The 224,347-nt window shown below is 67.4% G+C and carries 214 protein-coding genes, 4 tRNA genes and 1 other RNA gene (2 of these 219 running past the window's edge); 109 read left to right on the top strand and 110 right to left on the bottom strand.

Annotation, left to right across the window (positions count from 1 at the left end):
• On the bottom strand, window positions 1-309 hold the 5' portion of the coding sequence (locus LC039_RS02475) for a DUF4174 domain-containing protein (protein WP_226621469.1). 132 nt of this gene lie to the left of the window's left edge; only the first 309 of its 441 coding nucleotides appear in the window; the start codon lies at window positions 307-309; the stop codon falls past the left edge of the window.
• 171 nt (window positions 310-480) lie between these two features.
• A complete protein-coding gene (locus tag LC039_RS02470; RefSeq protein WP_226621468.1) occupies window positions 481-1,851 on the bottom strand; it encodes a class II 3-deoxy-7-phosphoheptulonate synthase in 1,371 nt (456 codons plus the stop codon).
• A 261-nt stretch (window positions 1,852-2,112) separates the two neighbouring features.
• Between LC039_RS02470 and LC039_RS02465 the strand changes: the two genes are divergently transcribed.
• Window positions 2,113-3,114, top strand: a complete 1,002-nt coding sequence (locus tag LC039_RS02465; protein WP_226621467.1) for a GlxA family transcriptional regulator — start codon at window positions 2,113-2,115, stop codon at window positions 3,112-3,114.
• Here the strand turns inward: LC039_RS02465 and LC039_RS02460 are convergent.
• Complete coding sequence (locus LC039_RS02460) at window positions 3,111-4,184, bottom strand: PQQ-dependent sugar dehydrogenase (protein WP_226621779.1); 1,074 nt, start codon at window positions 4,182-4,184, stop codon at window positions 3,111-3,113. The two genes, LC039_RS02465 and LC039_RS02460, sit on opposite strands and share 4 nt — an antisense overlap.
• Window positions 4,185-4,451: 267 nt before the next feature.
• Between LC039_RS02460 and LC039_RS02455 the strand changes: the two genes are divergently transcribed.
• The 7 genes from LC039_RS02455 to LC039_RS02425 all read left to right on the top strand — a co-directional run bounded on the left by LC039_RS02455 (window position 4,452) and on the right by LC039_RS02425 (window position 10,786).
• The gene (locus LC039_RS02455) at window positions 4,452-5,636 is read left to right on the top strand and encodes an ABC transporter substrate-binding protein (RefSeq protein ID WP_226621466.1); all 1,185 of its coding nucleotides are present in this window, start codon (window positions 4,452-4,454) and stop codon (window positions 5,634-5,636) included.
• A 126-nt stretch (window positions 5,637-5,762) separates the two neighbouring features.
• Window positions 5,763-6,545 carry an ABC transporter ATP-binding protein gene (locus LC039_RS02450; protein WP_226621465.1) on the top strand — a complete coding sequence of 261 codons (783 nt, stop codon included), beginning with the start codon at window positions 5,763-5,765 and terminating at the stop codon, window positions 6,543-6,545.
• Between the two features lie 139 nt (window positions 6,546-6,684).
• Window positions 6,685-7,509, top strand: a complete 825-nt coding sequence (locus LC039_RS02445) for an ABC transporter ATP-binding protein (protein WP_226621464.1) — start codon at window positions 6,685-6,687, stop codon at window positions 7,507-7,509.
• A complete protein-coding gene (locus tag LC039_RS02440; protein ID WP_226621463.1) occupies window positions 7,502-7,924 on the top strand; it encodes a hypothetical protein in 423 nt (140 codons plus the stop codon). The genes LC039_RS02445 and LC039_RS02440 overlap by 8 nt, the downstream gene beginning before the upstream one ends.
• A complete protein-coding gene (locus LC039_RS02435) occupies window positions 7,924-8,934 on the top strand; it encodes a branched-chain amino acid ABC transporter permease (protein ID WP_226621462.1) in 1,011 nt (336 codons plus the stop codon). The genes LC039_RS02440 and LC039_RS02435 overlap by 1 nt, the downstream gene beginning before the upstream one ends.
• A complete protein-coding gene (locus LC039_RS02430; protein WP_226621461.1) occupies window positions 8,931-10,223 on the top strand; it encodes a branched-chain amino acid ABC transporter permease in 1,293 nt (430 codons plus the stop codon). The genes LC039_RS02435 and LC039_RS02430 overlap by 4 nt, the downstream gene beginning before the upstream one ends.
• Window positions 10,224-10,555: 332 nt before the next feature.
• On the top strand, window positions 10,556-10,786 hold the full coding sequence (locus LC039_RS02425) for a hypothetical protein (protein ID WP_226621460.1): 231 nt from the start codon (window positions 10,556-10,558) through the stop codon (window positions 10,784-10,786).
• Window positions 10,787-10,849: 63 nt separating this feature from the next.
• Here the strand turns inward: LC039_RS02425 and LC039_RS02420 are convergent, their stop codons facing one another.
• On the bottom strand, window positions 10,850-11,470 hold the full coding sequence (locus LC039_RS02420) for a helix-turn-helix domain-containing protein (RefSeq protein WP_226621778.1): 621 nt from the start codon (window positions 11,468-11,470) through the stop codon (window positions 10,850-10,852).
• Between the two features lie 89 nt (window positions 11,471-11,559).
• Between LC039_RS02420 and LC039_RS02415 the strand changes: the two genes are divergently transcribed.
• The gene (locus tag LC039_RS02415; protein ID WP_226621459.1) at window positions 11,560-13,071 is read left to right on the top strand and encodes a class I adenylate-forming enzyme family protein; all 1,512 of its coding nucleotides are present in this window, start codon (window positions 11,560-11,562) and stop codon (window positions 13,069-13,071) included.
• 50 nt (window positions 13,072-13,121) lie between these two features.
• Here LC039_RS02415 and LC039_RS02410 read toward each other — a convergent pair whose 3' ends face one another.
• From LC039_RS02410 to pdxH, 5 genes are all read right to left on the bottom strand, one after another.
• Window positions 13,122-16,724: a vitamin B12-dependent ribonucleotide reductase gene (locus LC039_RS02410; protein ID WP_226621458.1), complete on the bottom strand. Its 3,603-nt coding sequence runs from the start codon at window positions 16,722-16,724 to the stop codon at window positions 13,122-13,124.
• 556 nt (window positions 16,725-17,280) lie between these two features.
• Window positions 17,281-17,357, bottom strand: a tRNA-Pro gene (locus LC039_RS02405).
• Between the two features lie 48 nt (window positions 17,358-17,405).
• The gene (locus tag LC039_RS02400; RefSeq protein WP_226621457.1) at window positions 17,406-17,891 is read right to left on the bottom strand and encodes a DUF192 domain-containing protein; all 486 of its coding nucleotides are present in this window, start codon (window positions 17,889-17,891) and stop codon (window positions 17,406-17,408) included.
• Window positions 17,867-18,394, bottom strand: coding sequence for a cold-shock protein (locus LC039_RS02395; RefSeq protein WP_226621456.1), 528 nt, complete (start codon window positions 18,392-18,394; stop codon window positions 17,867-17,869). The genes LC039_RS02400 and LC039_RS02395 overlap by 25 nt, the downstream gene beginning before the upstream one ends.
• Before the next feature lie 118 nt (window positions 18,395-18,512).
• Window positions 18,513-19,118 (bottom strand): pyridoxamine 5'-phosphate oxidase, encoded by a 606-nt coding sequence (gene pdxH / locus LC039_RS02390; protein ID WP_226621455.1) that lies wholly within the window; start codon window positions 19,116-19,118, stop codon window positions 18,513-18,515.
• Window positions 19,119-19,233: 115 nt separating this feature from the next.
• Here pdxH and fabI point away from each other — a divergent pair, with 115 nt between their 5' ends.
• Window positions 19,234-20,040: an enoyl-ACP reductase FabI gene (fabI, locus tag LC039_RS02385; RefSeq protein ID WP_226621454.1), complete on the top strand. Its 807-nt coding sequence runs from the start codon at window positions 19,234-19,236 to the stop codon at window positions 20,038-20,040.
• Window positions 20,041-20,109: 69 nt separating this feature from the next.
• Window positions 20,110-20,619, top strand: a complete 510-nt coding sequence (gene gpt / locus LC039_RS02380) for a xanthine phosphoribosyltransferase (RefSeq protein WP_226621777.1) — start codon at window positions 20,110-20,112, stop codon at window positions 20,617-20,619.
• A gap of 82 nt (window positions 20,620-20,701) precedes the next feature.
• Here the strand turns inward: gpt and LC039_RS02375 are convergent, their stop codons facing one another.
• Window positions 20,702-21,583: an SDR family oxidoreductase gene (locus tag LC039_RS02375; RefSeq protein WP_226621453.1), complete on the bottom strand. Its 882-nt coding sequence runs from the start codon at window positions 21,581-21,583 to the stop codon at window positions 20,702-20,704.
• 175 nt (window positions 21,584-21,758) lie between these two features.
• Here LC039_RS02375 and LC039_RS02370 point away from each other — a divergent pair, with 175 nt between their 5' ends.
• The 5 genes from LC039_RS02370 (at window position 21,759) to LC039_RS02350 (ending at window position 27,620) form a co-directional block, all read left to right on the top strand.
• Window positions 21,759-22,145, top strand: a complete 387-nt coding sequence (locus LC039_RS02370; protein WP_226621776.1) for a winged helix-turn-helix transcriptional regulator — start codon at window positions 21,759-21,761, stop codon at window positions 22,143-22,145.
• Window positions 22,146-22,208: 63 nt separating this feature from the next.
• Window positions 22,209-23,459, top strand: coding sequence for an aminotransferase (locus tag LC039_RS02365; protein WP_226621452.1), 1,251 nt, complete (start codon window positions 22,209-22,211; stop codon window positions 23,457-23,459).
• Window positions 23,460-23,496: 37 nt separating this feature from the next.
• Window positions 23,497-25,344, top strand: coding sequence for a peptidyl-prolyl cis-trans isomerase (locus LC039_RS02360; RefSeq protein WP_226621451.1), 1,848 nt, complete (start codon window positions 23,497-23,499; stop codon window positions 25,342-25,344).
• Between the two features lie 4 nt (window positions 25,345-25,348).
• Window positions 25,349-26,863 (top strand): anthranilate synthase component I, encoded by a 1,515-nt coding sequence (gene trpE / locus LC039_RS02355; RefSeq protein WP_226621450.1) that lies wholly within the window; start codon window positions 25,349-25,351, stop codon window positions 26,861-26,863.
• Between the two features lie 163 nt (window positions 26,864-27,026).
• Complete coding sequence (locus LC039_RS02350; protein ID WP_226621449.1) at window positions 27,027-27,620, top strand: 2-hydroxychromene-2-carboxylate isomerase; 594 nt, start codon at window positions 27,027-27,029, stop codon at window positions 27,618-27,620.
• A gap of 27 nt (window positions 27,621-27,647) precedes the next feature.
• Here the strand turns inward: LC039_RS02350 and LC039_RS02345 are convergent, their stop codons facing one another.
• Window positions 27,648-28,148 carry a superoxide dismutase family protein gene (locus tag LC039_RS02345; RefSeq protein ID WP_226621448.1) on the bottom strand — a complete coding sequence of 167 codons (501 nt, stop codon included), beginning with the start codon at window positions 28,146-28,148 and terminating at the stop codon, window positions 27,648-27,650.
• Between the two features lie 213 nt (window positions 28,149-28,361).
• On the opposite strand from LC039_RS02345, the gene LC039_RS02340 reads away from it, so the two are divergent.
• Both LC039_RS02340 and bmt read left to right on the top strand, forming a co-directional pair.
• On the top strand, window positions 28,362-29,435 hold the full coding sequence (locus LC039_RS02340) for a site-2 protease family protein (RefSeq protein ID WP_226621447.1): 1,074 nt from the start codon (window positions 28,362-28,364) through the stop codon (window positions 29,433-29,435).
• Between the two features lie 107 nt (window positions 29,436-29,542).
• The gene (bmt, locus tag LC039_RS02335) at window positions 29,543-30,556 is read left to right on the top strand and encodes a betaine--homocysteine S-methyltransferase (RefSeq protein ID WP_226621446.1); all 1,014 of its coding nucleotides are present in this window, start codon (window positions 29,543-29,545) and stop codon (window positions 30,554-30,556) included.
• 361 nt (window positions 30,557-30,917) lie between these two features.
• Here the strand turns inward: bmt and LC039_RS02330 are convergent, their stop codons facing one another.
• The gene (locus LC039_RS02330; RefSeq protein WP_226621775.1) at window positions 30,918-32,003 is read right to left on the bottom strand and encodes a PA0069 family radical SAM protein; all 1,086 of its coding nucleotides are present in this window, start codon (window positions 32,001-32,003) and stop codon (window positions 30,918-30,920) included.
• A 138-nt stretch (window positions 32,004-32,141) separates the two neighbouring features.
• On the opposite strand from LC039_RS02330, the gene LC039_RS02325 reads away from it, so the two are divergent.
• The 3 genes from LC039_RS02325 (at window position 32,142) to LC039_RS02315 (ending at window position 33,903) form a co-directional block, all read left to right on the top strand.
• Window positions 32,142-32,852: a corrinoid protein gene (locus tag LC039_RS02325; protein WP_226621445.1), complete on the top strand. Its 711-nt coding sequence runs from the start codon at window positions 32,142-32,144 to the stop codon at window positions 32,850-32,852.
• A 144-nt stretch (window positions 32,853-32,996) separates the two neighbouring features.
• Window positions 32,997-33,170 (top strand): hypothetical protein, encoded by a 174-nt coding sequence (locus LC039_RS02320; protein WP_226621444.1) that lies wholly within the window; start codon window positions 32,997-32,999, stop codon window positions 33,168-33,170.
• Window positions 33,171-33,252: 82 nt separating this feature from the next.
• On the top strand, window positions 33,253-33,903 hold the full coding sequence (locus tag LC039_RS02315) for a DUF1638 domain-containing protein (RefSeq protein WP_413463806.1): 651 nt from the start codon (window positions 33,253-33,255) through the stop codon (window positions 33,901-33,903).
• 71 nt (window positions 33,904-33,974) lie between these two features.
• Here LC039_RS02315 and LC039_RS02310 read toward each other — a convergent pair whose 3' ends face one another.
• Entirely contained in the window at window positions 33,975-35,723 is a 1,749-nt protein-coding gene (locus tag LC039_RS02310; RefSeq protein ID WP_226621443.1) for a divergent polysaccharide deacetylase family protein, read from the bottom strand.
• A 175-nt stretch (window positions 35,724-35,898) separates the two neighbouring features.
• Here LC039_RS02310 and LC039_RS02305 point away from each other — a divergent pair, with 175 nt between their 5' ends.
• The 7 genes from LC039_RS02305 (at window position 35,899) to lexA (ending at window position 41,491) form a co-directional block, all read left to right on the top strand.
• Window positions 35,899-36,480, top strand: a complete 582-nt coding sequence (locus tag LC039_RS02305) for an anthranilate synthase component II (protein ID WP_226621442.1) — start codon at window positions 35,899-35,901, stop codon at window positions 36,478-36,480.
• Window positions 36,477-37,499 (top strand): anthranilate phosphoribosyltransferase, encoded by a 1,023-nt coding sequence (gene trpD / locus LC039_RS02300; protein ID WP_226621441.1) that lies wholly within the window; start codon window positions 36,477-36,479, stop codon window positions 37,497-37,499. Before LC039_RS02305 ends, trpD begins: the two co-directional genes overlap by 4 nt.
• Window positions 37,496-38,149 carry a uracil-DNA glycosylase gene (locus tag LC039_RS02295; protein WP_226621440.1) on the top strand — a complete coding sequence of 218 codons (654 nt, stop codon included), beginning with the start codon at window positions 37,496-37,498 and terminating at the stop codon, window positions 38,147-38,149. The genes trpD and LC039_RS02295 overlap by 4 nt, the downstream gene beginning before the upstream one ends.
• A 32-nt stretch (window positions 38,150-38,181) precedes the next feature.
• The gene (trpC, locus tag LC039_RS02290) at window positions 38,182-38,985 is read left to right on the top strand and encodes an indole-3-glycerol phosphate synthase TrpC (RefSeq protein ID WP_226621439.1); all 804 of its coding nucleotides are present in this window, start codon (window positions 38,182-38,184) and stop codon (window positions 38,983-38,985) included.
• Complete coding sequence (gene moaC, locus LC039_RS02285) at window positions 38,982-39,458, top strand: cyclic pyranopterin monophosphate synthase MoaC (protein WP_226621438.1); 477 nt, start codon at window positions 38,982-38,984, stop codon at window positions 39,456-39,458. Before trpC ends, moaC begins: the two co-directional genes overlap by 4 nt.
• Complete coding sequence (glp, locus tag LC039_RS02280) at window positions 39,455-40,621, top strand: gephyrin-like molybdotransferase Glp (RefSeq protein WP_226621437.1); 1,167 nt, start codon at window positions 39,455-39,457, stop codon at window positions 40,619-40,621. The genes moaC and glp overlap by 4 nt, the downstream gene beginning before the upstream one ends.
• Before the next feature lie 174 nt (window positions 40,622-40,795).
• On the top strand, window positions 40,796-41,491 hold the full coding sequence (lexA, locus tag LC039_RS02275) for a transcriptional repressor LexA (RefSeq protein ID WP_226621436.1): 696 nt from the start codon (window positions 40,796-40,798) through the stop codon (window positions 41,489-41,491).
• Here the strand turns inward: lexA and LC039_RS02270 are convergent.
• Window positions 41,485-43,566 carry a ComEC/Rec2 family competence protein gene (locus tag LC039_RS02270; RefSeq protein WP_226621435.1) on the bottom strand — a complete coding sequence of 694 codons (2,082 nt, stop codon included), beginning with the start codon at window positions 43,564-43,566 and terminating at the stop codon, window positions 41,485-41,487. The two genes, lexA and LC039_RS02270, sit on opposite strands and share 7 nt — an antisense overlap.
• A gap of 78 nt (window positions 43,567-43,644) precedes the next feature.
• Here LC039_RS02270 and gltX point away from each other — a divergent pair, with 78 nt between their 5' ends.
• Window positions 43,645-45,075, top strand: a complete 1,431-nt coding sequence (gene gltX, locus LC039_RS02265; RefSeq protein WP_226621434.1) for a glutamate--tRNA ligase — start codon at window positions 43,645-43,647, stop codon at window positions 45,073-45,075.
• 107 nt (window positions 45,076-45,182) lie between these two features.
• Window positions 45,183-46,478: a citrate synthase gene (gene gltA, locus LC039_RS02260; protein ID WP_226621433.1), complete on the top strand. Its 1,296-nt coding sequence runs from the start codon at window positions 45,183-45,185 to the stop codon at window positions 46,476-46,478.
• Between the two features lie 66 nt (window positions 46,479-46,544).
• Here gltA and LC039_RS02255 read toward each other — a convergent pair whose 3' ends face one another.
• The gene (locus tag LC039_RS02255) at window positions 46,545-47,681 is read right to left on the bottom strand and encodes a citrate synthase family protein (protein WP_226621432.1); all 1,137 of its coding nucleotides are present in this window, start codon (window positions 47,679-47,681) and stop codon (window positions 46,545-46,547) included.
• A gap of 75 nt (window positions 47,682-47,756) precedes the next feature.
• On the opposite strand from LC039_RS02255, the gene LC039_RS02250 reads away from it, so the two are divergent.
• Window positions 47,757-49,172: a CoA transferase gene (locus tag LC039_RS02250; RefSeq protein WP_226621431.1), complete on the top strand. Its 1,416-nt coding sequence runs from the start codon at window positions 47,757-47,759 to the stop codon at window positions 49,170-49,172.
• Here the strand turns inward: LC039_RS02250 and LC039_RS02245 are convergent.
• The 8 genes from LC039_RS02245 to LC039_RS02210 form a co-directional block, all read right to left on the bottom strand.
• Window positions 49,114-49,890, bottom strand: a complete 777-nt coding sequence (locus tag LC039_RS02245; protein WP_226621430.1) for an enoyl-CoA hydratase-related protein — start codon at window positions 49,888-49,890, stop codon at window positions 49,114-49,116. The two genes, LC039_RS02250 and LC039_RS02245, sit on opposite strands and share 59 nt — an antisense overlap.
• A gap of 69 nt (window positions 49,891-49,959) precedes the next feature.
• Entirely contained in the window at window positions 49,960-50,493 is a 534-nt protein-coding gene (locus LC039_RS02240) for a DUF2087 domain-containing protein (RefSeq protein ID WP_226621429.1), read from the bottom strand.
• Window positions 50,494-50,675: 182 nt separating this feature from the next.
• Window positions 50,676-51,173 (bottom strand): cytochrome c-type biogenesis protein CcmH, encoded by a 498-nt coding sequence (locus tag LC039_RS02235; RefSeq protein WP_226621428.1) that lies wholly within the window; start codon window positions 51,171-51,173, stop codon window positions 50,676-50,678.
• Window positions 51,170-53,137: a heme lyase CcmF/NrfE family subunit gene (locus LC039_RS02230; protein WP_226621427.1), complete on the bottom strand. Its 1,968-nt coding sequence runs from the start codon at window positions 53,135-53,137 to the stop codon at window positions 51,170-51,172. Before LC039_RS02230 ends, LC039_RS02235 begins: the two co-directional genes overlap by 4 nt.
• Window positions 53,138-53,235: 98 nt before the next feature.
• Entirely contained in the window at window positions 53,236-53,787 is a 552-nt protein-coding gene (locus LC039_RS02225; RefSeq protein ID WP_226621426.1) for a GNAT family N-acetyltransferase, read from the bottom strand.
• A gap of 112 nt (window positions 53,788-53,899) precedes the next feature.
• Window positions 53,900-54,169: a 50S ribosomal protein L27 gene (rpmA, locus tag LC039_RS02220; protein ID WP_226621425.1), complete on the bottom strand. Its 270-nt coding sequence runs from the start codon at window positions 54,167-54,169 to the stop codon at window positions 53,900-53,902.
• 23 nt (window positions 54,170-54,192) lie between these two features.
• Entirely contained in the window at window positions 54,193-54,762 is a 570-nt protein-coding gene (locus LC039_RS02215) for a 50S ribosomal protein L21 (protein WP_226621424.1), read from the bottom strand.
• Window positions 54,763-55,073: 311 nt separating this feature from the next.
• Complete coding sequence (locus LC039_RS02210; protein WP_226621423.1) at window positions 55,074-55,883, bottom strand: DUF2059 domain-containing protein; 810 nt, start codon at window positions 55,881-55,883, stop codon at window positions 55,074-55,076.
• Window positions 55,884-56,068: 185 nt separating this feature from the next.
• Between LC039_RS02210 and LC039_RS02205 the strand changes: the two genes are divergently transcribed.
• Window positions 56,069-56,158 (top strand) — tRNA-Ser (locus LC039_RS02205).
• A gap of 183 nt (window positions 56,159-56,341) precedes the next feature.
• Here the strand turns inward: LC039_RS02205 and LC039_RS02200 are convergent.
• The 4 genes from LC039_RS02200 to LC039_RS02185 all read right to left on the bottom strand — a co-directional run bounded on the left by LC039_RS02200 (window position 56,342) and on the right by LC039_RS02185 (window position 61,211).
• On the bottom strand, window positions 56,342-57,676 hold the full coding sequence (locus LC039_RS02200) for a transporter substrate-binding domain-containing protein (RefSeq protein WP_226621422.1): 1,335 nt from the start codon (window positions 57,674-57,676) through the stop codon (window positions 56,342-56,344).
• Window positions 57,677-57,681: 5 nt separating this feature from the next.
• Window positions 57,682-59,646, bottom strand: a complete 1,965-nt coding sequence (locus LC039_RS02195) for a hypothetical protein (protein WP_226621421.1) — start codon at window positions 59,644-59,646, stop codon at window positions 57,682-57,684.
• A 615-nt stretch (window positions 59,647-60,261) separates the two neighbouring features.
• Window positions 60,262-60,783 (bottom strand): hypothetical protein, encoded by a 522-nt coding sequence (locus tag LC039_RS02190; RefSeq protein WP_226621420.1) that lies wholly within the window; start codon window positions 60,781-60,783, stop codon window positions 60,262-60,264.
• Between the two features lie 342 nt (window positions 60,784-61,125).
• Window positions 61,126-61,211 (bottom strand) — tRNA-Leu (locus LC039_RS02185).
• Window positions 61,212-61,430: 219 nt separating this feature from the next.
• Between LC039_RS02185 and LC039_RS02180 the strand changes: the two genes are divergently transcribed.
• The 8 genes from LC039_RS02180 to LC039_RS02145 all read left to right on the top strand — a co-directional run bounded on the left by LC039_RS02180 (window position 61,431) and on the right by LC039_RS02145 (window position 66,385).
• Window positions 61,431-62,009: a YqaA family protein gene (locus tag LC039_RS02180; RefSeq protein WP_226621419.1), complete on the top strand. Its 579-nt coding sequence runs from the start codon at window positions 61,431-61,433 to the stop codon at window positions 62,007-62,009.
• A 4-nt stretch (window positions 62,010-62,013) separates the two neighbouring features.
• Window positions 62,014-62,481: a disulfide bond formation protein B gene (locus tag LC039_RS02175; protein ID WP_226621418.1), complete on the top strand. Its 468-nt coding sequence runs from the start codon at window positions 62,014-62,016 to the stop codon at window positions 62,479-62,481.
• A gap of 143 nt (window positions 62,482-62,624) precedes the next feature.
• Window positions 62,625-62,885, top strand: a complete 261-nt coding sequence (locus LC039_RS02170) for a PepSY domain-containing protein (protein WP_226621417.1) — start codon at window positions 62,625-62,627, stop codon at window positions 62,883-62,885.
• Window positions 62,886-62,978: 93 nt separating this feature from the next.
• Window positions 62,979-63,518, top strand: coding sequence for a cytochrome b/b6 domain-containing protein (locus LC039_RS02165; RefSeq protein WP_226621416.1), 540 nt, complete (start codon window positions 62,979-62,981; stop codon window positions 63,516-63,518).
• Window positions 63,515-64,051 (top strand): helix-turn-helix transcriptional regulator, encoded by a 537-nt coding sequence (locus LC039_RS02160; RefSeq protein ID WP_226621415.1) that lies wholly within the window; start codon window positions 63,515-63,517, stop codon window positions 64,049-64,051. The genes LC039_RS02165 and LC039_RS02160 overlap by 4 nt, the downstream gene beginning before the upstream one ends.
• Before the next feature lie 31 nt (window positions 64,052-64,082).
• Window positions 64,083-64,226 (top strand): hypothetical protein, encoded by a 144-nt coding sequence (locus tag LC039_RS02155; RefSeq protein ID WP_226621414.1) that lies wholly within the window; start codon window positions 64,083-64,085, stop codon window positions 64,224-64,226.
• 85 nt (window positions 64,227-64,311) lie between these two features.
• Window positions 64,312-65,313 carry a type I glyceraldehyde-3-phosphate dehydrogenase gene (gene gap, locus LC039_RS02150; protein ID WP_226621413.1) on the top strand — a complete coding sequence of 334 codons (1,002 nt, stop codon included), beginning with the start codon at window positions 64,312-64,314 and terminating at the stop codon, window positions 65,311-65,313.
• 910 nt (window positions 65,314-66,223) lie between these two features.
• Window positions 66,224-66,385: a glyceraldehyde-3-phosphate dehydrogenase gene (locus LC039_RS02145; protein WP_226621412.1), complete on the top strand. Its 162-nt coding sequence runs from the start codon at window positions 66,224-66,226 to the stop codon at window positions 66,383-66,385.
• 11 nt (window positions 66,386-66,396) lie between these two features.
• Here LC039_RS02145 and coaD read toward each other — a convergent pair whose 3' ends face one another.
• The 3 genes from coaD to LC039_RS02130 form a co-directional block, all read right to left on the bottom strand.
• Window positions 66,397-66,894 carry a pantetheine-phosphate adenylyltransferase gene (gene coaD / locus LC039_RS02140; RefSeq protein WP_226621411.1) on the bottom strand — a complete coding sequence of 166 codons (498 nt, stop codon included), beginning with the start codon at window positions 66,892-66,894 and terminating at the stop codon, window positions 66,397-66,399.
• Between the two features lie 102 nt (window positions 66,895-66,996).
• Window positions 66,997-67,431 (bottom strand): CBS domain-containing protein, encoded by a 435-nt coding sequence (locus LC039_RS02135; protein ID WP_226621410.1) that lies wholly within the window; start codon window positions 67,429-67,431, stop codon window positions 66,997-66,999.
• A gap of 98 nt (window positions 67,432-67,529) precedes the next feature.
• Complete coding sequence (locus LC039_RS02130; protein WP_226621409.1) at window positions 67,530-68,426, bottom strand: LysR family transcriptional regulator; 897 nt, start codon at window positions 68,424-68,426, stop codon at window positions 67,530-67,532.
• 96 nt (window positions 68,427-68,522) lie between these two features.
• On the opposite strand from LC039_RS02130, the gene LC039_RS02125 reads away from it, so the two are divergent.
• The 15 genes from LC039_RS02125 (at window position 68,523) to LC039_RS02055 (ending at window position 81,072) form a co-directional block, all read left to right on the top strand.
• Window positions 68,523-70,022, top strand: a complete 1,500-nt coding sequence (locus LC039_RS02125) for a CoA-acylating methylmalonate-semialdehyde dehydrogenase (RefSeq protein ID WP_226621408.1) — start codon at window positions 68,523-68,525, stop codon at window positions 70,020-70,022.
• Between the two features lie 168 nt (window positions 70,023-70,190).
• A complete protein-coding gene (locus LC039_RS02120) occupies window positions 70,191-70,610 on the top strand; it encodes a hypothetical protein (RefSeq protein WP_226621407.1) in 420 nt (139 codons plus the stop codon).
• Between the two features lie 79 nt (window positions 70,611-70,689).
• On the top strand, window positions 70,690-71,154 hold the full coding sequence (locus LC039_RS02115; RefSeq protein WP_226621406.1) for a hypothetical protein: 465 nt from the start codon (window positions 70,690-70,692) through the stop codon (window positions 71,152-71,154).
• Window positions 71,155-71,180: 26 nt separating this feature from the next.
• Window positions 71,181-71,530, top strand: a transfer-messenger RNA (tmRNA) gene (gene ssrA / locus LC039_RS02110).
• A gap of 141 nt (window positions 71,531-71,671) precedes the next feature.
• Window positions 71,672-72,337 carry a DUF1194 domain-containing protein gene (locus LC039_RS02105; protein ID WP_226621405.1) on the top strand — a complete coding sequence of 222 codons (666 nt, stop codon included), beginning with the start codon at window positions 71,672-71,674 and terminating at the stop codon, window positions 72,335-72,337.
• A 43-nt stretch (window positions 72,338-72,380) separates the two neighbouring features.
• Complete coding sequence (gene chrA / locus LC039_RS02100; protein ID WP_226621404.1) at window positions 72,381-73,631, top strand: chromate efflux transporter; 1,251 nt, start codon at window positions 72,381-72,383, stop codon at window positions 73,629-73,631.
• A gap of 107 nt (window positions 73,632-73,738) precedes the next feature.
• The gene (locus LC039_RS02095) at window positions 73,739-74,212 is read left to right on the top strand and encodes an SspB family protein (RefSeq protein ID WP_226621403.1); all 474 of its coding nucleotides are present in this window, start codon (window positions 73,739-73,741) and stop codon (window positions 74,210-74,212) included.
• A 224-nt stretch (window positions 74,213-74,436) separates the two neighbouring features.
• Entirely contained in the window at window positions 74,437-75,831 is a 1,395-nt protein-coding gene (gene fumC / locus LC039_RS02090) for a class II fumarate hydratase (protein WP_226621402.1), read from the top strand.
• Window positions 75,832-75,982: 151 nt separating this feature from the next.
• On the top strand, window positions 75,983-76,195 hold the full coding sequence (locus tag LC039_RS02085; protein WP_226621401.1) for a DUF4169 family protein: 213 nt from the start codon (window positions 75,983-75,985) through the stop codon (window positions 76,193-76,195).
• Complete coding sequence (locus LC039_RS02080; protein WP_226621400.1) at window positions 76,192-76,425, top strand: ribbon-helix-helix domain-containing protein; 234 nt, start codon at window positions 76,192-76,194, stop codon at window positions 76,423-76,425. The genes LC039_RS02085 and LC039_RS02080 overlap by 4 nt, the downstream gene beginning before the upstream one ends.
• Before the next feature lie 224 nt (window positions 76,426-76,649).
• Window positions 76,650-77,957: an adenylosuccinate lyase gene (gene purB, locus LC039_RS02075; protein ID WP_226621399.1), complete on the top strand. Its 1,308-nt coding sequence runs from the start codon at window positions 76,650-76,652 to the stop codon at window positions 77,955-77,957.
• A 206-nt stretch (window positions 77,958-78,163) separates the two neighbouring features.
• Complete coding sequence (locus LC039_RS02070) at window positions 78,164-78,319, top strand: adenylosuccinate lyase (protein WP_226621398.1); 156 nt, start codon at window positions 78,164-78,166, stop codon at window positions 78,317-78,319.
• Window positions 78,320-78,449: 130 nt separating this feature from the next.
• Window positions 78,450-79,496, top strand: coding sequence for a flagellar motor switch protein FliG (locus LC039_RS02065; RefSeq protein WP_226621397.1), 1,047 nt, complete (start codon window positions 78,450-78,452; stop codon window positions 79,494-79,496).
• Window positions 79,497-79,731: 235 nt separating this feature from the next.
• The gene (locus LC039_RS02060) at window positions 79,732-80,631 is read left to right on the top strand and encodes a lysophospholipid acyltransferase family protein (protein ID WP_226621773.1); all 900 of its coding nucleotides are present in this window, start codon (window positions 79,732-79,734) and stop codon (window positions 80,629-80,631) included.
• Window positions 80,632-80,709: 78 nt separating this feature from the next.
• Window positions 80,710-81,072 carry a hypothetical protein gene (locus LC039_RS02055; protein ID WP_226621396.1) on the top strand — a complete coding sequence of 121 codons (363 nt, stop codon included), beginning with the start codon at window positions 80,710-80,712 and terminating at the stop codon, window positions 81,070-81,072.
• Between the two features lie 23 nt (window positions 81,073-81,095).
• Here the strand turns inward: LC039_RS02055 and LC039_RS02050 are convergent, their stop codons facing one another.
• The gene (locus LC039_RS02050) at window positions 81,096-81,803 is read right to left on the bottom strand and encodes a DUF1223 domain-containing protein (RefSeq protein ID WP_226621395.1); all 708 of its coding nucleotides are present in this window, start codon (window positions 81,801-81,803) and stop codon (window positions 81,096-81,098) included.
• Window positions 81,804-82,019: 216 nt separating this feature from the next.
• Between LC039_RS02050 and acnA the strand changes: the two genes are divergently transcribed.
• Both acnA and LC039_RS02040 read left to right on the top strand, forming a co-directional pair.
• The gene (gene acnA, locus LC039_RS02045; RefSeq protein ID WP_226621394.1) at window positions 82,020-84,788 is read left to right on the top strand and encodes an aconitate hydratase AcnA; all 2,769 of its coding nucleotides are present in this window, start codon (window positions 82,020-82,022) and stop codon (window positions 84,786-84,788) included.
• A 306-nt stretch (window positions 84,789-85,094) separates the two neighbouring features.
• Window positions 85,095-85,238, top strand: a complete 144-nt coding sequence (locus LC039_RS02040) for a hypothetical protein (protein ID WP_226621393.1) — start codon at window positions 85,095-85,097, stop codon at window positions 85,236-85,238.
• Window positions 85,239-85,482: 244 nt separating this feature from the next.
• Here LC039_RS02040 and LC039_RS02035 read toward each other — a convergent pair whose 3' ends face one another.
• From LC039_RS02035 to LC039_RS02020, 4 genes are all read right to left on the bottom strand, one after another.
• Window positions 85,483-85,914, bottom strand: a complete 432-nt coding sequence (locus LC039_RS02035) for a PACE efflux transporter (protein ID WP_226621392.1) — start codon at window positions 85,912-85,914, stop codon at window positions 85,483-85,485.
• 179 nt (window positions 85,915-86,093) lie between these two features.
• The gene (locus LC039_RS02030; RefSeq protein ID WP_226621391.1) at window positions 86,094-87,122 is read right to left on the bottom strand and encodes an LLM class flavin-dependent oxidoreductase; all 1,029 of its coding nucleotides are present in this window, start codon (window positions 87,120-87,122) and stop codon (window positions 86,094-86,096) included.
• A 109-nt stretch (window positions 87,123-87,231) separates the two neighbouring features.
• Entirely contained in the window at window positions 87,232-88,560 is a 1,329-nt protein-coding gene (locus LC039_RS02025) for an ATP-binding protein (protein WP_226621390.1), read from the bottom strand.
• 4 nt (window positions 88,561-88,564) lie between these two features.
• Window positions 88,565-89,227: a response regulator gene (locus tag LC039_RS02020; protein ID WP_226621389.1), complete on the bottom strand. Its 663-nt coding sequence runs from the start codon at window positions 89,225-89,227 to the stop codon at window positions 88,565-88,567.
• A 286-nt stretch (window positions 89,228-89,513) separates the two neighbouring features.
• Here LC039_RS02020 and LC039_RS02015 point away from each other — a divergent pair, with 286 nt between their 5' ends.
• Window positions 89,514-90,278: a L,D-transpeptidase gene (locus tag LC039_RS02015; RefSeq protein ID WP_226621388.1), complete on the top strand. Its 765-nt coding sequence runs from the start codon at window positions 89,514-89,516 to the stop codon at window positions 90,276-90,278.
• Window positions 90,279-90,748: 470 nt separating this feature from the next.
• The gene (locus LC039_RS02010) at window positions 90,749-91,306 is read left to right on the top strand and encodes a L,D-transpeptidase (RefSeq protein ID WP_226621387.1); all 558 of its coding nucleotides are present in this window, start codon (window positions 90,749-90,751) and stop codon (window positions 91,304-91,306) included.
• A 99-nt stretch (window positions 91,307-91,405) separates the two neighbouring features.
• Here LC039_RS02010 and xylB read toward each other — a convergent pair whose 3' ends face one another.
• The 13 genes from xylB to LC039_RS01945 form a co-directional block, all read right to left on the bottom strand.
• Window positions 91,406-92,854 (bottom strand): xylulokinase, encoded by a 1,449-nt coding sequence (gene xylB, locus LC039_RS02005; RefSeq protein WP_226621386.1) that lies wholly within the window; start codon window positions 92,852-92,854, stop codon window positions 91,406-91,408.
• A 4-nt stretch (window positions 92,855-92,858) separates the two neighbouring features.
• Window positions 92,859-94,325 carry a mannitol dehydrogenase family protein gene (locus LC039_RS02000; protein WP_226621385.1) on the bottom strand — a complete coding sequence of 489 codons (1,467 nt, stop codon included), beginning with the start codon at window positions 94,323-94,325 and terminating at the stop codon, window positions 92,859-92,861.
• Window positions 94,326-94,336: 11 nt separating this feature from the next.
• Window positions 94,337-95,113 (bottom strand): L-iditol 2-dehydrogenase, encoded by a 777-nt coding sequence (locus LC039_RS01995; protein ID WP_226621384.1) that lies wholly within the window; start codon window positions 95,111-95,113, stop codon window positions 94,337-94,339.
• A complete protein-coding gene (locus LC039_RS01990; protein ID WP_226621383.1) occupies window positions 95,110-96,114 on the bottom strand; it encodes an ABC transporter ATP-binding protein in 1,005 nt (334 codons plus the stop codon). The genes LC039_RS01995 and LC039_RS01990 overlap by 4 nt, the downstream gene beginning before the upstream one ends.
• 14 nt (window positions 96,115-96,128) lie before the next feature.
• Window positions 96,129-96,959, bottom strand: a complete 831-nt coding sequence (locus LC039_RS01985) for a carbohydrate ABC transporter permease (protein ID WP_226621382.1) — start codon at window positions 96,957-96,959, stop codon at window positions 96,129-96,131.
• 85 nt (window positions 96,960-97,044) lie between these two features.
• Window positions 97,045-97,917, bottom strand: coding sequence for a carbohydrate ABC transporter permease (locus LC039_RS01980; protein ID WP_092420957.1), 873 nt, complete (start codon window positions 97,915-97,917; stop codon window positions 97,045-97,047).
• A gap of 363 nt (window positions 97,918-98,280) precedes the next feature.
• The gene (locus LC039_RS01975; RefSeq protein ID WP_226621381.1) at window positions 98,281-99,597 is read right to left on the bottom strand and encodes an ABC transporter substrate-binding protein; all 1,317 of its coding nucleotides are present in this window, start codon (window positions 99,595-99,597) and stop codon (window positions 98,281-98,283) included.
• 131 nt (window positions 99,598-99,728) lie between these two features.
• Window positions 99,729-100,691: a sugar-binding transcriptional regulator gene (locus tag LC039_RS01970; protein WP_226621380.1), complete on the bottom strand. Its 963-nt coding sequence runs from the start codon at window positions 100,689-100,691 to the stop codon at window positions 99,729-99,731.
• Window positions 100,692-100,693: 2 nt separating this feature from the next.
• Complete coding sequence (locus LC039_RS01965) at window positions 100,694-101,377, bottom strand: HAD family hydrolase (protein WP_226621379.1); 684 nt, start codon at window positions 101,375-101,377, stop codon at window positions 100,694-100,696.
• A gap of 265 nt (window positions 101,378-101,642) precedes the next feature.
• Window positions 101,643-102,440 (bottom strand): ATP-binding protein, encoded by a 798-nt coding sequence (locus LC039_RS01960; RefSeq protein ID WP_264179435.1) that lies wholly within the window; start codon window positions 102,438-102,440, stop codon window positions 101,643-101,645.
• 41 nt (window positions 102,441-102,481) lie between these two features.
• Window positions 102,482-103,411 carry a twin-arginine translocase subunit TatC gene (gene tatC / locus LC039_RS01955; protein WP_226621377.1) on the bottom strand — a complete coding sequence of 310 codons (930 nt, stop codon included), beginning with the start codon at window positions 103,409-103,411 and terminating at the stop codon, window positions 102,482-102,484.
• Window positions 103,408-103,890 carry a Sec-independent protein translocase protein TatB gene (tatB, locus tag LC039_RS01950; protein ID WP_092420939.1) on the bottom strand — a complete coding sequence of 161 codons (483 nt, stop codon included), beginning with the start codon at window positions 103,888-103,890 and terminating at the stop codon, window positions 103,408-103,410. The genes tatC and tatB overlap by 4 nt, the downstream gene beginning before the upstream one ends.
• A gap of 4 nt (window positions 103,891-103,894) precedes the next feature.
• Window positions 103,895-104,110, bottom strand: a complete 216-nt coding sequence (locus tag LC039_RS01945) for a twin-arginine translocase TatA/TatE family subunit (RefSeq protein ID WP_066100275.1) — start codon at window positions 104,108-104,110, stop codon at window positions 103,895-103,897.
• A 247-nt stretch (window positions 104,111-104,357) separates the two neighbouring features.
• Here LC039_RS01945 and LC039_RS01940 point away from each other — a divergent pair, with 247 nt between their 5' ends.
• From LC039_RS01940 to LC039_RS01930, 3 genes are read left to right on the top strand one after another with little or no spacing between them, the layout of a single operon-like run.
• Complete coding sequence (locus LC039_RS01940; RefSeq protein ID WP_226621376.1) at window positions 104,358-105,020, top strand: helix-turn-helix transcriptional regulator; 663 nt, start codon at window positions 104,358-104,360, stop codon at window positions 105,018-105,020.
• Window positions 105,021-105,074: 54 nt separating this feature from the next.
• Window positions 105,075-106,226 (top strand): M24 family metallopeptidase, encoded by a 1,152-nt coding sequence (locus LC039_RS01935; protein WP_226621375.1) that lies wholly within the window; start codon window positions 105,075-105,077, stop codon window positions 106,224-106,226.
• Window positions 106,223-107,008 (top strand): Asp/Glu racemase, encoded by a 786-nt coding sequence (locus tag LC039_RS01930; protein WP_226621374.1) that lies wholly within the window; start codon window positions 106,223-106,225, stop codon window positions 107,006-107,008. Before LC039_RS01935 ends, LC039_RS01930 begins: the two co-directional genes overlap by 4 nt.
• Before the next feature lie 268 nt (window positions 107,009-107,276).
• Here the strand turns inward: LC039_RS01930 and LC039_RS01925 are convergent, their stop codons facing one another.
• Both LC039_RS01925 and LC039_RS01920 read right to left on the bottom strand, forming a co-directional pair.
• On the bottom strand, window positions 107,277-107,849 hold the full coding sequence (locus LC039_RS01925) for a YceI family protein (RefSeq protein ID WP_226621373.1): 573 nt from the start codon (window positions 107,847-107,849) through the stop codon (window positions 107,277-107,279).
• Between the two features lie 311 nt (window positions 107,850-108,160).
• Window positions 108,161-108,343 carry a hypothetical protein gene (locus LC039_RS01920; RefSeq protein ID WP_226621372.1) on the bottom strand — a complete coding sequence of 61 codons (183 nt, stop codon included), beginning with the start codon at window positions 108,341-108,343 and terminating at the stop codon, window positions 108,161-108,163.
• Window positions 108,344-108,692: 349 nt separating this feature from the next.
• On the opposite strand from LC039_RS01920, the gene rpsF reads away from it, so the two are divergent.
• From rpsF to rplI, 3 genes are read left to right on the top strand one after another with little or no spacing between them, the layout of a single operon-like run.
• Window positions 108,693-109,055 carry a 30S ribosomal protein S6 gene (rpsF, locus tag LC039_RS01915; protein ID WP_226621371.1) on the top strand — a complete coding sequence of 121 codons (363 nt, stop codon included), beginning with the start codon at window positions 108,693-108,695 and terminating at the stop codon, window positions 109,053-109,055.
• A gap of 23 nt (window positions 109,056-109,078) precedes the next feature.
• Window positions 109,079-109,306, top strand: a complete 228-nt coding sequence (gene rpsR, locus LC039_RS01910; protein ID WP_089844216.1) for a 30S ribosomal protein S18 — start codon at window positions 109,079-109,081, stop codon at window positions 109,304-109,306.
• 12 nt (window positions 109,307-109,318) lie between these two features.
• Complete coding sequence (rplI, locus tag LC039_RS01905; RefSeq protein WP_226621370.1) at window positions 109,319-109,936, top strand: 50S ribosomal protein L9; 618 nt, start codon at window positions 109,319-109,321, stop codon at window positions 109,934-109,936.
• Between the two features lie 87 nt (window positions 109,937-110,023).
• Here the strand turns inward: rplI and LC039_RS01900 are convergent, their stop codons facing one another.
• The 5 genes from LC039_RS01900 to LC039_RS01880 all read right to left on the bottom strand — a co-directional run bounded on the left by LC039_RS01900 (window position 110,024) and on the right by LC039_RS01880 (window position 116,201).
• Window positions 110,024-110,707: a DUF2270 domain-containing protein gene (locus LC039_RS01900; RefSeq protein ID WP_226621369.1), complete on the bottom strand. Its 684-nt coding sequence runs from the start codon at window positions 110,705-110,707 to the stop codon at window positions 110,024-110,026.
• 155 nt (window positions 110,708-110,862) lie between these two features.
• Window positions 110,863-112,194, bottom strand: coding sequence for a trigger factor (tig, locus tag LC039_RS01895; RefSeq protein ID WP_226621368.1), 1,332 nt, complete (start codon window positions 112,192-112,194; stop codon window positions 110,863-110,865).
• Between the two features lie 394 nt (window positions 112,195-112,588).
• Entirely contained in the window at window positions 112,589-114,022 is a 1,434-nt protein-coding gene (locus LC039_RS01890; protein ID WP_226621367.1) for an NAD(P)(+) transhydrogenase (Re/Si-specific) subunit beta, read from the bottom strand.
• 15 nt (window positions 114,023-114,037) lie between these two features.
• Complete coding sequence (locus tag LC039_RS01885) at window positions 114,038-115,612, bottom strand: Re/Si-specific NAD(P)(+) transhydrogenase subunit alpha (protein WP_226621366.1); 1,575 nt, start codon at window positions 115,610-115,612, stop codon at window positions 114,038-114,040.
• Window positions 115,613-115,748: 136 nt separating this feature from the next.
• Window positions 115,749-116,201 (bottom strand): methyltransferase family protein, encoded by a 453-nt coding sequence (locus tag LC039_RS01880; RefSeq protein ID WP_226621365.1) that lies wholly within the window; start codon window positions 116,199-116,201, stop codon window positions 115,749-115,751.
• A gap of 238 nt (window positions 116,202-116,439) precedes the next feature.
• Here LC039_RS01880 and kynU point away from each other — a divergent pair, with 238 nt between their 5' ends.
• The gene (gene kynU / locus LC039_RS01875; protein ID WP_226621364.1) at window positions 116,440-117,648 is read left to right on the top strand and encodes a kynureninase; all 1,209 of its coding nucleotides are present in this window, start codon (window positions 116,440-116,442) and stop codon (window positions 117,646-117,648) included.
• Window positions 117,649-117,663: 15 nt separating this feature from the next.
• On the opposite strand, the gene LC039_RS01870 is transcribed toward kynU, so the two are convergent.
• The 5 genes from LC039_RS01870 to LC039_RS01850 all read right to left on the bottom strand — a co-directional run bounded on the left by LC039_RS01870 (window position 117,664) and on the right by LC039_RS01850 (window position 124,836).
• Window positions 117,664-118,449 carry a gamma-glutamyl-gamma-aminobutyrate hydrolase family protein gene (locus LC039_RS01870; protein ID WP_226621363.1) on the bottom strand — a complete coding sequence of 262 codons (786 nt, stop codon included), beginning with the start codon at window positions 118,447-118,449 and terminating at the stop codon, window positions 117,664-117,666.
• 65 nt (window positions 118,450-118,514) lie between these two features.
• Window positions 118,515-118,943, bottom strand: a complete 429-nt coding sequence (locus LC039_RS01865) for a GlcG/HbpS family heme-binding protein (RefSeq protein ID WP_226621362.1) — start codon at window positions 118,941-118,943, stop codon at window positions 118,515-118,517.
• Window positions 118,944-119,085: 142 nt separating this feature from the next.
• The gene (locus tag LC039_RS01860) at window positions 119,086-121,239 is read right to left on the bottom strand and encodes a malate synthase G (protein WP_226621361.1); all 2,154 of its coding nucleotides are present in this window, start codon (window positions 121,237-121,239) and stop codon (window positions 119,086-119,088) included.
• 290 nt (window positions 121,240-121,529) lie between these two features.
• Window positions 121,530-123,341, bottom strand: a complete 1,812-nt coding sequence (locus LC039_RS01855) for an ABCB family ABC transporter ATP-binding protein/permease (protein WP_226621360.1) — start codon at window positions 123,339-123,341, stop codon at window positions 121,530-121,532.
• 217 nt (window positions 123,342-123,558) lie between these two features.
• The gene (locus LC039_RS01850; RefSeq protein WP_226621359.1) at window positions 123,559-124,836 is read right to left on the bottom strand and encodes a LysM peptidoglycan-binding domain-containing protein; all 1,278 of its coding nucleotides are present in this window, start codon (window positions 124,834-124,836) and stop codon (window positions 123,559-123,561) included.
• Between the two features lie 108 nt (window positions 124,837-124,944).
• On the opposite strand from LC039_RS01850, the gene LC039_RS01845 reads away from it, so the two are divergent.
• Window positions 124,945-125,496 carry a TIGR00730 family Rossman fold protein gene (locus LC039_RS01845; protein ID WP_226621358.1) on the top strand — a complete coding sequence of 184 codons (552 nt, stop codon included), beginning with the start codon at window positions 124,945-124,947 and terminating at the stop codon, window positions 125,494-125,496.
• 94 nt (window positions 125,497-125,590) lie between these two features.
• On the opposite strand, the gene LC039_RS01840 is transcribed toward LC039_RS01845, so the two are convergent.
• From LC039_RS01840 to LC039_RS01810, 7 genes are all read right to left on the bottom strand, one after another.
• Entirely contained in the window at window positions 125,591-126,046 is a 456-nt protein-coding gene (locus LC039_RS01840; RefSeq protein WP_226621357.1) for a host attachment protein, read from the bottom strand.
• 23 nt (window positions 126,047-126,069) lie between these two features.
• Entirely contained in the window at window positions 126,070-126,297 is a 228-nt protein-coding gene (locus tag LC039_RS01835; RefSeq protein WP_226621356.1) for a hypothetical protein, read from the bottom strand.
• A 162-nt stretch (window positions 126,298-126,459) separates the two neighbouring features.
• On the bottom strand, window positions 126,460-127,365 hold the full coding sequence (locus LC039_RS01830) for a fructose bisphosphate aldolase (protein WP_226621355.1): 906 nt from the start codon (window positions 127,363-127,365) through the stop codon (window positions 126,460-126,462).
• A gap of 102 nt (window positions 127,366-127,467) precedes the next feature.
• Window positions 127,468-128,826, bottom strand: a complete 1,359-nt coding sequence (locus tag LC039_RS01825) for a cytochrome P450 (protein ID WP_226621354.1) — start codon at window positions 128,824-128,826, stop codon at window positions 127,468-127,470.
• Entirely contained in the window at window positions 128,823-130,067 is a 1,245-nt protein-coding gene (locus LC039_RS01820; RefSeq protein WP_226621353.1) for a SoxR reducing system RseC family protein, read from the bottom strand. Before LC039_RS01820 ends, LC039_RS01825 begins: the two co-directional genes overlap by 4 nt.
• Window positions 130,068-130,162: 95 nt before the next feature.
• Window positions 130,163-130,915: a cytochrome c biogenesis CcdA family protein gene (locus tag LC039_RS01815; protein ID WP_226621352.1), complete on the bottom strand. Its 753-nt coding sequence runs from the start codon at window positions 130,913-130,915 to the stop codon at window positions 130,163-130,165.
• Between the two features lie 207 nt (window positions 130,916-131,122).
• A complete protein-coding gene (locus LC039_RS01810) occupies window positions 131,123-134,041 on the bottom strand; it encodes an Rne/Rng family ribonuclease (protein ID WP_226621351.1) in 2,919 nt (972 codons plus the stop codon).
• 678 nt (window positions 134,042-134,719) lie between these two features.
• On the opposite strand from LC039_RS01810, the gene LC039_RS01805 reads away from it, so the two are divergent.
• Window positions 134,720-135,538, top strand: coding sequence for an HpcH/HpaI aldolase family protein (locus tag LC039_RS01805; protein WP_226621350.1), 819 nt, complete (start codon window positions 134,720-134,722; stop codon window positions 135,536-135,538).
• 3 nt (window positions 135,539-135,541) lie between these two features.
• Here the strand turns inward: LC039_RS01805 and LC039_RS01800 are convergent, their stop codons facing one another.
• Window positions 135,542-136,414 carry an NAD(P)-dependent oxidoreductase gene (locus LC039_RS01800; protein WP_226621349.1) on the bottom strand — a complete coding sequence of 291 codons (873 nt, stop codon included), beginning with the start codon at window positions 136,412-136,414 and terminating at the stop codon, window positions 135,542-135,544.
• 115 nt (window positions 136,415-136,529) lie between these two features.
• Between LC039_RS01800 and LC039_RS01795 the strand changes: the two genes are divergently transcribed.
• Together LC039_RS01795 and LC039_RS01790 are read left to right on the top strand one after the other, a co-directional pair.
• Complete coding sequence (locus LC039_RS01795) at window positions 136,530-138,995, top strand: penicillin acylase family protein (protein ID WP_226621348.1); 2,466 nt, start codon at window positions 136,530-136,532, stop codon at window positions 138,993-138,995.
• Window positions 138,992-139,930, top strand: a complete 939-nt coding sequence (locus LC039_RS01790; RefSeq protein ID WP_226621347.1) for an aminoglycoside phosphotransferase family protein — start codon at window positions 138,992-138,994, stop codon at window positions 139,928-139,930. Before LC039_RS01795 ends, LC039_RS01790 begins: the two co-directional genes overlap by 4 nt.
• 49 nt (window positions 139,931-139,979) lie before the next feature.
• Here LC039_RS01790 and hflX read toward each other — a convergent pair whose 3' ends face one another.
• From hflX to dusB, 9 genes are all read right to left on the bottom strand, one after another.
• Window positions 139,980-141,233 carry a GTPase HflX gene (gene hflX, locus LC039_RS01785; RefSeq protein WP_226621772.1) on the bottom strand — a complete coding sequence of 418 codons (1,254 nt, stop codon included), beginning with the start codon at window positions 141,231-141,233 and terminating at the stop codon, window positions 139,980-139,982.
• A gap of 17 nt (window positions 141,234-141,250) precedes the next feature.
• Window positions 141,251-141,490, bottom strand: a complete 240-nt coding sequence (gene hfq / locus LC039_RS01780) for an RNA chaperone Hfq (protein ID WP_066100377.1) — start codon at window positions 141,488-141,490, stop codon at window positions 141,251-141,253.
• 150 nt (window positions 141,491-141,640) lie between these two features.
• Window positions 141,641-143,155, bottom strand: a complete 1,515-nt coding sequence (locus tag LC039_RS01775; RefSeq protein WP_226621346.1) for a TrkH family potassium uptake protein — start codon at window positions 143,153-143,155, stop codon at window positions 141,641-141,643.
• A gap of 3 nt (window positions 143,156-143,158) precedes the next feature.
• Window positions 143,159-144,535: a Trk system potassium transporter TrkA gene (trkA, locus tag LC039_RS01770; protein WP_226621345.1), complete on the bottom strand. Its 1,377-nt coding sequence runs from the start codon at window positions 144,533-144,535 to the stop codon at window positions 143,159-143,161.
• A gap of 172 nt (window positions 144,536-144,707) precedes the next feature.
• Window positions 144,708-146,126 (bottom strand): sigma-54-dependent transcriptional regulator, encoded by a 1,419-nt coding sequence (locus tag LC039_RS01765; protein ID WP_226621344.1) that lies wholly within the window; start codon window positions 146,124-146,126, stop codon window positions 144,708-144,710.
• Window positions 146,123-148,372 (bottom strand): sensor histidine kinase NtrY-like, encoded by a 2,250-nt coding sequence (locus LC039_RS01760; protein ID WP_226621343.1) that lies wholly within the window; start codon window positions 148,370-148,372, stop codon window positions 146,123-146,125. The genes LC039_RS01765 and LC039_RS01760 overlap by 4 nt, the downstream gene beginning before the upstream one ends.
• A 148-nt stretch (window positions 148,373-148,520) precedes the next feature.
• A complete protein-coding gene (locus LC039_RS01755) occupies window positions 148,521-149,894 on the bottom strand; it encodes a sigma-54-dependent transcriptional regulator (RefSeq protein ID WP_226621342.1) in 1,374 nt (457 codons plus the stop codon).
• Window positions 149,895-150,986, bottom strand: coding sequence for a two-component system sensor histidine kinase NtrB (locus LC039_RS01750; protein ID WP_226621341.1), 1,092 nt, complete (start codon window positions 150,984-150,986; stop codon window positions 149,895-149,897).
• The gene (gene dusB, locus LC039_RS01745; RefSeq protein WP_226621340.1) at window positions 150,983-151,966 is read right to left on the bottom strand and encodes a tRNA dihydrouridine synthase DusB; all 984 of its coding nucleotides are present in this window, start codon (window positions 151,964-151,966) and stop codon (window positions 150,983-150,985) included. Before dusB ends, LC039_RS01750 begins: the two co-directional genes overlap by 4 nt.
• 175 nt (window positions 151,967-152,141) lie before the next feature.
• Between dusB and LC039_RS01740 the strand changes: the two genes are divergently transcribed.
• The 3 genes from LC039_RS01740 to LC039_RS01730 are packed head-to-tail and all read left to right on the top strand — an operon-like array spanning window position 152,142 to window position 154,274.
• Window positions 152,142-153,299, top strand: a complete 1,158-nt coding sequence (locus tag LC039_RS01740) for a bifunctional 2-C-methyl-D-erythritol 4-phosphate cytidylyltransferase/2-C-methyl-D-erythritol 2,4-cyclodiphosphate synthase (RefSeq protein ID WP_226621339.1) — start codon at window positions 152,142-152,144, stop codon at window positions 153,297-153,299.
• Window positions 153,296-153,787 (top strand): phosphatidylglycerophosphatase A, encoded by a 492-nt coding sequence (locus tag LC039_RS01735; protein WP_226621338.1) that lies wholly within the window; start codon window positions 153,296-153,298, stop codon window positions 153,785-153,787. Before LC039_RS01740 ends, LC039_RS01735 begins: the two co-directional genes overlap by 4 nt.
• Before the next feature lie 13 nt (window positions 153,788-153,800).
• Complete coding sequence (locus tag LC039_RS01730; RefSeq protein ID WP_226621337.1) at window positions 153,801-154,274, top strand: CinA family protein; 474 nt, start codon at window positions 153,801-153,803, stop codon at window positions 154,272-154,274.
• Between the two features lie 40 nt (window positions 154,275-154,314).
• Here LC039_RS01730 and LC039_RS01725 read toward each other — a convergent pair whose 3' ends face one another.
• Complete coding sequence (locus LC039_RS01725; RefSeq protein ID WP_226621336.1) at window positions 154,315-154,761, bottom strand: type II toxin-antitoxin system RatA family toxin; 447 nt, start codon at window positions 154,759-154,761, stop codon at window positions 154,315-154,317.
• A 70-nt stretch (window positions 154,762-154,831) separates the two neighbouring features.
• Here LC039_RS01725 and hpt point away from each other — a divergent pair, with 70 nt between their 5' ends.
• From hpt to gluQRS, 7 genes are all read left to right on the top strand, one after another.
• Entirely contained in the window at window positions 154,832-155,374 is a 543-nt protein-coding gene (hpt, locus tag LC039_RS01720) for a hypoxanthine phosphoribosyltransferase (RefSeq protein WP_226621335.1), read from the top strand.
• Entirely contained in the window at window positions 155,371-155,565 is a 195-nt protein-coding gene (locus LC039_RS01715) for a hypothetical protein (RefSeq protein WP_226621334.1), read from the top strand. Before hpt ends, LC039_RS01715 begins: the two co-directional genes overlap by 4 nt.
• Window positions 155,566-155,865: 300 nt before the next feature.
• Window positions 155,866-156,336, top strand: coding sequence for a c-type cytochrome (locus LC039_RS01710; protein WP_226621333.1), 471 nt, complete (start codon window positions 155,866-155,868; stop codon window positions 156,334-156,336).
• A gap of 3 nt (window positions 156,337-156,339) precedes the next feature.
• Window positions 156,340-157,233, top strand: a complete 894-nt coding sequence (locus LC039_RS01705) for a c-type cytochrome (protein WP_226621332.1) — start codon at window positions 156,340-156,342, stop codon at window positions 157,231-157,233.
• Window positions 157,234-157,431: 198 nt separating this feature from the next.
• Window positions 157,432-158,784, top strand: a complete 1,353-nt coding sequence (trmFO, locus tag LC039_RS01700) for a methylenetetrahydrofolate--tRNA-(uracil(54)-C(5))-methyltransferase (FADH(2)-oxidizing) TrmFO (protein WP_226621331.1) — start codon at window positions 157,432-157,434, stop codon at window positions 158,782-158,784.
• Complete coding sequence (locus LC039_RS01695; RefSeq protein WP_226621330.1) at window positions 158,781-159,002, top strand: hypothetical protein; 222 nt, start codon at window positions 158,781-158,783, stop codon at window positions 159,000-159,002. The genes trmFO and LC039_RS01695 overlap by 4 nt, the downstream gene beginning before the upstream one ends.
• Window position 159,003: 1 nt before the next feature.
• A complete protein-coding gene (gluQRS, locus tag LC039_RS01690) occupies window positions 159,004-159,879 on the top strand; it encodes a tRNA glutamyl-Q(34) synthetase GluQRS (RefSeq protein ID WP_226621329.1) in 876 nt (291 codons plus the stop codon).
• Window positions 159,880-159,990: 111 nt separating this feature from the next.
• Here the strand turns inward: gluQRS and hisI are convergent, their stop codons facing one another.
• Window positions 159,991-160,353, bottom strand: a complete 363-nt coding sequence (gene hisI / locus LC039_RS01685; RefSeq protein ID WP_226621328.1) for a phosphoribosyl-AMP cyclohydrolase — start codon at window positions 160,351-160,353, stop codon at window positions 159,991-159,993.
• 69 nt (window positions 160,354-160,422) lie between these two features.
• Here hisI and LC039_RS01680 point away from each other — a divergent pair, with 69 nt between their 5' ends.
• A complete protein-coding gene (locus tag LC039_RS01680; RefSeq protein ID WP_226621327.1) occupies window positions 160,423-160,887 on the top strand; it encodes an iron-sulfur cluster assembly scaffold protein in 465 nt (154 codons plus the stop codon).
• A 284-nt stretch (window positions 160,888-161,171) separates the two neighbouring features.
• Here LC039_RS01680 and LC039_RS26805 read toward each other — a convergent pair whose 3' ends face one another.
• The 5 genes from LC039_RS26805 to LC039_RS01660 form a co-directional block, all read right to left on the bottom strand.
• Window positions 161,172-161,294 carry a hypothetical protein gene (locus tag LC039_RS26805; RefSeq protein WP_264179417.1) on the bottom strand — a complete coding sequence of 41 codons (123 nt, stop codon included), beginning with the start codon at window positions 161,292-161,294 and terminating at the stop codon, window positions 161,172-161,174.
• A 207-nt stretch (window positions 161,295-161,501) separates the two neighbouring features.
• A complete protein-coding gene (recG, locus tag LC039_RS01675; RefSeq protein WP_226621326.1) occupies window positions 161,502-163,592 on the bottom strand; it encodes an ATP-dependent DNA helicase RecG in 2,091 nt (696 codons plus the stop codon).
• A 7-nt stretch (window positions 163,593-163,599) separates the two neighbouring features.
• Window positions 163,600-165,873, bottom strand: coding sequence for an NAD-dependent DNA ligase LigA (gene ligA, locus LC039_RS01670; RefSeq protein WP_226621325.1), 2,274 nt, complete (start codon window positions 165,871-165,873; stop codon window positions 163,600-163,602).
• 65 nt (window positions 165,874-165,938) lie between these two features.
• Complete coding sequence (gene ctrA, locus LC039_RS01665; protein WP_226621324.1) at window positions 165,939-166,646, bottom strand: response regulator transcription factor CtrA; 708 nt, start codon at window positions 166,644-166,646, stop codon at window positions 165,939-165,941.
• A 260-nt stretch (window positions 166,647-166,906) separates the two neighbouring features.
• On the bottom strand, window positions 166,907-167,191 hold the full coding sequence (locus LC039_RS01660) for a DUF1153 domain-containing protein (RefSeq protein WP_226621323.1): 285 nt from the start codon (window positions 167,189-167,191) through the stop codon (window positions 166,907-166,909).
• Between the two features lie 499 nt (window positions 167,192-167,690).
• Between LC039_RS01660 and mnmA the strand changes: the two genes are divergently transcribed.
• The gene (mnmA, locus tag LC039_RS01655; RefSeq protein WP_226621322.1) at window positions 167,691-168,833 is read left to right on the top strand and encodes a tRNA 2-thiouridine(34) synthase MnmA; all 1,143 of its coding nucleotides are present in this window, start codon (window positions 167,691-167,693) and stop codon (window positions 168,831-168,833) included.
• A gap of 68 nt (window positions 168,834-168,901) precedes the next feature.
• Window positions 168,902-169,234, top strand: a complete 333-nt coding sequence (locus LC039_RS01650; protein WP_226621321.1) for a DUF1992 domain-containing protein — start codon at window positions 168,902-168,904, stop codon at window positions 169,232-169,234.
• Here the strand turns inward: LC039_RS01650 and LC039_RS01645 are convergent.
• From LC039_RS01645 to LC039_RS01625, 5 genes are all read right to left on the bottom strand, one after another.
• Complete coding sequence (locus LC039_RS01645; RefSeq protein ID WP_226621320.1) at window positions 169,231-171,057, bottom strand: putative bifunctional diguanylate cyclase/phosphodiesterase; 1,827 nt, start codon at window positions 171,055-171,057, stop codon at window positions 169,231-169,233. The two genes, LC039_RS01650 and LC039_RS01645, sit on opposite strands and share 4 nt — an antisense overlap.
• A 282-nt stretch (window positions 171,058-171,339) precedes the next feature.
• On the bottom strand, window positions 171,340-172,674 hold the full coding sequence (locus LC039_RS01640) for a sigma-54-dependent transcriptional regulator (RefSeq protein WP_226621319.1): 1,335 nt from the start codon (window positions 172,672-172,674) through the stop codon (window positions 171,340-171,342).
• 72 nt (window positions 172,675-172,746) lie between these two features.
• Window positions 172,747-174,510, bottom strand: a complete 1,764-nt coding sequence (locus LC039_RS01635; protein ID WP_226621318.1) for a sensor histidine kinase — start codon at window positions 174,508-174,510, stop codon at window positions 172,747-172,749.
• A 46-nt stretch (window positions 174,511-174,556) separates the two neighbouring features.
• The gene (gene purQ, locus LC039_RS01630) at window positions 174,557-175,225 is read right to left on the bottom strand and encodes a phosphoribosylformylglycinamidine synthase subunit PurQ (protein ID WP_226621317.1); all 669 of its coding nucleotides are present in this window, start codon (window positions 175,223-175,225) and stop codon (window positions 174,557-174,559) included.
• A 49-nt stretch (window positions 175,226-175,274) separates the two neighbouring features.
• Complete coding sequence (locus tag LC039_RS01625; protein ID WP_226621316.1) at window positions 175,275-176,312, bottom strand: zinc-binding dehydrogenase; 1,038 nt, start codon at window positions 176,310-176,312, stop codon at window positions 175,275-175,277.
• A 280-nt stretch (window positions 176,313-176,592) separates the two neighbouring features.
• Here LC039_RS01625 and LC039_RS01620 point away from each other — a divergent pair, with 280 nt between their 5' ends.
• The 5 genes from LC039_RS01620 to LC039_RS01600 all read left to right on the top strand — a co-directional run bounded on the left by LC039_RS01620 (window position 176,593) and on the right by LC039_RS01600 (window position 181,076).
• On the top strand, window positions 176,593-177,552 hold the full coding sequence (locus LC039_RS01620; protein ID WP_226621315.1) for a homoserine O-succinyltransferase: 960 nt from the start codon (window positions 176,593-176,595) through the stop codon (window positions 177,550-177,552).
• Window positions 177,553-177,555: 3 nt separating this feature from the next.
• Window positions 177,556-178,500 carry an alpha/beta fold hydrolase gene (locus LC039_RS01615; RefSeq protein WP_226621314.1) on the top strand — a complete coding sequence of 315 codons (945 nt, stop codon included), beginning with the start codon at window positions 177,556-177,558 and terminating at the stop codon, window positions 178,498-178,500.
• Between the two features lie 54 nt (window positions 178,501-178,554).
• Complete coding sequence (gene ppk2, locus LC039_RS01610) at window positions 178,555-179,424, top strand: polyphosphate kinase 2 (protein ID WP_226621313.1); 870 nt, start codon at window positions 178,555-178,557, stop codon at window positions 179,422-179,424.
• A complete protein-coding gene (locus tag LC039_RS01605) occupies window positions 179,417-180,034 on the top strand; it encodes a TetR/AcrR family transcriptional regulator (RefSeq protein ID WP_226621312.1) in 618 nt (205 codons plus the stop codon). The genes ppk2 and LC039_RS01605 overlap by 8 nt, the downstream gene beginning before the upstream one ends.
• Before the next feature lie 178 nt (window positions 180,035-180,212).
• On the top strand, window positions 180,213-181,076 hold the full coding sequence (locus tag LC039_RS01600) for a sulfotransferase family protein (protein WP_226621311.1): 864 nt from the start codon (window positions 180,213-180,215) through the stop codon (window positions 181,074-181,076).
• Here LC039_RS01600 and LC039_RS01595 read toward each other — a convergent pair.
• The 4 genes from LC039_RS01595 to LC039_RS01580 form a co-directional block, all read right to left on the bottom strand.
• Window positions 181,063-182,097: a glycosyltransferase family 2 protein gene (locus LC039_RS01595; protein WP_226621310.1), complete on the bottom strand. Its 1,035-nt coding sequence runs from the start codon at window positions 182,095-182,097 to the stop codon at window positions 181,063-181,065. The two genes, LC039_RS01600 and LC039_RS01595, sit on opposite strands and share 14 nt — an antisense overlap.
• Window positions 182,098-182,252: 155 nt before the next feature.
• Complete coding sequence (gene rpsI, locus LC039_RS01590; protein WP_226621309.1) at window positions 182,253-182,741, bottom strand: 30S ribosomal protein S9; 489 nt, start codon at window positions 182,739-182,741, stop codon at window positions 182,253-182,255.
• Window positions 182,742-182,743: 2 nt separating this feature from the next.
• Window positions 182,744-183,202, bottom strand: coding sequence for a 50S ribosomal protein L13 (rplM, locus tag LC039_RS01585; protein WP_092420721.1), 459 nt, complete (start codon window positions 183,200-183,202; stop codon window positions 182,744-182,746).
• A gap of 191 nt (window positions 183,203-183,393) precedes the next feature.
• Window positions 183,394-184,821 carry a PLP-dependent aminotransferase family protein gene (locus LC039_RS01580; RefSeq protein WP_226621308.1) on the bottom strand — a complete coding sequence of 476 codons (1,428 nt, stop codon included), beginning with the start codon at window positions 184,819-184,821 and terminating at the stop codon, window positions 183,394-183,396.
• 70 nt (window positions 184,822-184,891) lie between these two features.
• Here LC039_RS01580 and LC039_RS01575 point away from each other — a divergent pair, with 70 nt between their 5' ends.
• The gene (locus LC039_RS01575; RefSeq protein WP_226621307.1) at window positions 184,892-185,119 is read left to right on the top strand and encodes a DUF1127 domain-containing protein; all 228 of its coding nucleotides are present in this window, start codon (window positions 184,892-184,894) and stop codon (window positions 185,117-185,119) included.
• 214 nt (window positions 185,120-185,333) lie between these two features.
• On the opposite strand, the gene aroB is transcribed toward LC039_RS01575, so the two are convergent.
• Complete coding sequence (gene aroB / locus LC039_RS01570) at window positions 185,334-186,464, bottom strand: 3-dehydroquinate synthase (RefSeq protein WP_226621306.1); 1,131 nt, start codon at window positions 186,462-186,464, stop codon at window positions 185,334-185,336.
• Window positions 186,461-187,036 carry a shikimate kinase gene (locus LC039_RS01565; protein WP_226621305.1) on the bottom strand — a complete coding sequence of 192 codons (576 nt, stop codon included), beginning with the start codon at window positions 187,034-187,036 and terminating at the stop codon, window positions 186,461-186,463. The genes aroB and LC039_RS01565 overlap by 4 nt, the downstream gene beginning before the upstream one ends.
• Before the next feature lie 94 nt (window positions 187,037-187,130).
• On the opposite strand from LC039_RS01565, the gene LC039_RS01560 reads away from it, so the two are divergent.
• From LC039_RS01560 to LC039_RS01550, 3 genes are read left to right on the top strand one after another with little or no spacing between them, the layout of a single operon-like run.
• Window positions 187,131-187,280: a hypothetical protein gene (locus LC039_RS01560; protein ID WP_193789503.1), complete on the top strand. Its 150-nt coding sequence runs from the start codon at window positions 187,131-187,133 to the stop codon at window positions 187,278-187,280.
• Window positions 187,270-188,853 carry a hypothetical protein gene (locus LC039_RS01555; RefSeq protein ID WP_226621304.1) on the top strand — a complete coding sequence of 528 codons (1,584 nt, stop codon included), beginning with the start codon at window positions 187,270-187,272 and terminating at the stop codon, window positions 188,851-188,853. The genes LC039_RS01560 and LC039_RS01555 overlap by 11 nt, the downstream gene beginning before the upstream one ends.
• A complete protein-coding gene (locus tag LC039_RS01550; RefSeq protein WP_226621303.1) occupies window positions 188,850-189,776 on the top strand; it encodes a site-specific tyrosine recombinase XerD in 927 nt (308 codons plus the stop codon). Before LC039_RS01555 ends, LC039_RS01550 begins: the two co-directional genes overlap by 4 nt.
• A gap of 133 nt (window positions 189,777-189,909) precedes the next feature.
• Here LC039_RS01550 and pyrH read toward each other — a convergent pair whose 3' ends face one another.
• A complete protein-coding gene (pyrH, locus tag LC039_RS01545) occupies window positions 189,910-190,635 on the bottom strand; it encodes a UMP kinase (protein WP_226621302.1) in 726 nt (241 codons plus the stop codon).
• 109 nt (window positions 190,636-190,744) lie between these two features.
• Between pyrH and miaA the strand changes: the two genes are divergently transcribed.
• The 3 genes from miaA to LC039_RS01530 all read left to right on the top strand — a co-directional run bounded on the left by miaA (window position 190,745) and on the right by LC039_RS01530 (window position 194,283).
• Window positions 190,745-191,626: a tRNA (adenosine(37)-N6)-dimethylallyltransferase MiaA gene (gene miaA / locus LC039_RS01540; protein WP_226621301.1), complete on the top strand. Its 882-nt coding sequence runs from the start codon at window positions 190,745-190,747 to the stop codon at window positions 191,624-191,626.
• Complete coding sequence (locus LC039_RS01535; RefSeq protein ID WP_226621300.1) at window positions 191,623-192,486, top strand: AraC family transcriptional regulator; 864 nt, start codon at window positions 191,623-191,625, stop codon at window positions 192,484-192,486. The genes miaA and LC039_RS01535 overlap by 4 nt, the downstream gene beginning before the upstream one ends.
• A gap of 126 nt (window positions 192,487-192,612) precedes the next feature.
• Complete coding sequence (locus LC039_RS01530; protein ID WP_226621299.1) at window positions 192,613-194,283, top strand: ABC transporter substrate-binding protein; 1,671 nt, start codon at window positions 192,613-192,615, stop codon at window positions 194,281-194,283.
• Window positions 194,284-194,418: 135 nt separating this feature from the next.
• On the opposite strand, the gene LC039_RS01525 is transcribed toward LC039_RS01530, so the two are convergent.
• Complete coding sequence (locus LC039_RS01525) at window positions 194,419-195,585, bottom strand: cytochrome-c peroxidase (RefSeq protein ID WP_226621298.1); 1,167 nt, start codon at window positions 195,583-195,585, stop codon at window positions 194,419-194,421.
• Window positions 195,586-195,773: 188 nt separating this feature from the next.
• Window positions 195,774-196,394 carry a lytic transglycosylase domain-containing protein gene (locus tag LC039_RS01520; protein ID WP_226621297.1) on the bottom strand — a complete coding sequence of 207 codons (621 nt, stop codon included), beginning with the start codon at window positions 196,392-196,394 and terminating at the stop codon, window positions 195,774-195,776.
• 267 nt (window positions 196,395-196,661) lie between these two features.
• Here LC039_RS01520 and ssb point away from each other — a divergent pair, with 267 nt between their 5' ends.
• The 3 genes from ssb to LC039_RS01505 all read left to right on the top strand — a co-directional run bounded on the left by ssb (window position 196,662) and on the right by LC039_RS01505 (window position 200,896).
• On the top strand, window positions 196,662-197,216 hold the full coding sequence (gene ssb / locus LC039_RS01515; protein WP_226621296.1) for a single-stranded DNA-binding protein: 555 nt from the start codon (window positions 196,662-196,664) through the stop codon (window positions 197,214-197,216).
• Window positions 197,217-197,645: 429 nt separating this feature from the next.
• Window positions 197,646-199,427 (top strand): hypothetical protein, encoded by a 1,782-nt coding sequence (locus LC039_RS01510; RefSeq protein ID WP_226621295.1) that lies wholly within the window; start codon window positions 197,646-197,648, stop codon window positions 199,425-199,427.
• Between the two features lie 140 nt (window positions 199,428-199,567).
• Complete coding sequence (locus LC039_RS01505; protein ID WP_226621294.1) at window positions 199,568-200,896, top strand: HlyC/CorC family transporter; 1,329 nt, start codon at window positions 199,568-199,570, stop codon at window positions 200,894-200,896.
• On the opposite strand, the gene LC039_RS01500 is transcribed toward LC039_RS01505, so the two are convergent.
• The gene (locus tag LC039_RS01500; RefSeq protein ID WP_226621293.1) at window positions 200,853-202,019 is read right to left on the bottom strand and encodes a histidine kinase dimerization/phosphoacceptor domain -containing protein; all 1,167 of its coding nucleotides are present in this window, start codon (window positions 202,017-202,019) and stop codon (window positions 200,853-200,855) included. The two genes, LC039_RS01505 and LC039_RS01500, sit on opposite strands and share 44 nt — an antisense overlap.
• A gap of 389 nt (window positions 202,020-202,408) precedes the next feature.
• On the opposite strand from LC039_RS01500, the gene LC039_RS01495 reads away from it, so the two are divergent.
• A complete protein-coding gene (locus tag LC039_RS01495) occupies window positions 202,409-203,005 on the top strand; it encodes a nucleotidyltransferase family protein (protein WP_319003701.1) in 597 nt (198 codons plus the stop codon).
• A gap of 147 nt (window positions 203,006-203,152) precedes the next feature.
• Here the strand turns inward: LC039_RS01495 and LC039_RS01490 are convergent, their stop codons facing one another.
• The 3 genes from LC039_RS01490 to purC all read right to left on the bottom strand — a co-directional run bounded on the left by LC039_RS01490 (window position 203,153) and on the right by purC (window position 207,118).
• On the bottom strand, window positions 203,153-205,273 hold the full coding sequence (locus LC039_RS01490) for an Ig-like domain-containing protein (RefSeq protein ID WP_226621291.1): 2,121 nt from the start codon (window positions 205,271-205,273) through the stop codon (window positions 203,153-203,155).
• 764 nt (window positions 205,274-206,037) lie between these two features.
• Window positions 206,038-206,268, bottom strand: a complete 231-nt coding sequence (purS, locus tag LC039_RS01485; RefSeq protein ID WP_226621290.1) for a phosphoribosylformylglycinamidine synthase subunit PurS — start codon at window positions 206,266-206,268, stop codon at window positions 206,038-206,040.
• 88 nt (window positions 206,269-206,356) lie between these two features.
• Window positions 206,357-207,118, bottom strand: coding sequence for a phosphoribosylaminoimidazolesuccinocarboxamide synthase (gene purC / locus LC039_RS01480; protein WP_226621289.1), 762 nt, complete (start codon window positions 207,116-207,118; stop codon window positions 206,357-206,359).
• 163 nt (window positions 207,119-207,281) lie between these two features.
• On the opposite strand from purC, the gene LC039_RS01475 reads away from it, so the two are divergent.
• Entirely contained in the window at window positions 207,282-207,596 is a 315-nt protein-coding gene (locus LC039_RS01475) for a DUF1476 domain-containing protein (protein WP_226621288.1), read from the top strand.
• A gap of 59 nt (window positions 207,597-207,655) precedes the next feature.
• Here the strand turns inward: LC039_RS01475 and LC039_RS01470 are convergent, their stop codons facing one another.
• Window positions 207,656-208,939 carry an ATP-binding protein gene (locus LC039_RS01470; RefSeq protein WP_226621287.1) on the bottom strand — a complete coding sequence of 428 codons (1,284 nt, stop codon included), beginning with the start codon at window positions 208,937-208,939 and terminating at the stop codon, window positions 207,656-207,658.
• 54 nt (window positions 208,940-208,993) lie between these two features.
• Here LC039_RS01470 and LC039_RS01465 point away from each other — a divergent pair, with 54 nt between their 5' ends.
• The 4 genes from LC039_RS01465 (at window position 208,994) to LC039_RS01450 (ending at window position 212,206) form a co-directional block, all read left to right on the top strand.
• Window positions 208,994-209,908 carry an MBL fold metallo-hydrolase gene (locus tag LC039_RS01465; RefSeq protein WP_226621286.1) on the top strand — a complete coding sequence of 305 codons (915 nt, stop codon included), beginning with the start codon at window positions 208,994-208,996 and terminating at the stop codon, window positions 209,906-209,908.
• Window positions 209,909-209,988: 80 nt separating this feature from the next.
• Window positions 209,989-210,063, top strand: a tRNA-Asn gene (locus tag LC039_RS01460).
• Between the two features lie 412 nt (window positions 210,064-210,475).
• Entirely contained in the window at window positions 210,476-211,591 is a 1,116-nt protein-coding gene (locus LC039_RS01455; RefSeq protein ID WP_226621285.1) for a DUF262 domain-containing protein, read from the top strand.
• Window positions 211,592-211,597: 6 nt separating this feature from the next.
• A complete protein-coding gene (locus LC039_RS01450) occupies window positions 211,598-212,206 on the top strand; it encodes a HEPN domain-containing protein (RefSeq protein WP_226621284.1) in 609 nt (202 codons plus the stop codon).
• 214 nt (window positions 212,207-212,420) lie between these two features.
• Here LC039_RS01450 and LC039_RS01445 read toward each other — a convergent pair whose 3' ends face one another.
• From LC039_RS01445 to LC039_RS01430, 4 genes are all read right to left on the bottom strand, one after another.
• Window positions 212,421-212,810 (bottom strand): hypothetical protein, encoded by a 390-nt coding sequence (locus LC039_RS01445; protein WP_226621283.1) that lies wholly within the window; start codon window positions 212,808-212,810, stop codon window positions 212,421-212,423.
• Window positions 212,811-213,716: 906 nt separating this feature from the next.
• Entirely contained in the window at window positions 213,717-214,541 is an 825-nt protein-coding gene (locus tag LC039_RS01440; RefSeq protein WP_226621282.1) for a hypothetical protein, read from the bottom strand.
• Between the two features lie 11 nt (window positions 214,542-214,552).
• A complete protein-coding gene (locus tag LC039_RS01435) occupies window positions 214,553-215,566 on the bottom strand; it encodes a polysaccharide pyruvyl transferase family protein (protein WP_226621281.1) in 1,014 nt (337 codons plus the stop codon).
• Window positions 215,567-216,042: 476 nt separating this feature from the next.
• Window positions 216,043-216,669: a TetR/AcrR family transcriptional regulator gene (locus LC039_RS01430; RefSeq protein WP_226621280.1), complete on the bottom strand. Its 627-nt coding sequence runs from the start codon at window positions 216,667-216,669 to the stop codon at window positions 216,043-216,045.
• Window positions 216,670-216,783: 114 nt separating this feature from the next.
• Between LC039_RS01430 and LC039_RS01425 the strand changes: the two genes are divergently transcribed.
• Genes LC039_RS01425 through LC039_RS01405 form a run of 5 tightly spaced genes read left to right on the top strand, consistent with a single transcriptional unit; the run spans window position 216,784 to window position 221,238 of the window.
• Window positions 216,784-217,845 (top strand): spermidine/putrescine ABC transporter substrate-binding protein, encoded by a 1,062-nt coding sequence (locus tag LC039_RS01425; RefSeq protein ID WP_226621279.1) that lies wholly within the window; start codon window positions 216,784-216,786, stop codon window positions 217,843-217,845.
• A 9-nt stretch (window positions 217,846-217,854) separates the two neighbouring features.
• Window positions 217,855-218,709, top strand: a complete 855-nt coding sequence (locus LC039_RS01420; protein WP_226621278.1) for an ABC transporter permease — start codon at window positions 217,855-217,857, stop codon at window positions 218,707-218,709.
• Window positions 218,709-219,479 (top strand): ABC transporter permease, encoded by a 771-nt coding sequence (locus LC039_RS01415; RefSeq protein ID WP_226621277.1) that lies wholly within the window; start codon window positions 218,709-218,711, stop codon window positions 219,477-219,479. The genes LC039_RS01420 and LC039_RS01415 overlap by 1 nt, the downstream gene beginning before the upstream one ends.
• Complete coding sequence (locus LC039_RS27050) at window positions 219,476-220,510, top strand: ABC transporter ATP-binding protein (protein ID WP_413463805.1); 1,035 nt, start codon at window positions 219,476-219,478, stop codon at window positions 220,508-220,510. Before LC039_RS01415 ends, LC039_RS27050 begins: the two co-directional genes overlap by 4 nt.
• The gene (locus tag LC039_RS01405; RefSeq protein WP_226621276.1) at window positions 220,507-221,238 is read left to right on the top strand and encodes an MBL fold metallo-hydrolase; all 732 of its coding nucleotides are present in this window, start codon (window positions 220,507-220,509) and stop codon (window positions 221,236-221,238) included. The genes LC039_RS27050 and LC039_RS01405 overlap by 4 nt, the downstream gene beginning before the upstream one ends.
• A 24-nt stretch (window positions 221,239-221,262) precedes the next feature.
• Here LC039_RS01405 and LC039_RS01400 read toward each other — a convergent pair whose 3' ends face one another.
• The 3 genes in view from LC039_RS01400 to LC039_RS01390 are tightly spaced (each overlapping or abutting the next) and all read right to left on the bottom strand, a layout consistent with a single transcriptional unit that may run on beyond the window.
• Window positions 221,263-222,522, bottom strand: a complete 1,260-nt coding sequence (locus tag LC039_RS01400; RefSeq protein ID WP_226621275.1) for a hypothetical protein — start codon at window positions 222,520-222,522, stop codon at window positions 221,263-221,265.
• Entirely contained in the window at window positions 222,522-224,093 is a 1,572-nt protein-coding gene (locus LC039_RS01395; protein ID WP_226621274.1) for a VWA domain-containing protein, read from the bottom strand. Before LC039_RS01395 ends, LC039_RS01400 begins: the two co-directional genes overlap by 1 nt.
• Window positions 224,090-224,347, bottom strand: partial view of a VWA domain-containing protein gene (locus LC039_RS01390; protein WP_226621273.1) — the 3' end only. It continues 750 nt past the right edge of the window; 258 of the gene's 1,008 nt are visible here — the last part of the coding sequence; the start codon falls outside the window, past its right edge — the gene reads right to left on this strand; it ends in the stop codon at window positions 224,090-224,092. The genes LC039_RS01395 and LC039_RS01390 overlap by 4 nt, the downstream gene beginning before the upstream one ends.

The following is a 224,347-nucleotide window of genomic DNA, read 5'->3' as shown; positions in this document are numbered from 1 at the left end:
GGGCGAAAACGCCTGGCGTATCGGTCCGGGATTGCGGGCCTCGAGATCGCTCAGCACGACGATGTCGCGGTCCCGCAGCGCCTGCTCGGCATCGCGGAAGAGCGCCATCTGCCGCTCGTAGCTGTCATCTCCGGCCTCAGGCGCGAAGAGCAGCACCGGCCGGCTGTCCCAACGCATCTCTGCGAGATCGCGCTGCTCGGCGGGCAGCGGACGGAAGATATCCTGCTCGCCCGCGGCAAACACCGGGGTGGCAAAGGTGGTAACGGCGGCAAGGCCGAAACGCGTCAGCGGGATCGGGCGTCGTAACATCTGGAGTCTCCGTGTCGGTTTCCATGTCCTTCACGGGATCTACGCACCAGGGCCGGGTTTGGTTCTCTGGCATTTGCGTGAGTGGCGGCGCGCCGCCAGCGCGCGGCGGGGCGCTCCAAAAGCAAAGAGCGGGCTCAGGGCCCGCTCTCGCGTTAAGTCTTTCGATCCGTGTCAGGCCGAGGCCACATCCGCCGGGCTCTGGCGCAGCGCGGTCAGCTCCTGCGCCACGAGGAACGCCAGTTCCAGCGACTGCGAGGCGTTGAGACGCGGATCGCAGGCCGTGTGGTAGCGATCCGACAAGCTTTCGTCGGAGACCGCGTAGAGGCCGCCGGTGCATTCGGTCACGTCCTGACCGGTCATCTCGAAATGCACGCCGCCGGGTACGGTGCCCTCGTCGCGGTGCACGGCGAAGAACTCGCGCACCTCGCTCAGCACCGACTCGAACGGACGGGTCTTGTAGCCCGAGGCCGACTTGATGGTGTTGCCGTGCATCGGATCGCAGGTCCAGAGCACGTTGGCGCCCATCTCCTTGACCGTCTGGATGAGTTTCGGCAGGTGGTCGGCCACCTTGCCGGCGCCGAAGCGCGCGATGAGCGTCAGACGGCCCGCCTCGTTGTCGGGGTTCAGCTTCTCGATCAGCACCTTGAGATCCTCGGTGGTCATCGAGGGGCCGCACTTGAGGCCGATGGGGTTCATCACGCCGCGGGCGAATTCCACATGCGCGCCGTCGGGCTGACGGGTGCGGTCGCCGATCCAGATCATGTGACCCGAGCCCGCGAGCCACTTGCCCGAGGTCGAGTCGACGCGGGTCAGCGCCTCTTCGTATTCCAGAAGCAGCGATTCATGGCTGGTGTAGAAGTTCACCTGGTGCAGCGCGGCCGAGCGCGAGCTGTCGATGCCCGCCGCCTTGATGAAGTCCAGCGTGTCCGACAGGCGGTTGGCCATCTCGCGGTAGCGCGCGGCCTTCTCGCCCTCGACGAAGCCGAGCGTCCAGGAATGCACCTCGTGCACGTCGGCGTAGCCGCCGGTCGAGAAGGCGCGCAGCAGGTTCAGCGTGGCGGCGGCCTGCGTGTAGGCCTGCAGCATCTTCTGCGGGTTCGGCTGACGCGCCTCGGGGGTGAAGGCGAGATCGTTGATGATGTCACCGCGGAAGCTCGGCAGCTCGACGCCGTTCACGGTTTCCGTGGGCGCGGAGCGCGGCTTGGCGAACTGGCCGGCCATGCGGCCCACCTTCACCACGGGCACCTTGGCGCCATAGGTGAGCACCATCGCCATCTGCAGCATCACCTTGAAGGTGTCGCGGATGGAGTTTGCCGAGAACTGGTCGAAAGCCTCGGCGCAATCACCGCCCTGCAACAGGAAGGCCTCGCCGCGCGACGCCTTGCCCAGCTCTTCGCGCAGACGCCGGGCTTCGCCGGCAAAAACCAGCGGCGGATATTTCGAAAGCTGTGCCTCCACTGCGTTCAGAGCTGCCTGGTCCTGATAGTCCGGCATCTGAATCCGCGGCTTGGTTCTCCAGCTCGATTTGCTCCACTCGGTCATGGCTCTCTCCCGACGACACTCCGTTAGCGTAAACGTCTCCGTAAAAACGTCCTGTGGCTATACCGAAGAGAGGGTCTCAAAGCCATAGGGAAAAGCACCCGAAGCGCCATTGCGTCAACCGGACCCGGATGCGCAGGAAAAGTGCAGCCCGCGATGCAGCTTTCGTCACAAAAGCGACATGTCTTGACGCTGGAAGGCTTTCCTGCCCATGTGGCCCTCGCCTGCCCCCCGCGCGGCAGGTGTCCAGCAAGGATCCGCGCGATGACCGACCCGCGAGTGCCCGCCGCACCAGCCAGTGCCACGAAGCCGCGTCGCTTTGTCTTTGTTTTGCTGTCTGATTTTACCCTTCTCAGTTTCTCGGCCGCGATCGAGACCCTGCGGATCGCCAATCGGATGGCCGGGCAGACGCTCTATGAGTGGCAGCTCACCGGCGCCGAGGGCGACACGGTCCGTTGCTCCGCCGGCGTGGAGTTCAAGCTCGATTGCGCGCTCCCCGAGCTCTCGCGCGACGATACGATCCTCGTCTGCGGCGGCATCGACGTGCACCTGGCCACCAGCCGCAAGCTGCTGGGCTGGCTGCGCCGCGAGGCCCGGCGCTGCCAGGCGGTCGGCGGGCTCTGCACCGCCAGTTGGACGCTTGCCAAGGCCGGATTGTTGGATGGCAAGCGCGCCACCATCCACTGGGAGAACCACGACGGCTTCGCCGAGGAGTTCGAAGAGGTGGAGCTGTCGAAGCGGATTTACGTGATCGACGGCAACCGGATGACCGCCGCGGGGGGCACCGCCTCGATCGACCTCATGCTGAAGATCATCGCCGACGATCAGGGATCGGACCTCGCCAATGCCGTTGCGGACCAGTTGATCTACAGCTCGATCCGTACCGACCAGGACACCCAGCGCCTGTCGGTGCCGACCCGCATCGGCGTGCGCCACCCCAAGCTCAGCCAGGTCATCCACCGCATGGAGGCCAATATCGAGGAGCCGATCAGCCCTGCGGTGCTGGCCAAGGAGGTGGGCATGTCCACCCGCCAGCTCGAACGGCTGTTCCGCCGCTACCTGAACCGCTCGCCGAAGCGCTACTACATGGAGCTGCGTCTCCAGAAGGCGCGGAACCTGCTGATGCAGACCGACATGAGCGTGATCAACGTGGCGCTGGCCTGCGGCTTCGCCAGCCCGTCGCATTTCTCGAAATGCTACCGCGCGCACTACCAGACCACGCCCTATCGCGAGCGCGGCACCTCGGGCACCCGGGTCGAGAGCTAGCCGTCCTGTTCCGAGGGCAGCATCCGGTAGAGCGTGCCCTCGGTCTCCGACAGGAACCAGATCGCCCCGTCGGGGCCCTGGTCGACGTCGCGCACCCGGCCCGTTTCCGGGGCCTCGATCCGCTCGACCTCGGCCAGCGGATCGCCCGACAGCCGCGAGATGAAGTCGAACTTCAGCGAGCCGACCAGCGCATCCCCCTCCCAGTCCGGAAAGGCGCTGCCTTGCAGGAAGACCATGCCCGAAGGCGCGATGGAGGGATCCCAGTAGGTCTCGGGCTGGGCCATGCCCTCTTTCTCGGTGCCCTCGCCGATCTGCGCGCCGGAGTAATGCGTGCCGTAGGAGATCACAGGCCAGCCGTAGTTGATACCCTTCTCGATCAGGTTGACCTCGTCGCCGCCCCGCGCGCCGTGCTCCGCGACCCAGAGCCGCCCCGCGCCATCCAGCGCCGCGCCCTGCGGGTTGCGGTGGCCGTAGCTCCATATCTCGGGCTGCGCACCCTCGGTCTCGACGAAAGGGTTGTCCTGCGGGAAGGTGCCGTCGCGGTGCAGACGCAGCACCGAGCCATTGTGCCGCGACAGGTCCTGCGCCGCCGCGCCCTCGCCGCGGTCGCCGATGGTGACGAAAAGCGTGTCCTGCGGCCCCTCGACCAGCCTGGAGCCAAAGTGCCGTCCGCCGCTGGAACCCGGCGTCATCTCGAAGATCGTCCGGACCTCGGCCAGCGTCTCGGCCCCTTCGGGCAGCACCGCGCGCAGCACCGCCGTGCCCGCGCCGCGCTCGGTCTGCGCCTTGGCATAGGTCATGAAGATCTCGCGGCTCTCGGCAAAATCGCCCGGCACCAGCACGTCGAGCAGACCGCCCTGCCCGGTGACCTCGATCTCGGGAAGCCCGGCCAGCTCGGTCGCCTCGCCATTGCGCACCAGCAGCAGCCGGCCTTCTTTCTCGGTGACCAGCACGCCGCCGCCCGGCAGGAAGTCGAAACCCCAGGGCATGTCGAGCCCGGCGACCACCGGCGTGATCTCCACCTCGCCCGCGCTGGTCTCGAGCGCGGCGGCGGGCGACACCTGAAGCATGAGCCCTGCGGCAGACAGGGCGGCGGCGACGGAAACGTCGGAAAAGCGGATCGCTCTGGGGCTCAAGGGGCGGACCTCCTGCAAGGGAACATGCCCCAAGACATGGTGCGCAGATCGCCGGCGACCAGCCCGAACGCCCGTCGCTTTCGGCAATGTGATTGACGTTGCGAGAGCGAAATATTGCTGCGTCGATCGCTCTTTTCTTTTGTATTTGCCCCGCATAGGCTCCGGCCCTGAATAACAAGTAACCAACTCGGGAGATACCCAATGAAGAAGTGGCTTCTGGCCTCTGCGCTGCCGCTCGTCACCGCCGGTGCCGCCTACGCGGACGAGGCCAAGATCGGCGTCATCCTCGGCTTCACCGGTCCGATCGAATCCCTGACGCCCTCGATGGCGGACAGCGCCGAGCTGGCGCTGACGGAAATCAACGAGAGCGGCAACTTCCTCGAGAACGTGACGCTGGCGCCGGTGCGCGCGGATTCCACCTGCATCGACAGCGCCGCGGCCACCGCCGCCGCCGAGCGCCTGGTGACCACCGACGGCATCGTCGCCATCATGGGTGCCGACTGCTCGGGCGTGACCGGTGCCGTGCTGTCGAACGTCGCCGTGCCGAATGGCGTGCCGATGATCTCGCCTTCGGCGACCTCGCCGGCGCTCTCCTCGGTCGAGGACAACGGCCTGTTCTTCCGCACCGCCCCCTCCGACGCCCGCCAGGGCGAAGTGCTGGCCGGCATCCTCGGCGAGCGCGGCATCTCCTCGGTGGCGGTGACCTACACCAACAACGATTACGGCAAGGGCTTCGCCGACGCCTTCGAGGCGGCCTTCACCGCGGCCGGCGGCGAGATCACCCTCGCGGCACCGCATGAAGACGGCAAGGCCGACTACTCGGCCGAAGTCGGCGCGCTGGCCTCGGCCGGCGGCGACGCGCTGGTGGTGCTGGGCTACTCGGACCAGGGCGGCAAGGGCATGATCCAGGCCTCGCTCGACACCGGTGCCTTCGACACCTTCGCCATGGGCGACGGCATGTATTCCGACGCGCTGCTCGCCGATCTCGGCAGTGACATCGACGGCTCCTTCGGCTCCGTGCCCTGGGCCGAGGGGGAAGGCGCGGACAAGTTCGCCGAGGTGGCCGAGGCCGCAGGCGTGAACGCCGAGAGCACCTACACCCGCGAGAGCTACGACGCCGCGGCGCTGATCGCGCTGGCCATGGCCAAGGGCGGCGAGCCGTCGTCGGCCGCGGTCGCCGCGAACATCCTCGACGTGGCCAACGCGCCGGGCGAGCCGATCCTGCCGGGCGAGCTCGGCAAGGCGCTGGAGATCCTCGCGGGCGGCGGCGACATCGACTACGTCGGCGCCACCAACGTCGAGCTGATCGGCCCCGGCGAAGCCGCCGGCACCTATCGCTACTACGAGGTCAAGGACGGCGCGTTCGAGACCGTTTCGTTCAAGTAAGCGACAGACCAAAGCGCCCGGGGCCAAGGCTCCGGGCGCGTTCCAAGGCAAGGGCGCGGAAGAACACGCGCTGCAAAGAAACAAGCAAAACGCGGGCATGAAACGGGCCCGCTGGGGAAACAAGATTTGATCCGCGTCGAAAACCTGCACCGCCATTTTGGCGGGTTTCGTGCCGTTGACGGGGCCAGCCTGGAGATCGCCAAGGGCTCGATCACCGGGCTCGTCGGTCCCAACGGCGCCGGCAAGACCACGCTGTTCAACGTCGTCGCCGGGGCGCTCGCGCCCACCTCGGGCCGGGTGCTCATGGATGGCGAGGACGTCAGCGGGCTGCCACCGCACGAGCTGTTCCACAAGGGGCTGCTGCGCACCTTCCAAATCGCCCATGAGTTCAGCTCGATGAGCTGCCGCGAGAACCTGATGATGGTGCCCGGCAACCAGTCCGGCGAGAGCCTGTGGAACGCCATCTTCGGCCGCGGTCGCATCGCGCAGGAAGAGGCCGCCCTGCTGAAGAAGGCCGACGAGGTGCTCGACTTCCTGACCATCTCGCATCTCAAGGACGAGAAGGCCGGCAACCTCTCGGGCGGCCAGAAGAAGCTGCTCGAGCTCGGCCGCACGATGATGGTCGACGCCAAGATCGTCTTCCTCGACGAGGTCGGCGCGGGGGTGAACCGCACGCTGCTGAACACCATCGGCGACGCCATCCTGCGGCTCAACCAGGAGCGCGGCTACACCTTCTGCATGATCGAGCACGACATGGATTTCATCGGCCGCCTGTGCGACCCGGTGATCGTCATGGCCGAGGGCAAGGTGCTGGCGCAGGGCACGGTCGAGCAGATCAAGTCGGACGAGGCGGTGATCGAGGCCTATCTCGGCACCGGCCTGAAGAACAAGGAGATGATCGGCGGATGATCGGCTTGTTCGACAGGAATGGGGGCGCTGTCCCCGCGAGCCAAGGGCTCGCAAACCTGCAAGGAGGGGGCTCTGCCCCCGCCCGTCTCCGGCGGACTCCCCCGGGGTATTTTCATCTAGACGAAGGGCGATCGGCGGAATGAGCGGCGAGACCTACGGAGATCGCGGCAACAAGGACCGCTCGATCACCAACCCCGCCGGCATGGGCGATGCCCGGCCGGTGAAATCCGGCGGCGTCGCGCATGCCGCGCCGGGCGGCCCCTTCCTCATCGGCGATGCGATGACCGGCGGCTACGGCAAGGGCGCGGACATCCTGCATGGCTGCACCATCGCCGTCGAGCGCGGCGAGATCGCCGTCATCGTCGGGCCGAACGGCGCGGGCAAGTCCACCGCCATGAAGGCGGTCTTCGGCATGCTCGACCTGCGCGCGGGCGCGGTGCGGCTCGACGGCGAGGACATCACCGCGCTCTCGCCGCAGGACCGGGTGAAACGCGGCATGGGTTTCGTGCCGCAGGTGCGCAATATCTTCCCCTCGATGAGCGTGGAAGAGAACCTCGAGATGGGCGCCTTCATCCGCAAGGACGATTTCCGCGAGACCATGGAGCAGGTCTACGGCCTGTTCCCGATCCTCAAGGACAAGCGCAAGCAGGCGGCGGGCGAGCTTTCCGGCGGCCAGCGCCAGCAGGTGGCCGTGGGCCGCGCGCTGATGACCCGGCCGAAGGTGCTGATGCTCGACGAGCCGACCGCGGGCGTTTCTCCCATCGTCATGGACGAGCTCTTCGACCGCATCCTTGAGGTGGCGCGCACCGGCATCCCGATCCTGATGGTCGAGCAGAACGCCCGGCAGGCGCTGGAGATCGCCGACAAGGGCTACGTGCTGGTGCAGGGGGCGAACGCCTTCACCGGCACCGGCAAGGAGCTTCTGGCCGATCCCGACGTGCGGCGGAGCTTCCTCGGTGGCTGATCTGTCGGGCCTGCTGACCCGCGCGGCGCTTTGCGGGGCACTCTCCCTCGCGGCGCTGCCCGCGCAAGCCGAGGGCGCGCGCCTGTCGCTCGAGTGCACGCGCGTCACCTCCTGCACCGAGGCCGGGACCTGCGCCAAAGCCGAGGGGCCGGTGCGCTTCGTGCTGGCGCCGGTCGACACCGACGCCACCGGCGCGGGCACCTACGAGGTGACGGTCGACGGCGGCGCGGCCATGGCGGCGCAGTCAATGAGCTTTGCCGGGCCGTTCCTCTGGGCCCCGGCGCTCGGCCGCCGCGAGACCCTGACCTTCACCAGTGAAACCTCCGCGCTCTGGCTGCGCCAGACCATCGAGAGCGGCACCGGCGCGGCGCCCTCTGCGGATATCGACTTTCTGACCTGCAGGATCCTGCCCTGATGGACTTCCTCAACGCATTCGTGGCCCTGGCCAATTTCGTCCTCGTCCCGGCGCTCGCCTATGGCAGCCAGCTGGCGCTCGGCGCGCTCGGCGTGACGCTGATCTACGCAATCCTGCGTTTCTCCAACTTCGCCCATGGCGACACCATGGCCTGGGGCACCATGTGCGCCGTGCTGGCCACCTGGGGCCTGCAGGCCGCCGGGGTGAGCCTCGGGCCGCTGCCGACCGCGCTGCTGGCGATCCCCGTCGGCATCGCCGGGGCCGCCGTGCTGGTGCTGGCGACCGACCGCGTGGTCTACCACTTCTACCGCGCGCAGAAGGCCAAGCCGGTGATCCTGGTGATCGTCTCGATGGGCATCATGTTCGTCTACAACGGGCTCACCCGCTTCATCATCGGCCCCGACGACCAGAACTTCGCCGACGGCGAGCGCTTCCTGATCTCGGCCCGCGACTTCAAGGCAATGACCGGGCTCGACGAGGGGCTGGCGATCAAGACCACCCAGGCGCTGACCGTGGTGGTGGCGCTGATCACCGTGGCGCTGCTGTTCTGGTTCCTCAACCGCACCCGCACCGGCAAGTCGATGCGCGCCTATTCCGACAATGAGGATCTGGCGCTGCTCTCAGGCATCAACCCCGAGCGCGTGGTGACCGTGACCTGGCTGATCGTGGCGGCTCTGGCGACCATCGCCGGGGTGCTCTACGGGCTCGACAAGAGCTTCAAGCCCTTCACCTACTTCCAGCTGCTGCTGCCGATCTTCGCGGCGGCCATCGTCGGCGGCATCGGCAACCCGTTGGGCGCCATCGCCGGCGGCTTCGTCATCGCCTTTTCCGAGGTCGGCATCACCTACGCCTGGAAGAAGGTGCTGGGCTACATGATGCCGGAAAGCCTGGAGCCGGACGGGCTCGTGCAGCTGCTCTCCACCGACTACAAATTCGCGGTCAGCTTCGTGATCCTGGTGATCGTTCTGCTGTTCCGCCCGACCGGACTGTTCAAGGGGCAGACCATATGACCCGCACCTTTGGTCTTTTCGCGCTGGTCGCAGCGCTGATCCTCGGCACCGGCTTCCTGCAGAGCTGGAACTCGGCGCTGATCATCCTCAACATGGGCCTGGTGAGCGCGATCATGGCGCTCGGGGTGAACCTGCAGTGGGGCCTCGCCGGGCTGTTCAACGTCGGCGTCATGGGCTTTGTCGCCGTCGGCGGTCTGGCGGTGGTGCTGGTCTCCATGGCGCCGGTCCCCGAGGCCTGGGAGGCCGGCGGGCCGCGCGTCCTCGGCGCGCTGCTCTTCGGCATCGCGGTCGTGGTCGCTGCGGTGCTGGCCTGGAAGAAGCTCGGCGCCGGGCTGCGTGGCTGGGCCGTGGCGGCGATCACCGTCGCCGGCTTCTTTGCCTACCGCGCGCTGCTCGACCCGGCGGTGGATGCCATCGAGGCGGTGAACCCGGCGGCGACCGGCTACCTCGGCGGGCTCGGCCTGCCGGTGCTGCTGGCTTGGCCCATCGGCGGGGTGATGGCGGCGGGCGTGGCCTGGGCGATCGGCAAGACCGCGCTCGGCCTGCGCTCGGACTACCTCGCCATCGCCACGCTCGGCATCGCCGAGATCATCATCGCGGTGCTGAAGAACGAGGACTGGCTGGCGCGCGGCGTGAAGAACGTCATCGGACTGCCCCGCCCGGTGCCCTACGAGATCGACCTGCAGGCCGACCCGGGCTTCGTCGAGACGGCGGGCTCGCTCGGGCTCGACGCCACCACCGCCTCGACGCTGGCGGTGAAGCTCGGCTACTCGCTGCTCTTCGCCGTGGTGCTGATCATATTGCTGATCCTCGCCCAGCTGGCGCTGAAATCGCCCTGGGGCCGGATGATGCGGGCGATCCGCGACAACGAGGTCTCGGCCGAGGCCATGGGCAAGGACGTGACCCGCCGCCACCTGCAGATCTTCGTGTTGGGGTGTGCGCTCTGCGGCATGGCCGGCGCGATGATGACCACGCTCGACGGCCAGCTCACCCCGGGCACCTATCAGCCGCTGCGCTACACCTTCCTGATCTGGGTGATGGTGATCGTCGGCGGCTCGGGCAACAACCTCGGCGCGGTCCTCGGCGGCTTCCTGATCTGGTTCCTCTGGGTGCAGGTCGAGCCGATGGGCCAGTTCGCGATGAACCTGATCACCTCGGGCATGGCCGAAGGCTCCTGGCTCAAGGGCCATCTGCAGGACAGCGTGCAGCACATGCGCCTGCTGACCATGGGGGTGATCCTGCTGCTGGTGCTGCGCTTCGCGCCGCGCGGCCTGCTCCCCGAGAAGTGACGCGCTGTGCTGATCCCGCTCCGGCGGGGTCAGCAACCTTTGGCCGAGAGGCATCCTGGCTGCGCGGGCTTTGGCCGAATGGACGGGATGTCGCAGCCTAACACTATGGTAATTTCCCTGTCTCATCTTAGGTGAACGTCACCGCCGACGACCGTGTCCCAGCCGGTTCAATCGCATCGATTGACGCGCCCAAGGGACCTCCGGCCCGGTTCGCGTCGGGAACAACGTCCCCGGCGCATTCGTTCACATCAGGTTCGCAGCGTGTGACTCCTACCGAGGCACCCGCACCAAGAACCGGACTGATACTGAATCCTTCAGGAGTCATGAGACACATGAATTGGCAAAGCATCACCCGCAACTGGAGCCTCACCGCAGAGCGCCTTGCGCAGCGTTTCCCGCAGCTCGACGCCGAGGCGCTGCGCAGCCGCCTGCCCAACCGCGAGGCCGTCACCCACGAAATCGCCGAACGGCACGACCTCACCCTGCGTGAAGCCGAGCGCGAACTCGACGACTGGGTGTTTGCCCAAACCGCCGCGCAGCAGCTGGACCGGCTTGCCGGCTGAGCTTGAAGGGTGGGCGTTCCGGGTGGGATTGAAGGGTGATGCGCGGATGCGCCCGCCCGAGCCTCAGCTCAGCGAGGTGACCCAGAGGATGGTTGCATCCTCCGGGCTCACCGACACCACGTTGTGCCCCATCGAGGCGTCGTAATAGGCGGAGTCGCCACGGCGCATCTCGATCGGCTCATAGAACTCGGTGTAGAGCGTCACGACACCCGTCAGCACGTAGAGGAATTCCTCGCCGTCGTGCCGCACCCACCCGTCGAATTCATCCATCGACCGTGCGCGCACCCGCGCGCGATAGGGCAGCATCTTCTTGCGGGTCAGACTCTCGGCCAGCAGCTCGTGCTCGTAGGTTGTGGTGACCTGCCGCAGCCCCTCGCCGTCCTTCACGTGCACCATACGGCCCGAGACCTGCTCACGCTTCGGCGGGGTGAAGAGTTGCGGCACTGAAATCCCCAGCCCCACGGCCAGTTTCTTCAAAGCCTCGTAGGTGGGCGACATCTGCCCGTTCTCGATCTTCGAGAGCGTCGAGCGCGCCAGCCCCGCGTGTTTCGCCGCCTGCTCCAGAGTCCAGTCCCGCTCCTTGCGCAGCTCGCGCACCCGCGCGCCCAGATCGAGCGGTTCGGCAGTCTGTTCCTGCCCGGACTCGCGGGCAATGCGGATGAGGGTACGGGGATCGCGCGACATGAAAAGTGCCATAGCCTTCCGTCGCGATGCTTGCAATGGCGCTTGCAGCGGGCTTGCGCGACTCCCGCGGCCTGCCTAAGCCTTTTCCCATGCTGTCCGTTTTCGATGAGGGCGCCTTCGCCCCCTGTCCCGCGCCGTTCAACCTCGCCGCCCACGTGCTCGCCGCGGGCGCGGCCACGCCCGACAAGATCGCCCTGTCGATCCTGCGCCTCACCGGGGCCGAGCGCTGGTCCTATGCCCGGCTCATCTCCGCCGTGCGCGGCACGGCCACCGGGCTGCTGCAATGCGGTATGGAGCCGGGGCAGATCCTGCTGCTGCGGCTCGGCAATACGGTCGACTTTCCGATCGCCTATCTCGGCGCCATCGCGGCGGGCATCGTGCCGGTGCCGACCTCGTCGCAGCTGACCGAGCCCGAGGTGGCGCGCATCCTCGCGCAGCTCTCGCCCGCCGCGATCCTTCTTGGCGACGGCATCGCCTGCCCCGTGACGGACATCCCGACCCACACCGCCGAGCGCTTCACTGGCTGGCGCGAGTTGCCGCCCTCCGACTACGCCATGGGCGACCCCGAGCGTCTGGCCTATATCATCTATACCTCGGGCACCTCAGGTGTGCCGCGCGCGGTGGCCCACGCGCATCGCGCGATCTGGGCGCGTCAGATGATGATGGAGGACTGGTATGCCCTGCGCGCCGAGGACCGGCTGCTGCACGCCGGTGCGTTCAACTGGACCTATACGCTGGGCACCGGCCTGATGGATCCCTGGACCCGCGGCGCCACCGCGCTGATCCCCCAGGCGGGCACCGACCCCGCGCAGCTCGCCCTGCTGATGAAACGCAACGACGCCAGCATCTTCGCCGCCGCGCCCGGCGTGTTTCGGCAAATCCTGAAATACCCCGTCCCGCCGCTGCCGAAGCTGCGCCACGCGCTCTCTGCCGGCGAGAAGCTTTCCGAAGGCATCCGCGACGGGTGGCGCGAGGCAACGGGGGCCGAGATCTACGAGGCCTTCGGCATGTCGGAATGCTCGACGTTCATTTCGGGTTCCCCCGAAACACCTGCCGTGCCCGGTACGCTGGGCCGTCCGCAGTTCGGACGACGGATTGCCGTGCTCGGCGCGGACAGCCAGCCCGTGGCACTGGGCGCCCCCGGCACGCTCGCGGTGCATCGCCATGATCCGGGGCTCATGTTGGGCTATCTCGGCGCGCCCGCAGAAACCGAGGCGCGCTTTGCCGGCGACTGGTTCCTGACCGGCGACCAGGTGACCATGACCGAAGACGCCTCATTCACCTACCTTGGCCGCGGCGACGACATGATGAACGCCGGCGGCTACCGGGTCTCGCCGCTCGAGGTCGAGGCGGCGCTGGCCCATGTCCCCGGCATCAGCGAACTCGCCGTCACCGACCTCGGGGTGAAGGACGACGTGCGGGTCATCGCCGCCTTCTACGTCGCGGAGTCCGATCTCGACGAGGATACGCTCAAAGCCGCCGCGGCCGAAAAGCTGGCGCGCTACAAGCAGCCCCGCGCCTGGATCCGGGTCGAAGCCCTGCCCCGCAATGCCAATGGCAAGTTGCGGCGCAAGGCGCTGCAGGATCACGTCATAGAGTAAGGCCAGAGAAAAAGGCCAGGGGGCCGGGCGTGACGCCCGGCCCCGCCCCGTCAGCTACACCCCGAGGTGCCGCCGCAGGTGTTGCACTTCATGCAGGTGCCATTCCGCACCAGCGTGTAGTTGCCGCACTCGCCGCAGGCCTCGCCCTCGTAGCCCTGCATCCGCGCCTTGGTGCGCGCGTCCATGGCCAGCGACGAGGTGCTCACGGTCATCGAGGCCACCGCCGGACGTTCCTCGGAGATCAGCGTGCCGAGCGCCGAAAGCTCCTGCGGCAGGCGCTTGCGCAGGTAGCCCGAGGAGGAGATGTGCTTCAGCACCTCCAGCGAGCGGGTCGCCGCGCTCTCGCTCAGCTCCTCGACATTGCCGAGCCCGTCTTCTTCGCCCCGACCGAGATCGTCGAACGTGGCGCCCGAAGGCTTCACATGCGCCAGATCGGTGCGGTCGAGATAGGAGACGGCCAGTTCGCGGAACACGTAGTCGAGGATCGAGGTCGCGTTCTTGATGCTGTCGTTGCCCTGCACCATGCCCGCAGGCTCGAACTTGGTGAAGGTGAAGGCGTCGACGAATTCCTCCAGCGGCACGCCGTACTGCAGGCCGACCGAGACCGCGATCGCGAAGTTGTTCATCATCGCCCGGAAACCGGCGCCTTCCTTGTGCATGTCGATGAAGATCTCGCCAAGCGATCCGTCGCCGTATTCGCCGGTGCGCAGGTAGACCTTGTGCCCGCCGACGACCGCCTTCTGGGTGTAGCCCTTGCGGCGGTCGGGCATCTTCTCGCGGTGCGAACGGACCAGTTCCTTGACCACCACCTTCTCGATGACCTTCTCGGCCAGCACCTGCGCCTTGGCCGCGGGGGCGCCCGTCTCCAGAACCTCCTGCGCGTCCTCGTCCTCCTCGACCAACGCAGCGGCGAGCGGCTGGCTGAGCTTGGAGCCGTCGCGGTAGAGCGCATTGGCCTTCACGCCCAGCGACCACGACAGCTCGTAAGCCTGCTGGCAGTCCTCAATGGTGGCCGAGTTGGGCATGTTGATGGTCTTGGAGATCGCCCCCGAGATGAAGCTCTGCGCCGCCGCCATCATGCGGATGTGGCTGTCGACCGAGAGATAGCGCTTGCCCTTCTTGCCGCAGGGGTTGGCACAATCGAAGACGCCGATGTGCGCGTCCTCGAGGAAGGGCGCGCCCTCCAAAGTCATTGTCCCGCAGACATGGTCGTTTGCGGCGTCGATCTCGGCCTTGCTGAACCCGAGGTGGCGCAGCAAATCGAAGCTCGGGTCCGAGAGTTTTTCAGCCGGGATGCCCAGCGTGCCGCGGCAGAACTCCTCGCCCAGCGTGAACTGGTTGAAGACGAAGCGGATGTCGAAGGCCGTGGCCAGCGCCGCCTCGATCTTCTCGAGCTGCGCCTTGCCGAAGCCATGGCCGATCAACGCCGTGTGGTTCACCCCCGGCGCGTTGCCGAGCGAGCCATGGCCGACCGCGTAGGAGACGATTTCCTCGATCTGGCTGGAGCTGTAGCCAAGCCCCGCCAGCGCCGCGGGCACCGAGCGGTTGATGATTTTGAAGTAGCCGCCGCCCGCCAGCTTCTTGAACTTCACCAGCGCGAAGTCGGGCTCGATGCCGGTGGTGTCGCAATCCATCACGAGGCCAATGGTCCCGGTCGGCGCGATCACCGTGGTCTGGGCGTTGCGGTAGCCGTGTTTCTCACCCAGTTCCAGCGCCTCGTCCCATGCGGATTTGGCAAGCTCGACAAGGGTTTGATCCGGGCAGTTCGCGTGATCCAGCGGCACGGGCTTGACCGCCAGGGCGTCATAGCCCGCGGCCTTGCCATGGGCTGCCGTGCGGTGGTTGCGGATCACCCGGAGCATGTGCGCGCGGTTACGCTCATAGCCCGCGAAGGTGCCCAGCTCGCCGGCGATCTCAGCCGAGGTGGCATAGGCGGTGCCGGTCATGACGGCGGTCAGCGCGCCGCAAAGCGCCCGACCCGCATCGCTGTCATAGCTCAGCCCCATGGTCATCAGCAGCCCGCCGATATTCGCATATCCAAGGCCAAGCGTTCGGAAATCATAGGAAAGCTGCGCGATCTCCTTGCTCGGGAACTGCGCCATCAGCACCGAGATCTCGAGCGTCAGCGTCCAGAGCCGGGTGGCATGCACGTAGCTTTCAGCGTCGAACTTGCCATCCTTGAGGAAGGTCAGCAGATTCATCGACGCCAGGTTGCAGGCCGTGTCGTCGAGGAACATGTATTCCGAACACGGGTTCGAGCCGCGGATCGCCCCATCCTCGGGACAGGTGTGCCAGGCGTTGACCGTGTCGTGGAACTGGATCCCCGGATCGGCGCAGGCCCAGGCTGCATGCCCCACCTGCTCCCAAAGCTCACGCGCTTTCAAGATCTTGGCGACCGTTCCGTCGGTGCGGCGAATAAGCTCCCAGTCGGCATCGTCGCGCACGGCCTGCAGGAAGGCGTCGGTGACGCGGATCGAGTTGTTGGAGTTCTGCCCCGAGACGCTGGCATAGGCCTCGCTGTCCCAATCGGTGTTGTAGGTCGGGAACTCGATGCTGGCGTAGCCCTGCTTCGCGTAGTCCAGCACCCGCTTGATGTAGGTCTCTGGGATGGCGAGCTTTTTTGCCTCCCGCACGGCCTTTTTCAGAGCCGCGTTCACGGCGGGGTCATAGGCATCCGCCTCGGCCCCGTCCCAGCCGCGAATGGCATTGAAGATGGCGTTGAGCATGGTCTCGTGCATCTTCGAGCCGGCGACGATGCTGGCGACCTTCTGCTCTTCCTTGACCTTCCAGTTGATGAAATCCTCGATGTCCGGATGGTCGGCGTCGACGATCACCATCTTCGCGGCACGCCGTGTGGTGCCGCCGGACTTGATCGCCCCCGCCGCGCGGTCGCCGATCTTCAGGAACCCCATCAGACCCGAGGATTTGCCGCCACCCGAGAGCGGCTCGTTCTCGGCGCGCAGGCTCGAGAAGTTGGTGCCGGTGCCCGAACCGTATTTGAACAGCCGCGCCTCGCGCACCCAGAGGTCCATGATCCCGCCCTCGTTCACCAGGTCGTCGCTGACCGACTGGATGAAGCAGGCATGCGGCTGCGGATGCTCGTAGGCGGACCTGGACTTTGTCAGCTTGCCGGTCTTGTAGTCGACGTAGAAATGCCCCTGGCCGGGACCGTCGATGCCGTAGGCCCAGTGCAGGCCGGTGTTGAACCATTGCGGCGAGTTCGGCGCCGCGGTCTGGCTGGCCAGCATGTGGCGCATCTCGTCGTAATAAGCCTGCGCGTCGGCCTCGGTGGTGAAATAGCCGCCCTTCCAGCCCCAGTAGGTCCAGGCGCCCGCCAAGCGGTCGAAGACCTGCTTGGCCGAGGTTTCGCCGCCTCGCGGGGTCTCGGCCTCGGCCGGGACCGAGCGCCAGAGGAACTCGGGGACACCGGCTTCCTTGACCTTCTTCAGCGCCGAGGGCACGCCCGCCTTGCGGAAGTACTTTTGCGCAATCACGTCCGAGGCGACCTGGCTCCAACGCGCCGGCACCTCCATGTCATCGAGCTTGAAGACCGAACTGCCGTCCGGATTGCGGATTTCGGAGCTGGTGGTGACGAAGTCGATGCCCGTGTAGGCGTCCCGCCCCGCCGTGGTATACCGTCTTTCGATCTTCATGGTCTCTGCCCTTGCCTGCTGGCCCAAACTAAAATCCGGACTGCAAGGCACAGCGGCACCGCCGACAGGCGCGCCATTGCGTGCCCGCCCCCTAATTCTGGCGTACCCTTGTGATCTGTCCCTGCGGAAGGCCACTACATATTGTGGCTCTTGGTCCGTTACCAACAAACTGGCTCACAATCCCGCCACCGGTCAACGGAAAATTCCGGCCTATCCCATATATTTGGTGATGCGCTGCAGCGGACACACCACAACTATGGGCTTGTTGGATTCTGAACCATTTTGGTCAAATTTCAGGAAACCCCATGCACACAGGCATCGCCGCCCGGCATCTGACACGATCTGTGTCAGATCGACACAAGATGTGGCGCATTGTCTCCAGCCGTGCCACAGTGCCAACCACATCGGCAGCGCGTCCGTGGTGCACAAAAAACACGCAGTCCTCACCGTCAACACAACGGACGTCACGTCAGAAAACACGCCGTCGACACCGATCCCAACGGACAGGTTCAGGCGTTTTATCACTGAGAAGGGGGTCGATGCCTGCATGCTGCAGTGGTCGGGGCGAGAGGATTCGAACCTCCGACCTACGGTACCCAAAACCGTCGCGCTACCAGGCTGCGCTACGCCCCGACAGGAGAGCCAATACAAGGCTCTCCCGGGATTGAAAAGCCGAAAATCCTATTCGCAGGGCCAGGCCGCGTCGGTGATCGCCGCGTGCTGCATCTCGCTGCCCTCGGCGATGCCGAGACGCGCCGCCATGCCGCCGTTGATCTCGAGCACGTATTGCGTCGGCGCGCCGCTGTCGATGCTGGTCAGATCGCCCGGAATGGCGTTCTCATGCACCGAAACGACGACGCCCTGCGCATCGGCGAAGATCATGTCGAGCGGGATCAGCGTGTTCTTCATCCAGAAGGACACCGGGTGCGGCTCGTCATAGACGAAGAGCATGCCCGCGGTGGACGGCAGCTCCTCGACGAACATCAGCCCCACGGCCCGCTCCTTCACGGTGTCGGCGACGGCCACGGCGAAACGGGCACTGCCCCAGTCGCCGCGCATCTGCAGAACATTGTCCTCGCAGGCCGCCTGCGCCGCTTGCCCGGTCAGCACCGGGCCTGCGACCAGCAGCCCGGCCAGAAGGGTCAATGAACGACCGCGGTTTCCCATGCGCAGACCTCCGTGGCCATCTGGCCTCGCTTGCCCTGGATCACCCGGATCGCCAGCGCTTCGCCGGGCTGCAGGTCGGCAAGACCCGAGCGCCGCAGCACCTCGATATGGATGAACACGTCCTGGTCCCGGCCAAAGACATTGGCAAAGCCGAAACCCTTGGCCTTGTCGAACCATTTCACCCGCGCCGGTTCCAGCGGCGCCGAGCGGATGATCTCGGGATCGATTTCTTCGAAATCCGCCAATGGCACTCCGGCCGGCGCCTCGGGCGGTTCTATCCGGAACACCTCGGTGGCCTGGATGCCACGCTCGGTACTCTGAACGCTCACTTCGATGCGCGCTGCATCGGCAACGGAACTCTGCCCGAAATTGCGCAGCACGTTGGCATGCAGCAATATGTCGGGCCCTCCCTCGTCCGAGATGACGAAGCCGAAGCCCTTAACGGGATCGAACCACTTCACCCGGCCTAGCACGCGCCGCGTTTCACTGTCTTCGTGTGTCAAATGCGTTTCCACTGGTCGTCTTGCGTATCCCCGCCCCCAATTGCGTTAGGCTGCCGCAGAATAGCAAGTCATTGAAACCTATATTTTCTACCAATTAGCATTTCGCGTTACGTGAAATTCAGGGGTTAAGCCTTGTCACTGTCCACTCACCCGAAACACTCGTGCGCCTCCAGACGAACCTGTCATGCAACCGGAACGCGCCGTCAGCCCAAAATTCAATTTCTACGGGAAGGATTCGAAAGCCTCCCCAAAAATCTGGCCGTGGCGGGTTCGGCCCTTTCGTCGCCGTAATCTTGGCAACTTCCGCCATAAGCGATGCCCGCGAAGCGAGAGGCCTGGACTGTTTGGATGCCCATGCCCCAAGACGTGATTTCAGCGAGCGCGACGCGTAATATGCGTCTGCCTGCGGGCCATCCTCCTTCAATACATGTCCACGAACCCGGACCTGACGCCGCAGTGACTTCCAGTGTAGCACAAAGGCTGCCTTACTGCTGCCCAAAATCTCTTCTGCCTTCGCACTTTCGTAATTTGTGTAGAAAACAAAGGCGTTTTCTTCGATCTCCTTGAGCAAGACCATGCGAACATTGGGCATTCCCTGGGAATCGACGGTCGACAGCGCGATCGCATTCGGATCGTTCGGCTCCGTCGCCTCGGCCTCGGTCAACCACCGCTGCGCGATCACGAAGGGGTCGTCGCCTGCAAAAATTCCACCGCGATCGCTCATCTGCCGTCTCCTTTTCCCGCCTGCCGATGCCCCGAACAGGCGTCCAAACCCTTGATGCCCCCCGGGCAATCGCCTAAAGGACACGGACAAAATCAATGCCGGGTAGAGGTGAGGTATGTCAAACACTCTGATGGCCGGGAAGCGCGGCCTGATCATGGGTCTCGCCAACGACAAGTCGATTGCCTGGGGCATCGCAAAGAAGTTGCACGAGGCCGGGGCGGAGCTTGCCTTCTCCTACCAGGGCGAGGCGCTTAAGAAACGTGTCGATCCGCTCGCCGCGCAGCTGGGCTCGGACATCGTTCTGCCCTGCGACGTCTCCGACGAGGCCTCGATCGACGGGCTGTTCGACGGACTGAAGGAACGCTGGGACAACCTGGATTTCATCGTCCACGCCATCGGCTTCTCGGACAAGAACGAGCTGCGCGGTCGCTACGTCGACACCAGCCGGTCCAATTTCAACCTGACCATGGACATCTCGGTCTATAGCTTCACCGCGGTGATGCAGCGCGCCGAGAAGATGATGAACAACGGCGGCGCCGCGCTGACGCTCACCTATTACGGTGCCGAGCGCATCATGCCCCATTACAACGTGATGGGCGTGGCCAAGGCGGCGCTGGAAGCCTCCGTGCGCTATCTCGCCGAGGACCTCGGCAAGGACGGCATCCGGGTCAACGCCATCTCGGCCGGCCCGATCAAGACGCTGGCCGCCTCGGGCATCGGCGATTTCCGCTACATCATGAAGTGGAACGAGTACAACTCGCCGCTGCGCCGCAACGTGACCATTGACGACGTCGGCGGATCGGCGCTCTACCTGCTGTCCGAGCTCGGCGCAGGCGTGACCGGCGAGACGCATCACGTCGACGCGGGCTATCATGTCGTCGGCATGAAAGCCGTCGACGCGCCCGACATTTCCAAGGGCTGAGCCCTTTCACCTTCAAGGGCGATGCCCTTCCGACCGACAGACATCCGCAGGGAGAGCCCCATGCCCGAGATGACCGACCGCCTGCCCCATGAAAAGGGCTTCCATGTCAGCTGGGACCAGCTGCACCGCGACAGCCGCGCGCTGGCCTGGCGCCTGCAGAGCCAGAAACCGGAGGCCGGCGGCGAGTGGCGCGCCGTGGTCGCGATCACCCGCGGCGGCATGGCACCTGCGATGATCGTGGCGCGCGAGCTCAACGTCCGCATGGTCGATACGATCTCGGTCAAGAGCTACAACCACCAGGAGCAGTCCGAGCCCAAGGTCATCAAGTTCCCGGACATGGAAGTGATGGGCGACGGCGAGGGCGTGCTGATCATCGACGATCTCGTCGACACCGGCCGCACGCTGGAAGTGGTGCGCAAGCACCTGCCCAAGGCGCATGTGGCCACCGTCTACGCCAAGCCGATGGGCCGTCCGCAGGTCGACAGCTTCATCACCGAGGTGAGCCAGGATACCTGGATCTTCTTCCCCTGGGACATGGCGCTGCAATACGTGAAGCCGTTCCACGGCACCGCGGACTGAGCTTCCCCTGGATCGACATGCAAAGGGGCGCGGCCGTACTGGCCGCGCCCCTTTCGTTTGCCGTGAGCCACGGCCGCCGGGCTTACGCCGCGACCGTGATACCGGACGCCAGCGTCTCCTTCCACGGCGTCGTCGGCCGACCGATCAGCGTCGAGAGCGTCTTGTCCGCGCTGTAGAGTCCGCCCTGCGCCGCGCCGTTGTCGCTGTCCGCGAGCATCTGCGCCACAGGGGCCGGCAGCCCTGCGCCCTCGAGCGCCGCGGCATAGTCGGCCTGGCTCATGTTCACATAGGGAACCTGCTTTCCGGAGAGCTCCGACAGGGCGCCGGCGAACTCGGTCAGCGTGTAGCTGTCGTCTCCGGCCAGCTCGTAGATCGTGCCAGAGGCCGGGATCTCGCCGGTCAGCACGGCCACCGCCGCGGCGGCATAGTCGGCCCGCGCCGCCGAGGAGATGCGGCCTTCACCGGCCGCGCCGATCAGCGCCCCGTGCTCCAGAGCAGCGCCCGCGCTCATCACGTAGTTCTCGCTGTACCAGCCATTGCGCAGCAGCGCGTGGTGCAGGCCCGAGGCGGCGAGTGCCTGTTCGGTGGCCAGGTGCTCGCCCGGCAGCACGGTCAGCGGCGACCCGTCGGCGTTCAGGATCGAGGTATAGGCGAGGAATTTCACGCCTGCCTGTTTCGCCGCATCGATCACGTTGTCATGCTGCACCGCGCGCTTGCCGACCTCGCTCGACGAGATGAGCAGCAGCTTGGTGACCCCGGCGAAAGCCGCCTCGAGCGCCGCCGGATCGTCGTAGGAGGCGACGCGCACGGTGAAGCCCTGCGCTTCCAGCGCGCCTGCCGCGTCGGGACGGCGCACTAGGGCGCCGATGCTTGCCTCCGGTGCGGCTGCCTTGAGCTGCTCCAGGACAAGCGCGCCAAGCTGGCCGGTCGCGCCGGTGATCAGATAGTCGAGTGTTTCGGACATGGTCTTTCCTTTCCGAGGCCCCTGCACTGGCGCAGAGTTCTGATTCGAGATATGGTCTCATAAATAGACCACCTACCCGGACCTCGTAAGGAGGCACATTCACATGACAAGGTTACACGCAGGGAACCTGCCCACCGAAGCCCCCGGGCCCGGCATGCCCGATCCGGTGCGCGCCATGCTCGACAGCATGGCGCTCTGGACCGGCGCCCCCGAGGACGAGGCGCAATGCCCCGTGCGCGACGTGCTGGACCGGGTCGGACAGAAGTGGACGTTGCTGATCCTCGTTGCCCTGGAGCCGGCGCCAAAGCGGTTTTCCCAGCTCCAGCGGCAGGTTGGCGACATTTCCAAACGCATGCTGACGCAGACGCTGCGGCAACTGGAGCGCGACGGGCTGGTGTCGCGGCAGGTTTTCCCGACCAAGCCGCCCTCGGTGGAATACGCCCTGACCGACCTCGGCCGCTCGGCGCTGGCGCCCATTGGCGCGCTGCTGGTCTGGGCCGACAGCCACCACGACGCGATCCGCGCCTCGCGCGCGGCCTTTGACGCAGAGGAAGTCGCCTGAGCCCTCTTCCCCCTGACTGGGGCCGCTGATAGCGTCCGCGCAACACTCAGGGAGAGACCGGAAATGACCAGCAAGAGCCGCACGCAAACCACCTTCGCCCCGCCGGTGATGGAGGCGCGGCGCTGGCTCGACGGGGTCGAGTTTCCGGCAGATCGCCCGCTGATCAACGTCAGCCAGGCGGCCCCCATCGACCCGCCGCCCGCGCCGCTGATCGCGGCCATGGGCGAGGCATTGGCCGATCCCGCGACCCACCTGTATGGCCCGGTGCTCGGCATGCCCGCGCTGCGCGAGGAACTCGCGCGCCACTGGTCGGCACATTATGGCGCAAATGTGACGCCGGAAAACGTCGCAATTACATCTGGTTGCAACCAAGCCTTCGCAGCTTGCATCAGCGCGCTCTGCGGCGAGGGGGACGAGGTGCTGTTGCCCACGCCCTGGTATTTCAACCACAAGATGTGGCTCGACATGTCGGGCGTGACCACCGTGCCGCTGCCGACCGATGCCGAGCTGCTGCCGCAGGTCGCCACCGCGGCCTCTCTCATCACCTCAAGAACACGCGCCATCGTTCTGGTTTCGCCGAACAATCCCGGCGGAAAAGAGTATCCAGCCGAGACCCTGAAGGCCTTCTTCGACTTGGCGCGGGAGCACGGTATCAAGCTGATCGTCGACGAGACCTACAAGGATTTCGACAGCCGCAGCGGCGCGCCGCACGACCTTCTGAATGCCCCCGAGGGTCGCGACACGCTGATCCAGCTCTACAGCTTCTCCAAGGCCTACCGCCTCACCGGCCACCGCGTCGGTGCCATCATCGCGGACCAGGCGTTGCTGCCGGAAGTCGAGAAATTCCTCGACACCGTAACCATTTGCGCGACGCAGCTCGGGCAAAGTGCGGCGCTCTGGGGGCTGCAGAACCTCGGGCAATGGGTGGCCGGAGAGCGGGACGAGATCCTCGACCGCCGCGCCGCCATCGCCGAAAACATGCCCCGGCTCGAGGCCAAGGGCTGGAAGCTGCTCGGCCTCGGGGCCTATTTCGCCTATCTCGAGCATCCCTTCGCGGAAAGCTCGGCGCAGCTCGCGCCAAAGCTGGTGCGCGAAGCGGGCGTGCTGACGCTTCCGGGAACCATGTTCATGCCCGAGACCGACCCGCGCGGCGCCCGGCAGTTCCGCTTCGCCTTCGCGAATGTGAACCGCGCGGAGATCGGCGAACTCTTCGCACGGCTCGAGGCACTGGACTGGTCCTTGGACGGCACGGGGGACGGTACTGGCGAGCTCGCGGGCGCAACAGCCCTTGCGAGCAAGGACTTGGCCCAGTAAACCCCGACGCCAGAAACACACGATCAAGAGGCAGCGCATGGCACGCGGCAAGAGCAGCATCGGCAAGACTCTCGTATGGGGTCTCCTGATCCTCGTGGTGATGGGCTTCGGCGCCTTCGGCACGGTGAACTTCAGCGGCGGCCTGCGTGGCATCGGCTCCGTCGGCGATACCGAGATCTCGGTGAACGACTACAGCCGCGCGCTGCAGAACGAGATGCGCGCCTTCGAGGCGCAGACCGGCCAGCCGATGACGCTGGAGCAGGCGCAGCAGTTCGGCATCGACCGCCAGGTGCTGGCGCAGGTGGTGACCAATGCCGCGCTCGACGACGAAACAAGCCGGATCGGGCTTTCGGTCGGCGACGAGCAGGTGGCCGAGGCGCTGAGCCAGGTCTCCTCCTTCCAGGGGCCGGACGGGAAGTTCAGCCGCGAGAGCTATTCCTTCGCCCTGCGCAACGCCGGACTGACCGAGGCCGAGTTCGAGGCGAGCCTGCGCAACGAAAGCGCCCGCAACCTGCTGAACGCGGCCATCTATTCCGGCACCGCCCTGCCCGACACCTATGTCGACACGCTGCTCGGCTGGGCCGGCGAGACGCGCGACTTCACCTGGGCGCGGCTCGGCGCCGACGCGCTGGAGACCGGCCTGCCGGTGCCCTCCGACGCGGAGCTGCAGGCCTGGTACGACGACCACATTGCGCAGTTCACCCTGCCCGAGACCAAGGTCATCACCTACGCCTGGATCACGCCGGACATGATCGTCGACAGCGTCGAGCTGGACGAGGAAACCCTGCGCGCCGCCTATGACGAGCGCAGCGCCGAGTTCAACCTGCCCGAGCGCCGCCTCGTCGAGCGTCTGGTCTTCGCCAACGAGGCCGAGGCACAGCAGGCGATGGATCGCATCACCTCGGGCGAGATCGGCTTCGAAGGGCTGGTCGAGGAGCGCGGCCTGCAACTGGCAGACACCGACCTCGGCGATGTGACCAAGGCCGAGCTCGGCGAAGCGGGCGACGGCGTCTACGCCATCGACACCGGCGAGGTCGCCGGCCCGCTGCCCTCGAACCTCGGCCCGGCGCTCTACCGCGTCAACGCCATCCTGCACGCGCAGGAGACCCCCTTCGAGCAGGCAGTGCCGATGCTGCGCGACGAGCTGGCGCTCGACCGCGCCCGCCGGGTGATCGAGGGCATGGCGCAGAGCCTCGACGACGAGCTGGCCGGTGGCGCGACGCTGGAAGAGCTGGCGGGCGACACCGAGATGGAGCTGGGCACGATCGAATGGAACGAGCTGAGCGACGAGACCATCGCCGGCTATGACGCCTTCCGCGAGGCCGCGCAGGCGGTCAGCGAGGACGACTACCCGACGATCAGCGATCTGGGTGACGGCGGCGTCTTCGCCATCCGCCTCGACGAGATCCGCCCGCCCGCGCCGCGTCCCTTCGAGGAGGTGCGCGACGAGGTTGCTGCCGGCTGGGATGCCGACAAGACAACCGAGCTGCTGGTCACGCAGGCGGAGGATCTCGCGCAGCAGATCGCCGACGGTGCGAGCTTCGCCGACCTCGGCCTCGAGCCCAACCAGGAGCAGACGCTGACCCGCGACGCTCAGATCTCCGACATGCCCGCCGGGCTGATCGAGGCGGCCTTCGAGATGCAGCCGGGCGAGACCCGCACGCTGCCGGGTGACGGTGCCGCGCTGGTCCTGCAGCTCGATGGGGTGACCCCGGTCGATCGCGAGAGCGACGCCTCGCAGCAGCTCGAAGGCATGCTGAGGGACCGCGCCGCAAACAGCGTGGCGCAGGATCTCTTCCGCGCCTTCGTCACCGACATTCAGGAGCGCGCCGGCGTCAATATCGACCAGCAGGCGGTGAATGCCGTTCACACCAACTTCCGGTAAGACCATGGCATCTCTCACACCTTCCTACGACGACTTCGCCCGCGCCTACGAGGCGGGCGAGAACCAGGTGGTCTACACCCGGCTCGCCGCCGACCTCGACACGCCGGTGTCGCTGATGCTCAAGCTCACGGGGGCGGCCAAGGACGCCTTCATGCTGGAGTCGGTCACCGGCGGCGAGGTGCGCGGGCGCTACTCGATCATCGGCATGAAGCCCGACCTCGTGTGGAAATGCCACGGCCAGCAGGCGCGGCTGAACCGCCAGGCGCGCTTCGATCCCGAGGCTTTCGAGGAGGAGACCCTCGATCCGCTCGCCTCGCTGCGGGCGCTGATCGCCGAGAGCAAGATCGACCTGCCCGAGGATCTGCCGCAGGCCGCAGCGGGGCTATTCGGCTACCTCGGCTACGACATGATCCGGCTGGTCGAGCGCCTGCCCGACGTGAACCCCGATCCGCTCGGCCTGCCCGACGCGGTGATGCTGCGCCCCTCGGTGGTGGCGGTGCTCGACGGGGTGAAGGGCGAAGTGACGGTGGTGGCCCCCGCTTGGGTGCAGTCGGGCCAATCGGCGCGCGCCGCCTATGCGCAGGCCGCCGAACGGGTGATGGACGCCGTGCGCGATCTGGAACGCGCCCTGCCGCAGGCGGGCCGCGAGCTGGGCGAGGCGCGCGAGGTGGGCGAGCCGGTGTCGAACTTCACCCGCGAGAGCTACAAGGCCGCGGTCGAGAAGGCCAAGGAGTACATCCGCGCGGGCGACATCTTCCAGGTGGTCCCGGCACAGCGCTGGACGCAGGATTTCCCGCTGCCGCCCTTCTCGCTCTACCGCAGCCTGCGGCGCACCAACCCCTCGCCCTTCATGTTCTATTTCAACTTCGGCGGCTTCCAGGTGGTCGGCGCCTCGCCGGAAATCCTCGTACGGGTCTTCGGGCGAGAGGTCACCATCCGCCCGATCGCCGGCACCCGCCCGCGCGGCGCAACGCCCGAGGAAGACCGCGCGCTCGAGGCCGACCTGCTGGCCGACAAGAAGGAGCTGGCCGAGCACCTCATGCTGCTCGACCTGGGCCGCAACGACACCGGCAAGGTCTCGAAGATCGGCACCGTGCGCCCGACCGAGCAGTTCACCATCGAGCGCTACAGCCACGTGATGCACATCGTGTCGAACGTCGTCGGCGAGCTGGCCGAGGATCAGGACGCGCTGTCGGCCTTCTTCGCCGGCATGCCCGCGGGCACCGTCTCGGGTGCACCGAAGGTGCGCGCGATGGAAATCATCGATGAGCTCGAGCCCGAGAAGCGCGGCGTCTACGCCGGCGGTGTGGGATACTTCAGCGCGGGCGGCGACATGGACATGTGCATCGCCCTGCGTACGGCCATCGTGAAGGACGAAAAGCTCTACATCCAGGCGGGCGGCGGCGTGGTCTACGACAGCGACCCCGAGGCCGAGTACATGGAGACCGTGCACAAGTCGAACGCCATCCGGCGCGCGGCGGCGGACGCGGCGCGCTTCACCGGTTCGGGCAACGCGTGATTTTGCTCCGGGGCGGCCTGCTGGGCCTCCCTGCGGCGCCCTCCCGACCCTGCCACGCAACGGCGGGGTCCGGTCCCTGATCCTGCGCCCTCTCGTTTGCCCGAGGCAGCAGGGCGATTTCTGCGCAAAGGTCTGCTAGTCTTTGCTCAGGGGGGGATTGCGCATGACCACGATCGACTTCTGGTATTCCGTCGGCAGCACCTACAGCTACCTGACCGTGATGCGCCTGCCACAGGTGGCGCAGACCGACGGGATCGACTTCACCTGGCGCCCGTTCAACGTGCGTCACGTGATGACGGCGCAGAACAACATTCCCTTCAAGGACAAGCCGATAAAGACCGCCTACATGTGGCGCGACATCGCCCGGCGCGCCGAGCAGTACGGGCTCCGCCCGGTCCTGCCCGCGCCCTACCCGCTGTCCGGGCTGGTCACCGCCAACGAGGTCGCGGTGCTGGGCATGCAGGAAGGCTGGGGGATCGACTACACCCGCGCGACCTACCGGCGCTGGTTCGAGCTGGGCGAACCCGCCGGAGAGGAGCCGAACCTCTCGGAGAGCCTGCGCGAGGTCGGCCAGGATCCGGAGCGGGTGCTGGAGCGCGCGGGGTCCGAGGAAATCGTGCACGCGCTGTCCAGCGCCACCGCCGATGCGATGACGCTGGGCGTCTTCGGCTCGCCCACCTTCGCGGTCGGACACGAGATGTTCTGGGGTGACGACCATCTGGATGACGCCATCGCCTGGGCACGGCGCGGGTCCTAGGCCCACGCCTGCCGGTTCAGGCCCCGATCATTCCGGCTCGAAGACACCGCAGGCCAGGCGGCTGCCCGCGTCGCCCGAGGGCTGGCTCTCGTAGTCGTCGGCACCGGCGTGGACGATGAAGGCCGAGCCGTCGTCGTCCATCATCAGCTCTTCCACCGATACCGCTGGCAGAAATGCCTCGACCGTCACCGCGCCATCGGCGGGCACGTGGGCGTTGGGCAGGTCGCCCGGGTGCGGGCCGCCCTCGACCATCACGCCGTGCTCGGCGCCCGCGGCGAGGTGGCCACCGGCCGAGGTGAAGTCGGAGGCCGAGCAATCGCCGGTCTCGTGGATGTGGATGCCGTGCACGCCTTCCGGCAGGCCCTGCAATTCGACGGTGGCATGCGCCATGCCCGAGGGCGTGTCGGTCACGGTGACCGTGCCGATCTCGCTCCCGTCGGTGCCGGTGAGGTTTGCGGTGACGGTGGCGGCCATGGCGGGCGCGGCGGCGAAACCGAGCAGCGTGGTGGCTAGGGCGATGGTCTTCATGAGGTCCTCCAGTTCCAGGTCGCCCCGGGCGCATGTGCCACGCGAGGCGCTGTGATCCCAACGCGGCTCGCGCGCCGCAGTTGCGCGCTCACGCAGAAAAGACCGGCGCGGCATCGCGCCGCGGAAATGCCCCCTTACATGCTGACGGGAAAAGCGTAACGTTTCTAAAGGGGTCTGCACGGGCCCCGGAGATTGCCGGCAAGGAGTCGCCTCATGCATTGGTCCTTTCCCATTGGCCGCCTCTTCGGCTCGGAGCTGCGCGTGCATGCGACCTTCTTCCTGCTGCTGCTCTGGATCGGCGTCGCGGCATGGTCGGCGGGCGGCATGGCCGCGGCGGTGCAGAACGTGCTCTTCATCCTCGCGCTCTTCGCCTGCGTCGTGGCGCATGAGTTCGGCCACGCGCTGACCGCCCGGCGCTTCGGCATCAAGACCCCCGACATCACCCTGTTGCCGATCGGCGGGCTCGCCCGGCTCGAGCGCATGCCCGAGAAACCCATGCAGGAGATCGCCGTGGCCATCGCCGGCCCGCTGGTCAACGTGGCGATCTGGCTGGTGCTGGTGCTGCTGGGGGCCAATTCCGGCATGGGCGCGCTCTCGGCGCTCGGCGAGGGCACGGGGGCCTTTCTCAGCCAGCTTGCGGCGATCAACCTCGCGCTGGCGCTGTTCAACATGATCCCGGCCTTCCCGATGGACGGCGGGCGGGTGCTGCGCGCGGTGCTGGCGCTGCGTACCGACCGCGTGCGCGCCACCCGCGCAGCGGCGGTCACCGGGCAGATCCTCGCCTTCGGGCTGGCCTTCTGGGGGCTCAGCTCGGGCAACTTCATCCTGATCCTCATCGCCATCTTCGTCTTCTTCGCCGGCCAGGCCGAGAGCCAGGACGTCGCCAGCCGCGCCGTGGCGCATGACCTGCTGGCGCGCGACGCGATGATAACCAGCTTCGAGTCGCTGCGCCCCGAGGACACGCTCGCCACCGCAGGGCAGACGCTGATCCGCACGACCCAGCACGAGTTCCCGGTGCTCGCCCCGGAGGGCCAACTCGCCGGGTTCCTGACCCGCGATGCGCTGTTCCGCGGCATCGCCGAGGAACACGCGACACGGCAGGTCGCCGAGTTCATGACCGAGGTCCCGCAATTGCCCCTCGGCGCCCCGCTGCAATCGGTGCTCGACGCGCTGGCAGAAGCGCCCGCCGTGGCGGTGGTCGACGCCAAGGCGCATGTGCTGGGCTATGTCACGCGCGAGAACGTCGGCGAGCTGATGGTGCTGCGCGGCCCGGCGATGACCGGCTGACCCGCGCCGAGATTGCGCGGCAGCCCGCTGCCGCCGCGCGAGGGATTGCGGCGCGGCGCCGGATATGGAATGCCGCGCCCGGGGGAGACATTTCCAAGAGGCATTGAATGACCGACGCGCTTACCAAGCTGCTCGCAGAGCGGGACTGGCTGCTCGCTGACGGGGCCACCGGCACCACGCTGTTCAACATGGGGCTCACCGCCGGCGACGCCCCGGAGTTCTGGAACGAGACGCATCCGGACAACATCCGCGCGCTTTACCAGGGGGCGGTGGACGCGGGCTCCGACATCTTCCTTACCAATTCCTTCGGTGCCAACGCGTCGCGTCTGAAGCTGCACGACGCCGCGTCGCGCGCCCGCGAGCTCTCGCGCCGGGCCGCCGAGCTGGGGCGCGAGGTCGCCGATGCCGCCGGGCGCCCGGTGGTGGTGGCGGGCTCCGTCGGGCCGACCGGCGAGATCCTGGCCCCCATCGGCCCGCTGTCGCATGCGCTGGCCGTAGAGATGTTCGAGGAGACCGCAAGTGGCCTCAAGGACGGTGGCGCCGACGTGCTCTGGCTCGAGACCATCTCGGCACCCGAGGAGTTCCGCGCCGCCGCCGAGGCTTTTGCCAATGTCGGCATGCCCTGGTGCGGCACGATGAGCTTCGACACCGCCGGGCGCACGATGATGGGGGTCACCTCGGCCGAGTTCGGCCGGATGGTCGAGACCCTGCCCAACCCGCCGATCGGCTTCGGTGCGAACTGCGGCACCGGCGCCTCGGACCTTCTGCGCACGGTGCTCGGCTTTGCCGCCAGCGGCACCGAGCGGCCGATCATCGCCAAGGGCAACGCCGGGATCCCGCGCTACGAGGGCGGGCATATCCACTACGACGGCACGCCGGAGCTGATGGCCGATTACGCGGTCATGGCGCGCGATGCCGGGGCGCGGATCATCGGCGGTTGCTGCGGCACAACGCCCGAGCACCTGCGGGCCATGCGCGCCGCGCTGGAAAGCCGTCCACTGGGGCCGCGCCCGACGCTCGAGTTGATCGCCGGCAAGCTCGGCGCCTTCAGCTCGGAAAGCGACGGGCTAGGCGAGGACGGCCCGGCGCGCGTGCGGCGCGGAGGGCGGCGTCGCGGCTGAGCTGCTTGATGGCGCTGTCACCAAGGCGCTAGCCACGAATGAACGAGGAAAGCGGCAGGCTGCGGCCCGACCGACCTGCCGCTTCCGATTCGATCCGACGACGGGCTGCGCCATCTCTTCGTCAGCCGCGCGGCGGCGCAGGATGACGTGGTCCGGCGCAAGACATGGGACCAAGACACGGTACATCGGCCGCATCGTCGGGCCTGAGAGGGTCCTGGCGGAGCTGGAGCGGTGCGGGTTTCGCGCGGTCGAGGATGCCGGTCAGACGATCATCTTCTGCAACCGCGAGCCGGTGCAGATCATGCGCTAGACACCTTCCTTCGAAGGAAGGTGCAAATCTCTTCGAAGAGATTTGCCCGGCTCAAAACAGCGACATCTGATCCCCCGCCCGCGGCGGCAGCCGGAAGAGATCGCTGCGCAGTGCCGGTTGCTCTGCATCCAGCCCCAGCCGCCGCACCGCCTTGTCGAAGCGCTGCGCGATGAGCTGCGCATAGGTGCCCTCGCCGCGCATTCGCCTGTGCCACTGCGCCGAGTAGTCCTGCCCGCCGTGCATCTCGCGCAGCCGCGCCATCACGCGCGCGGCGCGGCCCGAGTAGTGCTCCTCGAGCCAGGCGCGCCAGAGCGGCGCCACCTCCAGCGGCAGGCGCAGCATGATCCAGCTTGCCGAGCACGCCCCCGCGTCGGCCCCGGCCTCAAGGATATGCTCCAGCTCGGGATCGGTGAGCGCAGGCACGATCGGCGAGGCCATGACCCGCACCGGGATGCCCGCCGCGCTCAGCCGCCGGATCGTCGCAAGCCGACGGGCGGGCGACGGCACCCGCGGCTCCATCCGGCGCGAGAGGTCCGCGTCGAGCGTGGTGACAGAGACGCCCACCCGCGCCAGCCCCTGCGCCGCCATGTCGGAAAGGATGTCGATATCGCGCTCGATCAGCGTGCCCTTGGTGACGATGGCCACCGGGTGCCGGAAGTCGCGCAGCACCTCGAGGCAGGCGCGCATGATGCCGCGGTCGCGCTCGATCGGCTGGTAGGGATCGGTGTTTGTGCCGATGGCCAGCGGCGCGGGCGCATAGCGCTTCGCCCGCAACTCGCGCGCCAGCACGGCGGGCGCCTCCGGACGCGCCACCAGCCTGGTCTCGAAATCCAGCCCCGACGAGAGCCCGAGATAGGCGTGGGTGGGCCGGGCGAAGCAGTAGATGCAGCCGTGCTCGCAGCCGCGGTACGGGTTGATCGTCCGGTCAAAGGGCAGATCCGGCGAGCGCACGTAGTTGATCAGGCTGCGCGGGCGCTCCTCGCTGACCTCGGTGCGCAACGGTGGCAGCGCCTCGGGGATCTCCCAGCCGTCATGGGCATCCTCGTAGGCAAGCCGCTCGAACCGCCCGCTGTCGCGGGAGGCGGCGCCGCGCCCCTTGCGGCGCTCCTTCTCGACGGATCGGCTGGCGGCGCACATGCGCCAGATATGGAACATATGGCGAACATGCGCAAGTCCCGCCGCTGCGGCGTCGCCTCCGGCCCCGGCCATGTCGCAATCGGCCATGTGCGCAGCGCCTGCCGGGCGCAGGCTGGAGGGAGCGCAAGGGAGGTGCCCATGTCCGAAGAAGAGACCGGGGAAGAGATCATCCTGTCGGAGCTCGACGACGCGGAGCTGGTCGAGCAGATGTTCGACGACCTCTACGACGGCATGCGCGAGGAGATCGAGGAAGGCGTCCGGATCCTTCTGGATCGGGGCTGGGCGCCCTACAAGGTGCTGACCGAGGCGCTGGTCGGCGGCATGAAGATCGTCGGCGAGGATTTCCGCGACGGCATCCTCTTCGTGCCCGAGGTGCTGCTGGCGGCCAATGCGATGAAGGGCGGCATGGCCATCCTCAAGCCGCTGCTGGCCGAGACCGGCGCGCCGACGATCGGCAAGATGGTGATCGGCACGGTCAAGGGCGACATCCACGACATCGGCAAGAACCTCGTGTCGATGATGATGGAGGGCGCCGGCTTCGAGGTGGTGGACCTCGGCATCAACAACGCGGTCGAGGCCTACCTCGAGGCGATGGAGGCGGAAAAGCCCGACATCCTCGGCATGTCGGCCCTGCTCACCACCACCATGCCCTACATGAAGGTGGTGATCGACACGATGGTCGCACAGGGCCTGCGCGACGACTACATCGTGCTGGTGGGCGGCGCACCGCTCAACGAAGAGTTCGGCCGGGCCATCGGGGCCGACGCCTATTGCCGCGACGCCGCGGTCGCAGTGGAGACCGCCAAGGCGTTGATCGCCCGCCGCCACAACAGCGCCGCGGCGGGATGAGCCCGCGACGCGCACGCCGGGCCCCGCGTCCGGACCGGCAAGAAATCGCAGGGTTTTCGGCGCCCACTGTGACGAAAATGCGGATTTCCCTTTGCTTTCGGGGGATCCGGCCCCTATCTTCAAGGGAAGGGAAAGGAGACCCCGATGCCGGTGACCACTCTCGTAACACTCTTGATCGCGGTGCTTGCCTCCGCAGGGTTCACGATCTGGGCCCTCTTCGCCTGGGGTGCCAGCAAGGTTATCCCGCTGCTCCTCGGCATCGCGCTGCTGATCCGCTGGGGCATGGCCTCGGTGCCCGCGGATGACACCCGCGCCTGACCGCCGCGCGCGTCGATCCGATCCATCCCAAGATTTCCCGTCACCAGATACCCCGAATTCAGACCCTCCGGCTCCGAACACGGTGTCCGCGGACATCTGGCTTACAGAGCGCGGTCTTCCGCTGGCCGCACCCGCCCTTTCCCCCGACCGCATCCTGCTCATCGCCTGCGGCGCGCTTGCGCATGAGGTGCTTGCGCTGCGCAGGCAGCGCGGCTTTGACCATCTCGACCTCACCTGCCTGCCCGCCAAGCTGCACAACACCCCCGAGCGCATCCCGGACGCCGTCCGCGCCGCGGCGGAGAGGCACCGCGCAGGCTACAAAGAGATCAAGCTGCTCTACGCCGATTGCGGCACCGGTGGCCGGCTCACCGCGCTCTGCGATGAGCTGGGGATCGAGATGCTGCCCGGCGCGCATTGCTATGCGGTTTTCGACGGGGTCGAGACCTTCGCCGCGCGCGGCGAGGTCACCAGCTTCTTCCTGACCGATTTCCTCGTGCGCCAGTTCGACGCCTTCGTCTGGCGACCGCTGGGCCTCGACCGCCATCCAGAGCTGCGCGATGCCTATTTCGGCAATTACCGAAAGTTGGTGCATCTGGCGCAGGTCGAGGATGCCGCGACCTCGGAACTGGCGGCGCGCCATGCCGCGCGGCTCGGACTCGCCTTCGAGCGTCGCACGACAGGATACGGCGATCTCGGCGCGGCGCTCGAGGGGTGGGCGCGGGCGGGAAGCTAGCCGGGGCTCTGCCCCGCGCGGCCCTGCGGGCCACGCTCCCCGGGATATTTGAACCTAGGCGAAAGCCGGGATCACTCCGCCGCGCCCTGCCGCAGCAGCAGCGCCGAGACCGGCACCAGCGCGACGCTGTTGGCGCGGTCCTGCAGGCCCCAGAGCAGCAGCGCCGAGACCGTGTCGGCGCGCAGCCGGCCCAGCATCACCACGTTCTCGTCCTGCCGCGCCTTGAAGGCCGCCTGGTCGAGGAAGCGCCGCATCACCCGCGGCTCCTGCCCCTTGCCGTCGAAATCGCGGAACACCGTCAGACTCGGCACACCGGCGCGGCGCGCCAGCGCCTCGGCGGTGTTGAGCCCGTTCGGCATCAACAGCAGCCCGTGTCCGCTGGCCGCAAGGATATCCGCCGCCTGCTCGGCCACCGCGCGGTCATGCTGCAGCACGAGGTCCGCGCCCTCGAGCACGCCGATGGCCTCGGGAACCGTGGTAAGGGCTCCCTCGAGGGCGACCTCGGTGTCGCTCGGCGTGGCGTTCTCCGGCAGCTCGGCGAGGGCCAGCACCTCGAAGCCGCGCGCGCGGTAGCCGCTGGCGGCGCCAACGGGATCGGGATGGGTCGCGGCGATGGCGAAGCTCACTGGGAAGGGAAAGGCTTCGACCGTCTCGGGACCGAGCGGTCCGGTGCCATCATCGATGAGGACGATGGACAGGGCCGGCTCGCCGGGCGCGAGATCGGCGGCGGCGGCGAACCGGCGCAGCGGTGCATCTTCGGCAGTCACGGGCGCCGCGGCAGGCGCCTCGTCGGTGATCACCGGCAGGCGGCTCTCGGGCGCGGTGCCGACCCGCGGAGCGGCGTCCGGCTCGCCTGCCTCCACCTGCGGCTCCTGCACCTCCGAAGCCCGGTCCACCAGAGAGGTCGCGGGACGGCCAATGCCCGGGCCGTCGGAGCCGGGTGCCTCGGCCGGGCGCTCGGGGATCAGCGCGGTCACCCGCGGCGGCTCGGAGGCTTCCGGCTCCGCGACCGGCATTTCGGGGTCTTCCGAAGCGACTTCCGGCGCGGGCGCGGGGGCCGCGGCGAGACCGCTGTCCTCGGCGGGCTGCGGCGGCTGCGCCGGATCGGTGGAGAGCGCCGGCTGCGCCTCGGCCAGCGGCGCCTCGGGGGGCAACGCGGGCAGGCCGGGCTGCACCGGCGCGTCCCCGCCCACCGCGAGCCGCGCGGCCTCGGAGGCGCCGGGGGCATCCGGCGCATCGGGTGCGGGGATCGGGTCGGGGCGCTGCAGCGGGTTGGTGTCCGGCGCGCTGCCCTCGGCGAGCGAGGGCGCGGAGAGCACCGGGCCAGCCTCGGAGGGCGCGACGCCGCGCTCTTCGCTCGGACGGCGGGCGGGCGGCGGCGTTTCGGTGTTTTCGGAACGGGTTTCGGGGGCGGGTTCGACAACCGTTTCGTCGGGGCCTTCGGCGGGCTCGGCGACCGCCATGTCATCCGCCATGTCGCTCGTCATGTCCTTCGTTGCGTCCGCCGCCGCTCCGGCGATCTCGTCGGGCGCCTGCGAAGCCGAGCCGTCTTCCAGCGTGTCCCCGGGCGCCCCATCGGGCGCGGCCGCCGCCTCTTCCGGCTCCTCGGTCTCGGGTGCTTCGGCAACCGGCGCCTCGGCAACCGGCGCCGCGCGTTCGCTGAGGCTGTCAACAGCTTCCGCAACGGGGTCGGTGGCGATCGGCGCCTCGGGCGGCGCGGTGCGGTTGGCCGGCGGCCCCATGGCCACCGAAAGCACCCCGGCCCCCACTCCCGAAACCACCAGCCCCCAGATCGCCCCTGCCAAGAAACCGCGTGCCATGTCCCTGCCCGTCCTCTGCTCTGCCCCGGGCCCCGTTGCCGGACCCTTTGTCGCCGTGGTACGGCGCTATCGTCGGTCCCGATCAGATGTTCGGGACATGGCCTTGACGCTGCACCACCTGCGGGCGCATGTATACCCCCACCGCGGGTCCGCCCGCCAGCCTGAAGAGTCTACCATGCTGCTTCTCATCGACAATTACGACAGTTTCACCTGGAACCTCGTGCATTACGTGGGCGAGTTGGGCGTGGAGGCGAAGGTCGTGCGCAACGACCAGATCGACGTGCAGGCGGCGATGGCGCTGAAGCCCGCCGGCATCCTGCTGTCGCCCGGGCCCTGCACGCCGACCGAGGCGGGCATCTGCCTGTCGCTCACCGCCGCCGCCGCCGAGACCCGCACGCCGCTCTTCGGCGTCTGCCTCGGCCATCAGACCATCGGCCAGGCCTTTGGCGGCACCGTCAAGCGCCACGACGAGATCGTGCACGGCAAGGTCGGCCTGATGCACCACGACGACACCGGGGTCTTCGCCGGGCTGCCCTCGCCCTTCGAGGCGACGCGGTATCACTCGCTGGTTGTCGCCCGCGACGATCTGCCCGAGGAACTGATCGCAAACGCCTGGCTCGAGGACGGCACGATCATGGGGCTGCGTCACCGCGAGCTGCCGATCCACGGCGTGCAGTTCCACCCCGAGAGCATCGCCTCGCAGCACGGCCATGCCCTCATCGAGAATTTCCTGAAGACCATGAAAGTCCCTGCATGAGCGATCGACTGAAGCCGCTGATCGGCGCCGCCTGTACCCGTCCGCTGAGCCGGGAGGAGGCCGAGGCCGCCTTTGAGATCCTCTTCGAGGGCGAGGCCACCCCGGCGCAGATCGGCGGCCTGCTGATGAGCCTGCGCACCCGTGGCGAGACGGTGGCCGAATATGCCGCCGCCGCCGCGGTGATGCGTGCCAAGTGCAACAAGGTCATCGCGCCCGAGGGCGCCATCGACATCGTCGGCACCGGCGGTGATGGCAAGGGCACGCTGAACATCTCGACCGCCACCGCCTTCGTCGTCGCCGGCGCGGGCGTGACCGTGGCCAAGCACGGCAACCGCAACCTGTCGTCGAAATCGGGCTCGGCGGATGCGCTCGGCCAGATGGGCATCAACGTCATGCTGCCCGCCCCGGCCATCGCCCCCATCCTGAACGAGGTCGGCATCTGCTTCATGATGGCGACCATGCACCACCCGGCGATGAAACACGTCGGCCCGCCGCGCATGGAGCTGGGCACCCGGACGATCTTCAATATTCTCGGGCCGATGACCAACCCGGCCGGCGTCAAGCGCCAGCTCACCGGCGCCTTCTCGCGCGATCTCATCCGGCCGATGGCCGAGGTGCTGGGCCAGCTCGGATCCGAACGCGCCTGGCTGGTGCACGGCTCGGACGGCACCGACGAGCTGGCCATCTCCGGCGTGAGCTGGGTCGCCGCGCTGGAAGAGGATGGCAGCATCCGCGAGGTCGAACTGCACCCCGAGGATGCGGGTCTTCCCGAACACCCGTTCGAGGAGATCGTCGGCGGGGATCCGGCCGAGAACGCCGCCGCCATGCGCGCGCTGCTGGACGGGGCGCAGAACGCCTACCGCGACGCAGTGCTGCTGAACTCCGCCGCCGCGATCGTCGTTTCGGGCAAGGCCACCGACCTCCAGGAAGGCGTTGCCATGGCCCGCGAGAGCATCGACAGCGGCGCGGCCAAGGGAAAGGTCGAGGCGCTCGCCAAGGCCACGCAAGCCGCCGCATGAGCCTTCCCGCACGCTGGGGCCACCTGCCCTTTTTCACCGAGGAGTTCCCCCGCATCGCCGCGGTGCTTGCGGAGGACACCCGGCAAATCCTGCCTCCCGAGCCGCAGCGCTTCGCCGCGCTGGATGCCTGTGCGCCGGGCGAGGTGCGGGTGGTGATCCTCGGGCAGGATCCCTACCCGACGCCGGGCCATGCGCATGGGCTCGCCTTTTCGGTAGAACCCGAAGTACGCCCGCTGCCGCGTTCGCTGACCAATATCTACAAGGAATTGCACGAAGAGTTCGGCGCCGTGCCGCCGAACGGCGACCTGCGGTTCTGGGCGCGTCAGGGCGTGCTGCTGCTCAACACCGCGCTCTCGGTGCCCGCGGGCAATGCCGGGGCCCATGCCAAGCTCGGCTGGTCGAAGCTGACGGCCCAGGTGCTCGAGGCGCTTTCGGACCAGCCGCGGGCCTTCATCCTCTGGGGCGGCCACGCGCAGAAGTTCGCGCCGCACATCCAGGGCGAGGATCACCTGATCCTGACCTCGGCCCACCCCTCACCGCTCTCGGCGCGGCGCGGCTTTTTCGGCTCGCGCCCCTTTTCCCGCGTCAACGACTGGCTTAAAGCCAGAGGGGACACGCCGATCAACTGGACCACGCCCGGCGCGGCCTGACGGACCGGCGCGAGAACGATACGGAGCCCGCCATGACCCAGACGATCCTCGACAAGATCAAGGCCTACAAGCTCGAAGAGGTCGCCGCCGACAAGGCCGCGAAACCCATCGCCGAGGTCGAGGCCGAGGCCCGTGCCGCAAGCCCCGTGCGGCCCTTTGCACAGGCGCTCTTCGCGGCGGCCAAGACCGGCTATGGTCTGATCTCGGAAGTGAAGAAGGCGTCGCCTTCCAAGGGTCTGATCCGCGAGGACTTCCACCCCGCCACGCTGGCCCGGGCCTACGAGCGCGGCGGTGCGACCTGCCTCTCGGTGCTGACCGACACGCCGTCCTTCCAGGGTGCCAAGAGCTTCCTGACCGAGGCGCGCTCGGCCACGAACATGCCCGCGCTGCGCAAGGATTTCATGTACGACCCCTATCAGGTCGCCGAGGCCCGCGCGCTTGGCGCCGACTGCATCCTGATCATCATGGCCTCGGTGTCGGACACGCTGGCCGCCGAGCTCGAAGATGCCGCCTTCGGCTGGGGCATGGACGCGCTGATCGAGGTACATGACGGCGAGGAACTCGAGCGTGCGCTCACACTCAAATCGCCGCTGATCGGGGTCAACAACCGCAACCTCAAGACCTTCGAGACCTCGCTCGACATCACGCGCACGCTCTCGAAGACCGTACCCGAGGGCCGCTTCCTGATTTCCGAGTCCGGGCTCAACACGCCGGCCGATCTGGCGGACATGGCGCAATACGGTGCCCGCGCCTTCCTCATCGGCGAGAGCCTGATGCGGCAGGAGAACGTCGAGCAAGCCACCCGCACTCTGCTCGCCGACCCGGTGCCCGCATGAGCGGCCTGACCCATTTCGACGCGAAGGGCGATGCCCATATGGTCGACGTTTCGGATAAACCCGTAACGTCCCGCATCGCCACCGCCGGCGCGTGGATCCGCATGGAGCAGGCGACCTTCGACCTCGTCACCGAGGGCAAGGCCAAGAAGGGCGATGTCATCGGCGTGGCGCGTCTGGCGGGCATCATGGGTGCCAAGAAGACCCCCGAGCTGATCCCGCTCTGCCACCCGCTCCCGGTGACCAAGGTGACCGTCGAGATCACCCCCGACGCTTCCCTGCCCGGCCTGCAGATCGAGGCCACCGTCAAGACCACCGGCCAGACCGGCGTCGAGATGGAGGCGCTGACCGCTGCCTCGACAGCGGCGCTGACCGTCTACGACATGGTGAAAGCCGTGGACCGTGGCATGGAGATCGGCGGATTGCGCGTTCTGCTGAAGGACGGCGGCAAATCCGGGCGTTACGAGGCCAGATGATCCCCGTCTCGGAAGCGCTGGACCACCTCTTCGCTCTTGCACGTCCGCTGGATGTCGAGGAGGTGCCGCTGCGCGAAGCCGGAGGCCGGGTGCTCGCCCGCCCCGTCGCCGCGCGCCGCGACCAGCCGCCCTTTGCCGCCTCGGCGATGGACGGCTATGGCGTGGCCTCCGCCGCGCCCGGCATGAGTTTCTCTGTGATCGGCGAAGCCGCCGCGGGCCGCGCCTTCCAGGGCCGGGTCGGTGCCGGCGAAGCGGTCCGGATTTTCACCGGCGCGCCGGTGCCGGATGGCGTGAAAACCGTTGTAATCCAAGAAGATGTCACCCGCGATGGCGACCGGATCACCATCACCGACCGGCTTGGCGCAGGCGACAATATCCGCCCCTACGGCAATGACTTTCGCGCCGGCCTCACGGTCGAGGCGCCGCGCCTGCTCGGACCGCAGGAGATTGCCCTGCTGGCCGCGATGAACATTGCCAGCGTGCCCGTGACGCGCCGCCCGAAAGTCGCGCTGATCTCCACCGGCGACGAGCTGGTGATGCCCGGCGAAGATCCCGGCCCCGACCAGATCATCGCCTCGAACACCTTCGGTCTTTACGTGCTGATGCAGCTGCTCGGCGCCGAACCCCGCCTGCTGCCCATCGCCCGCGACAGCGAGGCCTCGCTCCGCACGATCTTCGGCATGGTCGGCGATGCCGACCTCGTGGTGACCATCGGCGGCGCCTCGGTGGGCGATCATGATCTTGTCGCCCGCGTGGCCGAGGGCATGGGGCTCGAACGCGCCTTCCACAAGGTGGCGATGCGCCCGGGCAAGCCCTTGATGTCAGGACGTTTTGGTGAGGCGATGATGGTCGGCCTGCCGGGCAACCCGGTCTCTGCCATGGTCTGCGGCCATGTCTTCCTGGCGCCGGTGATCCGCGCCATGCTCGGCCTCGGTGCAGCGCCCGCCGCGCGCGAGACGCTGCGCCTCGCGGCGCCCATCGGCGAGAACGGTCCGCGCGAGCACTACATGCGCGCGAAGATCACCCCCGAGGGGGTCGCGGTGTTCGACCGCCAGGACAGCGCCCTGCTGAGCGTGCTGGGCGCCGCCAATGCGCTTGCGGTGCGCCCGCCGCACGATGGCGCGCGCGCCGCCGGGGACGAGATCGAGGTGATCCGCCTCTGAGCCGCGTTTCGGGTTCACCCGAAACGCAAGGTTTCCCTTTTGAACCGCTTGCATAGCCACAAGAATTAACCCGTCTTTAACCTTGCTTTAACGATTGCGGGGATTGACACAAAACGGGAACATGGCTAGAACATAGTCGAACATCTCTTCAGGCAAAGACCCGGGACAAGGCGCATGCTGACCAAGAAACAGCTCGATCTGCTGGATTTCATCAACAAGCGCCTAGCGCGCGACGGCGTTCCGCCCAGTTTTGACGAGATGAAGGATGCGCTGGACCTGCGCTCCAAATCCGGCATCCACCGGCTGATCACCGCGCTCGAGGAACGTGGCTTCATCCGCCGCCTTGCCCACCGCGCCCGCGCCATCGAAATCGTCAAGCTGCCCGACAGCCTCGCGGGGCGCCCGACCGGCTTCGTGCCGCAGGTGATCGACGGTGATCGCGCCGCGCCGAAGGCGCCGGCCAAGGATCCGCTCGAATTGGTCGGGGCGATGGAACTGCCGCTGATGGGCCGGATCGCCGCCGGTGTCCCCATCGAGTCGATCTCCGACATTCCGCCGAATGTCGCCGTCCCCTCGGCGATGCTCGCCAGCAATGGCCGCCATTACGCGCTCGAGGTGAAGGGCGACTCGATGATCGAGGCCGGGATCAACGACGGCGACGTGGTGATCATCCGCGAAACCAGCTCGGCCGAGAACGGACAGATCGTCGTCGCTCAGGTCGAAGGCTATGAATCCACCCTCAAGCGCTTCCGCCGCAAGGGCAGCAGCATCGTGCTCGAAGCGGCCAATCCCGCCTATGAAGCCCGCGTGCTGCCCTCGGGGTCGGTCTCGGTGCAGGGCCGCCTCGTCGGGCTGATCCGCTCCTACTGACCCCAAGACGCGCCGCCCTCCCACAAACGCGGGGGACTGCGCCGCGAGACCTGCATCTGCAAGCCGCCGGGGCCGCGCTGAAAGGCGACGGCCCCTGTTGTTTTCAATCGGTCCGGGTCGAAGACCTCGCAGCCCGGCGGCGCCGGCAGGGGCACGTTGGACACGAGCAGTGCCGCCCCGTCGCAGCCCGAGATCGTGGCCGCGGCCCTTGTGCCCGAAACGTGCAGCACCTCGGTCTGCGCGACTTGCGCGCGACGGAGACGACTAACAGCTCCGGGCCAGAGGGCCGCCGCAGCGGCCTGGTCGGCGGGCTGGCCGTCGTTCTCGAGCCAGAGTTTCGCGGTGAACCCCTCGCCGACCTCCCGTGACAGGGCGCGGCCCCTTTCCGTCATGACCCCGACGAGCGCACCACTCTGGGAAATCAGGATCGACGGGCGCTCCGTCTTGCTCCAGAGGAACACCCCAAGCGCCAATGGTATCAGCCCCGCCCAGCGTCCAAGCCCCTGCCAGAGCATCACAAAGAGCCCGCCCAGGGCGATCAGGGGAAGGACCGCACCGGTCGGCGCGACCACATGGCCGAGCGCAGCGTCCCAGCTCGCCACCTCCTGCGCGACCGCCAGGATCCAGCGCAGCCCCAGCGCCATGCCCTGCAGTGCCAGACCGTCGAGGCCGAGCGGCATCAGCAGCGCCGCCAGCACCGCCATCGGCACCGCCAGCAGTCCCATGGCCGGCACCGCCAGCAGGTTCGCCAGCAGCCCGTAGCGCGACACCATGTTGAAATGCGCCATGGAGAAGGGTGCCGTGGCCGCCGAGGCGACGGCCGAGGACAGCAGCAGGGCCAATGCGGGCCGCGCCCATCTTGGCAGCGGGGTCTGCGCGCGGAGCGCGCCGAACACGCAGACCAGCGCCGTGGTTGCGGCAAAGGACATCTGGAACCCCGGGCCAAGCAGCGCCTCGGGGCGGAGGACCAGGAGCAGCAGCGCCGCCAGCGCCACCGCGCGCAGGGAGAGCGCACGCAAGTCCGCCAGAACCGCCCCGAGCATCACCGCCACCATGATGAAGGCGCGCTGCGTTGCGACATTGCCGCCCGAAAGCGCCAGGTATCCCGCCGCCGCCAGCAGCGCGACAATGGCCGCGATCTTCTTGCCGGGCCAGTGATGGCGGCTGCGCGGCGCAAGCAGCAGCAACAGACGCGCCGCGCCGAAGACGAAGCCGCTCAGCAGCCCCATGTGCAGGCCGGAGATGGCCAGCAGATGCGCGAGGTTGGTGTGGCGCAGGGCATCGCGCGTGTCCTGCCCCATCGCGCTGCGATCCCCGGTCATCAGCGCCGCGGCAAAGGCCCCGATCTCGCCCGGCAGCTTGGCCTGAACCCGCGCCGAGAGCGCCATCCTTGCCCGGACCAGCCATTGCCCGCCCTGCGCAGGTGCCACCAGCACCACCGGGGTGCGGCTGTACCCCACCGCGCCAATCCGCGCGAACCAGGCGTTGCGCCGGAAGTCGAACCCTCCGGGCTCCACCGGTCCGCCCGGTGCCATCAGGTGGCCGGTCAGCGCCACGGTCTGCCCGACGGACAGGTCAAGCGTCCGCGCCTGCAGCTCCGGCGCGCCATGCAACGCAACGCGGACGCGCTGCGGCGTCCGCTCGGGCGCCAGGCGCAGTAGGCGCACATGGTCCAGCGTCAGCCGCGGCACATCCGAGGCCGAGCGGTCCATGGCGATCACCCGCCCCTCGATCGGCCCGTAGTGGCGAAACCCCAGCTGCGGCGCTGCGACGTGATGCGCGCGCGCCCCGGCCAGCGCCAGCCCGAGCAGCAGCAGCCCCAGGCCGATCCCCGGCGCAGACCACCCGCCGGACCAAAGCCGCGCGCCCACCAACAGCAGACAGCCGCAGACCCCCGCCGCAAGCAGCGCCGCCTCCGGCGGCTCGACCGGCAGGGAGAAATAGACCCCGATCCCGGCGCCAAGGCAGACCGGTGCCCAAACAAAGAGATGACCGCGCTGCGCCGCGAGCGCCGCGCGACCGCGCCGCATGGCAACCGCCGGAGCCGCGCGCAGCAAGGTCAGCCATCGGCCCATGCTTGCCCCCGCCCCCCACGCTGGTTAAGGAACCTGCAAAACCCTAGGCCCACCACGGTTACCGCGAGGTTAAGACCCATGACGAGCCCCTCCCCGAGCACCCAGGCAGTCGTTACCCGTTTCGCTCCTTCTCCCACCGGCTATCTTCACATTGGCGGCGCCCGCACCGCGCTGTTCAACTGGCTCTACGCCCGCGGCCGCGGCGGCAAGTTCCTGCTGCGCATCGAGGACACCGACCGCGCGCGCTCGACCCCCGAGGCGACCGCCGCGATCCTCAAGGGGCTCGACTGGCTCGGGCTCGACCATGACGGCGAGGTGATCAGCCAGTTCGAGCGCGCGCCCCGCCATGCCGAGGTCGCCCGCGAGCTGCTCGCCAAGGGCGCTGCCTACAAGTGCTTCTCGACCCAGGAGGAAATCGAGGCCTTCCGCGAAAAGGCCCGCGAGGCCGGCACCTCGACGCTATTCCGCAGCCCCTGGCGCGACGCCGATCCGGCCAGCCACCCCGACGCGCCCTACGTCATCCGCCTGCGCACGCCCGAAGCGGGCGAGACGGTGATCGAAGACGAGGTGCAGGGCACGGTGCGGATCCGCAACGACCAGCTCGACGACATGATCCTGCTGCGCTCGGACGGCACGCCGGTCTACATGCTGGCGGTGGTGGTCGACGACCGCGACATGGGCGTCACCCATGTGATCCGCGGCGACGACCACCTCAACAACGCCGCACGGCAGATGGGCATCTACACCGCCATGGGCTGGCCGCTGCCGGTCTACGCGCACATTCCGCTAATCCACGGGCCGGACGGCAAGAAGCTCAGCAAGCGCCATGGCGCGCTCGGCGTCGATGAATACCAGAAGCTCGGCTACCCGTCCGCGGGCATGCGCAACTACCTGGCGCGGCTCGGCTGGAGCCACGGCGATGACGAGTTCTTCACCGATGCGCAGGCAAAGGAATGGTTCGACCTGTCGGGAATCGGAAAGTCGCCGGCGCGGCTCGACTTCAAGAAACTCGAAAACATCTGCGGCCAGCACATCGCGGCCGGGGACGATGCCGCACTGCTGCATGAAATCGAGGCATATCTTGACGCGGCGAGGCTTCCGGCACTGACCGAGGCTCAAAAAGCCGGGATGACGCAGGGTATGTACTGCCTGAAAGATCGCGCCAAGACTTTCCCGGAACTCCTTGAAAAAGCGCATTTCATCCTGACCGATACCCCCGTCGTGCCGGACGAGAAGGCAGCGAAAAACCTCGATCCTGTATCCCGTGGTATACTGGCCTCGTTGACGCCGCAGTTGCAAAGTGCTAGCTGGTCGCGTGAAGAACTCGAGGGGGTAACGGCGCGTTTCGCCGACGAGCAGAACACCAAATTCGGCAAGCTGGCCGGGCCGCTTCGTGCGGCTCTCGCGGGCCGATCCGTGACCCCGAGCGTGTTCGACATGATGCTGGTGCTCGGCCGCGAGGAAAGCCTCCTCCGGCTCGAACAGGCAGCGGCTTCCGAGGCGGCGTGACGGGCTGATTTTCAGCCAGCCCGACCCCGCCCCGGGCCATGTGTGACAGATACTGACCGGGCGCGCCCGACGCGCCTGGCCCATTCCAGATGAAGGGACAAGCAAGCATGGCTGACACAGCGAAAAGCGCGAAACTGACCATCGGCGAGCAGAGCTACGATCTTCCGATCTACTCCCCCACCGCCGGCCCCGACGTGGTCGACATCCGCAAGCTCTACGCCCAGGCCGGGGTGTTCACCTACGATCCGGGCTTCACCTCGACCGCGAGCTGCGACAGCACCATCACCTTCATCGACGGCGACGAGGGCGTTCTTCTGCATCGCGGCTACCCGATCGACCAGCTGGCGAGCAAATCGCACTACCTCGAAGTCTGCTACCTGCTGCTCTACGGCGAGCTGCCGACCGCGGCGGAGCTCGAGGACTTCGAGAACACGATCACCCGCCACACGATGATCCATGAGCAGATGCACAACTTCTTCCGCGGCTTCCGCCGCGACGCGCATCCCATGGCAACCATGGTGGGTGTGGTCGGCGCCATGTCGGCCTTCTACCACGACTCCACCGACATCTCGGACCCGCGTCAGCGCGAGATCGCCTCGCACCGCCTGATCGCCAAGATGCCGACCATCGCGGCGATGGCCTACAAGTACTCGATCGGCCAGCCCTTCGTGTACCCGCGCAACGACCTGACCTACGCCGAGAACTTCCTGCACATGTGCTTCTCGGTCCCGGCCGAGAAATACGAGGTGAACCCGATCCTGGCGCGCGCCATGGACCGCATCTTCACCCTGCACGCCGACCACGAGCAGAACGCCTCGACCTCGACCGTGCGTCTGGCCTCCTCTTCGGGCGCCAACCCGTTTGCCTGCATCGCGGCCGGCATCGCCTGCCTCTGGGGCCCGGCCCACGGCGGCGCCAACCAGGCCTGCCTCGAGATGCTGAAAGAGATCGGCTCGGTCGACAAGATCCCCGAATACATCGCCCGCGCCAAGGACAAGAACGACCCGTTCCGCCTTATGGGCTTCGGTCACCGCGTCTACAAGAACCGCGACCCGCGCGCGACGGTGATGAAGCAGTCGGCGGACGAGGTGCTCGACCTCATGGGGATCGAGAACAACCCGATCCTGCAGGTGGCGAAAGAGCTCGAGAAGCAGGCGCTGGAAGACCAGTACTTCATCGACAAGAAGCTCTTCCCGAACGTCGACTTCTACTCGGGCATCATCCTCGAGGCGATGGGCTTCCCGACCTCGATGTTCACCCCGATCTTCGCGCTGTCGCGCACCGTGGGCTGGGTCTCGCAGTGGAAAGAGCAGCTCGCGGATCCGCAGCACAAGATCGGCCGTCCGCGTCAGCTGTACCTCGGCTCGACGCTGCGCGACTACACCGACATCGAAAGCCGCTGATCCTGCTTTCAGAGATACGAAAGGCCCCGCTTTTGCGGGGCCTTTTGCTTTTGCGGCAAGGCTTTGTCAGCCCGGAACGTAGCGCGCCCGCGGCCGGATCAACGCACCGCTGCGCGCCTGTTCGAGCGCATGGGCGATCCAGCCGGCGAGCCGCCCCGCGGCAAAGATCGCGAAGCCTGCGTCCGCTGGCAGGCCATGCGCCAGACCAAGCGCCGCCAGCCCGGTGTCGACGTTCGGCGCCAATGCCAGCCGCTCGGAGAGTTGGCGCTCAGCGCGGCGGGCCGGGTGCTCCGGGTCCAGGCGCGCCAGCATGAGCCGCGCCCGGGGATCGCCGTCCGGATAGAGCGGATGGCCATAGCCGAAGCCATAGGCGGAGTGCCCCGCCTGCGCGTTCAGGAAGGCCTCCATATCCCACCGCATCGCCGCTTCCAGCGCGCTGCGCGCCAGAGCCGAGGCGCCGCCATGCCGCGCCCCGCTCAGCGTCGACAGGCCGCAAAGCAGCGCCGCGGGAAGGCTGGCCCCGGTCGAGGCGGCGATCCGCACGGCAAAGGTCGAGGGGTTCAATTCGTGATCGCTGAGCAGCACAAGCGCGCGGCGCAGGTCGTCTTCGCCGGAACCATCAAGCGCCCAGGCCCCGGCGAAACGCTGCTGCAACGAACCGCCTTGGCTGCCGCCAAGCAGCGCATTGGCCACGAGAGAGATCAGCCTGCCCGCCTCGCAGGCAATCTCAGGCTCGGAGAGCGCGGTCAGTGGCGCCGCCCCCTCCACCGCGCCCGCCAGCGCCTGCATGGCCCGTGCGACGGGCGTGCTGCCCGTGACGCTTGTCTCCACGTCCGGCAGATCCACTCTGCTCAGCCCGCAGAGATGCGCCGCCATCTGCTCGGGTGTCATCGTCTCGGCGCAGTCCTCGACCGAGCGCCCGCGCAGCCAGAGCATCCCGTCCCGCACCTCGGAAATGGCCGTCACCAGCACCGGATCGCCCCAACGGATCGCCTGCTCGGCCACCTCGCCGCGGGCGCGCGGGCGGCGGTTCTGGCGCAGCAACGTCTCGACATCTGGGCGGAAATAGAGGCTGCGCCGCGCGTCCTGCGCATCCGCCTCGGCCCGCAATTGCCCGCGGCTGACGTAGGCGTAGAGGGTCTGGGGCTTCACCCCGAGCAAGGTGCAGGCGGCAGCGGCGTCGATCCAATCCAGAGAGTTCATATTGATTATATTGATCAAGATTTACAGCCGGTCAATCGGCGCGTTTCATGGCGGCAGGCAAGCATGGAGGCCGTCATGACATCCCCCTTCGATCTTCTGATTTCCGAGGCGCTCGGCAGCGATCTCGCACCCGGAGCCGAGGTGATGGAAACCGGGGAGGCCGAGTTGCCCTCTTGCTTTCGGGTCTCGGAGCTCGCCACGGCCTCGCTGAAGGCCGCGGCGCGAGAGATGGCGGCGCTGCGCGGCGCGCGACATGCGGTGATCGACCGGCGTCTCGCCTCGCTGTGGTTCGACATGACGCTGCGCCCGATCGGCTGGGAACTGCCCTCGGCCTGGGACCCGATCGCCGGGGACTACGCGGCGGCGGACGGCTGGATCCGGCTGCACACCAATGCCCCGCACCACCGCGCCGCGGCGCTGTCGGTGCTTGGCTGCCGCGCCGAGCGAGGTCACGTCACCGAGGCCGTCGCCACATGGGACAAGGCCGCGCTAGAGGCCGCCGTGGTGGCGGCGGGCGGTGCTGCGGCGGCCATGCACAGCTTGGACGAATGGGCGACGCATCCGCAGGGCAAGGCGGTGGCCGCCGAGCCGCTGATCGCCTGGCAGGAGACCGGTGCCTCGTCGGCCCCGGTTTCCATGAGCGGCCTCCGCGTGCTCGACCTGACCCGCGTGCTCGCCGGGCCGGTGGTAACGCGGTTCCTCGCCGGATATGGCGCCGAGGTGCTGCGCATCGACCCGCCGGGATGGTCCGAGCCGGGCGTCGAGCCCGAGGTCACACTGGGCAAACGTCGTGCCGGGCTGGACCTGACCCGGCGCGAAGATCGTGCGACCTTCGAAGACCTCCTCAGGACGACCGACGTGCTGGTGCACGGCTATCGCCCCGGCGCGCTGGAGGGCTTGGGCTATGGCGAGGAGGCCCGGCGCAAACTCTCGCCCGGGATGATCGACGTGAGCCTTTGCGCCTTCGGCCGGACCGGCCCCTGGGCCGGGCGGCGCGGCTTCGACAGCCTTGTGCAGATGAGCTGCGGCATTGCCGCCGAGGGCATGCGCCGCCGTGCGGCCCCGCGCCCGGTGCCGCTGCCGGTGCAGGCACTGGATCACGCCACGGGCTGCCTCATGGCCGCCACCGTGCTGCGCGCGTTGCGGCAGCGGCAGGCAAACGGGCGGGTGGTCTCGGCACGGCTGTCGCTGGCCCGCACCGGCGCGCTGCTGGTCTCGGGAGGTGTTCGGGACGTCACCGGCGCGCCCATCGCGGAGACCGGAGCCGATCTCGCGCCCGAGATCGAGCAAACCGGCTGGGGACCGGCCCGGCGTTTGCGCTTTCCGGTGACGCTGGATCGCCAGCCGCCCCGGTGGGACATTCCGGCGGGGCCGCTGAGGGTGGATCCGCCGTCTTGGCAGGCGAAGGAGACCACCGACGCGGGCGAGGCGCTCAGCGCCCCTCGAACTTCGCCGGGCGCTTTTCGTGAAAGGCGACCACGCCTTCCTTGAAGTCCCGGGTCATGCCGCATTCGCCCTGCAGCTGTGCCTCGAGCAGAAGCTGGCCGTCGAAGTCCTTCTCGAAGGCGCCGCGGATGGCGCGCTTGATGCGGGCATAGGCCTCGGAGGGCCCCTGCGCCAGATGCGCGGCGCGGGACTTCCAGATCGCCTCGAACTCGGCATCGGGCACCGCCTCCCAGATCATCCCCCAGCGCTCGGCCTGCGCCGCGCTGATGCGGTCGGCGAAGAGCGCCGCGCCCATGGCCTTGGCCATGCCCATCTGCCGCGGCAGCATCCATGTCCCGCCCGCGTCCGGCATCAGTCCGATGCGGGTGAAGGCCTGCATGAAAAAGGCGCTTTCGGCGGCGATCACCACGTCTGCGGCCAGCGCGAGGTTGGCCCCGGCCCCCGCCGCCGCGCCGTTCACCGCGGCGATGGTCGGTCGCGGGCACGCCACCAGCGCGCTCAGCATCGGCATGTATTCGTCGCGCAGCACCCGTTCGAGGTCGATGTTCGCCGCGCTCTCGCGATCGCCGAGGTCCTGCCCCGAGCAGAAGGCCCGGCCCTCGCCGGTCAGCACCACCACCCGCGCCTCCTTGCCGCCCGCCTGGATGGCATGGGTCAGCTCGGCCCGCATCGACGCCGAGAGCGCGTTCATCACCTCGGGCCGCGCCAGGGTGATCAGCGCCACGTCGTCTTCGATCTCGTAGCGGATGGTGTCGTAGTGCATGGGGTCCTCCGGGCTGGCGCGGTTGCGCGCGGGAACTCTCCCCCGCGCGCGCCCGGTGCGCAAGTCCCCTTACCTGCCGCAGACCCGACCCAGCGCCGCGATCAGCGCCAGCGCGTCCGCACTCGGGCGGGTCTCGATGCGGGTGTAGACGGCACCGTCGCGAGTGCGCTCCAACATGCGGTTCTCGACCATTGTCCGGCGGATCTGCGCGGCGTCCCGGAAAGCGCAGAGCGTGTCGATCCGGGCACTGATCTCGCGCTCGGTGAAGCTCTGCCGCGGTGGAATGCGCGCCCAGAGCGGCCAGAGGCAGAGCGCCTGCATCGCCGTCCGTCCGGGAAATCGAAGCAAGCGCCCCTGCCCGTCGAAGTGGCGCAGAGCGCGCGAGACCTGTCTGAGGTCAGGCCGCGGAGCGGGTTCGGTCTGCGCGCGCAGGTGCTGGTAGTTGCGGTAGCCCGCAGCCTTTGCAATCAGCCCGAGCATCTGCTGATGCGACGGCGCTGTCTCGAGGCCGGCCCGAAGCGCACGGGCAAATTGCGAAAGATCGTCGATGGCAAGCGGGATTGCCTCCCGCGACGGGGCGTTGATCTTCATCGGATGGGTCATCGGATCCTCCAGATCCTCCGGCGCCTTTTGCCCGAACCCTCGCGGGGCTGGAGTTCCGCCCTTGTCCGTCAGGCATCGCCGGCATGTCCGGAGAGGTCTGCGATCCCAAAAGCAGGTTCAGCGTGCCCGGAACATCCGGACGGCGGAGACTGGGTGAACTGCCGACCCTGCCGGCAGTCCTATCAGGAGGAGCGGTTTTCGTCCAGAATGCGCTTCAGCCGGGCCTCTTCCTCGGCGCTGAGGCCGGCCTCCGTGCTCGGCTCGGCGCGCGCGCGGCCGCGCAGGTAGACCGCCGCGAGGATCAGCGCCAGCACGAAGAGGATCGGCCCGGCGGCCCAGAGCAGCCAGTTCCAGCCGCGCGTGGTGGGCTGCAGCAGCACGAACTCGCCGTAGCGGTCCACGAGGTAGGCCACCGCCTCCTCGTCGCTGTCCCCCGCCACCAGCCGCTCGCGCACCAGCAGGCGCAGGTCACGCGCGAGCGCGGCATTGGAATCGTCAATGTTCTCGTTCTGGCAGACCAGACAGCGCAGGTGCTTGGACAGCTCACGCGCCCGCGCCTCGAGCGCCGGGTCCGCGAGCATCTCGTCCGGCTGCACGGCCTGCGCCGGCGTCGCCTGCATCAGCGGGAGCGCCAGAAGCGCCAGCAGCAGCAGCGCGCGGAAGGGTTTCGGCAGGGTCATTCCGCGGGCACTCCCCGTGCCGGGGCCGCCTTGCGCGCGCCTGCGGCAACGCGGAAGCGGCGGTCCGACAGACTCAGCGCGCCGCCGAGGGCCATGAGGATCGCCCCGCCCCAGATCCAGTTGGCGAGCGGTTTGACATAGGTCCGCATGGTCCAGCTCCCGCCGCCCTGCGCATCGCCGAGCACCACGTAGACATCGCGCAGGACACCGCCGTCGATGGCCGCCTCGGTGGTCGGCATCCCGGCGACGGGATAAGTGCGTTTTTCCGGGTAGAGATGCGCCACCTCGGCACCATCCCGGCGCAACGAGACCTCGCCCATGTCAGAGAAATAGTTCGGCCCCTGCACCCGCTCGACGCCGAGCAGTTCCAGCTCGTAGGCGCCGACGGTGAAGGGCTCGTTCACATGGGCGACGCGGATGTCCTCCTGCTGCCAGGCCATCAGCCCGGCGATGCCCAGCATGGTGACCCCAAGCCCCGCGTGAGCAACCGCCTTGCCCCAGTCGGCGCGCGGCAGCCGCGCGAGGCGGCGCCAGTCGCGGTTCTGACCGATGCGGCTGAGCAGGTCGGTGATCGACCCCGCAACCAGCCAGGTGCCGAGGAAGACGCCAATGGGGCCCATCAGGCTGCGCCCGGTCTGCATCGCCCAAACGAGCCCGGCCAACGCCAACGCCAGCCCCAGCGCCGGAGCGAGCTGGCGCAGCACCCGGCCGATCTTGCCGCGCTTCCAGCTGATCATGCCGCCGATCGGCAGGATCAGGCCAAGCAGCACCATGAAGGGGGTGAAGGCCATGTTGAAGAAGGGCGCGCCGACCGAGAGCTTGCGGCCGAAGAGCATCTCGGCGACCAGCGGCCAGAGCGTGCCGGTAAAGACCACGAAGCAGGCCACGGCGAGCAGGATGTTGTTCACCACCAGCGCCGACTCGCGGCTGACGATGCCGAACACGCCCTTGGCCTGCATGATCCCCGCCCGCGCCGCGTAGAGCGTCAACGCCCCGCCTGTGAAGAACACAAGGATGCCGAGGATGAACACGCCGCGCTGCGGGTCGGTGGCGAAAGCGTGCACCGAGGTCAGCACGCCCGAGCGCACGATGAAGGTGCCGATCAGCGAGAAGCCGAAGGCGAGGATCGCCAGCAGGATGGTCCAGCTCTTCAGGGCTTCGCGCTTTTCGACCACGATGGCCGAATGCAGCAGCGCGGCGGCCAGCAGCCAAGGCATGAAGGAGGCGTTCTCGACCGGGTCCCAGAACCAGAAGCCGCCCCAGCCGAGCTCGTAGTAGGCCCACCAGGAGCCGAGCGCGATGCCGACGGTCAGGAACACCCAGCTCAGCAGCGTCCAGGGGCGCACCCAGCGGCCCCAGGCGGCATCGACCCGACCCTCGATCAGCGCGGCGACCGCGAAGCTGAAGCAGATCGAGAGGCCGACGTAGCCGAGGTAGAGGAACGGCGGGTGGAAGGCGAGCCCCGGGTCCTGCAGCAGCGGGTTCAGATCCTGCCCGTCGAAGGGCGGCACCGCAAGACGCAGGAAGGGGTTCGAGGTGAACAGGATGAAGGCGAAGAAGGCCACGCCCACCGCCGCCTGCACCGACAGCACGCGCGCCCGCAGCGTCGGCGGCAGGTTGCCCCCGAACCAGGCCGCCATCGCGCCGAAGAGCGACAGGATCAGCACCCAGAGCAGCATCGAGCCCTCGTGGTTCCCCCAGACGCCGCTGATCTTGTAGAGCAGCGGCTTGGCGGAATGCGAGTTCATCACCACAAGCCGCAGCGAGAAGTCCGAGGTGATGAAGGCATGCATCAGGGCGCCGAAGGACAGCGCGACAAGCAGGAATTGCGCCGTTGCGGCGGGCTCGGCGACGGCCATCCAGCCGGGCCATCGCTTGTGCGCGCCGATCATCGGAACCACCGCCTGCACGCAGGCGACGAGGAAGGCGAGGATGAGCGCGAAATGTCCGAATTCGGTGATCATGCCTTGCTTATAGGCACCAAGAGAACGCCCGGCCAATGGAAATCATCGGCCGGGCGGCATCACTTTGTCGCGGGTGTCGACGTCGCGCGGGCGCGCGCTCAGTCCATCCGGCGCAGATAGGTCCAGGTGGGCACCGCGGAATTGCGGGCAACCGAGAAGGCCTCGGCGTCGCCGATGTACTCGAAGCCACAGTTGGTCAGCACACGGGCCGAGGCCGCGTTGTCCTGGAACACCGAGGCGAACATCGTGGCGCTTCCGAAGGGGTTGGCCTGCACCAGCGCGCGCACCGCCTCCGAGGCGTGGCCGGTGTTCCAGAACGGCGGCGCGACCCAGTAGCCGATCTCGGCCTGGTTTCCATCGGTGAGACGTTCGAGCGAGATCAGACCCATCACCTCGGCACCATCCTGGTCGGAGGCATCCATCGCCCAGACGTCCTCGACCCGCTTGGGGTCCATGGCACGGGTGATGAAGGCCTCGGTCGCGCCCGGCGGAAGCGGGTGCGGAATCGAGGTGGTCATGCGTGCAAGACGCAGCTCCGAAGTGTAATGCGCGATCATCCCGGCATCGGAGCGGCGCAGCGGCCGCAGCACGAAGCGGGGTGTCTCGATGACCGGTTGCGCGGTCAGCTGGTCGTCTTCGGCCAGACTCATCGTCTTTCTCCTCTTGTCGCGAGAACTCTCGCGGGCCGCTTCGTCTCCCCCCGAAACGGAGAAGGGGACCGGCCCGTGCCGATCCCCTTCATTTTTTCAATCCGGGATCGGATTACTCGGCAGCCTCCGCCATCGGCAGGACGGACACGAAGGTGCGGCCTTTCAGGCCTTTGTGGAACTTGACCGAACCTTCGGCCACGGCAAAGATGGTGTGATCCTTGCCCATGTCCACGCCTTCGCCCGGCCAGAACTTGGTGCCGCGCTGACGGATGATGATGTTGCCCGGGTTGGCCGACTGGCCACCGTAGAGTTTCACGCCGAGACGGCGGCCAGCGGAATCGCGGCCGTTACGGGAGCTACCGCCTGCTTTTTTATGTGCCATGGGTTGGTCTCCTTAACTGTCTATCAGGCCAGGGTCTTGGCCTGCTCGACCCACTCGGGCTTCACCTTGACGGCGTCGAAGCTCTCGGGGTCAACGGCTGCGAGCTGGGCGAAGGTGGCGATGCCGGCTTCGTTCAGCTTTTTGGCGGCGGCGGGGCCGACACCGGTGATCTGGGTCAGGTCGTCGCCAGCGGCGGCTGCTTTCGGAGCAGCTGCGGCCGGAGCGGCCTTCGGAGCGGAGGCAGCGCCGGTGGCGGACTTCACGCCGGTGCCTTCGGCGCCGGATGCGAGGATCTCGGTCACGCGCAGCAGGGTGAGCTGCTGGCGGTGGCCGCGGGTCCGCTGCGAGCCGTGCTTACGGCGGCGCTTGACGAACTTGATGACCTTGTCGCCCTTGATCTGGTCGATCACGGTCGCCTGGACGGCGGCACCGGACACCAGCGGGGCACCCACGGTGACGTCGTCGCCGCCGAGGATCAGGACTTCGTTGAACTGGACGGTTTCACCCGCGTCTGCAGCCAGCTTTTCCACGCGGAGCACGTCGCCCGCCTGGACCTTGTATTGCTTGCCGCCGGTTTTCATCACCGCGAACATCTGCGTCTTCCTTTGTCTACCGCGTCCTGAGGCGCCCCGATGCGTACCGCTAAGTACTGGGGGACTTCGTGGTGCGGGAAGACCCGCTCCGCCGTCGAACAGCGCGCCCTTGCGGGCTGTATGGATATAAGAATCGAAAGCGGGGCGCGCAATGGCCCCGTCACGAGGCCCGGCTTATCGGGGCAATTCCCCGATCTGTCAACCCGCGCCACGGGCTTTTGCCGCGCATTTGGCGGGTTTTCCGCGCGCCGAGCCGCGCTTTTCTCGCCCGCGTTACCGCCAGCCCCCTCCTGAGGCGCCGAAAGCCCGGATTAAAGGTCCTGGCCCAGCATCTCGCGCGCGGCGGCCAATCCAAGGCCATAAGAGATCTCGTTATACATGTGATTGAAGCCGGCGAACAGCGCGCGGTTCATCGCCTTGCCCTCGGGCGTCGCGGACACATCGAGATAGTCCTGCAGCTCCGCGTCCGTGAGCGGCTGGTAGGCCAGCAGAAGGTAGCTGTAGAGCCATTCGCGGGTGTCGGCCCGCGTCACCTCCTCCTGCATCCAGACCTCTTCGACGATCTCGGATTCGGTCATTTCCAGCCCGCCGCCATCCACGAGGCCGAGATAGAACTGGAAGCTGGCATTTAGCGCGCCGGTCACATTGGTGTCCAGCAGGTCGTTCGCCGCGACGAAGGCATCGAGTTGCGCGAGCCGGGCGTCGCCGCCCCCTGCCCCTTCGCGCCAGGCCTCGCGCGCGGCGGCCTCGACCTCGGGGTTGATCATCTCGCGCCGGGCCTCGATCTCCAGATCGACGACCCGCTGCCCGGCCTCGCTGGAGAAATAGTCGAGCAGCGGCCCGGCGTCGGTGTCGCCGAAGCTCTCGAGGAATCCCGCACGCACGACCTCTTCCATGGCCTCGGGCGCATAGAGCCGCGCGACGGCGTCCCGCCAAGCCTCGGTCTCGCCGGCGGGGAGCAAGTCCTGGGCCATCTCGGCCGAGTATCCCTGCCCCTCCTCGCGCATGAGCTCGACGATCTCGCCGATCTTCAGCGCATCGAGAATTTCCTCTGCGGGTTCCGCATGGGCGGGCATGGCAAGGCTGGCGGCAAAGGCGCAGACGGCAAGGCGCGGGAACATGGGACGCGGGTACTCCGGATGTGACAGCCTCATAGCCTAGGGCCGGGCTCCGGCATTTCCAAGGTGACGAGATCCCGCGGCGGCGGAGCTTCGCCGGAAAAGAATTTCGCCCGGACGAAAAAACTTCAAAATTCCCTGTTGCACCCCCCCGAGCTTGTCGTTAAACGGCCCCCCACGACCCCCGCGGAGAGGTGCCGGAGTGGTCGAACGGGGCGGTCTCGAAAACCGTTGACCCTTCACGGGGTCCCAGGGTTCGAATCCCTGTCTCTCCGCCACTTTCCTTCGGGAAAGTAGCTATTTACTTCGGATAGCGCCATGGATTGCCTGCCGTGTCTTCAAGACACCGCAAGGCGCCATGGCGCTCTGTCGTTGCCCGCTCCCGCGCCTTCACGGCCTGCCCCGCAAGTGGTGCTCCACAACCCGGCCCACCACGACCTGCAAGCGGCAGTCGCCGGGCGCTATGGCTCACCGGCCCCGGCGCCACTGCCGCGCGGGATGCGGTTGATCCGGAACAGCGTCTGCAGGTAGTCCGAAGCTTCGACGTCCGGGAAATGTCCGCGGAACAGGCGCTCCACCGTCTCGTCTTCGAACATGCCGTAGAGCGCCAGGACAAACCGCTCGGGGAAATCCGGATAGCGCGCGCGCGAAAGGACGAACGCATAGGGCTCGTAGGTGCCCTGCCGGGTCGGATTCAGGTCGGCCGCACAGGCCTCTCCGCTCGCCTCGCGGTATGTCCGCAGCGCCGCCTTCACGATCTCCGCATCGCCGAAATACTGCGCCAGCCGACCCTGGCAGAAAGCCTCTGCCGCCTCGGCATGGGACGCGAATGGCGTGAGGCAGGTGATCAGGTTGACGTCGCTCTCGGCCTGCCGCGTGGTCCCGCCCGGCCGGAAGTCCCGCTCGAGTTCCGCGCCGATGGTCGAACCAGCCACGTAGCCCCAGACCCGGAAGTGCAAATCATCCGTTTTGGTCGCCGGCGGCCGGACCAGCATGGCCTCTTCGACGAAGGACTTGAACCAGGTCCCAACGGTCTCCAGTCCCGGCCAGCGCGTCTTCGTGCCGCCCGCGTCGGCCGCCTCTGCCTCCTCCCCTGACGGGGCCTCATCCTCGGAAGGGCTTTCATCGACCGGCTGTTCCGCGCTGTCAGACGGTGGCCACGGAAACTCCTCGGACGGGGCGGAGCCTGTCGAAGTGTCGAGCCATGCCCTGACATGGCGGCACATCTCCAGCGGCGCCGCAGCGCCATCCTGCTGCGGCGGAGCATCCACGCCGCGCGCCGTGAGCTCCACCGCCACCTCCGCAGCCTCTGCCTTTCCGATCGGCAGCTTTCCCGAGGCGAAGGGCGCTGACGCGCCGCGCTCCTGCTGAACGAAGGTGCCATTTGCAACGAAGATGATCGGGGAGAATTCCAGCGCGGCCGCGGGTGCGCCCGGCGCGAAGCCTGCCATCCGAGACAGGGTGATCGTGGTCGGATCGCACAGAAGGTCGTATCCCCCTTCACCGCTTTGCAGAAACGCCTGGCGCATTTCGCTATCCACCTCCTCGACACTACCGCCGTAATCATAGCCGGCCCGCGCAACGGCCTCGGTGCAGATGTCCCAGAAAAACCCGAGGAATTCCCCTGTCTCACGCCCCTCGACGGGCATGGCGCCGCTGCGCGCCTCCTTCCAGACAAACGGCCGGGCATCGGCCCGCGCCCCGATCCTTATGTCTCCGAACGAAGTGGTCTGTGCGCGCAGGGGCATGCTCGAGAGCATCAGCACAAGCAGCGCGGCAATAATCGGTGCCTTCATGCGCTTCACTCCGCGGCCGCTTCTTTGGCACGGCGTTGTCCTGTCCCGGACTTGGATTCGCCCCCGGGTGTCGTGCGCGCCCCAAAGCGGCGCTGCGGGTTCTGCACCGCCTCGGCCACGCAAAACACGACGACGAAGCCGATCAGTGCGGAGTACCCCGTCGCGTAGACGATCAAGCCATAGTCGATCCCGTCGGGCCAGAGACGGGGCGGACGCGCGCTCGAGGCGGCGACCTTGGTGTTCAGGATTCGGGTCAGCGCCCCGACCAGCCCCATCAAGACCGCGGCGCGAAGCGCCCAGACAAGGCTGCGCCACCGGGACGCGCGATGGCGGTCCGGGCGACGGGCAACTGGCGAATCCAGAACGCAGATCACAATGAGCGAGAGGATGGCGCCCCTCAGGACGATCGGACCATTGAACGCGAAGACGGCGAGCAACTCTTCGAAGTTCCAGCTTCCCACGGTTCGCGGAGACCAGAGCACAAGGCCGCCGATGATCACCGTGGCGACCACCCAGGACGCCGAGAGCGCGAGCGCCGCCTGTGGCAGCCATTGCGTCCAGTGCAGCCGTGACATGTAGTTCCAGCGATGCGTATGCAGACCGCCGTCCCGGATGCCGAGCGACACGATCATCGGAATCGCGAAGATGTTGAAGGCGGAAATGAGCTCACTCAGGCTGCGCAGGAAAAACGACCCCGAGTAGCCGACGAGCCCCACCTCCAGCCGCCCCGGCCCCAGCGAATACCACAGGAAGGTAACCGCCAGCACGGCCGCCGTGCTCCAGATCCAGGCCGGCAGGGTGTTGGAGGCGGGAACATGGGGCACCGCATCCCCATTGCCCGACTGAAAGAACTTGCGCAAACTTTCCAGTGCAAGACCATGTTTCCGAACGGTTTCGGTCGCAGAGTCGGTGTCGGGAATGTCCTCCGCTTCGAGATCGATGATCCCGTGCTCGTTGTAGAGCGCCAGCAGCAGGCACATGTCGTCTGCCAGCTTCTCGGCGTCACCCGCGAGCCGCTCCCAGTTCGCGCCCTGTCGTACGTCCTCCGGCGCCTCTTCCGCGGGCTCTTGTACGGCGGGCTGCGGCAGGCCCGAGCGATGAAAGCCCGAGCGCTCGTCGAGCGCGAGGATCAGGCTCTCGGCGCGCTCGGCCAATTCGCGTTCCAGCGGTTCGAACCGGTGCCGCACCTCAAGGTGCGAAAGCTTCAAACCACGCGACAGGACCCAATCGGAGACGGCAAAGATGATGATCAGATCGTTGCGGAAATCCAGCGGCGCCCGCAGCTTCCCGCCCTCGGCCTCCATGTAGACCTTCAGCCGCTCGAGATCGCCCCGTGGCAGCAAGGCAGGCCTGGGGTCCGCGGCGCGGCCCGTTCCGCTTTTCTTGAGACCGATGTCGAGGGTGCGGCGCCGCAGATCCTCTGCCGCGCCGATGACATGGGTGGGAATGCCCGCAAGGCGATGGGTGGCGTCTCGCATCCAGGCTTCGAAGCGCTGCAGGATCGGAAAGCTCGGCGCCAGCCCGACCATGATCAGCGCAACCGCCAGGGACACCTCGGGCGCGATCCCCAGGGTCCACCCGGGCGAAGGTTCTTCCACCGCGCCGAGCGGCTGGTTCCAGGAGATCAGGTCGCTGTCGGGGGAGTAGCCCGTCGCCGCGGTGGCGGCGGCCTCGGTGGCCACGGTCGGCAGTTCGCTGGCGCCGATATCTCCGCCTCCCAGCACCGGGCCACCGATCAGCGGCAGCACCTCGGCATAGGCGCAGAAGAATAGGTAGAGCATCAGCTGCGTCGCGACGTAGACAAAATAGGCGCGCAGCACGATGCGCCGCGCGCGCAGCTTGTCAGGCGACAGAAGGTAGACGAGTCGTTCAAGACGACCGTTCCCCTCGTAGCTGACGCGGTTGAACCGCTCGTACGAGAAAAACACGATGATGACCGCCCCGAAGAGCAGTGCTCCGATCTCTGACATGTCGGTGCTCTCGGTTCGGTGAGTTCAGGCTCTTGGCCCCAAAGGCAATCAGGTCGGCCTTACCGGCAATCGGGCTGTGTCGGCACGCAGGCAGCAGCCATGGCGGGCTGGGACACCGCGAGCGCAGACGGGATCGTCACGAGAAGGCTCAACGAAAGTAGCAAAATGCGCATAGGTAAATCTCCGGTTTTGCTAGAAATTATCTTGCAACATCTTTGACATACCGAATTCTAAGGAGTGGATTTTAACAAAAACTGATAGATTTTTCAACCATAACACGAAACACGCGCGCCGGCAGGTCTGGATTTCCCGACCTTTTGCGCGAACTCGCGCGTCGGCGCGCCTTGCCCGATGTCTGTTGCAACGCGCGGCACAACGGGCCTCAAATCGGATTTTCATTCCCGCCCGGGCGAGTTGAACCGGCCACCAGAACGTCCGAGCCGCACGCTCTGCGGGCGCAGCGGTCTCGCGCCTTGACCTTGTGGGCGGGTCTCGGAAAAACCCGTGCGAGCGCGGGGCGACCATACATCAGACGCAAGAACGGTCTGTTAAAGCAAAACGGCGCGCGGAGAGATCCGCGCGCCGCAGCAGTTCTATCAGTTGAGCGCCTGACCGTCAGGCCGCGACGCTGGTGCGTTCGGCGCCACCTTCCTCCGCTGCGGGAGTGCTGGCGTTTGCATAGCTCTCGGCCCCCTGGCGCAGACGCTGGGCCAGCCCGTCTTCGTCGGGTCCGGCCGCCATCTGGGCAAGCAGCAGCGACTTCGTGAAGCTCTCCTGCGTGGAGATCGCCTTTGCCCGGGCCTTTGCGAGCGCGTCCTCATCGCCCGACGCAGCCGCGTCCCCATCGGAGCCGGCGCGCAGCGCGACGCCATCGCCGGAGACGTCGGAGGCCGAATCCGCCTTCTGCGTGCTTTGCGCAGAAGCGCCGCTCGTCTCGTCCGATTGCTGCGCTGCGGTTGTTTCGCCGGCGCTTGCGTCGGCACTCGCCTCGACGGCGGTGACCTCCGCATCCTCTGCGTCCTGCGTGTCGGTCGCGGCGGTCTGCTGCTGGGACGCCATCGCACTGACGGCATTCGCGAGCCCGCCGAAGAGGCCGAGTTGCGCCGAAGACCCAACCCCGGAAATCAAACCTGACATGTAGATACACCTTTCAAAACAGTACGCGGAACGTTTGATCGCGAATTAAGGAACAATTACGGCCATTGCGCGGTGTCTCCACGGCGTTGCACCCGTGCCCATGGGCGCTCCCGCGCAGGATTTACCGCCGCGCGTTGCAGGCGTTCAGACCACTACGATTCAAGTTGAGGCGGGCCGAAGGTGATCGGACCTCACGGTTGGGCCCGGCAAGCTGGCGAACGCGGCGAGACGCAAATAGGTGTCCGACAGCCGCTGCGGCACGCGGTCTCACCCCTTGCCAGACGGCGGCGCGCTCGATCGGTGATCCTCTTGCGGAGAAAGGCCTTCAGGCGGCCTGCCCTGTGGTACGAGTGGTGGGACTCGAACCCACACTCCCTCTCGGGAAACGGATTTTGAATCCGTCGCGTCTACCATTCCGCCACACTCGCGCGCAGATGCTAAGATATCGGTATCTCCGGCCTCTACCAGCCAGCCACTCGGGCACTGACCTCGATTTATCCGCCGCACCGCGCCGCGTAAAGCGGCAATCGACAGCCTATCGCGACACACTGACGGAACTGTCACACGCAAAGGCGCCCCAATGGCTTGCACCCCGCCGCCTCGCGTGCTTCCTGCGATGGAAACAACCGCCGGAGACCGACCCGACGATGCTGCGCCGCCTCTACGACTGGACCATGTCGCTTGCCGATCACCCCAAGGCGCTCTGGGCGCTGGCGGCAGTTTCCTTCATCGAAGCCTCGGTCTTCCCGATTCCGCCCGACGTGCTGATGATCCCGATGATCCTCGCCGCGCCGCGCCGGGCCTGGCTGATCGCGCTGGTGGCCACCGTGGCCTCGGTGGTCGGCGGGCTCTTCGGCTACGCCATCGGGCATTTCTTCTTCGACAGCATCGGCCGGCCGATCCTCGAGACGCTGGGCAAGGCCGACGCGATGGAGGCCTTCAACGCCCGCTTCAACGGCGTCGGCTTCTGGGCGGTGCTGATCGCCGGCATCACCCCCTTCCCGTTCAAGGTGATCACCATCATGTCGGGCTGGACCGCGATGCCGCTCGGCGTCTTCGTCACCACCGCCGTCATCGCCCGCGCTTTCCGCTTCTTCATCGTCGCGGGGCTGCTGCGGGCCTTCGGCGCGCCGATCCGGGATTTCATCGAAAAGCGGCTCGGCCTGGTGTTTACTGTCTTCGTGCTGCTGCTCGCCGGCGGCTTCTTCCTGGTAAAATACCTCTGAGACCATGACTGACCTGCGCAAGTTCCTCATCCTGATCGCCGCCGGCGGATCGGCCGCCGTGCTGCTCGGCGCCATCGGCTCGCAATACATCGGCGGGCTCGCGCCTTGCCACCTGTGCATCCTGCAGCGCTGGCCGCATGCCGCCGCGGTGCTGATCGGCGCGCTGGCGCTGGCCTTCCGGGCCCGCCTGCTGCCGCTGCTCGGCGCGCTCGCGGCGCTGACCACCTCGGGTATCGGCGTCTATCACACCGGCGTCGAGCGCGGCTGGTGGGAAGGCCCGACCACCTGCACCTCCGGCCCGGTCGGCGGCATGTCCGCAGACGACCTGCTGAACCAGATCATGAACGCGCCGCTGGTGCGCTGCGACGAGGTCGCCTGGCAGCTCTTCGGCCTGTCGATGGCAAGCTGGAACGCCTTGATTTCCTTCGGACTCGTGCTGGTGTGGATCGCGGCCTGGCGCCGCACCGCCTGAGCCGCACGTCCCGAAGACGGCCCTCAACCAAAGTTGCAGGGGGCGGAATCTGCCCCCTGCGGTGCATGGCGGTCCCGCCAGCCCCACGCCAGATCGGTCCCCGAGGCCCGGATGTTCCGCGCCCCCACTTAGGAGACCGATCGATGACTTACCGCCTTGTGACCTCCGGACTCACGTCCGGCCTGCTCGCCGTCCTGCTGACCGCCGGCGCCGTCACCGCCTCCCCGGCGATCCCGGAACAGACCCAGGCCCAGGTGCGCGAGAAGCTCACCGCCGAGGGCTACGAGGTGCGCCGTATCGACAGCGAGGACGGCATGATCGAGGTCTACGCCCTGAAGGACGGCAAGAAGCTCGAGCTCTACCTCGACGAAGACCTGAAGATCGTGCGCAGCAAGACCGACTGACGCCCTGTCGGCCCCGCCATCGCGCGGGGCCGCAGCTTTCCCCGCGTCCCCCCTTCCGCACATTCTACAAGGTCTGTCCCGATGCCCGAGCGCATGTCCCGCCATTTCGTCTGGGATCCGCTGCTGCGGATCTTTCACTGGAGCCTCGTCGCCCTCTTCGCCACGAACGCGCTTTTCGACAATCCGGAGTCGAAGCTGCACCGCTGGATCGGCTACACCATCGGTGGGCTGATCGTGCTGCGCCTGCTCTGGGGCTTCGCCGGCCCCCATTCGGCCCGCTTCGCGAGTTTTCTGCCGACCCGCGCCGGGCTGATCCGGCAGATCACCGACATGGCCACCGGGCGCCGCCGAGTGCACCTGATGCACACGCCGCTCGGCGCGCTGATGATCTTCAACCTGCTGCTGACCCTCTGCGGCATCATCGCCACCGGCGTCATGATGACCACCGACGCCTTCTGGGGCGTGGGCTGGGTCGAGGAGATGCACGAGGTACTGGTGAGCTGGGCCGAGGTTTCGGTGGCGCTGCACGTGGGAGCGGTGCTTTGGGAAAGCCGCCGCACCGGGGTAAATCTGCCCAAGGCCATGGTCACGGGTGTCAAATGCGTGCCGGATGACGCAAAGATCGAGGCATGACGCCGCAAACCTCGCAACGCCCCCTGATCCTCACCCTGCTGATCGCCGTGCAGCTCATCTGCACGGCCTTCTTCGTGGTCGACGTGATCTTCGACGCCACCGAGGCCGGGTGGAATCCGGTGCACGACCCGGAAGCCTTCCTCGAGGGCAGCATGGTGCTCTGCCTCGCCGCCGCGGTCTGGGTCGAGATGCGCTTCCTGCTGCGGCTGCTGCGGCACAACGCCCACCTCGAGCGGCAGGTCTCGCTGGCCACCGGCGCCTTCCACGAGATCGTCGAGGCGCAGTTTGCGGCCTGGGAGCTGACCGGATCGGAGCGCGACGTTGCCATGTTCACCCTCAAGGGCATGACCATCCCCGAGATCGCGGCGCTGCGTGGTTCGGCAGAGGGCACGGTCAAATCCCACCTCAATGCCATTTATCGCAAGGCCGGCGTGTCGGGCCGCGGCGGGCTGCTCAGCCTCTTCATCGAGGAGCTGATGACCGGCGCCGGTGCCGAGGACACGCCGCACCCCGCCGCTGCGAAAGAGGGATGACAGCGACGCAAGGCTCTGGCATCACGAGAAAATGACCAATCGCATCGCCCTCTGGATCGGCGCCCTGCTGATCGCCGCCATCGCGCTGGATATCATGCTGTTCGACAGCCGGACCCTGGTGTTCCTCGGGCGGAAGATTTTCATTCTGCTCGATTGGATGGCATTTTGGCGGTGAGCGCTAACAGTCCCAGTATTGACTTGCCTGACGTATCCTGTTGACCTCTGGACAACCGCAGACTCTCGGACAGCGAGGAGACATCATGACCGTCAAGGTAGCGATCAACGGCTTCGGCCGCATCGGGCGCAACGTGCTGCGCGCAATCATCGAATCCGGCCGCACCGACATCGAGGTGGTCGCGATTAACGACCTCGGCCCGGTCGAGACCAACGCGCATCTGCTGCAGTTCGACAGCGTGCACGGCCGGTTCCCGCACCCGGTGAGCGTGTCCGGCGACAGCATCGACGTGGGCCGTGGCCCGATCAAGGTGAGCGCCGAGCGCAACCCCGCCGATCTGCCCTGGGCGCATGTGGACGTGGTGATGGAATGCACCGGCATCTTCACCTCGCGCGAGAAGGCCGCCGCGCACCTCGCCAACGGCGCCAGCCGCGTGCTGGTCTCCGCCCCCTCCGCCGGGGCCGACAAGACCATCGTCTACGGCGTCAACGACGACACGCTGACCAAGGATGACCTCGTGGTCTCCAACGCGTCCTGCACCACCAACTGCCTGTCGCCCGTCGCCAAGGTGCTGAACGACACCGTCGGCATCAAGAAAGGCTTCATGACCACGATCCACAGCTATACCGGCGATCAGCCGACGCTGGACACGATGCACAAGGATCTCTACCGCGCCCGCGCCGCGGCCATGTCGATGATCCCGACCTCGACCGGTGCCGCCAAGGCCGTGGGCCTCGTGCTGCCCGAACTCAACGGCAAGCTCGACGGCGTGGCAATCCGCGTCCCGACGCCGAACGTCTCGGTCGTGGACCTGGTGTTCGAGGCCGAGCGCGAGACCACCGTGGAAGAGATCAACGACGCGATCCGCGTCGCGGCCAACGGCAAGCTCAACGGTATCCTCGGCTATACCGACAAGAAGAACGTCTCGATCGACTTCAACCACGACCCGCACAGCTCGATCTTCCACACCGACCAGACGAAAGTCATGGACGGCAGCATGGTGCGCATCCTGTCCTGGTACGACAACGAGTGGGGCTTCTCGAACCGCATGTCCGACACCGCCGTCGCCATGGGCAAGCTGCTCTGACCAAGGACCGATCCGCGCGCGACAACCATGCGCGATCATTTTAGTACCGAAAGGCGGGGCGATGGGCCTCGCCTTTTTTGTGAGCCTTCGCTTTTTCGAGGGTCCCGCCTTTTTCGTGGGCCGTGGCTTTCCGCGTGGGATCACGCTTCGCACGCGCACCGCTCTACTATGCCGTTATGCCGAGTGATGCCCTGCGCCATGGCTTTCTTGAGCTTTGAGCGCCTCTCCTTCTCACAGGTCCACGCTTCCCCCGCCCTCGCTCCATTCGCCCCGCGCCGCCCGCCCGGCCATCGCCTCACGCTCGCACGACCCCGAGCGCTGCACGGTATCCCTGCTCGGCGACCAGCCCGGGAGGTCGCGCCTGGAGCCTGACCTGCGACAGCTGAGCAGCCGGCAGGCTCTGTGCGGCGACCGGTACAGGTGGCGGCATCGGTGACAGCATCGGGCCACGCCGCGACTCGGGCGGAGGATCGGCGCCCGCATCGCGCGAAGAGGTCGGATTCGGGCGGATCGACCGGGCGTATCCGGTCGTCTCGCGGGGAATTTCCATCGCACATACCCTTCTGGCAAGGCTGACTGCCCTTCTGGCAAGGCTGACTGGCAGGGCAAAAACCGCCCTTCCACCGCGGCAGGCGCCGGCACGGCCCGCGCCAGGCGGCGCCGCCCAAGCTAATCCCCAAAGGTTTACATCCACTTGACGAGGCCCCGCCCCGGCCCCCGCGCCGCCATGCAGCATTTGCAAGGCGGGAATGGAAAACCGTCAATTGTTCTGCGGCGCAGCAAAGCCTAGGTTAGCGCCAACGACGACGTAACGTTCGCCGCGCTTACGACCTTCATGTTTTCACACAGACCAATCCGCAAATGCAGCGCCTTCCCGATGGAGGCGCCGCCGATGAAATGGAACAGAGCCATGACCAAAGCCATCAATGCCGTCCGTGACAGCTTCTCCCGCCGCTTCGCCTATCGCCGCACCCGCCAGGCGCTGATGTCCCTGCCGATGCGCACCCGCATCGACTGCGACCTGATCGGACGCGAGGACGAGACCGCCCGTCTCGCCGTCTACGGCCGCTGATCAGCGGCTGATCAACCCTTCGCGAAGCGCGCCTTCAGCGCATCGTTGACGGTGGGCGTGACAAACTTGCTCACGTCGCCGTCCAGACGCGCGATCTCCTTCACCAGCTTGGACGCGATCGCCTGATGCCGGGCTTCGGCCATCAGGAAGACCGTCTCGATGCTGGTGTCGAGCGCGCGGTTCATCCCGACCATCTGGAATTCATACTCGAAATCCGCCACGGCGCGCAGGCCGCGGATGATGATCTGCGCCCCCACGTCGCGGGCGCAGTCGATCAGCAGGTTCTCGAAGGGATGCGGGACGATCTCGGTCCCGGTTTCCCTGGACAATTCCGCGCATTCGGTCTCGATCATCGCCACGCGCTCTTCGAGGGTGAAGAGCGGCCCCTTGTCACGATTGATCGCGACGCCGATCACGAGGCGGTCCACCAAGGCCGCGGCGCGGCGGATAATGTCCACGTGGCCAAGCGTGATCGGATCGAAGGTGCCGGGATAAAGGCCGATGCGCATGAGGGTCCTCCAGGAATGCCAGCGTGGGCAGTCCGGCGCACGCAACAATATTGCGTTTCGGAATGCAACCCCGAAACCGGCAGCCCCGGCGAGGAAACCCGATCAGAAGCCCATGATCATCCCTTGCAAGGCATCCTTCTCCATCGCGAGCTCGGCGATCTGCGCCTTGACCACGTCGCCGATCGAGATGATCCCGACCAGCACGCCGTCCTCGACCACGGGCATGTGGCGGAAGCGCCCCTCGGTCATCCGGGCAAGCACCACGTTGGTGTCCTCGTCGCGGGTGCAGACCTGAAGCTTGCGGGTCATCAGAACCTCGCAGGTCATCGACAGAACGCTTGCGCCCTGCGCGGCCAGCGCGCGCACGATGTCGCGCTCCGAAAGGATCCCCACGGGCGTCTGACCATCCTCCGAGATCACCACCCCGCCGATCCGGCGTTCGGCCAGCACCTGCGCGGCATCGCCGACGCTGCTGCCCGGGGCGACGGTGACCACGCCATCGTCGGACTTGTCCTTGAGAATCTGTTGTACCTGCATGCGGCTTTCCTCCTAAGCGCTGCTGAGACAACCTAGCGTCCGCCCGCCGCGAGGTTCTGTCAACAGCGACGTCCGGTCTATAGCGCGCGGCGCCGGCCCTATGCCGCCGCTTCGAGCGCCGCGAGTTCACTGCGCACAGCCTCGGCCAGAAGCGCTGCGAATCCGTTAAGGCGGGCATGGCGCCGGTCGTCGGCGTGGCGCACGAGGTAGAAGCTGCGGGTGAGCGCGACCTCGTCGGGCAGCACCCGGCGCAGCCCCGGCGCCGCGGGCAGCGCGAAGTCGTGCACGATCCCGAGCCCTGCCCCGAGCCGCAGCCAGTGGAACTGCACCGCCACCGAGTTCGAGGCCAGCCGCACCCGGTCGAGCCCGAGATCGGCAAGGTAGTCCAGCTCGCGGTCAAAAATCATGTCGGGGATATAGCCGACGATCCGGTGCCCCTGCAGGTCGGCGCGCGCGCGGATCGGCGGATGCTGCGCGAGATAATCCTCGGAGGCGGCGAGATGCAGCCGGTAGTCCGAGATTTTCTGCACCACCAGCCGCCCCGCCGTGGGTGCCGAGACGGCGATCGCCATGTCGGCCTCGCGCCGCGACAGATTCACCACCCGCGGCAGCGAGACGATCTGCAGGTCGAGCCCCGGGTTGGCCTCGGCGATCTTCGCGCAGACCTGCGGCAACAGGAAGTTGGCGCAGCCGTCGGGCGCCCCGATGCGAATCTGGCCGGCAAACCCCTCGGACGAGCCCATCAGCGCCTGCGCGCCCTGCCCCAGCGCCTGCTCGGCGGTTTCCGTGTGCACCAGCAGCCGCGCCCCCGCCTCGGTCAGCGTGTAGCCCTGCGGTGATTTGGCAAAGAGCGGATGCCCCAGCGCCTGCTCCAGCCGCGCCACGCGCCGCCCCACCGTCGCCGGGTCCATGCGCAGCACGCGCCCGGCCGCCGAGAGGCTCTCGCCGCGGGCCACGGCGAGGAAAATCCGCAGGTCGTCCCAGTTCTCGCGCATGGCATACCTGAATTTTTGCAAAACCTATTTGCTTAATTACCCCTGTTCGCTGCATTTCCGCAAGGCTACTGTACCGGCCAACAGAAGGAGGGTCCCATGCAGGAACTTACGCATTTCATCAACGGCGCACATGTGAAGGGCACGTCCGGCCGCTTCACCGAGATCTTCAACCCCGCCACCGGCGAGGTTCAGGCCAAGGTGCCGCTGGCGACCGTGGACGAGCTGAACGACGCGGTGGCCAAGGCCGCCGAGGCCCAGATCAAGTGGGGTGCGACCAACCCGCAGCGCCGCGCCCGCGTGATGATGAAGTTCGGCGCGCTGATCAACGAACACATGGATGAGCTGGCCGAGCTGGTCTCCAAGGAACACGGCAAGACCCTGCCCGATGCGCGCGGCGACGTGCAGCGCGGCCTCGAGGTCGTCGAGGTCTGCATGGGCGCCCCGCACATGCTCAAGGGCGAGTTCACCGACAACGGCGGCCCGGGCATCGACCTCTACTCCATGCGCCAGCCGCTTGGCGTGGTCGCCGGCATCACGCCGTTCAACTTCCCGGCGATGATCCCGCTGTGGAAGATGGCCCCGGCGCTCGTTTCCGGGAATGCCATGGTGCTCAAGCCGTCCGAGCGCTGCCCCTCGACCTCGCTGCGCCTGGCGGAGCTGCTGCTCGAGGCCGGCCTGCCCGAAGGCGTCCTGCAGGTGGTCAACGGCGACAAGGAAGTGGTCGATGCGATCCTCGACAACGAAACCGTGCAGGCCGTGGGCTTCGTCGGCTCGACCCCGATCGCGCAGTACATCTACGGCCGCGCCGCCACCAACGGCAAGCGCGCCCAGTGCTTCGGCGGCGCCAAGAACCACATGATCATCATGCCTGACGCCGACCTCGACAAGGCCGCCGACGCGCTGGTCGGTGCCGGCTACGGCGCCGCGGGCGAGCGTTGCATGGCGATCTCGGTGGCCGTACCGGTGGGCGCGGAGACCGCTGACGCGCTGATCGAGAAGCTGGTGCCGCGCATCGAGAAGCTGAAGGTCGGCCCCTACACCGCGGGCGACGACGTGGACTACGGCCCCGTCATCACCGCCGCCGCCAAGAGCCGCATCGAGGGGCTCGTGAACTCGGGTGTCGATCAGGGCGCGACGCTGGTCGTCGACGGCCGTGACTTCAAACTGCAGGGCTACGAGGACGGCTTCTTCGTCGGGCCGTCGCTGTTCGACAACGTTACACCCGACATGGACATCTACAAGGAAGAGATTTTCGGCCCGGTGCTGAGCCAGGTCCGCGCCGGCTCCTACGAGGAAGCGCTCGAGCTGGTGATCGACAACCCCTATGGCAACGGCACGGCGATCTACACCGCCGACGGCGACACCGCGCGCGACTTCGCGCACCGGGTGAACGTGGGCATGGTCGGCATCAACTTCCCGATCCCGGTGCCGCTGTCGTACCACACCTTCGGCGGCTGGAAGAAATCGGCCTTCGGCGATCTCAACCAGTACGGCCCCGACGCCTTCCGCTTCTACACCAAGACCAAGACCGTCACCGCGCGCTGGTTCTCGGGCATCAAGGAAGGCGGCGAGTTCAACTTCAAGGCGATGGACTGACGTCCAGGCCCACCAAGAAATCAAGACAGGGTCCGCCCGGAGCAATCCGGGCGGACCTTTTCTGCGGGGCAGACTATTGCACGTCAAAAGATTCAATTGAGAGTCAGTATTGACGTAACGACAGGCTCTCCGCCACCATCGGTCCGAAACACACTATTCCGGTGGAACATGCCCGTTAGCTTCCGCATTCTCAGGAACCACGGCCTCGTCTACGCGCGATACGAGGGCCACGCGCGTCTTTCCGACACGACGCGGGCGATCGACGATTTGATGTCCCACCCCGATTTCCGGCAGGGCCACAAACACCTTGTGGATCTCTCGGGTCTGACCAGCTGGGACCACGACTATGTGGAGCTCATGAAGATCCAGGCAAAAAGGGCCGAGGTTTTCTGCGGCATGGGAAGCACCGCCATCCTGCTCTATTTCGCACCGACCGCCGTGGCTTTCCAGGTCAGCACGCTCGCGCTGAATTGCTGGGATGGGCTCGACTGCGCTGTGGCCCGCGTTCAACAGAACGAAGAGGATTGCCTGACGCTTCTGGGCCTCAGGGAACGCAGCATTGCTGAACTCCTTGAAGCCGCAGGTTGAAAGGGTTTCCGCGTAGTCATCCTTGGGGAAGTGTCACCTGCGCGACATAACATTTGACAGGCCCTTTTAGAAATAGCAGATGACTCTTAGTGCCAGCAGCTGCCAGCTCTTTGAGGGACTCGATATGCCTGCAAATTTCAGCGTTATTCCCGAGCGCCGCTTGGTATATATGAAGTTCTTCAGCGATGCCCATATCTCGGAATGTCACGCCACCATTGCGAAGGTCATGGCGCACCCGGAATGGCAACCCAGCTTTGCGATACTTGTCGACAATTCGGAACTCACCTCCTACATCGGCGATTTCTCGGAAATGCAGGTCTTCTGCAGGGAACTCGAAGAGTCCCGCGTGTTCGAAGGCGCCTGCGTGCCGGTCGCCTATTTCGCGCCGTCGGACCTCGGATTCGGAATCGGGCGCATGGCGCAGCAGATGCTCTCGGCCAGCCTTCCCTTTGAGATCTATGTGTTCCGCGACGAGATGTCGGCGCTCGCCTGCCTCGGGCAGCGCGAGCTGCACCTGTCAGCACTTTTCGCCGCGACCTCGTGATCGCGAAGCGGATCTGACACAGATCCCCCATTGAAAGCCGCGCCGCGCCGTCCTATATCAAGCCTGTCCCGCGAGGGACTATGGGCATAAACGCGCATGTAATAAACGGATCGGACCCGGGGGCGGTACCCGGCGGCTCCACCAATAAACCCTTGTTGGGGGTTCATGGGGCCGAAATAGGATCGACGAACGCGTAAAGATGTAGCTTTGTCCCGGTGAGATACCACCGTTATCGGTTCATAAAGCATAGTTGCCAACAACAATCGTGCTCCGGTTGCTCTGGCTGCGTAAGCAGTCCGAAAAACCGAAATTTAAGCCCTTGGGCCTAGCAGCTTAAGGCGGGGTTCGCAGGTACCTGGCAACAGAAACCTGCACTTCTCCCCCCCCCTCCACAGACGTCGGCTCTCCCCACAGGCATCAGCAACGTGATCGCGACGCGGCGCGCGCTTCCGCGACATTCAGCCTTCGGAATGCAAGCCGATTGACCCAAGGGAAGCCGCCTGTCAGCATGGTCGGCATGGCCCCGGTCCCTGTAGCCAGTTTTGCCCTGCTTGCTGCGCTTTGCGCGCCGAAGCTCCACGCCTGCGAGACCGCGCTGCTGCTGGCCATGGACGTCTCGAACTCCATCGACCACGCCGAATTCGCCATTCAGGCCGAGGGGCTGGCGCTTGCCCTGAGTGACCCAGAGATCGCGGCGATCATGGTCGACGACCGCATCGCGCTCGCGGTGCTGCAATGGTCCGGCCCCGGCCACCAGGCGCTGACGCTGGGCTGGACCGAGATCGCCGAGCCCGCCGACCTCGAGACCTTCGCCGCCGCCGCCGGCGTCATGGAGCGCGCCTTCGTCCTGTCCGACACCGCCCCCGGCGCCGCGCTCGAGGCGGCGCTCGACGCCATCGAGACCGCCCCCGCCTGCAAGCGGCGGGTGATCGACGTCTCGGGCGACGGCACACCGAACGCCGGCCCCTCCGCCTCGGCGGCGCGGGTCCGTGCCGAGCGCATGGGGGTGACGGTCAACGGGCTCGCCATCGAGGGGCCCGGCCACGGGCTGCCGGTGAGCAACTACTACCGGCAGGTGCTGATCACCCGCGACGGCTTCGTGATGACCGCCCGCAGCCACCGCGAATACAGCGAAACGCTGCGCCGCAAGATCCTGCGCGAGATCGCGCGGGTGCTTGGCTGAACGCGTCATGAAAGCGTCACAGGCCCCGGCGCAAATGCCCGCCATGGCATCCCTTTCCCAGCTTTTCCTGACCTTCCTGCGCATCGGCCTGCTGAGCTTCGGCGGACCGGCGGCGCAGATCGCCCTGCTGCACCGCGAGATTGTCGAGGAGCGGCAATGGCTCACCGAGCGGCAATACCTGCGGGCGCTCTCCTTCTGCATGCTGCTGCCCGGGCCGGAGGCCATGCAGCTTGCCACCTGGGTCGGCTGGCGGCTGCGCGGCACCGCGGGCGGGCTGATCTCGGGCGGGCTCTTCGTGCTGCCCGGCGCGCTGGTGATCGCGGCGCTGGCGCTGGCCTACGCGAGCTACGGCGCGCGCCCCGAGGTCGCCGGGCTGATGCTCGGCGTCAAGGCCACGGTCATCGCGCTGGTGGCCCAGGCGTTGCTGAAGCTCGGCCGCAAGGTGCTGGCCCGGCCCTCCGCCCTGCTGATCTCCATCGCCGCCTTTGCCGCGCTCTACGTGCTGCACCTGCCCTTTCCGCTGGTGATCGCCTGCGCCGCGCTTGTCGGCTGGCTCGGCCAGCCCGCGCCCGCCGCGCAGGAGGTGCAGCCCGTGCCCGCCCCGGTGACCGAACGGCTCTGGGTCTGGCCGCTCTGGGTGACGCTTTGGTTCGCGCCGATGGTCGCCGCCGGGCTCGCCGGTCAGACCCTGCTCTACGACATCGGCATGCTGTTCTCGAAGCTGGCGGTTTTCTCCTTCGGCGGTGCCTACGCGGTGCTCGCCTGGCTCGCGCAGGAGGCGGTCACCGCCCGCGGCTGGCTCGACCCGGCACAGATGGCCGACGCGCTGGGGCTGGCAGAAACCACCCCGGGCCCGCTGATTCTCGTGACGCAGTTCGTCGGCATGATCACCGGCTTCGCGGCGGGCGGCTGGCAGATGGCGCTGGCGGCGGGCGCCATGGTGCTCTGGGTCACCTTCATCCCCTGTTTCCTGTGGATCTTCGCCTTCGCGCCGCATCTCGAGCGGCTGCTCGCCCGGCCCCGCCTGCAGGCCGCGCTCGAGGCGATCACCGCCGCGGTGCTCGGGGTGGTGGCCAATCTCGCCCTGTGGTTTGCACTGCACGTGCTCTTCGCGCAGACTTGGCTGCCGAAGCTCGGCCCGCTGGCGCCCGAGCTGCCCGTGCTGTCCAGCCTGCAGCCCGGCGCCCTGGCGCTCACGCTTCTCGCCGCGCTGCTGCTCGGACCGCTGCGCCGCTCGGTCCCGCTGACGCTTGCCGTTACGGCATTCATATCCTACGCATTAACTATTTATTAATTAATGGCTTTCGTGGAAAACCACATGGCACGGTATTTTTCCGCCATGTCCCCTTTTCCTCGCCGCCAAATCTAATATGGTGAAAAGAAAGCGACGAGGAGCAGCCAATGCCCGGCGGCATCGACTATGGCAATCTCATGCACCGCGCCATGCGCGGGCTCATCAATGACGTGCTCGCTGGGGTCCAGGAAACTGGCCTGCCCGGAGATCACCACTTCTTCATCACCTTCGACACGCAGCATCCCGACGTGGAACTGGCCGACTGGCTGTCGGACCGCTACCCGGGCGAGATGACCGTGGTGATGCAGCATTGGTACGAGGACCTCGAGGTCACCGAGGACGGCTTCGCCGTGACGCTGAACTTCGGCGACGCGCCCGAGCGGCTCTACATCCCCTACGATGCGATCAAGACCTTCGTCGACCCCTCGGTCGAGTTCGGCCTGCGCTTCGAGACGCATGACGAAGAGGACGACGACGACGATGACGAGCCCACCCCGCCCGAGGGTGGCCCGGACGACGGCGACGGCGAGCCGGTCAAGCACGATGCCGAGGTGGTCCGCCTCGACTCCTTCCGCAAGTGACCCGGCGGGGCCTCTCGCCCCTCACCCGAATTTCCCCGCGCCGGAGCCCGCAAGGCCCGGCGCGGTTGCGTTTACGGTTGCGTTTTCGGCCCCGCAGGGTCGGCGCGCGCGCCAAAGCCGTGCTTTCGCGGCGCTAACACCCCATTTGCCCGCCGCTTGACCGTTGCCCCCGGACCGGGAGGCGGCTAAACGGCACACAATGGTATGCTTTGCAGGAGGCACAGATGGCCAACACCCGCACCGAGACCGACAGCTTCGGCCCGCTCGAGGTTCCCGCCGACAAGTACTGGGGCGCACAGACCCAGCGGTCGATCATGAACTTCCCCATCGGCTGGGAGAAGCAGCCGGTTCCGATCATCCGCGCGCTCGGCGTGGTGAAGAAGGCCTGTGCCATGGCCAACAAGGAGCTGGGTACGATGGAGGCCGAGGTCGCCGACGCGATCATCGCCGCCGCCGGTGAGGTCATCGAGGGCAAGTTCGACGACAACTTCCCGCTGGTGGTCTGGCAGACCGGCTCGGGCACCCAGTCGAACATGAACGCCAACGAGGTGATCTCGAACCGCGCCATCGAGATGCTCGGCGGCGAGATGGGCTCGAAGAAGCCCGTGCACCCGAACGATCACTGCAACATGGGCCAGTCGTCCAACGACACCTTCCCGACCGCCATGCACGTGGGCATCGCCATGCAGGCGCGCGACGTGCTGCTGCCGGGCCTGCGCAAGCTGCACGCGGCGCTCGAGGCGAAGTCCGACGAGTTCAAGGACATCATCAAGATCGGCCGCACCCACACGCAGGATGCCACGCCGCTGACGCTGGGCCAGGAATTCGGCGGCTACGCCCACCAGGTGAAGAAGGGCATCGCGCGCGTCGAGGCCTGCCTTGGCGACATCTACGAGCTGGCGCAGGGCGGCACCGCCGTCGGCACCGGGCTCAACACTCAGAAGGGCTGGGCCGAGATGGTCGCGGCGAACATGGCGCAGATCACCGACCTGCCCTTCGTCACCGCGCCCAACAAGTTCGAGGCGCTCGCCGCGCATGACGCGATGGTCATGTTCTCCGGCGCGCTGAAGACCGTGGCGGCCTCGCTGTTCAAGATCGCCAACGACATGCGCCTGCTGGGCTCCGGCCCGCGCTCGGGTCTGGGCGAGCTGATCCTGCCGGAAAACGAACCCGGCTCGTCGATCATGCCCGGCAAGGTCAACCCGACCCAGGCCGAGGCGCTGACCATGGTCTGCGCGCACGTCATGGGCAATGACGCCGCCGTCGGCATGGCTGGCAGCCAGGGTCACTTCGAGCTCAACGTCTACAACCCGATGATGAGCTACAACGTGCTGCAGTCGATGCAGCTGCTCGGCGACAGCGCCTCGGCCTTCACCGACAATATGGTCGTAGGTACGCAGGCGAACGTGGCGCGCATCGACAAGCTGATGAAGGAATCGCTGATGCTGGTGACGGCGCTGGCGCCGACCATCGGCTACGACAATGCCACCAAGGTCGCCAAGACCGCGCATAAGAACGGCACCACGCTGAAGGAAGAGGCGATCGCCCTCGGCTTCGTCGATGCCGAAACCTTCGACCGCATCGTGCGCCCCGAGGACATGGTCGGCCCGAAGGGCTGAGCGTTCCCGCGCCATGACCATGAACGGGGCCCGCGTGGCCCCGTTTTTCTATGCGCATTTCCCGCCGCCTCAAGCGCGGAGTCGCTCCACCCCTGCGGCATTTGCGCCTTGGCCATTGCCGCCCCCGGGCGCCGCGCTATTCTCCGCTGCCATGAGCAACGTGATCAACCTCAACCGCGTCCGCAAGGATCGCGCCCGCGCCGAGAAACGCGCGCAGGCCGACGAGAATGCCGCGCGCCACGGCCGCAGCAAGGCCGAGAAACAGCGCGAGGCCGCCGAGGCCAAGAAATCCGAGCGTGACCTCGAGGGCCACAAGCTGGACGCGGCCGCCGACCCTACGGCCGAGCCGACCTCCGAGACATGACCGGCCGGCCGATCAAGCACTCGCTCACCATTCGCGGCCACCGCACCTCGGTGTCGCTCGAGGCGCCGTTCTGGGACGAGTTCCGCCGCATCGCCGAGACCGAGGGCAAGACGCTGAACGCGCTGGCCACCGAGATCGACGCCCGCCGCGGCGTCGAGGCCGGGCTGGCCTCGGCAATCCGCGTGCATGTGCTCGAACACCTCCGCGCCCGCCTCGACGGGCTGTCTTGACGCCGCCCCAGCGCAGCGCTCCGGCCGCTTCGTCTAGACCGAAATACCCCGGGGGAGGCCGCGCAGCGGGCGGGGGCAGAGCCCCCAACCCGGCCCCGCAACAGCCACATCCCCCACCGCCAAGCCCCGCCCCCGACACCACCACCGCCTCACCGCCCTTGCCGCCGCGCCACTTCCGCCCTATGACGCCCGCGTCTGCCACGCATGAGACGGAAGGTTAGCCGATGATCCCCCGCTACGCCCGCCCCGAGATGACCGCCATCTGGGAACCTGCCACCAAGTTCCGCATCTGGTACGAGATCGAGGCGCACGCCTGCGACGCCATGGCCGAGCTGGGGGTGATCCCCAAGGAGAACGCCGAGGCTGTCTGGAAGGCCAAGGACGTGGAATTCGACGTCGCCCGCATCGACGAGATCGAGGCCGTCACCAAGCATGACGTCATCGCCTTCCTGACCCACCTCGCCGAGCATGTGGGCAGCGAGGAAGCGCGCTTCGTGCACCAGGGCATGACCTCCTCGGACGTGCTCGACACCTGCCTCAACGTGCAGCTCGTGCGCGCCGCCGACATCCTGCTCGAGGGCATGGACAAGGTGCTGGCCGCGCTGAAGAAGCGCGCCCTCGAGCACAAGATGACCGTCCGCGTCGGTCGCTCGCACGGCATCCACGCCGAGCCGACCACAATGGGCCTGACCTTCGCGCGCTTCTACGCCGAAATGGACCGCAACAAGAACCGCCTCGAGAAGGCCAAGTGGGAGATCGCCACCGGCGCGATCTCCGGCGCCGTCGGCACCTTCGCCAATATCGACCCGGCGGTCGAAGAGCACGTCTGCGAGAAGCTGGGCCTGCGCCCCGAACCGATCTCGACCCAAGTGATCCCGCGCGACCGCCACGCCATGTTCTTCGCCACGCTCGGCGTCATCGCGTCCTCGATCGAGAACGTCGCCATCGAGATCCGCCACATGCAGCGCACCGAAGTGCTGGAAGGCGCGGAGTTCTTCTCGATGGGCCAGAAGGGCTCGTCGGCAATGCCGCACAAGAAGAACCCGGTGCTGACCGAAAACCTCACCGGCCTCGCGCGGCTCGTGCGCATGACGGTGATCCCGGCGATGGAGAACGTGGCCCTCTGGCACGAGCGCGACATCTCGCACTCCTCCGTCGAGCGCGGCATCGGCCCGGACGCCACCATCACCCTCGACTTCGCGCTGAACCGCCTCGCGGGCGTGGTCGACAAGATGATCATCTACCCGCAGAACATGCTCGACAACATGAACAAGTTCCCGGGCCTCGTGATGTCGCAGCGCGTGCTGCTGGCGCTCACCCAGGCCGGCGTGAGCCGCGAGGACGCCTATTCGATGGTCCAGCGCAACGCGCTCAAGGTCTGGGAAGAGCGTCTCGACTTCCGTGAGTTGCTGCTGGCCGACGAAGAGGTGGTGAAAGCGCTCGGCGTCGACGGCATCAACGAGAAGTTCGACATGGGCTACCACACAAAGCACGTGGACACGATCTTCCGCCGGGTGTTCGGCGAGAGCTGATCGGTCTCGGGGCGGGCTCAAGGGGCGGACGAAGGTCAGGAGGCCCTGCCCCCGCCCGCCTCCGGCGGGACCCCCGGGATATTTGCATCTAGACGAAGGGCCGGCGCGGCGCTCGCGGGAACGTGAGCCGAAGCGCCGGCCCGTTTCTTTTTGGCGACGGGCAAAGCTGTGCTAGCCTTGCGGGCATTCCACTCGGAGGACGAAGCATGACGATCAAGACCCTGTTGACCGCAGCCGCCCTCGTGGCCGCCCCGCTCGTTGCATGGGCAGACTGCAGCTACCACGAACAGGCCAAGATGACCTGCGCCGAAGGCTCGGAATACGATTCCGCGAGCGGCACCTGCAAGGTCGTCTCGGGCTGACCGCGCAAGCGGCACATCCGACCCGCCATCGAAGGGCAGCCCGCCGCGGCTGCCCTTTTCCCTGCCGGGATGAGGGATCGTTAACCTCGCTGCGCTAGCTCTGGCATCAGCAAGAGCCCGGAACTCCACCATGTCGCATCTGCCCTCGCCCTCAGATCTCGCGCCCTCCGGCAGGCCGCCGCTGTCGCGCCGCGCCAAGGCGGCGATCATCGTGCAGTTCCTGCTCAACGAGGGGACCGAGGTGCCGCTCTCTGCGCTGCCCGAGGACCTGCAGGCCGAGCTGACCCTGCAGCTCGGGCGCATGCGCTATATCGACCGGGCCACGCTCAATGCCGTGGTCGAGGAGTTCTCCGAGGAGCTCGATGGCGTCGGCCTGTCCTTTCCCGGCGACATGGCGGGGGCGCTCTCGGCGCTCGAGGGCAGGATCAGCGCCCGCACCGCGGCGCGGCTGCGCAAGGAGGCGGGCGTGCGGCAGAGCGGCGATCCCTGGGAGCGCATCGGCGCCCTGCCGGAAGACCGCATCGCCGCCATCGCCAGCGCCGAGGCGACCGAGGTGGCCGCCGTCATGCTTTCCAAGATCAACACCGCCAAGGCCGCCGCCGTGCTGGCGCATTTGCCCGGCGACCGTGCCCGGCGCATCACCTACGCCGTGTCGATGACCGCCGGCATCTCCCCCGAGGCCGTGGACCGCATCGGCCTCAGCCTCGCCGCGCAGCTCGACGCCGAGCCGCCGAAGGCCTTCGCCAAGCGCGCCGACGAGCGCGTGGGCGCGATCCTCAACTATGCCGTCTCGGCCAAGCGCGACGAGGTGCTCGAAGGCCTCGAGGAGACGGATAGGGACTTCGCCGAGGCGGTGCGCCGCGCCATCTTCACCTTCGCCGACATCCCCGCGCGGCTGCGCAAGCAGGACGTGCCGAAAATCACCCGCGACGTGCCGCCCGAGCAGCTCACCGTCGCCATCGCTGCCGCCAGCTCCGAGGTTGACCTGCCCGCCGCCGAATACCTGCTCGAAAACATGTCGAAACGCATGGCCGCCGCGCTGCGCGAGGATGCCGCCGGGATGAGCGTCAAGGGCAAGAAGGGCGAGGCGGCGATGAACGCCGTGGTGAGTGCCATCCGCGAGCTGGTGAGCGTCGGCGAGATCGAGCTGAAGTCGGACGAGGAGGACGAGGAGTAGCCCAGGAACTTGTGCCGCGCCCTCCCTCGGCTTAAGTCTGCCGCTCAGACCAGCGGAGCGGGATGTGACCCAGGGCACGACAGACAAAGACGCGGCGGACCAAGACGCGGCAGGCGAGAACGCGGCAGGTCCAGATGCAGCAGACCGAGATGCCGCGGGCAAGCGCGCGGCACGCAAGCAGGCACCTGCAAAAGCCGCGGCGCCGGAGACGGCTCCCGCCGAGACCCGCGGCGGCCTGGCCGACTACCTGTCCGACAAGGCGCTGCGCGCAATGATCAGGCTCGCGCTGCTGCTTCCGCCCGCCACCCGGGGCCGGATGATGGCCGCGCTGATCTCGCGGGTGGTCGCGCCGCTCGCCGGCTACCGCGACCGCGCCATGGCCAACCTCGCCCACGTCTGGCCCGAGATGCCCGAGGCAGAACGCCGCCGCATCGCCCGCGCGGTGGCGCGCAACGCCGGGCGCACGATGATCGAGAATTACGACGTGCCGGGGCTGCTGGCGCGGATGAAGGCCACACCGGTCACCGGCGATGGCGTCGCGGCGATCGAGGCGGCCCGCGTCGAGGGCAAGCCCATTCTCTTCGTCACCGGCCATTACGGCAACTTCGAAGCGCCGCGCGCCGCGCTGGTCGCCCGCGGCTGGCGCATCGGCGGGCTCTACCGGCCCATGGCCAACCCCTTCTTCAACGAACATTACGCCGCCAACATGCATGCGCTGAGCGATCCGGTCTTCGAGCAGGGCCGGCGCGGCACCATGGGGCTGCTCAAGCACATCCGGAGCGGCGGCATGGGCGTGTTGCTCTTCGACGTCTACGACAGCGCCGGCGTGCCCATCGACTTCCTCGGCCAGCCCGCGCCCACGCTGACCTCCGCCGCCGAGATCGCGGTGAAGACCGGGGCGCTCTTCGTGCCCTTCTTCGGCATCCGACAGCCCGACGGGGTGAACTTCGAGGCAGTCTTCGAGGCGCCGATCCCGCATGGCGACCCGGTGGAGATGATGCGCGAGGTCACCCGCCGTCTCGAGGCGCGGATCGAGGCGGACCCGGGGCAATGGTTCTGGATCCACCGCCGCTGGAAACCCAAGCGGCAGCGCAAGCGGGCGGAAAAGCGCGCGCGGCATCAGGGCGACGACTGAGCCCTGCGCGGGCTGCGCGGCGCCGTGCTATCCTCGCCCGGACATTTCAGGATCGTCCGTCAGCCGAGGAGACCAAGAATGCCCACCGCGAAACTGCTCACCGCCTTAGCAGCAACTCTCGCGCTCGCCGCATGTACCGAAGCGGACAGCGCGTCGATGTCTGCGCCCATGCCCTCTTCGCCCATGCCCGCCGCGCCGGACGGCCCGCCCTTCATCACCACCATGTCGCCGGATGCCAGCAACGCCGCCGTCTCGGCCTGCCAATCGGCGATCACGGCGCAGACCGAGGGCGGCGTGACGGTGGTGGGCAGCGAGACCTCCGAGGCGGCCACGGCGATCTACATGCGGGTCGGTGCCAACGGCGCGCCCTGGCGCTGCCTCGTCGCACCGGACGGCAGCAATCCCGAGCTGATGTTCATGGGAGACGAGGGCGCGGCCTGAGCCGCTCTGCGGGCAAACGCCGCTCAGTCGCGCCAGCGTGCGGCGGCGAGCACCGGGCCGAAGGGCGGCTCCTGGACGAGCACAACCGCCGGATCGTCGCCCTCGAGAGGCACCGAGGTCTCGAAGGCGCCCTGCCCGTCCCAGCTGCCGATCACCTGCCAGCCATGGGCGATATTGGTATAGGTCATCTCGAGCCCGGCATTCTCGCCGTCCTCGATATCCACCGTCTTTTCAGGCGCATAGCGCACGAGGTGCACCACGGTTTCCGGCGGCAGCGTGGTCAGCGGCTCGGCACGGATCACCAGCGCGTCGCCGTCGCGCGCCAGCAGCAGCTTCACCGGCGGCTCGTGGCTCGCCGCGCTGCGGATCGCATCCACCACCTTCATCGGGCGCGAGCCGACCACGTCGTAGCGCCCGGCGACGATCATCTGCGGCGTGTAGAGCGAGCGGCGCCCGGCGGCGCGGGCATAGCCCTTCTGGCGCTTGGTGAAGGCCGGATCGGCGAATTCATCCTTCCAGCCGATGTAGTCCCAGTAGTCCACGTGCAGCGCCAGCGGGATGACGTCCTCGCGCGCGCTGAGCTCCGAGAGCACCGCGTCGGCGGGCGGACAGGCGGCGCAGCCCTGCGAGGTGAAGAGCTCGACCAGTATCGGATTGTCCTGCTGTGCATGGGCCACGCTGCCTGCAAGCAACATGGCCATGGGTGCCATCCAAGTCGTGAGTCGGATCATCTGGCCAGTTTTCCCCGTAGCTCTGCCCCATCTGGGGTACAAAACCCTCATTGAAATAACCAATCAAGGTTTTGCGAGAGCGGGTGATGCAGGATTCCGGGGCACTGTATACCATCGGATACAAATTCTACGCCTTCAGACTTGATCCAACCCCCTCGCTGCGCCATCTACCCAGTAGCGACCCATTTTTCTCCACCAATTGAGAGGGAGCCACTCATGCCCATTACAGTCGGTCAGGACACGTCCAAGACGCGCAAGACGCTCGAGGTGAATGGCAAGACCATCGCCTATTACTCGATCCCCGCGGCGGAAGCCGCCGGTCTCGGCGACTTCGCGAATCTCCCCGCGGCGCTCAAGGTGGTGCTGGAGAACATGCTCCGCTTCGAAGACGGCAAGACCGTCTCGGTGGACGATATCAAGGCGTTCTCGGAATGGGGCAAGCAGGGCGGCAAGAACCCCCGCGAGATTGCCTATCGCCCGGCGCGCGTGCTGATGCAGGACTTCACCGGCGTCCCCGCCGTGGTCGACCTCGCCGCCATGCGCGACGGCATCAAGGCGCTCGGCGGTGACGCCCAGAAGATCAACCCGCTGAACCCGGTCGACCTGGTGATCGACCACTCGGTGATGATCGACGAGTTCGGCAACCCCCGCGCCTTCCAGATGAACGTGGATCGCGAGTACGAGCGCAACATCGAACGCTATGAGTTCCTCAAATGGGGCCAGTCGGCATTCAACAACTTCCGCGTCGTGCCGCCGGGCACCGGCATCTGCCACCAGGTGAACCTCGAGTACCTAGCGCAGACCGTCTGGACCGACGAGGACCAGGACGGCACCGAGGTCGCCTATCCCGACACGCTGGTCGGCACCGACAGCCACACCACCATGGTCAACGGCGCCGCCGTGCTGGGCTGGGGCGTGGGCGGCATCGAGGCCGAGGCCGCGATGCTCGGCCAGCCGATTTCCATGCTGATCCCCGAGGTCGTCGGCTTCAAGCTGACCGGCGAGATGATGGAAGGCACCACCGGCACCGACCTCGTGCTGAAGGTCGTCGAGATGCTGCGCGAGAAGGGCGTGGTCGGCAAGTTCGTGGAATTCTACGGCGACGGGCTCGACAACCTGCCGCTGGCGCAGCGCGCCACCATCGCCAACATGGCCCCCGAATACGGCGCCACCTGCGGCTTCTTCCCGATCGACGCCGAGACCCTGCGCTACCTCGAGCAGACCGGCCGCGACAAGGACCGCATCGCTCTGGTCGAAGCCTATGCCAAGGAGAACGGTTTCTGGCGCGGCGCCGGCTACGATCCGGTCTACACCGACACGCTCGAGCTCGACATGGGCACCATCGTGCCCGCCATCTCCGGCCCCAAGCGCCCGCAGGACTACATCGCGCTCGACGCCGCCGCCCCCGCCTTCGCCAAGTTTGTCGAAGGCCAGCGCAACGGCAATACCACCGAGCGCGCAGAGGCCCGCTGGGAGGCCGAGGGCGGTGCCCCCGAGCCGACCGACATTCCCGGTGACGTCGGCCACCACGCCAAGGGCTGGTACAAGACCGACGACGGCGCCTACCAGCTGCACGACGGCTCGATCGTGATCGCCTCGATCACCTCCTGCACCAACACCTCGAACCCCTACGTGATGATCGGTGCCGGGCTTGTCGCCCGCAAGGCGCGCGAGCTTGGCCTCAACCGCAAGCCCTGGGTGAAGACCTCGCTGGCGCCGGGCTCGCAGGTGGTGTCGGAATACCTCGAGGCCGCGGGGCTGCAGGAGGATCTGGACGCCGTGGGCTTCAACCTCGTCGGCTACGGCTGCACCACCTGCATCGGCAACTCCGGCCCCTTGGATGCGCCGATCTCCAAGGCAATCAACGACTACGACCTGATCGCCACCTCGGTGCTCTCGGGCAACCGCAACTTCGAGGGCCGCATCTCGCCCGACGTGCGCGCCAACTACCTCGCCTCGCCGCCGCTGGTGGTGGCCTACGCGCTGGTCGGGGACATGAACGTCAACATCGCCGAGGACGTGATCGGTCAGGACAAGAACGGCAACGACGTCTACCTGAAGGACATCTGGCCCTCGAACGCCGAGATCGCCGAGCTGGTCGAGAAGACCGTGACCCGCAAGGCCTTCCAGGAGAAATACGCCGACGTCTTCAAGGGCGACGAGAAGTGGCAGGGCGTGGAAGTGAAAGGCGGCGAGACCTACAGCTGGCCGCCGACCTCGACCTACGTGCAGAACCCGCCGTACTTCCAGGGCATGTCCAAGGACCCGGGCGTGATCACCAACATCGAGGGCGCGCGCGTGCTCGCTGTGCTCGGCGACATGATCACCACCGACCACATCTCGCCCGCCGGCTCGTTCAAGGAAAGCACCCCGGCCGGCCAGTACCTCGTCGAGCACCAGGTGCCCGTCCGCGAGTTCAACTCGTATGGCTCGCGCCGCGGCAACCACGAGGTCATGATGCGCGGCACCTTCGCCAACATCCGCATCAAGAACGAGATGCTGGACGGCGTCGAGGGCGGCTACACCAAGGGCCCCGACGGCGCGCAGACCTCGATCTACGAGGCCGCGATGGCCTACCAGGACCAGGGCACCCCGCTGGTGATCTTCGGCGGCGAGCTCTACGGCGCCGGATCCTCGCGGGACTGGGCAGCCAAGGGCACGGCGCTTCTGGGCGTCAAGGCGGTGATCGCCGAGAGCTTCGAGCGCATTCACCGCTCGAACCTCGTCGGCATGGGGGTCATCCCCTTCGAGTTCAACGGCGGCGACACCCGCAAGACGCTGGGTCTGACCGGCGAGGAAACGGTGAGCATCGAGGGTCTCGACAGCGTCACCCCGCTGGCCGAGGTGCCCTGCACAATCACCTTCAAGGACGGCTCGACCAAGACCATCCAGCTCAAGTGCCGCATCGATACGGCGATCGAGAAGGAATACGTCGAGCACGGCGGCGTTCTGCACTACGTGCTGCGCAACCTCGCCGCCTCCTGATCCGGCGCGGGGCCATCCGAGGCCCCGCCCGCCACGGGGCCTGTCGCAAACCGACCGTCCGGAGCCCCGCTCCGGGCGGTCTTGCGTTCCCCTGGCGCAACGTCAGGCGCCAAACCGTGACGCGAAAGCCACGAAATGCCGGGTTTTCGCGCAGATGAGCGGCATTTGAGCAAAACTCTGCCCTCGCGTCGCATTCGCGACACCGGCCCGCCCGCCGACTGATGTATTCTGCCTGCAAGCTCCCCATGTGAGGGCGCAACACAGGGTGCAGGGCAACGACCCCAGGCAACCCGGGCGAGGCAGAAGATGAACCGTACAACCCTTATCCAGCTTGGGGCCCTGGTGGCCCTTGTCGTCTTCGGCGCCTATCAGGGCGCCCGCGCGCAGCAGCAACCGGCCCCCGTGCCGGCGTCCGCCTGCGCCGAGACCGAGGGCGGCTGCGCGCTCTGAGATGAGACGTGGCAGCGATGCGCCAGAGAGCCGACGCCCCCCTCGCGCGGCATGCTCTGGCTGGTCAACTCAAGGGCTTTCTGCCCTCCCGTCCCGGCACATCCGCAGATCAGACAACAGAGCGCCCCACGCCCGCCCCGCGCCCGCCCAACGCAGCCGGGCACATCAGACGAGAGGGGGCTCCGCCCCCGCCGCGCTTCGCGCGGCTCCCCCGGCGTATTTTGAAAGAGAAGAAGGCGCGGGATCAGCCGCGCGCGGGCCGCGAGGCCGGCACCGGGAAGATCAGGTCGTAGGCCCAGTTGAAGACGAAGGCATAGACCAGGTAGAAGCCCGCGAAGCCCATGTCCATCACCAGCGCATGGCCGAGGCTCACCCCCAGCTCCCAGGCGATATAGGGCGCCAGGCCCAGCAACAGGCCAAGCTCGAAGAGCGCGGCGTGGATCACCCGCAGGCGCAGGCTCTTGCGGGTGTGGCCGTAGCGGCGCGACATCCACAGGTCGAACAGCAGGTTGTAGAGGTAGTTCCAGCCCGTCGCCACCGTGGCGCAGACCAGCGCAACGAGGCCAATCTCGTGCATCTCGCGATCGAAGGCCCAGGCGCCAAGCGGGGTGATGAGGGCAAGGCCCAGCAGCTCGAAGCTGAGGGCGTGACGGATACGGTCGGACCGGCTGCGCATGATACGCTCCTTGGCATCGGGCCGTCCCGTCTGCTGTCCCGATATGGGGGAGGTCGTCCTCTCGGCGCGGATACCTAGAGGCTCCGGTGCCGCAAATCAAGCGCGGCGGGGACAGGCGAAAGGCAAGGCGCCCTTGCGCCGGGGGCAAGTCACCCTGCCCCGGCGCCGGTATTCAGCCGTCAGCCTGCCTTGCGCAGCTCGGGCGCGACCTTGGTGCCCAGCACCTCGATCGCCTTCAGCATCTCGGAATGTTCGATCACCCCGATGGCCATCTGGATGGTCACCCGGTCGAAGCCGAGATCCTCGCGCAGCCCGAGGATCTTGTCGACCAGCTGCGCCGGGCTGCCGACGAACATCGCGCCCTCGGGGCTCATGCTCTCGTCGTATTGCGCCCGGCTCTGCGGCGGCCAGCCGCGTTCGCGGCCGAGCTGGTCCATCACCTGCTTTTGCGCCGGGAAGAACAGATCGGCGGCCTTCTTGCCATCCTCGCCGACGAAGCCATGCACGTTGAGCGAGACCCGCGCCTGCTCGGCGTGGCCGGTCTGCGCGGCGGCCTTGCGGTAGAGATCGGCCAGCGGCGCGAAGCGGCGCGGCTGGCCGCCGATGATCGCCAGCGCCAGCGGCGCCCCGAGCGCACCGGCACGCACCATGCTCTGCGGCGTGCCGCCCGCGGCGACCCATATCGGCAGCTTGTCCTGCGCGGGACGCGGGTAGACCCCGAGCCCTTCGACCTTGGGCGTATGCGTGCTGCCCGGCCAGTTCAGCCGCTCCTGCGCGTTGATCGCGAGCAGCATCTGCAGCTTCTCTTCGAAGAGCTCGTTGTAGTCGTCGAGATCGTAGCCGAAGAGCGGGAAGCTCTCGATGAAACTGCCGCGGCCCACCATGATCTCGGCGCGCCCGCCGGTCAGATTGTCGAGCGTCGCGAACTGCTGGTACACGCGGATCGGATCGTCCGAACTGAGCACCGTCACCGCCGAGCTGAGCTTGATATTCTTCGTGCTGCGCGCCGCGCCGGCCAGCACCGTGGCAGGCGACGAGATCGCGTAGTTCGGGCGGTGGTGCTCGCCGAGGCCGAAGACGTCGAGCCCGACCTGGTCGGCCAGCTCGATCTCCTCCATCAGGTTCCGCAGCCGCTGTGCCGCGTCCACTGTCTCGCCGGTGACCGGGTTCGTGCCCACATCGCCGAATGTGTAAAGTCCGAGTTCCATTGCACTCTCCTTGCCTTGGCGCGCAATCTAGGGCGCCAGGCGGCGGCGCGACAGCCCCCCACCGCGCACACGCGGTGTGCGCCGGGTTTGCGCCGGGGCTACACAGGTGTCAGGCGCCCGGAAGGTGCACTTCGGCACGCTGCCCCTGCCCGGCGCTCGCCGGCAGTTCCAGCCGCCCGCCAAGGCGCTCCATGGCGACCCGCGCGATGGCGAGACCCAGCCCGCTGCCGTCGCCGCCCTGCGTGCCGCGCACGAACCGCTCGCAGGCGCGGGCGCGCAAGGCCTCGGGAATACCCGGCCCCTCGTCCTCGACCGTCAGCACGGCGCCGCTTTGCCATATCCGCACAGTGCCGCCCTCGGGCGAGGCCTGCAGCGCGTTCTCCACGAGGTTGCGCAGGGCGGCGTGGAGCAGGAAGGCGCTGGCGGGCAGCGACCGCGCGGCGCCCGCGGCGATCTCGGACACCAGCGCAACGCCCCGCGCCTCGGCCAGCGGCGCGAGATCGGCGCAGACCTCGGCACCGAGCAGCGCGAGGTCCACCCGCTCCGGCGCGGCGCCCTCGCGCTCGATCGCCGAGAGCTCCAGCAGCTGCCGCACCAGCCGGTCGGTGCGATCCACCGAACGTTCGATATTGTGCAGCGCGCGGCGCCTCGTGGCCTCGTCCGGCGCGATGCGGGCGATCTGCGCCTGGGTGCGCAGCCCGGCGAGCGGCGTCTTCAGCTCATGCGCCGCAAAGGCAGTGAAATCGCGCTCCGCCTCGCGCGCCTTTCCGAGCCGAGCAAAGAGGTCGTCGAGCGCAGCGCGCATCGGGCGCATCTCGGCGGGCACCGGCCCCGCGGGCAGCGGCGCAAGATCGGAGGGGCTGCGCAGGCGCAATGCCTCGGCCAGCCGGTGCATCGGCGCCAGCCCGCGCCCGAGGCTCACCCAGAGCGCCGCCGCGAGCAGCGGCAGGATCAGCGCCATGGGCAGCAGCAGCCCTTCGATCACGCCCGAGACCAGCCGGTCGCGCACCCCGAGGCTGTCGCCCACCATGACCCGCACGCCAAGCGCGGCGTTCTCGACCGTGTAGACGCGCCATGTCTCGCCATCCACCGTGCTTTCCGAGTAGCCCGTGCCATGATCGCCGGTGAGCTGCGCCTGCGGCGCGCCCTCGGACTGGCCCACGAGCGTGCCCTGCAGCGACCAGATCTGGCACGAGAGCTGATGCGCGTAATCGCCATGCGGGTCGAGCGGGATCGCCACCGGCGCGCCGTCGCCGGCCATGGCGATGCGCCGGTCCGAGAGCAGCGAGGACACCATGCGCGCCGCCTCGGCCAGCCGGGCGTCGAGCACGCGGGTCACCTGCGCGCGGGTCGAATGTTCGATCCAGATCACCGCCGAGAACCAGATCGCGCCGGTCGCCAGCGCGAGGATCAGGAACAGGCGCAGGCGCAGCGACATCGGCTCAGCCCTCGGCCGCGACGCGGTAGCCGAGGCCGCGTACCGTTTCGATGAACCCACGCCCGAGCTTGGCGCGCAGGTGGTGGACGTGGACCTCGACCGTGTTGCTCTCGATCTCCTCCTGCCAGCCGTAGAGCCGTTCTTCCAGTGCGGGTTTCGAGAGGATCTGCCCCGGGCGCTCCATCAGCGCGTGCAGCACGGCGAACTCGCGGCGGGAGAAGCTGAGCGGCGCGCCATGGAGCGTGCCGCACATCCGCGCGGGGTCGAGCTCCAGCCCGTTCCAGCGCAGCACCGCGGCCGCCCTCCCTTCGGCGCGGCGCAGGATCGCCCGCATCCGCGCCGCCAACTCGTGCAGGTCGAAGGGCTTGCCGAGGTAGTCGTCGGCGCCGGCATCGAGCCCGGCGATCCGGTCGCGCACCTGGTCGCGGGCGGTGAGCAGCAGCACCGGCAGCTCCGATCCGCCCCGGCGGATCTCCGACAGGAGCTCCAGCCCCGAGCCGTCGGGCAGCATCACGTCGAGCACCACCCCGGCAAAAGCCGAATCCGCCAGCGCCGCCCGCGCATCGCCGAGCGTGGCGACGGAATCGGCGGTGAAGCCGGACAGGCCGAGGCCGACCGAGAGTCCCTCGGAAAGCACAGGGTCATCCTCGACGATCAAGATGCGCATGAATCCTCCTTGCGCGGGCGGGGTCTCTGGTAAACCTTAAGACTTACTTAAGCACCAATTCCTAGTTGCCTCCGATGTGTCCCAGAAAGCTCTCCCCGCGCCGCAGGGCGCGCATCCCCCGCAGAGCTGTGGCCCGCCTGCCACATGCTGACGCTTGCCAGCGGACAACCGCCGAAATCACGCTACTTCCGTCCCATCGACGTGACGCACGGCCCCAAGCCGCGCCACACGCAGTCCGGCGCGCAGCCGCCCTGCGCCCCCAAATCAAGAGCTACGGAACCGCCAGATGACAGTCTCCCTCTCAGGTCGCCTTGCAGGCCGCCTTCCCCTCGCCGCCCTTTCGCTGACCCTGGTCGGCCTGCTTTCGGCCTGCGCCACGACCAGCGTGCCGACCAACACGCCCGGTGCGATCTCCGACGAAACCCGGATGATGTACGCCGAGGTGCAGGACGGCGACATCACCATCCCGGCAATCGAGGACAAGTACTTGACCGAGGAGAAGAAGCGGCAGGTGGTCGACTACTGGAGCGACGAGAAGCCGGGCACGATCATCGTCGATCCCGGTGCGCGCTGGCTCTACCAGGTGCAGGAAGGCAACAAGGCGATGCGCTACTCGGTCGCCGTGGGCGCCGAGGGGCTGGCCTTTTCCGGCAACGCCAATATCGCGCTGAAGCGCCACTGGCCGAGCTGGACGCCGACGGCGAACATGATCCGCCGCGAGCCGGAAACCTACAAGCCGCTGGCCAGCGGCCTGCCCGGCGGGCTGGAGAACCCGCTCGGCGCGCGAGCGCTCTACCTCTACAAGGGTGGGCGCGACACGCTCTACCGCATCCACGGCACGCCCTCGCCCTGGACCGTCGGTCATGCCACCTCTTCGGGCTGCATCCGCATGTTCAACCAGGACTCGCTGCACCTCTACGAGAACACGCCCCGCGGGACGAAGGTCGTGGTCCTGCCGGCGTCGCGCTCCGGCGAGGGCACGGTGCCGCCGGCCGAGACGCTGCCGCTGAGCGCCGATGCCGCCTACGGCACTGCGGATGACAATGCCTGAGTCCGGCATCGCCTGAGTCCGAAATTTCCTGACTCGGACACCGCCTGAGGCCGTCATCGCCTAGGCCCACGGGTTTCCCCCGGTCGGTTTGACAGGTCGACCTGATCGACCTAACCGGCGCATCCGAGCGCGCGCCCAAACGGGCGCGCGTTTTTTCTACAAGCCATCCCCGCCAAGATGACAAGCCAGCTGGCGAGACTGTTCCCCACGCCCGCTCCCCCAGCGATCGCTCCCCAGGACCGGATCCCAAGACCGGCTTCCAGGACCGACTCCCAGGACTGACTCCCAAGACAGGCTCCCAAGACCCTTCCCAAAGCCTGAGCCCGCCGATCAGGCAGAGCAAACGGGACCGCGCATGATCGCAATCGCGTGAGGTTGGAGCCTAGGGGGGAATGCTTAAGCTCCGGTTAAGCGAGAGCCGGTCACAAGCGCCAAGGACGGGGCGTACCCCCGCAAGACAGGAGACCCTTATGAGCATCTTGCTGACCCGCCGTGCCGCGCTGCGCGGCTCCCTCGCCGCCGCCTCGCTGCTGGCCACCCCCGCGCTTCTGCATGCGCAAAGCGTGCCGCGCCGCAACGCCTCGAGCTGGGTGCGGCAGGACTGGCGCGACCATTTCGACACCCTCGGCAAGGCGACGCTGGTGGCCGACACCGCCTCGCGCACCCTGCATTACTGGAACGCCGATGACACCGACTACCGCGCCTACCCGACCTCCGTGCCGCTGACCGACGAGCTGACCAAGCGCGGCTACACCTCGGTCGTGCGCAAGAAAGTCGGCCCGTCCTGGACCCCGACCGCCTCGCAGCTTGAGCGCTACCCGGACTGGAAACCCATCGGCCCCGGCCCCGAAAACCCGCTCGGCACCCACGCCATGTATCTCAGCTGGCCCGCCTACATCATCCACGGCACCCATGACACGCGCAAGATCGGCCGCCCCTCGTCGGATGGCTGCATCGGGCTCTACAATGAAAAGATCGCCGAGCTGTTCCAGCTCTGCCCGGTCGGCACGCAGGTGCGGGTGATCTGAGGCCGCGCGCCTGGCTGCAAAATGCCTGTCCCCGCCGTCTGGCCCCTTGCGCCTCCGGCGGGGATATTTTTGCCTAGAAGAAAGGGCTAGGTCGCGGCGTCACTGGATCTCGCGGATCGCGCGGTAGGCCGGGCCGAAGCGGCGGTAGGCCGCGTCATAGGCTTCCACCAGCTCGGCGACGGGCTCGATCACCTCGGCGGTGGCGGGCGGGGTGATCACCTCTTCGGGGGCGGCCCCGGTGGCGGCGAGCTGGCCCAGCCGGGCGGCGCCGAGCGCCGCGCCGAATTCGCCCGAGGCCGGCAGGTGCAGCGGCGTGTCCAGAACCGTCGCGATGAGCCGCAGCCAGTAGCGCGAGCGGCTGCCGCCGCCGATGGCCAGCAGGTGACCGAGCTCTGCCTTGGCGCCGCGCAGCGCCTCGGCGCTGTCGCGCAGCCCGAAGGCGACGCCCTCGAGCACCGCGCGGGTCATATCGTCGCGCCCGGTTTCCGCCCCGAGCCCGGTGAAGGCGCCGCGGATCGCGGCATCATTGTGCGGCGTGCGCTCGCCCGACAGATACGGCAGGAAACGCACCCGGCCCGGCGGCATCAGCGCCTCGCCGAGCGGCGCGGTCAGCTCGGCCGGGCGCATCCCGGCGATGCGGGCGAGCCAGTTCAGGCTGTCGGTGCAGGAGAGCATCACCCCCATCTGGTACCAGCGCCCCGGCACCGCGTGGCAGAAGGTGTGCAGCGCGCTGTCCGGCAGCGGGTGATAACCGCTGCGCGCCGCCAGCAGCACGCCCGAGGTGCCGAGCGAGACGAAGCCCTGCCCCTCGTCCAAGGCCCCGGTGCCGCAGGCCGCGGCGGCATTGTCGCCCGCGCCGCCCGCCACGGTGACCTGCTGCGCGAGCCCCCAGGCCTGCGCCAGCGCCGGGCGCAGCGGGCCCGCCGCGGCGCAGCCCTCGACCAGCCGGGGCATCTGGGCGCGCGCCATGTGTCCCGCCTCGAGCAGCGCCTCGGACCAGTCGCGGGCGCCGGTGTCGAGCCAGGCGCTGCCGGCGCTGTCGGACATGTCGGCCACGTGATCGCCGGTCAGGTAGAGATTGAGATAGGCCGCCGGGAGCAGCACCTTCGCCACCTGGGCGAAGGTCTCGGGTTCCTGCGCACGGACCCATTCGAGCTTCGGCGCGGTGAAGCCGGGAAAGACGATATTGCCCGAGAGCTCCCGGAACGCCGGGATCGCGTCGAGCGCCGCCGCCTCGGCGAAGGCGCGGGTGTCGTTCCACAGGATGCAGGGCCGGAGCACCGCGTCATCCGGCCCCAGCAGCACCGCGCCGTGCATGTGTCCGGCGATACCGATGCCGCGCAGCCCGGCCCAGGCCGGCTGCGCGCGCAGCTCGCCCACCGCGCCCTCGAGCGCGGCGATCCAGTCCGAGGGATCCTGTTCGGACCAGCCCGGGTGCGGGTGGCGCGCCTCGTAGTGGCGCTCGGCGCTGGCAATGGGCACCCCGGCCTCGTCGCAGAGCAGCGCCCGCAGGCCGGAGGTTCCGAGGTCGATGCCGAGGTAGGACATGAGATCAGCCGTTCAGATAGGTTTCGATGCTGCGCTGCGCGCCTTCGGACCAGAGCATATCGAGCCAGCGCGCGAAACTCTCTTCAAAGCGCGCATCCCCTTGAATCTCGCCGTAGACCGCCCGCTGTGTCAGCCAGACCGCAGGGGTCTCGCGCGCCTGCGCCGCGAGGGCCGTGAGGGCCTCCCAGTTGGGATCGTTCGGCGCGATCTCTGTGCCGTCCTCGAAGGTTCCGGCGCAGTAGCGGCACCAGAGCGCGCTTTCCAGCGCCAGCCCCTCCGTGGGCGTGCCCTTGCGCAGCCCGTCGGCGATCGAGGGCACGATGAACTTTGGCTGCCGGTTCGAGCCGTCGAGGCAGAGCCTGCGGATCGTGTCCTTCACCGCCGGGTTGGCAAAGCGCCCGGCGATCAGCTCGAGGTAGGCCGGCGGCGTGAACTCGGGCACCGGGTCGACATGGGGCAGGATTTCCTCGGTCTCGACCTTGCGCAGGTAGGCGCTGACCAGCGGATGCGCCATGGCGTCATCGGCGAACTCGCAGCCGAGCAGCGCGCCGGCATAGGCGATGATCGCATGGCCGCCGTTGAGGATGCGGATCTTCATCCGCTCGTAGTCGTGCACGTGCTCGGTGAAGGTGACGCCCACCTCCTCGAGCCGCGGGCGGCCTTGCGGGAAGTTGTCCTCGAGCACCCATTGCCGGAACGGCTCGCAGGTCACCGGCACCGGGTCGTCGAGGCCGAACTCGCGGGCCAGCGACCGCTCGCCCTCGCCCGTGGCCGGGGTGATGCGGTCGACCATGGAATTGGGGAAGGCAACGTTGGTCTCGATCCATGCCGCGAAGTCGGGGGCCGACAGCCGCGCCGTGCCCGCCACCGCGTCGCGGGTCACCTCGCCGTTGCCGGGGATATTGTCGCAGCTCATCACGGTGAAGGGCGGCAACCCCGCCGCCCTGCGCGCCTTGAGCGCGGCGACGATGGCGCCAAAGACGGTCTTCGGTGTCTCGGGCGCGGCGCCATCGGCAAGGATATCGGGATGCGTGGGATCGAAGGTGCCGGTGGTGGCATCGACGTAGTAACCGCCCTCGGTCACGGTCAGCGAGACGATGCGGGTTGCCGGGTCGGCCATGCGGTCGATCAGCGGGCCGTTCTCGGGATCGACCGGGCAGAAATCCACCATGGCCCCGATGATCCGCGGGCGCGGACCGGACGGATCGAGCTCGATCACCGTCGAGAGGTAATCCTGCGTCGCCAGCGCCTCGCGCATCTTGCCATCGGGCGCGCGCACGCCCGCGCCGCAGATCGCCCAGTCGTGGTCGAGCCCCTTGGCGAAGAGATCGTCGAGGTAGACCGCCTGGTGCGCGCGGTGAAAGTTGCCGAGGCCGACGTGCACGATGCCCGGCGTCAGCCCGGAGCGGTCGTAGGCGGGGCCGGAAATGCGGGGGTCGAGCGCGCCGAGCGCGTCTGTGTGGAGTTTCATGGGGGCCTCCGTCAGCTCATCCATTGTCCGCCGTCCACGTTGTAGGTCTGGGCGACGATGTATTCGGCCTCGTCCGAGGCGAGGAAGACGGCCATGCCGGTGAGGTCCTCGGCCCGGCCCATGCGGCCATAGGGCACGGCCTCGCCGACCTCGCGTTTCTTTTGGCCGAGCGGTTTGTTTTCATATTTGGCGAAAAAGGCATCGACCCCGTCCCAATGCTCGCCATCCACCACACCGGGAGCGATGGCGTTGACGTTGATGCCGTGTTCGATGAGGTTCAGCGCCGCCGATTGCGTCAGGCTGATCACCGCGGCCTTGGAGGCGCAGTAGACCGCCACCAGCGGCTCGCCGCGGCGGCCCGCCTGGCTCGCCATATTGATGATCTTCCCGCCGCCACCGCGTTCGATCATGTGCCCGGCGACGGCCTGCATCGTAAAGAGCACCCCCGCGACGTTGATGTCGAAGACCCGCGCGTAATCCTCGCGGGAGATCTCGGTCAGCGGCGCGGCGGTGAAGAGCGCGGCGTTGTTGATCAGGATGTCGATGCGACCAAGGCGGGCGACGATCTCGGCCACCGCGCTGTCGATGCTGGTCTGGTCGGTGACGTCCATGTGCACCGCGATCGCCCCGGCGCCGAGCGCCTCGGCCGTGGCCTCGGCCCGCGCGAGGTCGATGTCGGCAATCGCCACTTTCGCCCCTTCGCGCAGGTAGGCTTCGGCAAAGCCCGCGCCGATGCCGCGCGCCGCCCCGGTGATCAGGGCGCATTTGCCCTGCAGACGAGTGGTCATGCCCGCAGCCCCTGCATGTCGAAGCGGTGCAGCTTGCTCTCGTCCGGGGTCAGGAAGATGCGGTCGCCGTGGCGCACCGGCATCTCGCCGTCGACCCGCACGGTCAGCGGCTCGGAGCCCAGCCCGTGGTCGTGCACGTGCAGGAAGGTGTCGGAGCCAAGGTGCTCGGCGACGCCGACGGTACCCTGCCAGAGGCCGCTCTCGGTCGAGGCGGCGAGGTGCTCGGGCCGGATGCCGATGGTCGCGACGCCGTGCTTGTCGGCCTCCGCGCCGCGGATCAGGTTCATCTTCGGTGAGCCGATGAAGCCCGCGACGAACTCGTTCTGCGGCGTGTGGTAGAGCTCGAGCGGCGAGCCCACCTGCTCGATATTGCCGGCGCGCAGCACGACGATCTTGTCGGCCATGGTCATCGCTTCGACCTGGTCGTGGGTGACGTAGATCATCGTGGTCTTCAGCGCGTTGTGCAGCTCGGAGATCTCCAGCCGCATGTTCACCCGCAGCGCCGCGTCGAGGTTCGACAGGGGCTCGTCGAAGAGGAAGGCCGAGGGCTCGCGCACGATGGCGCGGCCGATGGCGACGCGCTGGCGCTGGCCGCCCGAGAGCTGGCCCGGGCGCCGGTCGAGGTAGTCGGTCAGGTTGAGCGATTTCGCCGCCGCCTCGATGCGGCGCTTCTGCTCGTCCTGCGGCACCCCCGCCATCTTCATCGGGAAGGCGATGTTCTTGCGCACCGACATGTGCGGATAGAGCGCGTAGCTCTGGAACACCATGGCCAGCCCGCGCTTGGCGGGGGGCATGTCGGTGGCGTCCTCGCCGTCGATGCGGATCTGGCCGGAGGTCACGTCTTCGAGCCCCGCGATCAGCCGCAGCAGCGTGGACTTGCCGCAGCCCGAGGGGCCGACGAAGACCACGAACTCGCCGTCGTTGATGGTCAGATCCAGCGGCGGGATGACGTTCACGTCGCCGAAGCTCTTGGTCACCTTGTCGAGGGTGATGCGTCCCATGTCTGGTTCCTTCCTTATTTCACCGCGCCGAAGGTCAGGCCGCGGACAAGTTGCTTCTGGCTGAACCAGCCCATGATGAGGATCGGCGCGATGGCCATGGTCGAGGCCGCCGAGAGCTTGGCGTAGAACAGGCCCTCCGGCGACGAGTAGCTGGCGATGAAGGCGGTGAGCGGCGCCGCCTTGGCTGCCGTCAGGTTCAGCGTCCAGAACGCCTCGTTCCACGCCAGGATGATGTTGAGCAGCAGGGTCGAGGCGATCCCCGGCACCGCCATCGGCGTCAGCACGTGGATCAGCTCGTTCTTCAGCGAGGCACCGTCCATGCGCGCGGCCTCGAGGATCTCGCCGGGGATCTCCTTGAAGTAGGTGTAGAGCATCCACACGATGATCGGCAGGTTGATCAGCGTCAGCACGATGACCAGGCCGAGGCGCGTGTCGAGCAGCCCGAGATTGCGGAAGATCAGGTAGATCGGCACCAGCACGCCGACCGGCGGCAGCATCTTGGTGCTGAGCATCCACATCAGCACGTCTTTCGTGCGCCTGCCGGGCACGAAGGCCATGGCCCAGGCCGCCGGGATGGCGATCACAAGACCGATCACCGTGGAGCCCAGCGAGATCACCACCGAGTTCAAGAAGTGGCGGAAGTAGTTCGACCGCTCCTGCACCGTGGCATAGCTCTCGAAGGTCCAGCTCGAGAAGATCACTTCGAAGGGCGTCTTGATCGCGTCGCCCTCGGACTTGAACGAGAGGATGACGATCCACAGGATCGGGAAGAAGATCGCGAGCCCCACGAGCCAGGCCAGCACGGTCACCACGGCCTTGCGCCGGGTCGTCACTTTGCGTGCCATCTCAGCCCCTCCCACTCAGTTTTTCGAAAATTCGCGGGGCCTTGGCGGACGCGCCCGCGGCGAGGTTTTGCCTTGCAGACATCGCTCAGGCCTCCAGGTTCTTGCCGATCATCCGCATCAGGAAGATCGCCACGATATTGGCGAGGATGATCGCCACCACGCCCCCGGCCGAGCCGCCGCCCACGTCGAACTGCAGCAGAGACTGCATGTAGATGAGGTACGTCAGGTTGGTGGACGCCACGCCCGGACCGCCGTTGGTGGTCACCAGGATCTCGGCGAAGACCGACAGCAGGAAGATGGTCTGGATCAGGATGACCACGGTGATGGCGCGCGCCAGGTGCGGCACCATGATGTAGAAGAAACGCGACAGCGGCCCGGCGCCGTCCATCTCGGCGGCCTCGAGCTGTTCCTGGTCCAGCGATTGCAGCGCGGTCAGCAGGATCAGCGTGGCGAAGGGCAGCCATTGCCAGCTGACAATGAAGATGATCGACCCTAGGGGCGCCTGCGCGAGGAAGTCATAGGGCTGCAGGCCGAAGAACTTCGCAAGGTGGGCGAAGAGCCCGTTCACCGGGTTCATGAACATGTTCTTCCAGACCAGCGCCGAGACGGTGGGCATGACGAAGAAGGGCGCGATCACCAGGATGCGCACGATGCCCTGCCCCCAGAACGGCTGGTCCATCAGCAGCGCCAGCAGCGTCCCGCCGACGGTGGTGATCAGCAGCACCCCCCCGACCAGCAGCAGCGTGTTCCACAGCGCCGCGGTGAAGGCGGGATCGGTCAGGAAGAAGCGGTAGTTGGTCCAGCCGGTGAACTCTTCCATGCCCGGCATCAGCAGGTTGTAGCGCAGGAACGAGAAGTAGAGCGTCATCGACAGCGGCACGATCATCCAGCCGAGCAGCAGCAGGACCGCGGGCGAGATCATGAGCCGGGCGGCGGCGCGGGATGCTTTGGTGGCCATGGCCGGTCTCCCTGGTCGTGTAAGGTCTTGGGGTGTCTTGCGGGTATCTTGGAAAGGTGGCGCGGAGCCTGGACGCGCAACGTGGGATGTGTGGGCGTCTCGGGGCGAGCGGGCTGAAAACTGCCGGGGCTGAGGGCTTCCGGGGCACCCGCGCGGGGTGGGCCCGCGGGCATCGCCCCGGAAGCAGGTGGCCCGGACAGGCCGGCGCGCCCGGGTGAGGTCGGGTTGCGCGTTGCCCCGGTGCGCGATCTTGCGCCGCGCTGCCGGGACCGGCCGGGCCGGGAGTGCCATCGGACCTGGAGGTGGCGGGCCCCTTCAATCCCCGGAGGGCCCGCCGGTCCGTGGCTTTTGCCCGAGGCTGGCCTACTTGATGTAGCCGGCCTTCATCATCTCACGCTCGGTGAGCATCTGCGCCGATTGCAGCGCCTGCTCGGCGGTCACCTGCCCGGCAAGCGCGGCAGAGAACTGCTGGCCGACCGCGGTGCCGAGCCCCTGGAACTCGGGGATGGCGACGAACTGGACCCCCACGTAGGGCACCTCGTCGACCGTCGGGTTCTGCGGATCCGCGGCGTTGATCGATTCCAGCGTCATCTGCGCGAAGGGAGCGGCCTCGAGGTACTCGGGGTTCTCGTAGAGCGAGGTGCGGGTGCCCGGCGGCACGTTTGCCCAGCCCTCTTTCGAGGCGACCAGTTCGAGGTACTCCTTGGAGGTGGCCCATTCGACAAACGCCTTGGCCGCGTCTTCCTTCTGGGTGCCGGCGGGAATGCCGAGGTTCCAGGCCCAGAGCCAGTTGCCGCGCTTGCCAAGCCCGTTGTCCGGCGCCAGCGCAAAGCCGACCTGGTCGGCGACCGAGGATTCCTCGGCGTTGGTCACGAAGGACGCCGCCACGGTGGCGTCGATCCACATGCCACATTTGCCCGACTGGAACAGCGCCAGGTTCTCGTTGAAGCCGTTCGACGACGCGCCCGGCGGGCCGTAGTTGTTCATGAGCTCGAGGTAGTCGGTCAGCGCGGCGTTCCAGGCCTCGCTGTCGAACTGCGGTTTCCAATCCATGTCGAACCAGCGCGCGCCGTAGGAGTTGGCCATGGCGGTCAGGAAGGCCATGTTCTCGCCCCAGCCGGCCTTGCCGCGCAGGCAGATGCCGTAGACTTCATTGTCCTTGTCGGTCATCGCCGCGGCGGCGTCCTTGATGAAGTCCCAGGTCGGCGCCTCGGGCATCTCGAGCCCGGCGGCCTCCATCAGATCCTTGCGGTACATGACCATCGAGCTCTCGCCGTAGAACGGCGCGGCGTAAAGCGAGCCGTCCACCGTCAGGCCGCCCCGGATCGCCGGCAGCAGGTCGTCCACGTCGTAGCTCTCGGGCATGTCGTCGAGGCTGACCAGCCAGCCGCGCTCACCCCAGATCGGAACCTCGTAGGTGCCGATGGTCATCACATCGAACTGGCCGCCCTTGGTGGCCACGTCCTGGGTCACGCGCTGGCGCAGCACGTTCTCTTCCAGCGTCACCCACTCGACCTTGATGTCGGGATGCGTCTCGTTGAAGGCGTCCATCAGACCCTGCATGCGGATCATGTCGCCATTGTTCACCGTCGCGACGGTGATGGTGGTTTCGGCAAGCGCCGCGGTGCCGAGGGCACCCAGGGCGCACGCGCCCATGAGCGCGCGGATGGTAACTGACATGAGAAATCCTCCCTGAATTCCGACACTGGGTCTGGCGCCCGCTCTCCCCTGAGTGAGCAACTGCCCGTGCTGTGGGCAAATGCTCACTCAAAGCGACGAGTCGAGTCAAGCCCATTCTGAGCGCAAAGGCTTTAGGAAGTGCTGAGGATTTCGGCCGCAGTTAATTCATCGGTGATCAGGCCCTGCACCAGACGCCCTTTAAGAGCGGCACGCAACGCCTTGATCTTACTGACACCTCCAGCAACGCAGATCACCGGGTTGTCGTTCTGCGGCACGCGCACGCCGACCATGAATTCATTGACAGGATGCTCGAGGTAGCGCCCCTCGGCGTCGAAAACATGGCCACCCAGCTCGCCCGCGGCCCCCGCCGTGCGCAGGCTTGCAAGCTCCTCGGCGGTGATGAACCCGTCGACGAAAAGCGGCGCATCGTCGGCCATCTGGCCGATTCCCACCACCGTCACATCCGCCTCCTTGGCCAGCGCGCGCGAGCTGACCACATGCGGCAGGCTGCGGTAGGTGGCGAATTCCTCGGCATCGCGCGCCATCACCGGCACCGACATCGGGTAGTGCGGCGCGCCGGTCTTGTCGGCGATGCGCATGATGACCTCGTAGAAAGAGGCCGAGCCGTCCGGTGCCACGTTGCCGATCAGCGAGACCATGCGGTGATGCCCGGCGTTGATCGTCTGCATCTGGTCGATCATCGCGCGCAGCGTCCGCCCGGTGCCGAGCGCGATGAGCTGCGGCGTCTCCTGCGCGAAGAGGCGTTCCATCTCGGCGGCGGCGAAGGGTGCGATGGCGCGCAGAGCGTCCTGCCCCGAATCCGCCCGCGGCGCGACCCGCGCCCGGATCAGCCCGAAGCGCTGGCGCAGCCGGCGTTCGAGCTCGAGACACTCGGCGATGGGGTGATCGATACGGACCTTGACCAGCCCCTCGGCCACGGCGCGGGCCACCAGCCGCTGCGCGCGTTGGCGCGAGATCCCGAGCTCCTCGGCGATCTGGTCCTGCCGCATCCCGCCGACGTAATAGAGCCAGGCGGCCCGCGCCGCGAGATCGTCCGGAGAGGTATCGCCGTCATCGAGGGTGCGCAGGGCCATGGTCACGTGCCTGTGATGAAGAGGTCAGGGGCAAGATGCGGGAGATCCGCAAAACTTGCAAATTGACGGTGCGGCAGCCTCTGCGGGTCCCGGGGCAGCGCCCCGCCCGCGAGGTGGCTTCCGCCGGTGAACTGCCAGACCGCCATACCCGCCGCCAGCCCCGCGCCGATGCCGGCCAGCGAGTCCTCGATCAGCAGGCAGCGCTCCGGGGCCACACCGGCCTTCTCGGCGGCGCGCAGCGGCAGGTCGGGCGCGGGCTTGCCGCGTTTGACCTCCGAGGCCGTGGTGATCCGCCCCTCGAAAGCCGCCGTCAGCCCGGTCATCGCGAGGCTCGAGGCCACCCGCGCCGGGCTCGAACTGGTGGCGAGGCAATAGGGCACCGACAGCGTACCGAGCACCTCACGCAGATGCGGCATGACCTGTAGCCCCTCGGCCTCGAAGGCGGCAATGAGCCGGGCGCGGTAGTCGGCCTCGAAGCCCTCGGGGAGCGTGATGCCGAATTCCTCGCGGATCTGCGCGATCACCGTGGGATAGCTGCGGCCGAGGAAATGCCGGGCGACATAGGGGATATCGACCTCGATGCCCTGCTGCGCGAGTTCCGCCACCAGCATGCGCAGCGAGATGATCTCGCTGTCGACCACGACGCCGTCGAAATCGAACAGCACCAGCTCTATCGGCTGTGACATGCCTGTTCCCCCTCAGTTTTCCGCATCTCGCCCGAAGGGGTGCCCGGCTGCAACCTCGGATTTGACACATGCCCATGAAAGCGGGAGTCCCTGCCTCCGTTCCGGTCGGCACAAGGAGCGCAGCGCCGCCGTCCGGCGGCAGACCGCCCCGGGCGGCCGCTGGCCTCGGTTCCACAAAGTCGATGTCCCGCGCTGCAACGCAAAAGGCCGAGGCAAAGCCCCGGCCCTTCGATCCGTTCCACGTCAGTGCCGATCTCAGCCGGCCTCAGCCGACCTTCACCCCCTTGCGGCCCGCGAGGTCGATGAAATACTGCCAGGCCACCCGGCCCGAGCGCGCACCGCGCGTGGCCTGCCATTCGATCGCCTCGGCGCGCAGCGTCTCGTCGTCGATCTCGACGCCATGCTCGGTGCAGTATCCGTGGATCATCGCAAGATACTCGTCCTGCGAGCACGGGTGGAAGCCGAGCCAGAGCCCGAAACGGTCCGACAGCGAGACCTTCTCCTCGACCGCCTCGGAGGGGTTGATCGAGGTGCTGCGCTCGTTCTCGATCATGTCGCGCGGCATCAGGTGCCGGCGGTTCGAGGTGGCGTAGAAGAGCACGTTCTCCGGCCGCCCCTCGATGCCGCCGTCGAGCACCGCCTTGAGGCTCTTGTAGTGCTGGTCGTCGTGGCTGAACGACAGGTCGTCGCAGAACAGCACGAAGCGGTGCGGCGCCCCGCGCAGCAGGTTGAGCAGCCGGCCCACGGACGGCAGGTCCTCGCGCTGCAGCTCGACCAGCTTCAGCCCCTCGCCCCGCGCCCGAACCTCGGCGTGTACCGCCTTGACAATGCTTGATTTTCCCATGCCCCTGGCGCCCCAGAGAAGGGCGTTGTTGGCAGGCAGACCACGGGCGAACTGCAGGGTGTTCGACAGCAGCGTGTCGCGCGAACGGTCGATGCCCACCAGCAGCTTCAGGTCGATCCGGTTCACCTGCGGCACCGGCTCCAGCCGGTCCGGTTCGGTGTGCCAGACAAAGGCATCCGCCGCGCCGAACTCCGGGGCGGCAAGAGGCGCCGGAGCCATTCGCTCCAGCGCCTCCGCGATGCGTTTCAACGCTTTACTCGTCACGGGGTGCGGTCCTCCTGACCCTCGTCTTCGTCTTCATCGTCGAACCACAGGCCCTGGGCGCGCAGTTCCTTCTCGCGCTTGCGCTCGACGATGCGCACCAGGAAGATCGACACTTCGTAGAGGCCGTAGACCACGACGAAGAGGATCGCCTGCGTGGTCACATCCGGGGGCGTGACCAGCGCGGCCAGCACCAGGATCGCCACCACCGCGTATTTGCGGACCGAGCCAAGACCCGCGGCTGAGACCAGCCCGGCCTTGCCCATCAGCGTCAGCAGCACCGGCAACTGGAAGCACAGGCCGAAGGCGACGATGAACTTGAGCGTGATGTCGAGGCTCTCGTTCACCTTGCCGAAGAAGGTGATCTTCATGCCCTCGGTGGTTTCCGGCACCACCGCCGTGTCCACCGGCAGGTCCGACGGCATGCCGTCGGTGGCCCGCTGCAGCAGGTCGGCGAAGATCGAGCTGACGTCGGCGAAGCCGAGGAAGAACTGCATCGCCAGCGGCGTCACCACGAAATGCGCAAAGCTCGCGCCCAGCAGGAACATGATCGGCGAGGCGATCATGAACGGCAGGAAGGCGTTCTTCTCGGACTTGTAGAGCCCCGGCGCGACGAAGCGCCAGAGCTGGAACGAGATCACCGGGAAGGCCAGGCCGAAGCCGAAGACCATCGAGATGCGGAACAGGGTGAACAGGTATTCCTGCGGCGAGGTGTACTGCATGGTGGGCGACGGATCGCCAAGCGCGCGCAGCGTCTCCTCGATCGGGCCGAGCAGGAACTGCAGGATCGGCTCGGCCACGGTGAAGGCCAGCACGATGCCCACGATGAAGGCCGCCACGGCCCGGATGAGCCGCGTACGCAGCTCCGCCAGGTGCTCGATCAGCGGCGCCGAGCTGTCGTCGATATCGTCATGGTCCACCTGGCTCATGCCTCACCGTCTTTCTTCAGCGCCGCTTCCAGCTCTTCGGCCTTCTTCGCGGCGTCCTCGGCCTTCTTGGCCGCGGCCTCCGCCTCGCGCTTCTGGCGCTCGGCAGCAGCACGGGCGGCGCCGGCCTCGATCTTCTGCTTGTTCGCGGCCCGCTCTGCGTCGAGCGCGCCGGGATCTTCCTTCAGCCCCTCGGTCTTCTTCGGGGGCGTGGGGTCGGTCATCGACTTGGCGGCATCGCGCACCCCGTCCATGGCCGAGTTCACCGGGTTGGTCGCCGTCTTGAGCGTCTTGGCCACGTCGCGCACGCCCGCCTCGTCCGCCGCGTCGTTCATCGCGCGGCTGAACTCGCGCGCCATGCCGCGCGCCTTGCCCATGAAGCGACCCACATTGCGGAACAGCACCGGCAGATCCTTGGGGCCCACGACAATGAGCGCCACGATCCCGATGACCATGAGTTCCGACCAGCCAAGATCGAACATGGGATCAGACCTTGTCTTTCTCGCTCTCGGGCGTCACGTCCTTGGCCTCTTCCGCCTTTTCGTCCTCAAGCTCCTTGCCGCCTTCGCTCACGCCCTTCTTGAAGGCGGTGATGCCCTTGCCGACTTCGCCCATGAGGCTGGAAATCTTGCCGCGGCCGAACAGAACCAGCACCACGACGGCGATCAGAAGAAGGCCCGGAAGGCCGATATTGTTGAGCATGTCCTTAGTCTCCCTTTGGCCGCTCCAACCCTTGCCGGGTGTCCCCGAAGCGGCACGTCGAAATCTGTACCCGGGTTTTAGGATCCCTGCCGGCGACGCGGAAGGCGCAAAGCCGGCCAGCCGGCCCGCTGGACGGGGTTTTCTTTCCTCTTTTTGCCAGTATTCTGTCAGGTGCCAATAAACTGTCAGTTGGGGCGCTCGCAGGCCCTGCCCGTTCCGCGAATCGCCCCTGCCCGGAAGGCCGCCGATGAAGAAGTCAGACCGGCTCTACGCCCTGATGACCCGTCTCAAGGACGGATCGCTGCACACCGCCGAGGCGCTGGCCGAGGAACTGGGCGTCTCGGTGCGCACCATCTACCGCGACATGGACACGCTCGCCGCCTCCGGCGTGCCGGTCGAGGGCGAGCGCGGCCGCGGCTACACCGCCCGCGCCGCCTTCACCCTGCCGCCGCTGAATCTCAGCGAGCTGGAACTGGAGGCACTGCATCTCGGCCTCGCCGCCGTGGGACAGGGCGGCCTGCCCGATCTCGCCGAGGCCGCCGAGGCGCTCTCGGCCCGGATCGACGCGCTGCTGCCCGAGGACGGCACGCCCGGCGGCGCCTTCGGCTTTGCCACCTACCCGTTCCGCGAGGCCGCCGAGGGCTTTCGCTTCATGCCCGATTTCCGTGCCGCCATCCGCGCCCGGCAGAAGCTCCGGGTGACGCTGAAGGACCGCGCCGCGCCGCAGGACCTGCGGCCGCTGCACATGGACTACTGGGGCCGCATCTGGACCTGCATCACCTGGAACGAGACCACGCGCGGCTTCGAGACCCTGCGCATCGACCAGGTGACCGACGTCACCCCCCTGCCCGGGCTGTTCGTGGACGAACCGGGCAAGAGCCTCGCCGATTTCCGGGCACAGCAGGGCTGACCGCGCTTCGCGCTTGACCGGGCGGCCCCGGCAAAGCCACGCTGCGCCATGGACATGCGCGCGCCTTCCCGTGGCTTCGGCCCCTCGGAGTACCGCGCCCGGCTGGCCCGGGCGCAGGCCCGCATGGCCATGTCCGGCATCTCGGCGCTGCTGCTGACCACAGAGCCCGAGATCCGCTATTTCACCGGCTTCCTCACCCGCTTCTGGGAGAGCCCGACACGGCCCTGGTTCCTCGTGGTGCCCGCCGAGGGCGACCCGGTGGCGGTGATCCCCTCGATCGGCGCGCATCTCATGGCGCAGTGCTGGATCCGCGATATCCGCACCTGGCGCTCTCCGGACTACGAGGACGACGGCATCACCCTGCTCGCCGAGGCGCTGGCCGAGGCGGTGCCGCCCGGCGAATGGGTCGGCGTGCCGAGCGGCGACGAGACCCACTTGCGCATGCCGCTCTCGAGCTGGGAGGCGCTGAAGCACCGGCTGCACGACCGGCTCTTCGGCCCCGACGGCGGCGTCCTGCGGGCGCTGCGCATGGTGAAATCCGAGGGCGAGATCGACCGCATCCGCGCCGCCTGCGACGTCGGCACCCGCGCCTTTGCCCGGCTGCCCGAGATCGCCCGCCCCGGCGTGCCGCTGGCGCAGGTCTTCCGCCGCTTCCAGATGCTGGCGCTCGACGAGGGCGCGGATTGGGTACCCTACCTCGCCGGCGCCGCCGGCCCCGGTGGCTATGGCGACGTGATCTCCCCTGCAACCGATGCCCCGCTGCGCGAGGGCGACGTGCTCATGCTCGACACCGGGCTGATGCTGGACGGCTATTTCTGCGATTTCGACCGGAATGTCTCGCTCGGCCGCGCCGGAGCCGAGGTGCTGGACGCCCACGCCCGGCTGCTCGAAGCGGTGCAGGCGGGCTTTGCCGCCGCCAGGCCCGGCGCGCGGGCCGCCGATGTCTTCCACGCCATGGCGCCGATCTGCGGCGGCTCCGAGGTCGGACGGCTCGGCCATGGGCTCGGCATGCAACTTACCGAGCCGCCCTCGCTGATCCCCGCCGACGACACGCTGCTCGAGCCGGGCATGGTGCTGACGCTGGAGCCGGGGATCGCGCTCGGCGCCGGACGGATGCTGGTGCACGAGGAAGACCTCGTGATCCGCGAGAGCGGCGCCGAGTGGCTGACAACCCCCGCCACCCACCTGCCGGAGCTGCCGACATGACGCGCCAGGACAACGGAGTTCACTTCCCGCACGACCTGGAGCCGCAGCGCCCGACGCAGGTCGGGCTGATCGTGCTGCAATCGGACGAGACCATCGAGCCGGACCTGCACCGCCTGCTGCCGCCCGAGCTGGAGCTGCTGGTCAGCCGCATCCCCTCGGGCGCCGAGGTCACGCCGGACACGCTGGCGGCGATGGAGGGTTACATGACCGCCTCCGCGGCGCTCTTTCCGGGGGGCGCGCGGCTGGCCGCGGTCGGCTATGGCTGCACCTCGGGCACCGCGCAGATCGGCGCGGCGGAGGTCGCGGCGCGCATTCGCAAGGCGGTCCCTGCCCCGCATGTGACCGAGCCGGTCTCGGCGCTGATCGCCGCCTGTGCCGCGCTTGGCCTGCGCCGCCTCGCCCTGCTCTCGCCCTACATCGCGCCGGTCTCGGACCGGCTGCGCGCGGTGCTGGCGGCGGCGGGCATCGAGACCCCGACCTTCGGCAGCTTCCTGATCGAGGAGGAAGCGCGGGTGGTCCGCATCTCGGCGGGTTCTGTCCTTGTAGCCGGGCAGCAGCTGGTCGCCGAGAGCCCGGAGCCTGTGGACGCGCTCTTCCTGTCCTGCACGAACCTGCGCACCCTGCCGGTGATCGCGGCGCTGGAAGAGACCATCGGCCTGCCCGTTCTGGCCAGCAACACGGTGCTCGCTTGGCACATGGCGCGGCTGGCGGGCGCGCGGGCGCAGGGACCGGGACGGCTGCTGCAGATGACCACCGCAGGCACGGTCCGCGCCGCCGAGTAGCGCCACGGCGGCAGACCCCGCTCATCGTATTCGCACGGCGTCTTCGCGTGGCCCCGGAGCGGCATCACCACGGCAAGAAAGCCTTCGCAGGCGCGCATCAGCTCGGGCGGTTCTCGCGCCCGGCGCCACGCGGGCGCCCGCCGCAGTGCGCTCCCCGCCAAAAAAACAACCCCCGAAGCCATGGGCTCCGGGGGGCACTGGTACATCTCTTGACGCGTCACTCGTTACCAAAGACGCCCCGTCCCCGCAGGAACAGGGCCAGGCCGGATCACTCGGCCTTCATCGCCTCGATCGAGATCTCGACCTCGACTTCGTCGCTGACGTAGGGCGCGAACATGCCGAGGTTGTAGTCCGAACGGATCAGCGTGGTGGTGGCGTGGAAGCCGAGCCAGGGCTTGCCTTCCATCGGGTGCTCGCCGGCCTGGGTCAGGACCGCGTCGAGCACGACTTCCTTGGTCACGCCGTTCAGCGTCAGGTCGCCGGTGATCAGGCCGGTGTCGTCGCCGGTCACTTCGATCGACTTCGAGGTGAAGGCGACGGTCTTGTCGTCCGACGCGCCGAAGAAGTCACCGCTCATGAAGTGGTCGTAGCGGGCTTCCCAGCCGGTGAGCATGGTGGTCACGTCCCAGGAGGTGGTGACGCTGGAGGCTGCCGGGTCTTCGGCGTCGTACTGGATTTCACCTTCGAAGCCGCCGAACATGCCGTAGCCGGTCGAGAAGCCGAGGTGGTTGTAGGAAAACACGATCTGCGTGTGGCTCGCGTCGAAGACATAGGTTTCGGGCGCGGCAAAGGCTGCGATCGGAGCAAGCGCAACAGCGCCGGCGAGAAGAAGGGATTTCATGTCGGATATCTCCGGGGGGTTGCGTTTCGATGCCCGAACATGTCGTGATTTGCCGCGCCGCGGCAATTCGGCCTGCCTCCACAGGGTCTGTTGAAAATCGAACACTTGCAGGCGCGCACATGCGCACAGTTACAAGACCGAAGACGCGCGGGCTATCGAGAGGCCGGTGGCGACCTGCCCGCGCCACTTCCTTCAGAACCCGAGGCTCCGACAGTGAAGATGCCCTGAAAGCCCGCAGCCCCTCAAGCCTATGCTTTTCCTCTGGCTCTGCCGACGCGCCCGCTCGCGCGGTAGGGTCGCGCACCGTCGCCCTAGCGGCGATCCTCGCAGAGCAGCACGGCGCTCACCCCGGTGAGCAGCAGGCCGAGCGAGGCCATCAGCCGCCCCAGCGACAGCCCCTCCGCGGCGCCGGGCATCAGCCAGAGCGCGAAGGCCGAGAGCGCAAGTCCAAAGCCCAGCATCTGGCCGCAGATCCGCAGCAGAATGCCCGTCACCTCGTCCCCGGAATTCCGGGAACTGCGAAACCCGCCCATCGACATCGCGCCTGCCTCCTCACCTGCTCACGCCGTCCTGCTGACGTGTGTGGTCCCCAATCTCGACGGCAATGGGGCAAACCGGCGATTCACCGCGGTTTCCCTGCCGACCTTCCGCGAGGTTATGGAGAGCGTTTCTTGAGGAACCGTTAATCACCTTTCCCGCCGGATCGAGGCTTGTATCCCGCGCCCGAGCGTGTATAGAGCACCATCCCTCCGCGAGATGATGTGAACCGCGCAGACTCTCGTGGGCAGGAGCGGAGTGGATCGCCTGCCCTATGAAATGCGCCCGGATAGAAATGGAGCACACATGCCGCTTTATGAGCATGTTTTCATTGCGCGTCAGGACCTCTCCAACGCGCAGGCTGAAGGTCTCGTCGAACATTTCGGCACCGTCCTCTCGGACAACGGCGGCAAGGTCGTCGAATCCGAGTACTGGGGCGTGAAGACCATGGCCTACAAGATCAACAAGAACCGCAAGGGCCACTACGCCTTCCTGAAGACCGACGCCCCGGCGACCGCGGTCCAGGAAATGGAGCGCCTGATGCGCCTGCATGACGACGTCATGCGCGTTCTGACGATCAAGGTCGAAGAGCACGCCGAGGGCCCCTCGGTGCAGATGCAGAAGCGCGATGAGCGCGAGGGCCGCGGCGACCGCCGTCCCCGCAACTGATCTGAACGAGAGGAGCTAAAACCATGGCTGCAAAACCGTTTTTCCGCCGCCGCAAGGTCTGCCCCTTCTCGGGCGACAATGCACCCAAGATCGACTACAAAGACACCCGTCTGCTGCAGCGCTACATCTCCGAGCGCGGCAAGATCGTCCCGTCCCGCATCACCGCAGTGTCGGCAAAGAAGCAGCGTGAACTGGCCCGTGCCATCAAGCGCGCCCGCTTCCTCGCCCTGCTGCCCTACGTCGTGAAATAAGGAGAGAGACCCATGCAAGTCATTCTTCTGGAGCGCGTGGCCAAGCTCGGCCAGATGGGCGATGTCGTCGACGTCAAACCCGGCTATGCCCGCAACTACCTGCTGCTGCAGGGCAAGGCGCTGACCGCCTCGAAAGAGAACATCGCCTCCTTCGAAGCACAGAAAGCCCAGCTCGAGGCCCGCAACCTCGAGTCCAAGCAAGAAGCCGAAGCCCTCGGCGAGAAGCTTGGCGGCCAGCAGTTCGTCGTGATTCGCCAGGCCTCCGATGGCGGCAACCTCTACGGCTCCGTCACCACCCGTGACGCCGCAGATGTCGCCACCGCCGAAGGCTTCTCGATCGACCGCAAGCAGGTCATCATCCGTCAGCCGATCAAAGAGCTCGGCCTGCACGAGGTGGAAGTTCACCTGCACCCCGAGGTGATGGTCACCATCAACCTCAACGTCGCACGTTCGCCCGAAGAGGCAGAGCTGCAGGCGTCGGGCAAGTCGATCCAGGAACTGGCAGCCGAGGAAGAGGCCCAGGCCGAATTCGAGATCTCGGAACTCTTCGACGATATCGGCAGCGCCGCATCGGACGAGGACGAAGCTCCGGCAGCCGCCGAAGCCGAAGAGACCGAAGACAACGCCTGATCCCACTCGGATCACCGCACAGTCGAAACCGCGCCGGAGCCTTCCGGCGCGGTTTTTCTTTGAGTGGGTGACCGTCGGGTGTCGCGCCTAACCCATGCTCGTCCGGTCCCGGCGCCGCCGCGCGCGCCGCCGGTCGTCTTGCCAGCTCCAGAGCGCCGCGGCGCCCCAGACCAGGCAGTAGAGCAGCCCCGCCCCCAGCACCACGAGACCATGGATCGGCCCCACCGCCGCCCGCGCGACGAACTCCGCCGCCGAGCTCAGCGGCTCGGGGTGGACCAGCAGCTTGCCGATATAGGCGACGCTCTGGATCAGCAGGATCCACACGTAGTTGCGCCGGATGCGCCGGCCGATCGCCACCCAGACCGAGACGTGGTAGCGCGGCCGCCAGTAGTCCTGCGCCAGCACCTCCTGCCAGCCCTCCTCCATGTGCAGATCGCCGTCGTGCAGCATGGGGGCGAAGAAATGCGTCTCCATCCAGCGGCAGCGCGCGCGCCAGACGTTGAAGTAGCGGTAGCGCCGCGCCTCGAGCATCAGGAAGAACAGGATCAGGATGCCGACGAGGATCAGCGGCAGCGGCGAGGCCGCGGGCGAGCTGTAGGAGATCGAGAGCGCGATGCCCAGCGTCACCACCGCCCAGTTCGTCGTGGTGTCGAGCCGGGTGCGCCAGATGGTCGAGCGGTAGACCTCGCCGCGGTAGAGATGCGCCAGCGCGCCGATCTCTGCCGCATCCAGCACCTTGCGGCAACCGTTTCCGGGCTCTGATGGCTCCATCGGGCACCCTCCCTGCCGTCAGGATCACACGCAAGCGCGCGACACGGCAAGAAAATTCCCCGCCGCAGCTGCAGCCTTGACAGGGCGTGCCATGCCGCACATGCAAAAGGGCCGCCCCGGAGGGCGGCCCTTGGGTCCGGCGATATCGCGCGGAATTACTCTTCGTCGAGCGCTTCGACGGCTTTCATGAGGTCGTCCTTGGAGACCTCTTTCTCGGACACGGTCGCGCCTTCGGCGATGTGGTCGATGACCTTGTCTTCGAAGATCGGCGCGCGCAGCTGCTGCTGCATCTGGGCGTTCTGGCGCACGAAGTCGAAGAAGGCACGTTCCTGGCCCGGGTACTGACGCGCCTGCATCATGATCGCCTGGGTCATTTCCTGGTCGGTCACCTCGATCTCGGCTTTCTGGCCGATCTCGGCGAGCAGCAGGCCAAGGCGCACGCGGCGCTCGGCGAGCTTGTTGTGCTCGTCGGTGGGCTCGATCTCGCCGTGGTCGTGGCCGTGATCGTCCGGGTGCTCTTCGTGGTAGAGCTGGTGCGCGATCTGCTTGGCTTCCGCCTCAACCAGGCTCGGCGGCAGGTCGAAGGACACCTGCTCATCCAGGGCGTCGAGCATGGCGCGCTTCAGCACTTGGCGCGAGGCACCGGCGTATTCGGCTTCGAGACGCTCGCGGATCTGGCCTTTCAGGCCTTCGAGGTCCTCGGCACCGAACTTCTTGGCCAGCTCGTCGTCGATCTCTGCGGCAACCGGCTCCTTGACGGCCTTGACGGTCACGTCGAAGACGGCGGCCTTGCCGGCGAGGTGCTCGGCACCGTACTCTTCGGGGAAGCTGACCTCGACGGCCTTCTCTTCCTCGACCTTCACGCCGACCAGCTGCTCTTCGAAGCCGGGGATGAAGGAGTTGGAGCCCAGAACCAGCGGGTAATCCTCGGCGGAGCCGCCTTCGAAGGCCTCACCGTCGACCTTGCCGACGAAGTCGATGACCACCTGGTCGCCGTCTTTCGCCTTGGAGCCCTTGCGGCGGTCCTTGAAGTCCTGCGCGTTCTCGGCGAGCTGCGCCAGCGCCTCGTCGACGGCGGCGTCATCGGCCTTCACCACGAGCTTCTCGAGCGACAGTTTCGACGCGTCGATTTCCGGGACTTCCGGCAGCTTCTCGTAGCTCATCTCGACGGTGACGTCGTCACCCTCTTTCCAGTCGTCGTTGGTCATCTTGACCTGCGGCTGGAGCGCCGGACGATCGCCGGTCTTCTCGAAGTGCTCGTTCATCGCACCGTCGATGGCTTCCTGCATGCTTTCGCCCAGCACGCGCTGGCCGAACTGCTTCTTGAGCAGCGGCATCGGAACCTTGCCCTTGCGGAAGCCCTTCATCTCGATTTCCGGCTGCGCCTCGACGAGCTTTTCGTTCACCTTCGCATCGAGCTCTTCCGCGGTGAGGATGAGTTCGTAGGCGCGCTTCAGACCTTCGTTCAGCGTCTCGTTGACCTGCATGCCAATTCCCTTGTGGTCGTGATACGGGGGCACGGACTCCGGCCCACCGCGAAATTCGAATTTGCGGTCTTCTATGCGTCCCGGAGGGTCCATGCAAGGCGGAAACGCGCCTGTATGGCTGGCTCCGCGCCTTTGCAGGCACAAACCGCCGATTTCTTCCGACAGGCAGGTCCCGCGGGCCGCCGCCCTGCCCCGAAGCCGCGCGGGCGGCACCGCGCCGCCATGCGTATTTGGAAAGAGAAGAAGAGCCAGAGGGATACCCACGCGGCTTCTTCTCTTCCCAAATACGCACTCTGCCCTCACCGTCCGGGGCGCGCCCGGGACGGGGGCGTGGCGGCACAGCAAAAGGGCCCCGCCATCGCTGGCGGGGCCCCTGTCTTCTCGTCGTTCAGGCTCAGCCGATCTTGTTCAGCAGCTCGCCGATCGACTGTTTCGCGTCACCGTAGTACATCCGCGTGTTGTCCTTGTAGAACAGCGGGTTCTCGATGCCCGAGTAGCCGGTGCCCTGGCCGCGCTTGCTGACGAAGACCTGCTTGGCTTTCCACACTTCCAGCACCGGCATGCCGGCGATGGGCGAGTTGGGGTCTTCCTGCGCCGCGGGGTTCACGATGTCGTTCGAGCCGATGACGATGACCACGTCGGTCTCGGGGAAGTCCTCGTTGATCTCGTCCATTTCCAGAACGATGTCGTAAGGCACCTTCGCCTCGGCCAGCAGCACGTTCATGTGGCCCGGCAGACGGCCCGCCACGGGGTGGATGGCGAAACGCACTTCCTTGCCCTTGGCGCGCAGCTTGCGGGTCAGTTCCGCGACGTTCTGCTGCGCCTGCGCCACCGCCATGCCGTAGCCCGGCACGATGATGACGCTGTCGGCTTCCTCGAGCGCCGAGGCCACGCCGTCGACGTCGATCGCCACCTGCTCGCCCTCGACCTCCATGGCCGGACCCGAGGTGCCGCCGAAGCCGCCGAGGATCACCGAAACGAACGAGCGGTTCATCGCCTTGCACATGATGTACGACAGGATCGCACCCGAGGAACCCACCAGCGCGCCGACGACGATCAGCAGATCGTTCGAGAGCGAGAAGCCGATGGCCGCCGCGGCCCAGCCCGAGTAGCTGTTCAGCATCGAGACCACCACAGGCATGTCGGCGCCGCCGATGCCCATGATCAGGTGGTAGCCGATGAACAGCGCGCAGAGCGTCATGATCAGCACCGGGAAGAGCCCGCCGGTGTTCATGTACCAGATCAGGCAGATCACCGAGAGCGCCGCCGCGGAGGCGTTCAGGATGTGCCCGCCCGGCAGCTTCTCGGCCTTGGAGGTCACCTTGCCGGCCAGCTTGCCGTAGGCGATCACCGAGCCGGTGAAGGTCACCGCGCCGATGAAGATGCCGAGGAACAGCTCGACCTGCAGGATGCTCAGCTCGACCGGGGTCTTGTGGGCCACCAGTTCGGCAAAGGCACCGTGCACCGCCTCACCGGCGGCATGGGCCTTTTCGACCGTGCGCATGGTGAGATGCGCATTGAAGCCGACGAAGACCGCCGCGAGGCCGACCAGCGAGTGCATCGCTGCGACCAGCTGGGGCATCTCGGTCATCTCGACCTTCTTGGCCACATAGGTGCCGATGATGCCGCCCGCCGCGATCAGGATGACCGACAGTAGCCACAGGCCCGAGCCCGGGCCGATCAGCGTGGCAAAGACCGCGAGGCCCATGCCGACGATGCCGTACCACACGGCGCGCTTGGCGCTTTCCTGCCCCGAGAGGCCACCCAGCGACAGGATGAACAGAACGGCCGCGACCACATAGGCCGCCGTCGTGAATCCGAATTCCATAGTCCCCACCTCTCCTTACGATTTCTGGAACATGGCGAGCATGCGCCGTGTCACGAGGAAGCCGCCGAAGATGTTGATCCCGGCCATGAAAACCGAAAGCGCGGCAAGGATGATCACCAGCCAGTTGCCCGAGCCGATTTGCATCAGCGCGCCAAGGATGATGATCGAGGAGATGGCGTTGGTGACGGCCATCAGCGGGGTGTGCAGGGAATGCGAGACGTTCCAGATCACCTGGAAGCCGACGAAGACCGAGAGCACGAAGACGATGAAGTGCTGCATGAAGCTGGCGGGCGCCACGAGGCCCACGCCGAGCAGCAGCACGGCACCGACGGTCAGCAGCGTGACCTGCTGTTTCGTCTGCGCCTTGAAGGCGGCCACTTCCTGCGCGCGCTTCTCTTCCGGCGTCAGCTCAGGCGCCTTTTCCTTCGGCTTCTGGGCCGCGATCGCCTTGGTTTTCGGCGGCGGCGGCGGGAAGGTGATCGCCTTTTCATACGCGATGGTCGCGCCGCGGATCACGTCGTCGTCCATGTTGTGGTTGACCGTGCCGTCCTTCTCGGGCGTCAGGTCTGCCATCATGTGACGCACGTTGGTGGCGTAGAGCGAAGAGCTCTGCGTCGCCATGCGCGAGGGGAAGTCGGTATAGCCGACGATGGTCACGCCGTTGTCGGTGACGATCTTCTCGTCCTTGACAGTCAGCTTGCAGTTGCCGCCGCGCTCGGCCGCGAGGTCGATGATCACCGAGCCGGGCTTCATCGCCTTGACCATGTCCTCGGTCCAGAGTTCGGGGGCTTCCCGGTTCGGAATGAGGGCGGTGGTGATGACGATGTCCATCTCGGGCGCAAGTTCACGGAACTTGGCGAGCTGGGCTTCGCGGAACTCGGGGCTGGAAACCGAGGCGTAGCCGCCCGAGGAAGCGCCGTCGGCCTGCTCTTCCTCGAAGTCGAGGTAGACGAACTCGGCGCCCATGCTCTCGACCTGCTCGGCCACTTCGGGACGCACGTCGAAGGCATAGGTGATGGCGCCCAGCGAGGTCGAGGTGCCGATGGCCGCAAGACCGGCCACACCGGCGCCGACGATCAGCACCTTGGCGGGCGGCACCTTGCCGGCGGCGGTCACCTGGCCGGTGAAGAAGCGGCCGAAGTTGTTGCCCGCCTCGATCACCGCGCGGTAGCCGGCGATGTTGGCCATGGAGGACAGCGCGTCCATCTTCTGCGCGCGGGAGATCCGCGGCACCATGTCCATCGCGATGACCGAGGCGCCGAGATCGGCGGCCTGCTGCATCAGCGCTTCGTTCGAGGCCGGGTAGAAGAAGGAGATCAGCAGTTTGTCGGGCGTCAGATACGCCACTTCCTCTTCGCTCGGCGGGCGCACCTTGGCGACGATATCCGCCTGCGCCCAGAGCGCTGCGGCATCTGCCACCACGGTCACGCCAGCGGCCTCATAGGCCGCGTCGGCAAAGCCTGCCTTCGCGCCGGCGCCTGACTGTATCAGGCAATCGTAACCCAGCTTCTGCAGTTGCAGCGCCGAGTCCGGGGTCATGGCGACGCGCGCCTCTCCCTCGAAAATCTCTGTCGGCGTTCCGATCTTCACGTAATTCGTCCCCCTTTTAGGCCGAGTGTCCGACCCTTCATGGTCTCTTGTTTGCTGTTCGGTTGACGCATGGTCTACCTGCGCGGCGGCATGCTCACAACCGGAACGACCCGGTTAATCACATGACGAAAGAAATTCAAAGCCACCTTCTTGTTTGTGTCTCATATCTGCGGAAGTCGGCAACAAACTTTCGCCGCAGCCGCGCCTCCTCGGGCGCGATGAAGCGCTTTTCGAGCAGCCAGACGTAGATCGGCAGCAACACGAGCGACGGCACCGCATCCCAGAACAGGATGAATCCGGCCAGAATCATCACGTCCCCGAGGTAGATGGGATTGCGTGACAGGCGAAAGACACCCGAGGTCACCAGCCGGTCCGGCTCCGCATGCGGCATGAAGGTGGTGCGCGCGCGCCGCATTTCCAGCAGCGCCAGAAGCGACAGCAGCACGCCGCCCCCGACCAACAGGCCGCCCAGCAGGTCCGCCCAGACCGGGCCGAAGCCGAGCCCCAGCGGCAGCGCGGTCTTCTGCGCCCAGGCCAGGCACAGGCAGGCGAGCAGCCAGAGCGGCGGCAGATCGAGGGTCTTCGGCATCGGGTCTCTCCTCGCTGTGCAGGTCGGCGCCAACGCGCGGCGGCGGTAGGGTTTTTTCCTGTGTAGCGCGGCCCTTCCGCCACGTCGCGCGGGCGATATGCCGCAGCGCGATCTTGCCTCTGCCGAAAATCCCCGCCACTTTCGCCGCCAATATGACGGCGGCCGCAGGAGGCACCGTGCGGACACCCGGCAGCGCCGGCCCGCGCCGGAGGCTGGCCCACATCGCAGGAGGCGCATCTTGACCACCCCCACAGGCTCCATCTTCGACTGGACCAAGCAGCAGTTCCACCTTCCGCTCGGCATGATCTACCTCGACGGCAATTCGCTGGGGCCGCTGCCCAAGGCGACGCCGGGGCGCATCGAGACCATGCTGACCGAGGAATGGGGCGCGCATCTCATCACCGGCTGGAACGCCTGCAACTGGATGGAGATGCCGACGCGCCTCGGCGACCGCATCGGCCGTCTGATCGGCGCCGAGACGGGCCACACGGTGGTCGGCGACACGCTGTCGATCAAGGTCTTCCAGGCGCTGGCCGCCGCCGTGGCGCTGAACCCGGGGCGCAAGGTGATCCTGTCGGACACCGGCAACTTCCCCTCCGATCTCTACATGGCCGAGGGGCTGATCGAGCTTCTGGGCGACGACTACGAGCTGCGCCTCGCCGAGCCGCACCGGCTGGAGGAGGAGATCACCGAGGACGTCGCCGTGCTGCTGGTGACCGAGGTCGACTACCGCACCGGCCGCCGCCACGACGTCGCCGCGCTCACCGCCAAGGCGCACGAGATGGGCGCACTGGCGATCTGGGACCTGGCGCATTCTGCCGGCGCGGTGCCGGTGGACGTGGCGGGCGGCAAGGCGGATTTCGCCGTCGGCTGCACTTACAAGTACCTCAACGCCGGCCCCGGTGCGCCTGCCTTCATCTACGTCGCCCCGCGCCACGCCGAACATGCCGAACCGGCGCTCTCGGGCTGGCTCGGCCACGACACGCCCTTCGCCTTCGAGCGCAGCTACCGCCCGGCGCCCGGCATCGAGCGGATGCGCGTCGGCACGCCGCCGGTGATGCAGATGGCGGCGCTCGACGCGGCGCTGGATATTTGGGACCGGGTGGAGATGGCGGAGGTGCGCAAGCGCTCGCTGGCGCTGACCGGGCTGATGATCGAGGAGGTCGAGACCCATTGCCCGGGCCTCAAGCTCGCCACCCCGCGCGAGAACGACAGGCGCGGCAGCCAGGTGAGCTTCCGCTTCGAGCATGGCTACGCGGCGATGCAGGCGCTGATCGACCTCGGGGTGATCGGCGATTTCCGCGCGCCAGACATCATGCGCTTTGGCATCACCCCGCTCTACATCGGCGAGGACGAGGTGCGCGAGGCGGTGGAGATCCTCGCCCGTATCCTGCGCGGCGCGCTCTGGGATCAGCCCAAGTACCAGCGCCGCAAGCGCGTTACCTGATACTCGCCCGCGCCTTCAGGCAGAGGCCACCCGGGGGGCGTGATGCCCCTCGGACCGGCTCGCCCAGTCCCGCACCGCGTCGCCGAAGGCGGTGAACAGCGGCCGAGAGACCGGGTCGTTGGCGGCATCCCACTCGGGGTGCCATTGCACCGCCATGGTGAAACCCGGCGCGCCCCTGACGTAGAGCGCCTCGGGCGTGCCGTCGGGCGCCATCCCCTCGATCTCGATGCACTCGCCGGGGCGCTTGATGCCCTGCCCGTGCAGCGTGTTGGTCATCACCTCGGTGGCACCGAAAAGCTTGTGGAACCGCCCGCCCTCGCTCAGCGTCACCTTGTGGCGCAGGGCAAAGCGCTCCTCGAGCGTGCCATCGGGGGGCATGCGGTGGTTCATCCGCCCCGGCAGGTCGCGGATCTCCGGATAGAGCGTGCCGCCCATGGCGACGTTGACCTCCTGGAAGCCGCGGCAGATGCCGAGGAACGGCTGGCCGCGCTCGACGCAGGCGCGCACCAGCGGCAGCACGATGGCATCGCGGGCGCGGTCGAAGGCGCCATGCGCCTCGGTCGCCTCCTCGCCGTATTCCTCGGGGTGCACGTTGGGCCGCCCGCCGGTGAGCAGGAAGCCGTCGCAGGTTTCCATCAACTCCTCGACCGAGACATAGCGCGGGTCCGCCGCGATCAGCAGCGGCAGGCAGCGCGAGACGCAGGCCACGGCCTCGGTGTTCATCACCCCGCCCGCATGGGCGGGATAATGCTCGTTGAGCAGATGCTGGTTTCCGATGATGCCGACGACGGGGCGGGTCATTTGCATGCCTCTCCTTGCCTGTTTGGGTCAAACATAAGGCACGGAGAGGCACTTAGAAAGGTGGCTCAGATGACCGCCGTGAGCCCCACCGCCTCGATGCCCGCTTTTGCGGCAGCGGCATCATTGTCCGAACTGTCGCCGGTGACTCCCACCGCGCCCAGCGTGCGGCCCTTGGCATCCTTGACCAGCACCCCGCCCGGCACCGGGATCAGCTTGCCGCCGAAGGCGCCGTTGGCAGCGGCGATGAAATAGGCCTGCGCCTCGGCCCGCGCCATCTGCGCCGAGCCGGGCATGCCCAGCATCACCGCGCCATAGGCCTTGCCGAAGGCGATCTCGAAACGGCCCGGCGAGGCGCCGTCCTGCCGCTCGAAGGCCTGCACATGGCCGCCCGCGTCGAGCACCACCACCGACAGCGGCGCCATGCCCGCCTCTTTCCCGGCGTCCAGCGCCTTGCGGATGATCGTCCGCGCCCGGCTCAGCGAAATTCCAGCCATCGTCTCTCTCTCCCTGTCTCCCGGCAGACGCGCCGCGCCCGCCCCTTCGTCTAGATGAAAATATCCTCGGGGGCGTGCGAGGGGGCAGACGGCCCCCTCGCTCCGGCGCGCCTCAAACGCGTCGGCGTCCCGGATGTCGCGATCAGCCCGCCTTCAGTTGCAGCCGCCGCTTGTGCAGCACCGGCTCGGTATAGCCCGAGGGCTGCACCCGGCCCTCGAACACCAGATCGCAGGCGGCCTTGTAGGCCACGGTGTCAAAGCCCGGCGCCATCGGGATGTAAGCGGAATCCCCGGCGTTCTGGCGATCCACCACGGCGGCCATCTTCTCCATCACGCCGCGCACTTCCTCGGCGGAGACAACCCCATGGTGGAGCCAGTTGGCCAGATGCTGCGAGGAGATACGGCAAGTCGCGCGGTCTTCCATCAGGCCGACGTCGTGGATGTCCGGCACCTTCGAGCAGCCGACCCCCTGGTCGACCCAGCGCACCACGTAGCCGAGGATGCCCTGGGCGTTGTTCTCGATCTCCTCGCGGATTTCCTCTTCGGACCAGTTGGCGCCGGCGGCGACGGGAATGGTCAGCAGATCCTCGAGCGTGCCACGCGGCCCGCCTTCGGCGATCTCCGCCTGGCGCGCCAGCACGTCGACCATGTGGTAGTGCAGCGCGTGCAGCGTCGCGGCGGTGGGCGACGGCACCCAGGCGCAGTTGGCCCCCGCCTTGGGGTGGCCGATCTTCGCCTCGAGCATCGCCTCCATCAGGTCGGGCATGGCCCACATGCCCTTGCCGATCTGCGCCTTGCCGCGCAGCCCGCAGGCAAGGCCGATGTCGACGTTGCGATCCTCGTAGGAGGCGATCCACTTGGTGCCCTTGATGTCGCCCTTGCGCAGCATCGGGCCCGCTTCCATCGCCGTGTGCATCTCGTCGCCGGTGCGGTCGAGGAACCCGGTATTGATGAAGGCGACGCGATTCTTGGCGGCGCGGATGCATTCCTTGAGGTTGGCCGAGGTGCGGCGTTCCTCGTCCATGATGCCGAGCTTTACGGTGTATTGCGGCAGGCCGAGCGCCTTCTCGACGAAGCTAAAGATCTCGTCGGCGAAACCCACCTCTTCCGGGCCGTGCATCTTCGGCTTCACCACGTAGACCGAACCTTGGGTCGAGTTGCGCGGACCGCTGTCCTTGGCCAGGTCGTGCTTGGCGATGAGCGTGGTGATCATCGCGTCCATCAGGCCCTCGAAGATCTCCGAGCCGTCCTTCAGCAGGATCGCCGGGTTGGTCATCAGGTGGCCGACGTTGCGCACCAGCATGAGCGCCCGCCCCTTCAGCACCAGCTCCGAGCCGTCGGGCGCGGTGTAGCTGCGGTCGGCGTTGAGCGTACGGGTGACCTGCTTGCCGCCTTTCTCGAATGTGTCGGCCAGGTCGCCCTTCATCAGGCCGAGCCAGTTGGTATAGGCCAGCGCCTTGTCCTCGCCGTCGACGCAGGCGACCGAGTCCTCGCAGTCCATGATCGCCGAGATCGCGGATTCCATCAGCACGTCCGCGAGGCCGGAGGCATCGTCCTTGCCGATGAAATGCGTGCGGTCGATGACCAGTTCGACGTGCAGCGCGTTGTTGACCAGCAGCACCGCCTCGGGCGACGACGCGTCGCCGCGGTAGCCGGAGAACTGCTCGGGCTTGGCCAGGGGCTTGCCGCCGACGAGCAGAGCGCCGCCCTCGACGGCGTAGCCCGCCGCCTCGGCATGGCTGCCGCCCGCCACCGGGAAGTTCTCGTCGAGGAAGGCCTTGGCCTTGGCCACCACTTCCTTGCCGCGCGCGGCGTCGAAGCCGCCCTTCGGCGGGGTCGAACCCATGGCGTCGGTGCCGTAGAAGGCATCGTAGAGCGAGCCCCAGCGCGCGTTGGCGGCGTTCAGCGCGTAGCGGGCGTTGGTGATCGGCACCACCAGCTGCGGCCCGGGCACCGAGGCGAACTCGGGGTCGGTGTTCTCGGTCTCGATGTCGAAGTCCGGCCCCTCGGGGAGCAGGTAGCCGATGTCCTCGAGGAAGGCGGTGTAGCTCGGCAGGTCGGGCACGCCGGGGTTGGCCTTGTGCCAGGCGTCGATCTTCTCCTGCAGCGCATCGCGTTTGGCGAGCAGCGCCGCGTTGCGCGGGCCGAACTCATGCGCCAGCTGCGACAGCGCCGCCCAGAAGGCATCCGCCTCGACGCCGGAGCCCGGCAGGGCCTTTTCCTCGACGAATGTGCAGAGCACCGGGTCGATCTGCAGGCCGTGGCGATCGATGCGGGTGGTCGTGCTGGCAGTCATGGGGACACCTCCTTCGGAATCTTGATTGCGTCACGTTTAGGAAACAAGTTTCCGATAGGCAACAAGCGTGGTAAAAAATCCTAACCAAAACCCACCAGCCACTATTCGCCAAGCCGATAGTCGATCCGCAGCCGTGCCTTCGGCGCCCGTCTCTGTCGCGCAAAGGATAGGCCCGGCACAGCGCAGCCGCCAAGCCCCGCCGCGCCTCGATACCTGCGCCGGGAACGGCAAAAGGGCGCAGGCCTGCCGCCTGCGCCCCATATTCCCTATGTCTTGAAAGCCCGTTGCCCTCAGGCCGCGCGCTCCTCGGCCTGCTGCAGAGCCCAGAGCTGCGCGTAACGTCCGGCCCGGGCGAGCAGCGCCTCGTGGGTGCCCTCCTCGACCACCTCGCCCTTTTCCAGCACGACGATGCGGTCGGCATCGGCGATGGTCGACAGGCGGTGGGCGATGGTGAGCACCGTGCGCCCCTCGCCCGCCCGCCGCAGCGCGCTCTGGATCGACGCCTCGGTCTCGGTGTCGAGCGCCGAGGTCGCCTCGTCGAGCAGCAGGATCGGCGGATCCTTGAGCAGCGTCCGGGCGATGCCGACACGCTGCTTCTCGCCGCCCGACAGCTTCAGCCCGCGCTCGCCGACCATCGTGTCATAGCCCTCGGGCAGCGAGCTGATGAAGTCGTGGATCTGCGCCGACTTCGCCGCGGCGATGACCTCGGCCTCGGTGGCCGCGTCCTTGCCGTAGGCGATGTTGTAGCGGATCGTGTCGTTGAACAGCACGGTGTCCTGCGGCACCACGCCGATGGAGGCGTGCAGGCTGTCCTGCGTCACGTCGCGCAGGTCCTGCCCGTCGATGCGGATCGCCCCGCCCGAGACGTCGTAGAAGCGGAACAGCAGCCGCCCGATGGTCGACTTGCCCGAGCCCGACGGCCCGACCAGAGCCACGCTTTCGCCCGCGCCGACGGTCAGCGAGATGCCCTTGAGAATTTCCCGCTCGGCATCGTAGCCGAAGCGCACCCTGTCGAACTGCACCGCGCCGCCGCCAACGGCCAGCGCCGGCGCGCCGCGCTTGTCCGAGACCTCGGCGGGCTGGTCCAGCAGGTCGAACATCTGGCCCATGTCGACGAGGCTCTGGCGGATCTCGCGGTAGACCGTGCCGAGGAAGTTGAGCGGCATGGTGATCTGGATCATGTAGGCGTTGACCATGACGAAATCGCCCACGGTCAGGCTGCCGTTCTGCACGCCGATGGCCGCCATGACCATGACCGCAACCAGCCCGAGGTTGATGATCAGCGCCTGGCCGAAGTTCAGCATCGCCAGCGAGGTCGCCGTCTTCACCGCGGCATCCTCGTAGCCGCGCATGGCGTCGTCGTAACGCGCTGCCTCGCGGCCCTCGGCGTTGAAATACTTCACCGTCTCGAAGTTCAGCAGGCTGTCGATCGCCTTCTGGTTGGCATCGGTGTCCTGCGCGTTCATCCGGCGGCGCAGGCGCACGCGCCATTCGGTCACCGCGAAGGTGAACCAGACGTAGAGCGCGATGGTCACCGCCACCACCGCCAGGTACCAGATGTCGAAGAGCCAGAAGAGCACGATGCCGACGAGCAGCAGTTCGAGGATCAGCGGGCCGACCGAGAACAGCATGAAGCGCAGCAGGAACTCGACGCCCTTCACCCCGCGCTCGATGATCCGGCTCAGCCCGCCGGTCTTGCGGGTGATGTGATAGCGCAGCGAGAGCTTGTGGATGTGGGTGAAGGTCTCCAGCGCCAGCTTGCGCAGCGCGCGCTGGCCGACCTTGGCGAAGACCCCGTCCCGCGCCTGCTGGAACGCCGCGTTGAGAATGCGCGCCATGCCGTAGGCCAGCGTCAGCCCGACCGCACCCAGAAGCAGCGTCGAGACCTCGCCCCCCAGCTTGTCCACCGCCTGCTTGTAGAGCATCGGCGTGCCCACGGCGATCAGCTTGGCGGCGACCAGCATCAACAGCGAGATCACCACGCGGCGCTTCACCCACGGCTCGCCTTCGGGCCAGAGGTAGGGAGCGACACGGCGGATGGTGCGGAGGCCGGAACGGCGCTCGGCATCGTCGATGGCAATCTGGTCGGCGTCGGGGGGCATGGCTCGGCTCTCTTCGCTTGGCGGCCCATGCCTTTATCCCGATGAAGTTCCAAAGGCCAGAGGACCGAACCGCACAGGCCCCTGTGCACGCCCCTTTGCACCCGCCGGTGCAGCGCCGCTCCCGGCCTCAGGTCAGGGGCATGCGTGCCCGGAGCCGCCCGCTGCGGTAGCGGCCCGAAGGCTTAGTCGCACCCGAGGCTCATTGCGGCCCGCAGGCTCATTCGGGGAAATCGAAGATCTGGCCGGGGTAGATCAGGTCGGGGTCGCGGATCTGCGTCTTGTTGGCCTCAAACAGCCGCACGTAGGCCATGCCGTCGCCGTAGCGCTCGCGCGCGATGGCCCAGAGCGTGTTGCCCGGCTGCACGGTCACCGCGCTGACCTCCTCGGCGCCCGGCAGCTCCGCGGCGGCGGCGGCAAGCTTCTCCGGCGGCTCGCGGCGGAACGGGCTCTCGGCCCGGGCCGAGACCTTGCCGCCCGCGTCGATCTGGTCCACCCGCAGCGTGTAGGTGCCCGCGTCGACCTGCGGCAGTGCAACCTGCCAGCGCCCGTCGGCGGCCACCTGCAGCGTGGTGATCTCGCTGTTGTCGAGGTAGACGCGCAGGAAGGCCTCGCCATTGCCGCGGCCCGAAAGCTCGACCCCGCCCGTGTCGTCATAGGTGATCGCGTCGATCGCCACGCCGCCCGGCGCCAGCGGCTGCGCGCCCTGCATCACTTCGACGCCGCCGGCATCCGACAGCAGCACGGTGGGTGCCGCGGCCTCGGGGGCCTCGCCGGTCCCGGCCGAGGCAAGCTCGGTTTCCGCGTCCGCCTCGCCCTGCTCTCCCGCAACGCGCGGCGTGACCGGCGGGGTGAGGATCACCTCCTGCTGGGACTCGATCTGTTCGCCGTCCGCGGTCATCCGCAGGCGCAGCACCTGCGGCACATCCGAGGCGGGCAGATCGAAGAAGGCGGCGAACCGCCCGTCGCTGCCAACCCGGCTGGTCAGCTCCTCGGCGCCGTCGAGCAACAGCACGACCTCGCTGCCGGGCTCAGCGCGGCCCGCGACGGTAACGAGGCCGCCGGGCTCGGCGCGCACGAGATCGAAGCTCGGTGTAACCGGGTCCTCGGTCGCTGCCGCATCCTCGGAGTCCGTATTCGGGGCCACTTCGGCCTCGACCGCGGGCGCGCCGTCTTCGGGCAGTGCGAGGGCGATCTCTGTCCCGGACGCGCTAGCGGCGTCTTCATCGGCGTCGGCCTCGGTCCCCGCGACCTCTTTAGCCGCTCCCTGAGGCGCGGCGGGGTCGGCGCCGCTCTCGGCAGTTTCGGAAGATGGCTCTGAGGCAGGCGCTGATGCGCTGACCTTGGGCGGCTCTGCCGTGGCAGGCTCCTCGGTGACCTCGGTCACCGCCGGGAGGCTCAGCCCAGCGGTCTGCGGCCCGATCACGCCACTGACGTAAAGCGCGCCCAAAATAGCCGCCGCGCCCAGTCCGATCCAAACCCAGAGCTTGTTGTTCATTTCAATAAATCCCACACACGGCGCTCGACCCGTCCACATGAGCGCGGTTGAGAACCTATAACAATCCCGTTATCACCCGTCAAAACAGCATTTTACTGGATTATCCACATGACCGCCAAATCTGTCTGCATTTATTGCGGCTCGCGCCACGGAACGGCATCCAGCTACGCTGCCGATGCAAAAAAGCTCGGCACTTCCATTGCACAGCAAGGCTGGCGTCTTGTCTATGGCGCTGGCGACGTGGGGCTGATGGGCGAGGTCGCGCGGGCGGCGCAGGAGGCGGGTGGCGAAACCTTCGGCGTGATCCCGACGCATCTTCTGTCGCGCGAGGTGGGCAAGACCGACCTCACCCGCTTCGTGATCACCGAGACCATGCACGAGCGCAAGAAGGTCATGCTGATGAACGCCGACGCGGTGGTGCTGATGCCCGGCGGCGCAGGCAGCCTCGACGAGTTTTTCGAGGCGCTGACCTGGCGCCAGCTCGGCCTGCACGCCAAGCCGATCGTGCTGCTCGACACCGAGGGGTTCTGGACCCCCCTCAAGGCGCTGCTCGAGCACGTGGTGGCGCAGGGGTTCGCCGAGGCCTCGCTGCTCGACTTCTTGCACAGCGCCGAGAGCCCCGAGGGGGTGATGGATATCCTGGCGCGGGAGCTGACCTGAGGAAGAACGTTAAGAGCACGCATCAAAGATCTATTATAAAAAGAAAAACGCCGCTCTGTGAGAGCGGCGTTTTGGCTTGAATGCGGCGCCCGGATCAGGCCGGGGCGAGTTCGTCACGCAGCAGTTTCTCGATCTTGTCGAGCGGGTGATTGGTCAGCGTCTTGTCCAGCTCGGCCACCACCTTGTCCGCAACCTCCTTATGGAGCTTACCGCGCAGTTCGCCCAGCGTGGCCGGCGGCGCGACCAGAACGATGCGCTCGAACCGGCCCTTGTGGGCCTGCTTGTAGAGGATCTCCGCCAGCTCGTCGGCAAAGCGTTCCTTGGCCAGTTCGTGCCAGTCCGTGTCCTCCACGGCCGACTTCTGACCCGGCCCGCCATCGTGCATCCGGCCCGGCCGGTTGGCCGATTGTTCGCGGTCGGACGGGTTCTCCTGGGTCTCGATGCGCACGACGTTCAGGTCGGGGTCCTGCTCGTCCACGTCATTGCGCAGGAACAGCGCTTTTTCGCCGTCCGCAACCAGAACCCAAGTGCCATTGGTGAGAATCGCCATCGTCTTTCCTCCTTCGCGCTTGCTCAGACCTTTTCCTTGTCGCCGCTGCCGTCCTGGTCCTGCGCCAGCGGGCGGGTCGCCCCGGCAGAGGTTTCGTCCACCCGCTTCTCCTCGTCGCGAGTGCCAACCTTGCGGGCGATCTCGCCGCCCTTGCGGCCTTCCTGCGCGGTTGCGCCCGGCGTGACCGGCACACCTTCCAGCAGCTCGGCGGTTTCGCTGCGCCCGTCCTGCGATCTCTTGCGCTCAGACATAGGGTCCTCCTTTGCTTCTGATCCGTCAACGCCCGGGTCCGCGGCCGCGTTCCCTAATCCCGGCGGCGGCGGACTCACGCCGGATCACGAAGAAACGCCCGGCCTCTGGAACAGAGACCGGGCGCGCAGGGCCCCGCGGGGCCGCAAGCTGTCAGGCGCGGATCAGAGCGACGCCTGGTAGATCTTCTCGATGTTGCTGCCGAGCAGCGCGTTGAAGTCACCGTCGGACTGTTTCTTCGACAGGCCCTCGGCCAGCGCGCGGCTGAAGGAGGCGATCATCTTGGAGTTCTTCGACAGGCGCTCGCAGGCCTCGTCGGTGGAATAGCCACCCGAGAGCGCGACCACGCGCACCACGCGCGGGTGATCGGCGAGACCGTCGTAGAGGCCCGGCTTGCTCGGGATGGTCAGCTTGATCATCACATCCTCGCCCTCGGCCAGCGTGTCGAGGTGCTTGGCCAGCGACGCCTCGAGCAGCGCCTCGGCCTCTTCCTTGGTCTCGGAATGGATGTTCACCTCCGGCTCGAGGATCGGCACCATGCCCGCGGCGATCACCGCGCGGCCCACTTCGAACTGCTGTGCCACCACGGCTTCGATGCCTTCGGCATTCGCCTCGTGGATCACCGAGCGTTCCTTGGTGCCGAAGATGCCGAAGTTCTGCGCCGCGTCGTTGAGCAGGTCTTCGAGGCCCGGCATCGGCTTCATCACCTGCACGCCGTTTTCCTGATCCGCCAGACCCTTGTCGATCTTCAGGAAGGGCACCACGCCGCGCTTTTCCCACAGGTACTGGGCGGTGGGCAGCCCGTCGATCTCGCCGCGCATGGTGCGCTCGAAGAGGATCGCGCCGAGCACCTTGTCATTGGTGAAGTCGGGGGCGGTGATGATGCGGGTGCGCATCTTATGGATCTCGCCGAACATCTCGGCTTCGCCGTTGTATTCGCTTTCCTCGACGCCGTACTGCAGCAGCGCCTTGGGGGTCGAGCCGCCGGACTGGTCGAGCGCGGCGATGAAGCCCTTGCCGTTCGCCATCTGGTCTTTTTGCTTTGCAAAAACGGCCTTGTCCTGTGCCATGGAGGATCCTCTGTAAGATCGTTAAAATCGGTTTACCAAAGGCTTAGCCCAAGCCGCCGGCATTGGATAGATCGAAGCGTGCCTTTATCGCTACCTTTAGCGCTAGCGGGGCGAGATGCGCAGCCATATGCCGTCGCGCGCCCGCACCGTGAGGAAGGCCACGGGCTCCGGGGTGCGTGCCGGCACGACCTCCAGCTTCAGGTCGCGCAGGATCAGCGAGAGCAGCAGCACCCCCTCGACCATGGCAAAGCCCGCGCCGGTGCAGACGCGCGGCCCCGCCGAGAAGGGCATGTAGGCCTCGCGCGCGCAGTGCCTGCCGTTCTCCGTCCCCCAGCGCGCCGGGTCGAAGCCGTCGGGATTGTCCCAGAGCCGCTCGTGCCGGTGCTGGTGCCAGGGGCTGAGCACCACCTGCGCGCCCTTTGGCACGTCGCGCTCGCGGAATCGCTCGGGACAGCTGGCCTCGCGCACCATCATCGGCACCGGCGGATAGAGCCGCAGCGCCTCGCGGAAGACGTCGCGCGAGAGGCGAAGCTTCGCGATATCGGCAAAATCGGGGGTATCGCCGAGCGCCTCCGCCTCGTCGGCAAGCCGCGCCTGCCACTCGGGATGCGCCGCCACCAGCCAGAGCGCCCAGGCCAGCGCCGAGGCCGAAGTCTCGTGCCCCGCCAAGAAGAAGATCGCCACCTGGTCGACCATCTCCTCTGTCGAGAAAGTCTCGCCGGTCTGCGGATCCGCTCTGGTCATGATCTTGGTCGCCAAATCGTCCGGCGCCCGGCCCGCCACGATCTCGGACTGCCGCGCGGCTGTCAGCTCGGTGATCAGCGCACGGATCCGTGTCGCCGCTGCCTTTGTCGACCGCCGATGAAACCGCGGCATCCAGCGCGGCAGCGGCAGGAAGGCGGCGAGATTGAGGATCGGCTGCGTGCGCTGGTAGGCGCGAAACTCGTGGAACACCGCCTGCGCCACGTCGTGCTCGATCGGCAGAGAGAAGAGCGTGCGGAAGATCACGTCGGCGGCGGCATGGCTGGTGTGCTCCTCGATCTCCACCTCGGCGCCCGCGCTCGCCTCCGCCTTCAGCCGCGTGAGCGCCGCCTGCGCGGCGTCCCACATGGCCGGGTAGGTTTCCTTCAGCCTCCCGCCCTCGAAGGCCGGGTCGATGATCCGCCGCTGCCGCTGCCAGGTTTCGCCATTGGTCACGAAGACCGAATTGCCGAGCAGCGGGCGCAGCCCCTCGGCGATGCGCCCGGATTTGGGGAAATCCATGGGGCGGTCTTTCAGCACGGTCTTCACAAGCTCCGGCTGGTTGATCATGTAGGAGCGGAAAAACGGCGTACGGAACTCGGCCATCCACGCCCGGTAGAGCCGCACGGGCTGGGCTGAGAGCAGGTCCGCCCGGAAGAGCTTCAGGTAGCGCAGCAGCGAAACCTTGTCGGGGCGGGAATTCGGCTTCGGAGGGATCATGCGGCGCGCTCCGGCGCGGGGGTCGTCGAGGTGAAGCGATTGACCGGCGCCTCGAGCCGGCTCGCCGAGGGCGGGCGCTGCGCGTAGCGCGCAGACAGCGTCAGCGGCCCGGCGGTGATGCGGAAATAGTCGTAGTCCAGCGGCGCGTCAAAGGCGCAGAGGTACTGGAAGTGCAGCCGGAAGAAGCGCCAGCGGAGCTCCCTCCAACGGGCGGGGCTGAGCGAGCGGGTGAACTGCGCCGAAAAGACCAGCGGCCAGCGCTTTCCCTCCGGCGCCACCCCCGAGACGGCCACCGGATCGCAGAGGGCGAAGGCGCAGCCATCACCGGGCGCGGTCACGTCGACCCAGGTCAGCTCGTCGCGGGTCGCGAGATAGGCGAGATCCGCGCGCAGCCGCCAGGCCCCGCGCAGGAAGGAGACCATGGGCACCACCTGCCCGAGGCTGAGGAACGCCAGTTTCGGTCCGTCTTCGGGCACCCTGCCCGACCGGATCAGATCGGCGAGGATCGACACCGCCAGATGCGCCCCCGAGCTGTGGCCGACCACCAGCACCTCGTCAACGTCGTCGCGCAGCGCCGCCGCGATGGCCGCGCCGAACTGCGCCATGCGCGCCTCGAGCTCCGGCGGGTTGGCGCCCTTGTGCTGGGCGGAATAGGCATAGTCGTGCATCAGGTAGTAGGCGAAGAGCTTGCCGTCCTTGCGCTGGAACCAGCGCAGGATGGCCCAGAGCGCGACCAGCCCCAGCGCGCCGCCGAGCAGCCGTGCCGCAACGCCCAGCCATGGCTCCAGCAAGCCAGCCAGCGCATAAACCGCCCAGCCCGCGCATACGGCCAGCACCAGTTGCAGCAGCAGCATGGCGACCGGGTAGAGCGCCGCGATCACCGGCCCCTTGCGCAGGCGCATCAGCCGAAGCAGCGCGCCGGTGGAGATATACTCCCAGGCCGTGCGCACCAGTTGCAGGTAGGTTGCCGGGATCGAGCCCGACATGCTGCCGCGCACGATATCGGACCAGACCAGCACCTCGACTTCCGCCGCGACCTGCGCGCCGTCCATCTGCGCCGCGACATGCCAGCCGTAGGCGCCGCCGCCGGTCTTCGGGCTCAGGCTCAGGTCATAGCCGGAAATCGCCCCCTGCGCCGCGCCCTCCTTGCGGTAGAGCTCGCGGTAGCGGCGCGGGTGAATGGGATCGTAGCCGGGGATGTAGAACACCCGCCTGCGCGCCACCCTGTCGCTGTCACTCATACCACGGCCCCTGTTCCCCTGCCCGGACGATGCCCCCGGCGGGCGCGAAGGGCAAGATGCTGGCGATACGAGAAAGCGCGGGTGTGGTCGCCGGATCAGCCGAGTTGGCCGAGCGCCGGGAAGGTTTCCAGCAGCCAGAAGGAGAAGGCCGAGAAGGCGCCGGTCAGAAGCGCAAGGCCAACCACGACCAGCAGCACGCCCATGATCCGCTCGATGGTCTTCATGTGCCGCTTGAGGCGGTTCATCAGCCCCATGGCGCGGCTGAGGAAGACCGCCGCCAGCAGGAAGGGCAGCCCCAGACCCAGCGCGTAGACGCCGAGCAGCAGCGTGCCGCGGGCGACCGACGCCTCGGTCGCGGCGAGCGACAGGATCGCGCCGAGCTGCGGGCCGATGCAGGGCGTCCAGCCGAAGGCGAAGGCCAGCCCCAGCAGGTAGGCGCCAAAGGCCGAGCCGCCCGCCTCGCCCGCATCAAGCCGCGCCTCGCGGTCGAGGAAGGGGATGCGGAAGACGTGCAGGAAGTGCAGGCCGAAGACGATGACCACCACGCCCGAGATGCGCGCCAGCAGGATCTGGTTCTGCAAGAAGAAGCTGCCGAGCCAGGAGGCGGTGAAGCCCAGAAGGATGAAGACGGTCGAGAGCCCCAGCACGAAGAAGAGCGCTGCGATGAAAGCCCGCCAGCGGGCGCTGCCCCCGGCCTGCATCTCCTGCAGCGAGACGCCCGACATGAAGGCCAGATAGGGCGGCACGATGGGCAGCACACAGGGGCTGAGGAAGGAGATCACGCCTCCGAAAAGCGCCACAATCATGGCGGGGAGCAGGCTTGCGTCGATGATCTCGATTCCGAACATGCCTTTCGAATAGGCGATCCCGGGGGCCCCGTCACCCGGCGGCGCCTCACGTCTGCGTTCCCCGGCTGAAATGATGTGTCCGCGCCACGCTCCTGCCCGGCGCCCGCTCGGGCCCACTTCGAGAGCCTGCGCCCGGACGCAGGGCCGAAACAGAAAACGCCCCGGCGCTTGGCCGGGGCGTTTCCTCATGGGTCAGTCAGCGGGGCCTCAGCGGCTCCACCAGCCGCGGCGCTTGGGCTTCGGCGCCTCGTCCGCTTCCGCGGCAACCGGCTCCGGCGTGCGCTCGGGCTCCGGCTCGGCGGGAGTTTCCGCGGCCGGGGTCTCCTCGGCGGGCTGCTCTTCGGCGACCGGCGCCTCGGCGGCGGGTTCTTCGGCAACCGGGGGTTCCGCAGGCGTCTCGGCGACCTCTGCCGGAGCTTCCGCGACCGGTTCTTCAGCCGGGGCCTCGGTCACCTCTGCAGGGGCGTCCGCCACTTCGGCGACCGGCTCTTCCGCCGGGGCGTCTGCGGGGGCCTCAGCAGCAGGAGCCTCGGGCGCGACCAGAGCTTCAGCGGCTTCGGCGGGCGCTTCGACCGCAGCGGTCTCGGGCTGGGCCTCGGCCTCTGCCGGCGCTTCGGCTGCCGGAACCTCTTCGGCTGCCGCCTCGGTGACCTCGGGCTCAGCCTTCTTGCGGCTGCGCGAGCGGCGGGTGCGCTTCGGCTTCTCGGCGGGCGCCTCCTCGGCGGCTGGGGCTTCGGGGGCTTCCGCAGGCGCCTCACTGGCCGTTTCGGCCGCCTCTGCGGGGGCATCTTCGGCCGCCGGCGCTGCGGTCTCGGCCGCGGGAGTCACCTCGGACTCGGGCTTGGCATCGCCATTGCCCTCGTCATCAGTGCCGTTCTCGTCCTCGTTCTCGCCGTTCTGGCCTTCCCGGTTCTTCGAGCGCGAACGGCGACGGCGGCGGCGGCGTTTCTTGGGCTTGCCCTCGCCATCCTCGTCGCCCGAGCCGTTACCCGAGCCATTGCCAGCGTCGCTCTCGGTCTCCGAGCCCGCCTTGGCTTCGGCCTCGGCCTCCGCCGCGATCAGAGCTTCGTCCTCGTCCTCATCCGCGGCATAGTCCTCGTCGACCTGGTCCATCAGCGAGGCGGTGGCCGAAACCACCGGCGCGACCACTTCGGGCACGTTGCGCGTGGCGGTCTTGAACTTCTCCATCGAGAAGTCCGGGCTCACCAGATGCAGGTCGCCCTCGATGCGCACGGCCATGCCGTAGCGCGCCTCGATCTGGGCGACGTGCTCGCGCTTCTGGTTCATCAGGTAGTTGGCGATGCCGACGGGGCATTTCACCAGCACCTCGCGGGAGCGGCGGCGCACGCCCTCTTCCTCGATCTGGCGCAGGATGTTCAGCGCCATGTTGTCATCCGAGCGGATCAGACCGGTGCCGTGGCAGGCCGCGCAGGGCTGTGTGGTCGCCTCGATCATGCCCGGGCGCAGGCGCTGGCGCGACATCTCCAGAAGGCCGAAGCCCGAGATGCGGCCCACCTGGATGCGGGCGCGGTCGGTCTTCAGCTTGTCCTTCAGCTTTTTCTCGACGGCGGCGTTGTTCTTGCGCTCTTCCATGTCGATGAAGTCGATGACGATCAGCCCGGCGAGGTCGCGCAGACGCAGCTGGCGTGCCACCTCCTCGGCGGCCTCCAGGTTGGTTTTCAGCGCGGTTTCCTCGATCGAGCCTTCCTTGGTCGCGCGACCGGAGTTCACGTCGATTGCCACCAGCGCCTCGGTGACGCCGATCACGATGTACCCGCCGGACTTGAGCTGCACGGTCGGGTTGAACATGCCACCGAGGTAGCTCTCGACCTGGTAGCGCGCGAAGAGCGGCATCGGGTCGAGGTAGTGTTTCACGTTCTTCGCGTGGGACGGCATGATCATCTTCATGAAGTCCTTGGCGATGCGGTAGCCGCGCTCGCCTTCCACGTGCACCTCGTCGATCTCGCGGTTGTAGAGGTCGCGGATCGAGCGCTTGATGAGGTCGCCCTCTTCGTAAATCTTCGCGGGCGCCACCGATTGCAGCGTCAGCTCGCGGATCTGCTCCCAGAGGCGCTGCAGGTATTCGTAGTCGCGCTTGATCTCGGTCTTGGTGCGCTTGGCACCCGCGGTCCGGATGATCAGACCCGCGCCCTTCGGCACGTCGATGGTCTGCGCGATTTCCTTCAGCTTCGAGCGGTCGGCGGCATTGGTGATCTTGCGCGAGATGCCACCGCCACGGGCGGTGTTCGGCATCAGCACGCAGTAGCGACCGGCGAGCGAGAGATAGGTGGTCAGCGCGGCGCCCTTGTTGCCGCGCTCTTCCTTGACGACCTGCACGAGCAGGATCTGGCGGACCTTGATGACTTCCTGGATCTTGTACTTCCGGGCCCGCGGCTTGCGCGCCGGGCGGATGTCTTCCTCGGTGTCGTCATCGGCCACCGACTCGATGCTGTCGTCGGACTTGGCCGCGTCGAGCTCGTCGGGGTGATCGTCCTGATCGTCGGCCTCCGGGGAGTCCTCGGGGGCCTTCTGCTCGGGGGCAGCGGCCTCTTCGGTCGCATCGGTGGGCTCTTCGACCGGGGTTTCGGCCACGGTTTCCATCGGCGACAGACCTTCGTCGTCGCGCGCGTCGAGGACGTCGTCCCCGAGGTCGATGGTTTCCATGCCAGAGATGCCCTCGGAGACTTCCGAGGAGGCGTCATCCGAAACTTCGCCGGTCACCAGCTTGTCTTCGCTGGTCGACTTCTCGGCCTTGCTGCGCGAGCGTGAGCGGCGCGTGCGGGACCGCGAGGACTTCGAGCGCGACTTTTCCTTGTCGTCGTCATCCTCTTCGGCAGCGAGCGCGGCCTCTTCCTCCATCAGCGCCTGACGGTCGGCGACGGGGATCTGGTAATAGTCGGGATGGATTTCCGAGAAGGCGAGGAAGCCGTGGCGGTTTCCGCCATAATCCACGAAGGCCGCCTGCAGCGAGGGTTCGACCCGCGTGACTTTCGCCAAGTAGATATTGCCTGCTAGCTGGCGCTTGTTTTCCGATTCAAAGTCGAATTCCTCGACCTTGTTTCCGTCGACCACCACAACGCGGGTCTCTTCCGCGTGGGTGGCATCGATGAGCATTTTCTTTGCCATGTTTTCCGTGTGCACGACACATGCGCCAGAAGCCCGGGCGGAGCCGGGCTGCGAGGTGATGTGGCGTGGCTTGTCTGGGCGGTGAGCGGCGCGCAGGCACGGGAAGACAATCTGTCTTCGCCCGGGTGCCTGATCTGCGTCGCGCGCTTCATCGCGTTTCTTCTCCGACACCGTCGCGACGAAACGCCCCGCGGTGCCTTGTTGCGGCCCGTCGCCTTGGGCGGTCCGGGCAATGTGCTTGGCCTTGCGGCCAGATCGGTCTGCCCGGGGTCCTGTGGCGGACGGCTCCGAAGCAGCGAAACTCTTTGGCATTGCGGGCCGCTCGTGTGGCGGGAACGCACTTGCCTGACAGGTAGCATAGGGGCATCGCGCCCCCAATGACAATATGGAATGTGACGCGTGCATGAATTCATCCACAGGGCTGCCCCCACAGTGCGCGCGGCTCTCCGGCATGCCCCGCGCCTCCCTCCGCGCGCCGCTCGGCCCCAGCGTCATCTCGCGCCGCACCGCACGCCGGACGGCCCTGCCTCTTTTGCAGGCAGCGCTGCGGAAATTTGGTATACCATTTATATTGACCTCGCGTCCCACGCGGTATTCAACTCGGGCATGGCCAGCCCGGAAACGGTTCCGAGCCCGAGACCGGGACAGAGCGACCGGGGCAGAGAGAAGGAGGACTTCATGACCGGAAGAAACAGGCTCAAGGCGCGGCTCAAGGCCGGGGAGACAGTGACCGCCGCGTGGTTCGAGCTGGGCTCGCCCGAGGTGGCCGAGCTGCTGGTCTACAGCGGCTGGGACGTGGTGGTGATCGACTGCGAGCATGGCGCCGCGGGGCTCGAGGCCGGGCTGAACCTGCTGCGCGCGGTCGAGGGCGCGGGCGGCGAGGCGGTGATCCGCGTGCCCGACGCCTCCGAGGCGACGCTGAAGCGGGCGCTCGACCGGGGCGCCCGCTCGATCATGGTGCCGATGGTGCATACCGCCGAGATGGCGCGCGAGATCGCCTCCTACTGCCTCTACGCGCCGCGCGGACGCCGGGGCTACGCCGCGCCCATCGTGCGGGCGACCAACTGGGGCACCCTGCCCGGCTACGGCGCCACGGCGCATGACGAGCTGCTGCTGATGGCGCAGGTCGAGCACGTGGATACGGTGGCCGAGGTCGCCGGGATCGCGGCGGTGGACGGCATCGACATGGCTTTCGTCGGCCCCAACGACTTCGCCGCCTCCATGGGACTGCTCGAGCAGACCGAGCACCCCGACGTGCGCGCCAAGATCGCCGAGGCGGAAAAGGCGGCGCTCGACGGCGGGCTGCTGCTCGGCACGATCACCGGCGTTGCCGGTCCCGGCCGCGGCTACGGCGAGCTGCGCGAGGCGGGCTACCGCTTCATCGTCGGGCCGAATGACGTCGGCCTGCTGCTCGGGGCCGCCCGCGCCGCGAAGGCGCAGGCCGCCGAAGAGCTTGGCGAGGAGGCTGCTGAGGCCCCCCCGCTCGCGAGCTACTGAGCCTTAGTCGAAGGCCTTCAACCGCTTGATCAGGGCGGAGGTGTCCCAGCGGCCCCCGCCCATGTTCTGGACGTCCTTGTAGAACTGGTCGACCAGCGCCGTCACCGGCAGCGAGGCGCCGATCTCGTTGCCGGTGGCAAGGCAGATGCCCAGATCCTTGCGCATCCAGTCCACCGCGAAACCGTGCTCGAACTTGTCGTCGAGCATGGTCTCGTAGCGGTTCACCATCTGCCACGAGCCCGCTGCGCCGCCGCCGATCACCTCGACCACCGCGCGCCCGTCGATGCCCGCCTTCTCGGCAAAGGCCAGCCCTTCCGAAAGACCCTGCACCAACCCGGCGATGCAGATCTGGTTGACCATCTTGCACAGCTGGCCCGCGCCGCTGTCGCCGAGGCGCTTGCAGAGCTTGGCATAGGCGTCGATCACCGGCTCGGCCATGTCGTAGTCGCCCTGATCGCCGCCGCACATGACAACGAGCTGGCCGTTCTCGGCCCCCGCCTGACCACCCGAGACCGGCGCGTCGACGAAGCCGAAGCCATTGTCCTTGGCCACCTCCCAGAGCTCGCGGGTGACCATCGAGGACACCGTCGTGTGATCGACGAAGACCGCGCCCTCGCCCATTCCGGCAAAGGCCCCATCTTCGCCGAGACAGACCGCGCGCAGGTCATCGTCATTGCCGACGCAGGCCATGATGAACTCGGCCCCCTCGGCCGCCTCGCGTGGGGTTGCCGCCATCTTGCCGCCGAACTCGCCCACCCAGGCCTCGGCCTTCGCGGCGGTGCGGTTGTAGACGGTCACCTCGTGCCCGGCCTTGGTCATGTGACCGGCCATGGGGTAGCCCATCACGCCAAGCCCCAGAAATGCGCATTTCGCCATGGATCAACCTCCTGTTACGTTTATCGTTGCGGGAGTTGTCGCGCCTCGCCCGGCCCTTGGCAAGGGGGCGGGTCTTGGGTAAGCCCGACGAAAGCGGGCAAACTCGGGGCAGATCATGGCAACACTCTTCCGGTGGCTTCTCAGGCTCGTCAGCGTGACGATCCTGCTGGGCATCTTCGGCGTCGGCCTGGCCTACTACCTGGCCTCGCGCTCCCTGCCCGATTACGACAAGACGCTGGAGGTCACCGGCACCGCCGGCGACATCGAGATCGTGCGCGACAACGCCGGGGTACCGCATATCTTCGCGCCGGTGGACCGCGACGTTTATTTCGGCCTCGGCTACGCCCATGCGCAGGACCGGCTGTGGCAGATGACCCTGCTGCGCCGCACCGCGCAGGGCCGCCTGTCCGAACTCTTCGGCCGCCGCACCGTCGAGACCGACACGCTGATGCGCCGGCTCGATCTCTACACCCATGCCCGCATGTCGGTGGAGGCGCAGGACGACGAGACCCGCGATGCGCTCGAGGCCTATGCCGCCGGGGTCAACGCGCGGATCGAGGAGATCAACTCCGACAGCCTCGGCCGCGGCGCGCCGGAGTTCTTCCTGTTCAACGCCCCGATCGCGCCCTGGCAACCGGCGGACTCGCTGGCCGTGGTCAAGTTGATGGCGCTGCAGCTCTCGGGACAGTTCCGCGACGAGATCCTGCGCGCCCGTACCTCGCTTGCCCTGCCCGACCCCGAGATGATCCGCGACATCCTGCCCGACATCCCCGGCCCCGGCATCGCCGAACTGCCGGAATACGCCGCGCTCTTCCCCGACAAGCCGCTGCCCCGCTTCGCCGAGGCCAGCCGCCCCGCCCCCGACATGATGCCCGTCGCGCCGCGCGGGCTGGCCGGGGCCTCCAACGCCTGGGCCGCGGCCCCGGACCGCTCGGCAGGCAGCGGCACGCTGCTGGCCAACGATCCGCACCTCGGCTTCACCGCGCCGTCGACCTGGTATCTGGCACGGCTGCAGCTCTCGACCGGCGGCGTGATCGGCGGCACCATTCCCGGCGTGCCCGCGGTGATGCTGGGCCGCTCCGAGCACGTCGCCTGGGGGCTGACCTCCTCCTACCTCGACGACCAGGACCTCTATATCGAGGAGTTGGACCCCGAGAACCCCGAGCGCTACCGCACCCCCGACGGCTACAAGACCTTCCGCACGCGCCGCTCCATCGTCACTATAAAGGGGGCGCCGCCGGTGACGCTGACGCTGCGCTGGACCGACAACGGCCCGGTGCTGCCGCGCAAGGCCTTCGACCTCGACCGGATCACCCCGCAGGGCGACGTGGTCTCGCTCGCCTGGACCGCGCTCGGCGACCGCGACACCTCGATGAGCGCGGCCATCGGCCTGATGACGGCGCAGAGCGTCGATGCGGCGCTGGAGGCCAGCAAGGCCTTCGTCGCACCGTCGCAGATGTTGACGCTGATCGACGATGAGCACATCGCGATGAAGCTGATCGGCGCCATGCCCAAGCGCGATCCGCAGAGCCAGACCCAGGGCCGCATGCCGAGCCCGGGCTGGATCGCCGCCAACCGCTGGCAGGGGATGCTGCCGGACAGCGACAACCCTCTTTTCAAGGATCCCGCGGGCGGCATCCTCGGCAATACCAACAACAAGGTGATCGACCGGCCCTTCCCCCGGCACGTCAGCTTCAACTGGGGCGACAGCCAGCGGGTGATGCGCTGGCAGACGCTGATGCAGGGCCGCGAGGTGCACACCCGCGACAGCTTCATCGAGGCGCAGCTCGATACCGTCTCGCCCGCCGCCCGCACGCTGCTGCCGCTGATCGGCCGCGACCTGTGGTTCACCGGCGAGGCCGCGCCCGAAGGCACGCCGCTGCGCCAGCGCGAGCGCGCGCTCGACCTGCTGGCCGAGTGGAACGGCGAGATGAACGAACACATGCCCGAGCCACTGATCTACGCCGCCTGGCTGCGCGCCCTGCAGGACCGGCTGATCCGCGACGAGATCGGCCCGCTCGCCGACGAGTACACCCATGTCGACCCGCTGTTCATCGAGCGCGTCTTCCGCGACATCGACGGCGCCGGAAAGTGGTGCGACGTGCTGCGCTCGGCGCCCAAGGAGACCTGCACCGACATCGCCCGCATGGCGCTGGACGACGCGCTGGTGTGGATCGGCGAGCGCTACGGCACGCAGCTCGAGAGCCTGCGCTGGGGCGATGCGCACCAGGCGACGCACAAGCACACGGTGCTGGGCGACGTGCCGCTGCTCAACTATTTCGTGAACATTCGCCAGCCCACCTCGGGTGGCGATTTCACCCTGCAGCGCGGCGTCACCGCCGGGTCGGGCCACGACCCCTTCGCCAATGTGCACGGCGCGACCTACCGCGGGGTCTATGATTTCGCCGACCCCGACAGCTCGGTCTTCATCATCGCCACCGGCGAGTCGGGCCACCTGCTGTCGCGCCACTACGACGACATGGGCACGCTCTGGCGGCGCGGCGAATACATCCCGATGTCGCTCGACGAGGGGCTCGCCCGCGCCGCCTCGGTCGGGGTGACACACCTGGTGAAACCGTGAGCGACCCCGCGCGCCTGACCCGCCCCGAGGCGCTGGCGCTGGCGCGGGAGGTTCTGGCCGAGCAGCGCCCCGGCCGCGCCTACGGGCTCGGCTGCCTGAAGAACCTCGACCGGCCGATGCGCGCGCAGGTCTTCTGCGCCGCCCATCCCGACGAGCACCTGGTGGTCAAGGTCTTCGCTCCCGCCTTCGCCGAGCGCGCGCAGGCGCAGGCCGCGCAGCAGCGCAGGGTCGCAGCGCAGATGCAGGCCGGCCCCTGGCGCGCGCCCGAGGTGCTGTTCTTCGACCCGGCGCGGCATGTCCTGGGCATGGCCTATGCACCCGGCCCGAGCCTTGCGGAACTCTGGCCCAACCTTCCCGCCGAAAAACGCGACGTGCCGCTCGAGGCGGCGGGCAGCTGGCTCGCCGCCCTGCACCGCCCGACGCTGCAGAGCCGCAAGCTGCGCCCGCGCGGACAGCTCGACTGGCTGGCGGCGCAGCTTCAGAAGGCACGCAAAGGCGAGGCGGGCTTTCCCGAGCACGAGAAATTCTCCCGCGCCCTCGCAGATCTAGAAGTGCTCTTTCCCGAGGCCCGCGGACAGGCGGCAACCCGCGCCGTCACCCACCGCGACCTGCACCTCGCCAATCTCGTCTGCGCCGAGGGCGCGCTCTGGGGGCTGGATTTCGAGAACGACCAGCCCGACGCCCCCTACCGCGACCTCGTGGCGCTGCTGATCGACGCGCTGGCGTCGGCGCCCGAACCCGACGCCCCGCGCTTTGCCGCCGCTCTCGCGCGCGGCTACGGCGACGAGATCACCGCCCCCGTCGCCCGGCTCTTTGCGCAGCGCGCCTATGCGCTCGGAAGCTGGGCGCGCACCCCCGCGGAACCCTCCACGCGCCAGCGCGCGCGGTTGCAGGCGGCGAAGATGATCCTCGCCGCCGACAAACCTCTGTTCTAGGGAAAACGTCCCTCGAAGGACGTGCCACCTCTCTTCGAGGAGAGCTGCCTTACACCGTCTCGAACTGCGCGCGGTCCTTGGCGGTCCAGCGCAGGTGCAGAAGGTAGCCGTCTTCGTCCTGCTCCTCGGACTGCACGAGCCCCTTCTGGAACAGCCACGCCCGGCGCCGCCCCTCGTCGAAGCCGAGCCGCACGTCCTCGTCCACCGAGGCGCCCTGCAGCTTCTCGGTCACCGCCTCGAGCAGCCCGTCGAGTCCCTCGCCGGTCATCGCCGAGACCGCGAAGATGCCCTCGTCGCGCGAGGCGCGGGCAATCGCCGCGTCGCGGTCCTCCGGCTCGAGCCGGTCGATCTTGTTCCAGACCTCGATCTGCGAGACCTCCTCGCTCACCCCGAGCGAGCGCAGGATGGCGTAGACGTCCTCGGCCTGCTCCATGGTGCCCGGATGCGAGATGTCCCGCACGTGCAGCACGATGTCGGCGGCCAGCACCTCTTCGAGCGTGGCGCGGAAGGCCGCGACCAGCTCGGTCGGCAGGTCGGAGATAAAGCCCACCGTGTCCGACAGGATCACGTCGATCCCGGTCGGCAGCTTCACCGCGCGCATGGTCGGGTCGAGCGTGGCGAAGAGCATGTCCTTGGCCATCACGTCGGCGCCGGTCAGCCGGTTAAAGATCGTCGATTTTCCGGCGTTGGTGTAGCCTACCAATGCCACGATCGGATAGGGCACCTTGGCGCGCGCCTTGCGGTGCAGGGCGCGGGTCTTCACCACCTTGTCGAGCTGCCGGCGCAGACGCACAAGCTGCTCGTCGATGGCGCGGCGGTCGGCCTCGATCTGTGTTTCGCCAGGGCCGCCGACGAAGCCGAGCCCGCCCCTTTGCCGTTCGAGGTGGGTCCAGGCCCGCACCAGGCGGGTGCGCTGGTAGCTCAGCGCCGCCATCTCGACCTGCAGGACACCCTCGCGGGTGGCGGCGCGGTCCGAGAAGATCTCGAGGATCAGCCCGGTCCGGTCGAGCAGCTTCACCTTCCACTCTTTTTCGAGGTTGCGTTGCTGCACCGGCGTGACGGGGCCGTCGACGAGCACAAGCTCGACCTCGGCCTCCTTCAGCCGCTCCTTCAGCTCGGCGATCTTGCCGGAGCCGAAAAGCGTGCCGGGGTGTGGGTCGCGTAGCGGCACGACCTCGTTCCCCACGACCTCGAGATCGGGGAGAGCGGCGGCCAGGGCCACACCTTCTTCAAGCGCCATCTCCGCATCGCGGCGATCACGGTCTGATTTGATATCGGGGTGCAGGACCCAGGCGCGGGTCACATGCGGATCATGTTCGTTCAAGCGTTATCGTCGCCGTCGTAAAGGTTGATCGGCTGCGACGGCATGATGGTCGAGATCGCGTGTTTGTACACGAGCTGCGACTGACCGTCGCGGCGGAGGAGAACGCAAAAATTGTCAAACCAGGTGATGACACCCTGCAATTTAACACCGTTGATCAGGAAAACCGTAACCGGAACCTTGGTTTTCCGAACATGGTTAAGAAATGCGTCCTGTAGATTTTGTCTGTCCGAAGCCATTAATTTAGCCTTTTTTTCTTGCTGGTGCCGTTCTCAGGCGCTCCCTCGTTCCGGGCGAGTATGTATTGCAAGTGGCGGAACTTCCAGAGCAAAAATATCACCCCCGCGGCATCCCCCGCACAGGCCGGCGGATCGGGCCTGAAACAGGGGTCAATCGCGCCAGATGTCCGGTGTGAGCAGCACGATGATGCCCAGCACTTCCAGGCGCCCGAGCACCATGGCGGCCACGAAGAGCCCCTTGGCGGCGTCCCCCATCTCGCTGAGCGGAATCGGCTGCTCGGCGGCGGCGCGGATCAGCGGGCCGCAGTTGGTCAGCGCCGCGACCGTGGTGACCATGGCGTTCTCGAAATCCAGCCCCGAGAGGGCGAAGAGCAGCGAGAAGACCGCGATGGTCATGGCGAAGAGCATGAAGAACACCCAGGCAACAAAGGCGCCCTGCCGGCGGATGCGCCGCGCCATGACCCCGGAGCGGCCGAGCGAATGCGGGTGCACCAAACGTTCCATTTCGCGCACGCCGGCGAGGTAGAGCGCGTAGATGCGCAGCAGTTTCACCCCGCCCGCCGTGGTCGCCACGCCGCCGCCCATGATCGCCAGCCCCATGAGAATCACGCCCGGCGTCTGCAGCCCCGACCAGCCCCGCACCGCGCCCCAGTCGGCGCTCTGGAAGCCGGTGGTCGACAGGAAGGACAGCGCGGTGAACAGCCCGCCCCAGAGCGAGCGCAGCCCGGCGGCAAGGTTGGTCTCGGCGCCAATGTCGAACGAGGCGATCCAGTGCCGCAGGAACAGCGCCGCGGGCAGCAGGAAGACGATCAGCAGCCCCATGCGGAACTCCGGGTCGTTGCGCAGCTTCGAGCCCGTGAGCCCCTTGGTGTCGCCCGAGAAGGTCAGCCGCGACAGGGCGAAGAACAGGAACAGGAAGATGATCATCTCGCCCGCCATGCCGCTCTGCGCGCCCTGCGGGCCGCCGATGGGAGAAATCCCCGAGGTCGAGAGCGTCGACATGGCGTGGCTTAGCGCCACCAGCGGCTGGTCGCCGGACATCAGCAGCATGATCCAGAGCGCCATGGTCAGACCGACGTAGATCGGCGCCAGTACCCGCGCCGAGGCGGCCAGCCGCAGCGCCGGGTCCGTCACGTCGCGCCGCGCCGCGCCCGCGTCCACGCTCTGCCCCGGCTCGCCCGAGGCGGTGACCTCGAAGCCGCCAAGGGTCAGCGGCGCCAGCAGTGCCGCCGAGCTGACCCAGATCAGCAGCCCGCCCATCCAGCCGACCTGCGCCCGCCACAGGTGCTCGGCGGCCGAAAGCCGCTCGGGGGCGAAAAGCGTGGCGCCGGTGGTGGTGAGGCTCGAGACCATCTCGACGTAGGCATTGAGGAAACTGGTGGTCCGCACCGCCTCGTGAAAGGGCACGGCGAGCATGGCGGGCAGCAGCAGGAAGGTCGCGAGCAGCGCCAGAAGCTGGCGCGGCGCCGAGCGGTAATGCGGCCGGGTCGCCTGGGCGATGCCGATCAGCGTGGTGAGCACCAGCCCGACCACCGCCGCGTAGAAGAAGCTGCGCGCGTCGTGGAACTCCTCGTGCGCCAGCGCCACCGCGGCGGGCGCGATCATCGAGGCGCTGGCGATGCCCGCCAGCAGGATCAGAAGGGGCGTGCGGCTGAGCGCGATCATGGATCAGAAGAAATCGATGGAGACCTGCAGGAGCCGTTCGACCTCCGGCACGTCCTTGGCCAGCGCGAACATGACGATGCGGTCGCCCTCCTCGATGCGCAGATCGCCGCGGATCTTGACCACCTCGCCGTCCTTCATCACCGCGCCGACGAGCACGCCCTCGGGAAAGTCGATCTCGCGGATCACCCGCCCGGCAATGGACGAGGTCGAGAGCACCTCGGCCTCGATCACCTCGGCCTCGGCGTCGCCGATCGAGTAGACCGAGCGCACCCGGCCGTGGCGGATGTGGCGCAGGATCGAGCTGACGGTGGTGGCGCGCGGGTTGATGTGGGCGTCGACGCCCATCGGCTTCATCAGCGGCACCAGCGTGGGATCGTTGATCAGCGCGATGGCCATGGGGCAGCCCTCGGCCTTGGCACGCACGGCGGCCAGCAGGTTGGTCTTTTCGTCGTCGGTCACGCAGAGCACCGCATCGGCGCGGCCGATGCCCGCCTCGCGCAGCAGCGCCGTGTCGAGCGCGTCGCCATGCAGCACGATGGTGCGCTCCAGCGCGTCTGCGGCGCGCTCGGCGGCGCCGCGGTCCTTCTCGATCACCTTGGCGCGGATGCGCTCGGCGCGGCTTTCCAGCGCGCGCGCCACCGCGAGGCCGACGTTGCCGCCGCCGAGCACGACGATGCGCTCCTGCTTGCGCAGCGCCTTGCCGAAGATCTCCAGCGTGCGCTGGATGTCATCGGCGTGCACCAGCACGTAGCAGGCGTCGCCGGCAAAGATCTGGTCACGCGGCTCGGGCGCGAAGAGCGTGCCCTCGCGGCGGATGCCCACCACCACCGAGCGCAGCGTCGAGAACAGGTCCGAGAGCTGCCGCAGCGGCGTGTTGATGATCGGGCAATGCTCGTCGATGGTCAGGCCCAGCAGCTGTGCCCCGCCCTCGAGGAAACGTTCGGTGTCGAAGGCGGCGGGGGCCGAGAGGCGTTGCAGCGCGGCCTCGGCGACCTCCTTCTCGGGCGAGATCACCACGTCGATCGGCAGGTGGTCGCGGCGGTAGAGGTCGGAGTAGATCGCCGTCAGGTAGCTCTGCGAGCGCAGGCGGGCGATCTTGCGGGGAATGGCAAAGATCGAATGGGCCACCTGGCAGGTGACCATGTTGACCTCGTCCGAATAGGTGGCAGCGATGATCATGTCGGCATCGCGCGCCCCGGCCTTGTCGAGCACGTCGGGATAGGAGGCGAAGCCCGCGATCCCCTGCACGTCGAGCGTGTCTGTCGCCCGCCGCACCAGGTCGGGATTGCTGTCCACCACGGTGACGTCGTTGCGCTCGCCCGAAAGGTGGCGGGCGATCTGCCAGCCGACCTGGCCCGCGCCGCAAATGATGACCTTCATGTCGTCTGCCCAATCTGTTCGCCCGGGGTCCGTTGGACCGGAGTGCGCCCGGCATGACACGCCGGATGCGGACGGTCAATGCGCGGGCGCCCATGGCGGCGCACCCGCCCTGCCCCAGTCCGGCCCTGGGCCGGAACTGTCCCGGATTTTAATCCCTTGTGCGGCGCCCCTCTCAGGACGCCGGGGTCACCTGGTCTTCCTCGACATAGGCGATGCGCCCGCCGGATTTCGCCCCGGTGACCACGCCCAGAGACTTCAGCTTGCGGTGCAGCGCCGAGCGCTCCATGCCGACGAAGGCCGCGGTGCGCGAGATGTTCCCGCCGAACCGGTTGATCTGGGTGAGCAGGTACTCGCGCTCGAAAGCCTCGCGCGCTTCACGCAGCGGCAGGGTCGCCAGCGTGCCCGAGAGCACCACGCGGCCCTCTTCGTCCTCGCCCGCCGGGCCGTCCTGCGGCAGCTCGCGCGCCTCGATCGGGCCGGTGCCGTCGCCGAGGATCAGCACCCGCTCGATCAGGTTCTTCAGTTGCCGCACGTTGCCCGGCCAGATCATCGTCTGCAGCAGCGCAACGGCATCGTCGGAGAGATCGCGCAGCGGAAGGCCCTGGCTGCGGTTGAAGCTTTCGATGAAGTGCCGCGCCAGCAGCGGGATGTCCTCGCGCCGGTCCTCGAGCGAGGGCACAGCGATCGGCACCACGTTGAGCCGGTGATAGAGCTCCTGCCGGAAGGTGCCGGCGGCGATCTCGGCCTCGAGGTCGCGGTTGGTCGAGGAGATCACCCGCAGGTCGACGCGCACCTTGTCGGAGCCGCCGACGCGGCTGAAGCTCTGGTCGACCAGCACGCGTAGGATCTTCGACTGGGTGCCGAGCGGCATGTCGGCCACCTCGTCGAAATACACCACACCGCCATGCGCCTGCTCCAGCAGCCCGGGCTCGATGCCGCGGTCGGCGCTTTCGCGGCCGAAGAGCATCTGCTCCATGTTGTCCGGCGCGACGCCGGCGCAGTTGACGGTGACAAAGGGCGCCGCGGCGCGGCCGGAATTGGCGTGGATGTAGCGCGCCGCCACCTCCTTGCCCGAGCCCGCCGGGCCGGTGAGCATCACCCGGCCGTTCGACTTGGTGACCTTGTCGATCTGGCTGACGAGGCCGCGGAACATGGCGCTCTCGCCGATCATCTGCGCGACCTCGGTCTCGCGGCGGCGCAGCTGGCTGTTCTCCCGGCGCAGACGCGAGGTTTCCATCGCGCGGCGGATCACCACCAGCAGCTGGTCGATGTTGAAGGGCTTCTCGATGAAGTCATAGGCGCCCTGCTTGATCGCCGCGACGGCAATCTCGATATTGCCATGGCCCGAGATGATGATGATCGGGATGTCGGGATTGTCGCGCTTGACGGTCTTGAGGATGTCGATCCCGTCCATCTTGCTGTCCTTCAGCCAGATGTCGAGGATCATCAGCGCGGGCGGCTCGGAGTTGACCTCGTTCATCGCCTCGGAAGAGTTGCCCGCCAACCGGGTCGTGTAGCCCTCATCCTCGAGAATGTCCCCGATCAGCTCGCGGATGTCGCGCTCGTCGTCGACGATCAGGATGTCGCTCATGTCTGCCTCTCCAGTTCCGAAATGCTTTTATCCGAAGTCTCCGGCCTGTCGCCGGTTGTGCCGAGCGGCAGGCGGATCACCGCCATGGCCCCGGCATGGGTGGCGCCGCCAAACAGCGGCGCATCCTCGAGCGCCAGCGTTCCGCCGTGCTCCTCGATGATCTTCTTGACGATGGGCAGGCCGAGGCCGGTGCCCTTGTCGCGGGTCGTCACGTAGGGTTCGAACAGCCGCGCCCGGTCCTCGGGCAGCCCGATGCCATTGTCCATGATGCGGATCACCGCGCGCCCGTCCTCTTCAGTCAGGCTGACGCGGATCTCGGGGGAATGGCCCTCCGGGGCGCCCTGCTCGCCGAGGCTCTCGATCGCCTCGCCGGCGTTCTTGATCAGGTTGGTCAGCGCCTGCCCGACCATGGTGGCGTCGAGCTCGGCGGGCATGGCGTGGGCCGGCAGGTCGCTGACGAAGCGGATTGCCGGCTGGCCGGTCTCCTGCAGCAGCACCGCGCCGCGCAGCAGCACCACCACGTCCTCGGGCTTGCGCTCGGGCTCGGGCATGCGGGCGAACTTGCTGAACTCGTCGACGATGCGGCGCAGATCCTCGGTCTGGCGCACGATGACCTCGGTCATCTGCCCCAGCTTCTCGGCATCCGGCGCCTCGAGCTGGCGCGAGAACTTGCGGGTGATGCGCTCGGCCGAAAGCCGGATCGGGGTCAGCGGGTTCTTGATCTCATGCGCGATGCGCCGCGCCACGTCGCCCCAGGCGGCCATCCGTTGCGCGCTGACCAGATCGGTCACGTCGTCGAAGGCCACCACGTAGCCCTCGAGCGCCCCATCCTGCCGCCGCCGCACCGAGAGCCGCACCAGCAGGTGCTCGAGCCGCCCCTCGCGGCTGACCTTGACCTCTTCCTGTGCGGTCTCGAGCCCGGTGTCGCGCAGCCGCTCGTAGAGCGGGCCGAACTCGGGCACCGCCACGGTCAGCGGCACGTCGGCGCGCGGCTCGCGCCAGCCGAGCAGCCGCTCAGCGGGGCGGTTGACGAAGGTCACCTTGCCCTCGGCATCAAGCCCGACCACGCCGGAGGTGATCGACGACAGCACGGAGTCGAACAGCCGCTGGCGGCGCTCGATCTGACGGGTGTTCTCCAGCAGCGTCTCGCGCTGGCCCTTCAGTTGGCGGGTCATCTGGTTAAAGTAGCGGCCGAGCATGGCGATCTCGTCGTCGCCCTCGCCCTCGATCACCTGCACGTCGAGATCGCCCGCGCCGACCCTTTGCGCCGCGCCGGTGAGCCGCCCCACCGGCTTCGCCATGCGCTCGGCGAACCAAAGCCCCAGCCAGACCGCCGCGAGGATCAGCAGCAGCGCGAAACCAAGATAGACCAGCGCGAAGTCGAAGAGCCGGCGTCCGCGCTCGGTCTCCTGCTGCTGGTAGAAGCGCGCGGTCTCCTGCGTCTCGTCGAGCAGGTTCAGAAGATTGCCGTCGACAACGCGGCTGACATAGAGAAACCGGTCGGCGAAGGCCGAGAGCGGCACCAGCGCGCGCAGCTCGTGATTGTCCCAGTCAGGGATCAGCACCAGCCCTTCGGCGCGGGCGCGGGTGAACTGCTCGCGGGTCGGCTCCTCGTAGTAGAACAGGTAGGACCGCTCGCCGCGGGCGCGGATCTCGCCTCCGCCGTCGATCACGTAGGCCTCGCGGAGCCCGCGCTGGATCTGCGCCTGCCCCTGCCCCAGAACCTGCCGAACATCGCCGTCGTCGAGCGCGAAATTGGCCCGGCGCGCACCGTCGATGAAGCGCGCCAGCGCCTGCACGTCCTCGATCAGCCCGACGCGCTGCTCTTCCTCATAGGCCTCGGCGGCGGCCATCGAGGCGCCGACCACGTTCTGCACGCGGCTGGAGAACCAGGTTTCGAGACCGATGTTGATGGTGAGCACGGCAAAGACCGCGACGGTGACCGTGGGCAGCAGCGCCATCAGCGCGAAGAGCCCGGTGAGGCGCAGGTGCAGGCGCGAGCCGGCCGATTGCGCCCGCCGCTCCGAGATCATCCGCACCAGCCGCGCCAGCACCAGCGTGGCGATCAGCAGCACGTAGATCATGTCGGCCAGCAGCACGAGCCGCAGGCTCAGCTGCGTTGCACGCTCGCCGCTGCCGAGGGGGCCCAGCACGAGGAACGTCAGCACCGCGAGCACCGGTCCCAGCAGGACCAGCCCCAGCGTCGCCACGTTCTGAACGCGCCGTTGTCGGCGCAGCCTGTTCATGCGCGCCCAAGTCGTGCTCCGTGCCCGGGTGGCCACAGATTCACCTCACACTGATTGGCTGCTCGAGGCAGCGTCGCCAAAAGCTGTGGCTTCTCATGAAAGCGCCGCCCCGAGGGCGGCGCAATGCGGCCACATGCCTGTGACGCTTTTACATCAGTTTGCGACGCCGTGTCACGCGAATATCCAGATCCGTGATCTTCTTACGCAAGGTATTGCGGTTGATGCCGAGAAGATCCGCACATTTCGCCTGATTCCCGCCGGTCGCTTCCAGCGCGATCTCGATCAGCGGCGCTTCGACCTCCTTGAGGATGCGGGTGTAGAGCCCCGGCGCCGGCAGCATGTTGCCATGCAGGTCGAAATAACGCCGCAGGTGACGCGCCACCGAGGTACTGAGCTTCTCGCTGTCGCCGCCGCGCAGGATCGGGCCGGTGTCGGGCTGGTTGCCCAGCACCGCCTCGACCTCGGCGCGGCTGATCTCCTCGGCGCGGCTGGTCAGCGACAGGCGGCGCACGGCGTTTTCCAACTGCCGCACGTTGCCCGGCCAGCTGTAGGCACGGAAGAGCTCGGTGGCATCCTTCGACAGCCAGCGCTTGGAGGCACCCTCGCGCTCGGCGCGCTGCAGGAAGTGCTCGGTCAGCAGGGCGATGTCCTCGACCCGCTCGCGCAGGCTGGGCACGTTGATGGTCGCGCCCGACAGCCGGTAGTAGAGGTCCTGGCGCACCGCCCCCTCTTCCATCGCCTGCGCCAGATCGCCCTGGCTGGTGGCCATGAAGCGCGGCACGTGTTCGCCGGGAATGTCCATCATGCGCACCACGCGCGCCTGAATCTCGTCGGAGATGTCGGTGATCTCGTCGATCAGCAGCGTGCCGCCCTTGACCCGCGCCAGCACCCGCGCCGGGCCTTCGAGGTCCGACAGGTCGGCGCCGGTCACCGTGATGAACGGCAATGTGCGGCGGTCCGAGAAATCATGGATGGCGCGCGCGATCAGCGACTTGCCGGTGCCGCTTTCGCCGGAGATCAGCACCGGAAGGTCGGTGTTCATCACCTTGGCGACGAGCCGGTAGAGCGCCTGCATCGCCGGGGTCTTGCCGACCAGCGGCAGCTCGTCCGGCCCGTCGGCGCCGATCGTCGCCACCTCTTCGCGCTTCGGCGAGCGGTTGCGGTTGTCGAGCGCCTTGGCGGTGCGCTTCATCAGGTCCGGCAGGTCGAAGGGCTTGGGCAGGTAGTCGTAAGCCTCGGCCTCGGCCGCCTGGATTGCGGTCATGATGGTGTTCTGCGCCGAGATCACGATCACCGGCAGCTCGGGCCGGTCCTGGTGAATCTTGGGCAGCATTTCCAGCCCGTTGCCATCGGGCATGACGACGTCGGAGATCACCACGTCGCCCTTGCCCTCGGCGACCCAGCGCATCAGCGTGGTCAGCGACGAGGTGGCGTGCACCTTGCAGCCGGCGCGGGTCAGCGCCTGGGTCAGCACGGTGCGGATGGTGCGGTCGTCGTCGGCGACAAGTACGGTGCCGTCCATTTACCTGTTCTCCTCAATCTCGCGCGGGGCGCGCGGCAACGAAATGCGGAAGACCGTGCGGCCGGGGACGGAATCCACCGAGATCCAGCCGTCGTGGTCGGAGATGATCTTGGACACCAGCGCGAGGCCGAGCCCTGTGCCGTTCTCGCGGCCCGACACGAAGGGGTCGAACACGTCGCCCTTGATGTCCTCGGGCAGGCCGGGGCCGTCGTCGATGACCTCGATCTGCAGCGGCAGCTTCTGGGTCGAGCCGTCGGGGCGGCGCATTCGGAAGCTGTGCTCGAAGAAAGTGTGCAGGCGGATCGTGCCGCCCTCCTTGGGGTCTGCCGCCTCGGCGGCGTTCTTCAGAAGGTTCAGCACCACCTGCAGCAGCTGGTCGGGATCACCGTGGGCCAGCGGCAGCGAAGGGTCGTAATCCTCGATGAACTTCATGTGCGCCCCGACACCCAGCTGCGTCGAGCGGCGCGCGCGGTCCAGCACGTCGTGCAGGTTCACCGGCTTCTTCTCGGGGGCCGAGAGGTTGCCGAACTGCTCGACCTGCTCCAGCAGCTTCACGATGCGGCGGGTCTCGGCAACGATGAGATCGGTCAGCTCGAGATCGTCCTTGCTGAGGTTCATCGACAGCAGCTGCGCCGCGCCGGTGATCCCCGCCAGCGGGTTCTTGATCTCATGCGCCAGCATCTCGGCCATGCCGATGGCCGACTTGGCGGCGGATTTCACCGAATGGCTCTGGGTCATGCGTCCGGCCAGCTCGCGGGGGCTGATCAGCATGATAAACCAGCCGGGGTAATTCTGCACCGGCGCGAGCTGCAGGTTGCATACCAGCGGCGGGCGGTTGCCGGTGCCGACATCGACGTCGTTGACGAAGAGCGGCGTACCATGCTCGCGGGCGCGGGCGAGGCTTTCCTCGAGCGGCGCATCCACCGCGAGGCGGTCCCAGATCGGCTGGCCGACCAGCCATTTCGCCGAGTTGTTCATGAACCCCTCGGCGGCGGGGTTCATGTCGGCGATGCGCTCCTCGGCGTCGAGCAGCACGGCGGGCACGGGCAGCGACGACCAGAGCTGCGTCAGAAGTTCGGTGTTGGTGCTCATGCGGCGACCTTCAGATCGCAGGACAGCGCCTCGTCGAGGAAGTGCAGCGTCTCGGCCGGTTCGCGGCTGGTCAGCACGCGCTTGCGCAGCTCCGCCGCGGGCGCGGCATGATCCATGTACCAGCCCAGGTGCTTGCGCGAAACACGGCCGCCCAGCTCCTTGCCGTAAAACGAAAGCATTGCCTCGTAATGCTCTGCGACCATTTGATAAAATGCCTTTCCTGTCGGCACGTCAGGTGCCGGTGTTCCGTAAAGCTCGGCCGCGATCTGAGCCAGTTTCCAGGGCGCGCCCTGCGCCCCCCGACCGACCATGACCCCCGCCGCGCCGGAGGCCTTCAGGGCCGCCCGCGCGCTGGCCGCATCGACGATGTCGCCATTGGCGACCACCGGGATCGACACGGCCTCGACCACCTCCCGGATCGCCGCCCAGTCGGCGGCGCCCTTGTAGAACTGGCAGCGGGTGCGCCCGTGGATGACGATCATCCGCACGCCCGCCGCCTCCGCCCGTTTCGCGATCTGCGCGGCGTTGAGGCAATCGCCGTCCCAGCCGAGCCGCGTCTTCAGCGTCACCGGCAGGTCGACGGCCTCGACGACCGCCTCGATCAACCGCAGCGCATGGTCCGGCTCGCGCATCAGCGCCGAGCCCGACCAGCCGCCCGTGACCTTCTTGGCCGGACAGCCCATGTTGATGTCGATGACCTTGGCGCCCATGCCGGCGACATGCCGGGCCGTCTCGGCCATGGGCTCGGGCGCGCGGCCCGCAAGCTGCACGGAGGTGTTCTCGATTCCCGCGCCCAGCTCCGCCTTCTCGCGCGTGCCGGGGCGCGCGGTGAGAAACTCGCCACTGGCGATCATCTCGGACACCACGAGCCCGGCACCGAAGCGCGACACGAGGCTGCGGAAGGGCAAGTCCGTGATTCCCGCGAGCGGGGCCAGAAGGACCGGGGGGTCGATGAGTCTGTCACCCAGCGAGAAGTTCAAGCGCCTATTCCTTGTGCAGATGCTTGGGAGTTAACGCGCGCGCGGCGCGTGTTCAATCATTTGGGAGCGTTACGGGCGCACGCAATACGCGAGTGATGAAAAATTGAGCAGCGCGCCCCCGGTGATTGCACCGTCCCCCGGCAGCGCCTAGAGAGGGACGCCGGAGGTCAACACCATGGAAACAGCCGCGGAAACAGCCGCAATCATCGTCGCTGCAGGGCGCGGCACCCGCGCCGGTGGCGGGCGCCCGAAACAGTGGCGCGACGTGGCGGAACGGCCGGTGGCGCGCTGGACGCTCGAGGCCTTCGCCCCGATCTGCCCCGTCGTGCTGGTGATTCACCCCGAGGATCGCGCCATGGCCGAGTCGGTCGCCGAGGGCCTGCCGGTGACGCTGGTGGAGGGGGCCGCCGACCGCGCCGGCTCGGTACGTGCCGGGCTCGACGCGCTGGCGGGCAATCCGCCCGCGAAGGTGCTGATCCACGACGTTGCCCGCCCCTGCGTCTCGCGGCACACGATCGAGGCAGTGCTGACCGCGCTCGACGCCACCCCCGGCGCCGCGCCCGCCCTGCCGGTAACCGACGCGCTCTGGACCGGCGCCGAGTCCGAGGTGACCGGCACGCAGGACCGCAGCGGCCTGTACCGCGCCCAGACCCCGCAGGGCTTTCGCTATGCAGATATCCGCGCCGCCCATGCCGCCCACCCCGGCGGCGCCGCCGATGACGTCGAGGTCGCCCGCGCCTCGGGGCTCTCCGTCACCATCGTTCCCGGCGAGGAGCGCAACCTCAAGATCACCGGCCCCGACGATTTCGAACGGGCCGCCAGCTACCTCAAGACCCCCATGCAGGAGACCGCCATGGATATCCGCCTCGGCAATGGCTACGACGTGCACCGTTTCGGCCCCGGAGACCATGTGGTGCTCTGCGGCGTGAAGGTGCCACACGGGCGCGCGCTGCAGGGCCATTCCGACGCCGACGTCGGCATGCATGCCGTCACCGACGCGCTCTACGGCGCCCTCGCCGAGGGCGACATCGGCCGCTACTTCCCGCCCAGCGATCCGCAGTGGAAGGGCGCCGCCTCCGAGATCTTCCTGCGCCACGCGGTCGAGCTTGCCACTTCGAAGGGCTACACCATCTCGAACATCGACGTGACGCTGATCTGCGAGCAGCCCAAGATCGGCCCCCATGCCGCGGCCATGATGGCCGAGATGGGCCGGATCATGGGGCTGGCGACGGATCGCGTCTCGGTCAAGGCGACGACCTCGGAACGGCTCGGCTTCACCGGCCGCGAAGAGGGCATCGCCGCCATCGCAACCGCAACGCTGGTGAAACCATGAGACTGATCGCGACCTTCTTCTATGCCGGGCTGCTGCGCCCTGCGCCGGGCACCTGGGGCTCGCTGGCCGCCCTGCCCGCCGCCTACCTGCTGCTGGTGCTGGGCGGCTTCTGGCTGCTGCTGGCCGCCACGGTGGTCGCCTTCGTGCTGGGCTATATCGCCACGCAGAAGCTCACCGCCGACGGCGAGGACGAGGACCCCTCGTGGATCGTCATCGACGAGGTGGTCGGCATGTGGATCGCGCTCTTCCCGGTCGGCTACGGCGCGATGATGATGGGCGTGGACTTCTGGCGGCTCTGGCCGGGCTGGGTCTCGGGCTTCGTGCTGTTCCGTCTGTTCGACATCTGGAAGCCCTGGCTGGTGGGCTGGGCCGACCGCCGCGGCGACGCGATGGGCGTGATGCTCGACGACGTGATCGCGGGCATCTTCGCGGCGCTGGTGAGCGTTGCCCTCGCCGGGATCGCGCACGGCTTCCTGATGGCTTCCTGATGTGAGGGACGAGATGACCCAAGAGCTTGCACAGGACATCCTGACCCGCGCCATGACCGCTGGCCTCACCGTCACCACCGCCGAGAGCTGTACCGGCGGCATGGTCGCCGCCGCGATCACCGACATCGCCGGCTCGTCGAATATCTTCGAGCGCGGCGTGGTGACCTATTCCAACGCCGCCAAGGTCGACCTGCTGAGCGTGCGCCCCGCCACGCTTGAAGCGCATGGCGCCGTCTCCGAAGAGGTCGCTGCCGAGATGGCCGAAGGCGCGCGGTCCCGCGCGGGCGCCGGACTCGCGGTGTCGGTCTCGGGCATCGCCGGCCCCGGCGGCTCGGCGCACAAGCCCGAGGGCCGCGTCTGCTTCGGCCTCGCCAGCGCCGCGGGCACACAGACCGAAACCGTGGAGTTCGGCGCCTTGGGCCGCGCACAGGTCCGCGCGGCGGCCACCCGCCACGCGCTCACGCTGCTGCGAAACGCCCTGCCCTGACCCCGACGCGCGGCTCAGCCCCCGACGCGTGGCGGGCGGATCAGCCGTAGAGCTCTGCCGCCCGCCGTTCGAAGGCGCGCACGATGCGCTGCATCGCCTCGTAGAAGAACATCCCCGCTGCGCTCTGCAGCAGACGGTTCTTGAACTCGAAATCCACGAAGAAATGCACGTCGACGCCGCCCTCGGGCGAGTCCTCGAAGTGCCATTTCGACACCATGTGCTTGAACGGACCATCGAGATACTCGGTGTCGATCTTCTTCGTCTCGGGCCAGAGCGTCACGCGGCTGCCGAAGCGCTCGCGGAACACCTTGAAGCTGATCACCAGGTCGGCCAGCATCACCTCGTGATCGCCCATGTCGTCGCGCGAACGGATCCGCGCCGCTGCCGTCCACGGCAGGAACTTCGGGTAATTCGCGACATCCGCCACGAGGTCATACATCTGCTGCGCCGTGTACGGCAGGCGCTTCGTCTCGGAGTGGGTCGGCATGTCGCCCCTTTATCGCGTGACAATGTCGGCACATTTCCTATGCTGCGCGCGGATTTTCAAGGGGTGAACCATGGCAGAAAAGCCTTATGTCGTAGACCAGATGATTTCGGCAAAGGCGATCGCCGCCAAGATCGAGGACCTCGCGCGCGAGATCGAGCGCGAATTCGCCGGCACCGAGAAGCTGGTGGTCGTCGGCCTGCTGCGCGGCAGCTTCGTCTTCATCGCCGACCTGGTGCGCGAGCTCGACCTCGCCGTCGAGGTCGACTTCCTCGAGGCCTCCTCCTACGGCGACGGCATGGAGTCGAGCCGCGAGGTGCGCATCCTCAAGGACCTGCGCTCGCCGATCGAGGGGCGCGACGTGCTGCTGGTGGAGGATATCGTCGATACCGGTTTCACGCTCAGCCACGTCATCCACCTGATGGAGAGCCGCAAGCCGCGCAAGCTGCGCACCATCGCGCTGCTCGACAAGCCGGCCCGGCGCGAAGTTCCGCTCAAGGCCGACTGGATCGGATTCGAAATTCCTGACGAGTTTGTCGTGGGTTACGGTATCGACTTCGCGCAGCGCAACAGGAACCTGCCGTTCATCGGCAAGGTCCGGTTCCCCGAGGCATGAGCCTTGGTGGCCCTCGTCGGCTGGCGCAGCGACTGCGCCGGTCGATGGCGTTCAAAATTCTCGCCACCGCATTGGTTTTGTTCCTGTATTTCGGGTTTTTTTATTTGCTTGAATACGCACTCGGCGGCTGGCCGGCGGCGCTCACCCCGAACCCTCCGGTATTACGTCAATACCCGGGCTATACCTATTGAGAGCAGACCTGCCCGACCCTGCCCAACACTCGCGCCCGGTATCGCGATTTGGTCAGACAGCGTGATAATTTCCGTGAACCCCTGAAACATCTCGGATGAGGCGAGACTTCAGAATTGCTTCGCAAACCACTCATTCAACTTTCTTTTTTTGATTCTACATGCAAAAGAGAAAGGCCGCACGGAGCCGCGCTGCGGTCGCTTCAGCGCTTGCCGCCCCCTTGATCGAAACCCGGCCTCGGCTACGCTCCAGACGCAAGATTTTCGAAAACGCCCCGATTTCGGGAGGACAGGGAGTTTCTCATGAAGATCACCAGGATGACCGCCACCAGCCTCACCCTTGTCGCGGCGCTTGCCGCCTCTGGCACCGCCGCGCTCGCCCAGGACCTGCCCGGCCCGGTCAAGGCGCGGCAGGGCCAGTTCAACATCCTTGCCATCAACCTCGGCATTCTCGGCGACATGGCCCGCGGCAAGGCCGACTACGATGCCGAGGCCGCGCAGGCCGCCGCCGACACGCTGGTGGCCGTCTCGATGATCAACCAGGCACCGCTCTTCCCCGAGGGCACCTCGGAGATGGACATCGACGGCACCCGGGCCAAGGCCGAGATCTGGGACGGCTGGGAGAGCTTCGGCGAGAAATGGTCCGGCCTCGGCGCGGCCGCCGGGGAACTGCAGCAGGTCGCGGCCACCGGCCAGGAGGCGCTCGGCCCGGCGGTCGGTCAGCTCGGCGGCGCCTGCAAGGCCTGCCACGACGACTTCCGCGCGCCCGAGTAAACGATGCGCGGCCTGCTCGGCTTTCTGGTCCTTCTCGCCGCACTGGCGGGCGGGGCGGTCTGGATGATCAGCGCCCCCGACCGGCTGCCCGCCGGAGAATTTGCCGATGACGCGGGCGGCGATCCGGTCCACGGAGAGACGGTGTTCACCGCTGCGGGCTGCGCCTCCTGCCACCACGCGCCGGAGAGCGAGGACAAGCTGGTGCTCGCTGGCGGCCAGCGGTTTGCCTCGGACTTCGGCACCTTCATCGCCCCCAATATCTCGCCGCACCCGCAGGCGGGCATCGGCGCCTGGAGCCTGCACGACTTTGCCAATGCCCTGCTGCGTGGCGTCTCGCCCGAGGGTCGGCATTATTACCCCGCGTTCCCCTACACCTCCTACATCCGCATGGCGCCGCAGGACGTCGTCGACCTCTGGAGCTACATCCGCACCCTGCCCGAAGCCGAGTCCCCAAGCCAACCGCATGAGGTCGGCTTTCCCTTCAACCTTCGCCGCGGCCTCGGCCTGTGGAAGCAGCTTTACCTCGACCCGGCATGGATCACCGCCGCCGAGACCGACGAGGCCCGCCGCGGCCGCTACCTCGTCGAGGCGCTGGCCCATTGCGGCGAATGCCACACGCCGCGCGACCGCTTCGGCGGGCTGCAGCGCGACACCTGGCTCACCGGCGCCCCGGCGCCCGATGGCAAGGGCAGCATTCCCGCGCTCACCCCCGACAAGCTGAGCTGGAGCGCCGAGGATATCGCCTATTACCTCGAGACCGGCTTCACCCCCGACTACGACAGCGCCGGCGGCCACATGGTCGAGGTGATCGACAATTTCGCGCAGCTTCCCGCCGAGGACCGCGCCGCCGTCGCTGCCTACGTCAAGGCGCTGCCCGAGGGCGGGATCATGGACTGACCCCGGCCCCGCGCCGGTGGCGACGGCGGGATTTGCGTATTTGCGAAGAGAAGAAGCTGCGGGCCGCGCCTCCTTCTTCTCTTTTCAAATACGCGCGGGGGGTGAGGCGCGCCGCGCCGAGGGGGCGGCAGCCCCCTTTTCCCGCCAACCGCCCCGCGCCCTCTTAACACCGGGGCGCGGATCGCCTATCTGCCTCGCATGGACAAAACTCTTCATATCGTGGGCGGCGGCATGGCCGGGTCCGAGGCCGCCTGGCAGGCGGCGCGGCAGGGCGTTGACGTGGTGATCCACGAGATGCGGCCGAAGGTGGAAACCTTCGCCCATCGCACCGGCAACCTCGCCGAGATGGTCTGCTCGAACTCCTTCCGCTCGGACGATCACGAGCAGAACGCCGTCGGTCTGCTGCACTGGGAGATGCGCCAGGCGGACTCGTTGATCATGCACACCGCCGCCGAGCACCGGCTGCCCGCGGGCGGCGCGCTGGCGGTGGACCGCGATCCCTTCTCCGAGACGGTGACCGCCAGGCTGCGCGCGCTGCCGAACGTGCGCGTGAGCTACGAGGAGATCACCGAGCTGCCCTCGGACGGGCATTGGATCTTCGCCACCGGCCCGTTGACCTCGGGCGCGCTCGGCAAGGCGCTGCAGCAGCAGACCGGCGCCGAGGCGCTGGCCTTCTTCGACGCCATCGCCCCCATCGTCTATTTCGACACGATCGACATGGACGTCGCCTGGCTGCAGAGCCGCTACGACAAGGGTGAGACCGAGGAAGAGCAGAAGGCCTACATCAACTGCCCGATGACCAAGGAGCAGTACGAGGGCTTCATCGACGCGCTTCTGGCCGCCGAGAAGACCGAGTTCCACGAGGGTGAGACCGCGGGCTATTTCGACGGCTGCCTGCCGATCGAGGTGATGGCCGAGCGCGGCCGCGAGACGCTGCGCCACGGCCCGATGAAGCCCATCGGCCTCACCAACCCGCACAACCCCGAGCAAAAGGCCTATGCGGTCGTGCAGCTGCGCCGCGACAATGCGCTCGGCACGCTCTACAACATCGTCGGCTTCCAGACGAAGATGAAATACGGCGCGCAGACCGAGGTCTTCCGCCGCATTCCGGGTCTGGAGAACGCCAGCTTCGCGCGTCTCGGCGGCATCCACCGCAACACCTTCCTCAACTCGCCGACGCTGCTCGACGCGCAGATGCGCCTGCGCGCGCGGCCGAACCTGCGCTTTGCCGGTCAGATCACCGGGGTCGAGGGCTACGTGGAAAGCGCCTCGATGGGGCTGCTCGCGGGCCGCATGGCCGCGGCGGAGATCCTCGGCCGCGAGCTGCCCGCGGTGCCGCAGGACAGCGCCCATGGCGCGCTCATCCACCACATCACCGGCGGCGCCGAGGCCAAGACCTTCCAGCCGATGAACGTGAACTTCGGCCTGTTCCGCCCGCTCGAAGGGCTGCGCGGCGGCCGCCGCGGCCGCAAGGAGCGCTACAAGGGCTACACCGACCGCGCCAAGACCGTCTGGCAGGAGTGGCTCGCCGCGCAGGAGGTGCCCGCGTGAACTATGTGCTCGCCCTGCTGCTGCCGCCGCTGTCGATCCTGCTGACGGGGCGGCCGATCCTCGGCATCGTCGTCTTCCTGATCTGGGTGCCGGCCATCATCTTCTCGGGCGGGCTCACGCATCCGATGTTCATCCTGCTGGCCTGGGTGCTGATCTACCAGTCCGGCGAGGAGCGCCGCACCCGGCGCATCGAGAAGGCCTATCGCCGCGAGGACTGATTTGCGCACGCGCTTCGCCCCTTCGCCCACCGGCCCGCTGCACCTCGGCCACGGCTATTCGGCGCTTCTGGCCGAGGGCATGGCGCGTGCGGCGGGCGGTGCCTTCCTGCTGCGCATCGAGGACATCGACAGCACCCGCTCGCGCGCCCATTGGGAGGCGCAGATCTACGGGGATCTGCGCTGGCTCGGCCTGCGGTGGGACGAGGAGCCGATGCGCCAGTCGAACCGGCTGCCCGCCTACGAGGCAGCGCTCGATGCGCTCTGGGCGCGCGAGCTGATCTACCCCTGCCAGTGCACCCGCCGCGATATCCAGGCCGCCGCCTCGGCGCCGCAGGAAGGCGCGGAGCCCGCCTACGGGCCCGATGGGCTGGTCTACCCCGGCACTTGCCGCGACTTGCTGGCCCCGGGCTACGGCACGACGCCCCGCCCGCGCGGCGCGGCGCTGCGGCTGAACATGGCGCGGGCCCTGGCTCAGATCGGCGAGGATTTGTGGTTCGAGGAGACCGGCGCGGGTCCCGAGGGTGAGACCGGGCGCATCGCGCTCTCGGCTGACGGGCTGCTGAGCCACGTCGGCGACGTGGTGCTGTCGCGGCGAGATTTTCCCGGCTCCTACCACCTGTCGGTGGTGCTGGATGACGCGGCGCAGGGCATCACCCACGTGGTCCGCGGGCGCGATCTCTTCGAGGCAACGGCAATCCACGTGGTCCTGCAGCGGATCCTGGGGCTGGAGACGCCGATTTACCACCACCACGACCTCATCCGCGACGACGCGGGCAAGCGCCTGGCCAAGCGCGACGACGCGCGGGCGATCGCCAAATATCGCGAGGACGGGGCAACGCCCGAGGACATCCGGCGCTTGGTCGGGCTCGGTGGCTGAGGGGCGCCGACGCCCCCGTGCAAGAGAGGGGCTCCGCCCCTCGGCGCTGCGCGCCTCACCCCGGCGTATTTTGAAAGAGAAGAAGGGCCGTGCCGGAAGTGGCGCGGTGCGTCAGTCTTCCATGGGCGTCAGGATTTCGACCGGCTCGCCATCGCGCACGGCGGTGTAGAAGCAGCTGCGGCGGTTGGTGTGGCAGGCAGGGCCGGTCTGGCGCACGAGGGCCAGCAGGCAGTCGCTGTCGCAATCGACGCGCAGTTCGACCAGCTCCTGCAGGTGGCCCGAGCTTTCGCCCTTCACCCAGAAGCTCTGGCGCGAGCGCGACCAATAGGTGACTCGGCCGGTCTCGAGCGTGCGGGCGACGGACTCGGCGTTCATCCAGGCCATCATCAGCACCTCGCCAGTCGCCTCCTCCTGCGCGATGCAGGGGATCAGGCCGTTTGCGTCATAGACCAAGGTCGCAGGATCGAAGCTCATGGTGAAATTCCCTTTTGCAGGCGCCGGGCGCGCGCCCTATCTATGGGGGGCGAGCCGAAAGGGAAACCCATGTCCGCCAATACCACCGCCGAAACCGATCTGATCAAGCTCTACTCCTCGCGCATCCTTGCGCTGGCGGCGGATATCCCCCGGACCGAGCGTCTGGAGCATCCCGACGCCACGGTGAAGAAGCGCTCGCCGCTCTGCGGCTCGACGGTGACCGTGGATCTCGCGCTGCAGGACGGCCGGGTCAGCGACTTCGGCCAAGACGTGAAGGCCTGCGCGCTCGGCCAGGCGGCGGCCTCGGTGGTCGGCGAGGCGATCATCGGCTGCACCCCCGAGCAGCTGGCGCAGGCGCGTGACGCGCTGCGCGCCATGCTGAAAGAGGACGGGCCGACCCCGCCTGCCCCCTTCGACGGGCTCGAGGTGCTGCGCCCGGCGGCGGCCTACAAGAATCGCCATGCGTCGATCATGCTGGCGCTGGACGCGGCGACCGAGGCCGCCGAGGAGATCGCCGCGGCGCGCAGCGCCTGACGGCCAAGCCCCTGCGCCCGGTGCGGGCCACGGGCCCGGCCCGGCCCGGCCCGGCCCGGCCCGGCGAGAATAGGCTAGACCCGGCCAGACCTACCAAACCACATGAAAAAACCGCCGCACTCCGGGGATGGGAGGCGGCGGCAGTGGCGTGTCTTGTGGACTCCGGAAGAGCCGCGTTGCGTATCCGGGGATCAGGCGACCCGGAGCTGGGGAAACAATGCGACGCATCGGGACAGTGATGCGAACGGCACCCGGAGCAAGACCGCAGGCAGAAAGTCGAAAGCTCAGAGCAGCGGCAGGTGCAGCGCCCCGACGAGGATCACGATCAGCGAGACAGCCCCGATCATGTCGGTCACCAGCGAGGTGTTGTCGGCGCGGCTCATGGTGGTGCGGATGGTGTCGATCATCTTGGCGTTCCCTCTGTGCGTGCTGTGCGTTTTCTCTTGTTGCCCTTTTGTTCTCATGTGATCCGATTCGAGTAAAGAACTTTTTGAGAACATTTGCGAACACATGAGAACATCGAGTGAGAACAGAAAGACCCGGAACACGCCGTGGCGCTCCGGGTCTTTATTTTCTCTTTTACTTTTCAGATACTTACATAAGATCCGCGCCGATCAGCCCACGCTGATCAGCTTGATCGCCTCGTCCTGCCGCATCAGCCAAAGCAGCAGGCGCGCCGCCTTGCCACGATCCCTGGTCAGCTCCGGATCCTCTGCCAGCAGCCGCCGCGCATCGCTCTGCGCCATGGCCATCAGCGAGGCCTGGCTTTCGAGATCCGCCACCTTGAAGCGCGGCAGGCCCGATTGCGCCGTGCCGATCAGATCGCCCGCGCCGCGCATCTGCAGATCGACCTCGGAGATACGGAAGCCATCCTCGGTCTCGCGCAGGGTCGTCAGCCGCTTCGAGCCGCTTTCGCCGAGCGGTGGCTGGTACATCAGCAGGCAGGTCGAGGCGGCCTCGCCGCGGCCGACGCGGCCGCGCAGCTGATGCAACTGGGCCAGCCCGAAGATCTCCGCCCGCTCGATCACCATGATCGAGGCATTGGGCACGTTCACCCCCACCTCGATCACCGTGGTGGCGACGAGCACCTTGGTCTCTCCGGCGACGAAGCGCGCCATGGCGGCGTCTTTCTCGGCGGGGGGCATCTGGCCATGCACCAGCCCCACCACGCCCTCGCCAAGCTTCGCGCGCAGGCGCTTGAAACGCTCCTCGGCGGCGGTGAGGTCCGAGACCTCGCTCTCCTCGACCAGCGGACAGACCCAATAGGCCTGTCGCCCCTCGGCCACCGCCTTGCGCAGGTGCTCGACGACCTCGCCCATGCGCTCGGTGGAGACCAGCGCGGTCTGCACCGGCTTGCGCCCCGGCGGCTTCTCGTCGAGCACCGAGACGTCCATGTCGCCATATTGCGCCAGCGCCAGGCTGCGCGGGATCGGCGTGGCGGTCATCACCAGCACGTCGGCGCCCTGCCCCTTGCGGCCCAGTTCCAGCCGCTGACGCACGCCGAAGCGGTGCTGTTCGTCGACGATGGCAAGGCGCAGCGCCTTGAATACCACGTCGTCCTGGAACACCGCATGGGTGCCCACGAGGATGTGGATATTGCCCGCCGCCAGCGCCGCCAGCTTGGCCCTGCGCTCGGCGCCCTTGTCGCGGCCGGTGAGGATTTCCACCACCACTCCGGCGCTCTCGGCCAGCGGCTGCAGCCCCTCCATGTGCTGGCGGGCGAGGATCTCGGTCGGCGCCATCATCACGCCCTGCCCGCCGGATTCCACCGCCACCAGCAGCGCCATGAAGGCGACCAGCGTCTTGCCCGCGCCGACGTCGCCCTGCAGCAGGCGGTTCATCCGGGTCTCGGCGGCCATGTCCTCGGCGATCTCGTCCATCGCCCTGAGCTGCGCGCCGGTGGGCCGGTAGGGCAGCGCCGAAAGCACGCGGCGGCGCAGGTGGCCGTCGCCCATGGTCGGGAAGCCCTTGCCCTTACGGCGGTTGATCCGCGCAAGGCCCAGGGTCAGCTGGTGCGCCAGCAGCTCGTCATAGGCCAACCGGGCGCGCGCCGGGGCGCTGGGGCTCAGCGCGGCCATGCCGTCAGGGGCATGCGCCGCCTCCAGCGCGGCGTGCCAGTCGGGCCAGCCCTCGCGGTCCTTCAGGGGGCCGTCGACCCATTCCGCCAGCTCGGGCGCGCGGGAGAGCGCCCCGGCCACAGCGCGGGCCATGAGCTTCTGCGTGACCCCGGCGGTGAGCGGGTAGACCGGCTCGAAGAGCGGCAGCGCATCCGCCTCCTCCGGCGGCAGCATGTGGTCGGGGTGGACCATCTGCGCCAGACCGTCGAAAAGCTCGACCTTGCCGGAGACCAGCCGCCGCGATCCCTCGGGCAGCACGCGGGTCAGGTAGTCGGCCCGGCCGTGGAAGAACACCAGCTGAAAGGTGGTCTCGGCGTCCTCGACCTGGATGCGGTAGGGCCGCCCCTTCACGACGGGGGGCATGTGGCGCAGCACCTGCACCTCGACGGTCACAGTGCCCGGCAGATCAGCACCCTCAACCGAGGGGCGCGGGCGGCGGTCGATCACCGAATGCGGCAGCGTCAGCAGCAGGTCACGCGGCGCGACGACGTCCAGCCCCTCCATCGCCTGCGCGGTCTTGGGGCCGACGCCATCCAGCGTCTTCAGCTCGGCAAAGAGCGGCCAGAGAACTTCGGGGCGCTGCCTCATGCCCGGGTCATCCGCCGATCAGCGCGAGCCATGTATCCTCGTCCATCAGCTCGACCCCCAGTTCCTTGGCCTTGGCCTCCTTGCTGCCCGCGCCGGGGCCCGCCACGACGATGTCGGTCTTTTTGGATACCGAGCCCGAGACCTTGGCCCCCAGCGCCTCGGCGCGCGCCTTGGCCTCGGCGCGGGTCATCTTTTCCAGCGCGCCGGTGAAGACCACGGTCTTGCCCGCGACGGGGCTGCCCTCGGTCGCCGGGCGCTCGGCGTCCTGGATGTCCAGATGCGCGACCAGCCGGTCGACCGAGGCGCGCTCGGCCTCCTGGTGCAGCGAGGTGACCAGCGAGACGGCGACGATGGCGCCGATGCCGTCGATGCCCACCAGATCGTCCCAGGCGGCACGCGCCTCGGGCGCGACCTTCGGCGCCTCGGCCCAGACCGCATCCTGCGTTTCCTTGATGCGGGCGCGGCGACCGGCGGAGGCGGCGGCCTTGCGTTCGTCCTCGACGGCGGCCTCGGCCTTGCGGTAGCGCTCGACCGCCGACACCGCCTGATCCACCGCCGCGATCATCGCGTCCCAGCTAAGGTAATGTTTCGCCAAATCCTTGGCGACCACCTCGCCGACGTGGCGCATGCCGAGAGCGAAGATCACCCGGTTGAGCTCGATCTTCCGCTTCTCGTCGATGGCGTCAAAGAGGTTGCTGGCGCTCTTCTCGCCCCAGCCCTCGCGGTTCTTCAGTTGCTGCATGCCGGAGCCGTAGCGCGCCTTCAGCTCGAAGATATCCGCCGGCTCCTTGACCCAGCCGTCGCGGTAGAACTGCTCGACCTGCTTGGCGCCCAGCCCCTCGATGTCGAAGGCGGCGCGGGAGACGAAGTGCTTGAGCTTCTCCACCGCCTGCGCCGGGCAGACGAGGCCGCCGGTGCAGCGGCGCACGGCGTCGCCCTCCTCGCGGATCGCCTCGGAGCCGCATTCCGGACAGGTTGCGGGGAAGACGTAGGGCTGCGCGTCCTCGGGGCGTTTGCCGAGGTCGACGTCGGCCACCTTGGGGATCACGTCCCCGGCGCGGTAGACCTGCACCCAGTCGCCGACGCGGATGTCCTTGGCACCGCCCTCGGGATCGGGGCGGATCACCTCGCCCTTGGCGTCGCGCCCGGCGATGTAATCCTCGTTGTGCAGCGTGGCGTTGGAGACGACGACGCCCCCCACGGTGACCGGCGTCAGCCGTGCCACGGGGCTGAGCGCCCCGGTGCGGCCGACCTGAATGTCGATCGCCTCGAGCCGGGTCCAGGCCAGTTCGGCGGGGAACTTGTGCGCGATCGCCCAGCGCGGCGTCGTCGAGCGGAACCCCAGCCGCCCCTGCAGCGCCAGATCGTTGACCTTGTAGACCACGCCGTCGATGTCATAGCCGAGCGTGGCGCGCTGTTCCTCGATGTTGCGGTAATGCGCGATCATCTCGCGCGGGCCGTCGCAGAGCTGCGTCAGCGGGTTGGTCTGGAAGCCCAGCGCCTGCAGCCGTTCGATCGAGCCCATCTGCGTCTCGCCAAGCGGCGCCGAAAGCTCGCCCCAGGCATAGGCGAAGAAGCGCAGCGGGCGGGCGCGGGTGATCTCGGCGTCGAGCTGGCGCAGCGAACCGGCGGCGGCGTTGCGCGGGTTGGCGAAGAGCTTGCCTCCACGCGCTTCCTGGCGTGCGTTGAGGGCCGCGAAGTCATCGTGGCTCATGTAGACCTCGCCGCGCACCTCGAGCACGGCGGGCGCGCCTTCGAGGCGCTGCGGGATGTCGGCGATGGTGCGGGCGTTGGCGGTGACGTTCTCGCCCACCGATCCGTCGCCTCGCGTGGCGGCCTGCACCAGCTCGCCGTTTTCATAGCGCAGCGAGAGCGAGAGGCCGTCGATCTTCGGCTCGGCGGTATAGGCGAGCCCAGCGCCGTCGGAGAGACCCAGGTAGCGGCGGATGCGCGCGTCGAACTCGTCCACCTCCTCGGGCTCGAAGGCATTGCCGAGCGAGAGCATCGAGACCACGTGGCGGACCTTGGAAAACCCCTCGGCCAGCGGTGCCCCGACCTGTTCGCTGGGACTGTCTTCGCGCTTGAGCTCGGGAAACCGTTCCTCGATCTCGAGGTTGCGGCGCTTCAGCGCGTCATACTCGGCGTCCGAGATCTCGGGCGCGTCCTCGGTGTGGTAGGCGGTGTTGGCTTGTGCCAGGACATCGGCAAGCCGGGCGAGCTCGTCCCGTGCCTCCGCTTCGGTCAGTGCCTCTACCGGTTTCTCCGCCACGTTCTGGGCCATTGCCGCATCCCTTGCTCACGCCTTTTGGCAGACGTGATAGGGCGCGCGGCGGGGCGCGTCCAGAGTCAGGCGTTCACTGCCATGGCGCCAACCGGCGGCTCGGGATCGCGCAGCACGTATCCGCGCCCCCAGACGGTCTCGATGTAGTTCTCATCCCCGGTGGCTTCCGAGAGCTTCTTGCGCAGCTTGCAGATGAAGACGTCGATGATCTTCAGCTCGGGCTCGTCCATCCCGCCGTAGAGATGATTTAGGAACATCTCCTTGGTCAGGGTCGTTCCCTTGCGCAGAGAGAGCAGCTCGAGCATCTGGTATTCCTTCCCGGTCAGATGCACGGGGCGTTCGCCCACGGTGACCGTCTTGGCATCGAGGTTCACCGAGACCTTGCCGGTGCGGATGATCGACTGGGAATGCCCCTTGGAGCGGCGGATGATGGCATGGATGCGGGCCACCAGCTCGTCGCGGTGGAAGGGCTTGGTCAGGTAGTCGTCGGCACCGAAGCCGAATCCCTTGATCTTGTTCTCGGTGTCATCGGCCCCGGAGAGGATCAGGATCGGCGTGTTGATCCGTGCCATGCGCAACTGGCGCAGCACCTCGTGCCCGTGGATGTCCGGCAGGTTCAGGTCGAGCAGGATCAGGTCGTAGTCATAGAGCTTCGCCAGATCGATGCCCTCTTCCCCGAGGTCGGTGGCGTAGACGTTCAGGTTCGCGTGGTTCAGCATCAGTTCGATGCTCTTAGACGTGGTCGGATCGTCTTCAACCAGAAGGATGCGCATGGCCGTCTCCGATTTTCTCTACCCCTGCGCCGAGCCTGTCCCAATTTAGTTAATGGTTCTTTACCCCAGCCGGGAGCACTCTAGAGAAGACGGGCGGTCAATCAACTTTTGACAGAATCTCATAAGGATAGGTCGCGCATTTTTTCTGCGCTTCGGCGCCATGGCTGACCCTAGGGCAGGTGACGCACCGCAGGCGGCCCCGCATACGTGGATTTAAGACCCGAGCCGTTGCCGGCTACCGCGCGTGATTTGCTCAACCTTTAGGTGTCGTGTTCCCGGAAACGCTGCACGAGTGTGGCCTTGAGCGCCTCTTCCCCGTGACTTGCGACGGCCTTGACCCATTCCGCCAGTTCCTCGGCGCTCAGGGCGTAGCGCTCCATCGCCTGTTCGTCGGTCAGAAGCCCGTGCCGCACGGCACGCACCACGGCCGCCTTGCGGGAGGCAACCCAACGCCGCGTTTCCGGATGCGGGAGGTCTGCCCGTGTCATGATCGAGCCGTCAGGCAGCGTCACCGCACGCGGGCCATCGATCTTCTTCAGGTACATGGTCGTCGTCCCGTATGGTCGCACCCTGGTCGCCCTGTCTTGGCAGTCGATCCGCTTGGTCGTCCCCCGTTGTGGCCCCCATGCCCATCTCGTTTACTCGTGAACTGCGCCTGTGTCGCATGCCAGTCTCAGTGGCCCTCTCGCGTGGCCTTCCCCCTGTCGTGCGACGCTCTGTCGAGCGCCACCCTGTCGGGCGCTAGTTCGCTCAGCACTCACCGGCACGGCCGCACTTCTGCGCTGCTGTCACGCGACGCCGCGGGTACTTCGCGCCTTGGTCACTTTGTACTTCGGTCACTCCGTACTTCGGTCACTCGGCACCTCGGTCGCTCTACGCTTCCGTCGCTCTACGCCGAAGTCGCTTTACGCCGCTCTCAGATACACGCCGTCCCAGCTATGGGGGTGACGCATATTGGCCTTGCGTGATTTAACGCTGTCTAAAACGCGCCCTTGTTAGTAAGACGCATTTTCCTATATTCCCCCGGACTCCCGGAGATTGATGATGGCCCTCGATACCCAGACCCTGAACTCGCTTGGCTTTGCGAAATCCCCCGCCGACACGCGGGTGGTCGTCGCCATGTCCGGCGGCGTGGACAGTTCCGTCGTCGCCGCCATGCTGGCCGAGGAAGGCTACGACGTGGTCGGCGTGACGCTGCAGCTCTACGACCACGGCGCGGCTCTGGCCAAGAAGGGCGCCTGCTGCGCCGGCATCGACATCCACGACGCCCGCCGCGTCGCCGAGCAGATGGGCTTTCCCCACTACGTGCTGGACTACGAGAACATCTTCAAGGACGCGGTTATCGACGAGTTCGCCGAGAGCTACCTCGGCGGCGCGACCCCGGTGCCCTGCATCCGCTGCAACGAGCGGGTGAAGTTCAAGGACCTGCTGGAGACCGCCAAGGATCTCGACGCCGACTGCATGGCCACCGGTCACTACATCCAGCGCATGGATGGCGCGGAGGGCCCCGAGCTGCACTCGGCCGCCGATGCCAACCGCGACCAGAGCTACTTCCTGTTCTCCACCACCCCCGAGCAGCTGTCGTACCTGCGCTTCCCGCTCGGCCACCTGAAGAGCAAGGCCGAGACCCGCGAGCTGGCGGCCAAGTACGGCCTGTCTGTGGCCGACAAGCCCGACAGCCAGGACATCTGCTTCGTGCCCGACGGCAACTACGCCTCGGTGATCGAGAAGCTGCGCCCCGGCGCGGCCGAGCCGGGCGAGATCGTGCATGCGGACGGGCGCAAGCTCGGCACCCATAAGGGCGTCATCCACTACACCATCGGCCAGCGCCGCGGCCTCGGCATCGGCGGGCTGGAAGAGCCGCTCTACGTGGTGAAGCTGGATGTCGACGCCAAGCAAGTGGTGGTCGGCCCCAAGGAGATGCTGGCGACCCGCAAGATCCCGGTGCGCGAGATCAACTGGCTCGGGGACGAGCCCTTCACCAGCCGCGACGAATGGCACCTGAAGGTCAAGGTCCGCTCTACCCGCCCGCCGCGCGACGCGATCATCCGCCCGCTCAGCGACACCGAGGCCGAGGTCGAACTGCTCACCCCGGAAGAAGGGGTCAGCCCGGGCCAGGCCTGCGTGTTCTACGCCCCCGAGGGCAGCCGCATCTTCGGTGGCGGCTGGATCTGGCGCGGCTACTGATCGCCGCACCCCTCTTGCTTCAGACACTCCCAGGGCCCATCCTTCCACGCGAAAGGGTGGGCCTTGTCATGTCGTGGCTGAGCCGTCTCACGGAACGCCGGATCCTGAAATCGCTGGCCGAGGGCAAGCTGCGGGGCCTCGAGGGAGAGGGCCACCCGTTGCCCGACCGCAGCGGCGAGGCACATCTTGACCCCGGTGAGGCCATGGGCTTCCGGATCATGGCCGAGGCCGGCGCCCTGCCCGAGGAGATCACCCTCAAGAAGCAGGTTGCCGCGCAGCAGCAGGTGCTGGCGGGGCTGACCGACCCGGAGGCGCGCAAGGCCGCCATGGCCCGGCTGGCCGAGCTTCAGATGAAACAATCCATGGCCGAGGAGGCCCGGCGCCGCTTTCTCCGGGACTAGGTGACCCGCTCGCCGACGGGATAGACCCGCGGCGCCCCGGCGAGTTGACCGGGACAGAGCGGCGGCGACAGCAGGTGCCCCTGACCGGATTCGCAGCCCATGGCCTGCAGGTAGCTGAGCTGGCCCGGCGTTTCGATCCCCTCGGCCACCACGCGTAACCCGAAGCGCCGCGCCATGCCGAGAATGGCCTCGACCACCGCCCGGTCGCGCGGGCGACCGCTGAGGCCCTGCACGAATTGCCGGTCGATCTTCAGGATGTCGATGGGCCAGGTGCCGAGGTGGCGCAGGCTGCCATAGCCGGTGCCGAAATCGTCGAGCGCGATTGCCGCCCCGCGCTTGCGCAGATCGCGCAGCGTCTCGAAGGCCCGCCCGCCGGTCTCGCCCAGCATCACCGTCTCCGGCACCTCGATCACGATCGCCTCCCAGGGCAGGCCGAGGTCCGACAGCAGCCGAGACAGCGATCCGCTGAATTGCCGGTTGTGCAGGTCGAACCCGGTGACGTTGATCCCCATGCGCAGCGGCGCACCGCCGAGCGCGCCACGCGCGGGCAGTCGGCGCAGGACCTCGGTGGCCTGCCGGATCATGCTGCAGGTGAGCTGTTGCGCCAGCACCGCGTTGTCGAAGATCGGGTAGAAGAGCTCCGGCCCCATGACCTCGCCGTTCTCCCCGCGCCAGCGGGCGAGCACCTCGTAGCCGGTGCATTCGCCGGTGGCGAGATTGACCACGGGGTGGAACGCCGGGCCGATCTCGCCCGCAGCCAGCGCCCCCGAGAAATTCCGCGTCAGCTCGCGCAGGCTGAAGCGCAGGTGGCAATGGGGATCGAAGATCACATCCGTGCCCCGCCCCGTCTCCTTGGCGGCGTAGAGCGCCGTATCGGCCTGCTCGAAGAGCGCCTCGAAACTCTCGCTGTGCCGGGGAAACAGCGCGACCCCCATGCTGACGCTGCCCAGGCCCGGCTTGCTTATGGTCTGCGCCATCCGCGCGAGCCCCGCCCGGCAGTCGCGCATCACCTGGCTGAGCACTGTCTCCGCGTCGTCCTGCAGACGCAGAAGCAGAGCGAATTCGTCGCCGCCGATCCGCCCGAGCCGGGTGCCCGGAGGCACGCTGCCGGTCAAGGCCCCGGCGATGGCGCGCAGGTAGACATCGCCGAACTGGTGCCCGTGCAAGTCGTTGATCTGCTTGAAGTGATCGACGTCGAGCAGCACCAGCGCGTGCGGCGTGCGCCCGGCGTTCAGCGCCCGGCGCACCGCCTGCCGGAAGGCATCTGCGTTCTCGAGCCCGGTCAGCGCGTCCTGCATCACGCGCCGCTGCAGGTGCTGCGCGTGCCGCCGCAGCGCGGCCATGTCCCGGGACATGGCGATCTTGGCGCGGCGCTCGACCAGCAGCGCCTCGAGCATCGCCAAGAACCCTTTCGACGCGCGGCCCGCGTCGTCCGCACTTGCGGTCTCGGCATCGAAACCGAGCACGAGGGTTCCGAGGTCCGGCTGCGGCCGCGGTCTGTGGCGCCCCCCGAGGCGCTCGACCACGAACCGCAGACGACGACCTGCCACCTCCTGCTCGAGGTGCCGCGGGCAATCCTCGGGCGCAGGCGCGCCGGGCTGGCGCTCCACGAGACGGTGCAGGCTGTCGGCGAGAGGCCCGCCGAGCGGCGCGGCCATGCGCAGCGCGCGGGGCCCGGCCACCTCGGCCGGCAGATCGACCAGGCAAGCCACCGCCCCGGTCAGCGGCAGCGCCGCTGCGCCGATCCGGTCCAGGAAGGCGTCGAGGTCCGAAACCGGCAGCCTGTCATGTCCGAAGGCGCCGTGGTCCGTCAGGTCACTCATCATGCAGCCGCCCCTGCGCTTGGAGAAAATTCTTCAGTTCTAAAACGAGGGGCCGCGGATGCCCCCGAAACAATGCTCCCGACCGCGAAGCCGGGCCGGTTGGTTCAGGTTTTAGGGAAATACTTAATGAGTTGTTAAGAACCGGCCGCAGCGCGGAGAAATACGCGACCGCGGCACCTCATCGGCTGGCCCGGCACGAAAGGAAAACGCCGCCCGGGAACCGGGCGGCGTCGATATGGCAGTGACCGGACGGAAGCCGCGCCTTGCGGCCCCGGCGTCGCGTCAGAGGTAATCCGAGCGCTGCAGGCCGTATTTGGCCATCTTCTCGTTCAGCGTCCGGCGCGGCAGGCAGAGCTCGTCCATCACCGAGGAGATCGAGCCCTTGTGGCGGCGCATGGTGTTGTCGATCAGCATCCGCTCGAAGGCTTCCACGTATTCCTTGAGCGGCTTGCCCTCGGTGGTCATCACCGGCTGCATGTCCTCGTGGTCGTTCATCAGTAGCGAGGCAATGGTGCCCGTGCCCCGGCGCGACTGCAGAACCGCGCGCTCGGCGAGGTTGATGAGCTGGCGCACGTTGCCCGGCCAGGGCGCCTGCAGCAGCTGCGCCGCCTCCTGCGCAGAGACCTGCGGCGCGTCGCAGCCGTATTCATCCGAGAACTGCTCGGAGAAGCGGGTGAACAGCGTCAGGATGTCCTCGCCGCGCTGGCGCAGCGGCGGCACGGTGATCTTCAGCGCCGCGAGGCGGTAGTAAAGGTCGGGGCGCAGCGCGGTTTCGCAGGTGCGGCCCTCGTCCTGCAGGTTGCAGATCGCCACGATGCGGGTCTCGGGCGGCGTGCCCTGATCGTTGATCACCGACAGAAGGCGCGCCTGCGAGGCGTCCGACAGGCTCTCGATGTCCTCGAGCACCAGCGTGCCGCCGCGCGCTTCCTCGATCGCCGGCAGCCGCGTGTCCTCGGGCTGCATCGGGCCGAAGAGGCGGCGCATCAGCGCGTCCTCGTCCATCGCCGCGCAGGAGATCAGCACGAACTTCTTGCCGGCGCGCGAGCCCACCGCGTGCAGCGCGTGGGCGATCAGCGTCTTGCCGGTGCCGGTCTCGCCGTCGATCAGCACGTGGCCGTCGGCCTGGCCGAGATCGAGCACGTCCTCGCGCAGACGCTCCATGGCCGGGCTCTGGCCGATGAGCTTGCTCATCAGCTGGCCGCCGTCCGAGAGCTCGCGGCGCAGCACCCGGTTGTCGAGCGTCAGGCGGCGCGCATTGGTCGCCTTCTTTGCCAGCTCCGACATGCGATCGGGGTTGAACGGCTTCTCGAGGAAGTCATAGGCCCCGATGCGCATCGCCTCGACCGCCATCGGCACGTCGCCGTGGCCGGTGATCATGATGACGGGCAGCGCAGAGTCGTTGCCCATCAGCTTGCGCAGGAACTGGATGCCATCCATGCCGGGCATGCGGATGTCCGAGATCACGATGCCCGGGTAGTCCGCGCCGACGGCGCCAAGCGCCTCTTCGGCGCTGGAATAGGTCTCGGTGTCATAGCCAGACAGGGCCAGCCACTGGCTGATTGACTGGCGCATGTCCTTCTCATCGTCGACGATGGCGATCTTCATGGCTTTGGTCATAGGGTCTGGTCGCCTTGTGTTGTGGTCTTCTTGCGCGCATCGCGCGGTATCTTACTGGTCATCACCCGCGGCTCACTCTGCCGCAGCCGGGCTTTCGTTCAAGATAGGCAATTGCATCTCGAAAACAGCCCCCCCTTCGGTTCCGTTCCGCGCCGAGAGCCGCCCGCCGAGGTCGGTGACGATCCCCGAGGAGATCGCAAGGCCGAGGCCGGTGCCGTCGCCGGGCTGCTTGGTGGTGTAGAAGGGCTCGAAGAGCGCATCGAGATCCTCGATGCCGTGTCCGTTGTCGCGCACGCTGAGCGTCGCCGTCTCGCCGCTGGCGAGGATGATCTCGATCTCGGGGTTGGCGACGGACTTGGTGGCGTCGATGGCGTTGCGCAGCAGGTTCACCAGAACCTGTTCGATGCGCATGCGGTCGCCCATCACCATCACCGGCAGATCGGGCAGGATCTTGGAGATCCGCACCCGCCGCGCCTTTAGCTGCGGCTCCATCATCGACAGCGCCGAGGCCAGCGCCTCGCCCATGTCGACCGGCACGAAGTTCGCCTGCCCCTTGCGGGCGTAGCTCTTGAGCTGGCGGGTGATCGCCCCCATGCGCTCGATCAGGTCGTCGATGCGGGAAAAGGCGGTCATCGCCTCCTCGGGGCGGTTGCGCTTGAGCAGCAGCCGCGCGCCCGCGAGATAGGTCTTCATCGCGGCGAGCGGCTGGTTCAGCTCGTGGCTGACCGCGGCGGACATCTCGCCCAGCGCGGCCAGCTTCGAGCTCTGCTCCAACGTCTGCTCGGCGCTGGCGAGATCCTTCTGCACCTTCTCGCGCTCGGCGATCTCGCGCTGCAGCCGGGCGTTCAGCGCGCGCAGCTCGACGCTCTCGCGCTGGAACAGCGCCATGCGCAGCGCCGTTTTCCGGGACAGCGCGTAGAAGGCCAGCGCAGTCAGCAGGGCAAAGCCCATGATCTCCAGCGCCAGCACCGCGTTCACCTTCTCGCGCACCGAGGCGTAGGTGGTGAAGGTCGCCATGGTCCAGCCGCGGAACGGAATGCGCCCGTCGATGCGCATCACCGCCTCGCCGCGCAGGTAGGCATCGGCGGGCAGCGCGGTCCAGTCGGCGGTGGCCTTGATGGCGCGTTCGATGGCGTTCTCGGCGGGCTGCTTGGCCAGCGCCTCCTCCATCGTCAGCCCGCGCCAGCGCGGCTCGGTGGCGAGGATGATCCGGCCCTCGGAGTCGAGCACCGCGACGGCATCGGTAATCCCCGCCCAGGCGCGCTCGAACTTGGCCAGATCGACCTCGACCATGATCACGCCGATGGCGGAATTCTGGCTCTCCATCCGGCGCGAGTAGGTGAAGGCATAACCGCCCGCCTCGCGCTCCTGCACGGTGAAGACGGTGGTATTGGCGCGCAGCGCGTCGACGTAATAGGCCTCGGAGCGGTGGTTCGAGCCGAGCCGGTTGCGGTCGGTCGCCGCCACGGTGCGCCCGTCGCGGTCGAGCAGCATGAGCGAGGCGGCGCCGATCTCGTCGACATAGGAGATCAGCCGCTGCGTCGACTGGCTGAAATCGCCCGAGTTCAGCGCGCCGATCAGCGCCGGGTCGCGCGCCAGCAGCTGCGGCACGATGGCGTTGCGGCGCAGCTCGGAGAGGATGTTGCCGGAATAGAGCGCCAGCCGCAGCTCGGCGCGGTTGCGCGTCGAGGCGGTGGAGCGGTCGGTGAGCAGGACGTTGGTGATCCACACCGTGCTGACCGCCAGCACCAGCAAAAGGATAAGCGCCGCCCGCACCCGCCAACTCAGCGGGCCCGAACGCCGTCTGTCTTTCTTGTCACTCGTGGGCTCCGACATGGCGCCCAACTTACGCCGGGCGCCCGGTCGGCTCAAGCGGTGCCGGTCAAGCCTCGGCGAGAGCCGCCGTCAGATTGGCGAAAAGACGCGCACCGTCCTCGTTGCCCTGCGACGGATCGCAGGCCCGCTCGGGGTGCGGCATCATCCCCAGAACACGGCGGTTTTCGGACAGGATGCCCGCGATGTCGCGATCCGCGCCATTGGGGTTGTCGGTGTAGCGGAAGGCCACGCGCCCCTCGCCTTCCAGCATGTTCAGCGTCGCCGCGTCGGCGGTGTAGTTGCCGTCGTGGTGCGCGATCGGGATGCCGATCTTCTCGCCCATCTCGTAGCCGCGGGTGAAGACCGACTGGCTCTCGGCCACTTCCAGACCCACGGTACGGCAGATGTACTTGAGGTTGGCGTTGCGCAGCAGCGCCCCCGGCAGCAGCCCGGTCTCGGTGAGAATCTGGAAGCCGTTGCAGACGCCGAAGACGTAGCCGCCGCGCTCGGCGTGGGCCTTCACGCCGCGGCAGATCGGCGAGTTGGCGGCAATGGCGCCGCAGCGCAGGTAGTCGCCGTAGGAGAAGCCGCCCGGCAGGCCGACGATGTCGACGCCCGCGGGCAGCGCAGTGTCCTTGTGCCAGACCATCTCGACCTCGAGCCCGGCCTGTTCGAAGGCCATCTTCAGATCACGATCGCAGTTCGATCCGGGGAAGACGATGACGGCGGCTTTCATGGGCACTCTCCTGAACGGCCTTGCGGCGCGCTGCGGCGCCGCCCCCGCGTCAGCGGGTGAAATCGGTGATCACGGCCACGCCCGGAGGCGTCGGCCCGTTGAACGCCGCCAGTTCCGCCCCGGCCTGGCTGAGGGGAATCTCGCGCGCGATAAGCGGGCTCATATCCACCTTTCCGCGCGTAATCAATCCAAGCAGCGACGGATAGCGGTGCGAAGGCATGCCGCGGGTGCCGTAAAGCGCCAGGTTGGCCATGTAGACGGCGTTCATGTCCACTTCCTGCACCGCGTGATGACCGACCGGCATGCCCACCTGCACGTGCCGCCCCAATGGACGCAGGCAGCGGATCGAGGCGTTGACGGTCTGCGGAATCCCCAACGCCTCGACGCTCACATGCGCGCCGCCGCCGGTGATCTCCTTGATCTTGGCCGCCGCGTCTTCCTCGGCGGCATTCACCGCCGCATCCATGCCGAGCGAGAGCGCATGGTCGAGCTTTTCCTGCACCACGTCCACGACCACCACATGCGCCCCCAGCGCGCGGCCCAGGATCGCCGCCGAAAGCCCGATGCCCCCGGTGCCATGCACCGCCAGCCACTCGCCACCCTGCAGCGCCGCGCGCCCGGTGAGCGCATGCCACGCCGTGGTCACCCGGCAGCCGAGCCCCGCGGCCAAAGTGGGCGACATGCCCTCGGGCAGCCGCGCGAGATTGAAGTCGCGCGGCACGGCGACGTATTCGGCAAAGGCGCCGGGCTCGACGAATCCTGGCAGGCGCTGGTCGAAACAGGTGTGCTGATGCCCCTCGCGGCACTGCGGGCAGGTGCCGCAGGCCAGGATGAAGGGCGCGACGAGCTTGTCGCCGACCTGCCACTGCGAGCCCGGCCCGGCCTCGACCACCTCGCCGCAATATTCATGCCCTTGAATCTGCCCCGGCTTCACCCGCGGATGCTCGCCCGACCAGCCGTGCCAGTCCGAGCGGCAGACGCCGCAGGCCAGCACCTTCAGCACCACGCCGTCCGCCGGGCACTCCGGCATCGCAACGTCTTCGATGGACAGGTCGGCGTTATACTCTCTCAGCACCGCGGCGCGCATGGGACATCTCCTCCAGATTCTGCGATCACAGAACGACAGCTGCCCGGCAAAGGCAAGCCCTCCCGATCTCGTGCCCCTGCCTGTCGAACCTGTCCCGCACGCGCCGCGTCCGACCGCCCCTCCCTGCCTTCTTCTCTTTCGAAATACGCCGGGGGTGAGCCGCGCAGCGGCGAGGGGGCAGCGCCCCCTCTCCTGCTCCGCCCCCCGCCATCCCCACGCAGCCCTTGAGCAATTGCCCGCGCGGCGATACATCTGCGGCCCTGACCAGAGGACGATATCCATGCCCATCAAGCTGCCCGAAGACCTTCCCGCCTACGACGTGCTCTCGCGCGAGGGCGTGATGGTCATGTCCGAGGACAGCGCCTCGCGGCAGGACATCCGGCCGCTGCGCATCGCGCTGCTCAACCTGATGCCCAAGAAGATCCAGACCGAGAACCAGTTCGCGCGCCTCATCGGGGCGACGCCGCTGCAGATCGAGTTCAGCCTGATCCGCATGACCGAGCACCAGACCAAGAACACCGCCGCCGAGCACATGGAGGCCTTCTACCGGCCGTTCTCCGAGGTCGAGGCCACCGGCGAGAAGTTCGACGGGCTGATCATCACCGGGGCGCCGGTCGAGCACCTGGAGTTCGACGAGGTCACCTACTGGGACGAGCTGCGCCGCGTCTTCGACTGGAGCCAGACCCATGTGCACGCCACCTTCGGCGTCTGCTGGGGCGGCATGGCGATGATCAACTACTTCCACGGGGTGAAGAAGCACATCCTCGATCACAAGGCCTTCGGCTGCGTGCGCCATCAGAACCTCGCCCCCGCCTCGCCCTTCCTGCGCGGCTTCTCCGACGACATGGTGATGCCGGTCTCGCGCTGGACCGAGATGCAGCGCGCCGAGATCGAGGCCGCGGGCCTGCCGGTGCTCATCGACTCGCCCGAAACCGGCCCCGCGCTGGTCGAGGACAAGGCGCATCGCGCGCTCTACATCTTCAACCACCTCGAGTACGACAGCACCACGCTGAAGGACGAGTACGACCGCGACGTCGCGGCCGGCAAGCCGATCAACGTGCCGGCGAACTACTACCCGAACGACGACCCCGGCCAGAAGCCGCAGAACCGCTGGCGCAGCCACGCGCATCTGCTGTTCACCAACTGGATCTCGGAAATCTACATGACCACGCCCTTCGACGTCTCCCGCATCGGCAGCGAGTCCACCGACTGGCGCGCCGCGGCGAAGGTCGGGGCCTGAGCCATGTGGCAGGCGCTGCTGCCGGTTGCCGCGCTGGTTCTGGCGGGCTGCGGGCTGACCGGCAGCAAGGCGGCAAAGGAAGAGGCCGCCGCGGAAGCGGCCTTTCCGCCCGAGGGCGACTTCCTGCAGGTGGACGGCCGCCGCGTGCATTACGTCGAGGCCGGCTCCGGCCCGGCGCTGGTGCTGATCCACGGCGCCAGCGGCAACCTGCGCGACTGGACCTTTGACACCGTCTCCCGCCTGAGCCTCGACTACCGCGTCATCGCCTTCGACCGCCCGGGGCTGGGCTACACCGAGGCCGAGGCGGATGGCGACAGCATCTTCGAGCAGGCGCAGCTGCTCTCCGCCGCCGCCGCGCAGCTCGGCGCGACGCGCCCGATCGTGCTCGGCCAGTCCTACGGCGGCGCGGTGGCGCTGGCCTGGGCGGCCAACCACCCCGAGCGGGTCTCGGCGCTGGTGCTGCTGGGCGCCGCCTCGCAGCCCTGGGACGGCGGGCTGCCCTTCTTCTACAAGGTGACCGCGGGCCCGCTCGCGCCGCTGGCCAATCCCGCCATCGCCGCCTTCGCCCCCGATGCCAAGGTGCAGGAGGCGATCACCGAGGTCTTCGCCCCCAACCCCGTGCCCGCGGGCTACGCCGCGCATATCGGCGCGCCGCTGACCCTCCGGCGCGAGAGCCTCGATGCCAACGCCCGCCAGCGCGCCAGCCTGAAGGCCGAGATCCGCGCCCTCGCCCCGCGCTACCCGGCGCTCGACCTGCCGGTGGAACTGATCCACGGCGAGGCCGACACCACCGTCGGGCTGCAGATCCACTCGGTGCCCACGGCGGCACAGATCCCCGGCGCCAACCTCGTCACCCTGCCCCGCGTCGGCCACATGCCGCAGCACGTCACCCCGGCACAGATGGACGCCGCCATCGCCCGCGCCGCGGCGCGCGCGGGTTTGCGCTAGGCGCGGCGACACGGCATATTGACCGAGAGATTTCAACACGAAGGACCCAAGCCCGTGTCCAAGCCCTTCGACGGCGCGATCAGCGCCTATTTCGAGAAGCAGGCCCCCAAGGAAATCCGCGAGGCCATCCGCCGCGCCGACAAGGATGACATCCTCTCGGCCAGCTATCCCTATTCCGAGGAGATGAAGGGCAAGGCCTACGACAAGCAGCTGAAGGCGCTGCAGATCGAGCTGATGAAGCTGCAACGCCACGTGAAGGAGAGCGGCGAGCGCATCGCCATCCTCTTCGAGGGGCGCGATGCCGCCGGCAAGGGCGGCACGATCAAGCGCTTCCGCGAGAACCTCAACCCGCGCGGCGCGCGTGTCGTGGCGCTGAGCAAACCCTCGGACACCGAGGCGACGCAATGGTACCTCCAGCGCTACATCGACCACCTGCCCGCGGGCGGCGAGATCGTCTTCTTCGACCGCAGCTGGTACAACCGCGGCGTGGTGGAGAAGGTCTTCGGCTTCTGCACCGAGGCGCAGCGCGAGCATTTCTTCGCCCAGGTGCCCGACTTCGAGAAGATGCTGGTCGAGGAGGGCATCAAGCTCTTCAAGTTCTGGCTCAACGTCGGCCGCGCCGAGCAGCTGCGCCGCTTCCTCGAGCGCGAGAAGGATCCGCTGAAGCAGTGGAAGCTCTCGTCGATCGACGTCGAGGGGCTGAAGCTCTGGGACGACTACGGCGCGGCGATCCAGGAGACGCTGTCGCGCAGCCATACCCCCGCCGCGCCCTGGACGGTGATCCGCTCGGACGACAAGAAGCGCGCCCGCATCGAGGCGATCCGCCACGTGCTCACCCATCTCGACTATGACAACAAGGACGAGCGCAATGTCGGCGCGCCCGATCCCAAGATCGCCGGGGGCCCCGAAGTCTGGGATGGCTAAACGCGGCTACCACCACGGCAATCTCCGCCAGGCCCTGGTCGAGGCGGCGCTGGAACTGATCGAGGAAAAGGGCCCGACCGGCTTCACCCTGTCGGAAGCGGCGAAACGCGCCGGGGTCACCCCGGCCGCGGTCTACCGGCATTTCTCGGGGCGCGAGGATCTGATCGCCGAGGCGGCGCGGCAGGGCTATGAGATCTTCGGCGACCTGATGCAATACGCCTATGACAGCGGCCAGCCCTCGGCGCTGGCGGCCTTCGAGGCGACGGGCCGCGCCTATCTCGCCTTCGCCCGCCGCTACCCCGGCCATTACATCGCCATGTTCGAAAGCGGCGTGTCGGTGAACCACTCGCCCGAGCTGGCCGCCGCCTCGCGCCACGCCCGCGGCGTGCTGGAGAAGGCCGCCGCCGACCTGTCGCAGCACATCCCGCCGGAAAAGCGCCCGCCCGCCTCGATGTTCTCGGCCCATATCTGGGCAATGAGCCACGGCGTGGTCGAGCTCTTCGCGCGCAACTCGCCCGGCACCCAGTCGCCCTTCCCCGCCGACGAGCTGCTGGAGACCGGCATCGGCATCTACCTGCGCGGCCTCGGCCTCATCCCGCCCGACGCCTGACCCTTCGTCGAGACCCAAATATCGCCGGGGGAGCCGCGCTGTGCGCGGCGGGGGCGGAGCCCCCTCACTTAGGATTTGCCGCGCCGTGCGCGGCGGGCCGAGCCCCTTCACTTTTGATTTGCCGCGCTGTGCGCGGCGGGGGCAGCGCCCCCTTTCATCCCGCCTCAAGGACCGCGACATGACCCAAAAGACCTTCTACCTCGGCCTCGGCGGCCAGAAATGCGGCTCGACCTGGATCCAGGCTTACCTGAACCGGCAGCAGGGCAGCGACTTCGGCCGGCTGGGCGAGTACCAGGTCTGGGAGCACCAGCTCGGCGGCGTCTTCGCCCGCTACAAGGTGCCCGTGCCGCCGCTGAAAGAGCGGCTGCGGGCACGGCTGAAGACCTCCGTCGGGGCCGATGAGCCGGCGCAGCACCTGCGCTGGCGCCTGCAGGCGGACCCCGAGGCCTATTTCGACTATTTCGCCGGCCTGCTGGCGCGTCCCGGCATGGTCCGGACCGGCGACATCACCCCCTCCTACGCCGCGCTGCCGCCCGAGATGCTGGCGCGCATCAGGGATGGCTTCGTCACGCGCGGCATCGCGGTGAAGGCGATCTTCTCGATGCGCGACCCGGTGGACCGGCTGCGCTCGCACATGCGCATGGAGATGGCCAAGGAGCGGCTCGCCGCCGAGGAGAGCAACGCCGCGCCGCTGCGCGCCTTCTATGCCACTGCGGAGGCCGAGGCGCGCAGTCGCTACGACCGGACGATCGCCGCCATGGAGCAGGTGTTTGCCCCCGAGGACCGCTTCCTGTGCCTCTTCGAGGATCTCTTCACCCCCGAGGGGATCGCCGCGCTGTCCGGGTTCGCCGATGTCCCCAGCGATCCGTCCCAGGGCGGACAGGCGGTCAACGCCCGGGCCAAGGGCTCGGGCAGGCTGCACGAAGACCTTCTTGCCGAGATCGCGGCGCATTACCGCCCCGCCTATGAGGCCGCCGCCGAGCGCCTGCCGCAGGTGCGCGCGCTCTGGCCCTCGGCCCCCTACGCGCTCACCATCGCATGAGGCCGAGCTCGACGAGCTGCTCCGGCCCCTCGTAGCGCCGCGAGTTCTCGTCGAGAAAGCCATCCTCCACCCCGTCCATCTTCTCCAGGAGCTCGGCGTAGTAGCGATACTTCGCGGCGCCATTGGCATGTGCGCCCCAGGAGATCGCGCGGTCGATCTTGGCCGCGAATTCGGACGTATAGACGAAATGCGCCAGCGTCAGCAGGATGGTCTGCGAGGGCGGCTGGGTGGCGTTGTGGGTGTCGATCATGCCGCTGTGCTTGCTGCGCAGGACCATCGGGGTCTTGTGCCGGGCAGCCTTCTGGAAGCTCTGCGCCTTGCGCACCCGCGAGGGCATGTAGATGCGGTGCCAGCCGCGGCGCTCGACCCTCGGCTTGACCGCGTAGCGCTCGAACAGCCGGGCGGTCTTGCTCTCACCGACCAGTTCCGCGCCTTGCGGCGACAGCTCCACCAGGCGCTCCGCCTGGAAATAGGGATAGGCCTCGAGCAGCCCGGCGAAGCTCTGCGGCAAGGGCCCCGCGAGCCCGCCCACCGAAGCCGGGAAGAATTCCACCACCGAGGCCACCGCCGCCGCTGCGCCCTCGGCCTTCAGCCGCGCGGCGATCTCCTGCAGCGAGTTGACCCCGGGCGGCAGGAAGAGGAACTCGTCGGCGTCGACATAGGTGACATAGGCGCCGTCCATCCACAGGTGCGGCAAGGCGATCTTGTAGAAGGTGCCGGCACGCTGCATCCGCGGCGCCGCGCCCTCGAGCTGGATCTCGATCTCGTCGCCATAGGGCAGCCACATGCTCACAACGCAGCAGTCGGGCTGCGCCTCGAGCCACGCGTGCGTGCCGTCGTCGGAGCGGTCGTCGATGATCAGGAACTGCTCGACCCCGATGCGGCGGTAGTAGTCGAAAAACGCCGGGCAGAGCGCCATCTCGTTGCGGACGATCGAGAAGATCGTCAGCTTGTCCGGATCGACCGGGCGCGAGACGCTCTCCACCAGCTCGGCCACGCGATCGATTGTGTATGGCGCCATGTCGGGCCCCCTCTTGCCGAGATCATCCGCAGCGCGCCGGCCCGCGGTGAGCGGCCCGCCTGCGCTTCCGGGTCAGCCCAGTCCTAACGCCTGCACCGCAAAAGCAAAAGGCCGCTCCGGAGAGCGGCCTTCGCAAAATCGTATCGAGACGCGGATCAGCGCTTCGAGAACTGGAAGCTGCGGCGTGCCTTGCGCTTACCGAACTTCTTACGCTCGACGACGCGGCTGTCGCGGGTCAGGAAGCCTGCGGCTTTCAGAGCGCTGCGCAGCGACGGATCGTAGAGCTGCAGGGCTTTCGAGATGCCGTGCTTGACTGCACCGGCCTGACCCGAAAGACCGCCGCCCTTGACGGTGGCGTAGACGTCGAACTGGTCTTCGACGCCGGCGATGGTGAAGGGCTGGCGCAGGATCATCTGCAGCACGGGGCGAGCGAAGTACTTCGACTGCTCCTTGCCGTTCACCACGACCTTGCCGGAGCCCGGCTTGATCCAGACGCGGGCAACCGCGTCTTTCCGCTTGCCGGTCGCGTAGGAGCGGCCGAGCTCGTCACGGACGGGCTCACGCGGGGTTTCGACTGCCTCGGGTGCGGTCTCGATGCCGGCTGCGGTGCCGAGCTCTTCCAGGGAGTTGATCTGTTCGGCCATGATTACACCCGGGTGTTTTTCTTGTTCATCGACTTGACGTCCAGCACTTCAGGCGACTGTGCCTCGTGCGGGTGCGCCGCGCCTGCGTAGATGCGCAGGTTGGTCAGTTGCTTGCGCGACAGGCGGTTGCCCGGGAGCATACGCTTGACGGCCTGGAACACGACGCGCTCGGGGTGTGCACCCTCGAGGATCTGGGCCTTCGTGCGGGACTTGATGCCGCCCGGGTGGCCGGTGTGCCAGTAGAAGTTTTCTTCACGCTTCTTGCCGGTCATCTGCACCTTGTCGGCGTTGATGACGATGACATTGTCGCCCATGTCCATGTGCGGGGTGAAGGTGGCCATGTGCTTGCCGCGCAGACGCATGGCGATGATCGAGGCAAGACGGCCGAGAACGACGCCGTCCGCGTCGATCACGATCCATTTCTTCTCGATGTCTGCAGGAGTCGCAGAGAAGGTTTTCATCGTGGGTGCCCTTGAGCTGTTCAAATGGGACCCGCCTGGGGGGTCCGAATTCCGATGGGCGGGTTATAAGCACGAGAGCGGCGCAGTCAAGCGCCTTGATTTGCGGTTTACTTAGATATTTCAATATCTTGCAAAAACGGTATCTAATTACCCCATAGAATCTTGCGCGAAGTCCCCCCGCAGCCCTCCTGTCAGACGAGGATCTGCTCCGGCGGATCGTCCAGCAGCCGCCGCAGCCGCAGGATCGCCTGCTCGAACTCGGCCAGCGGCACCTGGGCGTTCATGCCGATGCGCACCGCGTGCGGCGCGAAGGAATCGCGCAGGGCGAAATCCTCGGCGGCGCGCACCTGCACGCCCTGCGCCTCGGCCGCCATGCAGAAGGCCGCGGCGCGCCAGCCCTGCGGCAGCCGCAGCCAGACAAAGGGCGCCTCCTCGCTCCAGCGCAGCTCGTGCCCGCCGAGGAAATTGACCGTGCTGCGCACGTAGAGCGCGTTGCGCTCGCGCACGGCGCGGACGATCTGCCGGGTCTCCTGCCGCGCCAGCACGTCGGCCAGCAGGTCGGCCAGCGGCAGCGCCAGCCCGAAGAACCCGTATTCCGCCGCCCGCCGCAGGTCGCCGCGCCGCGCCCGCGGCGCGATGGCGAAGCCCACCCGCAGCCCCGGCGTCAGCGTCTTGGAAATCGACGAGACGAACCAGCCCAGGTCGGGCAGCATCGCCCGGTAGCTCTCGCAGCGCGCCTGCCCGAGAAAGGTGCTGTCGTCCTCGAGGATGTGCAGGCCGCAGCCGCGCGCCACCTCGGCGATCTCGCGGCGCCGCTCCGGCGGGGTGACGATTGTGGTGGGGTTGTGCAGCGCCGGCGAGGTACACAGCAATTGCGCCTCGTGCTTGCGCGCCAGCTCGCGCAGCGCGTCGGGGCGGATGCCGTGCTCGTCCATCGGCACCGGCACTGCGTCGGCGCGCAGCAGTTCGGCGGCGCGGCGAAAGCCCGGGTAGCACAGCTCCTCGACCAGCACGACCGGGCGCCGCCCGCGCAGCACCGCCTGCATGACCAGCGAGATGCCGTTCTGCGCGCCGTGGCTGAGCACGAGGTCCTCGTGGTGCACCTGCCCCAGCGGCACATCCGACAGCCACTCCAGCGCCACCTTTCGAGCCGGGGCGAAGGCCCGACTGGTGGGATAGTCCATCAACCCCGGCGCCGGGCGGGCGGAGATTCGCGCCAGCGCCTCGCGCACCAGCGCCACCTGTCCGAGATCGGGGATGCGGCCGGTGAACAGGCTGACCATGCGGTCGCCGGACTCCGAGACCTCGCGCGGGCCGCTCTCGATCAGCAGTGGCGCGGCCTTGTCCACCTCGCCCTGAACGAAGGTGCCGCGCCCGACCTCGGCCATCAGCACGCCTTCGTCCGTGAGGAGTGTATAGGCCCGCGCCACGGTGCCCGGCGTCATGCCAAGCCGCCACCCAAGCTCGCGCACCGGCGGCAGACGCGTGCCCGGCGACAATTGCCCCTGCGTGATGCCATCCCGCAAAGCGTTTGCGAGGGCACGATATTTCGGTCCGGATGCCTGATTTTCGAACAGCTCGAAAATTGTATCGGTGACAATGTTTTGCTCGACGGTCATTAGGGCACAATGTATCAATCTCAGCATGAGATCAAGATAATTGTACCGATACAACACTGGAGACACACCGATGGCACATGCCGCACACGCCCCGTACCTCGCCTATCTCGACGCGCAGAAACCGCTGCCGCCGTTTGCCGCGCTGGCGCTTCGCGTTGCGGTGGTGACCGCGCAGTGGTCCGAGCGTCGCCGCACCCGCCGTGCGCTGACCGACCTCGATGATCACCTGCTGCGCGACGTCGGGCTCGAACGGCACGTCGCTCTGAAGGAGGCGCGCCGCAAGTTCTGGCAGGGCTGATCCCCGGACCTGACAGGACCTCTTCCCCTGGGCGCGAGGCACCCCCTCGCGCCTTTTTTCAAACCCGAAGCCACGGTCACTCTGCCCCTGCTCCACGCTGCGCCGGCGGACCTGCCGAGCAGGCGTATTTGAAAAGAGAAGAAGCCCGGAGATCGTCGCGGACCTCCGGGCTTCTTCTCTTTTCAAATACGCATCAGGGGCGCAGCGCCTCGGCTCAGCGCCCGGCCAGAGCCTCGCGCAGAAGCGTCAGTACCGCCTCGCGCGGCACGTCGGCGGTCACGAAGGCGCGGCCGATGCCATGCGCCAGGATGAAGCGGATGGCGCCGTCGAGCACCTTCTTGTCCTGCCCCATCAGATCGTAGAGCGCCTCGGCAGAGGGCAGATCGCCCGGGATGTCCGACAGGTCGCGCTTCATGCCCATCTCGGCGAGATGCGCGCGCAGGCGTGACGGCTCCTCCTGCGGGCAGAGCCCGAGCCGCGCCGAGAGCTCGAAGGCCAGCGCGCAGCCGATCGCCACGCCCTCGCCGTGCAGCAGCCGGTCCGAATAGCCGGTCGCCGCTTCCAGCGCGTGGCAGAAGGTGTGCCCGAGGTTGAGCAGCGCGCGGTCGCCCTGCTCGGTCTCGTCGCGCACCACAATCTCGGCCTTCATCTCCACCGAGCGGGTCACCGCATGGGCCAGCGCCGCGGGGCGGCGGGCCAGCAGGTCCTCGGCCCCGGCCTCGAGCCAGGTGAAGAACTTCGCATCGCCGAGCAGCCCGTATTTCACCACTTCGCCGTAGCCGGCGAGGAAATCGCGGGGCGTGAGCGTGGCCAGCACGTCGATATCCGCCAGCACCAGCGACGGCTGATGGAAGGCGCCGATCAGGTTCTTGCCCGCGGGCGAATTGATCCCGGTCTTGCCGCCGACCGAGCTGTCGACCTGCGCCAGCAGCGAGGTCGGGATCTGCACGAAGCGCACGCCGCGGCGCAGGATCGCCGCCGCGAAGCCGACGAGATCCCCGATCACCCCGCCGCCGAGCGCCACCACGATGTCGCGGCGCTCGACCTTTTGCGCCAGCAGCCACTCGGTGACACGCTCGAGCTGCGCCCAGCACTTGGTGGCCTCGCCCGGCGGCAGCGTCAGCGCCTCGCAGGCAATGCCTTCGGCGGCGAGCCCATCCTTCAGCGCGCCCAGGTGCGCCGCCGCGACGGTCTCGTCGCTGACCACCACCACGCGCTTGCGGCTGCCCAGCAGCGGCGCGATCTCGGCCCCGGCCCGCGTCAGCAGGCCGCGCCCGATCCGCACGTCATAGGCGCGCGCGCCCAGATCCACATGCACCGTCTCCGGCCGCATCGCCTCGCTCATCTGCTGCAGTCCTCCAATACGTCGGGACGCGTCTTCAGCGTCTCGATCACCTTGCCCGCCATGGAATCCACCGAGAGCCCCTGCTCGGAGCGCACCGCGAGATCGGCCAGCGCATAGATCGGCACCCGGCGCTCGTAGATCTCGCTCAGCGTGGCAAGCGGATCGGGGGTGCGCAGCAGGGGCCGCGTGTCCTTGTGGCGCACCCGCCCCCAGAGCACTCTGAGATCGGCATCGAGCCAGACCGCGACGCCCTTCTCGGTGATCATCCGGCGATTGCCCTCGGCCATATAGGCGCCCCCGCCGGTCGACAGCACCGCCGGGCGGGCGTCGAGCAGCCGCTCGATCACCTGGCTTTCCTTGCGCCGGAAGAACTCCTCGCCGTCGCGGGCGAAGATCTCGGCGATCGTCATGTTCGCCGCTTTCTCGATCTCGGCATCCGAATCGCGAAACGGCACGTTCAGGGCAGAGGCGAGCGCCCGGCCAACGGCCGATTTTCCTGCTCCCATCATGCCCACCAGCACAACTGTCTTTTTCAACTTCGGGTGCAATCCCCTTGTTTCTCGGCCATGCATCGCCAATTCTGCCTCCTGAGGCCGTGAATGACGTGTCGTTGCCGAAAAGGCTAGGTATAAGTGACAAAAAACATGAGGCAGGACTAACGAGCATATGGGACGACTCCTCAAACCCCTTTTTTTCCTTCTCGTCCTCGCGGCGATTGCGCTGGTGGCCTACGCGTACGTCGGCCCCTATTTTGGCGCGGACTTCTCGCCGCCGCAGACCGAGATCCGCCAGCCCGTGGAGCTTGATGCGAACTAGATTGCTTCTCTGCGCGCTCGCCCTGGGCGCGCCGACGGCGCTTGCCGCCGAGGCCCCGCTTGCCGCCATCGACTGGCTCAAGCGCGACCCCGGCATGAGCGCGGCGCTGCCCCTGCCCGATCCCCGGCCGCAGGGCGGCATCGCCGTGCCGCGCGCCGAGCGCCCGCGCCGCGACGAGCCGCCGGTGGCCGCCTCCGGCGACACGCCGGATGTCGAGAGCGCGCCGCTCGAAGCCCCCAGCGCCGAGTCGGCGGGGCTGCTGTCGAGCGCGCTGACCGGGCTGCCGCGCACGCTCTGGACCGGCTCCGACGCCGCCGTGCTGGCGCGGCTGATCGAGACCACCGAGCCGGCGGTACCGGCGCTTTCGGCACAACTCCTGACACTGCTGCTGGCCGAGGCGGACGCCCCGGCGGGCGCGGCCTCGCTGCTTGTGGCGCGCATCAACCGGCTGATGGAGGAAGGCGCGGTGGATGCCGCGCTGGCGCTGGTCGAACAGGCCGGCGGCAGCTCCGACCCGGAGATCTTCGCGCGCTGGCTCGACCTGTCGCTGCTGACCGGCAACGACGAGCAGGCCTGCCGCACGCTGGCAGAGAAACCGCACCTGAGCCCGGATCTCGCCAGCCGCATCTACTGCGACGCGCGCATCGGCAACTGGGAGCATGCGGTCACCGTCTACGGCTCCGCCGCCGCGCTGGGGCAGATCGGCCCGCGCGACACCGAGCTTCTGGCGCGCTTCCTCGACCCCGAGCTGGTCGATGCCTCCGAGCCGCTGAACCCGCCGGCGCGGCCGACCCCGCTGGAATTCCACCTCTTCGAGGCGGTGGGCGAGGCGCTGCCAACCCAGCCGCTGCCGCGCGTCTTCGCTGCCGCGGACCTGTCCGGCAACAGCGGCTGGCGGGCGCAGCTCCTCGCCGCCGAACGGCTGGCACGGCGTGGCACGCTCTCGGAAAACCGGCTTCTGGGCATCTACACCGACCGCGAGCCCGCCGCCTCGGGCGGCGTCTGGGACCGGGTCGAGGCGGTGCAGCAGCTCGAGGCGGCGCTGAACGCCGGGCGCAGCGACCTGATCGGCCCCGCGCTGCTCGCCGCCTGGCCGCAGATGCGCAGCGCCGGGCTGCTGGTGCCCTTCTCCGAGCTCTACGCGCCACGGCTGCAGGGGCTCGACCTCGATCCGCGCGCCGCGGCGCTGGCGCAGCGCGCCGCGCTGCTCTCGCCCGACTACGAAGAGGCCGCCCGCCGCCTGCCCGCCCACACCGGGCTGATGCGCGCGGTCCACGCGGTGGCGCAGGGCGAGATGCCCGACACCATCCCGCTCGCCCCCGCCGCCCAGGCGGTGGTCGAGGCCTGGCGTCCCGACGCCCAGGTGCCTGCCGAGATGCAGGAGTTGCTGCGCGAGGGCAAGCTCGGCGAGACCATCCTGCGCGCCATCGCGCTCTTCGAGGATGGCGCCGAGGGCAACCACGCCGATCTTACCGGTGCGCTGACCACCCTGCGCCGGGTCGGGCTCGAGGACACCGCGCGCCGCGCCGCGATCCAGCAGATCCTGCTCTCCGACGAAGGCGCGCCGCTGTGAGCGCCGGCAACTGGGTTTCGGCCTTTCTCGAGGCGCAGGCCGCCGAGCGCGGCGCCGCGGACAACACCCAGGCCGCCTATGCCCGCGATCTTGCTTCCTTCACCGCCTGGCTGGCGGCGCGCAAGCACGATCTGGCCAGCGCGCAGCGCGGCGACGTCGAGGACTACCTGATCTCCTGCGAGGCCGAGGGGCTGGCGGTCTCGACCCGGGCGCGGCGGCTCTCGGCGATCAAGCAGCTCTACCGCTTCGCCTTCGAGGAAGGGCTGCGCGCCGACAACCCGGCGGTACAGATCGCCGGGCCGGGCCGCCCCAAGCGCCTGCCCAAGACGCTCTCGACCGAAGAGGTCGACCGGCTGCTCGACGCCGCCGAGACCCATGGCCGCAGCGCCGACGACCGGCTGCGCAACGCCTGCCTGATGCAACTGCTTTACGCCACCGGCATGCGAGTGAGCGAACTGGTCACCCTGCCGCTCTCGGCGGCGCGGGGCGATCCGCGCATGCTGCTGATCCGCGGCAAGGGTGGCAAGGAGCGCATGGTGCCGCTCTCGGCCCCGGCCCGCGCGGCGCTGGCCGACTGGCTGAAACGGCGTGATCTGCAGGAATCCCTGAAGCGCGCCGAGGGCAAGCCCGCCTCGAGCTTCCTCTTTCCGTCACGCGGCAAGGCCGGGCACCTGACCCGCCATGCCTTCTACATCATGATCAAGGATATCGCCGTCGCTGCGGGCGTCTCGCCCGCCAAGGTCACGCCGCACACGCTGCGCCACGCCTTCGCGACGCACCTGCTGGCCAATGGTGCGGACCTGCGCGCCATCCAGACCTTCCTCGGCCATGCCGACGTGGCGACCACAGAGATCTACACCCATGTTCTCGAGGAGCGGCTGCGCGAGCTGGTGCTCGACCATCACCCGATGGCCCGGGACTGACGCCGCGCGCCGAGGCCATCTGCCCCGGCCCTTCGTCCAGATGAGAATACCCCGGGGGTGGGGGGGGCTGGCCCCCCGCCTGATCCTGCGCGATCCAGAGCGCGGGGGCAGCGCCCCCGCTCCCGGCTCACCCTCAGGCGTGCACCTCGGTATAGGTGCCCTCGCCTGCGAGGATGCCGCGGAAGCCGCCGGGCTCGTTCAGCGAGAAGACGATCAGCGGCATCTTGTTGTCGCGCGCCAGCGCGATGGCCGAGGCGTCCATGACCTTGAGGTTGTCGCGCAGCACGTCGTCGTAGGAGATCTTGTCGAAGCGCTTGGCGTCCGGGTTGGTCTTCGGGTCGCTGTCGTAGATGCCGTCGACCTGCTTGCCCATGAAGATCGCCTCGCAGGCCATCTCGTTGGCGCGCAGCGACGAGGCGGTGTCGGTGGTGAAATAGGGGTTGCCGGTGCCCGCGGCGAAGATGCAGACCCGCTTCTTCTCGAGGTGGCGCACGGCGCGGCGGCGGATATAGGGCTCGGCCACCTCGTCCATGCGGATCGCCGAGATCACCCGGGTGAAGACGCCCAGTTCTTCCAGCGCCGACTGCATGGCCAGCGCGTTCATCACCGTCGCCAGCATGCCCATGTAGTCGGCGGTGGTGCGCTCCATGCCCTGCGCCGAGCCGGCGAGACCGCGGAAGATGTTGCCGCCGCCGATGACCATGCAGATCTCGACGCCCATGTCGTGCACCGATTTCACTTCGCGCGCGATGCGCTCGACGGTCGGCGGATGCAGGCCGTAGCCCTGGTCGCCCATGAGCGCCTCGCCCGAGATTTTCAGCATCACACGCTTGAAGGTGGTTTGGGGCTGCTCGGTCATGTTGCGCTCCGTCTGTGCACGATCCAAATTGCGGCTATATGTGACCGAAAATACCCGCGCCTGCAATGCTGCGCGCCCCCGCAAGAAAGGATCGCCGGTGACTGATCTGGTGAAACAATATGCGCCCGATCCGACCCTCCCGGTGCTGATTGCCGGCCCCACCGCCAGCGGCAAGTCCGCGCTGGCGCTGGAAATCGCCGAATCTGCCGGCGGCGTGGTGATCAACGCCGATGCCATCCAGGTCTTCGACGACTGGCGCGTGCTGACCGCAAGACCCTCGGTCGCGGAAGAGGCCCGCGTGCCGCACCTGCTCTACGGTCACGTGCCGGGCACCCGCGCCTATTCCGTGGGCGACTGGTTGCGGGATTTGGGCCCTCTCTTGGCGGGCACGCGGCCGATTATTGTCGGCGGCACGGGACTTTACTTCTCGGCGCTGACCGAGGGGCTGGCGGCGATTCCCGAAACCCCGCCCGAGGTGCGCGCCCGCGCGATGGCCCGGCTCGACGCCGGGGAGCTGGCGGCCATGGTTGAAGAACTCGATCCCGAGAGCCGCGATCGCATCGACTGCCACAACCCGATGCGGGTGCAGCGCGCCTGGGAGGTGCTCACCGCCACCGGCCGCGGCATCGCCGCCTGGCAGGCCGAGACACCGCCGCCGCTGCTGCCGCTTGCGGGCGCCCAGCCCATCCTTTTCGACGTGCCCAAGGACTGGCTCAACGAGCGTATCGCGCGGCGCTTCCGGCTGATGGTCGAAGGCGGCGCGCTCGACGAGGCCCGCGCCAACCTCGAGCACTGGCATCCCGCCCTGCCCTCGGCCAAGGCGATCGGCGCGGCGGAGCTGATCGGGCACCTGCGGGGCGATCTGAGCTTCGACGACACGGTGGAACGCGGCGCGATCCTCACCCGGCAGTTCGCCAAGCGCCAACGCACCTGGTTCCGCGCCCGGATGAAGGACTGGCCGCGCTTTTGCCCCGAGGAGGCGCTGGCGTGAGCCCGCAGACGGCCTCCGGCGGCGGCATCCGCCTGCTCTCGCCCGGCCAGCAACCGGCCTGGGCCTACGGCCTGCTGCACGACCGCGAAGAGGCGACGCTGCTCTGGCTCACCCGCGGTCAGGGCAAGGTCACCCTGGGCGGGCTGCGGCGCGGGCTCGGCACCCACAGCGCGGTCTTCGTTCCGGCCCGGACCCTCTTTGCCCTCGATCTCGGGCCGCAGAGCCTCGGGCTGATCCTGCACATCCCCTCGCCCGGCCCCTCGTCCGGCGATCTGTCCTTCCCCGAGAGGCCGCTGCACCTGCGCGTGCGCGAGGCGCTGGCGCAGGCCGAACTGACCGCGCTGCTCGAGGCGATACAGCGCGAGCTGGCGCAGGACCGCCCGCATCTCGACGAGGCACTCGCCGCCTATGCCCGGCTCACGGCGGTCTGGCTGCGGCGCCAGCAGCAGGAGGGCCGCAGCGACCAGCCCGGAGAGAGCGCCGCGCAACAGCTCTCCGCGGCCTATGCCGCCTCGGTGGTCGCGCGCTATCGCAGCCCCGTCGGCCCCGGCGAGATGGCCGCCGAACTCGGCGTGACCAGCCCCGATCTCAGCCGCGCCTGCCGTACCGCCTGCGGGCGCTCGGCGCAGCGAATCCTGTCGGAGTGCCGGCTGCACGAGGCGCGCCGCCTTCTGGCCGCGCCCGAGCTGCCCCTCGCCACCATCGCCGGCGGGCTCGGCTTTGGCAGCCCCGACGATTTCAGCCGTTTCATCCGCAAGCAGACCGGCCAGACCCCGAGCGAGCTGCGCAGCGCCCAGCAGAGCCCCGGCGCGGCCGCGCGCGCCACGCAGCCACTGCGTCCCCCGCTGCGCCGCTTCTGACGCGCCTCAGCGTCTCCGCGAGCAAACTTTCCCGGCACAATCTAAGCGTTACACGATTGACGTGGGGTCCCAATTCGGGCGCTATGGGAGAGGACACGACGCCAGACCATCCGAAGGGGACGCCAGATGAGCCGAGGCCGCCACGCACAGTGGCTCCATCCTGCCGTGCACCGGGAGCTTTGCGATTTCCGGCAGGGAAAGGTCTCGCGCCGCGAGTTTCTCACCCGCGCGACGGCGCTCGGCACCTCTGCCGTGATGGCGCGCGGCATGGTCGGCATGGCCGCCGCCGAGGAAAGCCCCTCCGAGGCGCCGCCCGGCAGCACGCTGCGCATCCAGATGGAGGTGCGCCCGCTCAAGGATCCGCGCACCTACGACTGGTCAGAGATCGCCAATGTCTCGCGCGGGTGGCTCGAGTACCTTGTCGAATACAACCGCGACGGCAGCCTGCGCGGCATGCTATTGGAAAGCTGGGAGGCCAGCGAGGATGCCAGCCAGTACCTGCTGCATGTGAGGCCCGGCGTCACCTGGACCACCGGCGAGCCCTTCACCTCGGCCGATGTCGCGCGGCTCATGGGCTACTGGTGCGACCGCAGCGTGGAGGGCAATTCCATGGCCGGGCGGCTGGCCGCGCTCGGCGATCCGCAGACCGAACGGCTGGCCGAGGGGGCGGTCGAGATCCTCGATGATCTGACCCTGCGCCTCAAGCTGGCCTATCCGGACGTGGCGATCATGGCGGGGCTGTCGGACTATCCCGCCGCCTGCGTCCACGCACGGCACGATCCCGAGAGCATGCTCACCGATCCCATCGGCACCGGCCCCTACCTGCCGGAGGAAGTGGTGCCCACCCGGCGCGCCGTGCTGGTGCGCAACCATGCCCACGACTGGTGGGGCACAGAAGCCGAGGGCTGGGGCGGCGCCACGCTCGAGCGCATCGAGTTTCTCGACTACGGCACCGATCCGGCGTCCTGGCTCGGCGCCGCCGAGGCGGGCGAGATCGACATGCTCTACGAGAACGTCGGCACCTTCATCGAGGCCGCCGACCTCATGGGCTGGGAGCGCTCCGAGGTGGTCACCGGCGCCACCGTGGTGCTGCGCGGCAACCAGCGCGCGCTCGTCGAAGGCCGCGCGGTCTATGCCGACAAGCGCATGCGCAAGGCGCTGCAGCTCGCCATCGCCAATGACATCGCGCTGGAGCTGGGACACGCCGGGCTCGGCACCGTGGCCGAGAACCACCATGTCGCGCCGATCCACCCCGACTACGCCGAGGTCGGGCCGACCGAATACGACCCGGCGCTGGCGCTGCCGCTGGCACAGGACGCCGGGCTCGGCGATGTCGAGCACGAGCTGGTCACGCTTGACGACGGCTTCACCCGCCGCACCGGCGACGCCTGCGCCGCCATGCTGCGCGACGCGGGCTTCAACGTGACGCGCAAGGTGCTGCCCGGCTCGGCCTTCTGGCAGGAATGGAAGGACTACCCGCTGTCGATCACCGAGTGGAACCACCGCCCGCTCGGCATCCAGGTGCTGGCGCTGGCCTATCGCACCGGCGAGGCGTGGAACGAATCCGGCTATGCCGACACCGAGTTCGATACGCTGGTCGCCGAGGCGCTGACCATCGCCGATGCCGAGGCGCGGCAGAAGGTCATGGCCCGCATCGAGCGCAAGCTGCAGGAGGACGCGGTGATCGTGCAGCCGTTCTGGCGCTCGCTCTACCGCCACGTCCGCCCCGGCGTGCTCGGCGCAGAAATGCACCCGGCGTTCGAGATCCATCCCTACAGGCTGGCGCTGGAGGTCTGAGGCGCGGCCACAGATGGCCTGATGCCTCTGGCCGCCGCAGCCATGTCGAGCGGAGCGCGGGCCCTTCAGAAGCCAGTCCTACAATCCCGCCCTGCCGTGGCCGCAGTTATCTCGCAGACCATGGCGCGCGCCCGGTCACTCCTCGAGCAGATCCTCGTAGCGCGCATCGGTCAGCGTCTTGAGGAAGGCGACCAGCGCATCCACCCGCTTGTCATCCAGCGCCGGTCCCTCGGTGAGCTCGGGCGCGAGGTTCTCGGCGACCTCGGGCGGGCCGAAGGGGGCGCCGATCTCGGGGTTGATCTTCCGCGCTTCGTTGCGCGTGTTGTAGCTGTTGTAGAAGAGGATCACCGTGCGCAGATCCTCGAACGCCCCGTTGTGCATGTAGGGCGCGGTCACCGCCACGTTGCGCAGGGTCGGCGTGCGGAAGGCGCCGCGCAGGGCCGCGTCCTCCGGGCTGCCGTCCTCGGTGAGATGCGCGTTCTGCAGCAGCCCGCCGTCGATGAACCCCTCGACCGAGCCGTTAGAGGCACGCAGATCGGCATTCGCAGGCACGCCGAGATTGTGGAAGCGGTAGTCCGAGAAGGTCTCCGCCGGGTCCACGGCACTGCGCTGCAACTGGTGGCACTGGTTGCAGTTGGTGAACTGCTGCGAGAAGAACAGCAGGCGTCCCAGCTCTTCCTGGTTGGTCAGCTCCGCCTCGCCGCGCAGGAAGCGGTCGTACTTGGAATCGAAAGACGAGAATTCCGGCCGCCGCTCGTATTCGGCGATGGCGCGGGTCATCGCCGCATAGCCCGCCTCGGGATCGTCCAGCGTGCCGGGGCCGAAAAGCGCACCGAAGGCGGCGACGTAATCGGGGTTCTCGCGCAGCCGCGCCACCACCTCGGACGTGTCCGCCATGCCCATCTCGATCGGGTTGAGCGGCGGGCCGCCCGCCTGTTCCTCCAGCGTCACCGCGCGCCCGTCGTGGAACAGACCACCGCGCCAGCGCCCCTCCTCGTCGCGCGACAGCTCGGGCACATGCGCGGCATAGGTCACCGTCGGCGCGTTGCGGTCGCCGAGCGAGGCGCCATCGTCGCCGATCGAGGCGGCGCCGCGCGGGTCGGCGAAGGCATAGGCGGGATCGTGGCAGGTGGCGCAGCTCTGCGAGCGGGTCTTCGACAGGTTGGCGTCGAAGAACAGCGCCTCGCCAAGCGCGTCCATGCTGTCGAAGCTGGCGGGGGCCGCGGTCAGCCAGGACGCGCCGAACCCGCCCGCGCAAAGCGCGACGGCGGCGACGGACGCGAGGATGGCGGCATGACGCATGGGGCTCTCCTGTGACCTTTCCGGTGGGGCTCGGCGATGCCGACCCGACCAGAATGGCCACGCACAAAGCGCGCGGCCTTGATCGGGATCAAATCCCTAGCCTTTAGGTCAGGCATATCAGGCAAAGCGCCTGCTGCGTCAAGGCAGGCTTGGGCGCGGCGCCATGCGGCGCCGCCTGGCGCCGGGGCCTACTGGCCCCAGATCACCTTCACGTAGTTCATCGTTTCCCGGTACGGCGGCACGCCGCCGTGCTTTTCGACAGCTCCCGGCCCGGCATTGTAGGCCGCCAGCGCCAGCCGCCAGGAGCCGAACTTGCGGTACTGCTGGATCAGGTAGCGCGCCCCGCCCTCGAGGTTCTGCGCCGGGTCATGCGGATCGACGCCGAGCTTGCGCGCGGTGAAGGGCATGAGCTGCGCCAGACCGATCGCGCCCTTGTGCGACAGCGCCTTGGGATTGAAGCCCGATTCCTGCTGCACGAGGCGCAGGAAAAGGTCCTCTGGCACGCCGTTGCGCCGCGCCGCTTGGCGGGCGAGATCGGCGTAGGGCCCGCGGTAGGCGCCGCGATAGCTCGGCACCGCGCCCTCGTTGCCGCCCATGGGCCCCCATTTCGTCGGGGTCACCACGCGGTTCGGCTGCAGGCGCACCGAGTTGTTGTACTGCTGCGAGGCGCGCCCATCGAGCACGCTCGTCTGCTTGGAGAAGAGCCGGACCCGGCTCTTGGATGACAGCACTTCCGCCGAGACCGAGGTTCCCGACATCACCAGAGCGCACAAAACTCCGGCCAGCGCCCGCGTTGCGAAATTGCGCATCACGTCCCTGTTCCGTTTCACTGTTCCCTCAGCGCCCGACTATACAGATAAATTGACCCTAGGCCAGCTTGTGCAACAGGCGCGAACCGGCGGATTTCCGCGTGGATTGATCGCTTGGTCCTGCCGATGCCCTGCTGTAGACCAGTGCAAACACTCCGCTTGCGGGGATTCGCAGTCATGCGAAAATCACAGGCAAAACACTCAAGCGACTTCAGCCGCAGACCCAGTCTGAGGCACAAGCAAACGACCAAGAATTAAGGGGATGACATGGCCGGCTCCGTGAACAAGGTGATCCTGGTAGGCAATCTCGGTGCGGACCCCGAGGTGCGCACCTTCCAGAACGGCGGCAAGGTCTGCAACCTGCGCATCGCCACCTCCGAAAACTGGAAGGACCGCAACACCGGCGAACGCCGCGAGCGCACCGAGTGGCACTCGGTCGCGATCTTCTCGGAACCGCTCGCGCGGATCGCCGAGCAGTACCTGCGCAAGGGCTCGAAGGTCTACATCGAAGGCCAGCTGGAAACCCGCAAGTGGCAGGACCAGTCGGGTCAGGACCGCTACAGCACCGAGGTCGTGCTGCGTCCCTACCGCGGCGAGCTGACCCTGCTCGACAGCCGCCAGGGCGGCGGCGGCGGTGACTTCGGCGGCGGATCGGGTGGCGGCTACGGCGGCGGCTCCGGTGGCGGCTATGGCGGCGGTTCGGGCGGTGGCTATGGCGGCGGCAACGATGGCGGCTACGGCGGCGGATCGGGCGGCGGCTACGGTGGCGGTGCCGGCGGCGGCGGCGGATCGCGCGACATCGACGACGAAATCCCGTTCTAAGAGATCAACGCCCGGCCCCAGCGCCGGGCGTTTGCTTTTGCCCCCGGGCCGGCGCAGGCAGGCTTGCCTTGCCACTCGCAACCGGCGCGGGCTCTGCGCGGGCGGACGGCGCCGATGGCTTTGCCAAGATCCCGCCCCTTGTCAGCATCGCGCGCACCGCCGGGCTGGATCCTGCAAGAGGCACCACCTCCTCGATTTCACACCAGGGCCTTCGCGCGTGCAACCAGCCATTGCGCGGGCTGTCTCCGTGCCCTTCAGGCGCACCCTCAACATGTCACCATGAGGGTTTCAGACTTCAGACTGATGGAATAGGGCCCGCGGGCGCTCACAGGCCAAGACATTGCGGAACCGCCACGTCAGGTTGCCGGTTCAATCATGTCTGCGTGATCCCACTTTCGCGGGCGCCCAGGAAACAACAGCAAAGAATAGATGAGCCTTTCAGCAACGCCTGACACTGCCGCCGCCTCTTCCCTCACTCAGCCAGCCCGCGCCGCACGGCCACGCCACGCGCGCAGCGCCATTCCTCCCGCCGCACGGCACGTGCGCGGCTGGCGCTACTTCGCCGGGCTCTTCGGCGGGGAGCATATCGCCGCCACCGAGTTCGTGATCGGCGTGACCTTCGTCACCATGGGGGTCGGCACGATGGAGCTGCTGCTGGGTCTGCTGATCGGCAACCTGCTGGCCGTGGCGAGCTGGACGCTGGTGACGACGCCCATCGCGGTGGAAACCCGGCGCTCGCTGTTCAGCTATCTCGAACAGATCACCGGCCCCTATTTCTCGAAGATCTACAACACCGCCATCCTGCTGTTCTACGGCGCGCTGGCGGCGGCGATGATCACCGTCTCGGCCTATGCCGTGCGTTTCGCCTTCGGCCTGCCCGTGCAGCTGGAGCCCTATCCGACCTCGCTGGCCTTCATCGTGATCACCATCCTGCTCGGCACGGTGGTGATCGTCGTGGCGGCCCGCGGCTTCGAGGCGATGGCGAACTTCGCCACGATCTGCGCCCCCTGGATGCTGGCGTGCTTCGTCTGCGGCGGCGCCGCGGCCCTGCCGATGCTGGCCTTTTCCGTGTTCGGCGATACCGGCATGAGCAGCTTCGGCGATTTCCTCGAGGTCGCGCACGCTACGATCTGGACCGGCACCACCCCCGAGGGCGAGTCGGGCATCTCGGTCTGGGAGGTCGCCGCCTTTGCATGGGCCAATGGCGCGATGGTGCACCTCGGCCTCATCGACATGGCCACCTTCCGCTTCGCACACCGCAAGTGGTACGGCGTCTTCTCCGGCGTCGGCATGTTCCTCGGCCATTACATCGGCTGGATCTCGGCGGGTCTCATGGGCGCCGGCGCGGCGGTGATCATCGGCAAGCCGCTGATGGCGCTCGACTCGGCCGACGTCGCCTTCTCGGTGCTGGGCTACGTGGGCGTTCTGGCGGTGATCTGCGCCGGCTGGACGACGGCCAACGCCTGTCTCTACCGCGCCGGCCTCGCGGCCAGCACGCTGATGCCCTCGATATCGCGCGGCAAGGTCACGGCCATCGTCGGCGGCTTCATCGTGGTCGCGGCCTGCTTCCCCTTCGTGGCGCAATCGATCATGCCGCTGACGGTCTACGGCGCCATCCTGCTGTGCCCGATCGGCGCCATCGTGATCGCCGAGCACTACCTGCTGCCACGTATGGGGCTGACCCGCTACTGGTCGCGCTACCTCGGCCAGCCGCTCAACCCGGCGGCGCTGATCACCTGGGGGGTGTCACTGGCCTTTGCCGTCGCGGTCTACATGACCGATGCGCTGAGCTTCTACTTCATCTTCATCCCCGAGTACCTGATCGCCCTCGTGGTCTATCCGCTCGCCGCCAGCTACCTCGGCGCGCGCGACACATGGCCCGCGGACGAGGCGCGTCAGGCCGCGCGCGAAGAGGCTCTGGCCAAGTTCGAGCGCAAGCGCCTCGAGGAGTTCGGCGAGGACGCCGAAGACGACCCCTCGCAGGAACACACCGCGCGGCTGGCGAAATGGCTTCTGGTGGGCGCCGGTGCCGTGCTGGTCTTCATGATCGCCTTTGCCGTGCGCCTCGTGGTCACCGCACCCGAGGGCACCGCCCTGGTGGTCATGCAGAAGGATTTCTTCCTCACCGCCGCGGCGCTCACCGTCACCTACTTCCTGCTCTCCATGGCCGCCATGCGCGCCACCGACGGGCCGGACAGCGACGACGGCTGATCGAGAACCATCCCGAACCCATGGCGGGCAGCCCCACGGGCTGCCCGTTTTTCATGACACGATACCGGTCAGAGCCTTGAAGAGCCCTGCCCCGCGCCCCATAACTCTCTGAACACTCTCAGACACAAAAAGACGGACGTATGGACGCCCCTGCCACCGGAACACTCGACGCGGCCTTCTGGATGACCTCCGCCGCGATCCTGCTGCTCATCCTTTTCTCGGCCTTCTTCTCGGGCTCCGAGACCGCGCTGACCGCCGCCTCGCGCGGCAAGCTGCGCGCCGCCATGGACCGCGGCTCACGCGGGGCCGCTATGGCGCTGAAGATCACCGAGGACAACGAGCGGCTGATCGGCTCGGTGCTGCTGGGCAACAACCTCGTCAACATCCTCGCCACCTCGCTGGCGACGGCGCTCTTCACCCGGCTGCTGGGCGACGGCGGCGTGGCCATGGCGACGCTGATCATGACCCTGCTGGTGCTGATCTTCGCCGAGGTGCTGCCCAAGACCTACGCCATCACCAACCCCGAGACCGCCGCCGCCACCGTAGCGCCGCCGATCCGGCTGGTGATCCTGATCTTCTCGCCCGTGGTCGCCGCGATCCGGGCGCTGGTGCGCATGCTGCTCAAGCTCATCGGCGTGCAGACCGACCCCGACAGCCAGATCCTCGCGGTGCGCGAAGAGATCGCCGGCGCGCTGCAGCTCGGCCACTCCGAGGGCGTGGTGGAAAAGGAAGACCGTGACCGCATCCTCGGCGCGCTCGACCTCGCCGAGCGCACGGTCGAGGAAATCATGCTGCACCGCTCGGGCATCGAGAGCATCGACGCCGAGGCCGAGCCGCGGGCGATCCTGCAGCAGTGTCTCGACAGCAACCACACCCGCCTGCCCGTCTACCGCGGCGAGCAGGAGAACATCATCGGCATGGTGCACGCCAAGGACCTGCTGCGGGCGATGTACGACACGATGGCCTCGGCCGGCGAGCGCGGCTTCGCGGCGCTGGACGACTTCCGCATCACCGAGGTGATGATGAAGCCCTACTTCGTGCCCGACACCACCACGCTGGCCGACCAGATGCGCAACTTCCTGCGCCGCCGCACGCACTTCGCGCTGGTGGTGGATGAATACGGCTCACTGGAGGGCCTCATCACCCTCGAGGACATCCTCGAGGAGATCGTCGGCGAGATCGCCGACGAGCACGACCCCGACGCCGAGCACCAGGTCAGCGCCGGCGAGGACGGCTGGTACTGGCTCGACGGTGCGATGACCATCCGCGACCTCAACCGGGCCGCCGATTGGTCGCTGCCCGACGACGAGGCGAACACCATCGCCGGGCTGGTGATTCACGAGGCGCAGATGATCCCCACCGTGGGCCAGCGCTTCAGCTTCCACGGCTTCCGCTTCGAGGTCATGGAACGCGAGAACAACCGGATCACTCGGCTGCGGGTGCGGCCCGTGGAACCTCTGCCGGAGTGAGCGGCGCATCGGCGGCGGGGTCGATCGGCAGCTCTGCCTCGAGCACGTAGCCGGCCGGCTCGCGCCGCTCGACCACGGTGCCGCCGACCTGGCTCACCGCCGCCTCGAGCAGCCGCGCGCCAAGCGCGGTCGAGGCGAGCGCATCGAGCGTCGAGCCCGGCTCCGGCCCAGTGCCGTTGTCGCGGCAGGTGAAGAGGATGCGGTTGACGCCGGTCTTCTTCATCTCGAAACGGACCACCGGTTCCGCGCCGCCCTCGTGGAAAGCATATTTCATCGCGTTGGCGGCAAATTCGTTTGCCACCACGCCGATCGAGGCGGCGACCCGCGATTCCACCTCGATGCGCGGCACCTCGACCTCGAAGCCGACCTCGGCGGGCGCGTGGCGCTGCAGCAGCGTGGCGACGCGCGAGAGATAGGTGTCGAGCCGCACGAAGTGCATCTTCGAGGTCAGGTTCAGTTCGGCATGCAGCTGCGAGACCGAATCCACCCGCCGGGCGATCGCGTCGAGCGCCTCGCGGGTTTCGGGGACGGTCGAGCGCGCCCGGTAGAGCCGGATCGTCGAGGCCACCGTCTGCAGCGAGTTCTTCACCCGGTGGTCGATCTCCTCGCGCAGCACCTCCTTGTTGTGCAGGGCGCGCTGCAGATCGAGCTGGCGCATCACCTGCCCGGCCATGACCTTCAGCAGCTTGCGCTGCTGCGCGGTCAGCTTGCGCGGCTTGTCGTCGAGCACGCAGAGCGTGCCGATGCTTTGGCCGCTGCGGGTGATCAGCGGCGCCCCCGCGTAGAAGCGCATGGCCGAGATCGTGCCGCAGCACAGCGGGTTGTCGGCGCTGCGCAGGTCGAGCATCGTGTCCTCGATCTCGAGGATGTCCTCCGACAGGATGGCATGGGCGCAGATCGACTGCTCGAGCGGCGTCTGCCCCGGCTCCATCCCGAAGCGCGCCTTGAACCATTGCCGCTTCTCGTCGACGAGGCTGATCAGCGCCACCGGCACCTCGAGCAGCGAGGCAAGCAGCTCCACCACCTCGTCGAAGGCCGGATCGGGACCGCTGTCGAGCACGCCGAAGCTGCGCAGCTCCGCAAGACGCTCAAGCTCGTCATCCGATTTCCGTGCGAGAACCATAGTCCAACTTCGTCCTTCCTCCAGACCATGCGGTGCAGGGACACCGCGGGCGATCATTCAGACATAGCAGCTTGCGGGAGTCCGCCAAGTGGCAAAGCGTGGTGGACACCGTGAGGCCGCGTCAACCGAGGGGCGCCTTGCGGAAGTTTACACATTTTTCGCGAATTTGCTGCATAAGCCGTGTTGGCGGCCCCATTGATACCGCTAAACTTCGCGTGTGCCGCGCGGCCACTCCGCGCGGCACCCCCACCCCGCCGGGCATGTCCAAGCAGGTTACGCATATGCGCCCTGTTCCGCGACGTGCCGCCCGGCCCTCCGACACCACCGAGAAATCCCGCCGGATTTCCGGGCTTTGCTGTATAAGGAGTCCCATGGGAGGAATAGCTGTTTTGATTCCCGCCGCCGGCGCAAGCAGCCGGATGCGCGGGGCCGACAAGCTTCTGAAGCAGGTCGGCGGCCGGGCGCTTTTGCGCCGACAGGCCGAGGAAGCGCTGCGCGCGGCCAACCACGTGACGGTCACCTTGCCCGATCACGACCATCCGCGCGCCGCCGCGCTGGCAGGTTTGCCGGTGCAACTTGTCGCCGTCCCCGATGCGTCCTCGGGCATGTCCGCCTCGCTGCGACGCGGGGTCGGCATGCTGCCGCGCGGGATCGATGCGCTGATCGTGCTGCCCGCCGACATGCCGGAATTGACCGCAGACGACATTCTCAAGCTCGTGCAGGGGTTCCGCGCCATGCCGCAGCCGACGTTGCAGCAGGGCTGCGCCGAGGATGGCACGCCGGGCCACCCGGTGCTGTTCCCGGCAGATTGCTTCTCAGCATTTCAGATGCTGGACGGCGACGCGGGCGCACGCAGCGTGCTGGCCAGCAATCGCAACCGTCTGCGCCGGGTTCCCCTACCCGGCCGCCGCGCGCTGATCGACCTCGACACGCCCGAGGCCTGGCGCGACTGGGAGCAACGGCAGGAGGCGCTCGATCCCTGCTGAGCGGCGACCGTTCCGAAATATGCGGATCACCCAGACAAAGAACCCCGGAACGCACCGCGCTCCGGGGTCTTTTGTGCATCGCGGCGCCGCCCCACCGGCGTTCCCGCAACGCGCTGCAATTGCGGTGCGCGATGATGCCGGTGGCTGTCAGCCGACCAGCAGCTGCGCCTCGTGCTTCTTCAGCGAGCGGCGCGCGGCGCCATAGGCGCGCAGACCCTCTTCCTCTTCCAGTTCGGGGAAGAGCGCGAAAATTTCCTCGCGCTGCTCGTCACCGATGCCCTTGAGCGTGTAGTCGCCGGGCTGGAAGCTCTCGGTCCAGGCGCCGTTCGACAGCACCACCTCGTGCTGGTCGAACATGAAGTGGATGTAGGCGACGCCCATCGTGTCGACCTCGTCCACGCCCGGAAGCCCGGTCAGATGCTTGGCCGCCGCCAGCACCTCGCGCTCCTCGAAGTAGAGCGCGGTGCGGTCGTTGGAGACCAGCACGCGGTGGTTCGGCGAGACCAGAAGGTCATGCTCGGGCAGGTTCTTGCCAAGCGCGCCCTTCTGGATCAGCACCGGGCGCAGATGCGGCTGGCGCGCCAGCTCGAAGCCGGTGAGTTCCTTGCGACCGACCCAGCGGATCTCCTGGATGCCGTTGTCGCGGGTGATGACGCGGTCGCCGACCTTGAGCTCCTCGACAAGCCGCTCGCCCTGCGGCGTGGCGATCAGCGTGCCCGGGGTGAAGCAGGGCATCACCTCGACGGTCACATAGGCGGTATCGGTGCCGCCATTGCCATCGTCGATCTCGTAGGAGAAGGCGTCGTAGCCGGTGAAGCCCTCTTCGGCGGTGTAGGAGACCGTGCCGTCCGCGTTCAGCGTGGCGGTGCCGTTGCTGGCATCGCCGATCCCCGTGATGGTCAGCGCGTCGCCATCGGCATCGCTGTCGTTCTCGGTCGGATCGAAGGTCGCGGTGGTGGTGGCGCTGGTGTGGTAGAGGTCGTTCTGCGCCACGGGCGGGGTGTTTTCGCCGCCGGTCGGGTCCGTCGGGATGCCGGTCGTCACCGTGACCGTGCCGGTGTCGGTGCCGCCGTTGCCATCGTCGATGGTGTAGGTGAAGCTGTCCTCGCCCGAGTGACCGTCGTTCGGCGTATAGGTGACGGTGCCGTCGGCGTTCAGCGTCACGGTGCCGTTGCTCGCATCGCCGACGCCGGTGACGGTCAGATCGTCGCCGTCCACATCGGTGTCGTTCTCGGTCGGATCGAGCGTGACTGCGGTGTTGTGACCGGTGGTGACCGCATCGTCGACCGCCTCCGGATCGTCGTTCACCGGGTAGACGGTGACCGCGACATTGCCGGTGGCGGAATTGCCCGAGGGATCCTCGACGGTATAGGTGATTTCCGCATCGCCGTTGTAATCGTCGGCGGGGGTAAAGGTCAGCGTGCCGTCGCCGTTGATCGCGACGGTGCCGATGCTGTCGCCGCCCGTGACGGTGGCGGAGGTGACGGTCAGCGGATCGCCATCGGGATCGCTGTCATTGTCCAGCACGTCGATGGTGACGGCCACGTCCTCGTCGGTCTCGGCCGCGTCATCTACGGCCACCGGGCCGCTGTCGGCCACGTCGACGGTCGAGAAGCTCATGTCCGAGATCAGCACGCCCTGGGTCGAGTCGCCGCCGTTCTCGTAGATCACCTCGATGCGCGACACCGGGCCGGCGATCGAGACCAGCACGGTGCCATCCTGGTCGGCGAAGTCGGTGACCTCCTCGCCGGTGGCGGTGGCGCCGCTGGTGCTGGTGCCGCTGCCGAGCGTGGTCAGCGTGACCTCGACCGGGTTGCCCTCGGCGTCATAGGCGAGGATCGTGACATTGTCCTGGAAGTCGACGCCGCCCGGGGTGGACGTCGAGTCGCCGGTCAGATCGCCGAGGTCGGAGCCTGCGCCGCCATCCACGTCGTTGAGCACGAACGACAGGTTCTGCACCTCGTCGGTGTAGAGCTCGTTCGAGGAGCTGAAATCGAAGACCGTGGTCGAGGTGGAGGAAAGCGTCCCGCCATCCCCGCCTTCGCCGAAGAGCTTCAGATGCGAGTTGGGATCGGTCGAGGAGCCCTCGGGCACATAGCCGTCGTAGTTGACGGTGAAGGCTTCGGCCCCCTCGTCCTGGGCCTCGAAGGAGATGCCGACGTTGACGCCGCCGGTGTCCACGGTGGTCGACGATCCGCCGGTCGACGTGTCCGTCAGCGTGGTCCCAAAAGCGCCGAGCGACGCCCAGTTCAAAAACAAGTCAGCCATCGTTACACCCTTCAACTCCAGAACGGGGCCTGCCCCGCGCCGCGACCGCGGCACCCGGCGCAGCCGCGCCGTCTTGTCCGACCCCGTTCCTTGCGCTGAGCTGTCTCGCCCCGGCCCCGCGTGGCAGCGGGCAAAGGCTTATCGAGTGGTGCCGGGCACATCTGCCCCGCACCATCGGTGACATCCTCGCAGAGGATTTGAGATCGGCGGCCGCCCCCGGCCTGTCTTTCGTCGCCCCCCAGTCGGGCTTAACAGAGTACTTAGAGCCGGGCGTCGCGTTAACAAAGTCAAAAATGGCATTCAGGTGGCGCAATGCGGCCAAAGAGGGGCTGGAATCTCAAGGTTTTTGAATGTTTTCGCCCAAATGTGTCGAAATATTGTTTCCAAATATCTCGATCGCTCCTCCGAAAAAGCCTCGATTTTACAGGCATTCCACGGGTTGAGCCCGGCTCCGCAGGGCAATCTTGTCCCCGATCAAGAAACAGCTGGGCCGATCCAAGCCCACAGGAGGCCGCGCCTTCGATAGGTCGAAAATAAGGCGACTCTGTCCTCGGGCAGGCATCAATGCGCGCCGAATTGGGAAATTGGGCCGTTCATCGCGGATGAACCGGTAAAGGCGCCGAATCAAATCGACCCAATCCGGCCACATTCTTCCCCGGTCAGTACTTGCCCCCCGAAAGCGAAACGCCCCCGGCGGAGTGCCGGGGGCGTTTGTCGAATTTGTCAGGTCTCGATCGGCCTTGCGGCCGTCCCGCCGGAGCGGATCAGAGCATCTCGATCTGGTAGCTCTCGATCACGGTGTTGGCGAGCAGCTTTTCGCACATCTCCTTGACCGTCTCCTCGCCCGTGCCGTCGGCCAGCTCGAGGTCGATCACCTTGCCCTGACGCACGGCACCCACGCCTTCGAAGCCGAGCCCGCCAAGCGCATGGCGCACGGCCTCGCCCTGCGGGTCGAGCACGCCCTCTTTCAGCATCACATGCACACGTGCCTTCATGGCCATCTCTCCGTTCTTCGCGGAAGGGCTCAGCCCCTCATCGTTCCCAAATCAGGTAAATCGCAGCGCCGCCCGCGGCGTTACGCTTTCAATTGATCAGCTTCGGCTTCGCCACGTGGGTCGCCTGCTTCGGCATCACGCCAAGACGGCGCGCCACCTCGGTGTAGGCATCGGTCAGCGAGCCGAGGTCTCGGCGGAACACGTCCTTGTCGAGCTTCTGGCCGGTTTCGATGTCCCACAGGCGCATCGAGTCGGGCGAGATCTCGTCGGCCAGGATGAGCCGCTGGAAGTCGCCGTCGTAGACACGGCCGATCTCGATCTTGAAGTCGACGAGACGGATGCCGACGCCGTACATCAGGCCCGACAGGTAGTCGTTCACCCGCAGCGCGAGGCTGAGGATGTCGTCCATGTCCTGCTGGCTGGCCCAGCCGAAGGCGGCGATATGCTCTTCGGTGACCAGCGGGTCGCCCAGCTTGTCGTCCTTGTAGCAATATTCGACGATCGGGCGCGGCAGCACCGTGCCCTCTTCGATGCCGAGGCGCTTGGCCATCGAGCCGGCGGCGTAGTTGCGCACGATCACCTCGAGCGGCACGATCTCGCAGGCGCGCACGAGCTGTTCGCGCATGTTCAGCCGCTTGAGGAAGTGCGTCGGCACGCCGATGCCGTTCAGGCCGGTCATGAAGAACTCGGACAGGCGGTTGTTCAGCACGCCCTTGCCCTCGATCACGTCCTTCTTCTGCGCGTTGAAGGCGGTGGCATCGTCCTTGAAGTACTGGACGATGGTGCCCGGTTCGGGGCCTTCGTACAGGATCTTTGCCTTGCCTTCGTAGATCTTCTTGCGCCGTGCCATGGGAATCCTTTCGCCCGGGGCCGCGTATCGGCCGCTGCGTCTCGTCCGCCCTCATAAATCAAGGCTGCCGTTGCCGCAAGCGGGCTGCTTTCACTTGAGCCAGCGCAAAGTGCGTTACAAACTGACTGCATTATACTTGGGCCATCTTATGGAGGGGTACCCAATGACCACTTTCGACGACCGCGAACAGGCCTATGAAAACAAGTTCGCCCATGATGCCAACCTGAATTTCCAGGCCGAGGTGCGCTGCAACAAGAAGCTCGGCCTCTGGGCCGCCGCGCTGCTCGGAAAGGATGACGCGGAGGCCGCGGCCTACGCCGAGCAGATCATCAAGGCCGACCTCGACGAGGCCAGCCATGACGATATCATCGCGAGCATCGCCGCCGATCTCGGCGAGAAGGCCAGCGTCGAGGAGGTCACCGCCAAGCGCGCGGACCTGCTGGTGGCGGCTCGGAAAGAGGTTCTCGAGGAGCTCTGAGAAGGCGCGCGCGCGGCACCCCGCCGCGCGCGCCAATCCTGCTTGGCTTTGCCCCGGGCTCAGCGCGCGATGACGATGTCGGCGCGCAGACCGCCGAGGGTGTCGCTTTCCCCCAACCGCAGCACGCCGCCGTGGGCGCGCGCCACATCGGCGGCGATCGCCAGCCCGAGCCCGACCCCGGTGCCGCGGTCCTGATTGCGTGCCGGATCGAGCCGCGCGAAGGGTTTCATCGCCTCTTCGCGGCGCTCCGGCGGAATCCCCGGACCGTCATCCTCGACCCGCAGCCGCAGCGACTTATCGGTCAGCGTCACCGAGACCTCGCAACGGCTGCCATAGCGCACCGCGTTGCCCACCAGATTCTCCAGCGCCCGGCGCAGCGCCACGGGGCGCACGCTCACCTCCCCCTGCCCCTCGACCGCCGCCAGGCTCACTGCCTTGCCGCTCCGCTGCGCGTCGGCCACCACCGACGAGGCCAGCGCCACCGGGTCCACCGGCTCGGCCACCCCGTCCTGCGAGTTGCCCCGCGCGAAGTCGAGAAAGGCGTCGATCAGTTTCTGCATGTCGTCGACGTCGCGCTCGAGCGGCTCGCGGTCCGCATCGTCGAGCATCGACAGGCCGAGCCGCAGCCGGGTGATCGGGGTGCGCAGGTCGTGGCTCACCCCCGAGAGCATCATGGTGCGCTGCTCGATCTGCCGCTCGATGCGGTTGCGCATGTCCAGAAAGGCATTGCCCGCCGCCCGCACCTCGACCGCCCCGCCCGGCTGATAGGGCACGTGCCGCCCACGCCCGAAGGCCTCTGCCGCCTCGGCCAGCCGGGTGATCGGGCGCAGCTGGTTGCGCAGGTAGAAGAAGGCGATCAGCGTCATCAGGATGCCGAAGACCATCATGTTCACCAGCAGCTGGTGCGGGTTGGAAGCCGAGGCGCGCTGGCGCGAGAACTCGACCTTGAAGATGGTGCCGCGCGAGCCGCGCAGGTAGACCTCGACATCATTGTCGTTGGGCAGCATCACCCGCAGCACCCCCGGCACGAAATTTCGGAGCGTCTCGGTCACCACGATTCCCGAAAAATCGTACCAGCGCCGCTGGTCCTCCGGCGGCAGCGCGCTCTCGTCGACCTGCCGCAGCCGCAGACCGAGCGGCGCCGCCGCCGCGGGCGCGTGCAGCGCATATCGCACGTCGCGCGCTACGCCCCGGGTCATCTGCTGCGAGACCCCCTCGAAATGGCGCTGCACGAAGACCACCGAGACCACCAGCTGTATGGTGAAGACCGGCAGGATCAGGATCAGCGCCGCGCGCGCGTAGATGCCGCGCGGCATGTAACGTTTGAGCCACTGGAAGAACATGCGCTAACCCTAGCCGAGGCGCCGACGCGCCACCATCCGCAAACGAGAGCAAAGATGATCGATCCCCAGCCCGACTTCCAGCCCGTCCCGGGCCGTGCCGAACCGCTTGCGCCCGGGCTGCGCCGGGTGCTCGCGCCGAACCCGTCGCCGATGACCTTCCGCGGCACCAATACCTATCTGCTGGGCACCGGCGCGCTGGCGGTGATCGACCCCGGCCCGCTGTCAGAGCCGCACCTCGAAGCCATCCTCGCCGCGGTCGAGCCGGGCCAGCACGTCAGCCACATCCTGGTGACCCACGCCCATCTCGACCACTCGCCCCTCGCCCGGCCGCTCTCCGAGGCCACCGGCGCGCCCGTGCTGGCCTTCGGCGACGCAGGCGCCGGGCGCAGCAAGATGATGCAGGACCTTGCCGCGAGCGGGCTGGCCGGCGGCGGCGAAGGCGTCGACGCGGACTTCGCCCCCGACGAGCTTCTGGCGGACGGCGCCGTGGTCGAGGGAGACGGCTGGCGCCTCGAAGCGCTGCACACCCCCGGCCATTTCGGCAACCACCTGAGCTTTGCCTGGGGCGACGTGCTGTTCTCGGGCGACCTGGTGATGGGCTGGGCGAGCTCGCTCGTCTCGCCACCCGATGGCGATCTCGGCGCCTTCATGCACTCGCTGGAGCGCCTGCGCCGACGGCACTGGTCTCGGCTGCACCCGGGCCACGGCGCGCCGGTCGAGGCGCCCCTGGCCCGCATCGAGGCGCTGCTCGCCCACCGCCGCGCCCGCGAGGCCGCAATCCTGGACGCCCTCGCCGCCGGCCCCGCCGACGCCACGCGCCTCGCGGCGATGATCTACCACGACACCGACCCCGCCCTGCTGCCCGCCGCGGCCCGCAACGTACTGGCCCACCTGATCGACATGACCCTGCGTAAGGAAGTTGTTACGCAGGGGAAATTCGAGAAATCATCCATCTTTTCAAAGGTCTGAAAGAAAAATCGCGCCAGAGGCAAAAAACTGCAAAAAGCCTCTGGACGCCCGGAGTCGCCATTGCTAAACACCCCCCACGTTCCGGCGTAGCTCAGCGGTAGAGCAGTTGACTGTTAATCAATTGGTCGTAGGTTCGATCCCTACCGCCGGAGCCAATTAACCCTTTGTGAACATGGACCTTAATACGGTCGGGTTAATTGGTGTGTCAGAGATGTTCGCAATATGTTCCGCAAGGTGTGTCAGTTTGTGCCACCTTGGAACTGACGCAGTTGCAGGAAAAGTTCAGCAAATCAGTGGTTTAGCGTAGAGACACAGTTTATCGGCTGTGTGTCACGCTCTCCGATTTTCTAATCACACGAAATGAACTGTCCGGCTTCCGCTTGGACAACCAAGACAGGCCCTTCTACATGCACTCAGGGCCCCCAAAAGGCCCTGATGACGCACCTAGCCCCCTGAGAGAGGGGCCGCCATTGTCCGCAGGCCGCACACGAGAATCTGCCGCGTACGCACGCACTGTGACCTCAAGGATGCATCGAGGCGCATCAGCAAATCTCAAACTCCGGGCAAGTGCAGCTCTTGCCGGGGGTCGGCAATCTGGTATCAATGCAAAAAATTGGACTTGGAGTACGTGGCGTGAGTAGCAGCAATTCGCAGACTTTGTCTCTCAACACTGTAGACTATCCATTTGAGACACTGGTGTCTCGCGTAACCTCCGACCCGGCAAAACTGATACTAGACCCAGATTTCCAGAGGAAATTCAAATGGGACAAGGAGGGCTGGGATAGGTCCTCGAAATTTATTGAATCTTGCCTGATGAGAATTCCGCTACCTTCATGCTACTTCGCTGAAATTGATGACGGACGTCAATTGGTCATTGATGGCGTCCAGAGGATCACAACGATCTGTAAATTCATGAACAATGAATTTGCGCTATCCGGCTTACAGACACTCTCTCACCTAAACGGAAAGAAATTTTCGGATCTTGGCTCCGAAGCCGGAGATCTTGAGTCTACGACAATACGCTGCATTATCCTAAGAAGAGAAAACCCTGCCGAAATCATCGCCGAAATCTTTTCGCGATTGAACCAAGGTGGCGTTGATCTTTCCGATCAAGAAATTCGGCATGCGCTCTTCCCTGGGGAATTCAATAACCTGCTTTCTGAGCTCTCAAAATTTGAGGACATCAAAAACTTCAAGCAGGGGCGAAAGGGAAATAGCAGAAGGGACTCCCTTGAAGCTGAAGAGTTAGTCTTGAGATTCTTCGCACTGAACAATGACCTAAAGAGCTACGGAGGAAACCTCAAGTTCTTCTTAGATAGGTTCATGAAGAACAATCGACAGATGAATACTACCGAAGTGGACAGGCATAGAGCTCAATTTAAGAGCGCCTTGGAAAAATGCAAAATTGTTTTCGACGGTGAGAATGAACTCTTCACAAGCCTAGCCGGAGACCGCCGACGCCAAGGCTTGGTATATTTTGATCTCCAAATGGTCACACTCTCTGAGTTTAGCAAGAAAGACCTGAAAGAACATCGAAAAGACATTCGCGTTTCTTGGCGCGACATGTGTTCTTCGCGCGAATTCAAGAAGCTTACAGAAGGTGGCGTACAGCGGAAATCCTCTGTAGGAACAAGAAATAGACTTTGGATGGACAGGCTGAAAAAGATCGTCGGTCAAGAGTGACCCGTAATGTCATCTTTGAACCCGTTCCAAGACTCCTCTCATTTCGATGAGCAACTTTCAGCGCTACGCGATGTAGCAAGTGAGAGCAACCGCAGGATAATTGCGGATACTCCAGATCCTCTGTTTGAGGAGCACGTAAATGTGTTTACCAAATCATATCTCGTAAGCGCATGCTCTGTTCTAGAGGCGTTCCTGCAAAACGAAGTCTTGTACTTTGTTTACGAAATTAAGACCCATCTAAGTACAGCCAACATACCACATAATTTGACCGCTTGGTCTGCAGGCGCCAAGGATGGCTCCAACGGACGCAAATTCTCCGCTTTTGAAATCGACCTCACAGACAAGGCGCTAACTGAGAAGCTGAGCGGCAATATTGACAAGACGATCACAGCCTTTGAACGCATTGGAGTGGATCTTGACGCTGATGAGGAATTTCGGGAAATGAAAGATTTCATTTCCGCACGCGTGACAAAAAGAAATGCAATCATTCATGACAATGATGACGCTTCAGATGTGAGCTTCACCGACATCGTAGCTCTAGTCGACGGGTTTACGCGATACTGCGCGTGCATCAAGCGAATAACCCGAAGCAGCCCTCATATTTTACGAACTTAACGGCTAACGTCTGCGTGGCGGCGGGGCGTTTCTGAAAAGATTTAGTTCATATCAGAAACGCCCCGCCACTAGACAGGTGCTTTCATCTTCGATGATGCACACGAAATTCGCAAAAATGAACTATCGGCTTTGCTAGCTTGACTCACGATAGACGAAGCGAGCCAAGTGCAATCACATCATCTTAGCGGTCAATAGTGCCCGATCGCACCACCACTCAACGGATGCCAGTCAACTCGTTCAGCGATTTCTTTGTGTACGTCATGATGTCACGCAGCTCCAAGAGATCAATCGGGACCAGGCCTCTTTCTACGTCCCGGAGTTTTGTGTAGCTCCAACCGAGGTCGTTTGCCGCTTCGTTCGGCTGTAGGTCATTGTCGAAACGGAAATCGATCAGCTTGCGCCCGAGGCGCTCGTGTACCGAGCTGACCGGCGAGCGATCCGCTTTCGCGATCCGCGGCCGCATCTTGACGCCCTGCTCTTTCAGGATCTGTTGCACTCGGCGCGGACCCAGGCCATTGGAGCGGCCGATCTCGCCGATCTCCATGCCTGAGAGGTAGTCCCTGGCCATCAGGTCGTCGCGGTTCTTGTTGTTGGTCGTCGTCATCAGCTACTCAATCGGAAGTTGTATTTTCGGGACCTTTTCGGGTGTGTCAGAGCTGTGTCAGAGGTGTGTCACCCAGAAGGGTTTTCGTGGCCTAAATCGACCTCTCTGACCTACCCTTGATCCCTTTAATTTCAATGACTTAGACGATTCCGACGCTCGCTTTCGCGAAGCTGTTAATCAATTGGTCGTAGGTTCGATCCATACCGCCGGAGCCAAACTTCTCGCAAGAGCTTGAAGTTTCGGCAGAAAACCCCCGGGTCTCGGCAGAGACCCGGGGGTTTTGCGTTTCGGATTCACAAACCGGTGCACAATGTGGTACGCGGCCGCGACTCCGAGGATGCCCTGACACGTTTTCGGAGCAGTCGAATGGCCCAACTCGATGCCGAAAACCTGATCCCGCTGACAGTCCCGGCGCGCTGAGCGATCATTCGGCTCGAGGCCTCCCGGATGGTAATAGTTGCCAGGCGCAGAACAGGTATCCAGGGTCAGCATCCAAGGTGCCGCTACCGCCCAAAAGATCTCTGGCCTCTGCGGCTTGATCTGCCCCGCACCGGGGCATGGGACCCAATGCCGCACGGCACCGCAGAAAATGCAGCAAGCCTTCAACCCCTTAGCCCTTGGCGGCGACCGGCTGCTCTGCCGCGACGCCGAAGCAATCGATCTCTGGGCCCACCTCTTTTGCTCGACGGCCTGCCACCAAGCGCGCGAGGCGCGGTTCCGCCAGTGACACGAACAGCGCGTGCGACGGATTGCCGTCGTAGAAACGACCGTCATTATTGCCTTAAAAGGTCGTCACTCCCCAACCAGGCAGCGAGGCACGATCCCCGGCCCACCTGAAGCTCAAAGAGGCTGAGCAGCGCGGTCCGCTTGCAGGCGCGGCCCCATGGCCACGCCGAACAAGAGCCATCACCCGATCCCCTCCGACGCTTGCAGGCCGAAGAATTCCTCCCGAAGGCCGGGTCCGACTCGCCTGAACCGCAAGAGATTCCGCGCAATGCGTTGCGGCCTCTTGAGGAGCGCGCGATTGAGCACCGTTTCACGCAGAACCCCCTGTGCCCGGCTGTGCGAGCCGGGATTGCCGACCCGGTAGACAGCCCCCCGGAACGGCAGAGGCGACAGCGGCGTGTTCTGCGCGCGCAGCCTTGGCGCGAGCCTCACATGGCTTCCGAAAGTGTCCTTGATCCAGTCCGAAGCGGCGTCCTCGAACCTGGGGGGGATGCGGTAGAGGTCCCGCCGGACGATCAGGCAGGTGCCGCAGCGGCTGGCGAACCGGTCGTGACCATAAAAGAAGGCCCCGCCATCTTCCCACAGCCAGCCCTTTTCGATGACCCAGCCGAAGGCCTCGGAATGTCTGGAGACGAAATCGACGATCCTATTGCTGACCAGGTCGTCATCATCGCAAATCATGGTGAAACGGCTGTCTGCGGCCTCGAGCATGCCGGCCAGAACCCGGCGCCCCTTGTCGAACCGGAAGGCATCCAGAAACGCATCTCTGCCGGCCTGCCCCAGTTCATGCAGATCGTTGGGCGGAAAAGTCACGCGCGTGACCGAGAATTTCTCCGGCAGCGGCGGCAGGGCGGCACCGTGGTTCGCGACAATGATCCCGCGCCAGTCCGCATGGGTCTGGGCCGAGATCGAGCGCACCGTCTGTTCGAGCTTGGCCGTCAGCTGGCGCCAGTCCCGCGCATTGTCCTGATGCCGAACCGGGATGATGAACGTGACGAGTGTCATGCTCCCCCTCCTCACACGACGGCTTGCGCCAGCGCGGCTTGTTCGCGCGCCCAGGCCACGCCGTCCCTGATCGAGCTGGCGCGGTAGGCGACGTCGGTTCCGCCGGAAAATGCGCCCATGAAACGCCGGATCTTGCCGTAGCTGTTGTCGAGCACCGCATGGGGCCGCCCCAGCAGCAGCGCGCAGATATGCACGTGCAACCGATCGGTGACGAGCGCATCGGCGCGTCCGATCTGCGCAATCCCGCGATCGAAAAGGCGCTGGTTCGCAGCGGCGTCGAGCATGCGGAACCTGCGCTCCGCGGGTCTGAGATCCCTGAAAGACCCGGCCCAGGCAATGCGCTTGGTCCGGGTCACCAGCGCTTCGTCTTCGGTGATCCAATCCTCCTTGGGGATGTCGGGAAACGGCCATCCACCCGCGCGCGTCACCTTTTCGGAATCCTCGCGCAGCATGGCCAGCACCGGCAGCGCACGCCGGCTCCACTCGATCGGCCCGATCGCGAACGCCATGTCCGGGCACAGGCGGACCTCGCAATTGAAATGTTTGCGTGAAAATTCGAGGGACTCCGCGTCGCGGACAAGCAGGATGAAATTGCCATGGCGGTCGATCGCGCGGGCAGCCGCATCGATGTGGCGCGGATCGTTGAAATGGATGGATTGAGGGAACTGCACGACCTGGCGGTCCGGGAAATCCGCCAGCACTCTCTCGCGAAAGGTCTGGTGTGCCAGCCAGATATCCCCGAAGTTCCCGCCCCCATGTATGAAGATCGGCCCGTCCGGCGCCTTCCTGCGCAAGTCCGAGGGCGCATAGTCCCGCAACCTCGAGACATAATCCGGGGTCTTGCCGTTGAAATGCCGCCGCAGGTAGGCGATTTCGCCGACCCAGATCGCCGAATCCCCGCAATTCTTGATGTCGGGAAAGTCGACGATCGACAGGTGCTGATCTTCGCGAATGTACCCAGCGAGACTTCTGTGGATCTTGCTTTGCAGGTCTGAAATCAGGTCAAGCCGCGATCTATGGTCCATTTCAGGCGTTTCTCACATTTGGTACCGTTTCGGAGAGCATGCCCCGAGACCTCACTCATTGACGCGTCGGCCGGCTGAAGCGACCGTTCCCGGCGCTTAGCCCCTGCGCGTGGCGGAAGATGGGCGGCACATGGGCGTGCGGCCCGACCCACAGATGAAGCTGCGTGGCCAGACTATCCGCCCATACCCTCTCCAATTCAGCAGGCGCGATACGACGATTTGTGAGTCACATTGGTTAAAATTGGAATAATGGGAGCCAGATCATTCGCCCCCGTCCGCGCGCTTTGCGAATGCGACCTGTAGTGGCGCGCGATCAGGATCTCTCAATCCCGGCGTATCGCATAGAGCGCTTGGGACAGCGGTGGCCACCGAAATATCAGCCATGAAGCGGCAAGTGCCGCCGCAGGCGCTTGTCAGCTCCGCCGGTCATCCGGCCTTCCCCTCAGCACGTGTCGCCCGCCGCAGCCTGCCCCCGGCTACACCCGTTCGGTCGCGCCGATCTGCGCGGTCAGCGCCCGCACCTGCCGGAACATCGCGGCCTTAAGGTCGTCGAGGGCCATCGCCTCGCTCACGGTATAGGCCGTGAAAAGCCCGTTCAGCCCGAGGAAGGTCAGCTCACCGAAGGCGCGCGCATCGACGCCGCTCCGCACCAGCCCGCCCTGCTGCAGGCGCGCCATCAGGGCCACCACTTGCTCCGAGAGCTGATGGTCCAGTTCGCGGTAGCGACGCGAGAAGGGCGTGTCGGGGCTCTGAATCGAAAAGGCCATGGCGGTGCGCCACATCTCCTTGGTCAGGTAGACCAGGGAGTGATCGTAGTAGGTGGCCACCAATGTGCAGATCGCGTCATAGGCATCGTCCGGCGGCGCGGCGACGACACCCTCGCCCTGATGCAGCACCTCCTCGACCTCCATCGAGACGATGGCGAGCAGCAGGTCCGCCTTGTGTTCGAAGTAGTTGTAGAAGGTGCCGACGGAGACCTCGGCGACCTCGGCGATCGCCTCGATCCGCGCCGCCTCATACCCGTTCTGCTTAAAAAGCGTGCTCGCCGCCTGAATTATGGCACGATGGCGTTTCGCTTTCTGTCTTTCGCGCAGTCCGGCCATGGGGCCTCCTTGGTCACTTCAAAATTGATATTGACTGTAAAACTGAACCGGTTCAACTTTTTTCCAGACGCAGGGCCGAGAACAGCGCCCGCGCCCCGACAGGAGAGGAAAAAAATGGCACTGAAACACACCTGCTCGATTCTCGCCGTGACTGCTGGCCTGACCTCCGCACTGGCCTCCGCCGCACAGGCCGAGGATCTCAATGCGCTGATCTGGTGCGACCACGCCGACCCCGAGCTGCTGCAGCCCTTCGAAGAGGCGCATGACGTCCGGGTCAACGTGAAGGAATACGAAGGCACCGCCGCGGGCCTCACCCTGCTGGAACAGTCCCGTCCCGGCGACTGGGACGTGATGGTGATCGACGCGGTGGACGTGGGCCGCGCCGTCGAGCGCGGGCTGCTCGCCCCCCTGCCCGTCGATCAGCTCGCGACCGACAGCTACTTCCCCGAGGCGGTTCTGGCCGATCACACCACCGTCGATGGCACCACCTACGCGGTGACCGAGAAGTTCGGCTACAACACCATCGCTTACAACAAGGCGGCGGTGGACCCGGCGGACATGGCCAGCCTCGATGCGCTCTGGTCGGGCAAGTACGACGGCCGCATCGCCATCTACGACTACTACCTGCCGGTGCTGGGCCTCGTCGGCCTCGAGGCGGGCATCGACACCGCCGATCTCGGCGCCGACACGCTGGAGACGATCCGCGAGCCGCTGATGAAGCTCAACGCGGCCTCCAAGCAGGTCTCGGACGTCGTGGGCAGCCAGACCGCGCTTGCCACCGGAGAGGTCGACGTGCTGATCGGCGGCGGCGAATGGCTGACCGCCGTGCTCAATGCCGAGAACCCCGACCTCGACTGGACCATCCCCGAGGAAGGCGGCCTGCTCTGGGCGCAGTCGCTGGCCATCGTCGAGGGCACCGAGAAGCCCGAGCTGGCGCTGGAGTTCATCAAGTACATCACCTCCCCCGAGGGCCAAGCGCGTCTCGCCACCTCGTCGTGCTACTGGGGCATGCCGGCCAACAAGGCGGCGGGCGACGTGCTGACCGACGAGCAGAAGGCGATCCTGCGCTGGGACGATCAGCCGGACTACCTGAGCCGCGCGCAGCTCTACCCGGTGCCGGACGCGGACACCGATGCCGCGATGCAGGACCTCTGGACCGACATGCTCCAGAACTAAGAGAGCCAGATGAGCATCGAGAAACAGGAAAAACGTCAGGGAGCGACCTTGGTCGCTCCCGCGCTGCTGTGGACGCTGGGCTTCTTCGTCATCCCCTTCGCGGCGATGGTGATGATGAGCCTCGCGCACCTCGAGGGGCGCGAGATCGTGCAGGGCCATGACCTCGGCAACTACCTGCGGATCTTCACCGATCCGTCGCTGCGGCGCGGCATCTTCGTCTCGCTGGAGATCACCGCGGTGGTCACGGTGATCTCGGTGCTGCTGGCCTGGCCGCTGGCCTGGATCATCGCCACCCGCGTGCCCGCCCGTTGGCGGCGCATGGCGCTGCTGCTGGCGGTGCTGCCGTTCTGGACCTCCTACGTGGTGCGCTCCTATTCCTGGGCGCTGGTGCTGGGCGAGAAGGGCGTGGTGATGAACGCGCTCGTCGGGCTCGGCCTGCTGGCGGAACCGGTACAGATCATGGCGACGCGCTCGGCCACGATCATCGGCTTCGTGCATTTCTTCGTCATGCTCCTCACGCTCACCATCTATTCCAACCTGATCCAGCTCTCGCCAAACTACGCCCGCGCCGCCGAGGACCTCGGCGCGTCGAAATGGCAGGTGATCCGGCTGGTGATCCTGCCGCTCACCCTGCCCGGGGTGATGACCGGCGCCTTCCTGACCTTCGTGCTCTGCATCGGCGATTACATCACGCCGCAGATCCTCGGCGGCAACAACGAGCTGACCTTGCCGCAGCTCATCATGCTGCAGCTCGGACGGCGCGGAGACTTCCCCATGGCCTCGGCCCTGTCGGTGGTGCTGATGGTCATCGTGACACTGGCCTACGCCGCCTGCGCGCGCTGGCTGAAGATGGAGCGCGTGTGATGAAGTACCTGTCCTGGGCCTATCTCGTCGCGCTCTTCGGCTTCATCCTGCTGCCGGTGGTGACGCTGGTGATCTTCTCCTTCCAGGACGGCCGCCTGCCGGTGCCACCGTTCAAGGGCGTGACCTTCGAATGGTACGCCGAGATCCTCACCGACCGCGCCATGATGGAGGCGCTCGGCAACTCGCTGATCGTGGCGCTGCTGTCGTCGCTGGTGGCGCTGACGCTGGGCTTTCTCGCCGCCTCGGGCCTCGCCCGCGTGGTGCTGCCCGGCTCCGTCGTGATGCGCGGTCTGCTGATCGCGCCGATGACCGTCAGCTACCTGATCATCGCCCTGGGCCTGCTGCAGATGTTCAACAAGGTCGGCATCCGCCCCTCGCTTCTGGCCACCGGCATCGGCCATGTGGTGATCAATCTGCCGCTCTGCTTCGCCATCCTCTATGCCGCCATCGGCGAGCACCAGAAGAGCGCGCTGAAAGCCGCGCGCGACCTCGGCGCCCGCGAATGGCAGGTGCTCTGGTTCGTCGCCGCGCCGATGCTCACCCCGGCGCTCGCCGCCGCCTTCTTCCTCGCCTTCACCTTCAGCTGGGACGAGTTCATCATCGCCTTCCTGCTGACCCGCTTCGACGTGACCCTGCCGGTCGAGATCTGGTCGATGCTGCGCTCCGGGCTTTCGCCCGCGACCAACGCCGTCGGCTCGCTGGTCTTCCTCGTCTCGGTTATCGTGGTGGTGGCACTTGAACTCACGCTTTTCCGAAAGGGATCGAAATGACCGCGGATGTCCACATCAAGGCCGTCGAGCATAGGTTCAACAGCTTCACCGCCCTGCACCGGGTCGAGATGCAGATTGCCGCGGGCGAGTTCATCGTGCTGCTCGGCCCCTCGGGCTGCGGCAAGACCACGCTGCTGTCGATCATCGGCGGCTTCCTGACACCCTCCGAGGGCCAAGTGCTGATCGGCGGGCGCGACATGACCCATGTGGCGCCGAAGGACCGGCCCACCACCACCATGTTCCAGGACTACGCGCTCTTCCCGCACATGAGCCTGCGCGACAACGTCGCCTTCGGCCTGCGCATGCGCGGCATGGCCAAGGCCGCGCGCAACGCCAAGGCGCTTGAGATGCTGGACATGGTGGGCCTAGCCGACAAGGCCGCTCGCCGTCCGCACGAGCTCTCGGGTGGCCAGCGCCAGCGCGTCGCCCTCGCCCGCGCACTCGCGGTGGAGCCTGACGTGCTGTTGCTCGACGAGCCGCTCGGGGCGCTCGACCTCAAGCTGCGCCGCCAGATGCAGGAGGAGTTGAAAGCCATCCAGCGCCGCGTCGGTACCACCTTCGTGCACGTCACCCACGACCAGGAAGAGGCCATGGCCATCGCCGACCGCATCGTGGTGATGAACCACGGGCGCATCGAGCATTGCGGCACCCCCGAGGAGGTCTACCTGACCCCGAAGACCATGTTCTCGGCGGAGTTCATGGGCGAGACCAACCGCATCCCCGTCAGCCCCGCCGGCGAGGGTGTCACCTCGCCCCTCGGCCCGCTCGCCATTGCCCCGGCCGAAGGCATGCTCTGCCTGCGTCCCGAGAGCATCGGCCTCTCGGGCGAATTCAGCCTCGGACGCGCCACGCTGGTCGAGGCGGCCTTCTACGGCTCCTATCACCGCTGCCACTTCCGCCCGGTTGCGGCACCGGAGATGCTCCTCACCGCGCATCTGCCGCAGGGCGCGCACCCGCAGCCCGGCGCCGAGGTCGAGCTCTTCGGCCGCACCCCGGTGGTGCTGGCCCCCGAGGCAAAGGCCGCCGCATGACGGGCCGCATCCCGCCCAAGGATTGGTACCGCCAGCGCCAGGTCGGCGACGGCATCACCTGGATCGACGAGCCGTTCATCCAGGAATTCTACCGCTGCAACATCTGGCACGTGCGCGGGCGGGACCGGGATCTGATGGTCGACAGCGGCATGGGGGTGGTCTCCTTGCGCGAATGGGTCCCGCTGGTCTCCGAGCGCCCTCTGGATGCGGTTGCCAGCCACACCCATTTCGACCACATCGGCTGCCATCACGAGTTCCCCTGTCGGCTCTGCCACGCGGCCGAGGCCGACATTCTCGCAAATCCGACCCGCGCGAGCACCCTCGCCGATCCCTATGTGACCGACGAGATCTTCGACGCCCTGCCCGACGTGCCCTACAGCTCAACCACTTACGCCGTGAAGGGCGCCCCGGCGACGCGGCTGCTGGAGGATGGCGACGTCATCGACCTCGGCGACCGGCACTTCGAGGTGATCCACACCCCCGGCCACAGCCCCGGCGGCATCGCGCTCTGGGAAGCCGCCTCGGGCGTGCTGATCTCGGGCGACATCATCTACGACGGCCCGCTGATAGAGGATACCTATCACGCCGATGCCGAGGCCTATATCCGCTCGATGCAGCGCCTCGCCGAATTGCCGATGCGGATCGTGCACGGCGGCCATTTCCCCTCCTTTCCCGGGGACCGGCTGACCGAGATCGTCACCGGCTGGCTCCGGGAAAAGGGCGTCTGACACACCCCATCCGGGGCGCGGCGTCTAGAGCGCCCCGCCGGGGTTGAGCGGCGGCAAGGGCGCACGGACCTCGGCGCCCCGGCGCGGCCGGGCCTGCTCAAGCGCCCCGCGCAGGGTCGACCACGCCGTGTCGCCGCCCCCGCCGCCGCCTCCGTAGCGCTCCGCCCCCAGCGCCAGCAGCGCCGCCTCGACCTGCGCGGCGCGGCGCGGGTCCGGCCCCTCCACGCGTCTGGCCCAGAGATCGAGCGCCGGACGCAGCGCCGCGTGATCTCGCGCGGCAATCACCCGCATCAACTCCCGCCAGGCAAAGCCTTCCGAGGCCAGCACCCTGTCGCGCCGCAGCGCCCGCCGCCGCGCCAGCGCGGGCAGCAGGTAGCGCAAAGCCAGGAAAACCAGCCCCAGGGCCACCAGCGCCGCCGCCGCCAGCAGAGCGATGCGCCGTGGATCAAGCGGCGCGCTGCGGCCCGGGGGCGGGCCGTCGATCTGCAACTCAAGGCCCGGGACGGAGGCGGTCTTCACCACCCCGTCATCGGTGTCGTACCACTCGAGCGTGATCTCCGGCAGCGCACCGCCACCGCCCGCCTCGGCGAGATAGGTCACGCTCTCCGCCCGCGACCCGCTGAGCGCACCGCGCTCATCGGTCTCGGACAGCCGCGGCTCGTCCGGATAGGCGGCGACCCCCGGCAGTTCCACCGGCGCCAGGAGCTGCGGCAGGAACATCGGCGAGACGCCGGAGACCTCGGCCGTCACCCGCCGCTTCAGGCTGTCGCCCGGCACCATCGCAGCAGGGTCGCCGTCGATCTCCTGCGTCAGCGTCAGATCCGCGGCGGCGAGGAACGGATCAAGCGCCTCGGCCCCCTCCGGCACCACCCCGGCGAAACCGATCGGCCCGGTGGTCAGCGTGGCCTGCCGCGCCTCGCCGGTACCCGTGTCCTGCCAGGTGACCAGCACCTCCTGCGGCGGCAGCACCACCTGCCCCGGCACCATCGGCGAGATCCGGTAGTGCCGCGAGATGCCCGCCCAGGTCTCGCCACCTATCCGCTCGGAGACGGGGTTGGTGGAGCGCGACGGCAGCCGCACCAGCAGGTTCGGCGCCTCGAGGCTCGGCCAGACCGGCGGCTTCGGCATGAAACTCGGCACCAGCACCGTCAGCCGCAGGCTGAGCGACTGGCCGGGGATCGCCTCGGTCTCGGGGAAGTCGACGATGAGCTGCGGCAGATCTTCGGCGTCTTGCGCCCGTAGCGGCAATGGCAGAAGCAGGACGAGAAGGAGAAGCACGCGCATCATTGACCGCCCTCCGTGGTCGCCGGGGCGGCAGGCTCCGCCGACGCATCTGCGCTCGCAGGCGGCTGGGCCGCCTCGAGCGCAAACCGCATCCGCAGGAAATCCCCGGTGCGCGTGTCGACCGTGTTCATCCATTGCTCGGCTGTCAGCAAGCCGCCCTCCGCGGCACCACTGGCCTCGCGCAGCGTCTCTTCGCCCTGCCCGCTCTCGTTGTCGTAGACCTCCTCGTCGGCGCCGATCCCCTGGTCCTCGCCGGTGTCGGAGGCCAGCTGCGCCGCCTCGACATAGGCGACGATGCGCTGCGCGGTCTCGAGGTTCTCCGCCGCTCCGGGATAGTCCGGATCGCGCGCCAGCGTGGTCTCGAAGGCCCGCACGCCGTCGCGGTAGTGCCGCCCCTTGATCTGCGCCAGCCCCTGGATGAAGGCCGCCTGCGCGGTCTCGACCCGGTCCAGCACCAGCACGGCATCGTCGTACTGCCCGCTCCGGTAGAGCGCATAGCCGCGCCAGAGCGGGTCGACAAACAGCTCCGCCGCACGCGCGTAGTGCTTGTTTTCGAACGCAATCCGGCCCTGCTGGTCCGGCGTCAGGAACCAGTCGGCCATACCCTCGGCCCGCGCCCCCTGCGGCGCGGCAAGCAGCGCCATCGCCGCGAGCGCCGCCCATCGCATGGTCCAGCCGCGGCGGAAGCTGAGCAGCAGGATCAGCGCCGCGGGCCAGGCCAGCCAATGCGCCTGGTCCTCCCAGGGCTGATCCACGTCGTCGAGCTGCGCCCGGCGGTAGGCGGCATTGAGCAGCCCGTCGAGCCTGCGGATGTCCGACGGATCGGGCGTCACCTCGATCACCGGCGCCGAGAGCGCATCGAGCCCGCGGTCGCGGCTGCCCTCCGGACGCATCGACAGCACCGCCAGCGGCGCCGCGCTGGCATCGAGCGGCGCAACATCCGCCGGGTCGAGGCTGTCGGTGACAAAGAGGATGCCGCCCGGCGCGGTCTCCTCGGCGAGCATCGCCGCGGCCAGCGCCAGCGCTACGCCCGCCACCGCGCCTTCGCGCGGCATGACCTCGGGGCTGAGCCCCTCGAGATAGGGCACCATGACCTGCGCGTCCTCGGTCATCGGCAGCACCACATGGGCGGTCCCCGCATAGGCCACCAGCGCCGTGCGCGCCCCGGCCCGCAGCTCGAGAAAGTCGCGGATCTTCTGCTTGCCGCGCTCGAGGCGCGACGGCGGCAGGTCGGTCTGCTCCATCCCAGGCGTCACCGCGAGCACGATCACCGCCGGGGCGGATTGCGCCGCAAACGGGTCGGGCTGGCGCGACCACGTCGGCCCCGCCGCGCCGAGCGCAGCGAGGATGAGGATCGCGGCGGTGCCGTCGATCGGCTTGAGCCGCCTTCGCTGCGCGCGCCCCACCGTCAGCGCCTCGCGCAGGTGCGGGGCGATGCCCTCGGCCTGCATCGCCCCGCGCTGCAGCGGGCGACGCACCCAGCCCCAGACCAGAAGAACCAGCGGCACCAGCAGCAGCCAGAGCGGGCGCAGGAAGTGGAAGGCTTCGAGGAAAAGCGGCAGATCGGTCATGCCGTTTCCTCCGTCGCCGCCCCGGCCACCGCCCGCCGCCGCCCGCGCAGCTGCAGCCAGAGCACCGCGCCGATCCCCAGCATCGCCGCCAGCGCCATGGGCAGCCAGGCCAGCGACCGGCGCGGGCGGAAAGAGAGCGTCTCCGTCTCGCGCGGGGCAAGCGCGTCGATCCGGGCGTAGACCGCCTCCAGCGCCGCCGCGTCCTCGGCGAAGAAATACTGCCCGCCGGTGCGCTCGGCGATCGCCCGGAGGGT

The sequence above is a fragment of the Alloyangia pacifica genome (genome assembly GCF_020524285.1).
In the GTDB taxonomy this organism is placed as follows: Bacteria; Pseudomonadota; Alphaproteobacteria; order Rhodobacterales; family Rhodobacteraceae; genus Salipiger; species Salipiger pacificus_B.
This window is presented reverse-complemented; position numbering and strand designations above follow the sequence as displayed.

Coding starts and splice junctions, on each gene's coding strand:
- LC039_RS01800 (WP_226621349.1), bottom strand. CDS start 136,414: ATGGCGAAATGCGCATTTCTGGGGCTTGGCGTGATGGGCTACCCCATG.
- hisI (WP_226621328.1), bottom strand. CDS start 160,353: ATGAGCTTCGATCCTGCGACCTTGGTCTATGACGCAAACGGCCTGATC.
- LC039_RS01925 (WP_226621373.1), bottom strand. CDS start 107,849: ATGAAATCCCTTCTTCTCGCCGGCGCTGTTGCGCTTGCTCCGATCGCA.
- ssb (WP_226621296.1), top strand. CDS start 196,662: ATGGCCGGCTCCGTGAACAAGGTGATCCTGGTAGGCAATCTCGGTGCG.
- LC039_RS02445 (WP_226621464.1), top strand. CDS start 6,685: ATGAGCGGCGAGACCTACGGAGATCGCGGCAACAAGGACCGCTCGATC.
- LC039_RS02065 (WP_226621397.1), top strand. CDS start 78,450: ATGTCGCATCTGCCCTCGCCCTCAGATCTCGCGCCCTCCGGCAGGCCG.
- hpt (WP_226621335.1), top strand. CDS start 154,832: ATGGCAGAAAAGCCTTATGTCGTAGACCAGATGATTTCGGCAAAGGCG.
- LC039_RS01945 (WP_066100275.1), bottom strand. CDS start 104,110: ATGCTCAACAATATCGGCCTTCCGGGCCTTCTTCTGATCGCCGTCGTG.
- LC039_RS01985 (WP_226621382.1), bottom strand. CDS start 96,959: ATGGCACGCAAAGTGACGACCCGGCGCAAGGCCGTGGTGACCGTGCTG.
- LC039_RS02175 (WP_226621418.1), top strand. CDS start 62,014: ATGACTGACCTGCGCAAGTTCCTCATCCTGATCGCCGCCGGCGGATCG.
- LC039_RS01415 (WP_226621277.1), top strand. CDS start 218,709: ATGAAGTACCTGTCCTGGGCCTATCTCGTCGCGCTCTTCGGCTTCATC.
- LC039_RS02085 (WP_226621401.1), top strand. CDS start 75,983: ATGAGCAACGTGATCAACCTCAACCGCGTCCGCAAGGATCGCGCCCGC.
- LC039_RS02295 (WP_226621440.1), top strand. CDS start 37,496: ATGAGCCTTCCCGCACGCTGGGGCCACCTGCCCTTTTTCACCGAGGAG.
- LC039_RS01810 (WP_226621351.1), bottom strand. CDS start 134,041: ATGGCAAAGAAAATGCTCATCGATGCCACCCACGCGGAAGAGACCCGC.
- LC039_RS01755 (WP_226621342.1), bottom strand. CDS start 149,894: ATGGACGGCACCGTACTTGTCGCCGACGACGACCGCACCATCCGCACC.
- trmFO (WP_226621331.1), top strand. CDS start 157,432: ATGGACAAAACTCTTCATATCGTGGGCGGCGGCATGGCCGGGTCCGAG.
- LC039_RS02190 (WP_226621420.1), bottom strand. CDS start 60,783: ATGTCAGGTTTGATTTCCGGGGTTGGGTCTTCGGCGCAACTCGGCCTC.
- LC039_RS02435 (WP_226621462.1), top strand. CDS start 7,924: ATGGACTTCCTCAACGCATTCGTGGCCCTGGCCAATTTCGTCCTCGTC.
- LC039_RS01635 (WP_226621318.1), bottom strand. CDS start 174,510: ATGTCGGAGCCCACGAGTGACAAGAAAGACAGACGGCGTTCGGGCCCG.
- LC039_RS02270 (WP_226621435.1), bottom strand. CDS start 43,566: ATGGGCCGATGGCTGACCTTGCTGCGCGCGGCTCCGGCGGTTGCCATG.
- LC039_RS02040 (WP_226621393.1), top strand. CDS start 85,095: ATGAACCGTACAACCCTTATCCAGCTTGGGGCCCTGGTGGCCCTTGTC.
- LC039_RS01835 (WP_226621356.1), bottom strand. CDS start 126,297: ATGTCTGAGCGCAAGAGATCGCAGGACGGGCGCAGCGAAACCGCCGAG.
- LC039_RS01830 (WP_226621355.1), bottom strand. CDS start 127,365: ATGGCACAGGACAAGGCCGTTTTTGCAAAGCAAAAAGACCAGATGGCG.
- LC039_RS01850 (WP_226621359.1), bottom strand. CDS start 124,836: ATGAACAACAAGCTCTGGGTTTGGATCGGACTGGGCGCGGCGGCTATT.
- chrA (WP_226621404.1), top strand. CDS start 72,381: ATGGCATCCCTTTCCCAGCTTTTCCTGACCTTCCTGCGCATCGGCCTG.
- LC039_RS01640 (WP_226621319.1), bottom strand. CDS start 172,674: ATGACCAAAGCCATGAAGATCGCCATCGTCGACGATGAGAAGGACATG.
- LC039_RS01650 (WP_226621321.1), top strand. CDS start 168,902: ATGTCGTGGCTGAGCCGTCTCACGGAACGCCGGATCCTGAAATCGCTG.
- trpE (WP_226621450.1), top strand. CDS start 25,349: ATGGCATCTCTCACACCTTCCTACGACGACTTCGCCCGCGCCTACGAG.
- LC039_RS01600 (WP_226621311.1), top strand. CDS start 180,213: ATGACCCAAAAGACCTTCTACCTCGGCCTCGGCGGCCAGAAATGCGGC.
- purB (WP_226621399.1), top strand. CDS start 76,650: ATGATCCCCCGCTACGCCCGCCCCGAGATGACCGCCATCTGGGAACCT.
- LC039_RS01990 (WP_226621383.1), bottom strand. CDS start 96,114: ATGGGACGCATCACCCTCGACAAGGTGACCAAGAGCTTCGGCGACGTG.
- LC039_RS02145 (WP_226621412.1), top strand. CDS start 66,224: ATGACCAAAGCCATCAATGCCGTCCGTGACAGCTTCTCCCGCCGCTTC.
- LC039_RS01750 (WP_226621341.1), bottom strand. CDS start 150,986: ATGAGCACCAACACCGAACTTCTGACGCAGCTCTGGTCGTCGCTGCCC.
- pyrH (WP_226621302.1), bottom strand. CDS start 190,635: ATGACCGAGCAGCCCCAAACCACCTTCAAGCGTGTGATGCTGAAAATC.
- LC039_RS02200 (WP_226621422.1), bottom strand. CDS start 57,676: ATGAAGGCACCGATTATTGCCGCGCTGCTTGTGCTGATGCTCTCGAGC.
- LC039_RS01870 (WP_226621363.1), bottom strand. CDS start 118,449: ATGACCCGCCCCGTCGTCGGCATCATCGGAAACCAGCATCTGCTCAAC.
- LC039_RS02180 (WP_226621419.1), top strand. CDS start 61,431: ATGCTGCGCCGCCTCTACGACTGGACCATGTCGCTTGCCGATCACCCC.
- LC039_RS26805 (WP_264179417.1), bottom strand. CDS start 161,294: ATGATCGACACCATCCGCACCACCATGAGCCGCGCCGACAACACCTCG.
- LC039_RS02215 (WP_226621424.1), bottom strand. CDS start 54,762: ATGTTCGCGGTGATGAAAACCGGCGGCAAGCAATACAAGGTCCAGGCG.
- hfq (WP_066100377.1), bottom strand. CDS start 141,490: ATGGCTTCGGACAGACAAAATCTACAGGACGCATTTCTTAACCATGTT.
- LC039_RS02365 (WP_226621452.1), top strand. CDS start 22,209: ATGACCAGCAAGAGCCGCACGCAAACCACCTTCGCCCCGCCGGTGATG.
- LC039_RS01595 (WP_226621310.1), bottom strand. CDS start 182,097: ATGGCGCCATACACAATCGATCGCGTGGCCGAGCTGGTGGAGAGCGTC.
- LC039_RS01560 (WP_193789503.1), top strand. CDS start 187,131: ATGGGACGACTCCTCAAACCCCTTTTTTTCCTTCTCGTCCTCGCGGCG.
- LC039_RS01470 (WP_226621287.1), bottom strand. CDS start 208,939: ATGTTCTTCCAGTGGCTCAAACGTTACATGCCGCGCGGCATCTACGCG.
- LC039_RS01795 (WP_226621348.1), top strand. CDS start 136,530: ATGGCAACACTCTTCCGGTGGCTTCTCAGGCTCGTCAGCGTGACGATC.
- LC039_RS01465 (WP_226621286.1), top strand. CDS start 208,994: ATGATCGATCCCCAGCCCGACTTCCAGCCCGTCCCGGGCCGTGCCGAA.
- rplI (WP_226621370.1), top strand. CDS start 109,319: ATGCAAGTCATTCTTCTGGAGCGCGTGGCCAAGCTCGGCCAGATGGGC.
- LC039_RS01970 (WP_226621380.1), bottom strand. CDS start 100,691: ATGGCCCTGCGCACCCTCGATGACGGCGATACCTCTCCGGACGATCTC.
- LC039_RS02105 (WP_226621405.1), top strand. CDS start 71,672: ATGGCCCCGGTCCCTGTAGCCAGTTTTGCCCTGCTTGCTGCGCTTTGC.
- LC039_RS02130 (WP_226621409.1), bottom strand. CDS start 68,426: ATGCGCGAGAACTGGGACGACCTGCGGATTTTCCTCGCCGTGGCCCGC.
- LC039_RS02210 (WP_226621423.1), bottom strand. CDS start 55,883: ATGTTCCCGCGCCTTGCCGTCTGCGCCTTTGCCGCCAGCCTTGCCATG.
- LC039_RS02310 (WP_226621443.1), bottom strand. CDS start 35,723: ATGGCACGCGGTTTCTTGGCAGGGGCGATCTGGGGGCTGGTGGTTTCG.
- LC039_RS02250 (WP_226621431.1), top strand. CDS start 47,757: ATGACATCCCCCTTCGATCTTCTGATTTCCGAGGCGCTCGGCAGCGAT.
- LC039_RS01865 (WP_226621362.1), bottom strand. CDS start 118,943: ATGGCTGGAATTTCGCTGAGCCGGGCGCGGACGATCATCCGCAAGGCG.
- LC039_RS01475 (WP_226621288.1), top strand. CDS start 207,282: ATGACCACTTTCGACGACCGCGAACAGGCCTATGAAAACAAGTTCGCC.
- LC039_RS01530 (WP_226621299.1), top strand. CDS start 192,613: ATGAGCCGAGGCCGCCACGCACAGTGGCTCCATCCTGCCGTGCACCGG.
- LC039_RS01855 (WP_226621360.1), bottom strand. CDS start 123,341: ATGCCCCCCGACGCCGACCAGATTGCCATCGACGATGCCGAGCGCCGT.
- acnA (WP_226621394.1), top strand. CDS start 82,020: ATGCCCATTACAGTCGGTCAGGACACGTCCAAGACGCGCAAGACGCTC.
- LC039_RS01450 (WP_226621284.1), top strand. CDS start 211,598: ATGTCATCTTTGAACCCGTTCCAAGACTCCTCTCATTTCGATGAGCAA.
- mnmA (WP_226621322.1), top strand. CDS start 167,691: ATGGCCCTCGATACCCAGACCCTGAACTCGCTTGGCTTTGCGAAATCC.
- LC039_RS01660 (WP_226621323.1), bottom strand. CDS start 167,191: ATGTACCTGAAGAAGATCGATGGCCCGCGTGCGGTGACGCTGCCTGAC.
- LC039_RS01520 (WP_226621297.1), bottom strand. CDS start 196,394: ATGCGCAATTTCGCAACGCGGGCGCTGGCCGGAGTTTTGTGCGCTCTG.
- LC039_RS02195 (WP_226621421.1), bottom strand. CDS start 59,646: ATGTCAGAGATCGGAGCACTGCTCTTCGGGGCGGTCATCATCGTGTTT.
- LC039_RS01820 (WP_226621353.1), bottom strand. CDS start 130,067: ATGAGTGACAGCGACAGGGTGGCGCGCAGGCGGGTGTTCTACATCCCC.
- LC039_RS01960 (WP_264179435.1), bottom strand. CDS start 102,440: ATGGCTCCGGCGCCTCTTGCCGCCCCGGAGTTCGGCGCGGCGGATGCC.
- LC039_RS02055 (WP_226621396.1), top strand. CDS start 80,710: ATGCCCACCGCGAAACTGCTCACCGCCTTAGCAGCAACTCTCGCGCTC.
- tatB (WP_092420939.1), bottom strand. CDS start 103,890: ATGTTCGATCTTGGCTGGTCGGAACTCATGGTCATCGGGATCGTGGCG.
- LC039_RS01505 (WP_226621294.1), top strand. CDS start 199,568: ATGGACGCCCCTGCCACCGGAACACTCGACGCGGCCTTCTGGATGACC.
- LC039_RS01420 (WP_226621278.1), top strand. CDS start 217,855: ATGAGCATCGAGAAACAGGAAAAACGTCAGGGAGCGACCTTGGTCGCT.
- LC039_RS02410 (WP_226621458.1), bottom strand. CDS start 16,724: ATGAAGATCGAAAGACGGTATACCACGGCGGGGCGGGACGCCTACACG.
- LC039_RS01440 (WP_226621282.1), bottom strand. CDS start 214,541: ATGACACTCGTCACGTTCATCATCCCGGTTCGGCATCAGGACAATGCG.
- LC039_RS01575 (WP_226621307.1), top strand. CDS start 184,892: ATGGCACATGCCGCACACGCCCCGTACCTCGCCTATCTCGACGCGCAG.
- LC039_RS02030 (WP_226621391.1), bottom strand. CDS start 87,122: ATGGAACTCGGACTTTACACATTCGGCGATGTGGGCACGAACCCGGTC.
- LC039_RS01980 (WP_092420957.1), bottom strand. CDS start 97,917: ATGGCCACCAAAGCATCCCGCGCCGCCGCCCGGCTCATGATCTCGCCC.
- LC039_RS01500 (WP_226621293.1), bottom strand. CDS start 202,019: ATGGTTCTCGCACGGAAATCGGATGACGAGCTTGAGCGTCTTGCGGAG.
- LC039_RS01760 (WP_226621343.1), bottom strand. CDS start 148,372: ATGAACAGGCTGCGCCGACAACGGCGCGTTCAGAACGTGGCGACGCTG.
- LC039_RS01510 (WP_226621295.1), top strand. CDS start 197,646: ATGAGCCTTTCAGCAACGCCTGACACTGCCGCCGCCTCTTCCCTCACT.
- LC039_RS01735 (WP_226621338.1), top strand. CDS start 153,296: ATGAGACTGATCGCGACCTTCTTCTATGCCGGGCTGCTGCGCCCTGCG.
- LC039_RS02230 (WP_226621427.1), bottom strand. CDS start 53,137: ATGATCACCGAATTCGGACATTTCGCGCTCATCCTCGCCTTCCTCGTC.
- purQ (WP_226621317.1), bottom strand. CDS start 175,225: ATGAAAGCCGCCGTCATCGTCTTCCCCGGATCGAACTGCGATCGTGAT.
- LC039_RS01765 (WP_226621344.1), bottom strand. CDS start 146,126: ATGAGCGACATCCTGATCGTCGACGACGAGCGCGACATCCGCGAGCTG.
- LC039_RS02375 (WP_226621453.1), bottom strand. CDS start 21,583: ATGTCCGAAACACTCGACTATCTGATCACCGGCGCGACCGGCCAGCTT.
- LC039_RS01445 (WP_226621283.1), bottom strand. CDS start 212,810: ATGACGACGACCAACAACAAGAACCGCGACGACCTGATGGCCAGGGAC.
- LC039_RS02160 (WP_226621415.1), top strand. CDS start 63,515: ATGACGCCGCAAACCTCGCAACGCCCCCTGATCCTCACCCTGCTGATC.
- LC039_RS02400 (WP_226621457.1), bottom strand. CDS start 17,891: ATGGGAAACCGCGGTCGTTCATTGACCCTTCTGGCCGGGCTGCTGGTC.
- LC039_RS01400 (WP_226621275.1), bottom strand. CDS start 222,522: ATGCGCGTGCTTCTCCTTCTCGTCCTGCTTCTGCCATTGCCGCTACGG.
- LC039_RS02425 (WP_226621460.1), top strand. CDS start 10,556: ATGAATTGGCAAAGCATCACCCGCAACTGGAGCCTCACCGCAGAGCGC.
- LC039_RS02135 (WP_226621410.1), bottom strand. CDS start 67,431: ATGCAGGTACAACAGATTCTCAAGGACAAGTCCGACGATGGCGTGGTC.
- LC039_RS02305 (WP_226621442.1), top strand. CDS start 35,899: ATGCTGCTTCTCATCGACAATTACGACAGTTTCACCTGGAACCTCGTG.
- LC039_RS01930 (WP_226621374.1), top strand. CDS start 106,223: ATGACGCGCCAGGACAACGGAGTTCACTTCCCGCACGACCTGGAGCCG.
- LC039_RS01805 (WP_226621350.1), top strand. CDS start 134,720: ATGACCGGAAGAAACAGGCTCAAGGCGCGGCTCAAGGCCGGGGAGACA.
- LC039_RS01395 (WP_226621274.1), bottom strand. CDS start 224,093: ATGACCGATCTGCCGCTTTTCCTCGAAGCCTTCCACTTCCTGCGCCCG.
- LC039_RS01615 (WP_226621314.1), top strand. CDS start 177,556: ATGTGGCAGGCGCTGCTGCCGGTTGCCGCGCTGGTTCTGGCGGGCTGC.
- LC039_RS01490 (WP_226621291.1), bottom strand. CDS start 205,273: ATGGCTGACTTGTTTTTGAACTGGGCGTCGCTCGGCGCTTTTGGGACC.
- LC039_RS01430 (WP_226621280.1), bottom strand. CDS start 216,669: ATGGCCGGACTGCGCGAAAGACAGAAAGCGAAACGCCATCGTGCCATA.
- rpsI (WP_226621309.1), bottom strand. CDS start 182,741: ATGGCCGAACAGATCAACTCCCTGGAAGAGCTCGGCACCGCAGCCGGC.
- LC039_RS01605 (WP_226621312.1), top strand. CDS start 179,417: ATGGCTAAACGCGGCTACCACCACGGCAATCTCCGCCAGGCCCTGGTC.
- LC039_RS01965 (WP_226621379.1), bottom strand. CDS start 101,377: ATGTCACAGCCGATAGAGCTGGTGCTGTTCGATTTCGACGGCGTCGTG.
- fabI (WP_226621454.1), top strand. CDS start 19,234: ATGTCAAACACTCTGATGGCCGGGAAGCGCGGCCTGATCATGGGTCTC.
- LC039_RS02325 (WP_226621445.1), top strand. CDS start 32,142: ATGTCCGAAGAAGAGACCGGGGAAGAGATCATCCTGTCGGAGCTCGAC.
- LC039_RS01900 (WP_226621369.1), bottom strand. CDS start 110,707: ATGGAGCCATCAGAGCCCGGAAACGGTTGCCGCAAGGTGCTGGATGCG.
- gpt (WP_226621777.1), top strand. CDS start 20,110: ATGACCGACCGCCTGCCCCATGAAAAGGGCTTCCATGTCAGCTGGGAC.
- LC039_RS02255 (WP_226621432.1), bottom strand. CDS start 47,681: ATGAACTCTCTGGATTGGATCGACGCCGCTGCCGCCTGCACCTTGCTC.
- LC039_RS02245 (WP_226621430.1), bottom strand. CDS start 49,890: ATGCACTACGACACCATCCGCTACGAGATCGAAGACGACGTGGCGCTG.
- LC039_RS01645 (WP_226621320.1), bottom strand. CDS start 171,057: ATGAGTGACCTGACGGACCACGGCGCCTTCGGACATGACAGGCTGCCG.
- LC039_RS01825 (WP_226621354.1), bottom strand. CDS start 128,826: ATGATCCCTCCGAAGCCGAATTCCCGCCCCGACAAGGTTTCGCTGCTG.
- LC039_RS01815 (WP_226621352.1), bottom strand. CDS start 130,915: ATGTTCGGAATCGAGATCATCGACGCAAGCCTGCTCCCCGCCATGATT.
- LC039_RS02455 (WP_226621466.1), top strand. CDS start 4,452: ATGAAGAAGTGGCTTCTGGCCTCTGCGCTGCCGCTCGTCACCGCCGGT.
- gltA (WP_226621433.1), top strand. CDS start 45,183: ATGGCTGACACAGCGAAAAGCGCGAAACTGACCATCGGCGAGCAGAGC.
- bmt (WP_226621446.1), top strand. CDS start 29,543: ATGACCGACGCGCTTACCAAGCTGCTCGCAGAGCGGGACTGGCTGCTC.
- LC039_RS01405 (WP_226621276.1), top strand. CDS start 220,507: ATGACGGGCCGCATCCCGCCCAAGGATTGGTACCGCCAGCGCCAGGTC.
- trpD (WP_226621441.1), top strand. CDS start 36,477: ATGAGCGATCGACTGAAGCCGCTGATCGGCGCCGCCTGTACCCGTCCG.
- LC039_RS02170 (WP_226621417.1), top strand. CDS start 62,625: ATGACTTACCGCCTTGTGACCTCCGGACTCACGTCCGGCCTGCTCGCC.
- LC039_RS02080 (WP_226621400.1), top strand. CDS start 76,192: ATGACCGGCCGGCCGATCAAGCACTCGCTCACCATTCGCGGCCACCGC.
- LC039_RS01565 (WP_226621305.1), bottom strand. CDS start 187,036: ATGCATGGCCGAGAAACAAGGGGATTGCACCCGAAGTTGAAAAAGACA.
- glp (WP_226621437.1), top strand. CDS start 39,455: ATGATCCCCGTCTCGGAAGCGCTGGACCACCTCTTCGCTCTTGCACGT.
- LC039_RS01435 (WP_226621281.1), bottom strand. CDS start 215,566: ATGGACCATAGATCGCGGCTTGACCTGATTTCAGACCTGCAAAGCAAG.
- LC039_RS01890 (WP_226621367.1), bottom strand. CDS start 114,022: ATGGAATTCGGATTCACGACGGCGGCCTATGTGGTCGCGGCCGTTCTG.
- LC039_RS02415 (WP_226621459.1), top strand. CDS start 11,560: ATGCTGTCCGTTTTCGATGAGGGCGCCTTCGCCCCCTGTCCCGCGCCG.
- LC039_RS01995 (WP_226621384.1), bottom strand. CDS start 95,113: ATGACCACTCGTCTGCAGGGCAAATGCGCCCTGATCACCGGGGCGGCG.
- rpsF (WP_226621371.1), top strand. CDS start 108,693: ATGCCGCTTTATGAGCATGTTTTCATTGCGCGTCAGGACCTCTCCAAC.
- LC039_RS02465 (WP_226621467.1), top strand. CDS start 2,113: ATGACCGACCCGCGAGTGCCCGCCGCACCAGCCAGTGCCACGAAGCCG.
- LC039_RS02320 (WP_226621444.1), top strand. CDS start 32,997: ATGCCGGTGACCACTCTCGTAACACTCTTGATCGCGGTGCTTGCCTCC.
- ligA (WP_226621325.1), bottom strand. CDS start 165,873: ATGGCCCAGAACGTGGCGGAGAAACCGGTAGAGGCACTGACCGAAGCG.
- LC039_RS01940 (WP_226621376.1), top strand. CDS start 104,358: ATGAAGAAGTCAGACCGGCTCTACGCCCTGATGACCCGTCTCAAGGAC.
- LC039_RS02460 (WP_226621779.1), bottom strand. CDS start 4,184: ATGCTTCAGGTGTCGCCCGCCGCCGCGCTCGAGACCAGCGCGGGCGAG.
- tig (WP_226621368.1), bottom strand. CDS start 112,194: ATGCAGGTCAACGAGACGCTGAACGAAGGTCTGAAGCGCGCCTACGAA.
- trkA (WP_226621345.1), bottom strand. CDS start 144,535: ATGAAGGTCATCATTTGCGGCGCGGGCCAGGTCGGCTGGCAGATCGCC.
- tatC (WP_226621377.1), bottom strand. CDS start 103,411: ATGAGCCAGGTGGACCATGACGATATCGACGACAGCTCGGCGCCGCTG.
- LC039_RS02095 (WP_226621403.1), top strand. CDS start 73,739: ATGCCCGGCGGCATCGACTATGGCAATCTCATGCACCGCGCCATGCGC.
- LC039_RS02240 (WP_226621429.1), bottom strand. CDS start 50,493: ATGACCCATCCGATGAAGATCAACGCCCCGTCGCGGGAGGCAATCCCG.
- LC039_RS02235 (WP_226621428.1), bottom strand. CDS start 51,173: ATGACCCTGCCGAAACCCTTCCGCGCGCTGCTGCTGCTGGCGCTTCTG.
- LC039_RS01705 (WP_226621332.1), top strand. CDS start 156,340: ATGCGCGGCCTGCTCGGCTTTCTGGTCCTTCTCGCCGCACTGGCGGGC.
- rpsR (WP_089844216.1), top strand. CDS start 109,079: ATGGCTGCAAAACCGTTTTTCCGCCGCCGCAAGGTCTGCCCCTTCTCG.
- purS (WP_226621290.1), bottom strand. CDS start 206,268: ATGAAGGCACGTGTGCATGTGATGCTGAAAGAGGGCGTGCTCGACCCG.
- gltX (WP_226621434.1), top strand. CDS start 43,645: ATGACGAGCCCCTCCCCGAGCACCCAGGCAGTCGTTACCCGTTTCGCT.
- LC039_RS02225 (WP_226621426.1), bottom strand. CDS start 53,787: ATGAGTCTGGCCGAAGACGACCAGCTGACCGCGCAACCGGTCATCGAG.
- LC039_RS02125 (WP_226621408.1), top strand. CDS start 68,523: ATGCAGGAACTTACGCATTTCATCAACGGCGCACATGTGAAGGGCACG.
- recG (WP_226621326.1), bottom strand. CDS start 163,592: ATGAGGCAGCGCCCCGAAGTTCTCTGGCCGCTCTTTGCCGAGCTGAAG.
- LC039_RS01680 (WP_226621327.1), top strand. CDS start 160,423: ATGTCCGCCAATACCACCGCCGAAACCGATCTGATCAAGCTCTACTCC.
- LC039_RS27050 (WP_413463805.1), top strand. CDS start 219,476: ATGACCGCGGATGTCCACATCAAGGCCGTCGAGCATAGGTTCAACAGC.
- LC039_RS02155 (WP_226621414.1), top strand. CDS start 64,083: ATGACCAATCGCATCGCCCTCTGGATCGGCGCCCTGCTGATCGCCGCC.
- LC039_RS02330 (WP_226621775.1), bottom strand. CDS start 32,003: ATGTGCGCCGCCAGCCGATCCGTCGAGAAGGAGCGCCGCAAGGGGCGC.
- LC039_RS01715 (WP_226621334.1), top strand. CDS start 155,371: ATGAGCCTTGGTGGCCCTCGTCGGCTGGCGCAGCGACTGCGCCGGTCG.
- rplM (WP_092420721.1), bottom strand. CDS start 183,202: ATGAAAACCTTCTCTGCGACTCCTGCAGACATCGAGAAGAAATGGATC.
- LC039_RS01525 (WP_226621298.1), bottom strand. CDS start 195,585: ATGCGTCATGCCGCCATCCTCGCGTCCGTCGCCGCCGTCGCGCTTTGC.
- LC039_RS01425 (WP_226621279.1), top strand. CDS start 216,784: ATGGCACTGAAACACACCTGCTCGATTCTCGCCGTGACTGCTGGCCTG.
- trpC (WP_226621439.1), top strand. CDS start 38,182: ATGACCCAGACGATCCTCGACAAGATCAAGGCCTACAAGCTCGAAGAG.
- LC039_RS02035 (WP_226621392.1), bottom strand. CDS start 85,914: ATGCGCAGCCGGTCCGACCGTATCCGTCACGCCCTCAGCTTCGAGCTG.
- LC039_RS01580 (WP_226621308.1), bottom strand. CDS start 184,821: ATGACCGTCGAGCAAAACATTGTCACCGATACAATTTTCGAGCTGTTC.
- LC039_RS01880 (WP_226621365.1), bottom strand. CDS start 116,201: ATGCCGAAGACCCTCGATCTGCCGCCGCTCTGGCTGCTCGCCTGCCTG.
- coaD (WP_226621411.1), bottom strand. CDS start 66,894: ATGCGCATCGGCCTTTATCCCGGCACCTTCGATCCGATCACGCTTGGC.
- LC039_RS02165 (WP_226621416.1), top strand. CDS start 62,979: ATGTCCCGCCATTTCGTCTGGGATCCGCTGCTGCGGATCTTTCACTGG.
- LC039_RS01710 (WP_226621333.1), top strand. CDS start 155,866: ATGAAGATCACCAGGATGACCGCCACCAGCCTCACCCTTGTCGCGGCG.
- LC039_RS02000 (WP_226621385.1), bottom strand. CDS start 94,325: ATGAAACTCCACACAGACGCGCTCGGCGCGCTCGACCCCCGCATTTCC.
- LC039_RS02070 (WP_226621398.1), top strand. CDS start 78,164: ATGACGATCAAGACCCTGTTGACCGCAGCCGCCCTCGTGGCCGCCCCG.
- LC039_RS01840 (WP_226621357.1), bottom strand. CDS start 126,046: ATGGCGATTCTCACCAATGGCACTTGGGTTCTGGTTGCGGACGGCGAA.
- LC039_RS02020 (WP_226621389.1), bottom strand. CDS start 89,227: ATGCGCATCTTGATCGTCGAGGATGACCCTGTGCTTTCCGAGGGACTC.
- LC039_RS02345 (WP_226621448.1), bottom strand. CDS start 28,148: ATGAAGACCATCGCCCTAGCCACCACGCTGCTCGGTTTCGCCGCCGCG.
- LC039_RS02120 (WP_226621407.1), top strand. CDS start 70,191: ATGCCCGTTAGCTTCCGCATTCTCAGGAACCACGGCCTCGTCTACGCG.
- pdxH (WP_226621455.1), bottom strand. CDS start 19,118: ATGAGCGATCGCGGTGGAATTTTTGCAGGCGACGACCCCTTCGTGATC.
- LC039_RS02010 (WP_226621387.1), top strand. CDS start 90,749: ATGAGCATCTTGCTGACCCGCCGTGCCGCGCTGCGCGGCTCCCTCGCC.
- LC039_RS02050 (WP_226621395.1), bottom strand. CDS start 81,803: ATGATCCGACTCACGACTTGGATGGCACCCATGGCCATGTTGCTTGCA.
- LC039_RS02350 (WP_226621449.1), top strand. CDS start 27,027: ATGACCACGATCGACTTCTGGTATTCCGTCGGCAGCACCTACAGCTAC.
- lexA (WP_226621436.1), top strand. CDS start 40,796: ATGCTGACCAAGAAACAGCTCGATCTGCTGGATTTCATCAACAAGCGC.
- LC039_RS02470 (WP_226621468.1), bottom strand. CDS start 1,851: ATGACCGAGTGGAGCAAATCGAGCTGGAGAACCAAGCCGCGGATTCAG.
- aroB (WP_226621306.1), bottom strand. CDS start 186,464: ATGAGCGAGGCGATGCGGCCGGAGACGGTGCATGTGGATCTGGGCGCG.
- gap (WP_226621413.1), top strand. CDS start 64,312: ATGACCGTCAAGGTAGCGATCAACGGCTTCGGCCGCATCGGGCGCAAC.
- LC039_RS02420 (WP_226621778.1), bottom strand. CDS start 11,470: ATGTCGCGCGATCCCCGTACCCTCATCCGCATTGCCCGCGAGTCCGGG.
- LC039_RS01935 (WP_226621375.1), top strand. CDS start 105,075: ATGCGCGCGCCTTCCCGTGGCTTCGGCCCCTCGGAGTACCGCGCCCGG.
- LC039_RS01845 (WP_226621358.1), top strand. CDS start 124,945: ATGACCGCCAAATCTGTCTGCATTTATTGCGGCTCGCGCCACGGAACG.
- LC039_RS01775 (WP_226621346.1), bottom strand. CDS start 143,155: ATGATCGCGCTCAGCCGCACGCCCCTTCTGATCCTGCTGGCGGGCATC.
- LC039_RS01625 (WP_226621316.1), bottom strand. CDS start 176,312: ATGCGCGCCGCGGTGCTGAGAGAGTATAACGCCGACCTGTCCATCGAA.
- LC039_RS01730 (WP_226621337.1), top strand. CDS start 153,801: ATGACCCAAGAGCTTGCACAGGACATCCTGACCCGCGCCATGACCGCT.
- purC (WP_226621289.1), bottom strand. CDS start 207,118: ATGGCACGGCGCAAGAAGATCTACGAAGGCAAGGCAAAGATCCTGTAC.
- LC039_RS01725 (WP_226621336.1), bottom strand. CDS start 154,761: ATGCCGACCCACTCCGAGACGAAGCGCCTGCCGTACACGGCGCAGCAG.
- LC039_RS01860 (WP_226621361.1), bottom strand. CDS start 121,239: ATGACTGCCAGCACGACCACCCGCATCGATCGCCACGGCCTGCAGATC.
- LC039_RS02430 (WP_226621461.1), top strand. CDS start 8,931: ATGACCCGCACCTTTGGTCTTTTCGCGCTGGTCGCAGCGCTGATCCTC.
- LC039_RS01620 (WP_226621315.1), top strand. CDS start 176,593: ATGCCCATCAAGCTGCCCGAAGACCTTCCCGCCTACGACGTGCTCTCG.
- LC039_RS02115 (WP_226621406.1), top strand. CDS start 70,690: ATGACTCTTAGTGCCAGCAGCTGCCAGCTCTTTGAGGGACTCGATATG.
- LC039_RS02370 (WP_226621776.1), top strand. CDS start 21,759: ATGCTCGACAGCATGGCGCTCTGGACCGGCGCCCCCGAGGACGAGGCG.
- xylB (WP_226621386.1), bottom strand. CDS start 92,854: ATGTCCTACCTCGGCATCGACCTCGGAACCTCCGGCCTGCGGGCGCTG.
- LC039_RS02340 (WP_226621447.1), top strand. CDS start 28,362: ATGCATTGGTCCTTTCCCATTGGCCGCCTCTTCGGCTCGGAGCTGCGC.
- LC039_RS01555 (WP_226621304.1), top strand. CDS start 187,270: ATGCGAACTAGATTGCTTCTCTGCGCGCTCGCCCTGGGCGCGCCGACG.
- LC039_RS01975 (WP_226621381.1), bottom strand. CDS start 99,597: ATGTCAGTTACCATCCGCGCGCTCATGGGCGCGTGCGCCCTGGGTGCC.
- LC039_RS02360 (WP_226621451.1), top strand. CDS start 23,497: ATGGCACGCGGCAAGAGCAGCATCGGCAAGACTCTCGTATGGGGTCTC.
- LC039_RS01740 (WP_226621339.1), top strand. CDS start 152,142: ATGGAAACAGCCGCGGAAACAGCCGCAATCATCGTCGCTGCAGGGCGC.
- fumC (WP_226621402.1), top strand. CDS start 74,437: ATGGCCAACACCCGCACCGAGACCGACAGCTTCGGCCCGCTCGAGGTT.
- moaC (WP_226621438.1), top strand. CDS start 38,982: ATGAGCGGCCTGACCCATTTCGACGCGAAGGGCGATGCCCATATGGTC.
- LC039_RS02025 (WP_226621390.1), bottom strand. CDS start 88,560: ATGTCGCTGCGCCTGCGCCTGTTCCTGATCCTCGCGCTGGCGACCGGC.
- ctrA (WP_226621324.1), bottom strand. CDS start 166,646: ATGCGCATCCTTCTGGTTGAAGACGATCCGACCACGTCTAAGAGCATC.
- rpmA (WP_226621425.1), bottom strand. CDS start 54,169: ATGGCACATAAAAAAGCAGGCGGTAGCTCCCGTAACGGCCGCGATTCC.
- LC039_RS02015 (WP_226621388.1), top strand. CDS start 89,514: ATGACAGTCTCCCTCTCAGGTCGCCTTGCAGGCCGCCTTCCCCTCGCC.